Below are 221,222 nucleotides of genomic sequence, written 5' to 3'. Positions count from 1 at the left end.
CAGCGGGTCACGAAATCGACCGCAGCCACTATGACCGTTATCGCGGCATGCAGAAGATCGTGAACCGTCTGGCCGCAATGGATCTCGTCATATTGGCCGAAACCGTTGCAGCTGACAAAATCATCTTAACGCCGACGACGCGCGCTTATGACGTCATGCAAAACGACGCATCCAAAGCGGCCATTTACAAAGCCGCTTAAGATTCGCTTTGCACAATTGTCCGCGTTGGGAACGGGATATCGACATCAGCTGCATCAAGCGCTTCTTTCACCTTACGTTTCATGTCGGCCTGATACTGAAAATAATCCGCTGAAGAACACCAGACGCGCACCAGAAAATCCACAGAACTGGAATTCAGCGTATTCACCTGAATGAACGGTTCGGGATCGTGATGCGACCGTGGATCGGACATGATCGTATCGCGGATCACATCTTCGGCTGTTTTCAGATTGGCACCATACCCAACACCAAATTCCCATTCCGCGCGGCGGGTATCGTAGATGGAATAGTTGTCAATCGTATTTCCCCACACGTCAGAATTGGGAATGATGATCTGCACATTCCCAAGTGACGCAATTTCCGTGAAGTTTAGGGTAATGTCTTTCACGGTCCCCATCTTACCGTCGACTTCAACGAAATCGCCGATCTTGATGGGACGGAAAAAGATAATCATCACGCCAGCAGCGATGTTGGACAGCGTGCCTTGCAATGCCAGACCAATGGCCAAAGATGCGGCACCGATGATGGCGACGACGGACGTGGTTTCAACGCCAAAGGTGTTGAGAACAAACAGGAACGCAAAGCCGATGACGACGTAGCGGACGATATTGCCAAGGAAATTGAACAGCGTTTCATCAAGATGCTGATGGCGTTCGCCCAAATGAACAAGCCGCCGACGTGCCCAGCCACCGATGACGAAACCGATAAACAGAATTGCGATAGCTGCCAGAACGGACCCCACGATAGAGGCCAGAAAATCAATGGTTAAGACATCGGCGACCGTCTTGTCGTTCATGATTTCGGTGTTCAGTAGCTCTTCCATCGTTATTCCTTTGCGAGCGCGTCCATCTTAGCGCCCAATTTTGCGTCTAGCGCACTGATCCCGTCGCAATCATGGGTCGTCAGCGTCACGTCGACGGTCTTGTATACATTTGACCACTCTGGGTGGTGGTTCAGCTTTTCCGCCCAGATAGCGGCTTTTGTCATAAACCCGAAAGCGTCAATAAAGTTCCGGAAAACAAACGACTTTTGGATTGCATCGCGTCCATCGGTCATCGCCCAGCCGTTTGCAAGAAGCGGCGCAAGTTGCGTTTCGCGTTCCGCGTCGGTCAATTTCTCGGTCATTGCTGTTCCTCTCGGTTTTCCTTTTTGAACGGGCCATAGCTCGTCAGGATTTCGATCTCGTTGTCCACCGCGTCACGTTCCGCATCAAGGTAATTGGCAACGGCTTCGCGAAACCCCGGATCGGTGAAATAATGCAGCGAATGGGTCGCCACGGGCAGATAACCACGGGCGAGTTTGTGTTCGCCTTGCGCGCCCGCTTCGACGCGGCGCATGCCGTGTTCGATCGCGTATTCAATCGCGCGGTAATAGCACAATTCAAAGTGCAGGCAGGCGTGGTGTTCGACACATCCCCAATACCGCCCGTATAGCGTTTCGCGCCCGATGAAATTCAGCGCTCCGGCAATGTACTGCCCGTCGCGGACAGCCAGCGACAGCAGCATATCGTCGCGCAGGGTGTCCTGCGCATGATCAAAAAACGCCCGCGTCAGATAGGGCGTACCCCATTTGCGATTGCCGGTGTCTTGATAGAAGCGCCAGAACGCGTCCCAATGTTCAGGCTGAATATCGTCGCCCGTCAACATCAGGATATCGCCACCAAAATCATTGGCCTGCGCGCGTTCCTTGCGGATATTTTTGCGTTTGCGGCTGGCAAGGCTGTTCAGGAAACCATCAAAATCGGCATAGCCGTCGTTTTCCCAATGAAACTGCTGACCGATGCGGGGCAACAGGCCCATTTCTTCGCCCGCGATTGCTTCTGCCTCTGTGCAAAACGTCACATGGACGGACGATAGCTGGTTGTCGGCAGCAATCTGGATCGCGCCTTGAACGATTGCGGACATACCAATGACCTCAAACCCCGGACGGGTCAGAAAACGGCGTCCCGTGGCTGGGGTAAACGGCACCGCCATTTGTAGTTTCGGGTAATAGCGTCCGCCTGCGTTCTCGAACGCATGAGCCCAGTTGTGGTCGAAGATATATTCGCCCTGCGAATGTCCCTTGGCGTACAGCGGCGCAACGGCAATCACCTGATCGCCTTGCTTTGCTGTCAAATAGCGGGGCTGCCATCCGGTGCCCGGCCCGACTGATCCACTGTCTTCCATGGCCTTCAAAAACCGATATGTCGTAAAGGGATCATAGGGTCTGCCGTCCCGCGTTTCCGGACAGGCGCAAGCGTCCCAATCGGCCTGCGCAATGGTGCTCAGGTCGGGGTGGGCGGCGATCTCTATGGCGTCATCAGTCATGAAGGTTGATGTGTGCGCAAAATGCGGTGGGTCAAGCGAGGTAGCCTTCAAAAGTCACGTTATCGACTATTTTGCGCGCTTGCGTTTCCTCTTCAGCAGATTTGATCGTCCAGCATAATATATTGGCACCCGCGGCTTTCAATTCGGCGACGCGAGGGCGGTCCAGATCATGTGCTTCGTGACTGATGAATGATGCGCCCGTGCGGTCATAATCAGGGATTTCACGCAGCCGTTCACACAGATCGACAGCTAACGGTTCCCAATCGGCGGGGTCATAACTGCTGGTCACCAAACCACGTGGGATCTGCGGGGCAGCTTCGCCAAACGCAGTCACAGCGTGCGGGTTAAACGACATCACAGCGACGTCGCCGGCGTAGCCCGCCAAGACATCGGCTGTCGCTTGCTGCAATGATCCAACATTCGGTCCCATGTTCAGGTCTTGATCTTTGATCTCGATCAGCAGCGGAACACGGCCATCAACAAGGGCCAAAACCTCTGCCAACGTAGGGATGCCAGCCTTGCCACCACTCAACGGGATTTGCCCAAGCTCTGCCGCCGTCCGCATCGTGATCGGGCCCTGTCCGGCAGTCAAACGCGCAAGGTGATAGTCGTGAAACACCATCGGCACACCGTCCTTGGACAGTTGTAGATCGATCTCGATTGCGTAACCTGCATCAATCGCAGCGGTGATCGCCTCGATAGAATTTTCGGGGCGACCGACCGTTTTGTCATGCAACGCCCGATGTGTGATAGGGCGCGTTAGGAATGCTGCGGGAAGTTTCATTTGATCTGAAACACACCATCAATTTCGACAGCAACACCCAGCGGCAGGCTTGGTGCGCTGACTGCAGCACGTGCATGACGGCCGATGTCGCCCAATGCTTCGACCAGAAAATCAGATGCGCCGTTGATAACCTTTGGCTGATCCGTGAAATCAGGGGTCGAATTCACAAAACCACCCAGCTTCACAACGCGAACAAGCCGATCCAGATCGCCGTCACATGCGGCTTTCAACTGGGTTAGCAGGTTGATCGCGCAGGTTTTGGCCGCAGCCATGCCTTGATCAACCGTGTAGTCATCCCCCAACTTGCCCGTCAGTGGACCAGTCACATCCATCGAAATCTGGCCGGATACAAACACCATGTCGCCCGCAATCACGTAGGGCACATAATTGCCCGCCGCAGCAGGGGCTTCGGGCAACGTCACACCGAGTTCGGCAAGTTTGGTTTCAATCGCAGATGTCATTGCGTGCTCCTTTAATGAACTTAAAGGAACGCTATCCTTGGCCGTGATCAGGCGCAATGCACTCCGCGATCACGTCTCGCGGAATGCCTTGGCAAAGTAGTCAGCCAGCGGTTTGATCAGGTAATCCATCGGGCTGCGATCTGCGGTCCGAACGAAGGATTCCACCGGCATACCGGGGATCAACGTCATGTCCTCGGGCAAGCGATTGATTTCACCGTCGTTCAGCCGCAATTCAACACGGTAGAAAGAAGCCGATGTGTTTTCGTCCTGAAACGCATCCGCCGAAATCAGCGTCACAGTGCCAAATAATTCCGGCGTGCGGCGTTGATCAAACGCGGAAAAGCGCATCGTCGCTTCTTGGCCCACATAAATCTGGTCCACATCGGTCAGTTGCACTTGGGCGGCGATCACCAGCGGGCGGTCTTGCGGGACAAGAAACATCACCGGATCAGCAGCGCGAATAACGGATCGTTCGGCAAACACGGTCAGGCCGTACACGATGCCGGACAAAGGCGCACGAATATCCAACCGGTCAAGCTGTTCGGTCAACGTGCGCTGACGTTCGGACAGTTCCAGTTCGTTGAACTGCAGATCGCGCAGACGCGTGATGGCTTCCTCGCGACGGGTGGTATCAAGGCTTAGCACCTCGATTTCGATCTCGGTGATCTGCTCTGCGGCTTGGGCTTCAAGCGCTGCCAATTCGCCAACGCGTCCCAGCATATCAGCCTGTTCACGCTGCAACGCCGACACGCGGCTGGCTTGGGCAAGACCACGGTCCAGCAGGCTTTGCTGGTCGGCCAGTTCCTGAACGATCAGCGACTTCTGACTTTCCAACGCTTCTTGTTGGGCCTTGATGCCTGCGATCTGGCTGACGATTTGGGCACGCCGTTGGCCTAACTGTTCCTTGGTCTTGGCCGCCGATTCCAGCCGCGCCTGAAACAAGCGTTCCTGACCTGCGATCAGGCTATCAATTTCGGGGCGATCAAAGGCGAGCAGTTTTTCGGGGAACGTAATCGTGTCACTTCCATCGCGTTCGGCTTCCAATCGGCCACGGCGCGCAAGGATTTCGAACAACTGACCTTCGACGATCACCAATTCGGATTTCAACGCATTCGAATCCAGCTGGATCAACAGATCGCCCGCTTCAACAACGTCGCCTTCATCCACGAGGATCGCCTCAACGACACCGCCGTCAGGATGCTGGATCACTTGGCGATTGCGGTCGACTTCGATCTGACCGGATGCAATCACAGCCCCTGTGATCTGCGCCATGACAGCCCAGGTACCAAAACCGCCGACAAGCACCAGCATCGCCAGCAGTCCAATGATCATCGGCTTGGCGACAGACCACCGTTTATTCGGGTTTTGCTCGCTCATGATACGCCCCCGCCTTGACCGGTCGTCTTTTTGATTTGATCGGCATTCTTGACCATCTCCTGCAGCACCTGATCCTTCGGGCCAAACGCACGCCGCGCCCCGTTTTCAATCACCAACAACAGATCGCATTCCTGAATAGCAGCAGGACGATGCGCCATGATAAACACGATCTTGCCTTCCTCTTTGGTCAGTTTGATCGCGTTGTTCAGCGCATTTGACCCTTCGTTATCAAGGTTTGAATTTGGTTCATCCAGCACCAGCACAACAGGGTTGCCATACATCGCACGCGCCAGCCCGATCCGCTGGATTTGACCGCCTGAAAGACGACCGCCATTGGACGCCACGCGGGTATCGTAGCCATCGGGTAGCTTGAGGATCATCTCATGCGCCGCCGCCTTCTTCGCGGCCTCGACTACGGCGGCATCATTCGGCTGCATCGACATGCGGGCGATGTTTTCTTTGATGGTGCCGTCAAACAACTGCACGCGCTGTGGCAGATACCCAATATGTTGACCCAGAACGTCAGGGTTATACTGGTCCAACGCAGCGCCATCGAGCCGGATTTTCCCGCCTGCAGGACGCCAGATACCGGTCAATGCACGTGCCAATGTCGTCTTGCCCGCACCCGATGTGCCGATCACCCCAACCGCTTGTCCGGGCTGGACGGCAAAGCTGATCATACGCAGTGACGCGGTCTGTTCCCCCGGCGGGATCACAGTGACCTGATCCGCGACAATGCGGGCAGCGGGTTGCGGCAGGGTTGTCCTAGCATCATCGGCAGGCACATTACCCAAAAGCGTTGACAGATTGCGCCAGCCTTCACGGCCCTTTTGGAACGTCGCAAACTGTCCGACGATCAATTCAATCGGTGCCAAAGCGCGGCCCAGCAGGATGGAACCGGCAATCATAGCACCCGGCGTCAGTTCGCCTTGTAGCACCAGATATGCACCAAGCCCCAGCATCGCGGATTGCAAAAACAGCCGGAATGTCTTGGTCATCGCGCTAAAGGTGCCCGCGCCATCAGCGGCCGCAATCGTCGCATCAAGACTTTCGCCACGGGCGATCTGCCATCTGCTAAACGCGGCATCGCGCATGCCAAGTGCATGCACCATTTCGGATTCCTGCCGGATCTGTGCGCCCATCGTTTCGGACTGGAAGGTCGCGGCATTCGCCTTTTGCAGCGGTTTGCGGGTGGTCAGTTGGTTTGTGATCGCAACGCCAATCAAGATCACGCCTCCAACAAGGCCAAGCAGGCCCATCAACGGGTGAAAGATAAAGATGCCAAGAAAGAATAGCGGCGTCCAAGGCAGATCAAACACAGCCATCAAGGCAGGCGATGTAATCAAACGCTGGACGCTTTCGAGATCACGTAAACCTGTGGCCGCCTGTTTCGTGGCTTTGTTTATCGTCGACGCTTTCAACACAGCCGCAAAAACGCGGCGGTCCATTGTTGCCTGAAAACGGGCCCCGACGCGGCCCATGATCCGACCACGCACGTAATCCATGATCCCCATCATCCCGTAAAGGAAGGCGACCAAAACAGACAAGGCGATCAACGTCTCTAAGCTACGCGACCCCAAAACCCGATCATATACATTCAACATGTAAAGCGGGCCGGTCAGCATCAGCATGTTCACGAAGAAACTGAACACGGCGACCATCCAATACAGGCTCCGGCTTTGTTTGCGCGCATTGATTAATTCAGCGCGACCTTGTGCTGTCAATTCGTCTGCCATTGGCGGTTCATCGCTCTATTTATTTTTTGTTACTACTTGGGGTATCAATTACCCGATAAAGACAACAACGCCACTGCAAACTAAGGTTGTTGCAATTTTTACGGACAAGCGTCACATCACAATCACCTCTTTTAAAGATCGAAACTGTTGAATTCATGAAGTCACTTTTTGCCATTTGCTTGACCCTATCCTTGCTTGGCGCATGTAGCGTCGCCCCCGAAGGGGTATCGGTCCACGATCCATACGAGGCCCGCAATCGGTCTGTCCACGAATTCAACAAAAACCTCACAGGTGGCTTGGGCAGTGGCGAAAGCAGCGGCCCGCGCATTCCCGCGCCAATCTCTGAACGGGTGATTGATTTCGCCGATAACGTCGCTTTGCCGGGTGTGATCCTGAATAACACATTGCAGGGCGATCTGGGCGCTGCGGGCTCCAATTCCCTGCGGTTCCTGATCAATTCGGTTTTCGGTCTTTTTGGTGTGTTTGATCCGTCCGATATTATTGGGCTTGAAGAAATTGATGCCGATTTTGGTCAAACCCTATCGGTTTGGGGCGCACCTGAAGGCGCGTATCTCGAATTACCGCTCATTGGCCCGTCAACCGAACGCGACACTGCGGGGATGATTGTGGATGTCCTCATTGATCCGCTGGGCACTTTCCTGAACGAAGACCAATTGCTTGTCGCTTCAGTAGGGTCGCTGGCTGGCCGCGTCGCAAAAATTGACCAAGTGGGCGATACCATTGGTGACGTTCTGAACGAAAGCGCGGACAGCTACACGCAGGCACAGCTGATCTACCTACAGAACCGCCGTTTTGAAATCGGGGCCGAAGCGGCTGAAGTCGCTGACCCCTACGCCGACCTATACGGAGACCCGTAATGATCCTGAACCGTCGTCAAATGATCGCAGCCACGAGCGCCGCAGTTCTCATCCCGCAATCTGCAGCCGCCTTGTCCGTGCAGCAGTCGCAGGCCATCGTCACGGCCCTTGTGACCGAAGTGAACGCGGTCATCGCATCCGGCAAATCCGAAGCCGCCATGATCCGCGATTTCGAGGTTCTGTTTGATCGCTATTCCGATGTGCCGACAATTGCACGGTACTGCCTTGGCGCAGACGCCCGCAGCGCAAGCGCGGCCCAGATGCAGGCCTACACTGTAGCCTTCCGCAGCTACATCGCCAGCAAATATGGCCGTCGTTTCCGTGAATTCGTGGGCGGTGAAATCGTCGTCGAAGGCGCGGCACCCGTCAAAAGCTGGATCGAGGTTGAGACAACCGTGAAATTGCGGGGACGTTCCCCGCTCCGCATGGATTTCCACGTGTCTGATCGGTCCGGATCGCACAAATTCTTCAACTTCATCATCGAAGGCGTGAATATGCTGTTGACCGAACGGGCGGAAATCGGGGCGCTTCTTGATCGGCAAGGTCGTAACCTTGATGCACTTACCGCCGAAATCGGGGCAGCCTGATGCGTAGGCTCGCCGCGATATTGGCTCTGATGCCGACGCTTGCTGCGGCGGGGCCTTACGATGGGACGTACAAACAGGTCGCCAACGCGGATTGCGCGAACGTCGGCGTTGATGGTGGTGCGCTGAAAATCGAAGATGGCATTTTCTTTGGCGTAGACGTGCAATGCCGCATGACGCGTCCGGTGGACGTGCTGCAAATGGATGCGACGCTCTACACGATGCAATGCTCCAACGACGACGAAGTCTGGACAGAACGCGCGATGCTCATGGACGCAGCGGACGACGACGGGATCATCATGATTTGGAACGGTTACGCGTTTGCCTATTCGGCCTGCGAACCTGAATAAACCCGACTGCTAGTTTGCGTTGTTCAGGATGTTATTCAACACATCCAGAATGGCACCGTCATTTGGCGATTCCGGTGCAGCGGGTGCGGGCGCCTGTGGTGCGGCGACACCCGGCTGGAAATTCGGATCACTGCGACGTAACTGATTGCCCGGACCTTGCATCGGCAGCGGCACAGGCTGCTGACCGTCAAGCACACGCGTCATCGTCTCGCGCCAGATATCAGCGGGCAGACCCCCACCAGTCACACCGGACAGTGGACTGTTGTCGTCATAGCCCATCCAAACGCCAGTCACGTAATCGCCGGTAAAGCCGATAAACCACGCATCCCGCGCGGATTGCGTCGTGCCTGTCTTGCCCGCAATTTGCCAGCCATCAATCTTCGCACGCGCACCAGTGCCGCGTTCGACCACTTGGCTCATCATCCATGTCAGTTCGCGAGCGGACCGTTCACGGATCACACGTTCCTTGATCCCGCCAGCAAGGGCCGGAAAAATCTCGTTCGTGGCGGCGACTTCAAGTTCAACAAAACCGTAAGGATCAACAGCGGAGCCACCGTTCAGGATACCCGCATAAGCACCGGTCATTTCGATCAATGTGCTTTCGGATACACCCAGCGCCAGCGCCGGACCATCGGCCAGATCGCTTTCGATCCCGAACCCTTCTGCGACAAGCCGCACAATATCGCGGCCCACGTTTTCTGACAGGATCACCGCTGGAATGTTCCGGCTTTCGACAAGCGATTCCGTCAGCGTCACCGGCCCTTTGAACTGGCGGTCATAGTTTTGCGGACACCAATCGCCAGATCCGGGCGTGGACCAGCACATGTCAGTATCGTTGACGTAATCGTTGGGCGAGAAATCCATTTCCAAAGCAGCCGCAAAGATGAACGGCTTAAACGCCGATCCGGGTTGGCGGCGGGCCTGAATAGCGCGGTTGAAATCACCTGGGTTCGGGGCAGACCGCCCACCAACCATCGCCCGTACAGCGCCGTCTGCAGACATCACAACAATCGCGGCTTCGGCTTCCGATCCGGCTTTCACCTTGTTTTCAAAGACCCATGTCAGGGCGTCTTCGGCGCTGGCCTGAATGTCTTGATCGAAGGTCGTGTGAATGTTCACGTCTTCTGTTGTGTTGCGCGTGAAGAATTCGGGGCCGGACGCCATCACCCAATCGGCGAAATATCCGCCGGTGTCTTGTTTCGCAGCAGACGACAACGTCGCTGGGTTCGCGCGGGCATCAGCGGCCAGTTCGGGCGACAGACGTTCTTGCACCTCCATCAAGCCAATGACGACGTTCGCGCGTTGTTGGGCAGCTTCCAGATTGCGGGTCGGCGCGCGCGAAGATGGGGCGGGTAGCAAGCTCGACAGCATCGCGGCTTCGGCAGGGCGCAGGTCGCTGGCTGATTTCCCAAAGTAGCGTTCAGATGCAGCTGCAAACCCACGCGACCCCGCACCCAAATAGGCACGGTTCAGGTAGATCGTCAGAATTTCATCCTTTGTGTACGCGACTTCCATGCCCATCGCGTAAACGGCTTCTTTCACCTTCCGCCACAAAGTGGTGCGGCGACAATCGGCCTCATAGGCGGCTTCTGACTCCCATTGGTTCGGATCAAACGGGGTGCCAAGGCACAGCAGCTTCGCCACCTGTTGCGTGATCGTAGACCCGCCGTTGCCGGACAACGGCCCGCGACCAGCCCGCAGGTTGATCCGCACAGCAGACGCGACACCGCGCGGCGAAAGGCCAATGTGACGGTAGAACCGTTTGTCTTCGGATGCGACGACGGCGTTGACCAAATGGGGGCTTACCGTTTCGGTCGTTATCATCCCGCCAAACTGATCGCCACGCCAAGCAAACGTATCGCCAAAACGGTCCTGCAATGTAACCGAACCACGCGCGCGGCCATCAATGACGCTATTTGCAGGCGGCATTTGCGAAGCGAAGTAGAACACGCCGAGACCAACCATAATGCAGACAATTGCGGTGCCGCCCCAGATCAGCCGCCAGACGGCGCGGAAAATGCCGCCAATGAACGCGGTTAACAGCCCGATAGGGCCGCGACGTTTGGCTGGCGCACGTTTTGCGGCCTTGCGCGCACGCGCGGATTTCTTGGGTGCGGGCTTTTTCGGTGCGTCCGCAGCATACCGTTTTTCAGCAACCAATGGGCTGCGTTTCTTACCATTTCCGCTCATGTCTCGCCTGCACCGTTCCGGTATCTTTGGGGCATCATACGCGCTGCAAGTACGAATGTAGAGAACCCAGATGGCCCAGCGGCGCTTTTATGTTTCGTCTAATTTTTGGGCGAAACGATTAATTTGTGCAAAAAATGTGCAAATTGCGTCGGATGTGCCCCAAAAGGGCCTCCAGAATCGTTGTTCCCCTCGGCGAGATACCGCCACTTAGGCCCACAGCCGCACGGTCGCGGCATTTGGGCAGAACGACAAGGGGACCCCTCGTGAAACTGATCATTGCAACAATCAAACCATTCAAGCTGGAAGAGGTCCGCGAAGCGCTGACCGGCATCGGTGTGCGTGGGATGATGGTATCTGAAATTAAAGGCTTCGGCGCACAATCCGGGCACACAGAAATCTACCGTGGCGCAGAATACGCCGTGAATTTCGTGCCGAAAGTGAAGCTTGAGATCGTCGTGCAGGACAGCATGGCAGAACAAGTGGTTTCCACAATCGCCACTACAGCCAAGACCGATAAAATCGGCGACGGCAAAATCTTTACGCTTGATGTGGAAGGCGCGATGCGCGTCCGCACCGGCGAACTAAACGACGACGCTATCTAAGGGACCGGGACAGATGAAACTCACCAATACACTTTTTGCGGGGGCAGCACTGGTAGCATTGCCAAGCTTCGCCTTTGCCCAAGAGGCAGCCGCACCGGGGTTCGATGAAATCGGCCCTTACATCATGACAACCTTCTTGTTCTTGGTTGCAGGCTTCCTCGTGTTTTTCATGGCCGCAGGCTTTGCAATGCTCGAAGCTGGCCTTGTGCGCGGCAAAAACGTTGCCATGCAGCTGACCAAAAACATCGCGTTGTTCTCTATTGCGTCCATCATGTACTGGCTGGTTGGCTTCAACCTGATGTACCCGGGCGAATTCAACGGCTACCTCGGCCCAATCTTCGGCACAACAACATGGCTCGAACCAGTTGGTCTGGACGCATCTGAGGCTGCACTGGATTACGCATCCGTTGCATCCGATTTCTTCTTCCAGCTGATGTTTGTTGCGGCAACTGCGTCCATCGTTTCTGGTGCACTTGCTGAGCGCATCAAACTGTGGCCGTTCCTGATCTTCGTCGCAATCCTGACAGGCCTGATGTACCCAATCTCGGGTTCTTGGCAGTGGGGCGGCGGTTGGTTGTCCGAAATGGGCTTCTCTGACTTCGCCGGTTCTACAATCGTACACTCTGTCGGTGGCTGGGCTGCTTTGGCTGGTGCGATCATCCTTGGGCCACGTCTGGGCAAATACAAAGATGGCCGTACTGTTCCAATGCCGGGTTCAAACCTCGCACTTGCAACACTGGGTACATTCATCCTGTGGCTCGGTTGGTTTGGCTTTAACGGTGGTTCACAGCTTGCTGCGGGTACTGTTGGCGACATCACTGACATCGGCCGCATCTTTGCGAACACAAACATGGCAGCAGCATCCGGCGCAGTAGCCGCGCTGATCCTGACGCAAATCATGTACAAAAAGGTCGACCTGACGATGGTTCTGAACGGCGCGCTCGCTGGTCTGGTTTCCATCACAGCTGAACCGCTTGCTCCAACACTGCTCGGCGCATTGCTGACAGGTGCTGTAGGTGGTGTGATCGTGGTCTTCGCAGTTCCGCTTCTCGACAAGCTGAAAATCGACGACGTTGTTGGTGCGATCCCTGTTCACCTGCTGGCAGGTATCTGGGGTACACTCGCAGTGGCCTTCTACACAGGCAACTGGGGCGCACAGATCACTGGTATCGTAGCTTACGGTGTCTTTACATTTGTCATCGCTGGTGTGATCTGGTTCATCCTGAAAGCAACAGTAGGTATCCGCGTCAGCGAAGAAGCCGAGATCAACGGTCTCGACATGGCTGAGCTGGGCATGGAAGCTTACCCAGAGTTTAACAAAGGCTAAGCCCCTCCTCCTTCCTTCCTAGGGGACTAGCAAACTTAAACCCGGCCGCATCATGTGGCCGGGTTTTTTCGTTCCAGCAGGAGGAATTTCAACAGTCCTTGCTGCGGAGCGGGATAATATTGCTTGTATTACGAAAAATGCGGGTAATTCTTCTAATCACGGTTCGATTGGAGCCAATAAACGTAAAACCTTGCGCAATTTCTGGGCCATTCTCCCATCAACCACGAATCCTTCTATCTGCGGAGTGCCACCGATGATCCAGACACCATACCTTCTGTTCTTAGGCGACGCGCCTGACCAACTTGCCGCCAAAGTTGCCATCGGCATCAAAGACTGGCGTCCAGAGAATGCCGTCGGTCAATTCCGCATGGCGGGTTGCGGGGCAGACCTTGGGATCACTGAGATGACGCTGGAAGAAGGCCTTGCCGCTGGTGCCAAGACATTGGTCATCGGCGTGGCCAACCGGGGCGGCGTGATTTCCGATGCGTGGAAAGAGGTGCTCGTTCAGGCGCTGAACATGGGCTACGACATTGCGTCCGGTTTGCATAACCTGCTGCGCGACGAAAACGAACTGATGGCAGCGGCCCGTGTGAATGGCCGGACATTGTTCGACGTGCGTATCCCGTCTGTAGCGTATCCAATCGCGAACGGTGTGAAGCGGACAGGTAAACGGTGCTTGGCCGTCGGGACCGATTGTTCCGTAGGCAAGATGTACACCGGCCTGTGCATGGACGCCGAAATGCAGAAACGCGGGATGAAGACGACATTCCGGCCAACCGGGCAGACCGGCATCCTGATCACCGGTGGCGGTGTGCCTTTGGATGCGGTCATCGCCGATTTCATGGCAGGTGCGGTCGAATATCTGACACCTGACAACGATGCGGATCATTGGGACCACATCGAAGGGCAGGGCAGCCTGTTCCACGTGTCTTATTCTGGCGTGACAATGGCCTTGATCCACGGCGGCCAGCCCGATGCGATCGTTCTGGCGCACGAACCAACACGGACCCATATGCGCGGTTTGCCGACCTACGACCTGCCATCGCTCGAGGCGTTGCGCGACATGGTCCTGCCAATCGCGCGGGTCGCGAACCCTGATTGCCAGATCGTCGGTATTTCCGTGAACACACAGCATCTTTCGGATGAAGAGGCGAAAGCCTGTGTTGCGGAAATCGAAGACCGCATGGGCCTGCCAACCACCGATCCGTTCCGTTATGGCGCGGCAAAGCTGGTGGATGCTCTCGAAGCGATCTAAACATCTGCAAACGGGGGCGAATTTTCTGGAAAATTCGGCGGGGGCCAGCCCCCGTACCCCCGGAATATAGAGAAACCCAAAGAAGGTGGGCCGTATGGGCATCCAAGTAACGCGCGACGTCTTTCAGCTGGCACAGGTGTTTACCATCAGCCGTGGGTCGCGGACGCAGGCCGAGGTATTGACGGTGCAGGTTGCGGACGGCGATCACGTCGGTATGGGTGAATGTGTGCCCTATGCCCGCTATGGCGAGAGCCTTGATAGCGTCACGGCCGAGATTATGGGTCTGCCTGCGGATTTGACACGTCAAGCGCTGCAGGATTTGTTGCCGGCGGGTGCCGCGCGCAATGCCGTTGATTGCGCGTTGTGGGATTTGGAAGCCAAGCAAGCGGGCGAACGCGTTTGGGATATGGTGGGTGTTCCTGCGCCAAAGCCGGAAATCACCGCATATACCCTGTCGCTTGATACCCCAGAAAAGATGCAAGAGCAGGCGGCGTTGAATGCCCATCGTCCGCTGTTGAAGATCAAACTCGGCACGCCTGACGATATGGCCCGGTTAGAAGCTGTGCGGCGCGGTGCGCCTGCGTCTCGGATCATTGTCGACGCTAACGAAGGCTGGACTGCTGAGGTTTACGCCGAACTCGCCCCGCATTTGCTGCGCCTTGGCGTGCAGATGGTAGAACAGCCGTTGCCTGCGGGTGACGACGATATGCTTTCCGAAATTGAACGCCCGCTGCCTGTTTGCGCCGATGAGGCCTGCCATGATCGCACGTCGTTGCCCAAACTGAAGGGCAAATACGATATGGTGAACATCAAGCTGGATAAAACCGGCGGCCTGACCGAGGCGCTGTTGCTTAAGCAAGACGCAATCGCCCAAGGCTACGATGTCATGGTCGGCTGCATGGTCGGATCATCGCTTGCCATGGCCCCAGCGGTACTTTTAGCTCAAGATGTGGCGTTCACGGACCTTGACGGCCCGCTTCTGTTGGCCGAAGACCGCGATGAACCTTTGATATTTGACGAGGCGGGCGTGCATGCACCTACCGCCGGACTATGGGGATAACGCGATGCGCACAGTCTATTTGAACGGCAACTATGTACCTGAAAACGAAGCGCAGGTGTCGATCTTTGATCGCGGCTTCCTGATGGCGGATGGCGTGTATGAAGTGACGTCAGTCTTGGACGGCAAGTTGATCGACTTTGACGGCCACGCGAAACGTCTGGAACGGTCCTTGAACGAACTGGGCATGCAAAAGCCTGATTGCTTTGACGATCTTCTGGAAATCCACCGCGAGCTGGTGAAGGTGAACAACATCAACGAAGGCATGATCTATCTGCAAATCACGCGTGGCGCACCCGATGACCGTGATTTTGTCTACCCTGATCCCGAAACGGTAAAGCCAACCGTCGTTCTATTCACGCAGAACAAGCCAGGTCTGGCCGATAGCCCCGCTGCCAAAAAGGGGATGAAAGTGATCTCCATCGAAGATCAGCGCTGGGCCCGACGCGACATCAAGACCGTTCAGCTGCTGTACCCGTCCATGGCGAAGATGGCTGCGAAAGCTGCTGGCGCTGATGATGCATGGATGGTCGAAGATGGCATGGTGACCGAAGGGTCATCCAACAACGCCTATATCGTCAAAGGCAACACGATCATCACGCGTCACCTTGGCAACGAAATCCTGCACGGGATCACCCGCGCGGCCGTTCTGCGATTTGCCCGCGAAGCCCAGATGCAAGTCGAAGAGCGCAGCTTTACCATCGCAGAAGCCCAAGAGGCGGACGAGGCGTTTATCACCTCTGCGTCGACTTTCGTGATGCCCGTGGTCGAGATTGATGAAAAGCCAATCGGTGACGGCACACCGGGGTCCATCGCGCCGCGTCTGCGTGAAATCTACCTCGAAGAAAGCCGTAAAATGGCGATCTAAGCCAGATCACCACGCACAAGAAAGGGGCGTCCTTTGTGAAAAGGACGCCCCTTTTGTTTGATATATTAGGATGTGGCTTCGGGGATCAATGCCACGACGTTGACGTTCACCGCTGTGGTCAGGCTGATCCGTGCGAGGATCGCAACCTCTTGCCCGTCAACCGTCACCAAAGTGTCCGCGCCATTGTTCACAGGGCCAAGCGTGATCGTGCCAGTCCCATCACCGATCGCAATATTCAGGATATCCTCGGCAGGGTCGAAATCTTTGATTGTCACGGGATCATCGATCACGTCTTCGACGCTGACGACGGCCAGATCATTACCTGCACCCAATTTCACAAGATCACCGTCGTCGGCCAAAACAGCGTCATCGCCAGAGCCGAGCGTCACCTCGTCTGCGCCATCGCTGGCCAGATCGCGGACATCGACGATATCGTTCTCGGACCCACCGCGCACAGTGTCATTGCCGTCGCGATCAACGACAATATCGTTGCCCGCGCCTGCCTTGATCAGATCATCGCCGGTGCCGCCACGGATTAGGTCGTCACCGCTATTGCCCGCAATCACGTCATCGCCGGACCCGCCATACAGCACATCCGTCTCGCGCCCGCCGTCGATCGTGTCGTCGCCCGCGCCGCCATAAGCGATGTCCTGACCCCGACCCGTATCAATCGTTTCATCGCCATCGGTACCCGCAATAAGATCAGAGTCTTCGTCGGCGGTTTGCACGATTTCCCGACCGAACAGGCTGATGTTCACGGTTTCGGGGTCGGTTACGCCTTCAAGGATAATCGCGGTTTGGTCGCCTACGTTGATCAACGTATTTTCACCCGCTTCATCAGGCGTGATCGTCAGTTCGCTGCCGTCAAAGATTGCAGGAATTTCCAGTTCGATCCGTTCGCGGGCTTCATAATCGGTGATGGTTGTGGGTTCGCCTTCGTTATCCCACCGCACGGCAAAGGCGTCGTTGCCACCCCCGCCCGAAATTTCGTCGCCTTCATCACCAATCAGGATGTCATTGCCAAAGCCGCCGAACAGCGTGTCGGCTTCATCGTCACCGGTGCCCGCATCAAGCGCCATGATCAGGTCTGCGCCAAGATCGCCATAGATCGTGTCCGCACCGGCGTCGTCCATGATTGCATCGTCGCCATCACCACCACGTGTCAGGTCATCGCCTTCGTTATTTCCGGCAGAGAAATCATTCCCCTCCCCCAGAAACACGCGATCATCGCCCGCGCCGCCTGTGACTGTATCATCGCCGTCGAATGCACGGATCAGGTCGTCGCCTTCGGTGCCTTCTTCCGTGTCATCGCCTGCGGTCAGATCCAGAAAGTTTGTGACTGGGGCCGTGGCCGCGGTTGGTGTGTCCGGCTGATCTGCGTCATCACTAGAGCCGCTATCGCCTGCAACGTCACCGGCAGATGAACTGCCGCTGTCGCTAAACAAAAGGCCCGATAAGCCAAGCAAAATCAGTACTGGTAAAACAAATTCCATATTCGACCCCCATCGAAATGACTTTTACGCTGCACCCGTTGATCGGCGTGCAGCGCTATAATGACCCCAATAGGACCCGTTCAGGCTGTATGGTCAAGCAGTTAGGTTGAGGGTGTTTCTTGTTGCGGATCAATGTGATGTCATGGCTCGCATTGTTTCCGTTTCGGATTACTTCTCTGGATGACTTTCCGCGAATGCGGCTTTGGCCGCATCGGACGCGTCTGTCTGGTGTTTGTCGCGCCATTTGACAAACGGCATCCCATAGAACGCCTCACGCCCTGCGTCTTTGTCCATCTCAATACCGCGTTCATTGGCGGCTTCTTGGTACCAGCGGCTCAGGCAATTCCGGCAAAACCCTGCAAGGTTCATCATATCGATGTTTTGGGCGTCGGGCCGATCTTCCATCAAATGCTTTTGCAGGCGGCGGAAAGCGGCGGCTTCGATCTCGATGCGGGTTTGGTCGTCCATGGTTTTATCCTTTCACAGGCCGGTATCGGCCAGAACTTTGTCTAATATCGGGGCGAGCCTGCTAGCCCACAAGGCCTGTCCGGCGGCATCTGCGATCAAATCATTGCGCAATTCGATCAGCACGTTCGGGCGGTTGTGGGCTGTTGCATGACGATCAATCGCATCGTCGGGGAAATAGCCAACATAGGGGGCGTTGTCGCCGACGCACCACCCCATGGCTTCACAGGCGGCAATCAGCGGACGCGCCAGACGGTCATCATCCGCATAAAGCACACCGATCTCCCATGGGCGCGGCGGGCGTCCTCGCATTTGTGGCGTAAACGAATGAACAGAACAAATCACAGTGTCGTCGCGCCGAGCAGCCAGATCAGCAAGTGCGGCGTGATAGGGGCGGTGCAACCGGTCAAGCCGACGTTCCTTTTCAGCCGCATCCGCATGATGGTTGGCGGGAATGATTGTGCCATCGGAAAGACGCATCAGCAGGGTCGGGTCACGCTCACCACGGTTCGGATCAATCACCAACCGCGAGAAGTTGGATAGAATCGCAGTTGCCCCTAGGGCAGTTGCAAGCGCGTGGGTCACGCCCGCGGCGCCAATATCATAGGCAATGTGGCGTTCCATGTCCGCCGCAGGCAGGCCAAGATCGCCCCCATTCACCCATTTTGGAACGTGATTTGACGCGTGATCGCTCGTAATTAACCAGCGTGACGGGTTTTTGGGCTCAAGAGTGGTGAAATATTCAACAGTCATACGTGTTTCATCAAAATAGAGTTGAGTGCAGTTGTGACGTCCGGGGTTATAAGCAATAAGGGCGCCAAAAGGTGTTATCGCTAACGAAGGCACCTCACGCAGTTGAAGTATAAGGATCACCCGTATGAGACGTCACCGCAATGTCAAAATCGTCGCAACACTAGGACCAGCATCTAACGACTACGACATGATCCGTAAGTTGGTTGAAGCCGGTGCTGACGTGTTCCGTCTGAATATGTCCCACGGTGATCACTCCGAAATCAAAGTGCGTCACGAAATCATTCGCCAAGTTGAAAAAGACCTCAACAGCCCGATCGGTATTCTGGCCGACCTTCAGGGACCAAAACTGCGTGTTGGTGTGTTTGCAAACGACGATGGTGAAGAACTGGTGCCGGGCGCAGATTTCCGTCTCGACCTTGATGACGCGCCGGGTGATCTGACCCGCGTACAGTTGCCGCACACTGAAATTTTTGACGCACTTGAACCTGGCGCGCACCTGCTGGTGAACGACGGTAAGATTAAGCTGCGTGTCAAAGACTGCGGCGCGACTTTCGCGAACTGCGAAGTCATCGTTGGCGGCGTGATTTCCAACCGTAAAGGCGTGAACGTGCCTGACGTGACACTGCCGTTGGCCGCGCTGTCCCCGAAAGATCTGAAAGACCTCGAATTCGTGTGCGAATTGGGCGTGGACTGGCTGGCGCTGTCCTTCGTGCAGCGTGCCGCTGACGTCGAACAAGCCCGCAAACTGTGCAACGGTCGTGCGGCGATCTTGTCCAAAATTGAAAAGCCAAACGCTGTGAAGGCGTTCGAAGAAATCCTCGCGGTGTCCGACGGTATCATGGTTGCGCGTGGCGATCTGGGTGTTGAACTGCCTGTGCAGAACGTCCCACCAATCCAGAAAAGCCTGATCCGTAAATGTCGTGCAGCAGCCAAGCCGGTGATCGTGGCGACGCAGATGCTCGAATCCATGATCGACAGCCCGATGCCGACACGTGCCGAAGTCTCTGACGTCGCAACCGCGATCTACGAAGGCACAGACGCGATCATGCTGTCTGCAGAATCTGCGGCGGGGTCTTATCCGGTTGAAGCCGTGACAACGATGTCCAACGTGGCCGCCGAAGTCGAAGCTGACCCAACCTACACCGACATCATCGAAGCATCCCGCAATTCCACGGGTAAAACCGTGGCCGATGGGATCGTTTCTGCGGCGCGTGAAATTGCGGAAACCACAGACGTCAAAGCAATCTGCTGTTTCTCCCAATCTGGGACAACAGCATCCTTGGTTGCACGCGAACGCCCGCGGGTGCCAATCGTTGCGATGACCAGCTCACCTGAAATCGCGCGGCGCTTGTGCCTGACGTGGGGCACCAACTGCGTGGTCACGGGCGATGTTCACCGGTTTAAGGATGCGGTGATCGCGGCTGTGCGTGCAGCAAAGGCAGAAGACTTGGTCGACGAATCCGACATGATCGTTGTGACAGCTGGTGTGCCCTTCAACACACCGGGTACGACGAACATCCTGCGGGTTGCCCCATGTGCAGAAAAGTTGATTTTCACAGCAGATGCTGATTAAGGTTTCCTAACGCGAAACAATCGCAGGAAACGGGCATGGATTCAGACGTCTTATTTGTTGTGGGCTTCATCATTGCGGTGCTGTCCATTCCGGCAATCGTGTCTGCGTTCTCCGACAATCGGTCGCCTCGGGTGCCTGCAATTGTTGTCCTGATCGGGGCCTTGATGATCGGTTATGCGATCAACGAACGGCCCGGCGCCTATAACTTTGATACTTTGCCGGACGTCTTCGTTCGGGTGATCGGCAAAGTCCTGAACTAAAAGGCCTCAGGTGGGCATGTTTTGCCCACTTATCGCTTGCTTTCCAAAGGACTCAGACCTAAAGAAGCGCTTCCACCCGCGCGACCGGCCTATCTGGCATGCCGAGTCGTGCGTTCAACCGAACTCAAGAGGAGACGGAAATGCCTAAGATGAAGACAAAATCGAGCTGCAAAAAGCGGTTCAAGACGACGGCGTCAGGCCGTGTCGTCGCAGCCCAAGCGGGCAAGCAGCACGGCATGATCAAGCGCACAAACAAATTCCTTCGTAACGCTCGTGGCACAACCACTTTGAGCAAAGCAGACGAAGGTATCGTTAAATCAATGATGCCTTACGCACGTTAATTAGAGGGATTTAGGATATGCGCGTTAAAGGTGGTACAGTCACTCATCGTCGTCACAAAAAAGTTCTCGACGCTGCCAAAGGTTATTACGACCGTCGTTCCAAGACTTTCAAAGTCGCGAAACAGGCCGTCGACAAAGCGAACCAATACGCTACTCGCGACCGTCACAACCGCAAGCGGAACTTCCGCGCGTTGTGGATCCAGCGGATCAACGCTGGTGTACGTTCGGTAGACGAAACATTGAACTACTCCAAGTTCATCAACGGTCTCGTTCTGGCTGGCATCGAAGTCGACCGTAAGGTTCTGGCTGACCTGGCCGTAAACGAACCAGACGCATTTGCGACAATCGTCGGCAAAGCAAAAGACGCACTGGCTGCCTAAGCCAAACGTCGATCAGAATACGAAAGGGCCGTCCACCATTGGGCGGCCCTTTTGCGTTAGTGACCAGCGGCGAAAACGCCAGTTTGCTGCCCCGTTGTTGTAATGCTAGCGTTGTTCTGCGCGCGAGTCGTAACAAATGATCGGGTGACGGTCCCTACAAGTTCGGCGCCTTCCGCCGTCGAACCGCCTAGCACACCAGAGTAATCAGTTGTCTCGATAGTCTCTCTACCGTCTTCTTCATTAACGGTGGTCTGCTCATCAATTGTACCAAAGGTCCCGTCTGCGAGAATGGTGCTTTCAGGAAAGCTAATTCGAGCGTCTTCATCTAGCACGAATGGCAAACCAAGCTCGAACAAATCCGTTGTCGCCTCTGTCACCTCACCACTGATCGTCATCGCGTCCAGGTCCACGTCAAACACGGCAGTGCCTGTGATATAGCTTCTGAACGTGTCATTTTCGGAATTCTCAAAAACCCCGACGTAGCTGCCTTCTAATGTTGCGCGCCCCGTTGGCAGAGCACCCAACTGAGCGGTGCGACCAAAGAACGTTTCTGCCACGACGCCTTCATTGCGGGTCAATAAGATTGCAGCAAATGTCTCATCGCCTTCGCTCAGCGCGAGGATTTGACCTTCGCCGTCCTCCAATTCCGCAGCGCCTAGGAACGACCCGGCGTCAAATCTTTCGCTAAGTGGGAGCACAAGGTCATTATTTTTTGTTTGAAACGCAATGGTTTGACTATCTACCGTGAAAGACGGGACGTCTGTTGTCGAACCACAAGCGGCCAAAGTAAGACATCCCAGTGGGGTAAGTGAACGAATTAAAGAATGCACGTCGGGTCCAATCAAAGCTTTATGTAGGCCAACTGTGATCACCTATGCATCGAACTTCAAACAAAAATTGACGTTTCTGGCCTGAACGGCTTTCTTTGGGGCGACTCGGAACGCAAGGATTTCACACCATGGCACAAAACGACTACGACGCCGGTCGTTTGAACCTTCCCTTCGTTGGCATCTCGACCTTCGGCAAGCGGCCTTACGTTTCAAATTGGTCTACCATCGACGCGGATGTGGCTATCCTCGGCGCCCCTTTCGATTTCGGCACACAGTTCCGCCCGGGCGCTCGCTTTGGTCCGCGTGCGGTGCGCGAGGCATCGACCCTGTTCAGCTTTGGTCACGGCGGGGCGTTTGACCACGAAGACGACGCCACCTATCTCGGGTCCGACGTCCGTATCGTCGATATCGGCGACGCGGATATCGTCCACACAGACACCGACAAAAGCCATGCAAATATCAAACAGGGGGTCGCGGCGATCCTAAAAGCGGGGGCGTTGCCGGTCACCATCGGCGGCGATCATTCGATTAACATTCCCTGCATTGATGCCTTCGCGGATCAAGGCGACATCCACATTCTGCAAATTGACGCACACCTCGATTTTGTCGACGTGCGGCATGGCGTACGCAACGGGCATGGCAATCCAATGCGCCGCGCGGCGGAAAAGTCATATGTCACTGGCTTGACCCAAGTCGGCATCCGCAATGTGTCGTCCACCGCGAAAGAAGGCTACGACGACGCGCGCAAAATGGGGTCCGACATCATCTCGGTCCGGCAAATGCGCAAACTCGGGGCTGATGAGGTGATAAACCGTATCCCCAAGGACGTCCGCGTCTACGTCACCATCGACATCGACGGGTTTTGCCCGTCCATCGCCCCCGGCACAGGCACGCCCAGTCACGGCGGGTTCCTCTACTACGAAGTCCTCGAAATGCTACAAGCCCTCGCCAACCGGTACGATGTTGTCGGTATTGATCTGGTCGAAGTCGCCCCGGCCTACGATCAAACCGACAGCACCGCGATCCTCGCAGCACAGGTCCTGTTGAATTTCCTCGGCTTCATCTTCCACGCACGGGGCTAGTGACCGACGATAATCTCAGGGGCGTCGATCGATGCCCCGCTGACCAGGCCAGCGTAGTTAACCGTGTCTTCGAACACGGCATCGCGTGTATTTTCACCCGAGATTGACGCGCCCCCCACGCTTGCAACCCATCCCCCCATTCACTAACACCACATCAACCCATTCAAGAGGCGCGCCATGGACGATCTCAAATCCAAATACCTGACCCTGATTGCCGATGCTGGCGATGAAAACACCCTCGAAGACCTTCGCGTGCAGGCGCTTGGCAAAAAGGGCGAGATTTCCTTGCAGATGCGCGAGCTGGGCAAAATGACGCCAGAGGAACGCCAAACAGCGGGCCCCGCGTTGAATGCGCTGAAGAACGAAATCAACTCCGCGCTCGCCGCCAAGAAATCCGGCCTGCAAGACGCGGCCTTGGACGAACGCCTGCGCTCCGAATGGCTCGACGTCACGCTGCCATCGCGTCAGCGCCCCGCGGGCACCATTCACCCGATTTCGCAGGTCACCGACGAGGTCACCGCGATCTTCGCCGACATGGGCTTTTCCGTCGCCGAAGGGCCGCAGATCGAATCCGATTGGTATAACTTCGACGCGCTGAACATTCCGGGTCACCACCCTGCACGCGCCGAGATGGACACGTTCTACACGCACCGCAAGGAAGGCGATAACCGCCCGCCGCACGTCCTGCGCACGCACACATCGCCCGTGCAAATCCGGTCGCTCGAAGCCAACGGCGCACCCATCCGCATCATCTGCCCGGGCCGCGTTTACCGCGCCGACTACGACCAAACCCACACGCCAATGTTCAACCAAGTCGAAGGTCTCGCCATCGACAAAGACATCTCCATGGCCAACCTGAAATGGGTGCTCGAAGAATTCGTCAAAGCGTTCTTCGAAGTCGACGACGTTGAACTCCGCTTCCGCGCCTCCCACTTCCCGTTCACCGAACCATCCGCAGAGGTCGACATCCGCTGCTCATGGGAAGGCGGGACACTGAAAGTCGGCGAAGGCGACGACTGGCTCGAAATCCTAGGCTCCGGCATGGTGCACCCGAAAGTGCTGACAGCAGCAGGCGTCGATCCAAACGAATACCAAGGCTTCGCCTTCGGCGTCGGCATCGACCGCATCGCCATGCTGAAATACGGAGTCCCCGACCTACGCGCCTTCTTCGATAGCGACCTGCGCTGGCTGCGGCACTACGGTTTCCGGTCATTGGACGTGCCAACGTTGGATGGTGGTTTGTCGCGGTGACGCTGAGAGAAATATGGTCATCTGTAGCGTTCGCTGTGGATGACTATATGTTTCATTTTAGCAGCGTCGGACTATTAGATTGGCCCCTGTACTATCTAGTTCCAACAGGTATTTTCGCTTGTTTCTTCGTACTTTTGGCAATGGCTATATGCGAATCTTTGCTAAGGTCGGTTTGCAAATATGTCATGGATGGCTTTGCGGGAAAATTGCTGTCGTTTCTCCAGCGGCAATTTGGCACCGCTGCTGGGTGGATTATCTTTGTGTTCGTTGCTGCCGTCAGCTTTATGGTGTTGCTTAAGCTGTTTTCAGTATACTTAGTTTGGCTTGAAGCCATATGAAGTTTTTAGTGTCCTGAATTGGAGGGCAACTGACATAACATCACGGCTCTTGCCTCACGATAACCTCCCCTAGGTCCCCGCGCTCCCCTCTGACGGAAAGCTCCACAAATGCTCTTCGACAACACCCACCACAAACACCCCGACCAACGCCGCCGCTACGCGCTCTACGAACTCGCTTACACCTTCGTCGATTTCTCGGCGGCCATCCTGTTTATCATCGGCTCCGTCATGTTCTTTTCCGACGAATGGACCTACACAGGCACATGGCTGTTCGTCATCGGCTCGATCTGTTTCGCGCTGAAACCGACCATTCGGATCACGCGCGAAATCCACATGATCGCAAAAGGGCGGGCCGACGCGGTCGCTGACAACCTGAACAAGGACGAAAACAATGGCTGACACCGAAGACCTGAACGACACATATCCGGGTGCGGGCACGTTCCAGTTCGGCGATAGCAAGGAAATGTGCCAGCGTTTGATCGACCTCGTCCGCAAGGGCAAGAAAACGGCAACCTGCGGTGCGGCCCGCGATTTCGAAGACGAACCCGAAGCCATGCCTGTCGTCGGCCGCTGCGACATCGCAGCGAACTGGGACACCACGCCCGCGCTGGTGATCCGCACAACAGCCGTCCACAAAATCCGCTTCTGCGATGTCCCCGAAGAACTGGCGCTCAAAGAAGGCGAAAACGAAGCCCTCGTCGGCTGGCGCAAAGACCACAAAGCCTTCTTCAAACGCAACGGTGGCTACGACCCCGAAATGATGCTGATCTTTGAAGAATTCGAACTCGTCGAAGACCTAGACGGACGCGCACTCTAACCCCATCGTCCCGCGCAACGGCAATCATCGCGCGGGACCTCGGCTTCTTTGGGTCCTTCCAAATCCCCGCCGGAGGCTCCCGCACGTCCAACATGCGCCGCGCACAAAATCGTCATGTGACATCAGCCACGACACAGCTACAAAAGTGACATGATACGCATCCTGATTTTCCTCGCCCTGTTCTCCACCCAAGCGAACGCCCAAACCAACCCCGACTCAATCCTGCCGGACAACCCGTGCCATGGCCAAACGGCCTGCGAACTCGACGGGCGGGAATACCACGTCAAAGAACCGGACGGATGGGACGGCGTGTCACCGCTGCCCGTCTTGCTCCATTTCCACGGTTGGGCGCGGACAGGGGCGGGACCAGTCTACAACGGGCGTATTTCCGGCGCGACACGCAGGCGCGGCGTCCTGCTGATCGCCCCAACAGGCGTCAACAAAACATGGAACTTTCGCCAATCCGGCAGTCCCGATATCGCCTTCGCCAATGCAGCCCTTGAAGACGCCGCAAAACGTTACCCCATCGACACGTCACAAATCTACGTATCGGGTTATTCCTACGGCGGCCTGATGGCATGGCGCTACGCCTGCGAAAGCGGTGACCGGGCGTTAGCGGTGATGAGCATCAGCGCAACACTCGCGTCCTCCGGTCACTGCGACCAGCAACCAACCGAATTTCGCGAGGTCTACGGCCTGCGCGACACCGTCCTCGATTTCCCCTACGGCCCAGACGGGGACACCACATTCCCTGTCATCTTTTGGCGCGACCAATACGGCTGCGGGGACGCGACCGACGAAACGGACTACGCGATCACCCAGCGGCGCGCCTACACGCGCACAACATGGGATTGCGGCCCGAACAAAGTCACGCTCGACATCCACCCCGGCGGCCACCTTATCCCGCGCGGCTGGATCGGGCGCCAGCTTGACGAACTGCTGGACCGGACGCCCACCTATCCGTGACCCGCACTTTCCCCCAGCACAGCTTTGGGTTAGGACAGCATCAACACATCTGATGCACGGACGACGTTCATGAAATTCACGCTATCTTGGCTAAAATCCCACCTCGACACCGACGCTTCTGTGGCGGACATTGCAGAGGCGCTGACCGACCTCGGGCTCGAAGTCGAAGGCATCGAAAACCCGATTGAAAAGCTGTCAGCCTTTACCATCGGCTACGTTGAAAGCGCGGAAAAACACCCCGACGCGGACAAGCTGAAAATCTGTCAGGTCGCAACCAAAGACGGGCCAACACAGATCATCTGCGGCGCGCCAAACGCGCGCGAAGGGATTACCGTCGTGATCGCATCGCCGGGGACTTACGTTCCGGGTCTTGATATCACCATCGGCGTCGGCAAAATCCGTGGCGTCGAAAGCTTCGGCATGATGTGTTCCGAAAAAGAGATGGAGCTGTCCGACGAACACGATGGCATCATTGAACTGCCATCAGGCGACGTCGGCCAGTCTTACACCGACTGGCTCGCGGCAAACGATCCATCTAAAGTCGATCCCGTGATCGAAATCGCCATCACGCCAAACCGTCCCGACGCACTTGGCGTACGCGGAATCGCACGTGACTTGGCGGCGCGTGGTCTTGGTGTGATGAAACCGCGCGAAGTTGATGTTGTGCCCGCGACAATCACATCCGATCTGTCCGTCACCATCGCGGACGACACGCTGGACGGTTGCCCCGTCTTCACGGGCCGCCTGATCAAAGGCGTGAAAAACGGACCGTCGCCTGCGTGGCTGCAAGACCTGTTGCGGGCGATTGGCCTGCGTCCGATTTCCTTCCTCGTAGATGTGACCAACTTCTTCACCTACGACCTGAACCGCCCTTTGCATGTCTTCGACGCGGACAAGGTCGCGGGCAACCTGCGTGTGCACCGTGCGGCTGGCGGTGAAACGATCACTGCGCTGGATGAAAAAGAATACACGTTGCAAGCGGGTCAGATGATCATTTCCGATGACAATGGCGCGGAAAGCATCGCGGGCATCATGGGTGGCTTTGACACGGGCTGCACCGAAGAAACAACCAACGTCTTTGTCGAATCCGCGTACTGGGATCCAGTGCAGATCGCCTACGCAGGCCGCGCGCTGAAGATCAATTCAGACGCGCGCTACCGCTTTGAACGCGGCGTTGATCCGGCCTTCACGCCCGAAGGTCTGGAACACGCCGTACGCATGATCGTTGATCACGCAGGCGGCGAAGCGTCCGAGATGATCGTCGCAGGTGCCGTGCCGGACGTGTCGCGTGCGTATAAACTGGACGCGAAACGGGTGATCTCACTCGTTGGCATGGACATCCCTGAAAGCACACAGCGCCAGACGCTGACTGCCCTTGGGTTCCGTCTTGAAGGTGACATGGCGCATGTGCCGTCATGGCGGCCTGACGTGCAGGGCGAAGCTGATCTGGTCGAAGAAGTCGCACGGATTGCGTCGCTGACCAAACTAGAAGGCAAGCCATTGCCGCGTATGGCTGGTGTGCCCAAACCTGTGCTGACACCGATGCAGCTGCGGTCTTCTGCAGCACGCCGGACAGCTGCGGCTTTGGGCTACAACGAATGCATCAGCTATTCTTTCATCGATAAAAAAGCAGCGAGCCTTTTTGGCGGCGGTGACGACGCAACGATGCTGGAAAACCCGATTTCCAGCGACATGTCGCACATGCGTCCGGGCCTTCTTCCGGGCCTTTTGCGGGCAGCATCGCGCAACCAAGCGCGCGGTTTTGCAGACATGGCGCTGTTCGAAGTCGGGACAGCCTTCCAAGGCGGCGAACCGGGCGAACAACACACTCAAGTGGCTGGCATCCTGATTGGACGGACTGGTCCGAAGGACGTGCTGGGCGAAGCGCGTGACGTTGACGTGTACGACGCGAAAGCAGATGCAGAGGCGATCCTATCGGCCATTGGTGCGCCCGCAAAGGTGCAAATCCTGCGCGGCGGTGAAGCGTGGTGGCATCCAGGTCGTCACGGCCGGATTTGTCTGGGGCCAAAGAAAGTGCTCGGCGTCTTCGGTGAAATCCACCCGAAAATCCTGCGCGAAATGGACATCAAAGGTCCAGCCGTTGGCTTCGTGATTTACCCTGAACAAGTGCCTGTGCCGAAAAAGAAATCACCGGCGCGAGCTGCTTTGAAGGCAACCGATCTGCAAGCGGTTGAACGGGACTTTGCCTTTGTGGTGGACGCGGACGTTGAGGCACTGACGCTGGTCAATGCAGCAACTGGTGCAGACAAGGCGCTGATCACTGACGTGCGTATCTTTGACGAATTCATCGGTGGGTCCTTGGGCGAAGGTAAGAAATCGCTTGCGATGACCGTACGTTTGCAGCCCGTTGATACGACGCTGAAAGACAAAGAGATCGAAGCAGTTGCTGCCAAGATCGTCGAAAAAGTGACGAAAGCCACGGGCGGTACGTTGCGCGGCTAATGCCGCGCCAGATTGGGGGCCAGCCCCCAAACCCCCGGGATATTTGAGGCCAAAAGAAAGGGAACGTCCCGATGAAAGTCTATCTGTCCGGTGAAATTCACACTGATTGGCGTGATGAAATTATTGCGGGTGCAGGCGCGCTTGACGTGACCTTCGCAGCCCCCGTGACCGATCACGCCGCATCTGATGATTGTGGTGTGGCGATCATGGGCGAAGAGCCTGATAAATTCTGGCATGACCACAAGGGTGCAAAGCTCAACGCGATCCGCACGCGGCACGGGATTGAAACCGCTGATATTGTGGTTGTCCGGTTTGGTGAGAAATACAAACAGTGGAATGCCGCGTTTGATGCGGGCATGGCGGCAGCGCTTGGTAAATCATTGATCGTGGTGCATGGCGCGGATCATCAACATGCGCTGAAGGAAGTGGATGCTGCGGCATTGGCCGTTGTGGAAACGCCGCAGCAAGTGGTTCAGATTCTGGAATACGTCCTGTCAGGATCGCTTCCGGGTTAAACGGGCCGCGCCGGAATGTTCATAGCTTTGCCCACGGCAGGGCGCGTCATGAAACGTTCCAGATAGGCGGGCACGTTTTTCAGGTCGTCAAAACCGACAGCGTCCCGCGTTCCGTAGAAATTCAACGCGTTTAGCCAAGGCGCGATCGCCATGTCTGCGATGGAATAGTCACCGGCGATCCAGTCTTTGCCTTCCAGCGCGCCATCCAACACGGCCAATAACCGTTTGGCTTCGTCACGGTAGCGTTCGCGCGGGCGGGGATCTTCGATTTCTTTACCTGCGAATTTGTAGAAAAATCCCATTTGACCAAACATCGGCCCAAGGCCACCCATCTGGAACATCACCCATTTCGTGATCTCTGCTTTTTCGGCAGCGTTGGTCCCAATGAACTTGCCGGATTTTTCACCCAAATACAGCAGGATCGCGCCGCTTTCCCACAACCCGATCGGGCCTGTCGGGCCATTCGGATCAATGATCGCAGGGATTTTGTTGTTTGGGTTCAGCGACAGGAATTCGGGGCTTTTGACGTCGCTGTCAGATAGCGTCACCAAATGTGGTTCATAGGCAAGACCCATTTCTTCAAGCGCAATGGATACTTTGACGCCGTTTGGTGTTGGAAAGGAATACAGTTGGATGACGCTTGAATCTTTGGGGGCCCAACGTGTCGTGATTGGGAAGTTAGCGAGAGATGTCATGTGACATAGCCTTAAATAAGAAAACGTTATTCCCAACTTAGGGGGAATGGCCCTGAATAAAACCCATGGAAATCTATCACGACTGCAGTAAAGATGTGCGTATTCGCGCAGCTGGCATCAGATCAGACGCGTTTGGAACTGAAATGTGGGGACTACAATGATCAACGAATTCAAAGATTTTATCGCCAAAGGCAATGTCATGGACATGGCTGTTGGTATCATCATCGGTGCGGCGTTCACGGCAATCGTGGGCAGCCTTGTGGCCGACCTTATCAATCCAATCATCAGCCTCTTCATGGGCGGTCTGGACTTTAGCGGCATGTTCGCAATTCTGGGCGACGGCGAGTTTGCAAACATCACAGCCGCTGAAGAAGCAGGCGCTGCGGTCTTCGCATACGGTCGTTTCATCATGGCCATCATCAACTTCCTGATCATCGCGTTTGTGGTGTTCATGCTGGTGAAAGCAGTGAACAAAGCCAAAGGTCCTGAAGAAGAAGCAGCACCAGAAGAGCCAAAAGGCCCAACACAAGAAGAACTGTTGGCCGACATTCTGGTACAGTTGAAGAAGTAACTCGCGTTCTTTGCGAAGTGAGAAAGGCCCGCACATATTGTGCGGGCCTTTTGCGTTTTAGGCTTTCAAAGCAAGCTGCGGCGACAACACGTCAATCCCCAACGCCTTGCCGACTGCGAAATACGTCAACTTGCCTGCGTGAACGTTCAGCCCGTTCAACAAATGCGGATCATCCTCGCAGGCCTGACGCCACCCCTTGTCGGCCAAAGCCAGCATAAATGGCATCGTCGCGTTCCCAAGCGCGATGGTAGACGTGCGGGCCACGGCCCCCGGCATGTTGGCGACGCAATAATGCATGATCCCGTCGACGTCGTAGATTGGATCTTGGTGGGTCGTGGCTTTTGAGGTCTCAAAACACCCACCCTGATCAATCGCCACGTCGACAAGCGCCGCACCCGGTTTCATCTCGGACAGCTGCGCGCGTGAAATCAATTTGGGCGCAGCCGCACCGGGGATCAGGACAGCCCCCACAACCAGATCAGCCTCGCGGACCAATTCAATCGTATTGCCAGCACTGGCATAAGACGTCTTGAACTGGCCGCCAAACACATCGTCGAGATACCGCAAACGGGGCAGGGACCGATCCAGCACAGTCACATCCGACCCCATGCCTGCCGCGATTTTCGCGGCATGTGTCCCAACAACGCCGCCACCGATCACAACCACTTTCGCAGGACCAACGCCCGGCACACCACCCATCAAAACACCGCGTCCACCGTTTGCCTTTTGTAGTGTCCACGCACCAACTTGCGGCGCAAGACGGCCAGCAACTTCAGACATCGGGGCCAGCAAAGGCAGGCCGCCGCGATCGTCAGTGACGGTCTCATAAGCAATGCACGTCGCACCAGAGGCGATCAGGTCATGGGTCTGTTCGGGATCAGGGGCGAGGTGTAGATACGTGAACAGGATTTGCCCTTCGCGCAGCATTTTACGCTCAATCGCTTGGGGTTCTTTGACCTTTACGATCATGTCGGCGGCGGCAAATACTTCGGCGGCTGTGCCTACCATCTGGGCACCTGCGTCCGCGTAGTCGGCGTCAGTAAATCCAGCGCCGACACCTGCGCCAGCTTCCATCGTAACGGTATGGCCGTGGGCGACGGCTTCGCGGGCGGCGTTTGGTGTCAGGCCAACGCGGAATTCCTGTGGCTTAATCTCTTTGGGGCAACCGATGTGCATGGTGATTCTCCTTCTCCCTATCGCCCGATAGTCTGCCGCTCTGGTTGCAAATGCTTGTGGAATACCGTTGCTTGTTAGCGAAACCATTCGTAGGTTCGTGCAAGTCTGCAGTGAATATTCGAAGGATCGTGCGCCAAATGGAAATAGACCACATCGACCGCCGCATTCTAGAGGTGCTGCAAAAATCGGGCCGGATGTCGAATGCGGACCTGTCGGAAATGGTGAACCTGTCGGCCTCTGCCTGTCATCGTCGGGTACAGCGTTTGGAAAAAGACGGCTTCATTCGGGACTACGTGGCGCTGCTAAACCCGCGCAAGGTCGGGCGACCGACAACCGTGTTTGTCGAAATCACGTTGTCAGGGCAGGCCGATGAAGTGCTAGACGCTTTTGAGAAAGCCATCGCGCGCATCCCCGATGTTTTGGAATGTCACCTGATGGCGGGGACGGCGGACTATCTGCTCAAGGTCGTGGCTGGCGACACCGAAGATTTCGCCCGCATACACCGCCGCTACCTCGCAACGCTCCCCGGGGTGGCACAAATGCAATCGTCATTCGCGCTGCGAACAGTGCGAAACACAACAGCGATGCCGGTTTGATTGTGAATAGCTGGATTGCGGGACGAAGAGGCCATATCGTCGCGTTGCTCGAATGGCCGCTTCCTCAATTTATACTGGGATAAAACTCTCAGAGGTTACGCATCTGCGGCTTGATCACGTGTCATTATGATTTCGCGCGTGATCTGCCACCGGCCATCTTCAAACACGAAGTCGATACTAAGCGAGATAAGCTGATAGCGCCCTGTCGCCTTGTTCTTTCGGCTGACGACGATGTGGCCGTGCGTGTCGTCAGCTTCGACGAGGTGATATTTCACCCATGGATTATCGTCTTTCAAAGCACCCATATTCTCTTTGATGAACGCCATGAACCCGCTCTTGTCGTTGCGCATCAACGTGCCGTCGTTCAACAGAACATAGGTCTGCATGTCACGGTGATAGAGGTTGTTTAGAACCTCGAACGAGTGCCCGGAGACGCCATGGATCAATCCATCCAACGTTTCTTGGACGGAGGCTGCATTCGCGTGATTTTCGGTCATGGCCATTGGTGGCTTCCTTTCGGATGTTTGCTTTTCAGGAGGCAGGATTTGCTGGGTCATTCCGTGGCGTAGTTGCTGAACATATCCAGTACGATCCGCCAAGGGGCATCTTCGTTTTCACGTTCAAGGACGTAGATGTACGACCCTTCGAGCTGAAAATCGTGGGCTTCGACTGAAGCTCGTGTCACGCCTTTCATGACGGCTTGTGTGCCGTCGTCAGAGATGAAGAGGTCTTCGACCGTATGCGACAAGTCGCCTTGGTTCTCGCTCATGAAGACGATGGTTTGCAAAGGAACGCCATCACGACCCTGTGCTGGAGGTGTCGCAGGTGCGATCCAAAACGTATTTTCATCGTAGAGAGCGACCAACCCGTCGGCGTCATGTGATGCGGCCAGTTCATTGAACCGGTTGTTGAATGCGATCAGGCTTTCGCGCGTGTCGGCTTGGGCCTGAGTTTCAGCAAAGGCGGGCAGTGCCAGAGAGGCAAAGATGGCAATAGTAGTGAGGGCGGATGTCAAGCGCATGTGCTTGTCCTTTCAAGTTCGTATAGAGATTTTTGGGAGTTAAAAGAGAACTTGCCTTATGCGGCGCGTGTCCCTCGGATTGGGTAGTTGTTCTCAGGGTTGCGAATGAACCGAAGACCCCCAAGTAGGGTTTTCAAATCGGGACGGGCAAATGGTGCATTCGAAATATCTGTGACCTGCACCTGACCATCAGCATTTACAACGAATATACCGGGTTCTGCGAAGGGGCGATCTGTTTCATTCGCAGACCGAGGGTCAGAAACGTAAAGGCCAAGGGCGTGCATTTGATCCAGGCTCAACCCGAAGCCGACAGGGTAGCTTGGCCGCACCAGAGCAATCTGATCAGTCGCTTTGGCTTCAGGATCAGCGGAAACCGCCACAACATCTACGCCAAGAGCATGCAACTCGGGCAGCAGTGTTTCCAGTTCCTTTAGGTAGCTGGTGCACACAGGGCAATGCTTGCCGCGATAGACAACCACCATCTGCCAATCATATCCCTCTTGAGGAACGCCAATCGTCAATTCGCCCCCACCCAACTTGGCGACTTCGATTGCTGGAAACTGTGATCCAGCAGGTATTTTATGTGATGACATTTTGTAGTCCTTGCGTTTTGTTATGATCGTTATAAAAAAAACTCAAAGCGAAACGTCAAGGAATTTTGTGGTGATCGTTACAAAAAGAGTGGGGCGACCTAAAGCATTCGACCGCGACGAGGCCCTTACCAAGGCAATCGGCGTGTTCTGGAAGCAGGGATATGAAGGGGCATCAATGAAGCTGCTGACAGACGAGATGGGGATCAATAGCCCCAGTCTCTATGCAGAGTTTGGCGACAAGCTTGGCCTCTACCTTGAAGCCATTAACAGCTATGCGACGAATGATGCCTGTACGCCGTTGGTTGCTCTGGAAACAGTGCCCGACATTCGTGAAGCGGTCCGAGCATTCTTCGACGCAGTAGTCGACTACTCGACGCACCATGCTAGCGGAGCGAAGGGGTGCTTTCTTGTCTCGTGCGTTGCGACAAGCGCTGGACATGTTGACGGTACCGCAGAAATGCTGCGTGACGCGATCACCGCCACAGACGAACGCATCAAAACGCGCTTCGATCAAGAAATAGAGAAGGGATCACTTCCAAAGGATTTCCCAAGCGCCGAACGCGCCAAACTGATGTTTGATTTGCGTCAAGGCATGGTGTTTCGAGCGCGAGCTGGTTTCTCTGATGATAGACTAGAGAGTGACGTAGATAAGTACGTTCGCGCAGTTTTGTCAGCACCCGAAAGCTGACTTTCACAAGCGCTGCAACATCGGTCGAATTGGGCTCAAAGCAGACGCAAGGGTCCTGTCCTAACGTTCAAGCCTTTGAGCCCCCGAAATCACCCATCCTCCAATATCAAATCAGACGCCTTTTCTCCGATCATAATCGCGGGCGCGTTGGTATTGCCTGACACGATCTCTGGCATGATCGAACAATCCGCGACGCGCAGCCCGCTGATCCCGTGTACCCGCAACCGCGAATCGACGACCGCGTTATCGCCTTCACCCATCCGGCAGGTGCCCGTCGGGTGGTAGATCGAAGCCGTGTTGTTGCGTGCCCAATCCAACGTTTGATCGTAGTCATCCATCGGCATGTCTTTGTTCGGACGGTATTCTTCCGAAATTTTTTCAGTCAGGGGCGCATTGCGGGCAATTTTGCGGGCGATATTCACACCTGCAACAACCGTATCGCAGTCGGTTTTCGTCGACAGGTAGTTCGGAATGATCGCCGGATAAGCGCGGGGATCGGATGATTTCAGGCGAATCTCTCCCTTTGATTCGGGACGCAATTGGCAGACTGACATCGTGAACGCCGAAAATTTGTCAGCCCCTTTACCTGGATTTTCAGCCGATAAAGGCTGGACGTGGAATTGCACGTCAGGCGTTTCGACCTCTGGCCGTGTCTTCATAAAACCGGTGGCAAGGGACGCGGCCATGGCCATCGGACCGGTGCGGGTGGTGATGTATTTCAACCCGATTTTGGCCTGACCGAACAGCGATGACACCTCGTCGTTCAGTGTCGGTTCGTGGGTCTTGTAAACCAGCCGCGCTTGCAGGTGATCTTGCATGTTTTTGCCAACGGCCCGCAGGTCCTGCTTCACCTCAATCCCGTTTTCGATCAACTGCTCTGCGTCGCCGACGCCTGACAGCATCAATATCTGTGGAGAGTTGATCGCCCCCCCCGACAACACGATTTCTTTGCCCGCTTTGACGATCTGCTTTTTGCCAGCACGGTCTGTATATTCGACACCCACAGCACGCCTGCCTTCGATGATCACGCGGTCCACTTGGGCATGTGTCCGAATCTCGAGGTTCGGACGTCCCTTGATAGGATTCAGATATGCGACAGCCGCAGAACACCGACGACCATTTCGGGCGGTTAGTTGAAAAAAGCCAACGCCTTCTTGGGTTTCGCCATTGTAATCGGGATTGAACGGATAACCGGCGGCTCCGGCGGCGGCGACCCATGCATCGGTGATCGGGCGCTGAATACGCATGTTGGAAACGGACAGCGGCCCTTGGTCGCCATGGAAATCATCCGCACCGCGTTCGTTGTTTTCCGCGCGTTTGAACAGCGGCAAAACATCGTCCCACGACCAGCCGGTATTCCCCATCTGGGCCCAGCGGTCATAGTCCTGCGCTTGACCGCGCACATATAGCAAACCGTTCAGGGACGACGATCCACCTAGAACCTTGCCGCGCGGCCATTCAATCGACCGGCCATTCAGGCCGGGATCGGGTTCCGTCTTATAACACCAATCGACTTTGGGGTTATGGATCGTTTTGAAATAGCCAACGGGGATATGAATCCACGGGTTGATATCACGCCCACCTGCTTCAAGCAGGATGACCTTGTTCGTTGGATCGGCGCTCAACCTATTGGCAAGCACGCAGCCAGCTGACCCGGCTCCGACGACGATGTAATCTGCGTGCATTTCGACCCCTTCCTGCGATTGTTGAAAAAAAGTCTATGCAGAACGCTCATCCCATACTAGTCTTTTTTTGAAACTAAAAGTCTCAATAATACGAGACGCCAAAGGGAGGAACTACAATGAGTGTTGGAAACAAGCTAAGTCAGATCTCGCGTCGTGATCTGTTTAAGCTCGCGGGCCAGTACGGGATGAGCAGCACGCTCATGGCGGCTGGTACGTTTGGTGGCGCGATGTCACTGGGCAATCTGGCGTCCGCTGCTGAATCGACATACGAACGCCGCTTCGCGAAAGAAGCAAAGCACACGCTAAAATTTGGCGCTGCGGGCTTTAACGCACGCAACTTGCTGATCGAGCGCGCTGGCGCACTTGAATTTGCACGTGATCTGGAGGCCCGTACTGACGGTGAGATCCGTGTCGAATTTATCGGCGACAACCAAATCTGCGGTCAGACATCCTGCGTTGAGAAAACACAGCAGGGTATCGTAGACATCTACGCTGCATCCACACAGAACTCTGCGGGTGGTGCGCCATACCTCAACGTTCTGGATTACGCGTATATGTTCCGTAACCGTGCGGATCAATACCATTTCTTGTACTCTCCGAAATCTCAGGCATTGCTGCGTGATCCATATGAAAAGCGCCACGGCCTGAAATTCTTGTTCTCACACGCTGAATTGCGCGGCATCCAGCTGGGTCTGGCATGGGAAGACAAGGACACAGTCACAAGCATCGACCAGCTTGCAGGCACAAAGAACCGCGTTACAGGGACACAGCTTGGCCGTATCGCCATGGAAGCGTTGAACCTGAACCCAGTTCCAGTGGCTTGGGAAGAAACACTTGATGGTCTGAAGCAGGGCCTGATCGATGGTGCTGAAACTTGGGCGTCTGCGGTTGCATATGCGAACATGTCACCTGTTGTATCCCAGTCCGTTCACCTGAACTTCTTCTGCGGGACAGAGCACACAGCAATGTCAGCATCCATCTTTGATGGCATGACAGGCGAATTGCAGGATGCGATCATGGAATCGTCTTACTGGGCACAGACACACGTGCAGGCCGCAAACGAAGCCGCACTTGTGAAAACTGTTGGTCAGTCTGATCCACAGCTTCCAAACACAATCTTCGCGCAAAACAACGTCCGCAACGCGTTCTTGTCAGCCGAAGAAATTCGCAAAGCCGAAGAAATGTGTTCACCAGAATTCCAACCGCAGCTGTGGGAAGAATGGCGTGAGCGGCTTAACGGCTGGTCCGGTGGTCTGGATACGTATCAGGAAATCTATGACGAAGTACGCACAATCGATGCGGACACGCTTCCTGAAAATGTTGAACCACGCCGCTGGTGGAAGGGCTAATTTAGCGCCTTACGCATTGCGAGGGCCGGCCGAGGGAGGAACTGTTCGGCCGGCCCTTTCACATAGAACGCATTCCGCGCAGGCGCGGTTTATCAAGTTGGGGGAGACCTTCGGATGTCACTTATCACCGAAGCATTGGCAGTCGTGCCAGCCATCTTTTCAGGTTCTGCCTGGGAGATGCGGGACGCTTTTTATACAGATGGAATGTGGCTCTTCTGTTTCTTTTTAACGATTGCCGCAGGATTTCTGGGGCATTATTTTTTCCGGTTCCTGCCGTTTATGGATCGCCACCTTGAACGCGGTATCGCAGTTGCGACTTATATCATGATCGCAGCGATCATCTGCTGGGGCGTTATCGACCGGTTCGTATTTTCCAGCCAATGGTCTGGGTCAACGACAGTGCCGCCGTTCCTGTTCATGATCATGGCATGGTTCGGGTGTTCGTATAACGTCCGCCTGCGGACCCACCTCTCCTTCAACGAATTTCGTAACAAGATGTCGCGCAACGGCCAGATGGCTGCGCTGACAATGGACACTGTGCTTTGGTTCGGCTTCTGCTGGATCGCGATCACAACGTCACTGAAATTCACCGCGTATTCCGCCGACAACTTCCAGTTGGTTGATGGCGTCGACAACACAATGAAGTGGTGGTTCTACATCACCGTCCCTGTGGCCTTTGGACTGATGTCCGGCCGCGTATTTGGAAACTGGATCGAGGATTGGAAGAACTACAAATCCGGTGATCCAATCTTGAAACAAGCTGTTATTGGGGGGGACGTCTGATGACTGATGGTACTTTGATTACGCTCATATCTGTTGGTGTGACGATCCTTTTCATGCTCGGCGCGCCCGTGCTTCTGGTCATTTTCTATTGGGTAATCGGCTGTAGCTTTGTCATCGACCTGCCCATCGACAACACAGGCAATGAACTGCTGAACGTGTTTAACAAAGGCTTCGCGCTTCTGGCGATGCCGCTGTTCATCTTGACAGGGGACTTGATTAACCAATCAGGGATCGCCCGACGATTATCGGATTTCGCCTATTCCTGTCTTGGCTGGTTGCGCGGCGGTCTGGCAATGGCGTCATTGGCAGCATGTGGTCTGTTCGCAGCGATCTCTGGGTCGAACTCAGCGACGACAGCAACCATCGGGTCCATGTTGCACCCTGAAATGGTCAAAGGCGGCTACGACGAACGGTTCTCGGCGGCGACAGCTGCTGCGGGCGGTACGGTCGGGATCATCATTCCGCCGTCCATCATCTTCATCGTTTACGGCTTCTTGCTGAACCTGCCGATCTCTGACCTGTTTGTCGCCGGGATCATTCCGGGTGCGTTGATGGTCTTGGCCATGATGACCGCGTGTTTCATCATCTGCACGCTGAACGGTTGGGGCTACCTGATCCGTTTGTCCGTAAGCCGCATCTTCAAAACGGCCATCGGGGCTTGGCTTGGCTTCTTTGCCATCGGTCTGGTGCTTTGGGGTATCTACACCGGCAAGTTCTCTCCGACTGAAGCCGCAGGCGTAACCGTTGGGTTCTGTATGCTTGTGGGTCTTCTGTGCTTCCCGTTGAACAAAATCATGGGCAGCAGCGCGGATTTGCCAGCCGAAGAAAAAAGCGTTCTGTCCATGTTCGTGGTCGAAGGGTTCACCTTGCTACAACTGCCATCCATCGTGTCGCGCTCTGCGCAGATCACAGGCATCCTTGTGCCACTGATCGCGGTTTCTGTGGCGATGCAGCAGGTGATGTCATCACTTGGGGCGAAAGAATACATCGGTGACTTTGTGACGGGGATGGGCGGCTACTATGCAGTTCTGTTCACTTCCATGGCCATCGTGTTCGTGACTGGGATGATCCTTGAATCCCTGCCAGTGACGATCATTCTTGCACCAATTTTGGCGCCGATCGCAGCCTCTGTGGGCGTCGATCCAATCCACTTCTCGGTGATTTTCCTTGTTGGGGCATCTATCGGGTTCATTACACCGCCGTACGGGTTGAATTTGTACGTCGCGTCAGGTGTGACAGGCGTTCCATACTTTAGATTGTTACGTTACACGGTCCCATACCTCGTCGCGCTGATCTCAGTCTGGTTCCTTGTAGCACTGACACCGGAGTTGGCGTTGATGTTGCTCCCTGAGTAAGTGGAAATAAAAATGGCACGCGACGATCTAAACGAGAAACAGAACATCCCAACCAATATGCGGTTGCTCTTGTTGCTCGAAGAGGTCGCAGCGACCGGTGTGCCTGTCACACCCACCGAAGTGAACAGTCGGCTTGGCCTGCCCAAGCCGACGATCCACCGCCTATTTGCTACCCTCGAAGAGGCAGGTTTCCTGCAACGTGATATCGACGGACGATCCTACAGTCCGGGCCGCAGGCTGCGGCAAATGTCGGTCGATATTCTATCAAGCTTACGAATCAGAACCGCGCGGCTTGCCGTGCTGAACGCACTTGCGTCAGAGGTCGGCGAAACCTGTAACGTCGCCACTCCTGACCGCGATGCGATGATCTATTTGGATCGCGTCGAAACCAAATGGCCACTGCGTATTCAGTTGCCTGTCGGGACGTCGGTCCCGCTGCATTGCACAGCGTCCGGTAAGATGTACCTGTCGTCGCTACAGCCCAGCCATCTGGAACAATACCTTGGGGCGGCGCATCTGGAAGAAATGACGCATCAGACGATCACCGATCCAGTTAAGCTGGCAGAACGGCTGTCGCAAATCAAAGAACAGGGTTATTCGACCGACAACGCCGAATTCATGGAAGACATGGTGGCATGCGCCGTCCCGATCTTGGATGGGCGCGGGCGTCTGGTGTCCACACTGTCGATCCACGCACCGACACAACGCATGAGCCTTGACGACGTCAAAGCACATGTTCCGTTGATGCATGAAACAGCAGCGAAGCTAACGCATCTGGTTCTGGACGACTAAAGCTCTGGGCGTTTAAAGACCGGCCAACTGAACGACGGCTTCTGCATTGCTCAGCGCGGCAAAACATGCGGCCAATACAACCATGACAGCAGCGACCAGCTTCAGGTTCAGACCGCGAGACCGCTTTGTCTGCTCAGGGCCTTCCTCATGACATTCCGGCATCGGTTGCGGAACAATCGTTGGATCCAGCGACATCGGCTTGAACGGCGGGATCGTCTTTTGACGACCAAAGCGGCCAGCAAATTTCGGCCTTTCGTCCAGTTCAATTGCACCATCATCAACGCCGTTGCGGGTTTCTTCGTTGAATTCTTTCACCCAGTCAGCAACGTCAGTTGACGTGTTTTCCTGCAGCAATTCCAACGGGGTTTTCTTTAGTGGGGTCGGTGGAATTGTCAGCAATTCCTTGTTTGTCTCGGACACCAGACTGGTCAGCGTCATTCCAAGACTTTCGTTCACAACAGGGCGGACATAATCGTCGACATGCGTGTTGTGCGGATCAACCATTTCAAACCACGCACGGGCGGACTGGAGACGGTCTTTCGGGGCGATCTGCATCGCTTTGTCGATCGCGGCCAAGAACAATTCGTCATATTCAGGGAATGAACCGACCAGCGGACGGCAAGGATCAGGGTTCTTTACCGCAATTTCGGCAACGCGGGTCTGACTGTTCACGGGGGCTTCACCCGAAATCAGATGATAGAACGTGGCGGCCAACGCATAAAGGTCGCTGCTTTCGTTCTGATTGCTGCCAGCGAAATAGAATTCCTGCGGAGAATATCCGTCTTTCACAACCATCAGCGTCGATACGGTGCGGGTCTTCTTGCTTGCCTCTTCACGAGCAGCACCAAAGTCGATCAGGAACGGATTGCCCCATTTATCCAGCAGGATATTGTCAGGCGAAATGTCACGGTGCAGCAAATCGTGTGCATGCACCAGTTCAATGGCGTCTAGGACCTTGAACAACATGTCGCGGATTTGGGTAGGTGTTAGATCGCGATTGTCATCTTCAATGATCTCTTTCAGATCACGCCCTTCGATCAGATCAAGCGCCATATAGGCGGTGTGATTGTCTTCGAACACACGGTGCACGCCAACGATATTGGGGTGGCGCATCTTCGCGATACTGCGGGCTTCGCGCATGAACATGTGCACGATGGATTTGTACTGGTCTTGATGTGTGGAAGACCGAACGATGACGCTACAATTGTCGCGGCGGTTACAGAATGCCTCTGGGAAGCATTCCTTGATCACAACGGTCCGGTTCAGGCTGTTGTCGCGGGCGAGATAGGTAATCCCGAAACCACCACGGCTAATCTGGCCTGTGATGGTAAATTCGCCGTCCATCAGCAACGTACCGTCAGGAAGACCTACGTCGTCAGAAGAGACATCATCAATCAACTTTGGTATCGCGGTCATACGGTCACCGGTCATCGCGCGGGAAATAGCGCGTCCTTCACATTATAAAACTGTTGGCACATCTGACGACGCGAATGTGTTGGATTTGAGACGAATTTGAGGAATCCTGCTACACAGCAGCTGCGCGCGCGACCTCGGCACTGGTCAAACCGTATTTCGGGGCGAAGCGTTGGCGGGCCGAAACAAGGCGCGGATCATCAGGCCGCAATCCCAAAGTGCGAATAAATTCAATGCGCTGTTGTGATCGCAGCGTGTCGCGATCAATGGCCGTGCCCATCGCCCGATCAATGACCTCACCTCCGGGCGACACGTGAAACCATTTCGAAAAGTCGCGGAAATGATGCTGGTTGTGCAGCGTCGTGACATACCGCTCAACCCGCGTTTTCGGAATATTCAGGTGCGACGTCATGTGGAACCACTCGTACCCCAAGAACGTCAAAACCTCACCCACGACAACAATCGCAACCGCAATTTCAAAGGCAAACGGCAGTCCGATTATCGCAGCAACGCCCCAAACCAGACCAAAGTTGAACGCTAAAACGGGTAAGGCGACCCAGACCGGTACAAAGAACAACCCGTGGTTCGTCGGGAAATCGTGATGTCCGTAATGCGCCTGATACAGCAGATCAAAGACCCACTGTCGCTTCGGCGGCGGCAAGTGAAACACATAGCGATGCAGGTTGTATTCGTTCAGCATTTGGGCACCGATCCCAAGCGGGACAAGCAGCCAAACCCACCACGGGGCACTGACGAGCACGACAATGCCAACAGCGGCGGCAAGTGCCATAAGAACGACGCTCAAATGCGAAAACATGATCTTTAGTCGCGCCATACTAGCCTCCCGCGTGGGGGAAGCATTGGCGCGACCACCAGACCTGTCAAACGCGACGCTACGACAGCGTTAAATCGCGACAGGCTGACCCGTTTCGCAGCTTTGCGTCGCGGCATCGGCTAGCATCTGTGCCTGCAACCCATCGTGGATCGTCGGGGTGACGGGGGAACCTTCGTTCAGGCACGCCACAAAATGCTCCATCTCGCGACGGTACGCGCTCTCGTACCGCTCAAGGAAGAAATTCAGCGTGGGCGCACGGCGATAACCAGCCTCTGTCGCGACCTCGACTGTATTTTCAAGATGGTTCTCGGCGCGCAGCATCCCCTTCGCACCATGCACTTCGATCCGCTGGTCATAGCCATAGGTGGCACGACGCGAATTGCTGATCTGACAAATCTTGCCGGACGCCGTTTTCAGCATCACACCAGCAGTATCCACATCACCGGCTTTCCCGATCTCGGGATCAACCAAGGCAGACCCGTAGGCAACAACCTCAATCGGGTCTTCACCTAACAGGAAACGCGCCATATCCAGATCGTGGATCATCATGTCGCGGAAAATGCCGCCTGACGATTTTACATAAGACAGTGGGGGCGGAGACGGGTCGCGGGAGAGGATCGTCACCATCTCGACGTCCCCCACTTCACCAGCTTTGATCCGCGCCTGCACATTGGCAAAGCTCGGATCAAAGCGGCGATTGAAAGCGGTCATAAACTGAACGCCGGTTTCCTCGACGATCTTAATCAGGTCGCGAATGCGATCCGCAGACATATCGACGGGCTTTTCGCAGAAGATATCTTTGCCCGCTTTTGCGGCGGCGGCGATCAGGTCAAAATGCGTGTCGGTTGGGGTGCCAATCACGACGGCATCGACGTCTTCGGACAGCATAATCGTGTCGTTATCCCGCACTTCGGCGCCAAGCGTATCAGCCAGCGCTTTCGCAGTTTCGGGAAAGAAATCTGAAACGGCCGTCACCGTTGCATTGTCCATGCCACGGATCGTACGGGCATGCACTTGGCCAATGCGGCCAGCGCCTAACAAAGCGAGTTTGATCATCGTTTTAGCCTTTCATCATAGGGGCCGCAAAAGCGCGCAGAACAGTCTCTGCAGCGGCTTGAACGGGGGCATGGGTGTCTTTGAGGATCGTGTTGCGATCAAAACGATCAGGGTCTGCATTCACGGCGTCGCGCAAGGCGGAACCAAATGCCATGCGTAATTCAGTACCAATGTTAAATTTGCACACGTTTGATGTCTTAGCCAGCAACGTGCGTTGATCCATCGGAACACCGGACCCACCGTGAATAACCAGCGGCACGGTTGTCACAGCCTCAATCGCTTTGATCCGGTCCATGTCCAAACCGCCGGATTTATCTTGCTGCAAATGGACGTTGCCGACGGACACAGCCATCGCATCGACGCCGGTCTCTGCTGCAAAAATCGCAGCCTCTTCCGGATCAGTGCCGGCAGATGCCTCGCCATTATCATACCCCACGAAACCAATCTCGCCTTCGCAGGAAATACCAGCGGCATGGGCCATGTCCGCGATCTTTTTCGTCTCGGCGATATTGTCGCGCAACGCCTTTCTCGACGCATCAAACATCAAAGACGTGAAACCGCTGTCCAGCGCCTCAGAACAATCATCATAGGTGTAACCGTGGTCCAGATGAGCGACGACAGGGACCGACGCATGCTCTGCCAAATGGCGGAACATCTTCCCCAAAATCGGCAGCGGGGTATGTTCGCGACAACCGGGTCCGGCCTGTAAGATCACAGGACACCCCACGGCTTCGGCAGCGGCGACATAGGCGCGCATATCTTCCCAGCCAAGGGTCACAAGACCCCCAACGGCATAACCGTCTTTCAGGGCTGGTTGCAGAACGTCTTTCAGTGTGACAAGAGGCATGCGTATTCCTTCAGCATAGCGCTTGTGGAGAGTGCGGACCCTCCGGGGGGGGTATTTAAGACCAAAAGAAGCGGGGCGCGGTGCCCTACTTGAACTTCGCGATCATATCTTTGATGCCTGGAATCGTTTCCAACTGATCCGCGTGGGATGGCTGGAAAAACTGCACGAGGCTGCGTTGCGACAGACCACCAAGGATCGTGAAATAATACATCTCGTAGCCCGGAAGAACGGCACAAGGATGATAGCCGCTGTCGAGACAGATCGTTGATCCATCGACGAGATGATAGGCATCACCCGCTTTGCCGTCTTCGCGTTGCAGCATCTGCACGCCAGATCCGTGGTTCGGTTTGAAACGGAAATTGTAGGTCTCATCATGGCGCGTCTCAAGCGGCAGGCGGTCGGTGTCATGTTTATGCGACGGGAAACCGGACCATCCACCAGCGCCCACCGTAAATAGTTCCGACACCAGCAAACGGCCGACTTTATCGTGGTATTTCGTGCCCAAGATATGTTTGATCTTGCGGTGCGTTTTCGTGTCGTCGGACCCGTACTGCACCTTGTCCAGCTCATCAGAGCGGACAGCGAAGGCGTCCAGCACCTTGTCGTAACGCGCACCCGCGACGAACACTTCGGCCTCGTCGGACATGCAGGCCATCGTAGCCTTAGCCGCTGTCGGGACATAAACACCTTCAGGTTCACCGTCCCAAACGTCAACAACACGGTGGCCCAATCCGGCGACCTTGAACCCTTCGATATCGACGTCAATTGTACCGGTCGCAGGCACGATGCAGGTCTCGTAACCGGGCACGCTGTATTCAAATGCCTGACCCTTTTTCAGCTTTACGATGTTGAAATAGTTCAGCGGCACAGTGGCGTCATCGACATCGACGATTGGATTGTTCTGGTTATCAAACGGGGCAATATGCATGGTTTATCCTTCGTCGCGCGGCACAGATGCGCCGGAGTGAGTGTTCAAAAATTCTGTAAGATCAGCAGGGTAGGGCATCGCAGGCGCGCAGCCCGGTTTGCCGACGACGATGGCCGCACAAGCAGAACCGCGCAAAACGGCCTCTTCCAGATCGTAACCATCGGCGATGGACGACAGCATGCCCGCCATAAAACTATCGCCGGCCCCTGTCGGTTTCAGGGCCGTGACGTTGTAGATGCCGGTGCGCAGTTCACCGTCTTTGGTAATCGTCACGGCGCCATGTTCGCCCATCTTGTAGACAACAATGCTGGCCGTGGTGGCCGCTAGTTCGCGAGCCTTATCGAGCCCTTTTTCAATGCCGCCAGCCATAAACCCGAATTCTTCGTCATTGCCGACGATCACGTCCGATAGGGCACCAGCACGAGACAGCACATCGGCCGCGACCTGTGGCGATGGCCAGCTATAGGGGCGGTAATCCACGTCAAAGATAATCGGCAATCCGGCCTTTCGGGCCAGATCAAACGCGGTAAAGGCCGCCGTGCGCGACGGTTCCGCGGCAAACACAGTGCCCGCCGTCACCAAAGCGCCAAAGCGTTGGTAATCAACCGCGCGAACATCATCCTCTGTCATTTCAAAGTCAGCCGCGCCATTGCGGTAGATCACCGACTGATGCCCCGCGATCCGACTTTCGTATAGGGCCAGCGAATTGCGTGCTTCCCCGCCGACGGTTTTCACGTAGGTATCATCAACGCCGTATTTGTCGCGCAGCATCTTTTGGCAGGTGCGCCCGACTGCGTCATCAGACACAGATGTGACCAACGCAGCTTTGCCGCCCAGCTTCACGATCCCAGCGGCGATATTGGCGGACGATCCACCCATGTCTTTGGTAAACGACGTGGCCTCTTCGATCCCGATCCCAACCTCGGTCGGAAACAGATCAAGCCCCACGCGGCCTACAACGACAAAGTCGTTTTTCCGAATGCCTTCAATCACATCGTTCACTTGCGACCTTCCGCATTCCCGCCTGCATCGGCGTCCAAAATCTTAGGGTATGGGTAATTCATGCCAAGCAGTTGGCGCATATCCGGGCTGGCTGCATCGAGGAACTCTTGCGGCAAAGCAGCGGGCATATCCTCCAGCGGTTTGACCCATTTCGGCAGATAGTTGATCAGCACAGCATTGCGATCATGGTCGGCGTTATTGGGCATCGCACAATGCCACATCACACCGTAAAACAGCACCACATCACCGACATCGCCGGTCATCTGTTCGCATTTATCGTAGAAATTGTCGGCCTCTGTCGGATATCGCAGTTCCTTTTGCGATCCGGGCACATAGCCGGTCGCGCCGCTTTCCACTGTAAATGGATCAAGAATAATCGACACCTGCGCGTTCATCGGGAAAGACCCGTTTAGCCCAATCGGATGGCTGTCCGCGTTGTAAAAATCCCAGTAGGGGTAATCGACATGCGGTTCCTGTCCCGGTCCACCGGGTAGGATGCGGTTCGCAGCGATAGAGCCCATGATGAACTCTGTCCCCAGAAACTTGCGCAGGATATCCATCAACACAGGATGGGCGGCCATCCGTGAAAACACCTCACCTTTCGCCAGCAAATTCCAAACCCTACGTTGCAGGTTCAGTTTGCCATCATCGGCCGCAGCCGCTTGAAAATGCGTGGTCTTGTCGGCGTCATTTTCGGAATGCGCCATAATGATCCGGCGGGCTTCCGCAATATCCGCATCGTCAAACAGATCAGAGATCGCAACGACCCCATCGCCATTCAGCAGGGCGTCGACAATCGTATCAGGATCGGCAGTTTCGGCTGTAAAGCGCAGCATCAGACACCCTTCCGCTGTTTCGGACGCGAGGATTCCCAATCGACATGGGCTTCACGCACTTTGTCAGACGTGGTGATATGTGGCGTGCCAACTTCCCACCACGCGTGGCCCTCAGTCGTCCAACCTTCGTACGGATCGACGTTCATCACGATGACGCTGGTGTTTGTCGCCTCTTTCGCGCGTCTGAATGCTTCGCCCAATTCGGCTGCGTTAGACACGGTTTCCGCATTGGCGCCCATCGCGCGGGCGTGCGCTTCAAAATCCACCCCAACTTGGTTCACAGCCGTTGGCGTATCCGCGATCAGGTTGTTGAAGCTCTCGTTGCCAGTGTTGTTTTGCAGCTTGTTGATGACCGCAAAACCACCGTTATCCAGCACGCAGATGATCAACTTCTTGCCCGTCAGTACGGCGGAATAGATGTCTGAATTCATCAACATATATGATCCGTCACCTGTGAAGACGACCGTATCCGCATCTGGTTCATTCTCTGCCTGCGCGATCCGCGCACCCCAGCCGCCTGCGATCTCGTAGCCCATACAGGAAAAGCCAAATTCAACATCGACAGTCCCGATATCCAGCGTTTTCCAGTTCGCCGTGACTTCCGCAGGAAGCCCACCAGCCGCCGCAACAACGCGGTCACGCGGGTCCATCAGATCGTTCACGACGCCAATGGCTTGGGCGTAAGAATTCGGGCGGTTCCCCGGTTTGCAGTTCTCCGCGACATAAGCGTCCCACTTTTTGAGCTCGTCTTGGGCAAAAGCGGTCCAATCCGCAGGGGCCTTATAATCGGTGTCCATCGACGCGAGGCAAATCGCGGCATCGCCAACCACAGTCAGCGACATATGTTTCGCGGCGTCATGGCGACCAACGTTGATCCCCACAATCTTTGCGTTATGGGCAAACGCCGTCCACGATCCGGTGGTGAAATCTTGTAAACGAGTCCCAACGGCGAGGATCACATCAGCCTTTTCAGCAATACTATTCGCCGAATCCGACCCCGTGACCCCAATCGGGCCGCAGTTCAGCGGATGATCGTTGGTCATATTCGCACGACCCGCGATGGTCTCAACCACAGGAATGCCTGTGGCCTCTGCGAAAGCGGTCAGCTCTGCCACAGCTCCAGAATACTGGACACCACCGCCTGCAATAATCATCGGACGTTTAGCCGATTTCAGCAGGGCCATCGCGTCGACAACCTCTTCCATATCAGGGGCTTGGCGGCGAATGCGGTGCACGCGTTTGTCAAAGAACGACAGCGGATAATCATACGTCCAGCCCTGCACGTCTTGCGGCAGGCCGATGAACGCAGGACCGCAATCGGCAGGGTCCAGCATCGTGTTCAACGCGGCAGGCAGGGAATTGATCACCTGCGCAGGATGTGTGATGCGGTCCCAGAACCGCGATACGGCCTTGAAAGCATCATTCACACCCAACGTCGGGTTCCCGAAATGCTCTAACTGCTGGAGAACCGGATCGGGCAGGCGGGTCAAAAACGCATCGCCGCACAACATCAACATCGGCAGACGGTTCGCATGGGCCAACGCAGCAGAGGTCAACAGGTTCGCGGTACCTGGCCCAGCCGAAGCTGACGCAAACATAAACCGACGCCGCAAATGATACTTCGCATAGGCGGCCGCCGCGAACCCCATCCCCTGTTCGTTCTGACCACGATAAACGGGCAGTTCATCGCGATGATTATACAACGCCTCGCCCAAACAGGTGACGTTGCCGTGGCCAAAAATGCCAAAGCCCCCGCCGCAGACACGGGTCTCGACCCCGTCGATTTCGATATATTGGTTGGCAAGCCAGCGGATGATGGCTTGGGCCGTGGTCAGGGTCACGGTGTGGTTTTCAGTGGTCATTGCGTTTCGCCCATTGACGGTCATTCGATTCCTAGGTTACTCATTTTGCAACCGGTTGCAAACCGTAAATTGATTGGACAAGCAATGAAGCAGATTGGCATTGGGATCGTGGGCGGCGGCTACATGGGCAAAGCGCATGCTGTGGCGCATTCTGCCGTTGGCGCTTTATTCGATACGGCACTGCGACCGCGGCTCGAAATGGTCTGCGCGACCAATGATGCATCCGCAGATAAATACAGAAATGCCTATGGATTTCAGCGGGCTACGTCCGATTGGAAAACGCTAGTGCTGGACGAAAAGGTAGAGGCAATCGTGATCGCCTCCCCCCAGTCCACGCACCGCGACATCGCTGAACTGGCCTTTAGTGTCGGCAAGCCCGTGTTCTGCGAAAAGCCGCTGGGCCGCGACGTCGCAGATAGCCGCGCGATGGTGGCCGCTGCCGAAAAGGCAGGGGCGATTAACATGAGCGGTTTCAACTACATCCGCACCCCCGCCAGCCAATTCGCAAAGCAATTGCTGGACGAAGGTGTCATCGGCGACATCACCAGTTTTCGGGGTGAGCATACCGAAGATTTCATGGCCGACCCGCAGGAACCCGCGACATGGCGGACGGACGGCATCGCAAACGGTTGTATGGGGGATCTATCCCCGCATCCGATCAATTGCGCACTGCGCCTGATGGGCCCGATCGAAAAACTGATAGCAGAGGTCGAAACCGTGATCCCAACCCGTCCCGGGGGCACGGTGACCAACGACGACCACGCGCAAATCATGTGCCGATTCGCATCCGGTGTGCTTGGCAATATCTACGTCAGCCGCACGGCGACGGGCCGCAAGATGGGGTACAAGTACGAAATCACAGGGACCAAAGGCGCGATTTATTTCGACGGCGAAGACCAGAATGCGATCCATCTCTACAAAATGGACGGACCTGACGCACAACGCGGCTTTACCAAAATCCTGACAGGTCCCGCGCACCCCGATTACAAACCCTTCTGCCTCGGCCCCGGTCACGGGACGGGCTATCAAGATCAAATCATTATCGAAGCCAAGGATTTCCTGACAGCAATCCACACCGGCGACAACATCTGGCCCACATTCCGCGACGGGATGGAGGTCAATCAAATCGTAGCTGCGTCGCTTGCATCCTCGCAGGCCAAGACATGGCTCAACGTCAACGACTTCTGAAGAAAGCACCTGTCATGACAATCACCATCGGCAACGCGCCCTGTTCTTGGGGCATCGAATTTCCGTCTGATCCAGCATACCCCACATGGGAATCGGTTTTGGACCAATGCGCTGCAGCGGGCTACACAGGCATCGAACTCGGGCCAATCGGCTACATGCCGGAAGACCCGGCAGTCTTGGCACCAGCCCTCGCAAAACGGGGCCTCAGCATTATCGGTGGCGTGGTTTTCCAGCCGTTCCATGACGCGGACAAATGGGACGTGGTCATGGATGCAGCGCGCCGGACCTGCGAAGCGTTGAAAGCACACGGCGCAAAACACCTCGTTCTGATCGACAGCATCTCACCACGTCGCGCACCAACAGCAGGCCGTGCTGACGAAGCTGAACAAATGGACGATGCCGAATGGGCAGCTTTCCGTGACCGGATCGTGGCCGTGGCGAAAATGGGGGCCGAGGAATACGGCCTGACCGTCGGCATCCACGCACACGCGGGCGGCTTCATCGACTTTGAACCAGAACTGGAACGTCTGCTGTCCGAAGTGGACGAAAGCATCCTCAAAATCTGCTTCGACACGGGCCACCATTCCTATGCTGGTTTTGATCCGGTTGCGTTCATGAAGAAACACATCAACCGCATCAGCTACATGCACTTCAAAGACATTGATCCCGTGGTGAAAGCCGACGTGGTCAAAAACCGCACCGATTTTTACAAAGCCTGCGGTCAGGGCATTTTCTGCAACTTGGGCGAAGGCGACGTCGATTTCCCAGCCGTGCGTCAGGTGCTTCTCGACAACGGCTTCACCGGCTGGTGCACGGTCGAACAAGACTGCGATCCCTCCATGCCCGGCACCCCGCTAGAGGACGCCGAATCCAACCGCAAATATCTCGAATCCATCGGCTTCTAGGGCTGCAACGGCAGTGCACGTGTTGTGCACGCAAGTCACAAGCTGATTTTTGGTAAGGAATACACAGATGACAAAACTCAAATGGGGCATGATCGGCGGCGGCGAAGGGTCGCAAATCGGACCAGCACACCGGCTCGGCGCGGGGCTCGACGGGCTGTTCGACTTTACGGCTGGCGCACTTGATCACCGGCCTGACGAAGGCATCGATTACGGGAAACGCCTAGGTCTGGGTGATCGCGCCTACGGGTCGTGGCAGGACATGTTAGAAGGCGAGAAAAAGCGCGGCGATGATCGCGTTGATCTTGTGACAGTGGCAACGCCAAATGCGACTCATTACGAGATTACAAAGGCTTACCTCGAAGGCGGGTTTCACGTTCTTTGCGAAAAGCCAATGACAATGACGGTCGAAGAAGGCGAAGCTATTGTCGAAATCGCCAGCAAAACTGGTAACATCTGCGCGGTGAATTACGGCTACTCCGGCTATTCACTCGTGCGGCACATGAAAGCCATGATCGCACGCGGCGACATCGGCGCGGTGCGGGTCGTTAACGCAGAATTCGCACATGGGCACCATGCTGATGCGACGGACGCCGATAACCCCCGCGTGCGCTGGCGGTATGATCCGGCACAAGCAGGCGTTTCGGCGCAATTCGCAGACTGCGGCATCCACGCTATGCACATGGCGTCGTTTGTCACAGGGCAGGAGGTCACGAAACTCTCGGCAGATATCGTATCCGCAATTCCTGTGCGGACTCTCGAAGACGACGCGATGGTCAATTTCCGCATGGATGGGGGTGCAGTAGGCCGTCTTTGGACCAGCTCCATCGCGATTGGTCGGCAGCACGGTCTCGGCATCCAAGTCTTTGGCGAAACAGGCGGGCTTCGCTGGTCACAAGAACAGCCGAACCAACTGTACTACATGCCGCTGGGCGAACGCTTGCAAGTCATCGAACGGGGTGAAGCAAACCTGTCGCCCGAGGCAGATCGCACAACCCGCGTCACCATCGGCCACGCCGAAGGTATGCCTCTTGCTTTCGCCAATATTTACAAAGACTTGGCCGAAGCAATCAGCGCCCGCAAAGAAGGGCGTGTCATGGATGCAGCGGCAAATCTGTACCCCCGCGCTGAAGACGGCCTGCGGTCGATGGCAGCCGTTGTCGCAGTCGCGGAATCAGGCAAAGCAGACGGCCAATGGCGCGACGCACGCCCGCCAATGTTCCGCTAAACAAAAGGGCCCGTGCAAATGACGGGCCCTCTTTCTTTTGGTCTCAAATACCTCGGGGGTTTGGGGGCTGGCCCCCAATCGACAGCGGCAAAGCGCGTTAACCCGCAGCTTCCGCCGTCAGCCGATCCATCATTTCGCATACGGCGGCTTCATCCCCAGCCGCTGCTGCGGCTTCCAGTTCTGTTTGCATTTGCGCGACAAGCGCTTGGGCCTTGCCCCGATCCACCGCCATCAACGTTTGCACAGCAGCAATCAGATCGCCCTGCTTGGCCTGAACGTCCTCAGGTGTGCATGCCAACGCTTGGTTTGCAGAGATTACGACAACGGCGACAGTCGCAAGGATACGTGTTTTCAACATCTTAAAGCCTATCAAATTGTTCGGACCTGTTAGACCCAACTGATAGGGCCAAATCAACCACGGATCGGGGCGATCGGCGCGGTTTCGCCTTATGGCAAAGGACGCAGGGTCCCACGTTCGATCACAGAGCAGTCAAACAAATGGGCCTTTGGCGTCATCGTCGTGTCGTCCACTATGGCGGCGACAAGTTCGATTGACTTGGCGATGATGTCTTTCAACGGGTTGTGGATCGTCGTCAGGTTAATGTTTTCCCAACTGGCCATTTCCATGTCATTCAGGCCGATGATGCCGATATCTTCTGGCACCCGTAATCCAGCGTCTTCGATTGCGGATAGGGCGCCAATCGACAGCACGTCATCGCCGCAGAAATACGCCTCGGCCGGGGCGCCTTCTGCCAGCAAACGCTGCATTTCGGCCCGACCTGCGTCAAAAGAATAAGCTGTTGCCGCACTTGTTGTGACAGCCACATCGGACGCGGTGGCCAGTTCGGTGACAAAGCCTTTTTCGCGGTCTTGCGTCGATGTGGCGGACCGTGGGCCGCCTAAGAAACCAACACGTTTGTAGCCGCGTGCGACCAACGTCTTTGCCGCCAATCGGCCCGCAGAGATGTTGTTGATTCCAATGACATTAACCTTCGGGCTGACCGCGTGGCGACCAAAGGAATGAACGACAGGCACCCCCGCCGCACGGAACGCTTCAGCAAAGGACGCGGGCAGAGTGGAAGACGCGACGATTACACCGTCCACCGAATACTGGCGCAGCATCCGCACGGAATTTTCCGGGTCCGTTTCATCGGTCAGGTTCACCAGCAAAGGCCGCAATCCGCGATCTTGCAGGCCGCGGGTGAACAGGTCGAAAACTTCTAGAAAGATGGGGTTGTGAAAGTTGTTGGACACCAGACCGATCATCTTGGTCCGTCCGGTGGTCAACGAAGAGGCCAGCGCATTGGGGCTATATCCCAAATCGGCGGCGGCCTTTTCGATCTTTTTGCGGGTCTTGGGGGAAACCGACGCGCCTTCGGTATAGGCCCGCGACACGGCAGAGCGTGAAACACCGGCGCGTTCTGCGACGTCTTTCAGCGTGACTGCCATCTTGAAATCCCCTTAACCACTTAATCGTTCTGACGAGGTTCTTTAGCGGGGTCTGCGATGGCCGCATAGTCGATTGTTGCAAATCGCTGGCCGCAGATCACCGAAAGTCCGATAAAGAATATCGCCCAAAAGGTATTCCCGCCCGCGATTTCGACCAGTCCCCAGACAAAACAAACGATGACCACGGCCACCCGTATCCAAACAGGTTTGAAAAACGGGTGGGCGAGATCAAAAAGTTTCATCAGGCGACGCCTTCGTATTCGGCGCCGGTCTTAGCACCCGTGATATAGGACACCACATCATTGCCGTCCGTCTCTTTGACGTTCAGGTTGGCGCAGATGCGGCCACGGCGGAATACGATGATCCGGTCCACAAGGTCAAACACCTGCCGCATGTTGTGCGATACAAGGATCAGGCTTTCACCCTGTTCCTTCAGCGTGCGAACTATGTTTTCCACTTGCGCGGTCTCTTGCACACCCAAGGCAGCCGTTGGTTCGTCCATGATCGTCAGCTTGGATGCGAACGTCGCTGTGCGGGCAATCGCCACACATTGACGCTGACCACCAGACATGTTGGCGATGGTGTTTTTGATGTTGGGGATTTTTACGCCAGTTTTCACCAGCCCCTTCATCGTGTCTTCTTTCATCGCTTTGTAGTCCAGCAGACGGAACGGGCCGAGCCAGTCGAACTTCGTCTTTTCACGGCCAAGGAACAGGTTGTCCGGCACGTTTAGGTCATCGGCCAAAGCCAATGTTTGGAACACGGTTTCGATCCCTGCTTCACGGGCATCAAGAGGTCCCGCAAAACTGACGGGTTGGCCGTCAAAGATGACTTCCCCGCGGGTGCGTTGTTCAACCCCAGTGATCTGACGCACGAAGGTGGATTTACCCGCCCCGTTATCGCCCATGATCGCTACGTGTTCACCGCGCTTGAGCTGAAAATCGGCGTCTTCCAGAGCGTGCACACCACCGTAGTGTTTGGTCAGCCCTTTGGTTTCCAGAATGTAATCTGACATTGTTCAGGTCCTCCCGTCTTATGCCCGCGACGCGGCGCGTTGTTGTTGCCATTGGTCCAGTGCTACGGCACTGACGATGATCATGCCCAGTACCATTTCTTGGTAGAAGGCCCCGAGTTTCAGGAACGTAAAGCCGGATGTAATCACACCGATAATCAGCGCACCAATCACTGTACCGATGATCGACCCACGCCCCCCGAATAGAGACACGCCGCCGATCACGGCCATCGCAATGGCTTCGAGTTCATAAGTCAGACCCATGCCGGATTGCGCTGTCAGGTTCTTGGACGTCAGGATGACAGCCGCCAATCCAGCCAGCATACCAGCGATGATATAGACCAGCACCAGATGGCGTGGGACGTTGATACCGGACATGCGTGCGGCTTGTTCGTTTGATCCAATCGCGTAGGTGTGTTTGCCGTAGACGGTGTAGTTCATGATGAAGTGGAACAGCACAGCCAGCGATAGGAAGATGATCACGGGCATCATGCCTGCGCCGATCTTCGCATAGCTTTCTGTCGGGAAAGACACAGGGTTGCCGCGTGACCACCACTGCGCCACGCCGCGTGCGAACAGCATCATGCCAAGCGTTGCGATGAATGGGGGGATGCGGGCAAAGGCCACGAGAAGGCCGTTGATGCACCCCGCAATCAGCCCGACACCAAGCCCCACGATGACGGGGATCAGCCATGGCAGATCAAGCGCCCATTCGCCAAAAATCGCCTTTGGGTTTGGCGCACCGTTGACTTCGGCGACCTGTGCGAAGCTCATCGCGATCATGGCCGTTGCACCAACGACAGATCCGGAAGACAGGTCGATCCCAGCCGTGATGATCACTTGGGTCACGCCAAGGGCGATAATACCGATGATGGCCACTTGAACGATGATGATCCGCAAGCGTTGTTCGTTGAAAATGGTGTCAAAACGGTCACGTGTATCAAACAACAGGCTCTGACCGTTCATATAAGGGAGCACCTGGCCCAGCACTTCGAAGATAATGATAATGAGGATCAACGCGCCAAAGACGTTCAGTTCGTTAGGCCATTGCCGTTTGGATTTGTCGAAGGTCAGGCCGCCTGTCCCGTCGCTATTGTCTGACATCTGTCAGCTCCCCTTAAAAATGTAGGTGGGTGGTCGTTTGATGTGGGGCAGCGCTGGGCCGCCCCGCATGGTCATTTTGGCCGTTGTAAGTCGATTAGACTTACTGGAAGTCAGCCAGGTTTTCAGGTGTCACCAGTTTGAATGGGATGAAGACTGTTTTGTCGACGTCTTCGCCATTGGCCAGCGCCATAGCTGTTTCGATGGACCCAGCGCCTTGACCTGCAAGGTCTTGGAAAACTGTCACGTCCATGTCGCCAGCGGACATTGCGAGCAGCGCGTCGGAAGTCGCGTCAACGCCACCAACAACAACGTCGTCCATGGAAATGCCAGCGGCTTTCATCGCTTGGATCGCACCAAGTGCCATTTCATCGTTGTTGCCGAAGACAGCGTCAAACTCATCACCGGATGAGATCCAGTTTGTCATCAGGTCGTTCGCTTCGTCGCGGGACCAGTTTGCTGTCTGCTCATCCACGATTGTGATGAAGTTACACATGTCCATGCCGATCACGTCATGGAAATCTTTGGTCCGCTGAACAGCAGCTTGGTTGGACAGCTGACCAACCAGAACATATGCAGCTGCACCGCCTGCTTTGCCTTCAGCGCGCAGTTGGCGACACATCTGGAACGCAGCCAGTGTACCGGATTCGATTTCGTTAGATGCAACGAACGCCTGACCGTCTGGCAGTGTGTCCATGTTAATTGGTTGGCGGTTCACATAAACCAGTGGAACGCCCGCAGACGCCGCTGCGTTGGACATCGCTTCAGTTGCGTTTGTGTCAACTGCGTTCACGATGATCGCATCAACGCCGGACGCGATGAAGTTGTTGATCTGGTCAAGCTGCTTGGCCACATCATCAGTCGCGTCTTCAACCTGCAATGCAACGTCGTCGCTTGCTTCGTCAAATGCTGTCATGCCGTTCCGCATCACGGTCAGACCGTTGTCGTCGAAACGTGCAACGGACACACCGATTTGCATTTCAGCAAATGCTGTCGTGCCCATCAGGGTTGTCAGGCCAGCGGCCAAAAGTACTTTTTTCATTGTTTTCCTCCCAAGGAATGTGCCCGGCGCACATGATTCAAAAACCGGGGCCCTGTAGTTCAGGGCGTTGAGTTCATCCCCCCTCATGCGGCTTGCGCCGGAAGGTTTGAGGTGATGAATGCGATAGACTTTGCCAGCGCTGTGGCGGGGTCTGTCATGGCGTGAATGTCCGGGGCGAAGCATTCGAATGATGCGGGCCCTGCGTAGCCTTGTGACTGTAAGGCTTTCAATTGAATGACGTTGCCAAGCCGATCTTCGGCATCAACCAAAACGCGGTGGGCATCCGTCATGTCTTGCGTTTTCGGCGCAGGATCAGTGATGCCCGAAATATGAACCAATCCGGTGAGGTTAGCGTGAAACGCGGTATCACCTGACAAATGATGGTGGAACGTATCATGGACGATCTTGAAACAGGTCGGATTCCCCATTTCAGCCAGAACAAGCGCCACATCATCCTTGTGCCGTAACGTGCTGGTCTCAAAGCCAAGCGGTTCGATGAACCCGATCAGGTTCATATCGGTCAGCATCGGCTGAAAGATGTGTAGCGCGTTCCGCAACGCGTCCCGCTGCTGAGTGCGATCAACGATGCCGCTAGCTACGGCTGGGATGAATGCCACACCATGTGCGCCACACGCCTGCGCCGTTTTCGTAAGGTTTTTTGCGGCGGCTACCTTGGTTTCGGGCGCGTCGTTGAACGCTTTTACTTCAGCCAAAGCAAGAATGTCGATCTGTAGATCAGTCGCCAAATCCTTGATGTAGTGCGCTGATGTGCCTTCAAAGAGTGGACGGTTCAAATCATTGCGAAATTCGACGCCCACGCAGCCCAATGCGGCCGCCAGTCCAAGCACGTCCTGCGCCGACAATGTCGGAACCGTCATGTGATTGAGCGCCATTGGCAACATCTGAAAAGGACTCCCCCGGATTTCGTATCACCACTGTAGGCATGGGGTTTTCATTTTGCAACCGGTTGCATTAATGGGTGCAATAATTCGATCAAAGCTTTGAAAATGCTAAGTTAAAATTGATATTTTTGTTTCAAATAAGCGGAGAAACGTCTCTTGAGGGATTCGCAAATCATTCTGTGCGGGGTGTGTGTGCGACTCGGTTCCCATTTTAGGGCGTTGTCATCATTTTTCGTCGTCGGACTGCGTCAGGCCATATTTCGTGGCAAGCTTCCATACGTGGTCGGGGACCATGTTCTTCATTTTGGCTGGCTCTTCGCGACGCAAATGCAGGATCGTTTCAACAGCTTTCATGTCCAAACGTGCTTTGGCAAATTCGAGCCCCTTTGGCCCCAGCAAAGGCATCAAGACCCCCATAATGGGGCGCAACCAATTGGGCATGCGTCGCAACGGCAATCCACCTGCCGCTAATTTGGTGTTCTCTAAAAAACCTTTGACGGATGATGTGCGATTGCCTTTGGAACTGGGCGTCGTCAGCGATACCTCGTCGCCCAATCCGGCAAGCATTTCCGCGCCACGATCGTTGCGGACGATCACCCATTGGTCGGCCATTCCGGCCATATATCCCACCGTGATATCAGACAGCCGGTTTGTATAATCGACACAGGTCTTGCAGGTCAGCGGGAAAAAGTCGCGCGGCAGATCGGACAGGGGCAGCTGTAGGAAAGGAATGTTGCGGATGGTGCCATCGGTAAAACGCAATTCAACATGGTAGTCTGCTTTGAATTCCAGATATGTGACGGTGTCGGGTTGATCCGTTAGCCTGCCAAGAAAGTCATGGAAATTCGCGGTTGTTGTGTTGTCCGAACAGGGGGTGCCAATGACATAAATGCGGTCGAACCCCAGCTTCGCCTCAAGCGCACGCAACGCATAGATCTGACAGGGTATTCCGATCACGGCGATCCGTGTGTGCCCTGCTGCAATTGCCGGTTCGAGCAGCGCAAGAAGCGGCGCGTAGCCCATACGCATCCCGCGCGCTTGTGCGATGTCCGCGGCTTGCGTGATCAACGCGGGTTGCGGTTTCCAGCGATCGTCAGGATCGGGCACCATGCAAAGCACCGCATCAACTGTTCCGGTTTCAAGCAACCGTTCGGCGAGCCGCGTTGTCAGGCCGGTCCATTGTGCGCCTTGGCGCGGGTTCTTCAGGGCGGCGCGATACATTTTCTGAGTTACCCCAAAGAAAACCTCGTCCCCTGACGACATCGCAGATCGTCCGTGTGTCTGTGTTTCAGCCAACGGATATGTGGGTTTGATGAATTGGCAGGCGGTGCCACACGCGCTTGGGTCCTTCATGCGGGACACGCCACAGTCGGTGCATAAGTTGCGTGGGGCAGGGTCAGCGAAGGGCGGAGTTTCGATCATGCTGTCAACTTACCCTGATAGAAACACGTGTCCAGCGTTTCCGCCTCTTGTTGCCCATCGCGCTGCATGTCAGACATCACCTGCCTGAGGGAGGGTCACCAAAATGCGTATTGCTTGTCTTCACACCGCGCAGGTTCATGTCGCTACATTTACAGATTTTTTTGATGACAAAGCGCCTGATGCTCAGGTCATTCATGTGGTCCGCGACGATCTTTTGGCGCTGGCCCAAGTCGGCGGCATTGCGATGGTCGAAGAACCGTTCATGAACGCGGTCGCGGCACTGGATGAAGCGGACGCGATCCTGTGCACCTGCTCGACGCTGGGTCCGCTGGTGGATCAGCTCGGCAATCCGAAAGTGGTGCGGATTGATCGGCCTGTTATGAACGTGGCTACGGGCGTTGGTCCAAAGCCGCTATTGGCGCTTTGTCTGGAAAGCACACGTGCCGCATCGCTTGACCTGTTGATGCAGGCGGGCGCAAATCTAACCCCGACCGTCCACCTTTGCGATGGCGCGTGGGCCTTTTTCGAAGCGGGCGATATGGCGGGGTTCGCCGATGCGATTGCAAGCTCTATTCGCACCGTTGCTGATGGTCACGATTGCGTTGTCTTGGGGCAAGCGTCGATGCGTGTTGCGGAACCTGCATTGCGCGATCTTGGCATACCGGTTCTTTCATCACCTGCGCTGGCCGTGGATCACACTATCGGAGTTGCGTTGTCATGAAATTAGGCATTGCCGTGTTGGTGCTGGCTTACGGCCTGTCCCAGTTTTACCGCGCGTTTTTGGCGGTTCTGGCACCTGATCTGCAGGTCGATATTGGCGCGATGCCAGATGATCTTGCCGCCGCATCCGGTGTTTGGTTCCTGGTCTTTGCGGCGATGCAGATTCCGATCGGGATTGCGCTGGATCGTGTTGGGCCAAAATTGACGGCAGTTGTGATGTTCGCGCTGGGCGCGGGCGGGGGTGCGTTTGTTTTTGCGATGGCCCAAAGCCCGATCCATGTGATCATTGCGATGGGTCTGATCGGCCTTGGCTGTGCGCCTGTTTTGATGGCCAGCTATTTCATTTTTGCACGCACCTATTCGCCAGCTGTCTTCGCGACATTGGCGGGTGCGACAATCGGGATCGGGTCGCTTGGCAATCTGGCGGGCGCGTCGCCGATGGCGTGGGCCGTCACGACATACGGCTGGCGTGAAACGATGCAGGGGCTTGGCATCGTGTCGCTATTGGTCGCTGCGCTGATCTGGGTCACGGTCAAGAACCCGCCGAAGGTCGAGACAGAGCATCGTGGATCGGTGTTTGATCTTCTGAAGATGCCGCAGCTTTGGCCGCTTTTCGCGCTGATGTTCGTGAACTATGCGCCTGCGGCTGGTCTGCGCGGTCTATGGGCGGGGCCGTATTTGCGTGATGTGTATGGGGCAGATGTCAGTCTGATCGGGCAGGTGACCTTTGTGATGGGCCTTGCCATGATCGCGGCGAGTTTCGCCTACGGTCCGTTAGAACGGCTATTTCGGACCCGCAAATGGGTCATCATTGCGGGCAATACGCTGAGCGTTGTGTCGCTTTTGATCCTGTCAATCGTCCCCGATCCCGGTGTTTGGGTATCCGCGGCGCTGTTGGCAGCTATCGGGTTTGGCGGCAGCACGTTCCCGCTGTTGGTTGCCCATTCCAAGGCGTTCTTTCCAGCCCACCTGACTGGACGCGGTGTGACACTGGTCAACCTGTTTAGCATCGGCGGTGTTGGCGTTGCGCAATTCGCGACTGCACCGCTGCATACTTATGGTGTCGGCATGGCAGGCGGGTTTACCACTGCATACGGCCTGATCTTTGCGTTCTTCCTTGTGACAGTCTTGTGTGGCTTGATCGCTTATTTCTTTGTGACCGATCGCACGGATTAGTGATCCCCCTTTCTTTTGCTGGACCTGCGCGGTAAAGGGGCGTCGGTTTAACCAAGGATAGGATCAATGGGTTACAAAATCGTCATCGTTGGCGCCACAGGCAATGTGGGTCACGAAATGCTCAATATCCTCGCGGAACGTCAGTTCCCTGTGGATGCAATTGAAGTACTGGCCAGCCGTAAATCGCTGGGCACGGAAGTGTCATTTGGCGACAAAACCCTGAAGACGAAAGACCTTGATACGTTTGACTTCACGGGCTGGGATATGGCGTTGTTCGCTGTCGGTTCTGAAGCGACAAAGAAATACGCACCAGTGGCTGCGAAAGCGGGCTGCGTGGTCATCGATAACTCATCTCTGTACCGCTACGATCCGGACATTCCGCTGATCGTGCCAGAGGTGAACCCAGAGGCCGTGCACGACTACAAAAACAAGAACATCATCGCGAACCCGAACTGTTCGACTGCACAGATGGTTGTGGCGCTGAAGCCTTTGCATGACCGTGCAAAGATCAAACGCGTTGTTGTGTCGACGTACCAGTCCGTATCTGGCGGCGGTAAAGCTGCGATTGATGCGCTGTGGGACGAGACAAAGTCGATCTACAACCCGACTGACAACAAGACACAAGACGTGTTCACCAAGCAGATCGCGTTCAACGTGATCCCGCACATCGACGTGTTCATGGAAGACGGCACCACGAAAGAAGAGTGGAAGATGGTCGTTGAGACGAAGAAAATCGTCGACAAGAACATCAAGGTGACGGCTACCTGCGTGCGCGTTCCTGTGTTCGTTGGCCATTCAGAATCGATCAACATCGAATTCGAAGAATTCCTCGACGAAGACGAAGCCCGCGACATCCTGCGCGAAGCACCGGGCATTATGGTGATCGATAAACGTGAAGACGGCGGCTACGTGACGCCAATCGAATGCGTCGGCGATTTCGCGACGTTCATTTCGCGCATCCGTCAGGACAGCACAATCGACAACGGCCTGAACCTGTGGTGCGTATCTGACAACCTGCGCAAGGGTGCCGCGTTGAACGCAGTACAGATCGCAGAGTTGCTGGGACGTGAGTGCCTGAAGAAGGGCTGAATTGCCTGAGAGATTGTAGAAAAGGCCTCGCAGTAATGCGGGGCCTTTTTTGTTTGATTAGCTGCTGTGTGTACCGCGGACGGGGTAGTCTTTTTCGCGGATAAATTTCAGTCCGCTCAAAATACCTTCCAGTGCGGGTCGCGAGAATGGCGCATTTGAAACGTCGACAATGTGCAGATTGCCATCGCCGCGAATGACGAATGTTGCGGGCTCCGCGAACGGTCGGTCCGTTTCTTCAGGGCTGCGCGGGTCTGAGATATAGACGCCCAATTCTTGCATTTGCGCAATGCTGAGGTCGTAAGCCAGTTTGCCCTTGTACCCGATGTCGGCTGCTGATGCCTCGGCTTTTTCTTTTGGGTCGGCGGAAACGGCGATGACGTCCACGTTGATAGCTGCGAAATCATCCAGCATTCCGTTGAGCTCTGTCAGGTAATTCTTGCAAATTGGACAGTGCTTGCCGCGATAGACAACCACAAGTTTCCAGTCTCCGTTATCGGGGTTTGGCTTGCCCAATGTTACATCGTCGCCGTCAAGCGTTGCGACTGTCATATCGGGGAATGTCGTATTGGGTGTCAGTGTCTTTACCATGCTTCGTCACCTTTTTATCTGCGGTTCGGACGAAGAACCGTGGCATGGCACATAGGTTCCGCACCTGCCGCTCACATAAATGTGCGGCTGCTGTTCAGCGCGAAACGCCGCTTGGAACCCGATGGCGAACCGCCTAGGGTCCGGCTGAATTTTGTTGGAAAGCCCCTGCACCATGTTCGCCTTTGACCAGTTCGCTTTTCTGATCGCTATCGTCTTTATCTTTGCGGGGTCTGTTAAGGGGCTGGTCGGGATCGGGATGCCGACGGTGTCGATTGGCATCATGAGCCAATTCAGCCCGCCCCATTTCGCCATTGCCGTCGTCGTGTTCCCCATGCTGGTCGCGAACATCTGGCAGGTGTACCGCACCGGCGTCGGGCTAGATACGTTGCGCCGGTACAAGGTGCTGGTCGCATTTATGGTCGTATCCCTAATGATCACGACCTCTTTCACGGCCAAGGTGCCCCCTGATTTTCTGATCGGTGTGATTGGCATCGCGATTGTGATTTTTGCAGTCACCAGCCTTGCCCGTACCCCGCCCGCGTTGCCGGATCATCGTGATGGTGTCGGTCAGGTGATCACGGGGATCGCTGCTGGTGTGCTGGGTGGCTTCACGAGCATTTGGTCGCCACCATTGGTGACGTATCTGATTGCCCGCCGCGTGGAGGCCGAGGAATTTGTGCGTGCCGCTGGCGTTTTGATCCTGATCGGGACAGTTCCGTTGATCGTGGGCTTTTGGCAAACCGGATTGCTGAACGGGGAAACTGCCCCGATGTCGATTATGATGATTGTGCCCACGCTGATTGGTTTCACAATAGGCGAGGCGATCCGCAGACGCATGGACCCCGCAAAGTTCCGGCAGGTCATTTTGTGGGTGTTCCTGCTGATGGGGATCAACCTGCTACGGCGCGCCTTTTTCTAACGCTTGTCAGGCAAAAATTTTGTGACTACCCATTTTTGAAACGTTTGGGAGAACAAGATGCAAAAGACAGTCGTCAATAGCTGGAACGAATGGGACCCACTGAAGCACGTGATCGTTGGCCGCGCTGATGATTGCCATATTCCTCCCGAAGAACCAGCCCTTGATGCGAAGGTGCCCGAGGACAGCGATATGCGCGGTCAGTGGGGGCGACGTCCGCAGGAAACGATTGATCGGGCGAATGAATTGCTCGACAATTTTGCGGCTCAATTGCAGGCCCGTGGTATTCGTGTGGATCGCCCGACGAGCATTGATCATTCGCTTCCCGCGACGACGCCTGACTTCCACACCGAAAGCCAGTTTGGCTGTATGCCGCCGCGTGACGTGCTGCTGACGGTCGGATCTGAAATGCTGGAGGCGACGATGTCGTATCGCTGCCGCTGGTTCGAATACCTGAACTATCGCCCGCTGATGCAGCAGTATTTCAATGAAGACCCGAATTTCCGTCATGAAAGCGCGCCAAAGCCGCGTTTGACGGATGCGGATTACCATCCCGATTATCTGAGCGATAAGATTGGTGACGCAAAGCGCCTGCAATGGGCAGCTGAGAAGTTCTTTGTCACCACCGAGGAAGAACCGTTGTTCGACGCTGCTGACGTGCTGCGATTTGGACGCGATCTGGTTGTGCAGCATGGGTTCACAACGAACCTGAAAGGCATCGAATGGCTGCGGCGTCATTTCCCTGATCATCGCGTGCATACAGTTAATTTCCCCGGTGATCCCTATCCGATCCATATCGACGCGACTTTTACGCCGCTGCGCCCAGGATTGATCCTGAACAACCCGCAGCGTCGTTTGCCAGACGATCAGCGGGCCATGTTTGAAAAGAATGGTTGGGAAATCCACGATGCGGCACAGCCCGCGCATAATACGCCGCCGCCGCTATGCTATTCATCGACGTGGCTTTCTATGAACGTGTTGGTGCTCGATCCGAAAACGGTCTGTGTTGAGAAATCAGAGGTCTACCAAGCTGAACAAATGGACAAGCTGGGTATGGAAGTTGTCGAAGTCGAATTGCGCGATGCCTACGCTTTTGGGGGCGGTCTGCACTGCTGTACGGCGGATGTGTATCGCGAAGGGAATTGCGAAGACTATTTTCCGAATATGTGAAGCCTGTTATGAATTTAAAAGCGAAGAGGCGGTGTGCAATTAAGCAGCCGCCTTTTCGTAGGCTGTATCAATTGATTTAGTTAATTTCATGTTAATAAAATATTAACGAATTAGTGGAAATGTATCATACATCGAAATGTGTTAACTATTGTGGCGAAATATTGTCATTGTTTCCAATTCGGCAACAGCCCAGCTTTGTTAACTTTTTGCATTAAGCAAGAAAGATAAACAGTATCGGGAATCTAATCGATTCTGTTTCGATTCGATGCAATTTTGAGGCCGATGTGCGCTCATTTTGCGGGCAAAAGTTAACGAAAATTGGGCGATTCTGACAAAAAATGTCTATTTTTGCATTTTTTTCAAAATTGCCTTCTTATTGATTTTACGGTTTTTTTCTCATTTTTACGTTACGTCCGGGGAAATAGAAAAGTCACTTCCCATGAAATTCACTTTCGTTTTGCGAGATTAATTAATCAATCCGCAACTGGGGGCGATGAAATGAAACTGACGATAAGCAAAGGAGCTGCCACTCCTTTTCCTGAGATTGAAGGCGACTTTTTAGATCGTTTGACACGTAGCACTGATGACATCTTGAAAGGTCGTTCTAACGACGACGACGAGAATTCAGAGAAGAAAGCGCACAATGTTAACGGGCCTGTGTCCCGTACAATCCGCGCCTTGAAACGTGTTGTGTCTCATACAGAGTACCAAATCACACCGACGTTGCGGTTGATTGTTTCCCACCGTGTCCCGATGGGCGCACGGTCTGCCTAAACCTATCTATCAAACTTTTACTCAAACCAGACGTTTACCGAGAAGGAAGAACCATGTTTAAAATTACTTTTGCCGCAATCGCTCTTTTGTCCACAACAGCCTGCATGGGCACAAGCAGTCAGACTGTTTCGACCAAAATGACAAGCCTCGTGGACGGCTGTCCACATTACACCGGCGTTAGTCGTGAATATTCCCGTACCGCACCGGGCTTGCCTGTACGCTGTGGTCCGCAAACCGAACTTCCGGTTACGTACCTCGATTAATTCTGATCGTGTTGCTGGCCTTGTTTTGGGCCAGTGACGGTTTGCTGCACACCATGCCCTTGGCGGGGGCCTGCTTCGCTAGACGCTTATGTGATCTGCGTCGATGTGAGGGGCGGTGTGAAGTAGAAAAGGGTAGTTCCCGATGGGAGCTACCCTTTTTCTTTTGGTTTCGAAATGCGCACAATGATATTAAAATTGCGCCATTGTTTCGACAAATTGATTTGGTCTTCTGATCTTGTAAACGCCGTTTTTTTCCACGGCGCGTTAAGTTCTAGAGGTTCCAAATGAATAATTTTATAAAAGGCGCAGTTGTCTGCGCAATTACTTTGCCACCTTCGATTTCGACCGCCACCCAAAGCAACGCAATCGATATCGCATGTGGCCAGACCTATACAGTTGTCAGTGGTGATACCCTAAGCGGTATTAGTCTGCGGGCCTACGGGTCGCTGTTGTATCAACCAATCTACACCGCAAACGTCGATACCATCGGTGCAAACCCTGATATGATCTATATTGGTCAGAATTTCATGGTGCCGTGTCTGTCTGATGATGGAACCGTTGTGGCGGCTGTCGAAGATCAGTTGATCTTTACCTTTAACAAAGCATCCGCCCCGCCATTCATCATTAACAGCGGGATCGTTGATGCCTATCTCGCCGAAATTGCAGAAGTGACCGAAGGGCGCGTGACCTTCGTTGATCCAGAAGTCATGAACCGCGATCACGCTGCCCAGCTTGATCTGGTTACAAGCGGTGCGGTGGATGCGACATACGCCCTGAATTCACATTTGGCAGGCAGCCACCCGTTGCTGCAATTGTCGATGGAGCCGATGTTCGGTGGCTCTGCCGAACAGACCGCCGTTTCCATGTGGCGGTTGCACGAGGACTATTTGGCGAAAGCTGACTATTTCCCTGAAGCAGAGCTGCTTGGTTTCATCGCTTCGCCGGCCGCTCATATCTGGCGTGACGAAAGCATGCCGGTTGTCGCAGGTGAAGGCATAGCTGCGAAAAACGATTATGCGATCCCGTATTTCGACGGGCTTGATACACGTGGTCCTGCCGCGATGCGGGCCGAAGTCGCGGATTGGACCGCGACCTATGAAGCGACCCACGACAACGATCCGACGTTTTTCTTGGCTCATGGCGCTGCGATTGCGCTTGGCATCTGGAACGAAGAATCGACCGTTTCTGTGATGGAAGTTGATAACGGCCTGTATACGCCAACGTTTTCGGTTGTGATGTCAAACGACGCATGGGCGCAAATTTCGGATGAAGATCAGGCTGCGATCCGCGAAGTATCTGGCGAAGCGCTGGCCCATCGGTCTGCCGCATGGGACGATTTCGACAACTCTTTCCGGTCGCGGATGTTGGACCTTGGTCTGAACTTTGCAAAAGCCGATAAAGCTTTACTTGATGACCTTTGGTTGAGTTCTTTGACGGATTTGAATGCTTGGACCCAAGCCGCGACAGATTTGGGTATCCCAGCGAACGAAGCGGTTAATGCCTACCTTGCCGATCTACGGTCGTTGGAAAACCGTCTGATGTACCGGTCTGACGAAACCTACGTGGACCAGCACCCGTTTGTGACTGGCGGTCTATAGTCGCCTAAGAATGTAACCTAACGATTTAGAAAATAGCGAACGGGCCGTGCATATTGCGCGGCCCGATTGCGTATCAGAACCGTTCTGCGCGTAGCACTTGCGCGTCGGTCACGGACACCACGCCGATATGGGGTTCAACCACTGCGAATGCGGCTTCTAGTAGGCCGTCGAGCCGTTCTGGTTTTATCAGGCACACCACGTTCACCATGCCCGATCTGCCGACTTGGCCGTCGCGGGTCCATTGTCCGGATCGGCCTGATCCACCGATCACTGGCATGATCGTGTAGCCCGTCACCCCTGCGGTGTTCAAAGCGTCGGTTAGGCGGCTTTCCAGTGGGGCTTCGATGACGATAGACACCCGTTTTGCGTCGTGCATTTCCATATCAGGCTCCAGTCATGGCTTGGGCAATCGCGAGGTAGATCGGAATGCCGAGTGTCAGGTTGAACGGGAACGTTACCCCGAGCGACAATGTCAGGTACACTGCCGGATTCGCTTGTGGCAACGCCACCCGCATCGCGGCAGGCACGGCGATGTAGCTGGCAGAGGCGGCAAGCACCATCATCAGAACGATCCCACCCAGCGACAGGCCAATCAACATTCCCAGTGCCAGTCCGATGATGCTACCGACAAGCGGCATAGCGATGCCGAAGGCGACCATTGGCAGCGTCACGACCCCTTTGGCTTGGCGCAGTCCGCGTCCCGCGATCAGGCCCATGTCGAGCAAGAACAGGCACAACACGCCTTTGAATGGGTTCACGATAAAGGATTCAATTTCAGCCAAGCCTTTTTCGCCCGTCACCGCGCCGATTGCGAACGCACCGACAAGCAAGACGATGGACCCGTTCAGCATGATTTCTCGCATCAATCCGGGCGCCATTTTGCCGCCTGATCCGGAACGGGCGACCAACCATAAGGCGGACAGGATCGCCGGGGCTTCCATCGCGGCGGCGACGGCGACCATGTAACCTTCGGCGTCGATCATTTTGCCTTCAAGGACAGATGTAGCGGCCACAAAGGTCACGATCGAAATCGACCCGTAGTGCGCGGCGACGGCGGCCGCGTCAGTCGCATCCAGTTTGGTCAGAATTTTCAGCAGGGCGAAGGCGATGAATGGCAAGCCGAACGACAGAACGATACCTGCCGCGACTGCCGACAACAGCGTGCCATCCACACCGTGGGCCGCAACCGATGCGCCACCTTTGAAGCCGATGGCGAACAAAAGGTAGATCGACATGCCCTTGGCCACGGCTTCGGGGATCGTCAGGTCGGATCGGGCAAGTGCTGCAGCAAGACCAAGCGCAAAGCTAAGAATAATTGGCGAAATCAGGTTCGCGGCGGCAAGATCGAAAATGTCGGTCATGTCGGTCCTTATGCAGTTTTAGCTTACTTAGCGTTACGTCGAGATGCTGCAAGTGCAGAATTCCGAGAAAAGCGAAGCCAGTCTGCGGGATTCCGCAGTCCGGCAGGCAATTGGTGCGCGGATTTCTTCATGAATACGATGGTGGCGCTGCTGTAGCCTCTTTTTTGAGCAGAAAATAGATAATGCCGGGAGGAGATACAATATGACCAGAAGCCTAATCGCGACAGCCGCCACGATCCTTTGCGTGAGTACACAAATCGCAGGAGCCGCCGAATGGGACGTTTCGCTGTGGGGGGAACGTCGTGCCTTTACTGAACACGTCGAAAAGTTGGCTGAACTGGTTGCCGAGAAGACGAACAACGAATTTAGGCTGAATATTTCCTACGGTGGCTTGGCGCCTAGTCGCGAAAATTTGGACGGAATTTCAAAGGGTAGCTTTGAGATGGCGCAGTTCTGCGCAGGATATCATCCGGAAAAGAACCCAACGATCACAGTTCTTGAACTGCCGTTTTTGGGGGTGACATCGCTTGAACAGGAGATCGCGCTTTCGTTGGCCGTTTATCGTGACCCGATCACCCAAATCGACATGTCACGCTGGAACGCGACCCTTTTGATGCCGTCGCCGTTGCCACAATACAATATCATGGGCGCTGGAAACCTGCCGTCTTCCCTGTCCGATTTCACTGGATTAACCGTCCGCGCAACAGGCGGTGTCGGCAAAGCGATCGAGGCGCTGGGGGGTGAATTGGTGTCCATTCCGGCGCCGGAAGTTCAAGCGGCTATGGCATCCGGTGAAGTCCGCGCCGTCAGTTTTGCACCGCATGCTCATATGGCATTTGGCACCGTAGATCAGGGATCGTGGTGGACCAGCAATTTGAACCCCGGAACTGTGAATTGCCCGGTTGTGGTGAACACGAAGGCGTTGAGCGCCCTGAACGAAGCGCACCGTGATGCGCTGATGTCATCTGTCGACGAGGCGCTTGATCATTATGTTGCGTATTACGAAGGGGCCACAATGGACGCGTGGGGTCCGGCATTGGCGGAAAACGAAATTGCGGTGCTGACATTGCGCGACGATATCATCGCGTCAATCAAAGACGAGGTTGCCACACCTGCGGCGCAGGCGTGGATCGAAGAATACTCAGCCCGCGGTTTGCCTGCTCAACAGCTTTACGAAAAGGTCATTGCGATCATTGAGGGCACTGAAAACTAAAGCACCGTTTGCCACCCGCCCCAAACTTCCGCAAAGCGTTTGGAGCGGGTGCATATCGTGTAAAGTCGGCTGACTATTGGTCAGATCGCGTGATAGCCGTTTTCGAGATCGAATTCTTCTAGCGTGCCTTCGCCGATGTCGTTCCACAGCCCATGAAGTGAAAGGCGTTCGCCTTCTACCGCGTCTTTGACGAACGGGAAGGTCATCAGGTTTTCAAGCGACACTAACACGGATTCTTTTTCCAGTGCTGTGAGCCGTTCTTCGTCAGTCCCATTCGGCAAACGGTCATAGCCGGGGCGCAAAATGTCCATCCAGCGGCCAACAAAGCTGGTCTTTTCTTCCAGCTCCGGCGCGTTGCCTGAACACATGTGGTAGCAGCCAGCGACCCCGCCACAGGTCGAATGTCCCATGACGATCAGGTGCGACACCTTGAGAGAATTCACTGCATATTCGATTGCCGCAGACGTCCCGTGATAGTCACCGTCTGGGTTGTAGGGCGGCACAAGGTTGGCCACGTTCCGGTGAATAAAGAATTCGCCTGAATCCGCCCCGAAGATTGACGTCACATGGACCCGACTATCGCAGCAGGAAATGACCATCGCACGTGGATGCTGCCCATCTTCCGCCAGATGCTTGTACCAGCTTTTGTTCTCTGCGTAGGTCGTGGCTTTCCAGCCTTGGTAGCGTTTGGCCAGATAGGCGGGTAGGGGGCGGCGGTATGGCATTGTGGTACTCCCGAAAAGTTCCTTGGCTGATATGTCGAATTTGCTCGGATTTCGAGAGGTTTTTGAACCTTTTCAATTGTCCGGATCAACACTTCGGATACCAACGTACGCTATAACAAGGGTATGACTTATCACAGCCCCCTTCTGGCACCGCCGCCAGCCCGCCCCGCTGCCCGCATCGCTGTCTTGCGATGTGAGGAACAATTTACAATGGATACTGCCCCTTTACGCACGTTGTTCGCCGCTTTGCCTGATCACGAGGCCGAAGATATCGTTTGCCGCGCTTTGGAAGATATCGCCGCCAAACTGGACTATCTGCAGAATGGCCGCACAACGGGTGCGTTTTCGGAAATTTCCGCCCCTGCCAAGCGTCTCGCTGCCGTTGCCGAACAGATTGGCCTGACCGAAGTCGCCTTGGTTGCACGACACACATCTAACGCGGCTGAAATGCAGTGCGGTGTGGCGCTTGGGGCAACTTTGGCCCGTCTTGAACGCGCGTTTGATGCGGCAGTCAGCCATGTTTGGGATTTCCGCCACTATTCCCACTGATCCGGTCCAGAGGTTCCCTGCGGTTCCGTCACGATCATCCTTGCAGCCCTGACCTGTGTTGCTAGTCTGGCGCAAAATGCCCGAAATAGGATGAGATATGTCGCTGACGTTTGCCCCGGACGATGCAGAAAGCATCCCTCTTTACGTAATTTCTTCTGAAAATTTGGACGCTATTCCCGCCGAAGCACGCGCTTGGGCGGATACCAACGCTTTTGTCGGCAGCTTGGGGCAGACCTTAGTCGTGCCTAGTGCGGATGGTGCGATTGCCTGTGCGCTGGTTGGATTTGGGACAGCGAAAGCGCGCGCGCGTGGTCGGTTCCAAATTGCGGAAGCCGCGACAAAGCTGCCAACCTCAACCTACCACATTGCGGCTGGTCTGGATGGATTGGCGTTGGAAGAAGCCGCACTTGGTTGGCTTTTGGCGGGCTATTCGTTTGACCGGTACGTCAAGCCGTCGAAATCAATTGCTCAGTTGAAAGCACCCGAGGGCGTTGATGCGGCGCGGCTGGAAATTATTGCAGCGGGCGAGGCATTGACCCGCGATCTGATCAACACGCCAACTGCCGACATGGGGCCCGGTGATCTAGAGGCCGCGACCCGTGCTTTGGCTGACGAGCATGGTGCGTTGCTGCATGTGACCTCGGGTGATGATCTGCTCGAACAGAACTTTCCCATGATCCACACCGTTGGCCGTGCCGTTGGTCCCGACCCACATCGCGCCCCGCGCTTGATGGACATGACATGGGGTGATGATGGTCCGACCCTGACATTGGTCGGGAAGGGCGTGTGTTTTGACACTGGCGGTCTGAACATCAAACCGGGCGCGTCTATGGGACTGATGAAAAAGGACATGGGCGGGTCCGCGACTGTGCTTGGTCTCGCGCATATGATCATGGCGCTTAAACTGCCACTGCGGTTGCGGGTACTGATCCCTGCCGTTGAAAACAGCATTGATGGCACAGCGTTCCGGCCGCAGGACATTCTGACTTCCCGCAAAGGTTTGACTGTCGAGATCAACAACACCGACGCCGAAGGGCGGCTTGTACTGGCCGACGCGCTTGCGCTCGCGGATGAAGCGACACCTGATCTGGTGATTTCCATGGCGACGTTGACCGGTGCCGCGCGTGTGGCGGTTGGCCCTGACATTTCGCCGTACTTCACCAACGAGATGAAATGCGTCCAAGCGCTTGAAACTGCTGCGATTGATGTGGCTGATCCGGTTTGGCGGTTACCGTTCCATGAGCCTTACGAAGCCATGATTGAACCGGGGATTGCTGATCTGGACAACGCGCCTAAAGGCGGATTTGCGGGAACGATCACGGCGGCGCTTTTCTTGCGCCGTTTCGTTGAAGCGCCTTACATGCATTTTGATGTCTACGGCTGGCAGCCTGTTGCGCAACCGGCCCGTCCAAAAGGCGGCGTCGGTATGGGCGCGCGCGCGATCCTTGCGGCGTTGCCTGCGATGCTTGACCTGTGACGGACCGCCGGATCACACCTGCAAACGGACGCGTCGCGGCGCGCCATTTGCAGGGCATCGTCACCGCTGAAAAATACGTGGACGGCACGCCAATGCGGGTCACGCGCCCTATCGTTGATCTTTGCGCAAAGCCTGCGGGAAAACGGGATCGCCAGCTGTTGCTGGGGACGGGCGTGACTGTGTTTGAAACCCACGACGGTTGGTCATTCATTCAATCAGATGCGGATGGCTATGTAGGCTACGTGCCCAGCGATACGCTTGCCGAGACCAAAGCGCCCACATTCCGGGTCGCGACGGCGGCGACCCATGCTTACGAGACCGAAAGCTTCAAATCAGCAGACCTGATGCGCCTGACTTTCGGGGCGCAGGTCACGGTCATTGATGAGCGGCCCAAGATGTACGAAACACCGCAGGGTTTCATCCCGAAGATGCATTTGCGCCCGCTTGATCGGCCATTCGCCGATCCTGTCACAGTCGCACAGCTATATTTTGGAACGCCCTACCTGTGGGGTGGCAATAGCACCGCGGGTGTCGATTGTTCGGGGTTGGTGCAAGCCGGTCTACAGGCATGTGGTCAATTCTGCCCGGGCGATAGTGATATGCAGCAAGCGGAACTTGGGCAAGATATCGCGCCCGACGCGCCGCTACAGCGCGGTGATCTGATCTTCTGGAAAGGTCATGTTGGTATCATGGTTGATGCGGATGTGTTGTTGCATGCCAATGCGCACCACATGGCGACGGCCTATGAACCCATCACAGCCGCAACCATCCGGATCAAGGCGCAAGGCGATGGAGAGACCACCGCGCGGAAACGGATCGTTTAGGCGCCATCGTTGCTACGCTGACCGCTCAATCGACGATGCGGATCAATTTCCGTTCAAGCACCCGCAGCACGGATTTTAGGTCGTTGCCGCGCTTCAGCACCTGACCGTCGATGCCGATCAGCACATATTGACCCTGCTTCATCCGCAATTTGGGGCGCTTTTCAATCCGGTAGATCGGGTTTTCGGCGGTCCGTTTGAAAACAGAGAAAACGGCAAAATCCCGAAGGGATGATATCCCGTAATCCCGCCATTCACCTGCGGCCACCATCCGACCGTAAAGCGACATGATCACGGATAATTCGGTGCGGTGAAAAGCGACCTGTTCGGGCAGCGGGCGGTGGAGTGATGTCAAAGTCATAGGGATCATTTTGGGGCAATAGGGCAAGGAATCAAGGCTTTTACCCACAACGCCCCAATCTTGCCCCAAAATGAACGGTACAATGCCTTGGACCGAACCACATGCTGCCACTTGCAAACGTCAAACCAGTACTCAGCAAAGTGCTACTCCGGTGCTGCATTCGATAGCCCCCACCCAGTGTGCGGCACCGGAGACTTTGTGAACCTTCCCACACATCAAACCACATGCTGCCGCACTAGGCTGCTGGCTTTTAGCCGCAGATGATCCGACGGATCGTGTTGTTGGCACCGATCTCGAATCCAAGCCGGTCGGGGTGGTATTCTTGGCTTGCCACAGTGCCGGGGCGGATGATCCGGATTTCACCAGGCCGGAAACCGCGTTCCAAAACAAAAGCATCTTGCCCGATGATCCCGCTATACCGCGCGGCCCCGCAAGTGTCGTCAATACCGGTTGGGATCGGATTGGCAACCGGTGGTTCGATGATCGGGGTCGCTGGGATGCAAGCTGTGCAAAGGGTGCCAAACAAGGCCAAAATAGTTAACCGCATGTGATTGTCCGGATGCTTTCATCCGCTCCAATATAAAAGTTGATACGTTCAGGTCGCAGATCTTCGGTCAGGGCGTCACCCGGTCTGATGACGCGGACTTGGCGCAGGATCAGGACGCGTTCAAGCGCCGTTGCGTCTTGGCCGACCAAATAGCCGTAAGGTGTGGCCCTGCAGGTATCCGCTGCCCCGATGGGGACCGGATCAACCGCAGGTGCGACAATGGCTGGGGGGCGGGTGCTACATGCGGCGAGGGCGCAAAGTGCTGCAATGCCAACCGTTACCCGCATGACAGACCGATAATCATGCCATCCGCGTTGGTTTCGATATTCAACCGATCGGGCACGTAATCTGTGGTGACAACAGTGTCAGGCCCTACGACCCTGTCATTCAGATCGGCAGGCAGTGTCACAGCTGCGATGTTCGATCCAAGCAGTGCGGTATGGCCTTGCGCCCCACACGGGTCGGTTTCGTCGACAGGCGCGTTGCCTGATGTACCTGCGCAACCGCCGAGAACAACAGCGGTAAAAGCGGAAAGAAGAACATAATTTTTCATGAATGCACTTTGCCGCGTCGTGGTTTGTCTTGGCAAGCCCTGAACGCTGTCTGATTGCACCCTTGAAAGAGGATGTTTTTGACCGCAAGACTGACATGAGACACATTATAGAAAGGTCACGCCCATGCGTACTCGTGCAGCTGTCGCCGTAGCGGCCGGAAAACCTCTTGAGATTATGGAGGTTAATCTTGAAGGCCCGCGTGCGGGTGAAGTTTTGGTCGAGATCAAAGCAACGGGTCTATGTCACACGGATGAATTCACCCGTTCTGGCGACGACCCCGAAGGTATTTTCCCTGCGATCCTAGGCCATGAAGGCGCAGGCGTTGTGATCGAAGTTGGTGAAGGTGTGACATCGCTGGAAGTCGGCGATCACGTGATCCCGCTGTACACGCCTGAATGTCGCGAATGTGAATATTGCCTGAATCCGAAAACGAACCTGTGCCAGAAAATCCGGTCTACGCAGGGCGCTGGGCTTCTACCCGACGGATCAACACGCTTTTCCATGCTCGATGGCACGCCGATCCATCACTACATGGGTTGTTCCACTTTCGCGAACCACACCGTTGTGCCTGAAATTGCGCTCGCGAAGGTTCGTAAAGACGCACCGTTTGATAAGATTTGTTACATCGGTTGCGGCGTGACGACGGGGATCGGCGCTGTGATCAACACAGCGAAGGTCGAGATCGGATCGACCGGTATCGTCTTTGGTTTGGGTGGCATTGGTCTGAACGTGATCCAAGGTCTACGCCTTGCGGGCGCGGATCAGATTGTTGGTGTTGATCTGAATGATGGCAAGGTCGAGATGGCGACGCATTTCGGCATGACCGACTTTGTGAACCCTTCGAAAGTCGAAGGTGATCTGGTTGCCCATTTGGTCGAACTAACTGGCGGTGGTGCGGATTATACCTTTGATGCCACGGGCAATGTCGGTGTGATGCGCACAGCATTGGAAGCGGCCCACAAAGGCTGGGGCGAAAGCATCATCATCGGCGTGGCCCCTGCAGGTGCGGAAATTTCCACACGGCCATTCCAGTTGGTCACAGGTCGCAGCTGGCGCGGGACCGCGTTTGGTGGCGCATCTGGCCGGACGGACGTGCCGAAGATCGTGGATTGGTACATGGACGGCAAGATCGAGATTGACCCGATGATCACCCACAAGCTGTCATTGGATGAAATCAATCACGGCTTTGATTTGATGCACGAAGGCAAATCTATTCGGGCCGTTGTTGAGTTCTAAGCAACCCAAATGAACACAAAAGGGGTCGCGCTTTGCGGCCCCTTTTACGTTTTTGCGGGGTTTGTCCCGTAGCAGGCCATGAACATGGCCACAGCGCCATCGACGACACGGTCAATCTCGGCCTGTGAAAACGTCCGGTCCATGTTGAAGACAATGCGCGGGAACAGGTCTGCTTTGCAAAGCTCCGCGAATTGGTCTGCCGCCAAAGGCACATCTGCGATGTGTAGATCGCCCCGCAGGGTCGCATCGGTCAAATAATCGACGATCCGCGAGCGCACCATCATGGGGCCGCTTTCGTAGAATTCTTGCCCAAGCTCAGGAAAACGGTCACTTTCACCAACACAAATCCGAAAGATGCGCAGTCCGAAATCCGACGTGAGAAAATGGACCATTTGCAGCGCTATGTCGTGCAGAACGTCCCGAACAGGGCCGTCCATGTCGATGGTCGCGATCGCGCCTTCGGCTTGGCGTTGGCATTCGGCTCGCGCGACTTCCATGAACAAAAGACGTTTGTCTGGAAAGTAGCTGTACAGCGTCGCCTTAGACACCTGAGCCGTTTTGGCGATGTCATCGACGCTGGCCCCTTCAAAGCCGTCAGCCATAAAGACTTTGCGTGCGCCTTCTAGAACTTGCGCAAATTTGCGACCTTTTTTGACTGTGGGTAGGGTGCCGTCGGGCATGGTGTATTGCTTTCATAGGGGGGTAGGAGGAATATAAACTATTCAGTTCACTTTGGGCAAGTGTGCGCGCCTTGCCCCCGCGGAACTTTGCCTATATTAGAATTATTCTAAATTGAGGTCTGCCATGATTCCCGGATTTGCCCATCGTCGTCAGTTCAAAGATTTGTCTGAGCAGGAAATACTGGCGCTTGCCATATCATCTGAAGAAGATGATGCCCGCATTTACCGCCAATATGCGCAGGCATTGCGCGAGGACTATCCGGCGTCTGCTGCGGTATTTGATGGCATGGCTGTCGAGGAAGACGGTCACCGTCAGCGTTTGATTGATCTGCACCAAACGCGGTTTGTCGATATGATCCCGTTGATCCGCCGCGAACATGTGGCGGGTTACTATGCCCGTCGCCCCGTTTGGTTGATCGAGAACCTGTCGCTGGACCGTGTCCGCAGTGAAGCGTCACAAATGGAAAGCGATGCCCAACGGTTTTATGAAACGGCTGCCGCCCGTGTGACTGATGCCGCCACCCGCAAATTGTTAGGCGATCTGGCAGCCGCCGAAGCGGGACATGCCGATTTGGCCGGTGATCTGGCCGAAACCCATCTGGGTGCTGATGCCAAAAGCCAAGAAGATGATGCCGCCCACCGCCAGTTTGTGCTGACATGGGTTCAACCTGGTCTTGCAGGTCTGATGGATGGATCCGTTTCGACCCTGGCCCCGATTTTTGCCGTGGCATTTGCGACGCAGGATACATGGACGACTTTTCTCGTCGGGCTGGCCGCATCTGTTGGTGCGGGTATTTCGATGGGTTTCACCGAAGCCGCATCTGATGATGGTCAAATTTCTGGCCGAGGATCGCCGTACAAGCGCGGCGTCGCAGCTGGAGTCATGACCACCATTGGCGGGTTAGGCCATGCATTGCCGTATCTGATCGCAGATTTCTGGACCGCGACGATCATCGCCTTGATTGTGGTGTTCGTAGAGCTTTGGGCGATTGCATGGATTCAGAACAAATACATGCAGACGCCGTTTGTGAAAGCCGTCTTTCAGGTCGTTCTGGGCGGTGCGTTGGTCTTTGCAGCAGGTGCTTTGATCGGGTCGGGCTAGGTATTTTTCTGCGAAAAATGTGAGGGCGCTGCCCTCACACTCCCGAGATATTTAGGACCAAAAGAAGATCAGAGCGCTTTGATCATCGTCGTGGCGCTGCGGAATTTGAAGATGTGACGTAATGGGCCGAGGTGGCTGGTTTTCAGTTTTGTAAAACCGTGGCGTTCGTAAAGCGATTTGGCGCGGGGGTTGGTGTCGATGACATCAAGGCGCAATTCCGGATATCCGCGATCGCGTCCTTCTTGCATAATGGTGTGCAGCAGGGCGCTACCGATCCCTTGGCCGCGGGCAGCGGCGTCCACGAAAATACCGTCCATAAGGAAGCGTTTGTTTTCGACATCGCGGTCAAGCAGTGCAAGCAAGCCTGCCCGCCAGATCGCCCCGATGTGGCCATAGATCGCGACCAGATCGCTGTAATCGCCGCCGACGAAGGCACCATCATAGGTTTTGAATCCAACGACCCCTAACAATTGTCCATCATCATTGGTTGCACAGATCGCGTGGTTCGGATCCATGACGCGCTGAATGAACCGGAGCGCCTTGTCGCGTGGCCCCATCGTCATCCCGAGCTTGTGTCCGAAGGCGTCCCAATAGAGCGCCGCTGCGTGTGCTTCGGTCCCATTGGGGATGCCTGACTGAATGCGCATTTTGATGCCCTACAAACCCATTTCAGTAAAAGGCATGTAGGTAACAGGCGTGCCTGGTTCAATGGACATGGCATGATCGGGCAGGGCCACAAGGCCGGTCGCCCAGCTTAGCCCAGAGACACGGCCCGATCCTTCGGACCCGAAGATTTCAACCTCGCCTTGGCGGGTCAGGCGCGCGCGGAGATATTCCTGACGCCCTGCTTTTTTAGTTTTGGTGAATGCAGCTGGCAATTTGTAGCAGATCGGTTCTGCCCAGCCCGCGCCCGCCAAGACTGACAATGCAGGTCGTGCAAAGATCATTGCGCATACGGCGGCTGCAACGGGATTACCCGGTAGGCCAAAAACAGGGGTTTTGTCCCAAATGCCAAGCGCCAAGGGGCGACCTGGTTTGATAGCCATCCGCCACAGTGCCAATGATCCGGTATTGGCCAGAAGTGCGGAAATGTGGTCTTCGTCACCGGCTGATGCGCCGCCGGATGTCAGAATGACGTCGCAATCTTGTGCGGCTTGATCCAGCGTATTCTTGATCGTGTCGCGGTCATCACCGGCGATGCCAAGGTCGACCAGATCGTACCCCCACGCCTTGATAGCAGCGCATAGCATCGGGCGATTGGCATCATAAATCTTACCCGGCCGCGCCATTGTGCCGGGTTCGATCAATTCGTCACCCGTCGATAAAACGCCCACACGCAGCCGTTTGCGCACATTCAGTCGACCAACACCCGCAGAAGCGAGGGTCGCCAAATCGCATGGCGACAGCTTGCGGCGCCCTTGAAAAATGGTGGCGCCCTTTGCCATGTCTTCGCCCGCCTGCCGCGCATTCGCGCCGGTTTTCAAAGGCCCGTGAAAGGCTATGGCGTCTGCGCTGCTGGTAACGTCTTCTTGCAAGATGATGGTGTCGGTTCCTGCAGGTACATCCGCGCCCGTCAGAATGCGAACGGCGTGGCCGGACGGGACCGTGCCTGCGAATGGAGCGCCAGCGGCGGCGCGTCCTGCGACGAGCGGAAGTTCATGCGCCCCGTAGGAAATTGGCCCCTTGAACGCATACCCATCAACAGCGGCGTTTGTGACTGGCGGATGGGCACGTAGCGCAATCGCAGGTCCGGCCAAAATACGATCTGTACCTTCGGCCAGCGGAATACCCTCTGCCCCGCACACAGGGTGCAATTTTGCGCGCAAATGGGCCAGCGCATCAGACACAGGTGTCCAATGTGCGCCTTGCGGCATTGCGAAACAATCGTTCCGCAGAGGAGGAGGTATCAGGCCCATGGTCATAAGTGTGGGTCTCTCACGCCAAGAATCCAACCCTCGACAGGGGCGCTGATGTGCAAGTCTGCGTGAAGTTGTGTAACAGTTCTTTGTGCAAGATGGTGCGCGGTTGCCATGACCTGATGGGCGTCTTTGATGATATGATCGGGGCCTTGGCCTGCAAAAAGCGTTGGCCAGATTTCGACAAAACTGACTGGAGCGGTGAGATTTTCAAACGGCCAGACGTTGATTTGATCAGGAAATGCCAGCCTTAGCTTTTGCAAGACAGGCAGGCCCATAATGATTTGAGACCCGACAGCACCTGCCCCTGACAGCTGCCAACAGGTGAACGCGCCCTTCGCAAGGTGTTCGACTGCACGCCGTTCGGGGAACGGATTTTGCGTGCGCGCCAGACCTTTGCGGGGGAGATGATCAATGTCGCGTCCCAGACCGTTCCCCCAGAACGGACCAATACCGGGCAGGGTCGCGTTGACCTGTCCTGCCAAATCGAAGCGATTGTTGGCTTTTGGGGTGTCTTCCACGCGGTCGGCGAACCAGTCCCAGATCGCAAGCGGATCATTGGTGCCTGTCAGGTGTTGGCCAAATCCCGCGGGATACCCGAACGGAAAATCAAACCCGATCATGGCAGTGCGGCCAGCAGTCAGTTCTGTTTCGATAAAGTCCTGCGCCCAGATCGCAAAAACCTGTCGATTGCGAAAATACATCGGATTTTCGGACGTATCGCCCCGACTGACGCCTACCCAAATTGCATCACTGGTCGGTTTTGCCCCCCGATCATTGCCGCCGGACCAATCGACCATGACAAAGCTATCGTAGGTCATAGGCCTGTCTCTGACAGGATAAAGTCTGCGATGGTTGTCGTGTCGTTCAGATCAAAAACCGGACGATCAAGGTCAAGCTGGGTGTCCGAAGCAACAGCCTTGATCGTCGGATCATTCGTGGCGATGAGCGGGTTGTTTGTGGCAGAGCGGAAGGCTTCGATCTTAGGGTGGTTGTCGCGCTTCCACCCTTCAACCAAAATCAAATCGACAGGCGCCATTTGTGCGAGCAGATCGGCAAGCGGTGGTTCAGGCGTGTCGCGCAGTTCGGTCATCATCGCCCAACGATTGCCAGACGACAGCACAACCTGATGCGCCCCCGCCGCGCGATGTCGGTAGCTGTCTTTGCCGGGGTGGTCGATGTCAAAACTGTGGTGTGCATGTTTAAGGGTCGAAACGGTGAATCCGCGCCCCGTGATTTCCGTGACCAGACGTTCCATCAAACCGGTTTTGCCTGCGTTCTTGTAACCTGTGACGCCAAATATTTTCATAGCATCGCCTCTGCTGTCTTTAGGTCTTCGGGCGTGTTCACGTTGAAGAACGCTTGATCATCAGGGAATTCAGCGGTGCCAGCGTTGTGCTTTTGCGTCCACATCACGACTTTGCGCAGGCCATCGTTTAATGCAGCGCGCAGATCGTCGCGCAACGCAACCGGCCACAGACCAAATGTGGGTTGCCTGCCGGACGGGGACGCGGCGAGCGCGAGACCAGTTGTTTCGCCTGCAAGCAAAAGCTGGGGCGTCAGGTCACACGGGAAAAACGGGGTATCGGCGGCCGCTGTGATGATATGGCTGTGCCCCAAGTCGGCCGCGTGATCTAGCCCCGCAAGGACGCCAGACAGGGGGCCAGCGAAACCGGTGATGCTGTCCGCGACAACCTTGATATCGTAGTCGATAAATCGGGTGGCGTCGCCATTGGCGTTCAGGATGACGCCGTCCGTCTGCGGGTCTAGTCTGTCAATCACGCGCTTGAGCAGGGTTTGCCCGCCAAGGGGCAGCAGACATTTGTCACCGCCGCCCATACGCGTGGCCTGTCCGCCCGCAAGGATCACACCGAGTGGTTGTTTCATTGGGTCGGCCTTGTGCTGGGTGTTGTTCCGGACAGGTAAAATGGCAGGCAGTAATTCGTCATCCTGCTTTCCGCCCTGATTTGCGTGGTTCATCGGCGATTTGCGATGGGTCGGCGTCGCGGATGAGCCGGTGTTCGCCGGACAGGCAGACGAAGCGCTGCCCTTTCATGCGCCCGATCAGGGTCAGCCCGCATTGCTGCGCAATTTCAGCGCCCCAAGCAGTGAAGCCCGACCGTGATGCGAGAACCGGAATGCCCATGAGCGCGGTTTTGATGACCATCTCGGACGTCAGTCGTCCAGTTGTGTAAAGGATTTTGTCAGCGGCGGGCACTTTTTCAGACAGCATCCAGCCTGCGATTTTATCGACGGCGTTATGGCGGCCGACGTCCTCCATATACACCAGTGGCTGGTTGCCTTGGCACAGCACGGTCCCGTGGATCGCCCCCGCGCTCAGGTAAAGCGATGGTGTTCGGTTGATGTGGGCCGCCAGCGCATAAAGGTCGGATGTCTTTACCGTCGTTTCGGGCAGCGTGACGTTTTCCAGCCCTTCCATCATATCGCCAAAGACGGTCCCAACCGCACAGCCGCTGGTGCGTGTTTTCTTTTGCAGCTTTTCCTCAAAGGTGGTCGCAGATGCGGTGCGCACAACTACGGTTTCCAGTTCTTCATCGTAGTCGACGCCCGTCACGTCTTCGCCATCGGCCAGCATGCCTTGGTTCTTCAAGAACCCTAGGGCGAGGAATTCCGGATAGTCCCCGATTGTCATCGCTGTGACAATTTCGCGGCTGTTGAGAAAAATGGTCAGCGGGCGTTCTTCGACGACATTCAGGTGCGTCGGTTGCCCGTGCTGATCTGTTCCTTGAACGGCTCGCGTCAGCCGTCCTGCGGAAGGATCGGGCGCAATGATATAGCCGGAAATATCGTCAAGCTGAGCCAATTGTCATTCCTTTGGGTCGGCGCTAAGCGTTAGGGGCCGCACAACAACTTAGGCCGAACCCATGTTATCTGCTACTGAGAAATCCGCCTATCTTGCAGGCATTCGCGACGGTTGGCCGTTTGTGTTTGTCGCAGCCCCGTTTTCGATGCTGTTTGGTGTTGTCGCAATTGAAGCTGGGCTTAGTCTATCGCAGGCGATGGGGTTTTCTGTCGTCGTGATTGCAGGTGCGGCCCAATTCGCCGCGATGCAAATGATGGTGGACGGCGCATCTATTGCGCTGGTCCTGTTGGCCGCGTTGGCTGTGAACCTGCGCATGGCGATGTATTCCGCGTCATTGGTGCCGTGGTTGGGAACGGCCCCGCTTTGGCGGCGCGCTGCGGTGGCGTATTTCCTTTTTGATCAATGCTACATGGCGTCAATGTCTGAATATGAATCTACACCGATGTCAGTTTCGGACAGGTTCTGGTTCTTTATGGGGACAGCGACGCCATTGGTCCCAGTGTGGATCATGTTTACGGCCATTGGCGCGATTGTCGGAACGTCGATCCCGCCGGAATACGCGTTGGATTTCGCTTTGCCGATTACGTTTTTGGCGATGATCGGGCCGATGATGCGAACTTTGGCGCATGTAGTTGCTGCATTTGTGTCGATGTGTGTCGGGCTTGCGTTGATCTGGTTGCCATCCGGATCAGGCCTGCTGATTGCGGCTGGTTGCGCGATGGTGACAGGCGTGATCGTTGAAAGCTGGATGGAGAAGCGGACATGACCTTTTCAGATGCAGAAATTTGGCTGATCATCGTGGCGCTTGGGATCGGGACGTACCTAATCCGGTTCTCGTTCTTGGGTCTAATCGGTGATCGCCCAATGCCGCCGATTGTGCTGCGTCTGTTGCGCTATACGCCAGTCGCCGTGCTGCCTGCGATGGTGGCACCTTTGGTCGTTTGGCCGGATGCAACTGGCGGTGATCTAGACCCCGCGAGGATGGCAGCCGCTATTGCAACGCTTGCTGTCGGTATTTGGAAGAAGAACCTTTTGTGGGCTATCGGGGCAGGGGCGGTCACGCTTTATGCGGGGCTATACCTGACAGGGCAGTTTTAGTCCTGTTCGCGCACTTCACGGGTGGTCACGCCAGCTACGGCTGCAAAATCGTCCGACAGATTATTCGGAAACCACGAACTACCAACCGCATCAAAGCCGGGGAGCTGCGTCAGCAATCCAGAAATGGAGCGGCTGCAATGTGCTTTGGGTTCTGCGCCATTGGCGAGCGCAAGCCGCAATGACTGATTAGCAACGGCTGGTGATACTGTCACTTTTTGGATGACGACGAAAAATTCGCTACGGGCATGGAAAGAGATATAGGCCCGTTCCGCCGCAGGGCTAAAGCCGAACAAAACGTCGTTGCGTTCCGGTGTGCTGGTCGCTTTGAAGCTTCCGGCTGGATCAAACAGAACACGCTGTTCTGCATCGATCAGCAGCCCCGAATGGGCCCCATTGCCAGAGCTAGTATTCTTGACAGTAAACAGGGTCAGCGCGCTTGGGCCATTGCTGCGATATACTGCGGCGTTGATCGCGCTATCGGGTGCCCAAACCGGTTCAGCCGAACAGGCCGCAAGCGCCAAAGGTGCGCCCACCACAAACGCGCGTCGGGTGAGCGTCGCAGTCATTAGCCGCCGACGAGCGCCAAGAAAATCAGAAAGACGATGATTGCGATCGTGCCGCGTGTCACCATCTTGATAAAGCCGTCAAACGTCTTTTCTTGAACTGTGATGTCCATTTCGCCGTGCTTGTGGTCTGCCATGATCGTGGCCCTTCTTGATAGATTTTGCGCTGTCCTAGCTGATTCAGTGTGCACTGTCACGTGTGTAGCGCGGGTTAAGTTGCCGCATCTTCCGCATCACGTTCCAATGCTGATGCAAGCTGGAACCCGATCCGGTTCGGTTCGGCCTGATCAACACGCTTTGGACTGGACACCAACATGACATTCAACTGGCTGACGTGTTGCACCAGTTGCGTTTTCGCACCAGCGCCGTTGGTCCCGTAATAGGTGACGATGTCGGGGTCAAAATATCCCAGACCTTCGATTTTCATCACACCTGCGTCGCCGCCGACGAAGCCAAGCCCAACTTCGTGATCGCTGTCGAGCTGTTTCTCGAAATTCTGGATATAGAGGATGATCCGCTCGTAGGCCCATTGCGCCGGGCTTTTCTTGGCGGCGGGTTCCTTCATCGCTTTGGGTAGATCACCTGTCGACGGGCAGTCCTGATCTGTGGTGTGCACTTCTTTGATTTTCGGCAAGATGTCATTTTCAAGCGCTTCGGCTGAAGTTACGATTTCGTCGTTCATGAGAGGGGCACCGCCGTTGTTTCTTTGATCTCCTCCATAACAAAGCTGGCCGAGATGTCCGATACAGAAATTCGTGATGTTAGTCGTTTGTAGAAGGCGTCATATGCAGGCACATCCGCGACCCGCACGCGCAAAACGTAATCCAGATCCCCTGTCATCCGGTAAGCCCCGACAATTTCGGGCATCCCTGCTAATGCTTTGCGGAAGGTATCGATCCAACCGGCTTCGTGTTGGTTCGTCTTGATCAGAACCATCGCGGTCAATGGGCAGCCGGCGCGTTTGGGATCAACCAATGCGACGCGGCCCGTGATCACGCCGTGCTGTTCCAATTGTTTCACGCGCCGCCATGTGGCGTTGCGGGATAGATTCACGCGTTCGGACAGGTCGTCGACGGACAAAGTGGCATCCTGTTGCAGGTGCGCCAAGATCGACTTGTCGATTGTGTCTAATTTTTCCATCATGTTGGGATTATGTCCCATTGCTTGACGAAGTGGAAGGGATGTTTGGGACGTTTTTTGCTGGATGCGGTGTTAATGTTGCAGCAACGCACGCACAGGAGCCACCCCAATGTCTGATTTGTCTTCCCCGACCCAATCTGGTGTCATCGCACGCCTTTTCACTGACCATCCGGCAACTGTGAACGAAACCTACTTTGGGCACATGAAATTCGCGTTCAGCTTTGCGTTTTGGTTAGGTGTTGCGGCGTTTGCCGCTTTGCTTCACGCAATTATCCCTGCCTTATGCGAAACGACAGCCAGCCGTATCTTAATGCGCTTGCACGGTCGGATCACGGCCCGTCACTGATGTGTCGGATCGCGTCCTATATCGGGCCGGAAATCCCGCTTGAGAATATCATCGTCCGTCCGAACCATTCGTTGCTGGCTCAAAGCCAGAAAGCGAACGAAGCCAAGCTGGCCGTGAATGGTGACGGGTTTGGGGTCAGTTGGTATAATGACACGTCGGATTTGCCCGGTTTGTATCGCGACGTCCTACCCGCGTGGGCGGACGACAATCTGACGAACCTGTGCCGCATGGTGCGGTCGCCGTTATTTATCGCGCACGTGCGTGCGTCGACGATGGGCGAAACCAGCCGTGTGAATTGCCATCCGTTTAGCCACGGGCGTTGGTCCTTTTGCCATAACGGTCAGATCCCGCACTTCCCTGCGATCCGGCGTCAGATGGAGGCGGCTTTGCCCGACAATCTGTATGCCGCGCGTCGTGGCACGACAGATAGCGAGATGATCTTTCTAACGCTGCTTGCCAACGGGTTGGATCATGACCCGGCAGAGGCGATGCGCAAAACGGTTGCCGCCGTCACAGCACAAGACGTCATGAGCCCTGTGAAAATGACATGCGTGCTGAGCGACGGTGAAAGCCTGTACGGGTTTCGCTACGGGTCCGACGGGATTGCGCCGACGCTTTATGTGTCAGGTACGCTCGATAATGGTGGCCGTGCGATTGCGTCAGAACCGTTGACTGGCATGGCGACCGGGTGGGACGCGATCGACCAACATACGTTGTGTCGTTTAGGTCCAGAACAAAACGAGATGCGATCGCTTGTCGCTTAAGTCTGCCATCGCCATGCGCCATCGTCCCCCATGGTGCGCGTGGCGATGCCTGTCTGGTGCAGGTGGTTGAGGTGTGCCAGCGCCTCGACCAGCGCCAGACCATATGCACTGCGCCCGATCTTGCGTTTGAACAGTGGCACAAAGCATTCGCCACCCGTGCGCGGTTCTTTCAGGTGTTCGATCAACCGTTCCAGCGCCCCGTGATGGTTTTCGATCATCTGACGCAGGCGTAGCGGCAGACCTGTGAACGGCAGTTTGTGACCCGGCAAGACCAACTGGTCATCCGTCGCAAAGGGCTGAAAGCTTTCGCAGGCCGTTAGCCATTCTTGGACCGGATCAGCGTCTGGTTCGGTTGGATACACACCAAGGTTCGCGCTGATAGAGGGCAGTAATTGATCGCCACCGACGACCAGATTGTCATCACGAGACCAGAAGGTCGCATGTTCAGGGGCGTGGCCGTCGCCCATGCGGATGTCCCATGTGCGGCCACCGAACTGGACAGTGTCACCATCGACCAGTCGCGTGTACCCCATCGGCAGGGGTTCAACGCAATCGGCGAAGTTAAACGGACGTTCGGTTTTGCGATGCGCGAATTCTTCGGCAGACATGCCCGCGCGGCGATAGAAATCAAGCGCTTCGTCTGTGTAGCTGGGTTGTTCATCCAGCGTCAGCATCCGTGTCATCAGCCAGCCGGTGCGCGGCATCAGCAATTCGGCACCTTTGGCGATGAACCAGCCAGCAAGACCGACATGATCAGGGTGGTGATGGGTGACAATCAGGCGGGACACGGGTTTACCTTGCAGTGGGCCCGCCAGCAGGGTTTCCCAGATTGCCTTACCTTTTCGCGACGAAAAGCCGGTATCGATGATTGTCCAGCTGTCACCTTCATCGAATGCAAAGATGTTCACGTGGTCCAGCGCCATAGGCAGCGGTAGGCGCATCCAAAGGACGCCGTCGGCGACCGTGATCGCCTCACCCTCGGGTGGTGGTGTGTCCCAAGGGTAGGTAATCAACGGCGTTGTCATTGCATGTCCTGTCGGCGTTGGCCGCTTAGGCTGCGAAATCGTCTGGTGTGATGGCCATCAGATCAGCGCTGCCGGTGCGGGTATGCGCCAAAAGGCTGGCGTGCTCAGGCAGTAACCGATTGATATAGAACCGTGCAAGGCGTTCGCGCGAAGCGTCACCCGCGACAGCAGCTTGCAGATGTGCGTGACCACCCAAGACGCGCGCGAATGCACGCAGGTAAGGAACAGCGCCTGCGAAACGGTCGGTCAGGTCATCCTGCGCGACCAACCATTCTGTCGTTTCACGCAGGTTTTCGATGGCCTGCCAAACAGCTTCGGCGAGGTTCGGGAATTTCTTCTTCGTGGCGTCTGTGATGTCTTGAATTTCTTCAAGCAAAGCGAATGCAGCATCACCGCCGTCCATCAGTTTACGCGCAACGAGGTCCATAGCTTGGATGCCGTTGGTGCCTTCGTAGATCGCGGTCACGCGGACATCGCGGGAATATTGCGCGGCCCCTGTTTCTTCGATGAAGCCCATGCCGCCGTGCACTTGCACGCCCATTGAGGCCACATCGATACCTGTGTCTGTTCCGAATGCTTTGCAGATCGGCGTCAGGAACGCAGCGCGTGCTTTCCATTTCGGATCGTCAGTCGCTGTTGTCATGTCGATGGCGACAGCGTTCATCAAAGCGATAGCGCGGGCGGCAAAAACCTCTGCCTTCATCGTCGCCAGCATGCGGCGCACATCAGCGTGTTCGATAATGGCACCCGTGCCCGGTGCTTTGCCTTGTTTGCGTTCGTTTGCATAAGCAATCGCGTGCTGCAATGCGCCTTCGGCAACACCAAGACCCTGCACACCCACACCTAAACGGGCATTGTTCATCATCGTGAACATAGCAGCCATACCGCCGTTTTCAGGGCCGACGAGCCAGCCTTTCGCACCGGAATATTCCATCACAGCGGTCGGGGACCCGTGTAGACCCATTTTGTGTTCCAGTGACACAACGCGCAGATCATTGCGTTCACCGAGGTCGCCGTCGGCGTCTGGAATGAACTTTGGCACCATGAACAAGCTGATGCCTTTTGTGCCAGGAACGCTATCCGGCAGGCGGGCCAGCACAAGGTGGCAGACGTTTTCGGTAAAGTCATTGTCGCCCCAGGAGATATAGATCTTCTGGCCGGAAATTGCATAGCTGCCGTCGCCGTTCGGTTCGGCCTTTGACCGCAGCGCACCCACGTCAGAACCGGCCTGCGGTTCGGTCAGGTTCATTGTGCCGCACCATTCGCCGGAAATGAGTTTCGGCAGATACAGATATTTGATTTCGTCTGACGCGTGATGCTCCAGCGCTTCGATCTGGCCCTGCGACATCAGCGGGTTCAACTGCAACGACAGGCAAGCAGACGACATCATATCGTTCACAGCCGTTGTCAGCGTCATCGGCAGGCCCATGCCGCCAAAGTCAGGCGCGGCTGAAATCCCGATCCAGCCGCCTTCTGCGATTGCTTTGTAGCCGTCAGCGAAACCCGGGGATGTGCGCACAACGCCGTTTTCCAGAACAGCCGGATGTAGGTCACCGGGTCGTTGCAATGGCGCGAGTACGTTTTCGCACATCTTGGCGGCTTCTGTCAGGATGGCCTCTACCGTGTCAGACGTCGCATCCGCGAAGCGATCGGTGTCCGCAACGGCGCCAAAGCCTGCGATGGTGTCCATGAGAAAACGAATGTCTTGGACCGGTGCACGATATGGCATGAGGACCTCCTGAGGGCGGCTGCGGCTTGGCAAGAACGCAAGCCGCGCTTATGGGTAAAAGTTACCCGCAAAATGTGCCATGTCCGGCACCCCATCAACTGAAACGCCACGTCATGACTTTTGCCCCCTTACGTCGACTGACCGCAGATCCGCGCGGAATCGCACAAGCGGCGCAGATTTGGGCGGACGGTGGGCTGGTCGCGGTCCCGACTGAAACTGTGTACGGTCTTGGCGCCGATGCGCGCGATGATATCGCCGTTGCGCGTATCTACGAAGCGAAGGGGCGTCCGTCATTCAATCCGCTGATTGTGCATGTCCCTGACTTGGCTGCGGCAGAGTTATATTGTGTTTTCAATGATGATGCGCAGCGTTTGGCGCAGGCATTTTGGCCGGGTGCATTGACGCTGGTGTTGCCGATCAAGCCTGACGCGGGCATCAGCAAGCTGGTCACGGCAGGATTGGATACATTGGCTGTGCGTGTGCCTGATCACCGGCTCGCACGTGATGTCCTAACTGCGTTCGGTGGGCCGATCGCGGCCCCGTCAGCCAATCCGTCAGGGCGGATTAGTCCGACGACGGCCGATCATGTTTTAGCGGGATTGGATGGCCGGATTGATGCCGTGCTGGATGGCGGTGCTTGCCCCGTCGGCGTCGAATCGACGATTATAGCCTGTGTGGGTGCGCCTGCATTGTTGCGGACAGGGGGCGTTCCAGTCGAAGCATTGTCGGCCTGTCTTGGTCAGCCGCTTTTGCAGCCCGATGATCCGGAGACGCCGCAAGCACCGGGACAATTGGCATCGCATTATGCGCCGAAAGGAACGATCCGCTTGAACGCGAAGGAACTGCACGACGGTGAGGTGCTGTTGGGGTTTGGTCCGGTAGACGCGGACGTCAATCTGTCGCTAAGTGGTGATCTGATAGAGGCCGCATCGCAGTTGTTTGCCTGCCTGCATCAGTTGGACGAGATGGGTGCTGCGCATATTGCGGTATCGCCAATTCCGCAAACTGGATTGGGTGCCGCAATCAATGACCGCTTGAAAAGGGCCGCTGCCCCGCGCGATTAAGGTCGAATTTTCTGGAAGAATCGAAGCCTTATCCGGCGTTTTGCCGTTCGATATAGCTGCGCAGTTCTTCCGCCTCGCGCCGTGCTTCGCGCAGGCCATCCATGGCGGCCCGCAATTCGGCTTCGGTTTGGGCGTGTTGGTTGGTCATTTCAGCTTCACGCTGCTGCAGATAAGTAATCGCCTGATCGCGCGTTTCTTCGGCGTCGTGCAGGGATTGGGCCATCTTATCCAATTCACCGATTTCGGCTTTGGTCACACGGGTAAACCGGTTGATCAGCCAGCTCGCAAACCATCCAAGGGCAAAGGCCACAAAAAGGATAATTGCGGTGGCAATGATAAATTCGGTTCTATTCACGTCAGGTCCGTTCTTATTCTTGTGCTGGTGCTTCGGCTTCTTCTAGCGCCGTTGGTACTTCGGGTGTTGTTTCGGGCACAATAAGCCGGAATTCAATACGCCTGTTCGCTTCACGACCTTCGGCTGTGTCATTATCCGCAATTGGATCAGCCTCACCATAGCCTTTTGCTTCAAAACTGGAAACCGGAACACGGCGGGCGCGCAGCGCATCGAGCACGGCGCTGGCCCTTTCTTGCGACAGTTGCGCATTCATTTCTTCGCGGCCTTGGCTGTCTGTATAGCCCGCAATTTCGATCCGCAGATCAGGGCAGCGTTTCAGAATATCCGCGATTTCATCGACAACAGCTGTTGTGTCGGACGTGATCGACGATGCACCGGGATCGAATGTAATTTTCCGGACAGCCGTAACTTCGGTGATCTTGGCGACGCATTCTTCCGGCGTTGGCAGACCTGCAATCGGATCAAGTTCTTTGACATATTCAACTTCGATATCGAATTCCGCCGATTGTCCCAGTTTATCAATCAGCAGGCGAGAGATATCAGCCTGCGCTGTCTCTGATCCGGTTTTGCCGCGCACAGTGACGGAAGCTGGTTCGACGACGACGGACCCGTTAGACAATTCAGACATCGCTTCGATGCCGGCCAGCACGCGAATGACCCATCCGGAGGGAAGATCGTCAACAACGCGCGTGCCAATCGTTACGTTGCTTTGCCCAAACTTGGCGGAAGCATAGTTGCCCGCTGTTGTATTGGTCAGTTCGTCCGGCACGCGTCCGCGCAGCTGCACAGCACCTTCAGGGCTACGTGTAATCGTGAATTGCGGTGGGCCTGCGGATGGATCGGTCGGTGCGCGTGGTAGATCGGACGCAAGCGCGTAGACGTCTGGCAACGCATTTTCCAACTGACCGACAACGCGGTCGAATGTCGTTTGCGCGGTGCCTTGCTGCGCGACAAGCGCGATATCGGTGTCAGAGATCGTGACAGTGCCGCCGCCAAGATCTTTGACCGCTGTGACCGACAAAGCGACCGCTTCGCCCCACGTCCGTGATGGCACGCCAAGCGCCTCGATACAGCCGGGGTCGCCTGTAAATCCTGCATCTTCTGCGGCAGCAACGATGGCGGACAATGCTTCGGTGCTATCAACGGCACAGGCATCGAAACGCGCGCCTTCTTCATCGATTGCAAAGCGTGTGGTGAATGGAGAAATGACAGGTCGCGGTGCCGTTAGATCGACCGTAACCCAGACATTTGTCGGTTTATTGCGGGACAGGTTGCTTTCCAGTTCCGCTTTTTCCAGTTCGGAATCGGTGATTGCATTCACAAGCACACGTTTCGACGAAACAGAGATTTTCGAGCGCGGCAAATCAGACAAAGCGCGCAGCGCATAGTTCAGGGCGGGTTGCCACGTTTCGGGAACAGGATAATCCGCAACTTCGAGCAGATCAGTAACGTCTTGGCCGTCGGCAATGTCTGCGATCCGTTCAGCCAGCGCTTCGCGGTCGGTATCGGCGGGGATTAGCCCAATCAAGGATACGCCGCTGTCGTTGCGCAGAATTTCAATCGCAAATTCGGGCGGCGCGATGGACTGCGAATCAATCACGTCCATGTTGTCGATGACGCGGCTGGCGTCCACGATGCTCCCTGCGGCGGAAATGGCGCGGAACCGAACAGCTTCGGATGGGGCTTGGCCTTCCAGCACAACTTGCAGTCCATCACTGACCACAGAAGCCCAGTCATGCCCTTGATCTATTAGGACTTCACGCACGCCCACGACGGACCGTTCTTCGATGAATGTAACCGCTGCCCGCGCAGAGACGACGCAGACGCCAGCGGCGGCTGCAAAAACGACGAGACGGGTGAATAAGGCAGATAGACGCATTACTTTTGAAATTTTCTCATATTTGCATCAACTGCATAGGCCCCAAATGCCTAAGGTTCAATCAAAGGAAAAACGCGACGGCGAAAAAGACCAGCGGGATTAAGCCTGCGTTCCGGTTTGACCGGAATAGCATCAGCAACCTGTCGTTGTCGTCAGGGTCAAACCGGCCCAATTGCCACATCAGGTGCCAACCCATCGCCCAAGGCCCGCCAAGAGCTACGACAAGCGACAAGAACGACCGATCAATGGTCGCCATGACAACAGCAAGTCCCAGCAAAAGGACTGTCCCGATCAGGAAATACCGTAGCCAAGTGCTGGTGTTGTCGCCAAACAGACGGGCCGTTGATTTAACTCCGATCAGCGCGTCGTCTTCAGTGTCTTGATGGGCATAGATTGTGTCGTAGAACAGCGTCCACGATATCCCTGCAACATATAAGACGACCGCGGTCCAGCCTAAGCTGCCTGTTGACGCGGCCCATGCCAGCAATGCGCCCCAGTTGAACGCAAGACCCAGAAACACCTGCGGCCACCATGTGAACCGTTTTGCGAATGGATAAATGGCGACAGGTATGATCGACAGGAATCCCAGTCCGATTGCGGTCATCGGGAAGCTCAGCAAGATCGCTAGCGAAACCAGCGCCTGCGCGGCCATCCAGATATAGGCGCCTTTCACAGACACCTGTCCCGATGGAATTGGTCGTGACCGCGTTCTTGCGACCTTTGCGTCAAATTCGCGATCAGTGATGTCGTTCCACGTGCATCCCGCGCCACGCATCAGGAATGCCCCAATGCCGCATCCTGCGATGATCCAAACGCTAAACGTCGTGAAACTGCCTGTCATGAGGCTCGCCAATGCGACCGCCCACAGACAGGGAACATACAACAGCCATGTCCCAATAGGCCGATCAGCACGCGATAAACGTAGATACCCACGTGTTGGGGAAGGCGCGAAATGGTCGACCCAATTGTCAGCGCTGTCCGCAACGGTCCCGAATTGGGCTTCGCCCTCTGGCGTCTTGTCGATCTCGGTCATAAAGTCCGCCTATGGCATCGAAAGTTCGTCTTTATGTAGATCATCCCCTTGGTGAAGGGCAATTGGTTCCGTTGTCGCGGGATCAAGCCCATTATCTATTTGGGGTGATGCGTATGTCCGCAGGCACAGTCCTGTCGTTGATCAACGGGCGTGATGGTGAATGGGACGCAGAAGTCGCCGAAGCAGGCAAACGCGGCGGCGTGCTGGCCTGTAAGGCGCAGACCAAGCCGATGCAGTATCCCCCTGACCTTTGGCTCTTGTTTGCGCCAATACGAAAAGAACGCATGTCGTTCATCGTGGAAAAAGCAACCGAACTCGGGGCGGCAAAGATTATGCCGGTGCAGACTGCCTATACGAATAACGGGGACCGCGTGCGGCTTGAGAAACTGCAAGCGCAGGTGGTCGAGGCGACCGAACAATGCGGCGGAACTTTCGTGCCCGAAATGACCGCGCCTGCGAAGTTGAAACAAGTGCTGGCCGGATGGGATGCGTCACGCACACTTTATTTCTGCGACGAGGCTATGATTGGCGAGGCGGCTGGTTTTGCCGGACCGCCACCGGAAAATGGTGCCGCAATCCTGATTGGGCCAGAGGGTGGTTATTCCCCCGAAGAACGCGAAATGCTGCGAAATCTGCCATATTCACAGATAATTAGTCTTGGCCCGCGTATATTGCGGGCAGAAACAGCCGCTGTGGCTGCTTTGACGCTTTGGCAGAACGCGATGGGCGATTGGCAATGATCCGTGTAGAAGACGGGGATCGGGAAGCCTTGGTCGATTTCATGCTCGCCCACGCGCCAATCCTGATGTTCCCACTGACAAACCTGACCCGCTACGGCATGGGCAGCAGCCATCCGCGCGCGATCAGCGCTTGGGTGGCCAAAGATGGCGATAAGATCACCGATGTGTTGACGATCAGCGCAGATGGGATCGTATTTCCATGTTGCCCGAACGGCGATTGGGCCAGCGTCGCGTCTGTGATCAAAGGACGCCAGATCAAAGGGTTCATTGGCGAAGGCCAACAGGTCGCGGCGGTGCGCCATGCGACGGGCCTGACCCGCAAGGCAAACCTTGACGCCACTGAACCGTCGTTTGTTCTGAACATTGCGGATATGGGAATGCCGGATGTTGATGGTTTTTCGCTCCACCCGCTGTCTGCAGCATCACGCGCTTTATTGATCGACTGGCGGGCCCATTATCAAATGGACACGCTAGAGGCTCCAAAAGACGTGGCGCATGACCGGGCGATCAGGGAAATCGACGCGTACCTCGCGGCAGATTCGCACCGCGTTTTGTTCAAAGATGGGGTGCCTGTTTCAATGACAGGCTTCAACGCGCCACTGCCAGAGATCGTGCAAATCGGCGGTGTTTATACGCCACCAGAATTCCGGTCACGCGGTTTTGCGCGGGTGGCTCTTGCGATGCACCTCATGGAAGCGTCTATTGATGGGGTCACAACAGCTGTGTTGTCGGCGGCGAATGATGCCGCGGCGCGCGCTTATGTGGCGATTGGATTTGAACGCACCGGCAGTTTTGCCATCGCGATATACGAGGATGCACAGGTCGCCCATGGCTGATTTCTTTCGACCCGAAGCGAAAGCCACGATCTGGCGGTTTCGCGATGTTTGGGGTGCCTTGCTGGTGTTGGCGCTTGGCGTTTGGTGGTCCATCACCGGCCTCGGGTTTGTGACGTGGCTGGGATATATCATTGCGGCGATTGGTGTGATGCTGCTGGTGGCGGGCATCCAGCGCGGGCGGTTTCGCCAAGGCAGTGATGGCCCGGGGATTGTGCAGATCACCGAACGTAGGTTGGCCTATTTCGGTCCGCTTGATGGCGGTGTCATGGACATCAACGATATGTCGCGGCTAAGCTTCGACCCCACAGGACATCCCGCCCCTTATTGGGTGCTAACCGGACCAGAAGCCCGCGACATCGCGATTCCGACAACCGCCACAGGGGCCGAAGCCTTGTTTGATGTGTTCTCGGCCTTACCTGATTTGAAGACTGAAAAGCTGTTGGGCGTCCTATCTGATCCACCAGCACAACGTGTTGTGATCTGGCAGAGACCAGTTCATCTCTTGCATTAACCCGAGACTGGGTTCACCAGATAAATCCAGAATATTCCAAGTTGAGAAAGACCAGCAGATGTCCATTCCCCAAACCGGCGGCGGCCTGATCGAAGATCATTCTCAACTGGCAGAAATGCTGTCGAAGGGCTGCAAGCCAAAAGAAGACTGGCGTATCGGCACCGAGCACGAAAAGTTCGGGTATTGCCAAGACAGCCTGATGCCGTTGCCATACGAAGGCGATCGGTCGATCAAGGCGGTGCTGAACGGCTTGAAAAACCGTTACAACTGGGCACCTGTCGAAGAAGGCGGCAACATCATCGGCTTGACCAAAGACGGGGCAAATGTGTCGCTCGAACCGGGTGGCCAGTTGGAACTGTCTGGTGCTCCGCTCGAGACGATTCACCAGACCTGTGACGAAGTGAATACCCACCTTGAAGAAGTGAAATCTGTCGCGGACGAAATTGGCGTGAAGTTCATCGGTCTGGGCGCTGCCCCCGAATGGACGCACGACCAAATGCCGCTGATGCCCAAGGGCCGCTATAAGCTGATGAACGCTTATATGGAAAAGGTCGGCACGCACGGGACACAGATGATGCGTCGGACCTGTACGGTTCAGGTCAACCTCGATTTCGGGTCTGAAGCCGACATGGTGCAAAAGCTGCGCACGTCGCTGGCGTTGCAGCCTGTGGCGACTGCGCTTTTTGCGAATTCACCCTTCTTTGAAGGCAAGCCAAACGGTCACAAGTCGTGGCGTTCGCGCATCTGGCGTAGCTTGGATGACAGCCGTACTGGCATGCTGCCTTGGGTGTTTGAAGACGGCATGGGGTTTGAACGCTGGGTCGATTGGGTTCTCGATGTGCCGATGTATTTTGTTTACCGCGACGGAAAATACATCGACGCGCTGGGCATGTCGTTCCGCGATTTCCTGAAGGGTGAATTGCCTGCGTTGCCCGGTGAAAAACCGTTGTTGTCGGATTGGGCAGATCACCTGACAACCGTTTTCCCTGAAGCGCGGATCAAACAGTTCATCGAGATGCGTGGCGCGGATGGCGGCCCTTGGCGGCGGTTGTGTGCCTTGCCCGCGTTTTGGGTTGGCATGATGTATGACCAGACGGCTTTGGATGCCGCGTGGGATTTGTGTAAAGACTGGACCGCTGAACAGCGCGAAGCGCTGCGCGTGGCGGCATCCATTGATGGGTTGCAGGCCAAGGTCGACGGCATCAACATGCACGATCTGGCACGTGAAGTGGTGGCGATTTCACACGCCGGCCTGAAAGCACGGGCGAAACCCGGTGCGGGCGGCATGGTCGCGGACGAAACCCATTTCCTCAACGCGCTGCATGAAACCATCGAGACAGGCAAAACACCTGCGGATGAATTGTTGGATCACTACAATGGCGACTGGAACGGTGATCTGAAAAAGATCTACGGTGATTTTTCCTACTAAGCGCTGATTTAAAGACAAACGTTGATCATTTGCGATCCTGTCCGGCTTTGCCAGACATATTCATCCGCCACTTCAGGCGGCCAATGGATGCTAAGCCACGCGTTCGGCGCGGCGCATGGTCAACGTTTGTCTTACGTCACATTTGAACGATTCGCCCTAACACGTGGTTAACGCGAACCGTCGTTCACTTACGCAAGCGGGTCAGCGCCGAACCGGTTTGGTCCTTCGGTGCCCTTGAGGCAGAAAATGATGATCAAGGCGATGGCGCCGACCGCAGGAATAAAGGCGATCAGGTACCACCAGCCGACCATGTCGCGGTCATGCAGGCGACGCACGCCAACCGCGATGCTTGGTAAAAGGATCGCAAGCGAACCGATTGCATTCAAAATCCCAAACGTGCCCAACATCGCATCCAGGGCGGTTGTGACCAGCCCAAGGATGAAGGCGAACAGCGCGAACCACCACAGTTCTGAACGCCGGGCGCGACCCGTAAAGTCGGCGTATTTATTGAAGCACGTTTTGACGGAAGTTTGGAAATCCATGAGAAATGGCCTTTGTCGGTGGGAAATGAAATGTTTAATGATGTGTGAAGATTAACGAGACCTGCATGCTTGACGCAAGGTCCGGTTTTCCGCACCGTGTGCTGCCGCCGCCACCGGTTTCAGTCCTAAGAAAGGGGCACTTTGTCGTTTCTACTGAACCCCCGCTGGATCATGATCATTCTGCTGGCTTTGCCGGTGACTGGGATCACGGCCTTACACCCCCAGGCGGGAAGTGCCTTTGTTATGGGAGCGTGGGCTGGTGTGCTTTTCGCCGGACCGCCGATCTTTTTTATCGCTTGGGTGCTGCGCATTCAAAGCCTTGCAGACACGCTGCGCCCGTTAACGCACCTGCCAATCCTGATCGCTTTGACGATCGCGCTCTTATATTACGCGGGCGTCGATTTTGGGCCGCTTGGTGTTTTTGGCGGTGTCGGGGCGGCTGCGTGGTGGATCAGACGCAAGGTGTCATTCGGCCTTCTTTGATCCGATCTTGGTTTCTGTCCCCGCCCGAAGACGGCCAATGTTGGCGCTGTGGCGGAGGTAGACCAGCACGGCGAGGACCAGCAGCAATACAATCAATGGACCATATCCAAAGAAAATTGCGAAGGCGGGTGCGAACCCGGCGGCCAGCAACGCAGCCAGCGACGAAAACCGGAACACGGCTGCGACGACTAGCCAAGTCAGACAGCATGCCAGCCCAATCGGCCATGCCAGTGCCCACATCATACCCAGATGGGTTGCGACACCTTTGCCGCCTTTAAAGCCTAACCAGACAGGAAAACAATGGCCTAGAAATGCCGCCAATGCTGCGATTTGTACTGCGTCTTCGCCTGCGAATGCGCGCGCTAGCAAAACGGCGACGGCCCCTTTGCCTGCATCAAAGATCAGCGTCAGCGCGGCTGCTTTTTTGTTGCCAGTCCGCAGAACATTGGTCGCCCCAATGTTGCCGGACCCGATTTCGCGCAGATTGCCAAGGTTCAAGGCTTTCGCGATGATCATGCCGTAAGGCACCGACCCCAGCAGATATCCGATCGCAGCCCAAAGCAGCAAACCGCCCATTCCTGTCGTCAATTCTGGCATGATTATTCCCCCGCCACGCGATTGCCTGCGACCCACGTTCCCAAAACGCGGCCTTGCATACGTGCGCCATCAAACGGCGTATTTTTGGATTTTGACTGTAGCGTTTCGCGGTTCAGCACGAACGGCGCATCTGCATCGAACAAGACCAGATCGGCAGGCGCACCTTCCATCATGCGTCCGCTTTCCAGACCCAGCAGACGTGACGGGTTCAGAGAAAGTGCTCTGAACAAGCGCGGCAGGTCGATCTGGTCTTCATGATAGAGACGCAATGCGGCTGGGAGTAGCGTTTCTAGCCCAACCGCCCCGCTTGCCGCTTCTTCATAGGGCAAGCGTTTGCTTTCTTCGTCTTGTGGTGTGTGCATCGAACTGATGATGTCGATCAGGCCATCCGCGACCGCTTGGACCACCGCGACCCGATCTTCTTCGGACCGCAACGGCGGTTTGACCTTAAAGAACGTCCGGTAGTCCGCGACATCCAATTCGTTCAGGGTCAAATGGTGGATGCCAATGCCTGCGGTCACTTGCAAACCGTTCCGCTTGGCCCGTTCTAGCGCAGGCAGCGCACGTGCCGTGGTGATTTGGTCAGCGTGGTAGCGCGCGCCAGTCATCTCGATCAGGCTGATGTCACGATCCAGCCCCATGCGTTCGGCCATTGGTGACACGCCGGGCAGGCCACGCAGGGATGCGAATTTGCCCGATGTGACGGCGGCGCCGTGCGACAGACCCGGATCTTGGACATGGGCAATCACAAGCGCATCAAGCGATTTGGCGTAAGTCAGAGCCCGCGAAAAAACCTTTGTATTCGTCACGACACGGTCGCAATCGGTGAACGCGACGGCACCGGCATCGGTCAGCAGCCCGATTTCGGTCATTTCACGCCCGTCGCGCCCTTTGGTCAGGGCCGCCATCGGCAATACACGCACGGGCGCATCCAACGCGGCGCGGCGTGCGACGAATTCGAGCGTTTCAGGTGTATCAATCGCGGGCGTCGTGTCTGGACGCGTCACAATCGTGGTGACACCACCAGCAGCGGCGGCACGTCCGGCAGACCGAAAACTCTCCTTATGCCGTTCACCCGGTTCAGAGACCTTAACGCCAATATCAACGATACCAGGCGCCAGACATTTACCGCCGCAATCCACGACCGTGGGGCCTGTCATATCGGGGTGGGTTTCATCGAAAACGCGGGTGATCGCGCCATCTTCGACCAGTATCGCGCCAGCCTTGTCGGTCAACGCCACTGGGTCGATCAAACGTGCGTTTATGAACAAGAGCTTAGTCATTGCATGTCTTTCTAAAGGGCTGAACCGTTGATGTGAGACGTGTCATAAATCGGTGTCTCCGGCAAGTTTGCGCATCTGGATGAACACTTCGCGGGCATCCGCGATACGTTCGAAACCGATGTCTGTTGAGGTCCGCCCGTTGACCTGCGTTGCGAAGTAGATCGAAGGCGGCGTGCCATTGCGATAGATCAGGTCATCGAGCGGCGGGATTGGATAGCTGGCGTATCGCACACCAATCGGTTTGCTGATCAGCATACGTTGATTGGTCAGGCGATAGCGTGTGTTGTAGCGGGCCAGACTGTCGATTACCGGACCAGCGAAAACGATCACCACACCTACGACGATGCCGGGTGCCAGGATCGCCCAGTAGCTGCCGGTGTTTGCCCGATCAATCACCGTCGCAAGGCCAAGACAGGCTAGTACCAAAGCAACCGCAAAAATGCCTGTGGCCATTGTCGCCATGCCAAACCGCAGTTTGGTGTCAGGGCGACCTTCCCACAGGATTTCTTCGTCGGGCTGAAGGGCTGGAAAGTCGGACATTAACCGCCGACCCAAATCATCAGCCAAACCAATAGCCCCATGACGATCAAAGCGGCGGTTGCCACCATCCCACCAATACGGGCGTCGGACTTTGGTTTCTTCGCGGGGGCATCCGGTGGGATGATTGTGCCTTGCGAACTATCGGATGTGAGCGGTGTCATCGGTGGTGGCGCTGCACCTTCTTCCGTAAATGTCGCGACCAACTTTGCTGCACCATCTGTGCGCAGCACTGCGCCTGCTTCCCCGAACGCGCCAGAGCGGACGATGGCAAAGTCCCTGTTGAGACTATTCAGCCGGTCCATTTCTGGCGTCATGTCCGCCTGCGATATCCCGTAACCAAGCATCAGAAATTGCGCCAAACCGATGTCATTAAGGGTTTCCGCAGATACGATCTGAACGTCATCAGGTGCCGTGATCGATGCATTCAGTGCATCAGCAAGGGCGTCATAAGTGTCGCCCAGCTGCCCGGACAAGATCGGATCAAGTTGAAACACGCGAACACGACCGTGTTCATGGGGTAGGATCACATTTGTCACGCCATGACACCTTCGATTGCAGCACCACGTCGCGCCCGTAGGTTTCGCGCGAGCAAATCCATTGCGGCCATGCGTACAGCTACACCCATTTCGACCTGCGTCTGGATCACTGACCGGTTGATGTCGTCGGCGATCGTGCCGTCGATTTCGACACCGCGGTTCATCGGGCCGGGGTGCATGACAATGGCGTCAGGTTTGGCGTGCGCCAGTTTGGCCGCATCCAGCCCATAGCGGTGGTAATATTCACGTTCGGACGGGATGAAACCGCCATCCATCCGTTCCTTTTGAAGTCGTAGCATCATGACGACATCGACGTCTTTCAGGCCTTCTTCCATGTTGTGGAAAACTTCGCAGCCGAATTCCGCAACGCCTGATGGCATCAATGTCGGCGGGGCGATCAGGCGGATACGGTTTTCCATTTTACCAAGCAGCATGATGTTCGACCGCGCAACGCGCGAATGGGCGATGTCACCACAAATAGCGACGGAAAGTCTGTGCAAACGACCTTTTGCGCGTCGAATTGTCAGCGCATCCAGCAGGGCCTGCGTCGGGTGTTCATGTTTGCCGTCGCCAGCGTTCAGAACGGCGCCGTTGACCTTCTGGGCCAGCAAATCGACCGCACCGGAATGTGGATGACGCACGACCAACAGATCGGGGTGCATCGCATTCAGGGTCAACGCCGTATCAATCAACGTTTCCCCTTTTTTCAGCGATGACGCCTGCATCGCCATGTTCATCACATCAGCGCCTAGCCGTTTGCCCGCCAGTTCGAAACTCGCCTGTGTGCGGGTCGAATTTTCAAAGAACATGTTGATTTGCGTCATGCCTGCCAATGTGCTGCGATGCCGCGCAGAATTGGGATTGTCGGCATATTGATCAGCCAAATCGAGCAGGGCTGTGATTTCTGTGGGGTGGAGCGGCTCTATCCCCAAAAGATGCTGGGCGCGAAACGACATGGGACGGCTCCTTATGCGTGGTTTGCGCCGTTATATGAAGCAGGCTGCGATCACGCAACGGGGTGCGCGCAATCAGCGCTACCGTAGGTCCGATTTGAAGGATATGAATGGGGTCATGGATTCTGTGGACACATATTGGGACGACCGCGCGCTGCTGGAATGGCAGGTCGAACTGGGCGCTGATGAAGCGATCAGTGAAGCGCCCGTGAACCGTTATGATCTGGAGCCAGCCAAACCTAAAACGCCGCCGAATCCAAATGCGGGTGGCAAACCGCCGATTCCCGTGGCGGTGAAGGAACTGGATACAGTAGCTCTCGCGCAATCTGCGGCAGCCGGTGCTGGTGATATCGAAGGGCTTCAAGCGGCGCTTGATGGATTCGAACATTGCCATCTGAAAAAAGGTGCCCGCAAAATGGTGTTCGCGGCTGGCCAGCCCGCGGCGCGCGTGATGATCGTAGGCGACGCACCGTCCCGCGAAGAAGACGTTGCGGGCATGCCATTTGCGGGTGTCCAAGGTGATTTGCTGGCCAAGATGATGGATGCAATTTCGTTGCGTGCGGATGCAGAAGACGCGGCCCGGTCCGTTTATCTGACGACCGCGATGCCGTGGCGGGTGCCGGGCGATGCACTGCCCAATGCCAAAGACCTCGCAATGATGCGTCCGTTTCTGGAACGCCACATCGCGCTGGCAAACCCTGATGTGGTGATTTTGATGGGCAATACGCCTTGCCAGATGTTGTTGGGGCGCGGCGGGATCAGGGGGCTGCGCGGTAAATGGACCGATGTCGTTGGACGTCCTGCGATGCCGATGGCGCATCCTGTGTCGCTGCTGAAGAACCCGCTTGCGAAACGCGATGCTTGGGCTGATTTGTTGTCGGTGCAAGCCAAACTCAGGGATCTCGCCACATGACCGACCGCGCCTTCTTGACAACACGTATCGCTGTGCTGACGGTTAGCGACACGCGGACGCTGGACGATGATAAATCGGGAAACACGCTTGTGGCACGATTGGAAGATGCGGGGCATCTGCTTGCGGATCGGATGATCCTGCCGGACGAACGTGATCAGATCGCGGATCAACTGCGTAAATGGTGTGCGGATGACGCGGTGGACGTTGTCATCTCGACCGGCGGGACAGGCCTGACAGGCCGTGACGTGACCGTCGAAGCGCACCGCGATGTCTACGAAAAAGAGATCGACGCATTCGGGACCGTTTTCACCATCGTATCCATGCAAAAGATCGGAACGTCCGCAATCCAAAGCCGTGCGACGGGCGGTGTTGCGAACGGGACGTACCTGTTTGCACTGCCCGGCAGTCCTGGGGCGTGCAAAGACGCGTGGGATGAAATTCTTGTGAAGCAGCTCGACTATCGGCACATGCCCTGCAATTTTGTAGAAATAATGCCACGTTTAGACGAACATCAGCGACGGAAATGATTTCTCGCGTCGTTTGATACAGTGAATGATCCGTCTGCGGGGCGCGGGCGTATTGATTTCAGGAGTATACAAACATGCGATTTTTACGTCGAAGCCTTGTTGGCATCTTCCTGTTGTCTGTCACCTTGGCGTTGATGGCGTGGGCCGGGAACATGGTGCGTGGGGCTGTCACGGAACGGATGGCACAGGAACCGCGTAGTTTTCCGCAACGCGAACGGGTCTTTGCAGTCAATGTGGTGACGTTAGAACCGCAGACAATCGCGCCCATTATGACTGTCTTCGGTGAACTGCAAAGCCAGCGTAGTCTTGATCTGCGCAGCCCTGTTGGGGGGACCGTGCTGGAAGCAGACGTAAACTTAACCGAAGGCGCACTGGTGAAGGCAGGGCAGGTCATTGCCCAGATCGATCCGTTTGAAGCCCAGTCCGCCTTGGACCGTGTGCGCGCGGATTTGCAGGACGCGCAGGCCGAATTGCGCGATGCAGAACGCGGGCTTGCACTGAACGAAGACGAACTTGTCGCGGCGCAATCACAGGCGACATTGCGTGCGGCAGCCCTGACGCGTGCGCGTGATTTGCAGACACGTGGTGTCGGTACGGCAGCCGCAGTCGAAACGGCGGAACTTGCGGCATCAGCATCAGACGCGGCGGTACTGTCGCGCAGGCAATCTGTTGCGCAGGCCGAGGCACGATTGGACCAAGCGACGACCAGACTTGCACGTGCTGAAATTACCCTTAGCGAAGCAGAACGTACGCTCGCCAATACACGCGTCACGGCTGATTTCGACGGTGCTCTGTCCGACGTTGGCGTTATTCCCGGCGGTCGGATTACCGCAAATGAACGAATTGCCCAACTGATCGACCCTAATGCGCTTGAGGTGTCGTTCAGGGTATCGACGTCACAATATGCCCGTTTGTTAGATGGGGCAGGTGATCTGCTAAACGCGCCGATTTCCGTCGGTCTTGATGTGTCAGGTGTTGATCTGATCGCGACAGGTCAGATCACCCGCGAAAGTGCCGCTGTTGGCGAAGGTCAAACAGGGCGACTTTTGTTTGCGCGTCTTGAAGGATCTGGTGGTTTCCGACCCGGTGATTTCGTGACGGTCCGGATCGAAGAACCTGTGTTGAACCGCGTCGCACAGGTGCCCGCGACTGCCGTGGCCGCCGACGGCACGGTTCTGGTTGTCGGCGAAGAAGATCGTTTGTCGTTAGAGCAGGTCGAACTATTGCGCAGGCAGGGTGACGACGTGATCATCACGGTGCGCGGCCTTGCAGGTGAAACAATTGTTGCGGAACGGTCGCCTTTGTTGGGGGCGGGGATCAAGGTCGACCCGATCCGGCCCGGTCAAGCGGATGAAGCTCCGGCAGAACCTGAAATGGTCACGCTTGATCCTGAACGCAAAGCAAAGATTGTCGCTTTTGTCGAAGCATCTCGTATGCCCGACGACGCGAAGGCCCGCATTCTGTCCCAGTTAGACGCCGACGAAATTCCGGTCGCGACAGTCAACCGGATCGAAGGCCGGATGGGGGGCTAGATCATGGCAACGGGTGGCGCGATCTTGACGAAGGGGGCAGGCGGCATCCTGTCATATTTTACGCGGCACCGCACGGCGGCGAATTTGCTGCTGGTGTTGATGTTGTCTGCGGGTTTGTTCGCATTCCCCAATATGCGGGCGCAGTTCTTTCCTGACGTTGTCGTCGACGATCTGTCGGTCAATGTCGCGTGGTCGGGCGCAGGCGCAGAAGACGTCGACGCGGCCATCGTGCAGGTTTTGGAACCTGTGTTGTTGGCGGTTGAAGGCGTGTCATCATCGGCGGCCACATCGCAAGAAGGCCGCGCAAGCATCCGGTTAGAGTTTGAACCCGGCTATGACATTGATCGCGCGGCCGAAGATGTGCAGCTCGCTGTCGATAGTACAAATAACCTGCCCACAGATGCGGAAGACCCAGAGATCAGGCGCGGCGGGTGGCGTGATCGTGTGACCAACGTCATGCTCACGGGTCCGGTTGGCGTCGAACAATTGGGCCGTTTTGCCGATGAAATGGTTGTGCGCCTGTTTGCGGAAGGGGTCACAAAGGTCAATATTCGCGGCGTTGCGGCGCCTTCGACGATCGTCGAAGTGCCGTCACTGTCGCTAATCGAATATGACATCGGGTTGTCTGACATCGCAGACCGGATCGGCGAAGAAGCCGCCGCTGATCCTGCGGGTGATGTGTCCAATGCGGCCCGTGTGCGCACAGGTGTTGCAAAACGATCTGCCGATGAAATTGAAGCCATTGTTCTGCGGGCTAATCCTGACGGGTCTAGTCTGACGATCGGCGACGTGGCCAATGTGCGCGTTGAAGGTGTGGACCGTGAACGCGCCTATTACGTGGGTGGCAATCCAGCGATCCAGATCGAAGTCCAGCGTACCGCGCAAGGCGATGCGATTGGCATCCAAGACACTGTTCAAGAAGTCGCGGACGAACTGAAGGCGTCACTGCCACAAGGTGTCGAGATTGATCTCGTGTCCGCGCGGGCAGAGGTGATTCAGGCGCGTCTGGATATCCTGCTGGAGAACGGCCTGATGGGTTTGGCATTAGTCGTCGGATTGTTGTTCTTGTTCCTGAATGCGCGCACCGCGTTTTGGGTCGCGGCGGGTTTTCCGGTCGCGATGCTCGCGGCGATTGCGCTGATGTATGTCTCGGGCCTGACCATCAATATGATCTCGCTTTTTGCGCTGATCATCACGCTCGGGATTGTGGTCGATGATGCCATCGTTGTCGGTGAACACGCAGATTTCAGGGCGCGTAATCTGCGCGAACACCCTGTCGAAGCAGCCGAAAATGCAGCGCGGCGCATGTTCAGTCCTGTCTTTTCTTCGACGATCACGACCATCATCGCGTTTTTTGGTCTGGTTGTGATCGGTGGACGGTTCGGTGATTTGATCGCAGACATTCCGTTTACCGTAATCGTTGTTTTGGCGGCATCTTTGGTCGAATGTTTTCTCATTCTACCGAACCACTTGTCGCACGCGATTGCCACGACATCGAAAGAACATTGGTATGATATGCCGTCGCGGATCGTGAACCGCGGGTTTGATGCGGTGAAAGAAAACCTGTTCCGGCCCTTCATGGCGGGTGTCATCTGGGCGCGGTATCCGGTTTTTGCGGGCGCGTTGGTATTGCTAGCGTCGCAGGTAGCTTTGGTCATCACGGGTGACGTGCAATGGCGCTTCTTCTCCGCGCCTGAACAGGGGCAGGTGACAGGTAACTTTGCCATGCTACCCGGTGCGACGCGCGATGATACCTTCGAGATGATGCAGGAGATGCAACGCGCGACCGAAGCGCTGGGCGCGAAATATGAAGATGAACATGGGATCAATCCGCTTGTTTATGTCTTCGCGCAAATCGGTGGTAATTCTGGGCGAGGGTTATCTGGCGCAGATAGTAAAAGCGCGGATCAACTGGGCGCAATTACGATTGAATTGGTTGACGCGGATAGCCGTCCATACACGAGCGGGACGTTTGTATCAGAACTGCAAGACAGCGTGCGCCAACATCCTATGGCCGAAACAGTAAGCTTCCGGTCTTGGGGTAGTGGTCCGGGGGGGGATAGCCTTGATATCCAGATGTTCGGGGCAGATGCCGAAACGCTGAAAGCAGCGGCCGAAGCGTTGAAAACCGAACTGCTCCAATTCCCAGAGATTTCGGGTCTCGAAGACACGCTGGCCTACGACAAAGAAGAACTGATCCTTGATCTAACACCACAGGGACAAGCCTTGGGGCTTAACATTGACGGGCTTGGCCGTGTTCTGCGTGAAAAACTGGGTGGCATCGAAGCGGCGTCTTATCCTGATGGCACCCGCTCTGCGACGATCCGTGTGGAGCTTCCGGCAGGTGAATTGTCCGCTGATTTTCTGGATAGGACGCAAATTCGGACGCCGAGCGGCGTTTATGTGCCATTGGCTGACGTAGTGACTGTCGAAAGCCGGACGGGGTTTTCCACGGTGCGGCGTGAAAACGGGATATTGCTGATTTCTGTATTGGGCGACTTGGATGACGAAGACGCCGACCGTGCCGTCCAAGTTCAGCTTTCGATTAACGAAGATATCTTGCCGGGAATAGAGACGCGGTTTGGTGTCGATACCGCGTTGTCGGGGCAAAGCGAACAGGAACGCGCTTTTGTCGAAGATGCGCGTAATGGGCTGATTTTGGTTCTGGTGGGCATCTATCTTGTGCTTGCTTGGATATTCTCAAGCTGGTCGCGTCCAATTGTCGTGATGTCGGTGATCCCATTCGCATTGATCGGGACGATCTACGGACACAACGCATGGGGCATCCCGATGAGCTTGTTCACGGTCGTCGGCATGCTGGGCATGGTTGGGATCATCATCAACGACAGTATCGTGCTGGTCACGACGATTGATGAATACGCTGCCGATCGCGGTATCTTTCCTGCGATTATCGACGGGACAGCGGACAGGCTACGTCCTGTGCTGCTGACAACATTGACGACAGTTCTTGGGCTGGCACCACTGCTTTACGAAGGATCGAACCAAGCTGAATTTCTGAAGCCAACCGTCGTGACCTTGGTCTTTGGGCTTGGGTTCGGGATGGTGCTGGTGATGTTCATCATTCCTGCGCTGATGGCTATTCAGGCTGATGTCGGCAAACAAATACGGGCCGCGAAACGTGCGCTGCGTGTCCGGAAATTCGGGGCAACATGGCCTGCGATGTTGGGTGCAGGCGTGGCGGTTGGTTTGTTTGCAGTCACGTTAGGGCCTGTGATCGTCACAGGTGCCGCGTTGCCACAAGCCGTCGCGATCTTGCCAGCACTGTCGGGCGGGTTCGGGGCTGCGTTCGGGATATTCGCAGGCGGCTTGGCTGTCGCGTTGATGGGGATTTACATGATCGCAGGCATCGGGTTGGCGTTGCGGTGGCGCAAGGCCTAACCTTTTGGGCAGCCACGCACATCAACGGCGTAATCACTGCCGAGCACTGTGATCCGGATTGCTGAACGATCAAGGGCAAAGCTGCTGGATGACGCGTGGATCATATCCACGGTCGCCTGCAATGTATCGCCGTTGCGCGTTATGTCTGCCTGCGAAACCCAAACTTCCGGATTGCCTGCTTCGACAATGACGGCCTCTGTTTGACCTGCCGGCGGCATCGTCAACGTGGCAGTCACCATCAAGCCGCGTTCCCCCGGGGACACATCACAGGTTGCGGTCTGCACACCAGCATCGCGCGCAGAAACCGGCTGGTTCAGCAACGACGCTGTGATAGCGCCGTCGCGGCGTCCATCAGCAGGAAGCAGGGCATCGAATGGCAGTGAAACGGGCACGCAAATGTCTTCGCACACGCCAATGGTGATTTCGCCAGACATGTGAATGGGTGCATTCGGGTCGACTTGTGTCAATTCGATCGGCAGCACGAGCGTATCGTGATATCCGATTGACTGCATGGCACCTTGTTCAAAGACCTGTGGGACGGGCCAATGAAATTGGGCTGCAGTGATGTTCTGCGATCCTGTCCATGAAAACTGCGGCGGGATGCCTGCATCACCGGGTGCACGCCAATAGGTTTTCCAGCCGGGCCGCAATGTCACGCGGACCCCAGCCATGTGTGTACCTGAGGGCGTTTGCCATCCGGGGATGACGTCGATTCGGGCAAGATCATCAAAAGGACCGGCCATCGCAGGTGAGGCCAGCGTCGCAGCCATCAAACAAGTCGTCTTAAGAATCGCGGTTAGTGTTTTCATAACCTCTACATAGTCAGGAACGGCTGTAATTGAACTCACGTCTTGGCGAGCAAAATTTTGTGTGACTTGTACTACCGGCATAAGCTTGCAAGAATTGGAATATGACTATGCAGCCAACAAATCTCACCGGTAAGCTTTTGATCGCCATGCCCATCATGGGCGATGATCGTTTTGCGAAAAGCGTCGTCTACATTTGTGCTCATTCCGAAGACGGCGCGATGGGCATCATCGTGAATAAACCATCCACTGAAGTCCGGTTTGCGAACCTTCTGGAGCAGCTTGAAATCGAAATGGCTCCGAGGGCACGAAAGATACGGATCCATCTTGGTGGGCCTGTCGAACAGTCGCGCGGGTTTGTTTTGCATTCCACCGATTACGCGTCTGAAGGCGGCACTATCGAAGTTGACGGCAATATCTCGATGACCGCTACCATGGACGTTATCGAAGAAATCGCGCGCGGCGCGGGCCCGACAAGCGCGATGATGGCGCTTGGTTACGCGGGATGGGGACCCGGCCAGCTGGAAGGTGAAATCGGACAGAATGGGTGGCTGACCTGCGACGCGGATGATGACATCGTGTTCGGTCGCGCCAATGATCACAAATGGACCGCCGCCCTAAAAGGTATGGGCGTCGATCCCTTGATGTTGTCTGAAACGGCTGGGCGGGCCTAGTTTTTCTTCTTTGCCAACGCTTTGAGAAGTACGAACGCGCCAAGCACCAGTGTAAACGCATCAATCGCACCCGGTCCGGACATGCCCGGCGCACCACCTTGCGGCAGGAACGGTTTGGCTTGTTGAATGGTTGCTTGTGTGTTGGTCGGGGCTGCGGTGCCGATGATACCTGTTTCGGAATGCTTTGCCGTCTTTGACCAGTTCTTCAGGGCGGATGAAATGCCTTTCAACGCGCGTGTTTCGGCGTTGTCGCCGCCGTAGAACTGCTTGGACAATTCGTCCAGTTCCGCGATGACTTTATCCAGAGCATTGGAAATCTGTTTGACGTTGTTCTGCCCGCTTTGCAGACGCTGGTTGGCCTGATGGTCTTTGGGACCACCCGGATTGTGCCGATGAACCATATGGTTAAAGTGGCTTTGCGATTTCATGTCGCGCTGCACAAGCTTGATGGCCTGTTCCCAACCTTCGATCTTGCTGGCCAGCTGGGTATGCGCCAGTTTTCTTGGGTCAGGCGCACCGGGCAGAATTTTGATCGTTTCAGCCCGAATCGTCATGGCTAATTGTTCGAGGCGGATCACTTTTGCTTGGTGCGACATGTAACAAGTCCTTGGTTTAACCGGATTCGGTGGACCGTATCATGCTGATAATGACAGTAAAGCGACAATCAGGGATTGTTACTCTTGCGCCATGATCGCCTCGAGGATGGCAATTGCGCTGTCGCTATTCCAGTGCGCGTCGCCTTGAAGTCGCGCGATTTCGCGGCCTTCGGGATCAAGGATAAGGGTCACTGGCAGGCCTAAAACCCCCATGTCGCGGGCCAATGTCGATCTGGGATCTGCGTGCAGTGGCAAGTTGTCGACTTCAATTTCGTCAAAGAACCGTTCCATCGCGGGGCGTGGGTTGCGGCCGGTCGCAATAGTGACAACAGAAAATTCGTCGCTGCCAAGCTGGTCTTGCAGGTCTGCAAGTTGCGGCATTTCGGCCCGACAAGGGGCACACCATGTGGCCCAAAAGTTGACCACCGCGAATTGGCCTTCGTATGCGTCAAAGGTCATTTCGCTTCCGTCTTCACCGACAAATGTTTCATCAGATGCTGGTTTCGGCTCGGAATGAAAGTTCAGCTTGCGCATATCGCCCTCGCGCAGCGCTTCAAATGTGCTGACATCCGCCATGGCGGTATTTGCAAGCAGACCAAGGGCCGTATAAAGCAAGGCAGATTTCAAATTCAGCACGGGGCTTCCTTTCTCATGACCAAATCCGCGAACACAATGTGGGGTGGCCGTTTCGCCGCTGGACCGGACGCCATTATGGAAGCGATCAACGCATCCATCGGGTTCGATCAACGTCTAGCTGCCCAAGACATTGCTGGTTCACGTGCCCATGCCGCCATGTTGGCCGCCACAGGCATCATTACGGATAACGACGCCGATGCGATCCGTGAAGGCCTGCTCACGGTGTTGTCAGAGATTGAAACCGGAGAATTTCCGTTTTCCACCGCGCTCGAAGATATTCACATGAATGTCGAAGCGCGGCTGAAAGATTTGATCGGCGAACCGGCTGGTCGTTTGCACACGGGTCGGTCGCGGAACGATCAGGTTGCCGTCGATTTCCGTCTATGGGTCCGTGACCAATGTGACGCGGCTGATGCAGCACTTGAAACGTTGATGAAGTCGTTGTTGGGCCAAGCCGAAGCTGGTGCCGACTGGGTCATGCCTGGTTTCACGCACCTGCAGGTCGCGCAGCCTGTCACGTGGGGCCACCACATGCTGGCCTATGTCGAAATGTTCGCCCGTGACCGGTCCCGTTTTGCGGATGCACGCAAGCGGATGAATACATCGCCATTGGGGGCTGCTGCTTTGGCCGGAACGTCGTTCCCGATTGATCGTGACATGACGGCGCAGGCGCTTGGGTTTGATCGGCCTATGTCCAATTCGCTGGATGCAACGTCTGATCGTGATTTCGCATTGGAATTCCTTGCTGCGTCTTCGATCACTGCGATGCACTTGTCCCGCTTGGCCGAAGAACTGGTGATCTGGTCCTCTGCCCAGTTCCGGTTCGTGAAAATGTCCGACAAATGGTCCACCGGATCGTCGATCATGCCGCAAAAGCGTAACCCTGACGCCGCTGAACTGATCCGTGCCAAGATCGGCCGGATTTTCGGGGCGAATGTTGCGCTGATGACCGTGATGAAGGGACTGCCGCTGACCTATTCTAAGGACATGCAGGAAGACAAAGAGCAAGTGTTCGACGCCGCTGACAATTTGTTCCTCGCGCTGGCCGCAATGGCAGGTATGGTTGCCGATATGGAAGCCAACGTTCCGTCATTGGAAGCCGCCGCCGCGACGGGGTTCTCCACCGCGACGGATTTGGCCGATTGGCTGGTCCGCGAATTGGGCCTGCCGTTCCGCGATGCACATCACGTCACCGGATCACTGGTTGCGATGGCAGAGGCGAAATCTTGCGACCTGCCGGAATTGTCCCTAGCCGACATGCAGTCGGTCCACCAAGATATCACACAATCGGTGTTTGACGTGCTGGGTGTGAAGAACTCTGTCGCGTCGCGCACCAGCTTTGGCGGCACAGCCCCTGCAAACGTGCGGGCGCAGGCCGCACGGTGGAAGGACGAATTGGGATGAAAATTGTTGTGCTGATGGTTGTTGCTGTGGGTCTTGCGGGATGCGGGGCCAACGGCGCACCGTTGCGCCCGTCAGGTAGCACAAGCCTTTCGGTCGGGTCTGGCGGCGTGTCTGTCGGCAATAGCCTAGGCCTGTCGAACGGGACATTTTCGCTTGGGGTGAGCCAAAACTCGTCTTTGAACTAGGTCATGATCCGCGTCGTCGCCATGTGCTTGTTGTTAGCAGGATGTGACGATGCAGCCCTTGTTTTTGACGTCGATAGCGACAGTTTACGACCTGAACAGCTGCGCGAACCATTTGGCGGCGATGACCTAAGGCTGGAGTTGTGACGATGCGAATGATTTGGCTGGCACTGGCGATCTGGGGTGCAATCCACCCGATGTATTATTTCGTCCAATGGTTTCAGACGAACGGCTGGGACATCATGGCGATGGTTGATGCATGGCACGCGAACGCGGCCAGTTCGGGGCTTGTTTGGGATCTGACCATTGCGGCGGTGACGCTGACAATCTGGATTGTCGTTGAGGTCATGCAAACCCGTGAGTGGATCAGACTTCTGGCGATCCCTGCAACATTCTGTATCGGTGTCAGCTGCGGTTTGCCGCTTTACCTTTATTTCCGGTCCGCACACAAAACTTAACTGTAGCCTAGCGCCTTGATGGCATTGCCGTGGTCGCGGGCCACTGTCTTGATTTGATCGGCCGTCAGGATATCGCGCCAAGCCCCTGCAATTCCTTTGCGGAAAAAGCGTGGCTGGTGTTCCGTGTTTTCGGTGAATCCGTCCGCTTTTTCCTGACGTTTCAGTTCCTCGAAACGCGAGTTATTGATCGCACGTGCTAACTTCGCCTTATCCACGGCCACACCGATATGGCGCAGGACGCGGCCGAAAGTTTCGACTGGTGTATCATGCATGTCTTCATAACGAATGACGCGCACGTTGTGGGTCTTGGCACCCGCCCAGCTTTGCACGTGAGACGACCAATCGGATGTGAACTGCAGTGCCGTGCCTTGGGACCCGCCGACGACGGCGTTATGTTCGCGCATCCGCTCAATTGCTTCGTCGATGCTTAATCCGTAGTGGCTGGCGAATGAAATCGCCACATCGCCGGGGTGGCGCGCAACGTAGATGGCACCGCGCGTGTACGGGGCGGGGATCAAAGGCGTACCGTTAATTGTACTGTTGTAATTGTGGGTTTTGACAAGCGCCACCTTCGGTCCGGTGATCGCAGTTCTCAGCAGGAACCTATTGCGCAAAGCGACCGTCTTGGCCGCATCAGCCAGATCGTAATCTCCGCCGTTGGCGCGTTCATAGTGGCGGGCGTCCGCGTCTGCATAGCCAAGCTTGCCGACCGAATTGATCGGCAAGGGATCTTCGCCGCCAAGCAAATAGTTGGCGAGAAAAACGCGAAGCCATGTGTTGCCAGATTTCGGATATGACGCAATCCAAAATAGGGACTGACGGGGCGGCTGTTCCATCGTGGAAACCTTCGGGGCGAAAAATGGGACTCACGAAACATTACGTCGAATATAGCCTCCACTTAATCCTCTCATTTCTGAATGCACCCCCAAGTCGTAAAAATGTGATCAGAACGGCGAATTTTCTCTGACGCGATGAAAGAATAGGCGCTTGGGCTTCACACGGAATCTGGTAATAGACGCGGAATCTGTTTGAAAGGTCGGGCCCATGGATCATTTTCTGTATCGCGATGGACAATTGTTCGCTGAAGACGTTCCTGTCGCTGAAATCGCGGCAAGCGTCGGCACGCCGTTTTATGTTTATTCGACCGCGACCCTGACCCGTCACTTCAAATTATTCGATGATGCGCTGGATGGTTTGGATCATCTGGTATGCTTTGCCATGAAATCCCTGTCCAATCAGGCGATCATCAAAGTTTTAGCCGATGCTGGCGCTGGCATGGACGTGGTGTCTGGCGGTGAATATTTCCGCGCAAAGGCGGCCGGCGTTCCGGGCGACAAGATCGTTTTTTCCGGTGTTGGCAAAACCGTTGATGAAATGCGCATGGCTTTGGAAGGTGGTATTCGCCAGTTCAACGTCGAAAGCGAACCGGAAATGATCGTGCTCGACCGTGTGGCACAGGATTTGGGTGTTGTGGCCCCGATTACCGTCCGCGTGAACCCTGATGTTGATGCAAAGACCCACGCCAAGATCGCGACCGGCAAGTCCGAGAACAAATTCGGTATTCCGATCAGCCGCGCCCGCGAAGTTTACGCGATGGCCGCGAAACTGAAGGGCCTGAAGGTCATCGGGATCGACGTGCATATCGGGTCGCAGTTGACTGACTTGGCTCCGTTCGAAGCCGCCTATCTGAAGGTTGCTGAACTGACCGAAACGCTGCGCGCGGATGGTCACGAAATCACGCGTCTTGATCTGGGCGGCGGTCTTGGTATCCCTTACGCGCGGTCCAACGAGGCCCCGCCGTTGCCGTCCGAATATGGTGAGCTGATCAAACGGACCGTTGGGCACCTTGGTTGCGAGATCGAGATTGAACCGGGTCGTCTGATTTCAGGCAACGCTGGACTGCTCGTGTCCAAAGTCATCTACATCAAAGAAGGCGAAGACCGTCAGTTTATGATCATCGACGGCGCGATGAACGATCTGATCCGTCCTGCAATGTACGAAGCCTACCACGACATCGACCCAATCATCGAATCGGTGCCGGGCGCGGAGCCTGCGAAATACGATATCGTCGGCCCTGTTTGTGAAAGCGGTGACACCTTTGCCAAAGGTCGCGTCATGACCGAAGTCAAAGCCGACGATCTGATCGCGTTTCGGTCAGCTGGTGCTTACGGCGCTGTGATGGCGTCCGAATATAACTCGCGTCCGTTGATCCCCGAAGTTCTGGTGAATGGCGATCAATTTGCGGTTATTCGCGCACGCCCTACCTATGAAGAGATGATTGCACGCGATACGCTTCCAACATGGCTCTGATCCGTTAAGGTAAGGGTCAGATAAAAGGACCCGATACCCTGACACAGCGCCCGACAGCCCCTGACCAAATGCGCCACTTGGCGTTTCCAATCGCCGTGACCCGTTTGGGTATGGTTGCCGAAGGCGTGACGCGGGCGTTCTGGCCGTTCTGGTCGGTGCTGTTTGTGTTGATCGCACCGCTGATGTTTGGCTGGCACGATCTTCTGACGCGTCCTTGGCTTTGGGGTTTGGGCACCGTCGGTGTCGCATTCCTGATTGTGGCGTTTATCTGGGGCCTGCGTCGGTTCAAAATGCCAGCGCGGGAAGCCGCCGTTGCGCGCGTTGATGCAGCGTTGCCCGGACGGCCCATCGCCGCGATTGCCGATACCCAAGCCATTGGCGCTGGCGATCCCGAATCCGAAGCCGTGTGGAAAGCCCACGTCGCCCGCATGGAAGACCGCACCAAACAGGCGACCTTTGTCGAACCTGATCTGCGCATTTCCGACCGCGACCCATACGGGCTGCGCTTTATCGCGCTGCTGTTCTTTGTTGTTGCATTGCTTTTCGGGTCGGTGCTCCGGGTTGGCACATTGGTTGAACCAACGGGCCAAACGCTTGCCACTGGCCCTGTCTGGGAAGGGTGGGTCGAGCCACCTGCATATACGGGCAAGCCTTCAATCTACCTGAACGACATTCCCGAAGGCGTGCTGCGCGTGCCGGAAGGGTCGCAAATCACGATCCGGCTTTACGGGGAAGTAGGCGCTTTGACCGTTGCGGAAACCGTTTCTGGCACGGTGGCTAACCCAGATGAAGAACCCGAAACACAGCAGCAATTCGTTGCCGTGCAAGATGGTACGCTTGCAGTTGAGGGTGACAATGGCATCGTTTGGAACCTGCTTGTGGTTGCCGATCAGCCGCCGTTGGTTGAACTAACCGGACCGATTGAATCAGACGCGATGGGCGAAATGTCCCAACCGTTCTTGGGGATGGATGATTACGGTGTCGTATCCGGCACAGCTACCATCGCGCTTGATCTTGATGCTGTTGATCGGCGTCATGGTTTGGCCGTCGATCCTGATGGATTCGAAACGCTGGTGTTGGACCTGCCGATGCCGTTCACGGGCGACCGAACTGATTTCGAAGAATTCCTCGTTGATGATTTGTCCGAACACCCGCTCGCGAATTTGCCTGTGACCATGACCTTGGAAGTCACAGACGCCGCTGGTCAAACGGCGCAAAGCCCGTCCGAGCCGTTGATCCTGCCCGGTCGCCGGTTTTTCCAGCCGTTCGCGAAATCTATCATCGAACAGCGCCGCGACCTGATGTGGTCACGTGATAACGTGTCGCGGATTACGGATGTGATGAAAGCGATTTCGCACCGCCCCGAAGGGTTGTTTTCGAACGAGACAACATATTTGCGGATGCGCGCGATCATTCGCCAGCTTGATGGATTCGTGGACGACGGGATCACCGAGGAAGGTCAGACAGAAGTCGTGACCGCACTTTGGGATCTCGCCATTCAGCTGGAGGATGGCACACTTGCCGATGCCCGCGAACGGCTCGCCCGCGCCCAAGAACGGCTGGCCGAGGCGATGCGCGATGGTGCGTCGGACGAAGAAATTGCAGAGCTGATGCAGGAATTGCGCGAAGCGACTGATCAATACATGCAACTGCTTGCCGAAGAAATGGACCCGAATGAAGACGGGACAGATCAGGCGGATAATTCGGAAAACACTCAAGAACTGTCTGGCGACGAACTGCAGGCAATGATGGACCGCATCCAAGAACTAATGGAAGAAGGCCGCATGGCCGAAGCTGCCGAACTGATGGAACAGCTGAACCAGATGCTTGAAAATATGCGCATCACCCAAGGTGACGGCAGCGGCAATGGCCCACGCACGCCGGGTCAGCAGGCGATGGAAGACCTCGAAGATACGCTGCGCGAGCAGGAAGAACTGTCCGATGATGCGTTCCGCGAATTGCAGGAACGGTCTAATCCAGAACGCCAGCAAGCCGAAAACGGCCAGCAGCAAGGTCAGCAACCTGGTCAACAGCAACCGCAAGGTGGTGAGCAGGGACAGCAACAGGGCCAACAAGGTCAGTCGCAGAACCAGCCGGGTCAAGATGGTCAGCAAGGATCAGGTCAAGGTGTTGGCGAGGACAGCCAAGGTGGCGGTCAAGATGATCAGGGGTCTGGTGGCGAAGGTTCAGGTGCCGAAGACGGGCGGTCGCTGGCCGAACGGCAGCAGGCCCTGCGCGATGAACTGGAACGTCAGCGTGGTGCGCTGCCGTCGCTTGATGGTGAGGCCGGCGAAATCGCAGAGAATTCGTTGAACCGCGCTGAACGGGCAATGGAAGGTGCGGAAGAAGCATTGGGTCAAGGCAACCTTGCCGAAGCGATTGACCGCCAAGCTGAAGCGCTGGACGCATTGCGCAACGGGATGCGGTCACTCAGCCGTGCATTGGCCGAAAACCAATCCGAAGAACCCGGTCAAGGCGAACAAGACGGTGGGGCGACCCAACGTGCCGAACAATCCCAGCGCGACCCGTTAGGCCGCGAAATGGGATCAGAGGGCGGTCAGTTCGGAACAGACGAAGGCATGTTGCAAGGCGGTGATGTTTATCGCCGCGCCGAAGAACTGCTTGATGAATTGCGTCGTCGCAGTGCCGATCAGGAACGACCGGAAATCGAACGCGATTACCTGCGCCGCCTTCTCGACCGTTTCTGATAGAGGCCGCTATTCGGTGGCGATTGCTGTCAACATGGCCTGCACGTTGTCGTCCAACCAAATGCGGGCAACATCGACAGCATCCACGTAGCTTTGCAATGCGCCAGCAAGTGCTGGAACTGCCGCGGCGATCCGGTTCGCCTGCACGTAGATCAGCACAAGCACCATGATAATCAGCAAAACCGAGATGAAACCGCGCCGGAAACTTTTGCGGTTGGCTTCTGCGGCTACGGCTGGAACGGCTGTTCCGTCTTCTGCGCGTTCTGCATCCGAACGCAGGCTCGAATTGATTTCTTCGATGTCTGGCAGCAAATCACGACGGGATGCATGGGCAGCAGCAGCGGCACTTGCAGCTGTGCTTGCCGTTTTTGCGGTGGCTGTCGCATCATGATCTTCGGCCGTTGGTGCGACGTCCGGCGTCGGTTCTGGGGCTTTGATCGGCGCAGGTACAGGATCGCTGAGGCCAAGATCAGACTGGCTTTCCATGCTCACCGTGGATTCGGATTTACGTTGTGCGGCTTCAAGTGCAGCTTCTTCACGCAAGATATCCGCAACCGACGGATCCACAGGTTTGCGGTTCTTTGGTGGTTGCGGTGCAGGTGCGAGATTGTCGTCGTCAGACACATTTTTGAAAGCATCATCAATGGATCCACTGAACTTGTCAGCATCTGCCGCAGGGCGTTCTGCCGCTGGGCGTTCTGGCGCGGGTGGTGGCGTGATCTTCCGTGGTTCCGGTGGCGTGTCATTCGCCGACGCACCTGGTGTTTCAAACCACGTGTGCTGACAATTCGAACATTGCACGTCCCGGCCACCGCTGGGAATTGCGTCATCGGCAACCGCGTATTGGGCGCCACAATTTGGGCAAATTAGCCGCATGGATGTTTTCCTTCTGCCAACAAACGGCAGTTAGACTTGTGAGTGTTAACCAACAATTATCAATCACAGCGCGAAAGGCCAATGATTTGCAACGAAGTTGGACGCGAATTGATTGAAACCTGTTGCAGTTTTGGGCAATACACATCCCAACCGGGAAAAGGAAAGTTCGTGTGATTGCACTTGATAACGTCGCCTACCACTATGGCGGGGCAAAACTTTTCTCTCAATTGACCCTGACGTTGGAACCCGGTTCTTTTCATTTTCTGACCGGACCGTCTGGGGCTGGGAAGACCACTTTGCTCAAACTGTGCTACGGCGCACTGCAAGCCACAGAAGGCGAAGTTCGGGTTTTTGACACGCCAGCTACTGCGTTGGATCGCGATCAGGTTGCAATGATCCGTCGGCGTATCGGGGTGGTTCATCAGAACTGCGAATTCTTGGATCACCTGTCGATTGCAGAAAACATCGCCTTGCCGCTGACCGTATCCGACAGGTTTGATCTGATGGAAAACCTGACGGATCTGCTTGGCTGGGTTGGTTTGACAAAGCAAATGGATCAGTTGCCGCCGGAACTGTCCGGGGGCGAACGTCAGCGGGCTGCTTTGGCGCGCGCCGTCATTATGTCACCGGATGTGATTATCGCAGATGAACCCACAGGCAACGTGGATTGGGAAATGTCGCAGCGGTTGCTGACGTTGTTGGTTGAACTGAACCGGATGGGCAAAACAGTTCTGATTGCGACCCACGACCTGAACCTGATCCGGACGGCTAAGTCGCAGGTTGCCGCACGCGTGTTACGTTTAAAGGATGGCCAGTTGCTGCAGGCGGGGGCGGAACTATGAACAAGTTGCGCAAGATTTTCGATCTGCTCGTTGGTGACGCCCAAGCGGACCGGACGGTGCCCCCCACAGGGTTCACCGCGCGTCTAACTGTCTTCACGGCAGGCGCGATGGCGTTTCTGGCCGTATTCGCGTTGGCGTTGTCCTTGGCCACAGGTCGTCTGGCGGATCGGTGGGGGGCGGAACTGGCCCGTACATCGACATTGCGTATTTCCGCACCAGAAGATCAGGCTGCCGCCCAGCTGCAAGCCGCGATTACCGTGCTTGAAACCACCCCCGGCGTGGGGTCCGCGCGCGCATTGACGCCCGAAGAACAAGAAGCGTTGCTAGAGCCATGGTTCGGCCCCGGCTTGCCGCTGGACACATTGCCGATCCCGCAACTGGTCGAGATCGTCGAAGACGGCGACGGATATGACGCGGCCGGGCTACGGGCACGTTTGCAGGCCGAAGTACCGGGTGCCGTATTGGATGACCACACGCGCTGGCGCGAGCCACTGATCGAAGCCGCATCGCGTCTACGCAGTCTCGGTTGGGTCGCGATCCTGCTGATCGGGGCATCTATGGTCGCTTTGATCACCTTGGCTGCGCAAGCGGCCTTGGCCGCCAACGCGCAAGTGATCCGCGTGATGCGGCTGGTAGGCGCAAAAGATACCTATATCGCCCGTGCGTTTGTGCGGCGTTTCACCCTACGCGGGCTTGGTGGGGCTGCGATTGGCACGCTATTGGGTCTTGGTGCAGTCTTGTTGTTGCCAAGCGCGGATGCCGCTGGCGGTTTTCTGACCGGTCTTGGCTTTCAGGGCATCCAGTGGGTATTTCCGCTGGTGATCCCACTCATCGGCGGCATATCCGCCTTTATTGCGACGCGCATGGCCGCCTTGCGCATGTTGAAGGAACAATCATGAGTTACGCTATCCAATGGGTCCGTTCCCTTGTGTTTAACCTCAGCATGTATGTGGTGATGGCTGTCATCGGTATCTTGTGGGCACCGTTTGTTTTGTTTTCGTCGCGGGCAGCGGTTTATGCCTGCCACCTGTACTGCCACACAATTATCTGGATGGCGCGCTGGATGATCGGCCTAAAGATCGAATACCGCGGCACGCCGCCAACGCATGAAACGATGATCGCAGCGAAGCATCAGTCGTTTCTGGATGTTCTGGCGATCTACGGGGCGGTGCCGCGCGGCAAATTCATCATGAAACGCATCCTGATGTATGCGCCGATCTTGGGTTGGTTCGGCCTGCGTGTCGGCTGTATTCCGGTTGATCGCGGCAAACGGGGCGCTGCAATCATCAAAATGCTCGCTGATGTAAAAGCAGGTGCCGCACAGCCCGGTCAGTTGATCATTTACCCGCAAGGCACGCGCGTCGCACCCGGTGTGGATGCGAAATACAAGACAGGGACGGGCGCGTTGTACCGCCAGCTTGGTCAGTCTTGCGTGCCAGTTGCGCTGAATATCGGTGTGTTCTGGCCAAAGCGTGGCGTTTACCGCAAACCGGGGACAGCAGTGGTCGAATTTCTTGAGGAAATCAAACCGGGTCTGCCACAAAAGGAATTCATGGAGCTGATTGAGACGCGGATCGAAGCGGCATCTAATCGCCTGAACGCTGAAGCGGGATTTGTTCCAATTGAAAAAGCCTGATCAAATCACCGATATTGCATCGCTCGAAGCGTTGTATGGCGCGCCGGGCAAGGCGTCAGTGATCAAGGTCACGGACCATCTGATCTCGACCTATGCAGCTTGGATCGAACGATCTCGGTTCTGTATTCTCAGCACTGTGGGGGATGCGGGTACCGATGCATCGCCGCGTGGGGATGATGGCCCTGTCGCTCGGATTGCAGATGCGAAGACGCTGTTGATGCCGGATTGGCGCGGCAACAACCGGATGGATAGCCTGCGCAACATTGTTAGTGACGGACGTGTCAGCCTGATGTTCATGGTGCCGGGATCAAACAATGTGATCCGCGTGAACGGAACGGCGATTGTGACGGCTGATCCTGATGTTTTGGACGGTTTTTCAGACAAGGGGCGCAAACCGCGGTCCGTAATCGTGATCACCATTGCCGAAGTGTATAGCCAATGCGCCCGCGCCCTGATGCGGGCCAAGACATGGACATCGGGCGATGAAAGCGCGGGTTTACCAACGGTAGGCGACATGTTGGCAGAGGTTGAAGCGGGCTTTGATGGCGCTGCCTATGATGCGGAATGGGCACCGCGTGCCGCAAAGACGATGTGGTAATCTAGCTGGTCTTGCCGAATGTGATGTTCGACGCAGGACCAAGGCCGCGCCACAGGCTAACCCCGATCACGACAAGACTGATCACCAACCAAATACCGCCCCACACCACCGTTGCTCCGCCAAATTCCTCGGCGAGCATCCGTGCGTCTGACCGCAGATTGGACCGTTGGATCGTGTCGCTGAAAATGTCGTAGGGCACGTAGATCATACTCGTCAGGCCGATCACCCGCAGGATCAGATCATTGACGTCATGGGGTAGGAACCGCGCAGTGGCGAGCATGGCCGCCCCAGTACCGACGCAAAACAGGATCGCGAAACCGTCGCGGATATAAAGCGCGGTCACCAGCAACATCAATGCACCAAACAGGCCCATGATGATCCGGTCTGCGTGTGAACGCGTGGCCGCGATCAGCAGGGCCAGCCCGATCAGTAACGACCCCAGATAGCCCGCTGTCAGCGTGAGGAAACGGTTGCCGCCGCGTGACCAAACAGCCCCGCCTTGATCAGCGGAAATGGTAAGGCTCAGCACATCACCGCCAGTGAAAACAGTCATCGCCGCATGGGAAAGTTCATGCAGGAACACGATCAGAATCTTCAACGGTATGATGACAGGCGTGGGCCACAACGCGAACACAAGGCCGATCAGGACGATCAGCTGCCAATGTCCGCGCAGGGCATGCATGATTTAGGCAGCCAACCCTTTAGAGCCGAGATTAAGGTATTTCTGACGGCGCGCTTTACGTACTTCATCGGCTGGAAGCTTCGCCAGATCATCGACCATTGCGATCAACGCGGATTGAACGGATGCGATCGCATCTTTGCTGGCACGATGCGCGCCACCTTTGGGTTCGGCGATGATCATATCGCAGACGCCCATTTCGTGCAGGTTTTGTGCGGTTAGGCGTAATGCTTCTGCCGCTTCATTCGCTTTGCCCGCGTCTTTCCATAGAATGGATGCACAGCCTTCGGGGCTGATCACGGAATAGATCGAATGCTCCAACATCGCGACTTTGTTCGCTGTGGCAAAAGCAACAGCGCCACCTGACCCGCCTTCACCAATCACAACGGAAATCAGCGGAACGGACAGGTCGAGGCATTTCTCGGTAGACCGCGCAATTGCTTCGGATTGACCACGTTCTTCGGCGCCTTTGCCCGGATATGCACCGGGTGTGTCGACAAGGGTGATGACAGGAAGACCAAAACGGTCGGCCATATCCATCAAACGGATCGCTTTGCGATACCCTTCGGGGCGGGCCATACCGAAGTTACGTTCAATGCGGGATTTGGTGTCGTTGCCTTTTTCATGGCCAATTACCATTACGGGACGCCCATCCAGACGAGCAATGCCGCCCATGACGGCGTGATCGTCGGCAAAGTTCCGGTCACCAGCCAGCGGCGTGTATTCGGTGAAAATGGCGTCGATGTAGTCTTGGCAATGCGGGCGTTGAGGATGACGCGCCACTTGGCATTTCCGCCAAGGTGTCAGGTTTGCATAAAGCTGGTCCAGCAGATCAACGGCTTTTTGATCAAGCTGTGCCGCTTCTTTTTCAACATCGGCTTCCGGATTCTCGCGTGCCATGGCGCGCAGCTCGTTAGCTTTGCCTTCGATCTCGGCCAGTGGTTTTTCAAACTCAAGATATTGGGTCATGACGCGCCTTATGTTTCGTTGCGTCAGATATAGGGTGTGATGTGGGGGAGTTGCAATGGTTTGAGCACGGGTTGGCAGGGAGACGTGCGGCTGCGCCGACACCCCTCCCGCCATCCCGTAGGTATTAGCCTGCAATCAGTTCGGATTGCGCGACGATCACTTCGGCCTGTTTGATGGATGCGATGTCGACAAGACGACCTTTGTAGACGGTTGCACCTTCGCCCCTTGCTGTTGCGTCCTTCATTGCCGCGAGGATTTCGCGGGCTTCGGCGACGGCTTCATCTGATGGTGTGAAGATTTCGTTCGCCAACGCGATTTGCTTCGGATGGATGGCCCATTTGCCGACCATGCCGAGCGTGGCTGACCGTTTTGCCTGCGCGCGGAACCCTTCGTCGTCCGAGAAATCCCCGAATGGTCCATCCACAGGCAGGATGCCATGGGTCCGGCAGGCTGCTACAATAGCGGCTTGTGCCCAGTGCCAAGGGTCCGAGAAGTGGCGGTTTTCACCGTGCTGCATGTAGTAGTTTTCTTGCGTTCCGCCGATTCCGGTTGTTTGCATGCCCATAGACGCCGCAAAATCTGCGGCACCGAGGCTCATCGCTTGCAAGCGCGGGGAAGACGCCGCGATTTCTTCGACGTGTGCAATGCCGGCGGCAGATTCGATGATGACCTCAAGGGACACTTGTTTCGTCCGGCCTTTCGCGCGTTCAATTGCAGTGATCAGGGCGTCGACGGCATAGACATCGGCCGCGCACCCGACCTTTGGGATCATGATCTGGTCGATGCGGTCGCCAGCCTGTTCGAGCAGGTCTACCACGTCGCGATACCAATACGGTGTGTCGAGTGAATTGATCCGCACGGACAGGTATTTCGTGTTCCATTCGATCGTGTTGATCGCTTCGATGATATTGGCGCGCGCGGCGTCTTTGTCAGATGGGGACACGGAATCTTCGAGGTCGAGGTTGATGACGTCTGCGTCGGACGCCGCCATTTTCGGGAATAGTTTCGTATTCGATCCCGGCCCGAAGAGCTGGCAGCGGTTCGGGCGTGCAGGGGCCGTTGGTTGCAGGCGGAATGACATGCATGATCCTTTGAGCAGCAAAGTTTCGTTTTGAGGTGCTCAATGGGTAGAATGTTGCGCGATGGTTGGCAAGACGCATTTTGCGAGCGCAGCATTTTGACGCTGCGATGCAGTGTCATTTCATCCTTAGATGCCTCCGGCGGGGATATTTGCGGCCAAAAGAAAAGGGGCGGTACCGTTATGGCCCGCCCCGCTTGTTTTAGATGCCCGCGTCGACAATCGCTTTGGCGAGTATCGGGACCGTTTTTTCGTTCAGACCCGCGATGTTCATGCGGCTATCGCCAACCATGTAGATGCCGTGGTCGGCCCGCAGTTTTTCAACCAGCTCTGGTGTGGTGCCAAGACGCGAGAACATGCCACGGTGATCGGCAAGAAAACTGAAACGGTCTGAATTTGTCAGGCGTTTCAGTTCATCGGCCAGCTGTTGACGCAGAGCCAGCATGCCATTGCGTGTTTCTTCCAGTTCCGCTTCCCAATCGGCCCGCAGTTCTGGGTCGTTCAGGATAGTTGTCACAACGCGTGCGCCGTGATCTGGCGGGAAGGAATAGTTCTGGCGGTTCAAGAACTGCAATGTTTGCTGGGTCAGCGGCTGCGCGTCGGCAGTCGCAGAAATCGCCATCAGGATGCCGGTCCGTTCGCGGTAGATGCCAAAGTTCTTGGAACAAGACGCCGCGATCAGAACCTCATCAAAGGAAGACGCAATTTTGCGTGTCGCTGCCGCGTCGTCGTCCAGACCGTCGCCGAAACCTTGGTAGGCGATATCCACCATTGGGATCGCACCGCGAGATTTCAGCAGGGTGATGACCTCTGCCAATTGATCCGCTGTCAGGTTTGCGCCTGTTGGGTTGTGGCAGCAGCCGTGGATCAGAACCACGTCGCCTGCTGGCACAGTGCCGAGGTCTTCCATGAGGCCCGCGAAATCGACGCCGCGTGTATCGTTGTCGAAATACCGGTACTCAGCCATTTTCATGCCGAGGTATTTGATGATCGACGGGTGGTTTGGCCATGTCGGGTTCGACAACCACACGGTTGCATCAGGGGCTGCCATTTTGATCAGCTCTAGCGCCTGACGAATGGCACCTGTGCCACCCGGTGTGGCGACGGCAGCGATCCGGTCACGCGCAACGGCGTCGCCCAGCACGAGGTCGATCATCGCGTTGCCAAAGGCAGGATCACCAGCAAGACCTGTGTAGGCTTTGGATGACTGGTCTTCCAAAATTCGCTTTTCGGCAGCTTTCACGGCCCGCATGACAGGCGTGTTGCCTGATGCGTCTTTGTAAACGCCGACGCCAAGATCAACTTTGGTGTCGCGCGGGTCGGCCTTGTAGGCGGCCATCAAGGCAAGGATTTTATCGGCAGGTTGGGCTTTAAGTGCTTCAAGCATTGTATTTATCCGGTTTGTATCGGGAGATCGGCGTACATGCCCCATTCGGACCATGAGCCGTCGTAAAGTGCGTGATCGGTTTTGCCGATCCGTTCGAGAGCCAGCGCCAGTACGGCGGCTGTCACACCTGAGCCACAAGTGGTGATCACAGGCTTCGTCAGGTCAGCCTCTGCCGTATGAAAGACGGCACGGATGCCGTCAGGGTCTTTCATCGTGCCGTCGGTGTTCAACAGCGTTGTAAAGGGAACGTTCACCGATCCCGGAATATGGCCTTTGCGCATCCCTTCGCGGGGCTCGTCTGCCTCACCACGGAAACGGTCTGCGCTGCGTGCGTCGATGATCGTGTAGTCGCCCAGCTTTGCGGCGCGGGCCACTTGGGTCACGTCCTTCACCATCTCGTTGCGCGGGGTCACGGTCATGTGGCGGTCGCGGATCGTTGGTTTGTCTTTGGTGATCGGGTGTCCTGCTGCCATCCATTGCGGCAGGCCGCCATCAAGCACGGCAATGTTCTTTTGGCCCATCAAGCGGAACAACCACCACACGCGGGCCGCCGAAAATAGACCAAGCGCGTCGTAGACCACAACCTGATGACCGTCACCCACACCCATTGCCCGCATCCGCGACATGAACTTTTCAACCGGCGGGGCCATATGTGGCAATTCAGACCGCAGATCTGCGATTTCGTCGATGTCAAAGAACCGCGCACCGGGAATGTGACCTGCGGCGTATTCGGCTTTTGCGTCGCGTTCCATGCCAGGCAGGAACCACGTGGCGTCGAAAATACGCAGATCGGAATCTTTGAGATGTGCCGCAAGCCAGTCGGCGCTGACAAGAGTTTGTGGGTCGTCGGTCATGATAGGGCCTCCGCAAAGATCGAGGCCGTGATTATAGGGACAGGCGTGTACTGACAAGCAAACATTGGCCCAAAACGAAAAAGGGCGCCCCAATGGGACGCCCGAAATCGAAAGCGGTTAAAGATTAACCAGCCATTTTGTTTTTGATCATACCAACAACGGCAGTCAGGATTGCGCCACCGGCACCACCACCAACGGCAGACCCGATGATGTCGCCAAGACCGCCACCTGGTGCAGCTGCTTCGCCAGCAACCGCAGCGCCACCTGTCAGCATGCCAAGGATCTGACCGCCGCCAAGGCCACCGATCAGGCCGACGATAGAGTTCATTGTTGTGCCCATAGAGGCAGATTTAACGCCTGCGCCTGCAGCGTTACCGCCAACAGCACCCGCGATAAGCTGTGTAATAAGTGTTTCCATAGTCCCCGGTCCTTTATCTATTGCGCGTATTGCACAATTTATGGACGGAACGTTAACACGGATTTGGAATAACGCCAGATGGGAGAATGTATGCGTTATTCCCCGTGCCGCAAAAGACGTTGCTTCTGACGGCCCCAGTCGCGTTTTGCTTCGGTGGCCCGCTTGTCGTGGTTCTTTTTACCCTTGGCGGTGGCGATCTTGAGCTTCACCATGCCTTTGTCGTTGAAATACATCACCAGCGGGACAAGCGTCATGCCCTCGCGGTTGGTCGCATTCGACATCTTGATCAGCTCGCGCCGTTTGCAAAGCAGCTTGCGCTTGCGCCGGACTTCATGCGGGAACATCGCGGCCTCGTAGGGGGCGATATAGGCGTTGGTCAGCCACAATTCGTCATCTTCAACTGACGCATAGCTTTCGGCAATATTCGACTGGCCGATCCGAAGCGATTTCACCTCGGATCCGGTAAGAATGATGCCAACTTCAAGGTCTTCCTCGATTGCATAATCGTATCGGGCACGCCGATTTTCGGCGATGACTTTGTAATTGGTCTTTTCTTTGGGTTTCTTGTTCTTTGCCATGGTCGCATTGAGATAGGCGATAGGGTGTTGTTCTACAAGGCCAGTCTGGGCAGAGTGTCGACTGACGTTGACCTTAAGGCGGACCACCAATGTTCCTACAAATCTTCATCGGCAGCCTGCTTTTGCTGGTGTCCATCGGTGTCGCCAGTCTTGGGTACTGGATCATGGAAATGTTGCTGGGAAGCGCAAAAGAATGGTTGGGCCGCCCACCACACCGACTAAAGATGTTTATGGTGTTGGCTGCCGTATCGACTTGGATTCTCGGTCAGATCACCATCGGCGTTTGGCTCTGGGCCCTGACATTTTTGGGTCTTGGCATCTTCGAGACATTGGAACCGTCCGTCTATTTCGCGCTGGTTGCGTTCACGACCTTGGGCTTTGGTGACATCCTCTTGCCGACGGAATGGCGTATTCTTGGGGGCATGGCCGCGGCTAACGGGCTGTTGAATTTCGGGCTGCTGACGGCTGTCTTGATCGAAGGAATGCGTTTCGCCCGTGTGCAGCAGCGCAACGAACGGGAAAAGAAGCCGTGACCGTAGCCGTTATTCCAAATGCCAAGGCCCGCCATATCTTTTTGGCGAAGCACGGGCTGGTCACAGCCCCCGTTGGCGTCGGCAAAGGGGCGGATTTGCAAGAGGTCGTGAACGATCTAGGGTTTGTTCAGCTCGATTCCGTGAACACATTCGCACGGGCACATGACCTGATCATGTGGTCGCGCAGGCAACAATATCGACCGACGCATCTGTCAAACCTGCTCACCAAAGATCGTGGTGTGTTCGAACATTGGACCCACGATGCGTCCGCGATTTCAATGGATCATTTCATGCACTGGCGGCTCAAATTTGCCCGCGACGCGGCTTGGCTGGAAAGTCGCTGGAAAGAATGGCGGCGCGACGATTTCACCAAGAAGATCGACGAAGTTTTGCGCCACATCGACGGAAATGGCTGCTGTACATCGGGCGACGTTGGGACGGACGAAGAACGGGGCAAAGGTGGCTGGTGGGATTGGCATCCATCAAAGACCGCTTTGGAATACCTGTGGCGATCAGGGCAGGTATCGGTGGTACGCCGCGAAAACTTCACCAAGATTTACGACCTGACGGAGCGGGTTATCCCGCCCGAGCATTTGAATGCCCGCTTGGCAGAACAAGATACGGTCGATTGGGCCTGTGGATTTGCCTTGGATAAGCTTGGATTTGCCACATCCGGTGAAATTGCAGCGTTCTTTGCACTGGTGACACCCGCTGAGGCGCGGGCGTGGTGTAAGGCTGCGTTGGCAGATGGCCGTGTGATCGAGGTGGATGTCGCTGGTGTCGACGGCAAGCTGCGTCGCAGTTTCGCGCGGCCCGATGTACATGACCTAAACCTTCCCGACCTGTCCCAACGCGTGCGGATCATGTCGCCGTTTGATCCTGCTTTGCGTGACCGGAAACGGGCAGAGCGATTGTTCGGCTTTCACTACCGCATCGAAATCTTCGTGCCCGCGCCAAAGCGCCAATACGGGTATTACGTCTTTCCAGTCATGGAAGGTGACCAGCTGATCGGTCGGATCGACATGAAACGCCAAGGGGTGACGCTTGTCGTGACCGCGCTCTGGCCGGAACCATCCGTGCGCCTGGGGGCTGGTCGGATCAAGCGGCTTCAGTCTGAAATCGGACGTGCGGCGCGATTTGGTGGCTGTGACGACGTGGCATACGCCGATGATTGGTTGCGGGGATAAATACAAAAACACCGCCCGCTGGGGAAGCGGACGGTGTTTTGTGGGTAGAAGGTCTGGATCGGCCCGGGGACGAAGGCCGATCCAGAATGTCGCTTCAGCGACGGTCGTAGTCTTTTGTCAGCACTTCTGAACCGTTGACGTTCAGTACTGCGAGGATGTCGCTGTTTGCGCCGAGACCCAGGTCAACTTTGACGTTTGTGTTCACGCCGCCACGGATTTCTTCGGAACCGAGCAGTGCGCCACGTACACCGTTTGAGTAGTCGTAGATTTCAACTGTGCCTGCGCCGTCAGCTTGTACGAAGTCCAGCTGCAATTGGTCAGTCTGTTCAAATGTCTCACCGAATGGGAAGGCGTTGTAAGCAGATGCTGTTGTTGCAGTAGCAGCGATAGTTGCAGCGGCGAGTACGATTGTTTTCAGGTTAGTCATTTTCATATTCCTTTGATGTGTGTGTGACCGAATGGTCGTTATCTGTTGTGAGTGGTGGAAAAGGCGTGATTAGCGACGGTCGTAGTCTTTTGTCAGCACTTCTGAACCGTTGACGTTCAGTACTGCGAGGATGTCGCTGTTTGCGCCGAGACCCAGGTCAACTTTGACGTTTGTGTTCACGCCGCCACGAATTTCTTCAGAACCGAGAAGTGCGCCACGTACACCGTTTGAGTAGTCGTAGATTTCAACTGTGCCAGCGCCGTCAGCTTGTACGAAGTCCAGCTGCAATTGGTCAGTCTGTTCAAATGTCTCACCGAATGGGAAGGCGTTGTATGCTGATGCTGTAGTTGCTGTTGCTGCGATTGTAGCTGCTGCCAGTACGATTGTTTTCAGGTTAGTCATGATCGTGTTCCTTTAATGTGTGTGACCGGGAGGTGGTCGGTTATTTGTTTGAAGCGACAGTAGCTTGCCGCGTTTCGATGAGATGAAGATGGGATCAAAAACGGGGTTCGGGAAGGGGACACCCTGTCACGAAAAAGAGAACGCATTTGATGCTCTGATTCCCTTGATTTTGTTTTTGGCGACCATTTGGCGAGTTCCGTGCAACCCTGCACAACGGCCGTTTCCAAGCCGCACAGAACAGGCCATTTTCGCGCTTTTTGCGGGTAGAATTATTTCAATTCCAAACAGCAATGATCACGAAAAAAAAACCCGCTCCAGAATGTGAAGCGGGGTTGTTTCAATGTCGTCGCTGGCGCGTGATTGTTTGTTGCGCGATTGCTTCAACGGCTCGCGTGGCCGTGAGCAATTGAAGGCGAATCTAGTCGATCAGACCGGCGAATTGCATCGCGGATTTAACCTTTGCTTTGGTTTCGTTCGTCAAACCAACCAAAGGCAGGCGCACTTCGTCGCTGCATAGGCCCAAAAGGGACATGCCATACTTTGCGCCGACCAAACCGGGCTCTGTGAAGATGGCTTCGTGCAGGGGCATCAACCGATCCAGCAATTCTAGCGCCTTTGGATAGTCGCCAGCCAGCGTCGCGGCCTGAAATTCCGCGCAAAGCGCAGGTGCGACGTTCGCCGTGACCGAAATACAGCCCACGCCGCCATGCGCGTTGAAGCCGAGCGCAGTTGCGTCTTCGCCGGACAATTGGACGAAGTCTGTTCCGCATGTCATCCGCGTGCGTGGCACACGTGCCAAATCGCCGGTCGCGTCTTTGACGCCGACGATCATGTCGTGCTTGGCAAGCTCGCCCATCGTCGCTGGTGTGATGTCTACAACGGACCGACCAGGGATGTTGTACAAGATAATCGGCAGACCGCAGTCAGCGGCAGCCGTGAAATGTGCAATCAGACCCGCTTGGGTCGGCTTGTTATAGTACGGGCTGACAACCAGCGCGGCCGCAGCCCCTGCTTCTTTCGCAGCTTTCACAAGGCGCACGGTTTCAATCGTGTTGTTTGACCCTGCGCCGGCGATAACCGGAATGCGGCCGTCTGCCGCTTCGACCACGATCCGCACAACATCGTCGTGTTCTGCATGGGTCAGTGTCGGGCTTTCGCCGGTTGTACCAACAGGGACCAAACCGTTACTGCCCTGATCAATATGCCAATCGACCAGCTTTTTGAGCGCATCACGATCCACCTGGCCGTTCGTAAACGGCGTGACGAGCGCGGGAAGAGACCCTGTGATCATGACGCATTTCCTTATGTGCGAGGGGCAGATTCGCCCCATTTGAAGTCGCGCGGAACCTAGACAGCTTTCCGCCGATGAACAAGTTCAGCATTGTGTATTAGCCTAAGACACTTACTTTGATGATACACCTGTCCAAAGGCCTTTATTCATGCGTTTGATCCTATCTGCTCTTGCTATCGCCATCGGCGCAACGGCGACTGTCGCACAAGACAGCGACGCGGCCTTGGTGGCTGCGATCCAATTGGCAGATGATGGTGACTATCAAGCCGCCTTTGAAAGCGTCGATGACGCCGTGTCGCGGGATGTCCTGACGTGGATGCAATTGCGTGACGGTAACGGATCGTTCGCTGATTACCGCACATTCCTAGACAATCATCCGGATTGGCCCGGACAAACGCGACTATATACAAGAGCAGAACGCGCGATTGAAAAAGGTGGCGATGCCGCCGACATCATCGCGTGGTTCGGTGACCGGACGCCGGAAACGGGAATAGGGGCGGTGCGCCTTGCCGAAGCGCTGATTGTGCAGGGTGATCCTGACGCAGCAGAAGGCGTGATTATCGCGGCGTGGCTGAACCTGCGATTATTGGCTGAGGATCAAACCGCCATTCTTGATGGTTTCGCTGACATGGTTGCACCCCATCACGTGGAACGTGCCGACAATCTGTTGTGGCGCTGGCTGACCGATGAAGCGGCGCGCATGATGCCTTTGTTGGATGATGATCAGGCCGCACTTGTCGCGGCGCGGATCGCCTACATTCGTGAACGCGGGATCAATGACGCCATCGCTGCTGTGCCTGCTGCACTGCGGACCAACGCCGGATTGGCCTATGACCGTTACAACTGGCTTGCCAGCGATGGCGAACGGACAGAGTCGATCGCGATCCTGAAAGGTCGATCGACGTCTGCAGATGCATTGGGCGAACCATTTCGGTGGTCCAGCTGGCGGCGCGTTCTAGCGCGTTGGGAAATGCGCGAAGGTCGTATTCAAAGCGCCTATGATCTCGCGTCCAACCATTTTCTGACCGAAGGCAGTTCTTACGCCGATCTTGAATGGTTGTCGGGCTACATCGCACTGCGCTATTTCGATGATGCGACCTTGGCGTTGTCTCATTTTGACGCAATGGCGGCTGTTGTCGATACGCCGATCTCGCTCGGACGTGCGGGATACTGGCGCGGGCGTGCCTATCAGGCGCTGGGTGATGCAAATGCGGCGGCGCTGGCTTATGCCGAAGCGTCGGATCATCAAACCAGCTTCTACGGATTGCTTGCGGGCGAACAGTTGGGCATGGCACTTGATCCTGCTTTGACGGGGCGGGCGGATGCGCGGGATTGGCAAGGCGCAGATGTCTTAGAGAATGAACTCGTGATTGCCGCCCTTGCATTGCTTGAGGCGGGCGAACGGGGGCTGGCCACGCAGTTCTTCGCGCAACTCGGCCGACAGTTGGACGCGAATGACACGGGGCGTTTGGCGGCCTTGATGGAAGAGATGGAACAGTCATATTACGCAGTCCTGCTTGGCAAAGCGGCAGCGGCGCGGGGGATCATCGTGCCATCCGCCTATTTCCCGATGCACGGTGTCGCTGACATGGACCTACCGGTTGAACCCGCATTGTCCTTGGCGATTGCGCGGCGTGAAAGCGAATTCAACGCAGGTGCAGGCAGCCCTGTTGGGGCGCTGGGCCTGATGCAATTGATGCCGGCGACGGCCCAAGAAGTCGCAGGGTTCTTGGACCTCCCTTATTCCAAGGCGCGATTAACATCCGATTGGTCCTACAACGCCCAGCTTGGATCAAAGTATCTTTCTGTGCTGCAGGACCAGTTCGGCTTTTCACCTGTCCAGATCGCAGCCGGTTACAACGCAGGCCCCAGCAGGCCGTGGTCATGGATGGACCTGCGCGGCGATCCGCGGATCGGTGAAGCGGACGTGGTGGACTGGATCGAACACATCCCGTTCCGCGAAACGCGCAACTACGTCATGCGGGTGACTGAATCGATCCCCGTCTATCGTGCGCGTTTGACCGGACAAACCGGCCCTATCGCATTTACGGCGTTGTTGGTCGGGGACAAGCCATTGGTGCGTCCGCAAACCCGACCGGTGCCGCAGCCCGTCGAAGAGCCGCTTAGCGTTTCAACGTCTGACGCGCCAGCGGTCGCGGCACCCGCCACCATTCCAACACCAAATGGCGTACCGGGGATCAGACCAATATCGCGTCCGGGTAACTAGGTCTTGGCAGCTTGCCTTGCCCGCCAAACGGTAAACAGCCCCGACGCGATGACAAGACCCGCACCCACTGCCACGTGAAGCTCTAACACTTCGCTAAAAACGATGATCCCAATCGTGCTGGCAAAGACCAATTGCAGGTAGGCGAAAGGCTGCACGGCACTGGCCTCGGCCACTTCATAGCATTTGATCAGCAGGAAATGCCCAAGCGCGCCAGTGATACACAGCGCCAACATCCACGCCCAATCAGGGGTGGTCATCGGTTCCCACGATGAAATACCAATGGCGGTCAGTAAAACTGCCCCGACGGTCCCTGTCCAAAAGAAACTGGTGGCGGCGGTGTCTTTCCGCGCCGCATAACGGGTCAGCAGCGAATACAGGGCAAACATCAAAGCGGCGATCAACGGTACAATCGCGGCGGGCGCAAAGACGGTGATACCCGGTTGCAGAATGATCAACACACCGATGAAGCCCACACCAATCGCAGCCCACCTGCGCCACCCGACAGCTTCACCCAAGATCGGACCGGACAGGGCGGCAACGATCAGCGGATAGCTTGCGAAAATCGCGTGGCTTTCGACAAGTCCCAACAGAACAAACCCCGTGACCATGACGCAAATCTCGGCACCCAGCAAAAGGCCACGAAATATCTGCAAAGCGGGCTGTTTGGTCGCCGCCGCTGCCTTGATCGACCCGGCTTGGCGGCGCGCAATGGCGATGACGAAGGCAGCAAAAAACCAATAGCGGATCATCACGATCATCAGGACGTTGTATTCGCCCGCCAAATGGCGCGAAATGCCGTCTTGCAGGGCAAAGACGAATGTCGTCGCAATCATGTACAGAATGCCAAGGCGCGTATTATTGGACTGCATCAGATGTCTTTTACAGCACGGGTCATATGACGTTTGCGGCCGAAGCCCGGTGTACGCGTGACGGTCAAACCAGCCTCTTCCAGCGCCCGCCTGACATGGCCTGCCGCCGTATATGTAGCGATTGTACCATGTGGAGCGGTGTGATTGGCGACGGATTGCATGACGTCTGCCCCCCACATCTCGGGGTTTTTGGCCGGCGAAAATCCGTCCAGAAACCACGCGTCGGCCTGCGCGTCCCACGCGGGCAAGGTTTCACGGACATCGCCAGTGATGACTTCCAGCGTGACGCCCGGCGCGTAAATCGCAGGGCCTTCCATCGCGTCATCCCAAATCGAAAGCAGCTGCGGCGCGAGATCACCCAATTCGGTAAATGCTGCATGGGCGGTGCGGGCTACGTCGGCTGTCAGCGGAAACCCTTCAAAACTTGTGAAATGGAACGTGCCTTTGCGACCCGCGTCGATCCACGCCTGCACTGTCGTCAGGAAATTCAGTCCTGTCCCAAATCCCAACTCTGCAATGTGAATATGCCCACCAAACCGCGCGGGCAGATCGTTGCCATCCAAGAACACATGCCGCGTTTCCGCCAAACCGTTATCCAGCGAATAATACGGGTCATCAAACTGGGTCGAAACAGGCACGTCTCCCAGATCGGTTTTGCGCCAAGTTAGGTCAGTTGTCTGGTCGCGCATGGGGTTTTGCCTTACGTGTCGCATGTGTCTTGGGGTTAAGGCATCTTTGCGGGGATAAGACGACGATGGCAATCGCAGATGTGACGATCATGGGGGCAGGGGTGTTTGGCCTATCGGTCGGTTATGCCTGCGCGGTGCGCGGCGCCGCGGTGCAGATCATTGATCCCAACGGTGTCGCAGCTGGGGCCAGCGGTGGTCTGGTTGGCGCATTGGCCCCACATGTGCCGGAAAACTGGAACAGTAAGAAAGCGTTTCAATTCGAAAGCCTGATGATGGCGGACGCGTTCTGGACCGAAGTAGAGGTGTTGACCGGGCACGATGTCGGCTATGCACGCTCAGGGCGGTTGCAGCCATTGGCGGATGATGCTGCCGTCGATTTGGCGCGTAAGCGGGCCGTCACGGCGGCAGAACTGTGGGAAGGTCGGGCGATCTGGGACGTGGTTTCTGCGGATACACTCGGGGCATGGATTCCGCCGTCGCCGTCCGGTTTTGTCGTGCGGGATACGTTGTCCGGTTTGATCCATCCGCGACGGGCGACCAAAGCGTTGGCCGCAGCAATCACAAAACTTGGCGGGCGGATCGAAACCAGCGGAAAGGCTGAGGGTAAGGTCGTATGGGCCACAGGCTGGCAAGGGTTGGTCGACATGACAAATCGTCATACACGCCAGATCGGTAACGGCGTGAAGGGCCAAGCGCTGTTGTTGAAACACGCAGCAATCGGCGCACCGCAATTGTTCGCCGATGCCTTACATATCGTGCCGCATGCCGACGGCACAGTCGCGGTCGGGTCCACGTCCGAGCGTGAGTTTGATGATCCGACTGCCGTGGATGCACAACTGGATGACATCCACGCCCGCGCCATTGCCGCGTTTCCCGTGCTATCGGGCGCACCGGTGATTGAACGCTGGGCGGGGGTCCGCCCGCGTAGTCGCAGTCGTGCGCCGATGTTGGGGCATCATCCGTTCGAGGACGGTGCTTTTGTTGCTAATGGTGGGTTCAAGATCGGTTTTGGAATGGCGCCATTGGTCGGACAGGTCATGGCCGATCTGATCCTAGACGGCGTCGACCGCATTCCTGATGCGTTTCAGGCGGATCAGAACCTTTAGGCGGTGATTTGACCGCTTGTGCACAACCGACCATCGCCGCCACGCACCCAAAAATGACCGTCATTGGCGCAAAGCGTTGCAGCCTCACCCAAAATCAATGGGGACGATCCGCGATAGCTGAAATCGGTGAAATCGCCGTGCAATTTTACGGCAAGCTGCATCATCAGATGCGCCAACAACGGGCCGTGCACAACAACACCGGCGTAACCTTCTACATCGCGGGCATAGTCAGCATCATAATGAATGCGGTGGCCGTTAAATGTCAGGGCGGAATACCGAAACAACTGGGTCGACGTGAATACCAGCGGTTCGGAATGCGCCGCAACTTTTGGCGCAGGCGTCGGGTCGGCCGGCTTCGCATCTTGCGGGCGATACACCAGTTCCTGCCATTCCGTCACGGCCAAGGCATGACGCTGTTTGATGTCGTGGCGGACGCGGACAAATGCCAACGGGCCTGAACGCCCGTCTTTGCGCGTCACGGCTTCCACTGTGCTTACTTTTTCGGCCTTGATGCCTGCCTTCAAGGGTTGATGTTGCACAATCCGACCCGCGGCCCACATGCGACGCGGCAATCCTAGATCGGGGATAAACCCGCCCGTCGCAGGGTGGCCATCGGGGCCAAGTTCGTCAGGCGTCTGCGCATCCCAAAAGTAGATATGATGGGCAAACGGCGGCAAGGCATCACCGCTTTGGATCGACGGTGTTTGTCCAAGCGTAGCTTCCAAGGCGGCCGCCCGCGCCGGATCAAGTGTGTCGGTGATGGATTGCGTTTGATGGGTTTTCGACTGCATGATGTGGCCTAACCCGAATGGAAGGAGGGTGCAAATGCCCGCAGTCACGTCGCTTGATCATCTGGTTTTGACCGTCGCGGACGTTGATCGCAGCATCGCATTCTACACGCAGATTTTGGGTATGACGGCAGAAGCATTCCAACCCGCAGATGGATCAACGCGCTGGGCGCTGAAGTTCGGGGATCAGAAGATCAACCTGCATCCTGCGGCTTCGCCATTCGCGCCCCATGCCATGACTCCGACGACGGGCAGTGCGGACCTGTGTTTTCTCAGCGAAACCCAGCTTTCGATGTGGCACGCCCATTTCGACAAACATGAGATCAAGGTTCTCGAAGGCTCCATCGCACGCACAGGCGCCACGGGGCCAATCGTTTCTTTGTATATTAATGACCCCGACGGAAACTTGATCGAGGTATCAAACCGCGCTTAAATTGCAGCTTTCAGGCGATCCATCAAATCGTTGAGCGCTTTGAGGTTCACTTCGTTTGTCAGCAAACCGCTTTCGTCGAATTGCTCGTAGTTCGCGCCAACAAGAACCTCTGGCCCAAGGATTAGTTTTGGCCGGAATGGCGCAAGGACCGAAACAAGGTGTGTTTGTGTCCGTTCACCGCCAGACCGACCGGCCGTTGCTGACATAATGGCGACGGGTTTGTCTGCCCATGGCGCGCCTTCTGTCCGGCTGACCCAGTCAAACGCATTCTTCAACACGCCGGGGATATTTTTATTATACTCGGGTGTCGAAATGATAACCGCGTCTGCCTGTGCAATCTGATCAGACAGTTTCTGGACGGCGGCGGGAATGCCTTCATTTTCTTCGAGATCGCCATCGTAAAGCGGAACCCGCAGGTCAGCTTCGATAAACGTATCTGCGCCGAATACTTGTGCTGCGTGGCGCACGAGCATGGTGTTGGTGGATTTTGCGCGTAAAGCGCCTGAAATGCCAAGAAGCGTTGTCATGTGTTCATCCTTCGTAATCTGTTGCCAAAGGACTTAATCCGCCTGTTGGGTTTTCCAACTGAAAAGGCTGTGCAGTGACGCGACCTGATTGAGCGCAGATGCGCACATGATTGTTTGCAGGGCCATCCGGCCCTGCGATTGTGCTTCGCAAAGGATATTGAGGGCCAAAAGATGCGGTTAGGCGTCGCTCTGCTGCCAGTTGTCTTTTTGACTGGGCAAAAACGCCTCGATTGCTGCTGTTGCGATCACGGCCGTGTCGCCGGTTTCCGCGTTCGCCACGTTCTGCCCGCCTTTGGTTGCCGTGACCGTGGCCCGTCCACGCGGCAGCATCTGCGCGAGTGCGGCGGTGTCTAGTTTGTCCGGCTCCTGCACGCCAACCGTGACCTGCACCCGCATCGTGTCGGTTGGCAGGTCTATGCTTTGAAATAAGGGTAGGGTCGAATGGCGAAACGCGTCTTCAATCGCGCGTTTGGCCGCCTTTTGGTAATCCATGCCGTGCAGGTCGTTGCCCATACCCATTTCGATGATCACACGCTGGTCCATTATGTCCGCTCCATCATAAACGACACGTTGATCGCGGCGTTGGCGATGACTGTTGGGTTGCCGTCAGGGCGCGGCACATCAAGCCCGCCATGTTGTACCGTCACACTGGGTTGTCCGTAAGGAAAGATATCGAGCAACGCATCGGTATCGACTTGATCCGGATTTTGCACAGCAATTTCCACGTCAATGATCATGGCTTCTTTCGGGAACCCAAAGAGTTCGGCCATGTTGATGGAATTATGCCATAGCGCGTCTTGCAGCGCCCGTTTGGCCGCTTGGGTGTAATCCTGTCGGCGGAGCGACGTGCCCATGCCAAATTCGGTGAGGACGCGGTGTTTTGGCATCGGGGGCTCCTATCTAGTTCAGACTAAATTGACGTTGTTTGGCGTCCCACCGCAAGCCGGTTTTCGCAGCAAGACGTTTGCAGCTATCGTCAAGACCCAGCGCGTTGCACCAATCATTGATGGATCTGACGGGGATCGCGTGAATATCGCCGAACCCATCCACAAGAACACATTCTCGCGGCCCCTGTTGGCCTGCGTAGTCGCGATGGCCAAACACGAAATTGCGCGCGGTCATATCGCCGGCCCGAATGCCAAACCGGTACAGTCGTGCGATGGTGTCATTGAACAATGCAAGGTCGGTGGCACTCAGATTGTCTTTGGTCGCGTGTAGCGTTTGGCCAAGCCCACCGTCAGTGACGTTTTCCGAAATGCATCCTAACCCCACATCGGTCTGCACAAAGCCGTACATATGCGTAATGGGTGGAATATCGGTGGGGCGGATGTGGAGCATCATCCGCAGGTATTCGCCGTATTCCTTGCGGGTCCAGCGGGTGCGGAGGCTTGGAAAATGGCGTTCCGTAAACGTGGCAAGCTTCGCGCGGCGCTTGGTGTCTGCGATGGGTTTGAGCACCTTGATCAGTCTGGTCGGATCGGTCGGGTGCACGTAGATGATCCGCTGCGATCCTTCGGCAACAGGGGTAAGGTGACTGAGCATCAAAAGCGGTTGAAAGGTCTGCTGCATGGGCCCATCAACAACGGGGGCGGCAGGTTGCTTGGACATGACGTTCCCCTTGCACAAGTTGTACGGCCTCAAGGCATCGGTAAACCCTGTCGCTTTTTTGGGCAAGTGACTGTTGAGTGATCAACTTGACCAAAGGTAAAGGCAAAGCCTGCGAATGGTACATTGCAAACGTCAAAAGCATTTACCATTATCAGGGATCACGCCTCATATTATGAAGGACCGCTCCGTTGTTAGCTGAAAAACATCCCCAACAGGATCAACGTCTTGCAACTTTGGCGTCGTACGACGTTCTCGATTCCGCGAATGAGGCCGATTTCAACGATATCGTTGCCTTGGCATCGGCTATTTGTGACGTACCCGTGTCGCTGATCAGTTTGGTTGATGATGACCGCCAGTGGTTCAAGGCTCGCGTTGGTTTTGATCCGACGGAAACGACATTGGATCAATCGGTTTGCTCGCATGCGATCTTGGAAGATGACTTCTTGGAAGTTTCCGACATGTCCAAGGACCAGCGCACAGCGGATAACCCGCTTCATACCGGTGAGGTCGGTGTGCAGTTCTACGCAGGGGCGAACTTGGTGGCCCCTAACGGCATGCCCATCGGGACGCTTTGTGTGCTGGATCACAAACCGCGGCAACTGACAGAGTTTCAGAAGCAATCACTGAAGACGCTATCGCGCCAAGTGATGGTGCAGCTTGAACTGCGCAAACGGCTCGCTTTGGAAGAAGCGCTGAAGGCCGAGATGGACCACCGCGTGAAGAATTCCTTGCAGACGATTGCGTCCGTTCTGCGCGTCGCGGCCCGAAGTATCGACGACGTCGATGCGCAAGGTGTACTGGATACGGTTGAACGCCGGATTTCCGCCGTAGGGACGCTGCACAGTGAACTGATGGGCAGCAAAGGACACAATTCGGTTGATACCAAGCCGTATCTTGATCGGGTGGTGCGACTGCTTGCCGATGTTGCCCCCGATAACATCGCGTTGACAGTCGATGCGGTCGATGTGGCGCTTGATGCGCGCAAGGCGTCTGCGTTGGGGATGATCGTCAGTGAATTTGTCGCCAATTCAATTAAGCATGCTTTTCCTAACGGCCGCTCAGGGCTTGTGGAAATCGCACTTACGACAGATCAGGCCGAAGGGCGGCTGACCTGTCGTGATAACGGTGTGGGCAAATACGGCGGTCACGATGCAGAGGCAGACGGGCGTAGCGGAATGGGCGCGCGCCTGATGTCTGCCGCTGCGGTGCAAATGAACGGGCACCTTGACTATGAAACGCAAAACGACGGCACAATGCTAAGCGTTGTGTTCGCAATCTAAGGGCTTTCGCGCAGGAAGGGGTTAGTATTCCACCCCGATTTGCGCTTTGATCCCTGACCGGAACGGGTGCTTGACCAGCTCCATTTCGGTCACCAAGTCCGCGATTTCGATCAGGTCGGCGTGGGCGTTGCGGCCTGTTAGCACGACGTGGGTCATGTCTGGCTTTTGGGTGGCGAGAAATTCGACGACTTCGTTAATGTCCACATAATCGTAGCGGATCGCGATGTTGATCTCGTCCAGCAGGACCATTTTGTTGGTCTCGTCCAAGATCAGCTCTTTCGCCTTGGCCCATGCCGCTTGTGCCATTTCGGTGTCACGGCTCTTATCCTGCGTTTCCCACGTGAACCCTTCGCCCATTGTGTGGAACGCACATTCGTCGCTGAATTTCGACAGGATCAGATCGCGTTCGCCCGTTGACATACCGCCTTTGATGAACTGAACCACGCCACACTTCATATCATGCGCAATGCACCGGAAAATCATCCCGAATGCGGCAGACGATTTACCCTTACCTTTACCTGTATGGATGATCACAAGACCCTTTTTGTCAGTCTTCGTCGCCATGATTTTATCGCGTGCGGCCTTCTTCTTGGCCATTTTCATTGCGTGGCGGTCGTCGGGCTGGGGGGTGTCGGTCATCGGGGCATCCTTTGTGGGTGGTCTACCCAGTGTGTTACGTGTTGACCACAATCACAAGACTTGGCGTACGATTGCGTTTTTTCCCCTCACGGTTCTGTGACTATGGCGATATCAAGGCAAAAAACGAGACAAGACATACCGAGGCAGTTCAGATGCGTTTATTTTCTATGGTTCTTTTTGCGAGTTATCTGGGCGTAGCGGTATTGGCTGCTGGCGTTTAAGCCGTCTCACCTTTCCAATCCCAAACAAAAAAACAGGGACCGAAGTCCCTGCAGGTTCACTGTGCGGAGTTGCGCATTCAGTGGGTTACGTACTCTGTGAGCGGTCACTGTGGTTATGGGGCACGTTCATTGGGGGTCGTAATAAAACGGCTGGTTGGTAGCCTGTGGACGTCGTTTGGGTCTAGCGAACCACGGTCAGCGTATTCGTCGTCAGGCATCAAGGCGCGCTTCAAAACGATGGGAAGCGCAAGGCCAAACAAGTAGGCGGCGATGCAGGCGATTGCATTCAGTTCTAATGGCTCGCAAGCCATCTGCACGAGATGTGCACACACAAGCGAAGCGATAAGTGTCGGTATAGACAGGTAGCGCGGGTTGCGTTGCGTTGGCGTTTTGTAAGTCATTTTGTATCCTACCCTTTCGTATCGTTACCTTACGTAACAACTTTCCTCATGGCGACGTGAACATTTGCAGCAGCACGTCTGCAATTCTGCAGCCGGATATCTGTGGGGAATGCGCATATGCGCACTATACTTACGGGCAGGTTAAATGCGCTGTTGGGGCGCTTCTTAGTCTCTTGCACCTGTTCTCTGATCGTTAGGCATGCCCCATACGTCAAATGGTTAGTTTTGGAATTACCATGATGGGGATCAACCGAAATGATGGATTGGAACGACCTGCAATATGTGCTGGCTTTGAAAGAAGGCGGAACAATGAAGCAGGCCGCTATACTATTGAGAACAGACCCTACGACGGTTTCGCGACATATTAAGCGGATCGCGATCCATTTCGAGACAGACCTGTTTAAGATGCAAAAGGGTGGGAAATGGGTTCTCACGACGCAGGGCGAAGAACTGACGACTTTAGCAAAGAATTTCAAAAAGGGTTTGGATCAATTTCAACTTGGTGAAGGCGGTTCTACAGAGTGCGAGACAATTGTCATTACGTCACTTGAATTCTTGTTGACCCATTATCTGTCCCCAAAAATTGAAAGCGGAATGAATTGCTTTCCTGATACGAAATTGTCGCTTGTTGCTGCGGATCGGCGGTTGTCTTTGGCGTATGGCGAAGCAGACATCGCATTGCGTTTTGGTCGGCCGACAGAGGGCCATCTCATTACCAGCAAAATTGCGGACATCTCTTTTGATTTGGTCCAGTTACGCGGAACAAAGCCAAAAGAATGGATCGGTCTTCAAGAAGACCTGGATTGGACGCCGGACATGCGACGCGGGGTTGGGCACTTCGGAAAGCCTCCGATCTTGCGCGTGTCGTCATATGCCGCAGCCCGTGAAGCCGCGATAGCAACGGGCCACGCCACGGTGGGCCCATCGGTGATCATGCGCGAAGGCGGCCAACTGGAAACCATGCCGGATACATCACCGGTTCACCGCGAAGTCTGGAGCGTCATCCACGAAACCCGCCGGTTGAGCCAGCGGTTGGCTGCCGTCCGCACATGGATCAAGAACGCGGTGCTCGAGATGCAGCTACAGCAACACAACATGGCGTAACGGTTACGGAACCGCGGCGATGATTTCTTGAATGCGTGCCGCCGCCGAATTGGATCGCGGCTGCCAAAAATCGCGATCAATCGCTTCTTGCAGCCTTTGTGCAATTTCGATCAATGCGGGCGCGTTGTGTTCGTTGATGAAGTCTCGGACGGTGTCGTCTTCCAAAAATGCGTTCTCGACAAGATCGAAATGGTGATTGCGAACGGCACCGGTCGTTGCCGCGAAGGCGAATAGGTAATCCACGGTCGCGGCCATCTCAAACGCGCCTTTGTAGCCGTGCCGCATGACCCCGTTGATCCATTTGGGGTTCACTACGCGGGACCGCACAACGCGACCGATTTCATCTTCGAGCGTACGAATAACCGGGCGTTCGGGGCGGGAATGGTCGTTGTGGTAGATGGGTCGATCCTGGCCTTGCAACGTGCTGATGGCAGCAGCAGCCCCGCCTTCGAACTGATAATAATCGTCACTGTCGAGGATATCGTGTTCGCGGTTGTCTTGGTTTTGCACGACGGCTTCGGTCTGGGTCAGGCGCTGTTCAAATGCAGCCCGCTTTTCTGCGCCATCATTGCCTGCGCCATAAGCGTACGATCCCCATGTCAGGTAGGCCTCGCCAAGGTCGGATTTGTCGGCCCAAAGGCGTTCGTCGATCATGGCTTGCAGGCCGGCGCCATATGCGCCCGGTTTTGATCCGAAAACACGGGCGGTGTCTTCGCCCTTTTGGGCACGTGCGGCGGCAGGGTTGAGATCAGCCGGCTCATCAAGCTCTTGGACGGCTTTGGCGGCAGAATCGACAAGGGCGATCAGTTGGGGAAACGCATCGCGGAAGAAACCGGAAATGCGCAGGGTCACGTCGACGCGCGGGCGGCCAAGCACGCCTTGTGGAAGGATTTCGAAACCGGTGACACGACGGTTGGCACTGTCCCATTTTGGTTTGACACCCATGAGTGCAAGCGCCTGTGCGATGTCATCGCCGCCCGTGCGCATGTTGGCGGTGCCCCATGCGGTCAGAAGCATGGTGCGGGGCCAGTCGCCGTGGTCTTGCAGATGCTTTTCGATGAGCAGGTTTGCCGATTTCCACCCGAGCGCCCAAGCCGTCGGTGTGGGCACGGCCCGGCTATCGACGCTGTAGAAATTGCGCCCCGTTGGCAGCGTATCAAGCCGTCCGCGGGTGGGCGCGCCGGACGGGCCCGGTGTGACGAAGTGCCCTGCAAGGGCGGTGAGGAGCGCCGCCGACTCTGCCGGGCCACATTGCGTGACTTTGGGCGTAATATTCGCGGCAATTTCGTCGAGGACGGGTTGTGACGCTCGTGGGACTACGCCCACATCGCCCCACCCCCCGTCCCGCAGGAGGTGCTGAGACAGAATTTCAAGGCGTTCGACCGTATCGCCGTTTGTCCGCCATGTGTCAGATGTAAGCCGTTCAAGTAGTTCAGTTTTTTCAAGTGCGGGTGCCGCCAGATCGCAATCAAGCGGGTCGATTGTAAGTTCGAGGTCTGACGCGATCGCACGCAACAGTGAGGCATTCCCATCTTTCCCATCACCGCGCGGTACGCGTGCCAAGGCGATTGTCAGATCACGTGCAAGATCATCGGTGGGTGATTGTCCGAAGATATGCAGCCCGTCCCGAATTTGCGCTTCTTTCAATTCACAGAGGTAGGCGTCAAGCTTTGCCAGATCGCCGTCTTGGTCACCGGTGAAGGCTGCATCTTTGGACAATCCGCTGACTTCTGAAAGCGATAGGATCTCGCGGCGCAGGTGATCGATGCGACGTGGGTCTACGCCTGCAGCCTCATAATATTCGTCTACCAGCGCTTCGAGATCACGCAGCGGGCCGTAGCTTTCCGCCCGCGTCAGCGGTGGCGTCAGGTGATCGATGATCACCGCTGATGTCCGTCGTTTGGCTTGCGTCCCTTCGCCCGGATCGTTGACGATGAACGGGTAGATGTGGGGCGTTGGGCCAAAGACGGCTTCGGGCCAGCAGGTTTCCGACAGCGCCACCGCTTTGCCCGGCAACCATTCGAGGTTGCCGTGTTTACCCATGTGAATAAGGGCGTCAGCGCCCCAGTGGTGCCGCAGGTAGAAGTAGAAAGCGAGGTAGTTGTGCGGCGGTACGAGGTCCGGGGAATGGTAGGTTTCCGTCGGGTCGATGTTGTATCCACGTGCCGGTTGCAGGGCCACGACGGCATTTCCAAAGTGATGGATGCTGAGTTTGAAACCCGCGGATTGCGCATCCGTCTTTTCGCTGATGAAGGGATCGGCATCGGGCGACCCCCATCTGTCTGTGATCTGTTGTTTGACGTCCCAAGGGAGCGCGTTGAAGTGCTGTTCATAGACATCAAGCGGCAGGTACGATCCGCCGTCGGTATCTGCCCGATCTGTGAGCCAGTTTGTCGGCCCTGCCATGATCTGATCCATCAGAGATTTGGCGTCACTTGGTGCGTCGATTTTTTGTCCTGCGTCTTTTAAAAGCCTGAGCGAGTGGATTGTCGCGGCGGGTGTATCTAGGCCTACGCCGTTTGCTAACCGTCCGTCTTTGTTCGGATAATTGGCAAGAATGAGGGCGGTCTTTTTGTCCTGCGCGGGCGTTTCCCGGAGCTTCGCCCAGTTCGCGGTAAGCTGGGTGACGAAATCAATTCTGTCGCCGCGTGCTTGATAGGTGGCAATCGGGCATTCGGTGGCTTCGTCGAAGAAGGCTTCGCCTTTGAAGCTGACCGCGCGGGACAGCACGCGGCCGTCGACTTCGGGCAGGGCCACGTTCATTGCGATGTCGCGTGCGGACAGGCCTTGAGGGCTGTCCGCCCATGCATCTTCGGAAGCGCTGGACAGGATGACTTGGAACACCGGTGCGTTGTTCGCAGAGCCCATGGTTAAAGGGTTTTGCGGGCTATCGTCGCCATCATGCGGCGACCCGACGGCGAAGGCTGTGCAGTTCAATATCACCGATGGTGGTGCGTCTTGAAAAATCTGGTCGAGCGTTGCCACGGACAGTGGATCTTTCAGTGACGCCACGAAAACCGGCATTGGTTGAAGCCCCGCTCGTAGCAGGGATTTCACCAATCTGTTGATCGGATTGAGCCCACCGCCCTGCACCAGAGCACGGTAAAAAATGATTGGCACAACGCGTGCACAAGGCGTGCACAATGCGTGCACCGCCGCGACCGACGAAATGCCGGTTCCAGGCCAGTAAACGCCAGCGCGTAACAGCGGGGACGCGGCCTGCGGTTTGGTCCCGCCATCAATGATGGCCTGCGCATAGCTGAGGAAGTTCGTGCTGTTCTGTGGTCCGCCTTCGACCAAATAGGACCAGAGCGCGTCATAGTCGTCATTTGCGCATGTGCTGAGATCACGCAGTTCTTGGTCCGGCTTGTCGTCACCGGGTAGGGCCACGAAAGTGACGCCTGCTTCGCGCAGGCGTGCGGCATACTGCACAAGACCGTATTTCCAATAACCCGCACCGCCCAGAACACGCGCGATCACGAGCCGCGATTTGGTTGCGCAATTGTCGAGGTGCAGGTCGACAGACATCGGATGCTGAAGGTGCATCATATTGGCGAGCCGCAGGGACGGTGGGGTGTCCATTTCGGCACGCGCCTCAGACAAGGCTGCCAGTTCTGTGTCCGCCGCAGATATCACGATGACGTCCGCAGGGGTTTGCCCGAGGTCGACAGGTTCTTGTCCGTCGTCGATTGCACCGGGGGTGGCGGCTAGCAGGTGCATCTGGTTGGACCTCGTGTTAGGTGCGCCTCAAATGAGAGGTTTGGATTATGGATTATAAAGCTGCGGGTGCCCCCAAGAAGGGTAAAAACCAACCGCGTCATAGTGAACACAACGCGCACGGGTCCGGCAAAAAGCCGTTTGGCGCGTGTGAAACAAAAGCGGAATTGCTGGCGCGGATGAAAGCTGCGGCAGAGGCGAAGAAAGCCAAGTGATATTGGGCGGCGACCCTTGAACGTGATGATCATTGGGGGCCAGCCCCCAAACCCCCGGGATATTTGAGGCCAAAAGAGGGGAAACGGCGGCGCGTCATGTCAGGGGTTTTTCCATGAAGATGGAAGAACCTGCCGCATTGTAGGGCGGGAACGCATCGCAGCGTTTGAAACCGTGGGATTCGTAGAGTTTGTGGGCTGCGTGTAAGACGTCGCCGGTTTCCAATTTCATCATTGTAGCACCCGCGTCCCGCGCTGTGTCTTCGAGTTGGCGCAGGATTGCCCCTGCCACGCCTTTGCCGCGTGCGTCTTCGGACACGAACATTGATTTTACCTCTGCATAGTCGGGTTTCAGCGCGATTGCGCCTGTGCCCAGAACCGTGCCGTTTTCGCGTGCCGTGTAGAATTTGATGTCTGGTGACACGAGGTCATCGACGTCGAGGTAGAAGTTATCTTCTGGCGGAAACAGGGATGCCATTAGCGCGTGGCTTGCTTTGAGCAGCGCTGTGGTTGCGGGTTCACGCGGGTCTGTTTCCGCCACGATGATCATGCTGTCAGCGCTTTTGTGATGGCTGCTTGGTCAAGTCCAGCTTCGCCGATGACAACGAGACGTGTTTCGCGTGGTGCGTCGCCGAAGGGTTGGTCGAAGTAGGTATCGACCCGCGGACCAACTGCCTGCAGCGTTTGCCGCATGGGTTTGCCTGTGACAGCGACGAAGCCTTTGAGGCGCAGGATGTTGTGCGCACGGATTGTGTCGGTGACTTGCGCAGCGAAGGCTGCCGCATCAGCGATTTCGCCGCGTGTGACGATGAAGCTCTCGAAGTCGTCGTGATCGTGGTCATGGTGGTGGTGATCATGATCGTCGTCGTGGTGGTCATCATCATGGTGGTGATGATGGTGATGGACTTCGTGGCGGGCTTCGAGGTCGGCCTCTGATCCGACGCCTTGGCCGAGCAGCACGTCGACGGGCAGGGCGCCCATCGCGGCCTTGACCACCTGCACGCCAGCGCGGCTATCGGTTTTGAGTTTGGTGGTGAGCGTTGTGACCTCGTCGTCGGACAGCAGGTCTGCCTTGTTCACGACGATCATGTCCGCGCAGGCGATCTGGTCTTCGAACAATTCGGACAGCGGTGTTTCGTGGTCGAGGTTTTCATCTTGCGCCCGTTGCGCGTCGACTGCCGCGATGTTGTGTGCGAATTGGCCGTCGGTGACAGCGCGCCCGTCCACGACGGTGACTACGCCATCGACGGTGACTTTGGTGGAAATGCCGGGCCAGTTGAAGGCGCGGACAAGTGGTTGCGGCAGGGCAAGGCCCGAGGTTTCGATCACGATGTGGTCCGGCTTTGGATCGCGGGCCAGAAGCTGTTCCATCGTCGGGATGAAATCATCCGCCACGGTACAGCAGATGCAGCCGTTGGACAATTCCACGATATCGTCTTCTGTGCAGACCTCATCGCCGCACCCTTTGAGGATGTCGCCATCAACGCCGAGATCGCCGAATTCGTTGATGATCAGCGCGATCCGTTTGCCTTCTGCGTTTTGCAGCATGTGCCGGATGAGCGTGGTTTTACCGGCCCCGAGGAAGCCGGTGACGACGGTGGCGGGAATTTTAGCTGCCATGATGTATGTCCAATGTCTGGGTGGCTTGGTATGGGATCATTATGACCAAGCGACTTGTGATTTGTAAAACCTGTGACGGACCAGGTGTGGCGCTTGCAGATGCGTTGCGCGGGCGGGCGACAGGTTGGGAAGTTGTGATGCACGAATGCCTGTCGGCTTGTGCAGAGCCCGTGTCGATGGCCGTCCAAGCGGATGGGAAGGCCACGTATGTGTTTGCTGGATTGACCGACGCGGATGTGGACGATGCGGTGGCGTTTGCGCGGTTGTATGATGACACAGATGATGGATGGGTGGTTGACGCCCGGCCTGCCGGACGGCTCCGGTTTTGTTTGAAGACGCGGGTGCCAGCACTGTAGGTCATGGGGCTGTGATCTCGACGGCCAGCGGTTGCCCGTCTTTGCCCCATTCGGCGTGATTATCGGCGTTGAGGGTGACGCGGATCACTTGGCCTGTCTCGATATGATCGATGTGGAACCAGTTGCTGTAGGTCCGCGCCAGTTTCACCCCGTCGATGTAGATGTGGGCGTGGCCCGTGCCTTGGGTCGGGTCCGTGTTGACCGTTTCTGGCGTGAAGGTGAAACCGTCCGCCATGATATGCAGGTTTGCCGCGTCGCCCATGTCCGGCATCAGCATGATGGACAGGTCGGGTGCTGTGCCTTCCCATTCCAGAAGGTCGGACATGTCGTGGTCCATGTCGCCGTGACCTGCGTGGTCATGTGATGACGGGCCCATGCCGCCACCCACAAGAAACCCGCCGCCAAAGCCGAAGGTGAGGCCGATGATGAAGAGGAGGAGCAGACGCATCACGCCTCCCCTAGGTTTTTGGACCAGACAGCACCGAGTAGCAGACCGAGCAATGCCCAGACAGCAAGCCCTGTGCCGATGGCGCGTGCTGCGAATTCGGCGCCCAGTTCAGGTGGGGCCGGTCCGGTCAGCGTGTCGGGCATGGGTGCGCCGATGATATGCGGTGCAGCTAGCAGGATGATGGCAACGCCCCACATCGCCCAATTGCGCCCAAACGCGATAAACCACAGGCCAAGGCCCGTCGCGGCAACCGTGGCGAACCACCAGATTTGGCGGGCGTCGACATCAGCGGCGTTCATGCCGGGCAGTTCTGGTGCTAGGCCGAAGGCGGGGGCCATTTGTACGGCGATCCAGCCCGCGATGCCCCAGATCAGGCCCGTGCGTGCAGTGATGGGTTGACCGCGTTCTTCGGCGAAGACCATCAGCGCGAGGAGCATAAGCGCGTAGCCCACGTAGATCAGTGCAGAGAACATGATGCTGAGACCATCACGCATGATGTCGATGCCGCCCTCGTGTGCGACATGGGCCGCGGACGGATCAGCACCAAAATGGGTCAAAACCCCAGTTTCAAATAGTTCAGCGTGCAGCAGAATAGGCTGCACGAATGCGAATTGGAGCACGGCTGCGAACAAGCCTGCCCCAAAGCCAGCGATCAATGCGCTGACGACAACTTTGCTAAACATGATGTGTGGTGTGTTTAGTGGCAGGGAAAGCCAGTTGCGTGACGCACGTCGTGTGCTGCGTCATGCAATGTGGATGCCTGTACGTGGCCAGCGACAGCGATGATGCCAAGGCCGATAAATGCGGCGGCAAACAACGACAATGTCGAGGATACGGATTTAGTCTGTGGAGCGGCGATTGCGCGTGCTTCGGTCTTCATGTCTTTTCTCCTTGTCCCGTCACACCCGACGGGGATTGGGTTTTCGTCATGCAAGGCCGGTCTCCTGGCTTGCGGGTCGATGCACTTTGTTGCCTTCCCGGTTTCCCAGTGGCGTCTTAACAAAGCACTCTCCGCATACAGTCGCGGGGGCGGCTGTGGTTTTGGGCCTCCGAATTGGGATCGGCCCTGTCCACATTCCCGTTTGATCCCCTGATGCTTTGCACCGTGCGGGGAACCATGCCTGTGTTTTGTGCGCTGTGCGGGGCTGCGGGTCAAGGATGAAACCGACGCGATTTGTCTGTGATGCGGCGTCAGCAGTGGCTGGGTCACGATTTATCCAGAAAAATTGGATGTCTCTGGCGGGCGGTGTGTTCAGCAGGCGAAAGGCCGATTTGCGCAATATCTTGTGGATAAGTGGCTGGATTTGGCCATATGCGGGGTGGATTTGTTGACTTTGTCCGCTGTCACGGGCGATGGTTTCGGACCGTTAGAATCACTGTAGGCCCTGTATCTGTGCGTTTTAGTAAGCTTCGCTTGAATGGCTTTAAAAGCTTTGTCGATCCGACTGATTTGATTATCGCGGATGGGCTGACTGGCGTTGTGGGCCCGAATGGATGTGGAAAATCCAACCTTCTTGAGGCTTTGCGCTGGGTCATGGGCGAGAATCGCGCCAAGGCGATGCGCGGCGGCGGGATGGAAGACGTGATTTTTGCAGGGACCGCGACGCGGCCTGCAAGGAACTTTGCCGAAGTGTCGTTGCAGATTGATAACTTTGATCGCCTTGCGCCCGCTGCGTTCAACGATTCGGACAATCTGGAAGTTGTGCGCCGGATCACGCGCGATGCGGGGTCTGCGTATAAGGTCAGCACAAAGGATGTCCGCGCGCGTGATGTGCAGATGTTGTTTGCGGATGCATCAACGGGTGCGCATTCCCCTGCCTTGGTCCGTCAGGGTCAGATTTCGGAACTGATCAATGCGAAACCGAAAGCCCGTCGTCGGATTTTGGAAGAAGCGGCCGGGATTTCGGGGCTGTATCAGCGCCGCCATGAGGCGGAACTGAAGCTGAAGGGCGCAGAGACAAACCTCGTGCGCGTTGATGATGTGGTTGAGCAGTTGGCGTCGCAACTGTCGCAGCTTGCGCGGCAGGCGCGCCAAGCGGCCCGTTATCGCGAAATTGGCGATGCGTTGCGTCAGGCTGAAGGCATGTTGCTGTATCGGCGTTGGCGCGAGGCGGATGAGGGTTTGATCGCGGCGGCTGGTCAGTTGCGTGAACGCACGGTTGCTGCGGCCGCTGCGGAAAAAGAGGCGTTACAGGCCACGACTGCACGCCAATTGGCCGAAGAAGCATTGCCTGCGTTGCGTGAAGAAGAAGCGATTGCGGCGGCTGTTCTCCAGCGGTTGATGGTGCAGCGCGATACCTTGTCTGAGCAGGAAAGCCGCGCGGTTGAAACGATTGCGAAGCTCGAATCCCGTATTGAACAGCTGACCAAGGATATGGAACGCGAAGGCGGCTTGAACCGCGATGCGGGCGAGACGATTGAGCGGCTGGAATGGGAAGCCGCCGAGATCGCGAAGGCCGGTGTCGGTCATGAGGATGCGCTTGAGGAAGCGAATGACGGTGCCCGTGAAGGGGCCGCAAAGTTGCAAGAGCGTGAAGATGATCTGCAGACATTGACGGAAGATGTGGCGCGTTTGGCGGCCCGTCACCAGTCCGCGAAACGTCTGTTGGACGATAGCCGCACGACGTTGGAAAAGAACGAAACGGAAGCGGCCCGCGCGAAAGAGGCGATGGAGGCGGCGACGCAGGCCTTGGAAAAGGCCGAAGCGGATTTCGAGATGGCCGAAGCTGCGGAAGAGCAGGCGGTGATGACGGCTGCGAATGCAGATGAGACATTGGTAGAGACCGAAGCCGCCCGTGCTGAATGCCAGACGATGGAAAGCGATGCGCGGTCCCAGCGGTCAGAGGCTGAAGGCGAGGCGAATGCGCTGCGTGCTGAGGTTAATGCGCTGGCGAAATTGGTAGAACGCGATACGGCTGAGGGGGGGCAGGTGCTTGATCTGCTAACCGTCCAATCGGGGTATGAAAAAGCGCTGGGTGCGGCTTTGGCCGATGATTTGCGGGCCCCTGCGATTTCGCCTGATGCGGCGTCGGGTTGGGCGAATTTGCCTGCGTATTTGTCGGTGCAGGCGTTGCCGGATTCGGTGAAACCGTTGACCGAATTTGTTGACGTGCCTGAGGTTCTGGAGCGCCGGATGTCCCAAGTGGGGCTGGTGAAGCAGGAAGAAGGCGCGCAGTTGCAGGCGGTTTTGAAACCGGGGCAGCGGCTTGTGTCTGTTGAGGGCGATGTTTGGCGTTGGGACGGGTTTAGGGCTGCGTCCGAGGATGCCCCGTCTGCGGCTGCATTGCGGTTGCAGCAGTTGAACCGGTTGGTTGAGCTGAAGCGCGATCTGGAAGAGGTCGCGGCGAAGGCCACGGGTGCCGCACAGGCGCATGAAATTTTGACGCGTCGTTTGGCGGATTTGACGGCGGCGGATCAGACCGCGCGGACGGCACGGCGTGATGCGGACCGTTTGGTGGCTGAGGCAAATAGGGCGGCATCCCGTGCTGAGGCGGATCGCGATCTTGCGAGCGGGAAATTGGAAGCGTCCAACCTTGCGATGAAGCGCTATGTCGAAGAGGCGATGATCGCGCGCAAAGCTCTGGCCGAGGCGGAAGCGGCGGCAAAGGGGCTTGAGGATCTGGATGAAGCCCGTGGGCGCGTTGAAGATATCAAGATGACCGTGGAAGCCGCACGGATCATGATGATGACCCGCCGGTCAGCCTATGACGAATTACGCCGTGAGGGTGATGCGCGGTTGAAGCGGTCGCAGGAAATCACGAAGGAAATCTCTGGCTGGAAATACCGGCTAGAGACGGCGAACAAGCGGACGTCGGAATTGGCGGATCGCCGTGCCGCGTCCGAAGCGGAACTGGCAGAGGCAGCAGCGGCACCCGAAGAGATTGCAGAAAAACGCGCCGAATTGGCGGATGCGGTGGACGAGGCCGAAGGGCGGCGTGCGGCGGCGTCTGATGTATTGGTCACGGCAGAAACTGCGCTGCGCAATGCGGCGGTGGCAGAGCGGGATGCGGAACGCACGGCATCCGAGGCACGCGAAGCACGCGCGCGGTCCGAGGCGCGGTCAGATGCGGCGAAAGAAACCGTGGCTTATGCCGAAGAACGGATTTTGGAAGCGCAAGACATGTCACCCGCCGAATTGCTGGAACGGTTGGCCGTTGATGTGGGCAGTATGCCTGCGGTTGATGTGATCGAAGGTCAGGTGAACCAGTATAAACGCCAACGTGATGCGTTGGGCGCTGTGAACCTGCGGGCCGAAGAAGACGCGAAGGAAGTGCAGGAAGAGCATGACCTGTTGGTCAACGAAAAGTCCGATCTTGAAGGTGCAATTGCGACGCTGCGCACGGGGATTGCATCGCTGAACAAGGAAGGTCGTGAACGGCTGCTGACGGCGTTTGAACAGGTGAATGAAAACTTCGGTTTGTTGTTTACGCATCTGTTTGGGGGTGGTGAGGCGCGGCTCGAACTGGTGGAATCGGATGATCCGTTGGATGCGGGGCTTGAGATTTTGTGCCAGCCGCCGGGCAAGAAGCTGTCGACACTGTCGCTGTTGTCGGGTGGGGAACAGACCCTGACCGCGATGGCGCTGATCTTTGCGGTGTTCCTCGCGAATCCTGCGCCGATCTGTGTGCTCGACGAGGTGGATGCGCCGTTGGATGATGCGAACGTGAACCGGTTCTGTGACATGTTGGATGAGATGACACGCCGCACAGATACGCGGTTCTTGATCATCACACACCACGCGGTGACGATGTCGCGCATGGATCGGCTGTTCGGTGTGACGATGGGCGAGCAGGGTGTGTCGCAGCTTGTGTCCGTAGACCTGAAGAAGGCCGAGGCGATGGTTGCTTAAACGGCTGGGAGACGCGCGTGCAAGCACGACGCCCCACCCGCCGTCCCGTTATGTTGGTGCGTGGCCTGGCATACGTTGTTTCCACAAAGCGCGGGCTTCTTCTGGTGCGAGGCGTTCGACCTTCATCTTTTCCGCACGTTCGGCTTTGTGTTTGTCAAAACGGTCGATGTAGACAAGCGTGGCGCCCGCGCTAAGCAAACTGATCGTCCAGAGCCAAAATACCAAACTGAGGCCCAGTACAATTCCGATATCGCGCGACCATTGGAACGGAATTTTTTCATCTGCCATCAAATCGATAATTGTCAAAGTTCCGGATAAGCGATCACCTTGCCCGATCAGAGCTGCGAAGCTTTCAAGAGCAGGCAGGCTAAGTTCGGACATCAGATAAACGATAATCACAAGCTCCAGAAGTGGCACGAACCCTGCACCGAAGCCTGCGAGCGGTGTGTGGGGGTTACCGCTGGGGTCACGACCAATCGCGACAGAGGCCAGCGGCACAAGCAAAGCCGTGTAGAATGCCGTAAAGCCCAACCATGACACTGTACTGAGCTTCACCATCATCGGGATGTCAGTCACAACTTTAGTCAGGACGTAGTCGAGTGTCGCATTTTCCAGCAGAACAACGATGTCGTTAACGCTGAGCGAAACCGATCTCAGGTAAAAGAAAGCAGCAATCATTGCGATTAGCGTAGTCGCAAACCCAACCAGCAATCCGTAGCCTGCTGCTGGAAGGATCAGTTTCCAAAAATTAACCGCAGGCTTATGGCCTCTTGTGGTTAATCCAAGTCGTAGTCCGATCAGCATAGGAAAAGAGTAGATCGCAGACAGCAAGATCGCGAATAGCGCGGACGTAGCAATCAATGCAAAGGTGCCGCGAAAGTCGCCCATCCCGTTACGGGCGTACAAAATGTAGATGTCAAAAGTGACAATGAATGCGAGTAAAGTCAGCCCGATAAGTCCGCACACCATGATCGGAAAGACGATGATGTATTGCCACAGGATGTTGAACGAAAACGGAATTGCGCGGAGTGCTATCATTGGATTTGCTCGAATACTCGTTAGGAATAATTGTCCTAAAGGGTGAACGAGGCCTGTGTCAGGATTTTGACCACAGCGTGGAGTTGTTGTGTGGAGTTTTGACTATCGCGTTAGTTTGGCAGCCTTGCCCGTAGCACCCGCAGCATGTTTTCACCCATGACTTTGCGAATTTGCGTTTCGGGAGTCCCGATGTCGACAAGCGCCTGTGTGATGGCCGCCAGTTCAGATGTGTCGAGCGATGTTGTGACCGACCCGTCGAAATCTGACCCGAGGCTGACGTGGTTTTCGCCGACTAGATCAATCGCTGCCTGAATGCTGCGTGCGATGCCCGCTGGACTGTCGTCACAGACCGCCGTGCGCCAATAGCCAATGGCGATGACGCCGCCTTTGGCTGCGATATCTTGCATCAGTGCGTCGTCGTAGTTGCGTTCGCTTGGGCAGGCCCCAAAAATGCCGGTGTGGCTGACCACGATGGGCATGTCCGTGATCGCAAGCACATCGCGTGCGACTTGGGGCGACGAATGGGCCAGATCGAGGATCAGGTTGCGTTGTTCGACTTGCGTCACAACTTTGCGGCCAAAATCGGTGAGCCCAGCGTTGTTTTCGCCGTGCAGCGATCCGCCGAGTGCGTTGTCGAAGAAATGTTGCAGCGCGATCATGCGGTGGCCCGCGTCGGTGAGTTTTGCGAGGTTTGCGATATCACCTTCGAGCGGATGCGCACCTTCGATGCCAAGAAGACCGCCGATGACGTTTTGACCCGCAGCCCGATCCGCGAGGAGTTGTTCGAGGTCGGATTGCGTTTCGATGACACGCAAATGTTCGCTTTTTTCCGCGAAGTGGTGCAGTTTTTCGGCTTGGTAAAGCGCTCGTTCCAACAGGCTGTTCCATGTGCGGGGCGGCCAAAGCTGTCCGATTGCCAACAGTGTGATGTTGTCCGTGGCGTCGGCCGAATTTTCATGGATGTTTTGGCCTGCCGGACTTTTCGTGACGGCAGTGAACATCTGGATGGCGACATTGCCTTCTAGCAGACGCGGGATGTCGACGTGTCCGATGTCGCTGCGCTTGAGCAGATTGCGGTCCCAAAGCAGCGCGTCTGCGTGCCAATCGCCGATGATCAGACTGTCGTGAAGCGCCTGTGCTTGATCGCTGATCGGGTAGGGCGCGTGTGGTCGCACGGCGTTGCGTTCGGCGGCGACATAAGACGGCGCGAAATAGAAGAACGCAGCAATTGCGATAAGAATGAGAACAGCGAATGCTTTGAAAAACCGTTTCATAGTGCGTTCAAAAGCCCAGTGGTTGGCCATGCGTCCGCGGGTAGGCCCAGCCGTCGTTGTTCCACTTGGATCGCATCGCGAGTTTTCGCGCCGAGGATGCCGTCGATGCCGCCTACGTCGTGCCCGCGTGCCGCAAGTTTGCTTTGTAGCGCTTGCATTTGATCGCCCGACAGGCCCGGTGTCGGGTTGCCTGCATCGTAGACCGGACCACCTGCGAGCCGTGTCGCGAAATAGGCGGCGGTGGTGACGTAAACGAAGCTTTGGTTCCATTCGAAATAGACGTCGAAGTTGTCATAGGCGAAGAACGCTGGCCCGTTGCGCCCCATTGGCAGAACAACGCGGGCCGTCAGGTTCGTGGGTGCAGTCCCGTCGCGGGACGTCACACCAAGTGCGTTCCATTCGGCAACGGTTTTGGGGTGTTTCAGACCGGTTTGTGCCCAATCCAAGGTGTCCGGCACGCGGATTTCTTGCAACCATGGTTGGTTCGGTTTCCATCCCAAACCGGACAATACATTTGCGCCGGACATCAAGGCATCTGCGGCTGATCCTTTCAGATCAATCTTGCCGTCCCCGTCGCCGTCCAATCCGCTTTCGATAATATCGCCGGGCAGCATTTGGACTTGGCCGATTTCACCTGCCCATGCGCCTGTTGTTGTGTCGGGGTTAAAGTTGCCGCGTTCGTTCAATTCAATCGCTGCGATTAACTGCGGGCGGAACAGTTCGGGGCGACGGCAATCATGCGCCAACGTGACCAGCGCGTTGCGTGTGTTAAAATCACCTTGGAAACTGCCGTAGTCGGTTTCAAAGGCCCAAAAGGCCAGAATGACTTCGCGGGGGATGCCGAATTGCGCTTCGATCCGGTCAAAGGTGACGGCGTTCCGTCGCGCTGCTTCAACACCATTGTCGATCCGGTTTTGGCTGATCAGAGCGCGGGAAAACGCGATGAAGTCTTTTTGAAACACGCCTTGGGACCGATCCGCGTTCAGCACACGTTGATCAATTTGCGCCCCGTTTAACACGCGATCAGCGGCGGTGGGGGACAACCCGTTCGCGACGGCTTCGGCTTTGACGCCTGCGAGAAACGCGGGAAGCGGGCCGCCGCAAGTTTGCGCCACAGCGGGACTGGCGAGCATGGATAGAGCGAAAGCGAGACGGCGCATGGCGGTTCCTGTCAGTTAGGTTTTGCGAAAGGTAACAGCCGTGCCACTGCGCGCAACGGTTGTGATTAGATGATGGCGACAAACAGCGCGATGGCGAGCGTCATCCACCACGCCGCCCACAGCGTTTGCGTGGTTTGGGCGATGTCGTCGGGGCCGAGGGTGTGTTTGCCCGCCTCGTTGACATAGGGGAATAGCGTTAGTTTGCCGTCGTAGCTGCGTGGGCCAGCCAGTACGACGTTTTGCTTGTAGGCCATCGCGGCCTCTGGCCAACCTGCGTTGGGGGACCTGTGCAGTTTTGCGTCGGCGGCGATTTTGGCAAATGGTGTTTGGCGATCCGTCGCCCAGATCAGCAGTGCCGTCAGTCGGGCGGGCACCCAGTTCAGCAGATCGTCAAATCGCGCCGCTGCCCAGCCGAATTGAAGGTGGCGAGGTGTTTTGTACCCGATCATGCTGTCGGCGGTATTGGTGATCTTGTATACTAAAAGGGCCGGAAGGCCGCCAATTGCGAACCAGAATATCGGAGCGATGACGCCGTCGCTGAAATTCTCGGACCCGCTTTCGATCGCGCTGCGGGTGACGTCTGATGTGGTCATGTCGCGGGTATCGCGGCTGACGATAATGGCCACAGCACGACGGCCTTGTTGCAAAGACATGCGCAGGCCAGTGCCGACGGCAGCCACATGTTCGACAAGGGATCGCTGTGCGATCAGCATCGCCCCAAGAATAACGTCCGTCCAAATGCCCGGAATGGCGGCGATGATCATGCCCAGGATCAGCGCGGCAATCACCAAGGCCGCGAAACTGATCGTGCCTTTGATTTTGCGGTTTTCGCCTGTGTTGTATGTCGTGTCGATATGGCCGACGGCCTTTCCCATGATAACAGCAGGATGCGGGATGCGCGACCACAGCCATTTGGGTTCGCCAAAGATCCCATCAAGGATCATCGCGAAAAGAACGGTCAAAAGGCACCTTCAAGCTGGTCCCACCGATCCGGTGCGGGCAAGCCAAGGCGCAGCCATGTGTTGTCGTATGGGAATGTCCGGGACCAGATTTTGGATTGCGCAAGTTGGGCTTGGGCGGCTTTTGCGTCATCGACTTCGTACAGGCGGAACAGGCTTGTGCCACCAAGAGTGATCGCGCCTTTGCTTTCCAATAAGTCGTCCAAGCGGTTTGCATCTGCGGACAGGCGGGTGCGGGTTTCATCCGCCCATTGGGGATCGGCCAAAGCCTCTGCGCCGATTTGCAAGGCTGGGCCGGACACCTGCCATGGGCCTAAGGCTTCTTTTAGGGCGGTGATGATCGCCGGATCGCCAATGGCGAAACCAAGACGCAGCCCCGCGAGCCCCCAGAATTTGCCAAAACTTTTCAGGACGACGGTGCCGGGTTTGGCGGCCTCTGCGATGAGGGATTGATCGGGGATCACGTCAGCAAAGCTTTCGTCGATGATCCGTAGGTCACCTATGATGTCCGATGCCTGCCAAATCCGCCCGTCAGGGTTATTGGGATGCACGGCGACGGTTGCATTTGCCCCGTTCGGATCGGCAAACCAGTTCGCGGATTGAAAGGCGGCTGCATGTTCATTGTACGTCGGGCCAGGGATATTCACGCGGCCAGCAGTTGTCAGGCGCGGCAATTGCGCAATGACCGATGATGCGCCTGCCGTTGCGAGACAGGCTGCCCCTTTTGGTACCGACCAATAGGCGCGTGCGCGCGCTGTGATCAGGTCAAATGCGCCGCTGTCAGGCAGGGCTGTCCATGCGTCGGGCGACAACGTCGGGATCGGGTAGGGCACAGGATTTATACCCGTGGATAGGTCCAGCCACCGCGCGCGCGTGCCGCCGTACTGGGCAATTGCCGCATCCAGCCCGCCGCCGTGGTCGCGTTTTGCAGGGGCATCAATCATTCTGCGGTGTCGTCGGTTGGGATCGGCTGGTGGCGCGTGACGAAGTGCCCTTTGATCGCTTGCGGCCATGTGCGGTAGGGCACTTGGCCTGTTTCGGATGCCGCGTGTGATGTCGCGTAGGTCACAATACCTTCGGCAGCGTCCTGTTCTGGTGTGAAGTCGCCCAAGGTGTAGGCCAGTTTCCCGTGGGCTTGGATCGACACATTACAGCCTTGTTTGCAGCCCATCAGGCAGGACACACGCCGCGTTTTGATGTCTGGTACGCCTGCAGCGGCAGCTTCAACGAGGCTGGCGAGCTGTTCTCCGTCGGTGATTGTGTCTTCGCCTTCGGTCCATTCCGGACGCTTACAGGTGTCGCAAACCGTGATCCAAGTTGTCATTCTTGACGTGCCTCATACAATTTTGATGCGTTTCAAGCTGATTTTGGTCGGTTCGGCAAGCGAATTGGCGGGATCGTGCCTGTTTTGAACGCAGGCTGATTGGCAGTTAACCATTCCTTAGGATTTTAGGCACAGAAAGCTTGAGCAGCCGTTAATGATTGTAGTGGTAACCGTTCGATTCCTCGAACCAAAGTTTAGTGAGAAGGTGCCATGCGTGTATTGATCGTACAAAGTAAGACCGAATTGGGGGCCTTGTGGGCCCGCCACTTGGAACGATTGCAGGCAACTGTGACGGTCGTCGAAACGGGTGACGACGCGCTTGTTCTTCTCCAAAAGCAGACCTTCGACGTGATCGTGCTTGATCTGGTCCTGCGCGAAGGCAGTGCGCTGACCGTCGCGGACTTTGCTAATTTTAATCAACCACGCGCAAATGTCGTTTTTGTGACAGATACGACCTTCTTTTCGGATGGATCGATTTTTTCGCACAGCGCCAACGCCCGCGCCTTTGTTGAAACAGGAACGCCGCCAAGTGACTTGGCGGCGATCGTTCATCATTATGGCAATTCCGCTAGCCGGGACGCCCGCGCAGCAAGCGCCTTTTGATCACCCGCGCCCGTGCGGCGCATCAAAATCAATCACAGGATTGGTCGGGATAATCCGGTTCGGGTTAATCGTTTCGTGACTGTAGTGATAGTGACGCACGATGTGGTCCATGTTCACCGTCTCTTTCACGCCCGGCCATTGATATAGTTCGCGCGTGAACCCCCAGATATTCGGATAATCGATGATCCGCTTGCGGTTACATTTGAAGTGCTGGTGATAAACCATGTCGAACCGGATCAGGGTTGTCCAAAGCCGCCAGTCTGCTTCGGTAATTGTGTCGCCGGTCAGGTAGCGGTTTTCGGCCAAAATGCCTTCGATCCAGTCAAGGCTATCGAACAATGGACCAACGGCCGCATCATAAGCGTCTTGCGTGGTCGCGAAGCCGGATTTGTAAACACCGTTGTTTACAGTGTCATAGATTCGCGTGTTGATTTCTTCGATCGCGTCGCGCTGGGCCTCGGGCCAGAAATCAGCGGTGTTACCGGTGATGTCGTTAAACGCGCTGTTGAACATCCGAATGATTTCGGACGATTCGTTAGACACGATTGTGTTCTGCTTTTTGTCCCACAGGATCGGCACCGTCACACGGCCTGAAATTTGCGGGTCAGCTTTCAGGTAAATGTCGCGGGCAAACGGTAGACCGAACAGTTTGTCGCCTGTCGCGCCATTCCCGTCTTTTTCGAACGTCCAGCCATCAGACAACATGTCGGGGTGGACAACGGAAACATCGATGTGGTCGGTCAAGTCTTTCAGGGCGCGAAACACCATTGTCCGGTGCGCCCATGGGCAAGCGTTTGAAATATAGAGATGAAACCGACCGCTTTCGGCTTTGAAACCTGCGTCGCCTGTTGGTCCCGCAGACCCGTCTGCGGTGATCCAATTGCGAAACTTTGCGGTGGACCGCACAAATGCCCCGCCGGATTTCTTTGTGTCGTACCAAACGTCATGCCATTCGCCGTCAACAAGTTGTCCCATTGGGGATGTCCTTTCAAAACTGTGTTGTGATTGATTTAGGCGAGGTCGGACTGCCGACAAACCCCTGTTCAAGCGCAGGTTCTGCGCATTGATGCACACATCTACGCGTCGCATTCGGCGCACGACTGCCGTTTTGTCCCATTGCGGGTCATGCCGTTGGTCCATATACCACCCAAATAGACGAAGCCCGAAAGGGCCAGAGAGGTTGGTGATCCGTCCGGTTGACCCTAGAGGGGACCATGGATCACGTCGTCGGACCTCCCTCATGCGGTTGCGTGGGGTTTCTGGCGTATAGGGCAGAACTTGGAGGATCAGATGCGGATCATTTTGACACTTCTCTTGGCGATTGCCGGATCATCGGTGCAGGCCCATCCGGGGCATTTGGCCGATTTGGCAGGTCACGACCATTGGATTGCGGGGGCTGCAATTGGTCTAGCGATCCTGACCGGCATTTACGGGGCCCTAAAGGGCAAGAAAGAGACCGACGCAGAGGTCGAACCCGAATTGGAAGAAGAAGGGGAACCCGCGTGAAAACAGGTGTCATGATTTGCGGCCACGGGTCGCGCAGCCAATCTGCGGTCGATGAATTTGCGACCTTGGCGGATAAACTGCCTGCGTTGTTGCCCGACGATTGGATGACCGACTACGGCTATCTGGAATTCGCAAACCCTGTGATCCGCGATGGCTTGGACAAGTTGCGTGAAGCAGGTTGCGACCGCGTGCTGGCCGTGCCGGGCATGTTGTTCGCGGCGATGCATGCAAAGAATGACATTCCGACTGTTTTGAATACCTACGCGGCGAAGCACGGCATGACTGTGTCTTACGGGCGTGAATTGGGCGTTGACCCCAAGATGATCGCGGCTGCCGCTGGTCGTATTCGCGAAGCTGTTGATCAAGCGAATGCCGATCTGGGTGATCTGCCGTTGGAAGAGACCTGTTTGGTCGTGATTGGCCGTGGTGCGTCTGATCCGGATGCGAACGGCAACGTCGCGAAGATTGCCCGCATGGTCGCCGAAGGCATGGGTTTTGGCTGGCACGAGGTCGGGTTTTCCGGTGTGACCTTCCCGCTGGTGGAGCCGTGTTTGCAGCATGTGACGCGGCTTGGATACAAGCGCGTGATTGTGTTTCCGTATTTCCTATTCTCCGGCATTTTGATCGACAGGATTTACGGATTTACGGATCAGGTTGCCGCCGAATATCCCGACATTGATTTTGTGAAAGCCGGTTATCTGGGCGATCATCCGCAGGTGCTGGCGACGTTTGCAGAGCGGATCATCGAGCAGGTTGGTGACAACCCGCCGCCCAATTGCGGGACATGCCAGTATCGGACGCAGGTGCTTGAGGTCGGCGGCGGTGACGTGCGCAAGATTACGCCTGAACAACGCGAACAATTGTCGGGTGGTGATCATCCTGCTTTTGCTGCGGTGCCGCCGCCCACCTGCGTGCTGTGCAAGTACCGGACGGGCGTCGTCGGGTTTGAAGGTGAAGTGGGCGCGGTTCAAGAAAGCCACCACCACCATGTTGAGGGCCAAGGGGCAAATGCGCCGGGGTCGAATGTCGCGGATTGTGCGCTGTGTGATACGTTCTGTACGGGGATGTGCCGTCTGGTTCAGGCGGATCACCACCACCATCATCATCACGACCATGGGCATGGCCACGATCATCATCACCATGATCACGACCATCACCACCACGCAGAATACCCCCATGCGAAACATCCGCATGGGCCGGAAAGCGCGCGGAAATCGAAATCCTGATCAGAAGGCCAGCCAGTGCGACCGTATGAAAAAGATCCTAGCGCTATTTATGCGGCCAGCTTTGCGACCGTGCGGCGCGAGGCAAAGCTGGATCGCTTTGCCCCTGCGATGCAGCCTGTTGTCACGCGGTTGATCCATAGCTGCGGCATGGTCGAGATTGCGGATCGGTTGGCGTTTTCGCCTGATGCCGCCGTTCGGGGCCATAAGGCATTGCGGGCAGGTAAACCTGTGTTGTGTGACTGCGAAATGGTTGGTGCGGGGATTATTCGTCGTTATTTGCCTGCGGATAACGACGTGATTGTGACGTTGAATGATCCGTCTGTACCTGATCGTGCGAAGGATATCGGGAATACGCGTTCTGCTGCCGCGGTTGAACTGTGGGCTGATCATCTGGACGGGGCTGTTGTGGCGATTGGCAATGCGCCGACTGCGCTGTTCCATCTGCTTGAGTTGATTGATGCGGGTGCGCCGAAACCTGCTGTGATCCTCGGGTTTCCTGTAGGGTTTATTGGCGCTGCTGAAAGCAAGGCAGAGCTTGCCGCTGATCCGCGTGGTTGTGATTTCATTGCGCTGCGTGGACGAAAGGGTGGATCGGCGATGGCCTCCGCCGCTGTCAATGCGCTGGCTGCTGGTCTTCCGGAGGACAAAGTATGACGACAACGCCTTGGTTGCATGTTGTGGGGATTGGCGAAGACGGACTTGATGGTCTTGTGCCTGCGACCCGTGCGGTTGTGGAAGCGGCTGAGGTGATCCTTGGCGGCGAGCGGCATCACGCGCTGGCCGAGGCAGTGCAGGCCGAACGGATCGCGTGGCCGACGCCCTTTGATGCGATGATCGAAACGATTGAGGGGCTGCGCGGGAAGCGTGCTGTGATCCTCGTCACGGGTGATCCGCTGTGGTTTTCTGTGGGGGCCCGTATCGGTCGCGCGATTGATCCGTCGGAGATCGTGTATCACCCGCAACTTTCCGCATTCCAGCTGGCGTCTGCCCGTATGGGATGGTCGTTGCCGGATGTTGAGACGTTGACCGTACATGGGCGTCCTGTGGAACAGATGATTGCCTTCATCCAGCCGGACGCACGGTTGTTGGTGTTGACGACAGGGGCGCAAACGCCCGCGCAGATCGCGGCATTTTTGACGGAACGTGGCTTTGGACAGTCAAAGCTGACGGTGTTGGCTGCGATGGGCGGTAAAGACGAGTTGCGTTTTGATGGCGTGGCCGAAAGCTGGGATCACGAGGTGCCTGCGTTTAACACGCTCGCTGTTGAATGTATCGCCGCCCCTGATGCGGCGTTGCTGCCGCGTGTGCCGGGATTGGCGGATAGTTTGTTTCAGTCCGATGGGACGATGACCAAACAGGAAATTCGCGCAGCGACTGTTGCAAAGCTGATGCCAATGCGTGGGGCTTTGCTGTGGGATATCGGCTGCGGCTGCGGGTCCGTTGCGATCGAATGGATGCGTGCGGCGCGGTATGCGCGTGCTGTCGGGATTGAACCGCGCGCTGATCGGCGCGCGATGGCGGGGGCGAATGCGCTGGCGCTGGGCACCCCGAAGTTGGAGCTGGTGGACGGGTCCGTGCCTGCCGCGTTGGACGGGCTAGCAGCACCTGATGCGATTTTCATTGGTGGCGGGTTGAGCCGTGCAACGTTTGATGCTGCTTGGGCGGCTTTGCGTCCGTTGGGGCGTCTGGTGGCGAATGCTGTGACCTTGGAGAGCGAGGCGGAATTGATCGCGCTGCATCGTGATTTTGGTGGTGATTTGGTGAAGCTGATGGTGCACCGTGCCGAACCTGTGGGTCGGTTGACGGGGTGGCGTCCCGGGATGCCTGTGACCCAGCTAAGTTTGGTGAAACGATGACTGGAGACGCGCGTGCAAGCACGACGCCCCTCCCGCCATCCCGTGGTACTTTGTACGGTGTTGGCTTGGGGCCAGGTGCGCCGGATTTGATGACTTTGCGGGCTGCGCGCTTGATTGAAGCGGCTGATGTTGTCGCTTATCCGACGTTGGCAGGGGGCGAGAGTTTTGCACGGTCGATTGCGGCGAATTTGATTAAGCCCGATGCGGTTGAGATCGTGATTGATGTTCCGATGTCTGTGGAACGCCAGCCAGCACAGGATGCATATGACGCGGGTGCCGCCGCGATTGCGGAGGCTTTGGAGGCTGGCCGTGATGTGGTGTGCCTGTGCGAAGGTGATCCGTTCTTCTATGGATCGTTCATGTATATTTTCGCGCGTCTCGCCGACCGGTTTGACGTGCAGGTTGTGCCGGGTGTGACGTCTGTGACGGCCTGTGCCGCGTCTGCGCGGATGCCGTTGGCGGCGCGTAACGAGCGGTTGACTGTGTTGCCCGGGCCGCTGCCCGAGGATGAGTTGCGTGACCGGATTGCGGGCGCTGAGAGCGTTGTGATTATGAAGGTCGGCCGTCATTTGGCGAAGATCCGTGGTGTGATTGACGCGCTGGGCCTGATGGATGGTGCTGTTTACGTGGAATGTGCCACCTTGCCTGCGCAGGTCGTTCTGCCGCTGGCGGATGCCCCTGAAAAGGCACCGTACTTTTCGATGATATTACTGACTAAAGGGGCCGATCCATGGCTGTGAAACCTGTTGTTTTGGCGCTTTCCCGCTCGGGAGAGGCTGTGGCCCATCGCGTGGCGAAAGTTTTGGACGCGCAGGTGCATGGCCGCGAAGGTCGCGTGGACCAGGCGGATGCGTTTTTTGCGAATGCGCTGGACCATACGCGAGAATTATTTGCTGCTGGGGTTCCGATTGTGGGCGTCTGTGCGTCGGGGATCTTGATCCGCGGTGTTGCGCCGCTGGTGGCCGATAAGACGACAGAGCCGCCGGTGATTTCGGTGTCTGATGATGGTGCTGTTGTGGTGCCGTTGTTGGGCGGACATCGCGGTGCGAACCGCTTGGCGGCTGAGATTTCTGACGCGCTGGGCGCAGTGGCCGCTGTGACGACGGCGGGTGATGTGGCGATGGGCGTGGCGTTGGATAGTCCGCCTGCTGGGTGGCGTTTGGTGAACCCTGACGATGCGAAGGATGCGATGGCGGGGATGTTGTCGGCTGGCGGTGCTTTGCTGGCTGAGGATGCGTCGGTGCGTGCTGAATGGTTGGATGCGGTTCCGTTTGCGGAAGACGGCACGCGGTTGTCCTGCACGTCGGCTGCTCTGCCGGATTTGGGCGGCGATCATTTGCAGTTTGCGCCGCAGGTTTTGACATTGGGCGTGGGCTGCGCACGGAATTGTCCGCCGGAAGAGCTGTCTGCATTGGTGCAGTCGGTTTTGGATGAAGCAGGGTTAGCGCCTGAGGCGATCCATTCGGTGAATACGATTACGCTGAAGGGCGATGAGCCTGCGATTATTGATCTTGCCGCATCGCTTGGTGCGCCGATGCGGTTGTTTGAGGCGGATGTATTGGATGCTGAGACCCCGCGTCTGGCCAATCCGTCGGATGTGGTTTTTGCCGAAGTCGGCACGCATGGTGTGTCCGAGGCGGCAGCGCTGGCCCAAGGTGGTGCGGATGCCGTGCTGACCCATCCGAAGCGCAAGACGGCGAATGCGACCTGTGCGATTGCGACGGCGGCTGTACCTTTGGTTGATTTGAAGGGCCGATCTCGTGGCCGGTTGTCGATTGTGGGAATTGGGCCGGGACAGGCGGCTTGGCGTACACCTGAGGTTTCAAGGCTCGTGTCTGAGGCTGAGGAATTGGTCGGATACGGGCTGTATATCGATTTGCTGGGGCCGTTGGCTGTGGGCAAGGAACGGTCTGATTTTCCATTGGGCGGCGAAGAGGATCGGTGCCGGTTTGCGTTGGAACAGGCGGCGAAGGGCAAGAACGTGGCCTTGGTCTGTTCGGGGGATGCGGGCATTTATGCGATGGGCGCGTTGGTGTTTGAATTGTTGGACCGGTCGGTGGATCAGATGGGTGTTTCGGATGCCGCGCACCGTGTTGAGGTTGTCTGTTCGCCGGGCGTATCGGCTCTGCAGGGCGCTGCTGCACGGGCTGGTGCCCCGCTGGGACATGATTTCTGTGCGATTTCATTGAGTGATTTGCTGACCCCGCGTGAGGATATTGTGAAGCGGTTGAAAGCCGCGGCTGAGGGCGATTTTGTGATCGCGTTTTATAATCCGGTGTCGATGCGCAGACGCACGTTGTTGGCTGAGGCGCGTGATATCCTGTTGCAGCATCGCCCGCCTGAGACGCCTGTCATGTTGGCGTCGTCGCTTGGGCGGCCAGAGGAGCACGTCCGGTATCGCCGCTTAGATGAGTTGGAAGTTGATGAGGTGGATATGTTGACCGTTGTGCTGGTTGGGTCGTCGCATTCGCGATTGGCGCAATTGGGGACGGGACCACGGATGTTCACGCCGCGTGGCTATGCCCGTAAGATTGATGGGGATTTGGCGTAGAGACGCGCGTCCTTTGGACGACGCCCCTCCCGCCATCCCGTATGGAGTTTTGAGATGACTGTTTATTTTATTGGCGCAGGTCCGGGTGATCCGGAATTGCTGACGCTGAAAGCTGCGCGCGTGATTGGGGCCTGTCCTGTGTGTCTTTATGCGGGGTCTTTGGTGCCTGCTGAGGTGGTTGACTGTGCGCCGGAAGGTGCCCGTGTCTTGGACACCGCTCCGATGACGTTGGATGATACCCATGCGGAGATTTTGGCGGCGCATGCGCGTGGTGAAGATGTTGCGCGTGTCCATTCTGGTGATCCGTCATTGTATGGCGCGATTGCGGAACAGATCCGTCGTTTGAAAGAAGACGGGATTTCTTACGAGATTATTCCAGGCGTGCCTGCTTATGCTGCTGCGGCGGCGGCTTTGGGGACAGAGTTGACGGTGCCTGAGATCGCGCAGTCGATTGTGTTGACCCGTATGTCGATGAAATCGACGGGGATGCCGGAGGGTGAGACGCTCGAGAATTTCGCCCGTACGGGAGCAACATTGGCGATCCATTTGGGCATCAGGGCGCTGCGTGAAATCGAACGCCAGCTGATTCCTTACTATGGTGAGGACTGTCCTGTGGTCGTGATTTACCGCGCCTCATGGCCGGATCAGTTGATCATTCGTGGCACCTTTGCCGATATTCGCGAAAAAGTTCGGGCCGCAAAAATCACGCGTACTGCGTTGATTATGGTCGGTCCTGCGCTGTCGGATAATCACGGGTTCCCTGATTCTGCGTTGTATGATGCAGCGAAACCGCATGTCTTGCGCCCGAAGGTCAAAGAAAAATCTTGAACAATTTGGCGGGTTTACGCTGCAGCGCGGCGGACGTCGTCACTTGATATTTACAATTAGAAGTACATCCTAAGGTTCCAGACAAGGAATCGGCACGATGTTTCAAATGTTTCCGCAAGAGGTCCGCGAGGGCCTAGAACAAGCCCGTAAACAATCGCTGAAGCGCAACGATCGGCTTTGCGTTCACGACGGTGACGACGTCTATCGTATCCTGCGTTTGTGGGACAATGGCTTTGCTTTGGATGCGAAAACGTCGCCGCGTTTGCGGGGACGTGTCGAAATTTATGACGGCGCGCGTCACCTGTACCAATGTCTGGTGATTGATTCCGAATTGGACGGTCAAGAACGTGTGTTCGATTTCAAATGGGTCAACACAATCCCAGACCGTCCGCCCGCGGATTTTGTCCGCGAGCAGGATGCGCCGATTGCGTTGCTACCGCGCTAGTTACTGAAGATCGCTGAACGCGGACTGAAGGCGGGCGACTGCCTCTTCGATTTGCGCGCGTGGTGCGCCGAGGTTGAACCGCAAGAAATCGTCGCCCCCTGATCCAAAGGTGGGGCCGTGGTTGGCTGCGATTTTGGCTTCGTTTTGCACCCGTGCTGTGAATTCTTCGCGCGACATGCCCGTGCCGGAAAAGTCGACCCACGCCAGATAAGTCGCATCAAGCGGCATTGATTTGAGCCCCGGAATGGCGTTGATGCCCGCGTCGAACATCTGCCGGTTACCGTCGAGATATGCTTTCAATGCGTCCACCCATTCGGCCCCTTCGGGTGAATAGGCTGCCGTTGCCATGAACAAGCCAAAGCTGTTCGGTGACAGGCCGAGGGCCGCCATGCGTTTCCCGAATTGCGCCCGCAGATCCGGGTCTTCGATGATAACGTTGCCTGAATGGCTGCCTGCGATGTTGAAGGTCTTGGTCGTGGCCGTCATTGTCACAAGCCGGTCTGCGATCCCGTCGATATGCGCAGTCGGGATATGGGTGTGGCCGGGCATGGTCAGATCGTGGTGGATTTCGTCGGAAACGAGGATCAACTGGTGCCGTTTCGCGAATGCCGCAACGCCTGCCAGTTCGGCGCGCGTCCAGACACGCCCGCCCGGATTGTGCGGTGAACAGAGGATCAGCATCCGTTCGTTGCCGGTCATCTGTGCGTCGTAGGCGTCAAAATCCATCTCGTAGCGGCCATCGTTATTGACCAGTTCACATTCCACGACTTCCCGCCCTGCCGCTGCGATGACGCGGGCAAAGGCGTGGTAGACTGGTGTGAACAGAACCACACCATCGCCGGGGTTCGTGTAGGCGTCGACGCACATCCCCGTTCCGTTGACTAAGCCGTGGGTTGTGAAAATCCATGACGGATCGATCTGCCAGTTGTGGCGTGTTTTCATCCACCAGCAGATCGCGTCTTTGTAGGGGCCTTCGTCGCCGTAGTAGCCGTAAACGCCGTGGTCGTGCATTTTCTTGATGGCATCCTGCACGCATTGCGGCGGCTGGAATTCCATATCTGCCACCCACATAGAGATGCCATCGTCAGGGGAGACGCCGTAAATCGCTTCCATGTTATCCCATTTTACCGAATGGGTGCCGCGCCGGTCGATTTTCTGGTCAAAATTCATTGGTCTCTCCGCAACTGACTTTTTTGTAACGTGCTTTGACGCGCGAGGGGGTGCAAGTCGAAAACGGTCACACTTGCGGGATGGTAGGCGAGACGCTAGATGGACGCGCATGACATTGCGCAAAATCCTGATCCACCCCGACCCGCGGCTGAAAGCCAAATGCACCCCTGTTGTGGACTTTTCCACGGACCGGGCGAAGCTGGCCGATGATATGCTGGAAACGATGTATCACGCACCGGGTATTGGTCTGGCTGCCCCGCAGATCGGGATTACCGAGCGAATGATCGTGATGGATTGCGTCAAGGAAGAAGGCGGCACGCCCGAACCGATGGTCCTGATCAACCCAGAAGTGGTCTGGCAAAGCGACGAACGCAGCGTCTACGACGAAGGATGTCTGTCGATCCCTCATCAATACGCCGAAGTGGAACGCCCCGCTGCGGTCGAAGTGAAATGGCAGGACGTTGACGGCAAAGAACGCAACGAGAAGTTCGATGAACTGTGGGCCACATGCGTGCAGCACGAGATCGACCATCTCGATGGCAAGTTGTTCATCGATTATTTGAAGCCGCTCAAGCGCCAGATGATCACCCGCAAGATGCAAAAACTGAAACGCGAAATGGCGCGCGGCTGATGGCGGTGATGCCGATTGTGCAGGCGCCCGATCCGGTGCTGTCGCAGGTGGCCGCCGACGTTGTGGTGTTTGACGACGCGCTGATCGGCTTGGCTGAGGATATGTTGGCGACAATGTATGCCGCCAATGGCCGTGGGATTGCAGCACCTCAGGTGGGTGTGCTGCAACGTCTGCTTGTGATGGACGCCACGTGGAAAGACGCCGATCCGCAGCCGGTGATTTTCGTGAACCCTGAAATTGTGTCGGCGTCCGAAGAGATGTCGACATTGGCCGAAGGGTGTTTGTCGATTACAGGCGATCTGATCAATGTGACGCGCCCCGCGTCGGTTGTTGTGCGTTGGCGTGATGTGGATGGCGGGTTTCTTGAGGCCAGCTTTGACGGTTTTTCGGCAGCCTGTGTGCAGCACGAGATCGATCATCTGAACGGAATTCTGATTACGGATAAACGCCAATGACACGACCTTTTGTAATGTGGCCGCACAAGGCGCTCCGCACGGTTGCTGATGATGTGACAGAAATCACGGACGAAACCCGTGCGATCTGGGACGAAATGATCGACGCGATGGAGGCAATGCCCGGTGTTGGTCTGGCTGCTGTGCAGTTGGGGATTATGCAGCGGCTCGCGGTCGTGGATGCTTCCGAAAAACGCGGCCAAGCCGTGTGCATGGCGAACCCAGAGGTGCTGCATGCATCGGTGGAATTGCGCCCGCATGCTGAGGCGTCGCCGAACTTGCCTGGGCAATCTGCGTTGATCAATCGCCCGCGTGCCGTGACCGTTCGGTTCATGAACCGTGACGGCGAGATGGAAGATCGCGACTTTGTTGGCCTGTGGGCCACGTCGGTGCAGCACCAGATCGACCACTTGGCCGGCAAGATGTATTTTGACCGTCTGAGCAAGACAAAGCGCGATATGTTGCTGCGGAAGGCACGTAAAGCGGGCCGGTGATGCGTTTTCCGAATAGATGAAAGGGATACCAATGCGAGTGATCTTTATGGGGACGCCCGATTTTTCGGTGCCTGTTCTGGATGCTTTGGTTGATGCTGGCCACGATGTGGTTGCTGTCTATTCACAACCGCCGCGGCCAGCTGGGCGCGGAAAGAAGGATCGGCCGTCGCCCGTGCAAGCGCGGGCCGAGGCGCTGGGTCTGCCTGTCCACCATCCGGTGTCTGTGCGCAATGAAGATGCCCAAGCAGTTTTCGCCAGTCACAACGCCGATATCGCTGTTGTCGTGGCCTATGGTTTGATCCTGCCGCAGGTAATTTTGGATACACCAACCCATGGCTGCTTGAATATCCACGCGTCTTTGTTGCCGCGTTGGCGGGGTGCGGCCCCGATCCACCGTGCGATTATGGCTGGGGATGCCGCGACTGGCGTGTGCATTATGCAGATGGAAGCAGGGCTGGATACCGGCCCTGTTCTGCTGCGCCAAGCCACGCCGATTGCGCCAGCTGAAACAACGGGTCAGCTACATGACAGATTGTCAGCAATGGGGGCCGCTTTGGTGGTCGAGGCATTGGATCGGTTGCCCGAACTGACGCCCGAGACGCAGCCGGAAGACGGCGTGACCTATGCCGCTAAGATCGACAAGGCGGAGGCGCGCGTCGATTGGGATCGTCCTGCTGCCGAGGTCGCGAACCACATTTGCGGGCTGTCCCCGTTTCCGGGGGCGTGGTGCGATGTGGACGGTGAACGTGTGAAGCTGCATGTCGCAGAGGTCATCGACGGCGATGCTGCACCGGGCACAGTGTTGCAGGGTTTTGACGTTGCCTGCGCGACAGGTGCGGTGCGCATCACCCGCGCCCAACGTCCCGGTAAAAAGCCAATGGATGCGGCGGATGTGCTGCGTGGTTTGGATCTTGGGGATCGCATAAGTTAGGCGATCTTTGCGCTAGCGTAATCGTTTTAGTTGGGTTAGCGTTTCTCCAAACGAGGAGGAGAGCCGGATGCTCAAAACGATACCGCGCATTGGATACGGGACATGGAATCGCTTGGGCGATGCGGCCTATGACGGGACCCTGACAGCGCTTGATGTCGGGTATCGTCATCTGGATTGTGCTGAAGGGTACGAGAACGAAGAACATGTTGGCCGTGCGATTGCTGATCACGGCGTTGCCCGTGATGATCTGTGGGTGACAACGAAGGTCGCCCCGGAAAGCTTTGGTCCCGGTCAGATCAGGCCGCATGTTGATGCGTCGCTCGAAAAGTTGGGCGTTGGTCCTGTTGATCTTTTGTTGCTGCACTATCCGTCGATCAAAGATGAATACGATATCGCAGATTACATGGCGCAGCTGGCTGCCGTTTATGACGCCGGTTTGTGTCGCAATATCGGGGTGTCGAACTTCACAAAGCCCTACATTGCGAAAGCAATGGATTTGCTGGGGGATCGCCCGATTTTCACCAATCAGGTGGAGCTGCATGTTTACCTGCACAACACGCCAATCGTGTCGGATTGTCGGTCAAAGGGCATCCCGATGACCGCCTATTCGCCGTTGGCGCGCGGTGCCGTGCTGGATGATCCTGTGTTGCAACGCATTGGTGCGCTGCACGGTGCCACGGCTTCGCAGATTGCGCTGGCGTGGTTGCTATCAGAGGGTCATATCATCATTCCGTCGGCGGGCAATCGCGACCGAATTGCGGAAAACCTTGCCGCTGGTGATATCGTCTTAACCGATGCGGAACGTGCCGAGATTGCAGGTCTGAATAAGGATATGCGGTTGGTCGACGGGCCGTGGTGCCCGACATGGGATGTCGCATGACACCCCCGCCGTTCAGCCTTATCGGGATCGATCATGTGGTGTTCATCGTGGATGACATGCCCAAGGCGCTTGCGTTTTATCAGGACGTTTTGGGCTGTGTTCCGGGGTATTCCTATCCGACGTTGGGGATGGAACAGGTTTGGGCAGGGTCCGCGTTGATCGTGCTGTGGGACACCACGCATCCAGGTGCGGCGAGCGCTGTTCCGCCAGTAAAGGGCGGTCGTAATGTGGATCACCTGTGCATCGCGACATCGCCGTTTCAGCCCGACGCCATGCGGGCGCATTTAGCGGCGCATGGTGTGGAAATCGACCGTGAAGCGACCCACGGCGGTGCCAGAGGTGTCGGCCTTTCGTTCTATATTTTCGACCCCTTTGGGAACAAGCTAGAGATTAAAGGGCCAGCGGAATATCCGGATGGGCGGGATTGGTGACACGCCTATAAGGCGCCAGCGTCGCGGGAAATTGATCCAGTCAAACTGGTGTCACGGACCAAGCCAGAAAAACGTCTCTGCCTGACCCTTGGTGATCTTGGTTTGGGCGCGATGGCTGCTTAGGTGTTCGGACAAGGAGCACACTCATGCAGACATTTTCGTTACTTGATCTTTCGCCAGTCCCCGAAGGCAAAACGGCCGCAGATGCGCTTGCCAATACGGTCGCGCTGGCCCAAGCGGCAGAAGCTGCGGGATATCATCGCTATTGGCTGGCGGAACATCACAACATGCAAGGTATCGCGAGCGCTGCAACGTCGGTCGTGATTGGTCACGTGGCGGGCGCGACTAAGACGATACGTGTCGGCGCAGGCGGTATCATGCTGCCAAATCATGCGCCTTTGGTGATTGCCGAACAATTCGGCACGCTGGCCACGTTGTATCCCGACAGGATTGATTTGGGTGTCGGTCGTGCGCCGGGAACGGACATGGCGACGGCCCGCGCATTACGCCGTCACATGGCGCCTGATGATACCTTTCCGCAGGATGTGCAGGAATTGATCGGCTACTTTGGTGACGTGCCTGATCATGCATCGGTTCGCGCTGTTCCAGGCGCAGGGACAGATGTGCCTGTCTGGGTGTTGGGGTCTAGTCTGTATGGTGCGCAATTGGCCGCCCATCTGGGATTGCCCTACGCCTTTGCGTCGCACTTTGCCCCGGATCTGTTGGGGCAGGCGTTGCAAGTTTACCGGTCGTCATTTAAGCCATCGGCGTATTTGGAAAAGCCTTATGCGATGATGGTGGCGGGTGTTTGTGCCGCGCAAACGGATGCAGAGGCGGAATATCTGCGGTCGTCGCAGTATTTGGCTTTTGCGAACCTGCATATGGGGAAACCCGGAAAACTGCCGTATCCGGTGCGTGATGTGACAGCGCAGGTGCCCGGTCAAATTCTGGCGGGTGTGAAACATGCGTTGTCCTGTTCTGCTACAGGATCGGCTGCATCCGTGAAGACGCAGTTGGCTGGCCTGATTGATACCTACCAACCCGATGAAATCATGGTGACAGGGATGATCCATGATAACGCAGAACGGGTGAAGTCATTCCAAATTGCAGCAGAGGTTCTGACAGAGCTGTGTGACTGAAAGCACCGTTGATGAACGTGGGCGGGAATTACCGCATTGGTTCGAATTGCGCGCTTTGCATGGTACAGTCGCGGATCACGTCGGCCCCACAGTCGCGGAATTCTAGGTCTCGGGTGAGGCAGATGCGTGCTTCTTGGATGTACCCTTGGCGGCAGGTGATTGTGATTTGGTCGGGTTCGAGCGTCGGGTTCGACTGGATGAATGCCTCTTCGATCAGGGATGCGGGCAAAGTCACGGGATCGGTGAGTTTGCGTAGGACTTCGGGCCGTGTGACTTTGTCGTAGGCGACGCGGGACAGGGCGTAGTAATCTTCGGAATCGAGACCCGTGCAGACCCCATGTTTGTTCCACTGGTGCCAAGCTAGCCCCGATGTTCCCATGATGTCGGCCATGTCGCCGGTTTGTCCACGCGACGGTGGGCGGAATGATGTCCGGCAATCGGCGGGATAGCCGCGTTCATATTGCGGCCACAGACCGTGCAGGACCCAGCCGTGATCGCGCGCCGGATCACATTGCGGGGAATCGCGGTCGTCGCCTTCATAGGCGCACCAGTTTGCGGACCAAGACAGGGACAAAACGTAGTAATCAAATTCGCCAGCAGTATCCTGTGCCGATGCCATACCAGCCCACGTCAAAAGCCCTAAAACCATCCGCCACATTTTGATCTTCCCTAAATTGCTTGGCATCCTTATATAGGCTTCAAGTTCCCCGACAATGCGAACCCGGCCCAAGCGGTCAGCCCCTTCAAGGGCGCGGGAAAGGCTTGTCATTTTGATGAGGAGACATTTGATGTCCGATAAACCGATTATGGCAAAAGCCACAGCAGTTTGGCTGTGTGACAACACCACAATGACGTTCAAGCAGATCGCTGATTTCTGTGGCTTTCACGAGCTGGAAGTACAGGGAATCGCGGACGGCGATGTGGCAACTGGCGTGAAGGGTTTTGACCCGATTGCCAACAACCAACTGACCCAAGAAGAAATCGACAAGGCCGAGGCGAACCCGCTGCATAAGCTGAAGTTGAAATTCTACAAAGCCGCCCAAGGCGAAGAAAAGCGCCGCGGTCCACGTTACACGCCGCTGTCCAAGCGTCAGGATCGTCCTGCGTCGATCTTGTGGTTGGTGAAGTTCCACCCAGAGCTTTCCGATGGTCAGATTTCCAAACTGGTCGGCACAACAAAGCCAACCATTCAGGCGATCCGCGAACGCACCCACTGGAACATTTCCAACATTGATCCGATTGATCCGGTTGCGTTGGGCATGTGTAAGCAGGGCGAGTTGGACATGGCTGTTCAGAAAGCCAACGCCAAAGCCGCCAAAGAAGGCAGCGCGATGTCTGATGACGAGCGCCGCAAGTTGGTCAGCACCGAACAATCCCTTGGGATGCCTGCCGAGCCGAAGATGCCGAGCGCGATTGCCGGTCTTGAGACATTTTCACTGGCTGAAGACGATGCAGACGATCTGGAGACGAAGTCTGCAGATATGGACGTGTCCGATGCTGATAGCTTCTTTAACCTGCCAGATGATGCGGATGAGAAAGACGAAGACTAAGGCTAAGGCTAAGGTCTGCGTCACCTTCGTAAAAAAAGTATGGAAATCCCGGCCTTTGCGCCGGGATTTTTTGTTTGAGCCTGCATCCGTTCATCGCCTAATCTGGATGGGATAATTTAGGAGATTTTGATGCGTTTTTTGACGGCCATATTTTTGACTTTGACCCCGGTGACAGCGGTCGCTGACGCGCTTTGCGACGAACTTTGGCTGACCCGCAACACGGTCTTTGATCGTGCTGGGTATTGTTTCGGGTCTGAATTGGGCAAGTCTGTTTTTGATAACAGCGATTGCACCACGTCTTCGCCGAAACTGAGCGCGGAAGACGAATTGGTCGTCGCGCAAGTGCGGGAAGTCGAAGAGGAATTCAGTTGCGCGGTGGATACGTCCCGCCAGTCGCTTGATGTTGATTATGTGGATCAACGCCGTGCATTGGCTGATCTGCCGGTGCGGACTGGTTATGAAAGCGCGTGTTTGGGATATGACGGGCCTGCGCTGTTGATGACAGCGGGGCGGCATCCGGATACGGCGTTTTTTGGTGAAATCCTGCCCGGTGATAATGTTGATTTTGGTTACATCACCGTGGATGGGATGGAGTTCATTGATATGGGCGATGGCCGCATGGGATGGGTTGGCGGTCTGTTGTTCTCGCCAAAAGTCTGCGCGGGTGGCATGGCGGGCTAAATGCTGCGTCGCGCATTCAAGGCGGCGGTGATCGTACCGTCGTCGAGGTAGTCGAGTTCACCACCTACGGGCACGCCTTGCGCCAGCGAGGTGACGGTGATGCCGGGCAGTTGGTCCGCGATGTAATGCGCGGTGGTTTGCCCGTCGATCGTGGCACCAAGCGCAAGGATCACTTCGGTCACGTTTTCGGATTTGATCCGGTCGATCAGTTTGGGGATGCGCAGTTCTTCCGGCCCCACGGCATCAAGCGCGGATAGTGTCCCGCCGAGCACGTGATAGCGGCCTTTGAAGGTTTGGCTGCGTTCCATAGCCCACAGATCAGCGACGTCTTCGACGACGCAAATCTGACCAATCGCCCGTTTTTCGCTTTCGCAGATATCGCAGACGTCGGTCGTGCCAATGTTCCCGCAGTTCAGGCATTCGCGGGCGGTAGCACCCACGCGGTGCATGGCTTCGGCCAGCGGGATCAATTGCAGGCTACGCTTTTTGACCAGATGCAACACGGCCCGCCGCGCAGACCGCGGTCCAAGACCGGGCAGCTTGGCGAGCAGCGTGATCAAGTTTTCAAGATCATCGGTGCCACTGGTCACGTGCGGCCCCCGAATTTTGCGCGAAAAATTGGCACTTAGAACGGCAGGTTCATGCCCGGCGGCAAGCCAAGGCTTTCGGTCATTTTCTGCATTTCGGACTGCGCCCGTTCGCCGGCCTTTTGTTGCGCGTCTTTGATCGCCGCAAGGATCAGATCTTCGACGACTTCTTTTTCGTTCGGATCGAAAATCGACGGGTCAATGTCGAGCGCCTTCAGCTCGCCTTTGGCTGTTGCCGTTGCTTTCACAAGACCTGCACCGCTTTCGCCCGTGACCCTCATGTTTTCGAGGTCTTCTTGCATCTGGGCCATTTTGCCCTGCATTTCCTGCGCGGATTTCATCATCTTGGCCATATCACCAAGGCCACCAAGCCCTTTGAGCATTTTATCATCCCTTTGTGCGTGTTCGTTTTTAAATAGGTCTTTTGCGGGGTGGTAACAAGTCGGGGCTTGTATCCGACTAAAAGAGTCGGCTAATCCTTATTCCGACGGAATCACTCAGGAAAAGGAAATCCCATGTCACTTACTCTTTTTAGCCATCTGCCGCGCGCCGCATCAGTCGTGGCGCTGTTATGTGTATCGTCGGGGGCAACCGCCCAAGATGCATCACCTCAAGACCTCGTCGCGGCACTTCAGGAAGGCGGATTGGTGATCTACGTTCGGCACGCCACGACGGAAAGCGATTATGCGGATCAGGTTCATGCTGTGATGGGTGATTGTGCGACCCAACGTGTGCTGAGCGCAGACGGCTGGGCAGAAGCCAAAGGCATTGGCGCCGCGGTGCACGCGTTAGAGGTTCCGGTCGGTGGCGTTGTCAGCAGTGGGTATTGCCGTGCTTGGCAGACTGCTGATTTGGCATTTGGCCATTATCACACGGATGAAGCGCTGCATTTCGCAAAGGCAGAGGATTATTCTGACGCGGACATCGCGCAGATGCGTGAGAATGTCTTGCCGTTTCTGACCGAAGTCGTGGCAGAGGGAAATCGCGTTGTGGTTGGCCACGACGACCCGTTTGAAGCTGCGACTGGTATCTATCCCGAACCGCAGGGTGTCGCATATGTTGTGCGTCCAGAGGGCGACAGTTTCACTGTGCTTGGTCACATTGATCCGGATGCTTGGCCAACAAACTAGGCTGACCTGACGGGGCTCATTCGTCGTCGAATGGGTCCCATTCATCATCGACTTCGGGCAACGCATCTGTAAATGCGTCTTGCGTTTTTTCTGCTTCGGTCCGGATGTCGGTGATTTTGGCCTTCGGGAATGCCGCGATGACCGCCTGCACAAGCGGGTGTGCCGCTGCTTCGGCCTTGATCGCGTTTTCGGCCGCGTCGCGGATTTCCGCGATGGTTTCTGCCCCGCCTTCGTCGCGGACAGTGATCACCCAGCGATTGCCTGTCCATGCCTGCAGTCGTGACCCCAACCTGCCGACCAAATCGGTGGATGCATCTGCTGTTGGTTGCACTTCAATCCGGCCGGGTTGGTAGGCCACCAAACGGATGCCTGTTTCGACTTCCACCAGTAGTTTCACGTCGCGATGCCGCCGGATCAGGTCCACGACATCTTCGAACCGTGCGTAGTGCTGCAGCGCGTCTTCGGCCAAGGCCACCGCGGTTTGCGCACCAGATGCCGATGGACCGGACGGTCCGCTGTGCGTTGGTACCGGCGTGCTGCCCATCGCGTTTGTGGTTCCGCCGCCTTGCGGGGCAGGGCGTCCGCCGCCTGTAGGCCCCCCCGTTGGCGGTGTCGCGTCTTTGAGTTTGCGCACCAGTTCGTCCGGCGTCGGTAGATCGGCTACATGCGTTAATCGGATTACCGCCATTTCGGACGCCATCATCGCGTTGGGGGCGGCTGCGACCTCTTCCAAGGCTTTGAGCAACATCTGCCACATCCGCGTCATCACGCGCATGGGCAACTGATCCGCCATCGCTTGCCCGCGTGTGCGTTCATCGGGGCTGATCGTGGGGTCGTCTGCAGCGTCCGGCGTGATCTTGATGACGCTGATCCAATGGGTGATCTCGGCCAGATCGCGCAGGATTGCGAGCGGGTCGGCACCGTCGGCGTATTGCGCTGATAGTTCGGTCAGGGCAGCCGCCGCTTCGCCGCGCAGGATCATGTCGAACAGGTCAAGCACACGCCCACGGTCGGCAAGGCCCAGCATCGCGCGGACTTGATCGGCGGTTGTTTCACCTGCGCCGTGGGAAATCGCTTGGTCGAGCAAAGAGGTCGCATCGCGGGCTGATCCTTCGGCGGCACGGGTGATCAACGCAAGCGCATCGTCGTGGATTTCAGCGCCTTCCGCCTTTGCGATCTTTTGCATCAGCGCGATCATGACTTCGGGTTCGATCCGCCGCAGGTCAAAGCGCTGGCAACGTGACAGGACCGTCACGGGGACCTGCCGGATTTCGGTGGTCGCAAAGATGAATTTGACGTGCGCGGGCGGTTCTTCGAGCGTCTTCAGAAGCGCGTTGAACGCGTTCTTGGACAGCATGTGAACCTCATCGATGATGTAGATTTTATAGCGGGCAGAGGCCGCGCGATAATGCACAGAATCGATAATCTCACGGATGTCACCGACGCCTGTCCGTGATGCAGCGTCCATTTCCATCACATCGACGTGGCGGCCTTCCATGATCGCGGTGCAATGTTCGCATTCGCCGCATGGTTCCGTCGTTGGCCCGCCATTGCCGTCCGGCCCGATGCAGTTCATGCCTTTGGCGATGATCCGCGCGGTGGTGGTTTTACCTGTCCCCCTGATCCCCGTCATGATGAAGGCCTGCGCGATCCGGTCTGCTGCAAACGCGTTTTTTAGCGTGCGGACCATGGCGTCTTGGCCGACAAGATCGACAAAGGTCTCTGGCCGGTATTTGCGGGCGAGGACCTGATAAGCGGGGGCGTCAGACATTTGCGGGCTTTCGGGGTTCGGGTGTTTGCGTCAAACTATGCGTTAGGGCGGGCGACGTCTACCGCTAGCGGGGCGAAGATGGGATTTGAGATTTACGAGATTGCTGTCGGTGGCGGAATTGTAGCGCTTTGCTCGATGCCAATGTCCGAGCAGGACGTCGCGTTGGTGAAGGCGTGGCAGCCAGATCTATTCGTATCACTGACAGACCTGCACGAAGGGGCGACCGCAACTTTTGCTGTGCAGTTTGCGCGTTGGGCCCATGTGCCAGTCGTGGATTTTGGTGTGCCTGATGACGGTGCTTTGGACGACGTTATCGCCCAGAGTGTCGCGGTTATTCGCGGTGGCGGGCGCGTTTTGTTTCATTGCATGGGCGGATGTGGGCGGTCTGGTATGGCAGTTTTGCGGGTAATGCATGTGATGGGGGCGCCGGATGCGTTGTCCGTTTTGCGTGATGTCCGCCCTTGCGCTGTCGAGACGGATGAACAGGCCGCGTGGGCGATGCGGCCTGTGTGATCGCGTTTAGCGCTTTTTCTTCTTTACGGCCTTTTTGACGCCTTTGGTGAACTTCTTGCTCCGCAGGCGGGCTTGGGCTGTTGTTTCGGTTGCGATTGCATCTTCACGGCGTAGTTTCTGGAACCGCTTGAGCCGGTCTGGCGTCACATCACCTGCTTCAATCGCTGCCGTTACTGCACAGCCCGGTTCGCCTTCGTGTTTGCAATCCCTGAAACGACATTGGTTTTCGAGAACGGAAATCTCGGAAAACACTTCGTTAATGCCCGCGACCACGTCAGCAACACCAAGCCCGCGCATACCGGGCGTGTCGATCAGCCAACCACCCGAAGGCAATTTGTGCAGACTGCGGCCCGTGGTTGTGTGTCGCCCGCGTGCGTCGTCTTCACGGATGCCTTGGGTGGCCCCGTCTTCGCCCGCCAGCGCATTGGTCAGCGTGGTTTTGCCAACGCCGGATGAACCGGCAAGCGCCACGGTTTGTCCTTTGCCGCACCATGGTGCCAGTTTCGTCGTCTCTGTCACGTCGCGGGCATCTAGGGCCACAACGGCAAGGTCGGGGCCAAGCGCCTGCGCTTCGTCGACGTAGTGCTGCACGTCGTCGGTTTGGTCCGATTTGGTGAGCAGGATCACAGGCGTCACATCGGCGTCGTAAGCCAGCGCCAGATACCGTTCCAATCGCGCGACGTTGAAATCGGCGTTGCAGGACGTAGTGATAAACAGTGTGTCGATGTTTGCCGCAATCAGTTGGCGTTCGCCGTGCTGATAGTCCGACCCGCGTTGCAGCGTTGATATCCGGTCGAGACGCCGGATCATCAGGGCCGCTTTCGGGTCGCAGAGTACCCAATCGCCAATGGCGATTTCCGACGTCGACATGCCGGGTTCTAACGTGAGGTCGGTTTTGCCTTCGGTGGTGATGACCGAAATCTGGGTGCGGTGAACGCCGCGCACGCGTGCGGGCGTCGTTGTTGTGACTTCGTCAATGTCGAGCTGTGATTGATAGAAGTTGGTCCAACCAAGGTCGGCCAGTGTTGTGGTGGTGGTGGTCAAAGCGATATCCCTCGCAATAGATCATAACACGTCATTGGTAGACATGGATCGACAAGGGAAGCGGGATCGCTCAGCGCTGCCCTGTCTGGGCGGAGGATGAAACAGTCATAAAAGTCCTCCTTTGCTGAAAGGTTTCGTCGCTGGCGCGCATAATAAGGCGCGTAGGTGAGAGGCTGGACATCGACCCAAGTGGGGCTCGTTGTGGCTGCTTCCTTCCGGACCTGACCAGGTTGGCGAGGCACCTGCCCGCGCCAACCTCTCACGGCCTATATAGGGCGGTAATTTATATCGTGCAAGAGCGGGTCAGCCGTCGAATGACAGTGTGAAGGATCGAAACCCGTCGGGATCGACACCGTTATCGACCAATGACCTGTCGGTGCTTGATACATCGGCCTCTTTGCAGGTTCGAAACACAGCTGTTGTATCTGGTAAGCGTGCGAAATCCCAAACGAACGGGCAGGGGACAGTCACCGGCGACTGCCGTTTTAAGGACGCGATGAGCACGTCTTGCGAGTTCTCATTTGCGACGTGGATGATGTCGTCAGGTGGAATATTGTGCCCCTGTTCAAGGCGGTTGGTCGCTGACACCAGAACAAATTGATCCGTGTCGCGCACCAATTCACCGTGTCTGCGAATCTGGCTGATCCGGTCACCCGGGGGGGCGCTGACGTCGATCCGATAAGTCAGACCAAACACCGTATCGAAGAAATATGGCGGGACATGTGGATCGATCAAAACCTGATTCTGTCGGCCCTTTTGGATGGGGCGGTACAGAAGTGCCGACGCTTCGAGCCAATCCTTGATTTGCGCCCCATTTCGCAGAATGGCGACTGCCGTGTTGTTGAACGGATAGATGGCCGTCACGTCGCTGCGCTTGATCGGACCGGGGGGGATGCAAATGAAGTCATTCGGGTTGGACCTGCTGCCCGTCGAAAAGGGCGCAGCCGTTGTGAGAAACGGAAAGTCGGCAAAGCGCGTATCTTTCAGGATGTCCTGCATATGCAGTTGGCGCGCGCATGACAGCAAATACTGGGTCAGGTCAGGCTGGATCAGGCTAAAGGCGGTCGACAGTGGCAGCGTCGTCTGTGCGATTTCTTGCTGTAGGGACGTAATCGTCGCGTCATGCAAAGGGCGAACCGTAGCAAATGCTTTTGGTTCAGCCTGTTCTGTCGGCCTGTAAAGCCGTGTGTTTTGATCAACGATTGCGACGTGATCTGCACGGTGTTCAAGCGCCAGATCAATGACGCCAAGGTAACGCCCGAACGCACCCGACATAACCGTGGGTTTGCCACAAATGGTTCCGTTGCGCGCATCAATCGTCGGGCCGCCGCGCGTTGTGCCCAAGGGAAATGTTTCGTGCGTGTGCCCCGCCATGACGACATCGACACCTTCAATACCGGCGATGTCAGCCGCAACATTTTCGATATGGTCATCTGGGTCGATCCCGAAGTGGCAAAGTGCGACAATGATATCGGCGTTCTGTTCCTTGAGCTGGGTTACAACGGTTTTAGCGGTGCTGACGGGGTCTGCGGTGCTGACCGCCGGCGCGCCGTCGTTTGTGGTAAGCGAAATGACTGGCGTTGTCAGGCCGATGACGCCGACACGAATGGGTGGGCGATGAGGCCCAGTTCCAACGCTGATGATCGTTGAATGGGGATAGGTCGTCATTTCGTCGTTTGTGCTGACGTTTGCGGATAAAACGGGGCAATCAATCTGCTTGATTGTCTCGGACAGCGGTTCAACGCCATAGTCGAAATCGTGGTTACCAAGGACAACGACGTCATATTTCAACGTGTTGAATGCGTCGGCAATGGGATGAATGCCTGTTGATGGTCCTTGCATCGCGGCATCGGCAAGCGGGCTGCCCTGCAAAAAGTCACCAGTGTCAAACAGCAGCGTTGGAATGCCGTCTTGGCGCAAAGCGCCGATTTCGGCCACAAGGTTTGCAAGACCGCGTTGGGGTGTCGGGCGCAACGTTTTGTAATCATACGGTAAAATATGCATGTGCAGATCCGTGGTCTGCAGCAACCGTAGCTTTACGATCGGGCTGAATTGATCAATAGCCGACTTATCTATCTCGATCCGCTGGGGTGCGAGGGTCATTTCATGCGCCTTTGGGTTGTATTTGATGCCCTACGAATTGGCGGGCAGAATTGTTCCCGTAGAGAATTGAAATTTTTGGCATTACGTGACACTGCGACATCTATGAAACATGCAGAGACAGTAACGTTCGGCGGGTCCGGTTTGGATCGGGCCGCTCATGAACGCAAAGATGTGCAATCGCTGTGGCTTGATCCAACAGTACGTTTAATTGTGCTGTGGCGGGGTAAACCGATGGTCACAATAGACCATTCAAAACTCGTTACGGTTGAAGTTGACCATGACATTGTCGCTGGCGCAAGCGCAGAGCATGTCTATCTGGGGCGCGACAACGGCACGCCTGTGTTTGCGATCGACATCAGCGCTTGGGAACCAGAAGCGTTTGATGACACAACCCTTGATACATTTTTGGACCCGTCGGAACAGGCGCATCCAACGATGAAAGACACGGCTGTCTTTGCGGAATTACGCGCGATCATGACGCATTTGTCGCCCCGTGATGCGGAATTGGCAGCAACGGCCCGTGCGATTTTCGGGTGGCATGCATCCCACCGGTTCTGCAGCACATGCGGGCACCTCAGCGATTTTGCGATGGGTGGGTGGCAACGCAATTGCCCAGCGTGCGCGCGATCCCATTTTCCACGCACCGATCCGGTTGTCATCATGCTGATCACGCGCGGCGATAGCGTCTTGGTCGGGCGATCCCCGGGGTGGCCTGAAGGGATGTATTCGCTGCTTGCTGGTTTTGTCGAACCTGGTGAAACGTTGGAAGCCGCCGTCAGACGCGAGGTGATGGAGGAAAGCGGCATCACCGTCGGCGCTGTGTCCTATTTGGCGTCGCAACCGTGGCCTTTCCCTGCGTCTTTGATGTTTGGGTGCATGGGCGAAGCTTTGGACGATGATATCACGGTCGATGTGGAAGAACTGGAAGATGCGATGTGGATCAGCCGTGCGGACATGCATATTGTTTTTGCAGGGCAACACCCCGTTATGAAACCCGCGCGTAAAGGCGCGATTGCGCATTTCCTTTTGGACAATTGGCTATCGAATACGCTGGATTAGGAACGGGCGATTCGGGACTGTCGTGTGCGGAATCGATCTGACTAACAATGGGATGAATAATGAACTTTTCGACGCATAAAGACATCGAAGCGCCAATTGATTTTGTATTCAGCAAAGTGACGAACTTTGATGGCTATGAACGGCAGGCGTTGCGTCGTGGGGCACAGGTTACACGCGTGGATGGCGCGGGGCCCGTGCGTGTCGGATCGGCATGGGATGTGGCATTTACGTTTAGAAGTAAGGATCGCAATTTGCGTGCGACCGTCACAAATATCGATGCGCCCAATGAGCTAGAGATTGATACCGTTGCGACTGGTCTTAACAGTGCGACAGTGGTGAACCTGATTGCCTTGTCACCTAAAACGACACGTGTGGCGGTGACGGTCGACATGAGCGCTAAGTCGTTGTCAGCCCGTCTGCTTTTGCAGTCTTTGAAACTGGCCAAGTCCAACCTGAATCGACGTTTTTCACGTCGGGTGAACGAACAGGTCGCAGGTATCGCCGAAGACTACAAACGTAGCAAATAGCCCTTAATTCATGGGGTCTTGACGCTTTCTCTTACGCTGACTGACGTTGTGATGCGCGGGGGTAGACCCCCATCAGTCGCACCATATCCGTGAAGTAATCCAGTTCTTCCAACGCCAGTTTGACGTTTTCGTCGTCTGGATGCCCTTCGATTTCCGCGTAGAACTGCGTCGCTTGGAACGTGCCGCCGACCATGTAGCTTTCCAGCTTGGTCATGTTCACGCCATTGGTCGCGAATCCACCCATTGCCTTGAACAAAGACGCCGGAATGTTGCGCACACGGAAGACGAGGCTGGTCATCATGCCGTGATCGCCACGGCGCGCGCGATTGATGTCGCGGGCCATCACGATGAAACGGGTCGTGTTGTTGTCCTGATCTTCGATATTGCGTGCAAGCACGTCGAGACCGTAAATCTGGGCCGCCATTTCAGAGGCAAGCGCGCCCTGCGAAGAATCATCGCCTTCAGCCACGTCGCGCGCGGCCTTGGCGTTGTCTGAACTGACGACACCGCGAATCGAGTGTTCCGTCAAAAATCCGGCGCATTGCGGCAAAATCACAACGTGGCCGTGGGCGTGGGTAATTTCAGATAGCTGCGCACCCTTTTGTCCCAAAAGGTTGATGTGAACGCGTACGAATGCCTCATCCACGATGTGCAAACCGCTTTCGGGAAGCAGCGAATGAACGTCGGCAACGCGGCCATACGTCGAATTTTCTACAGCAATCATGCCCAGTTCAGCGTCGCCGTTGCGCACAGCTTCAATCGCAGAGGTGAATGTTGGGCAGGGCAGCGGGTCATAGTCCGGACACGTGTCGGCACAGGCCTGATGCCCATATGCGCCAAGTTCGCCCTGAAATGCGATTTTGCCACTCATTCTTAACACCTCCCGACACATGATACCCAAAAAGGGCAATTGGTCGCGGCACTATACCTTGCAACCGAGGTAAGGAAGCGGATACATACCCGCAAAACTGCGAACGAATTGGAACGCGACATGTTCGACACAATGACTATGACAAAAGCCATCGGCGGCATCTGTGGCACATTTCTTGCCTTTTTGCTTGGCGGTTGGGTTGCTGAGACGATCTATCACAGCGGTGGGGGCGGTCACGGCGACGGCCACGACCAAGCATATGTGATTCCCGTTGAAGGCGGCGACGCTGCAGAAGACGTACCTGCTGGTCCCCCATTTGAAGAAGTTTTCGCAGCTGCGGATGCAGCCGCTGGTGAAGGCGCGTTTCGCCCGTGTTCTGCCTGTCACAAGGTTGACGGCACGGACGGCGTTGGTCCGCACCTGAACGGTGTTGTTGATCGTGCTGTTGGCGGTGTTGACGGGTTTGGTTATTCCGGTGCGCTGGTTGCTGTGGCCGAAACATGGACACCTGAAAACCTGAACGCATTCTTGGAAAGCCCGAAAGGCTACGCACCAGGTACAGCGATGAACTACAACGGGATGCGCAAGATCGAAGATCGCGCCAACCTGATCGCATATCTCGCGACACTGAGCGAATAATCATCGCCAGTTATGACCTAATCAAAGCCGTCCCATGTCACATGGGGCGGCTTTTTTGTGTCTAAGTGATTGGAAACGGTCCGTTCACGCCGAGTTCACGCATTCTCAACTTGATTGTTTGGACCGTCCGGTTAGCTTTGATAACAAAGTTACGTTTCGACACCCCTTGGGAGAACAAGATGCAAAATCGCCACCAAAATCGTGCTGTAGCCCGTACCAAACAAGACACACGCGCCAAAACTGCGATGTGGATGTCGGGAACTGCGATATTGGTGGGCATGTCGTTGCTTGCGGGGAAGGCGTTTGCCGACGGGCATGTGACCGTAAGCCATGCGTATAACGAATACGGCGACATCAAATATCCTGCCGATTTTGCCCATCTTGATTACGTTAACCCCGACGCGCCATTGGGTGGTGAAATTTCGGTATCGTCCAGCGGCACGTTCGACAGCATGAACCCGTTCGCCACGCTGGAAGGAACGCCGGGTGCGCTTGCGTCGGCTGTGTGGGAACGTTTGATGACAACGACGTCAGACGAAGTTGGCACATACTATTGTTTGGTGTGCGAGACGCTCGAATATCCGGATGACAATTCTTACGTGATCTTCAATCTGCGCAAGGATGTTACATTTTCGGACGGCAAGCCGATGACGGCAGCCGACGTGATCTTCACACATGAACTGATGCGCACCCAATCGACCCCGTCGTTCCAGCAGGGGATTACGGCTTTGGTCGAATCCTACGAAGCCTTGGACGACTACACCGTGAAATTCACGTTTGCAGAAGATGCCCCAGCACGTGGCCGAATTGGCCAGATGGCGAACGCATTGGTGATGCAAAAAGCGTGGTTCGAAGAAACGGGCGCACGTTTAGACCAATCGAGCCTAGAGGTGTCACCGGGCACATCAGAATACATGACCGGGTCTATCGATCCGGGTCGTCAGATCATTTATGAACGCAACCCCGATTATTGGGGCAAGGACCTGCCGATCAACGTTGGTCGGGGCAACTTTGATAGTATCCGCATCGAGTATTTCGCTGATACATCTGCCGCGTTTGAGGCGTTTAAAGCGGGTGAATTCACATTCCGTCGTGAAAACAGTTCGATCAACTGGGCCACATCCTATGATTTCCCAGCGATTGAAAATGAATGGGTGACGCGTAAAGAACTGGAAGATGGCACTTTGCCTGCCGCGACTGGTTTTGTGTTTAATTTGCGTGATCCAAAGTTCGCTGATCGCCGCGTGCGGCAAGCGATTGGGTTGGTCTATAACTTCACATGGACCAACGACAATCTGCAGTACGGGCTGTTCCAACAACGTGAAAGCTTCTGGGAAAATGACCGGCTTAAGGCTGCGGGTCTGCCCGAAGGTCGTGAACTGGAAATTCTGGAAGCCCTTGGCGACAAGATTGATCCTGAAATCCTGACAACCGAAGCCGTTGTGCCGCATACGTCAGGCGACCGTCCGCTGGATCGTGGCAATCTGCGTGCCGCTTTGGCACTGATGGAAGAAGCCGGATACACCACTGGCGATGATGGCCTGCTGGTCGATGCAGACGGCAATACGTTGGATGTGGAATTTCTTGAGACCCGCCAAAGTTTTGACCGGATCATCAACCCGTACATCGAAAACCTGAAACGCCTTGGCGTGAACGTGACCTACAACCGTGTCGATCCCGCGCAATATCAGGCCCGCACTCAAGACAACGATTTCGAGATGATCTTTGGTTATTGGGTCAATGGCCTGCAAGAAGGCACCGGCTTTAGTCAGAAATACGGATGTGAAGACAAAGAAGACGTGTTCAACCCTGCCGGTTACTGTTCCGAAGCGATTGATGAGCTGGGCGAACAGATCGCTGCTGCCGAAGATTATGATGAAATGGCTGCTCTCGTGCGTGCCGCCGACCGGATCATGCGCCACGAATATTTCATCGTGCCTGTTTGGTATCTGGGCAAAAACTGGGTCGCATATTTCGATATGTTTGAGCACCCTGAAAACCTGCCCGAATTTGGTCTTGGCCATCTCGACTATTGGTGGTTCAACGACGAAAAATATCAGGCCCTGAAAACGGCCGGCGCGCTGCGTTAAGCAGCCCAAGAGGAAGATCCCATGGGCGCGTATATCCTTCGCAGGCTGTTACTTGTGATTCCCACTTTGCTGGGGATCATGATCCTGAATTTCGGTTTGACCCAGTTCGTGCCCGGTGGCCCGATCGAGACGATTATCGCCCGCATGGAAGGCGGCGGTGACGTGTTCGAATCCATCGCCGGTGGCAATGCGGATGCCGATGTGGGCGCGCAAGAAGACAGCGCCTATCCGGGGTCGAGCGGTCTTTCCAAGGATTTCATTGAAGATCTCGAACGCCAGTTCGGGTTTGATAAACCCCCGTTGGAACGGTTCCTGAACATGATGTGGAACTATATCCGTTTCGATTTCGGCGAGAGTTATTTCAGGTCGATTTCCGTTGTTGATCTGATTTTGGAGAAAATGCCGGTGTCGATCACACTTGGTCTTTGGTCGACCTTGATTGCCTATGCGGTGTCGATCCCCTTAGGGATTAAAAAGGCGGTGCGCGACGGGTCGCGCTTCGACACGATCACGTCGGCGACCATCGTTGTGGCCTATGCGATCCCGGGCTTTTTGTTCGCGATCCTGTTGATCGTCTTGTTCGCGGGTGGGTCCTATTATCGGTTGTTCCCGTTACGCGGTTTGACGTCGGCTAACTTTGAGGAACTGTCGATGATCGGGAAGGTGCTGGATTATTTCTGGCACATCACGTTGCCGGTGCTTGCCTCGACGATTTCTGCTTTCGCGACGCTGACGTTGCTGACGAAGAACAGCTTTTTGGACGAGATCAAAAAGCAGTATGTGACGACGGCGAAGGCCAAAGGCCTGTCCGAGAAGAAAGTCCTGTACGGCCACGTGTTCCGCAACGCGATGCTGATCGTGATTTCCGGTTTTCCGGCGCTGTTCATTTCGGTGTTTTTTGGCGGATCGTTGATTATTGAAACGCTATTTTCGCTCGACGGCCTTGGAAGGCTCGGGTTCGAGGCCGCCGTGGCACGCGATTATCCTGTGGTCTTTGGCACGCTGTTTGCGTTTTCGTTGATGGGTCTTGTCGTGGGGATTTTGACGGACATCACCTATGTCTTCATTGATCCACGCATTGATTTCGAGGGGCGCGGCTGATGGAAATGCAAGTGACCCCAAAACCGAAACGCATGTGGCTGTCGCCGCTGAACCAACGCCGCTGGCGCAATTTCCAGCGCAACAGGCGTGCGGTCTGGTCGCTGTGGATTTTCACGGTGCTGTTCGTGCTGTCGTTGTTTGCCGAACTGATCGCGAACGACAAACCGATCCTTGTGTCGTATCGCGGTGAACTGCGTATGCCGATTGTGTCGTTCTATTCGGAACGTGACTACGGCGGGGATTTCCCGACGGAGGCAGTTTACGGCGACGTCGAGGTGAAATGCCTGATCGCCACGGGCGGGCTAGAGGATTGTTTCGACGATCCCGAAGGGTTGCTTGAAACGGTGGAAAGCGGCGGCGACGTTGATATCGAAGGGTTCCAGAAAGGTTGGACCATCTGGCCGATTATTCCGTATTCCTACAACACCATCGTTGATGTGCGTGGTGTGGCCCCTGCGCCGCCGTCTGACACCAATATCCTTGGCACTGACGATACCAAACGCGATGTGGCAGCTAGGATCATCTATGGGTTCCGTTTGTCGATCCTGTTCGCGGGTATCGTGACCATCGGGTCGTCTTTGATCGGCATTCTTGCGGGCGCTGTGCAGGGTTATTTCGGTGGTTGGACCGATCTGATCTTCCAGCGGTTCATCGAGATTTGGACAGGGATGCCGTCGCTCTATGTGATCATCATCGTCTTCGCGATCGTAGGGCGAAGTTTCTGGCTGCTTGTGTTCTTAACCATACTCTTTGGCTGGCCTGCCTTGGTGGGGCTTGTCCGCGCCGAATTCCTGCGTGCGCGTAATTTCGAATATGTGCGTGCGGCCAAGGCGCTTGGCGTATCTGACCGCACAATCATGTTCCGCCACATGTTGCCAAACGCGATGGTCGCGACAGTCACGATGCTGCCGTTCCTTGTGACGGGGGCGATTGGCGGTCTCGCATCGCTCGACTTCCTTGGTTTCGGCTTGCCGTCATCGGCACCGTCGTTGGGCGAGCTGACTTTGCAAGCAAAACAGAACCTACAGGCCCCATGGCTTGGCATCACCGCCTTCATCACATTCGCTGTGATGTTGTCCCTGCTGGTGTTCATTTTTGAAGGCGTCCGCGACGCGTTTGATCCGCGAAAGACGTTCTCATGAGCCTGCTGCTTGATGTCAAAAAGCTAAATGTCCGGTTCCGGCAGGATGGGGAAACGACCCATGCTGTGCGCGATGTGTCGTTTCAGGTGCATAAGGGCGAGACGGTTGCGTTGGTTGGTGAATCCGGGTCCGGTAAATCCGTAACAGCACTGTCGACGGTACAATTGCTGGGCGATAGCGCGCATGTCGACGGGTCGATTGCCTATGATGGCACCCAGATGGTCGACGCCGCCGAGGCTGATCTGCGCCGTGTGCGCGGCAATGACATCAGTTTCATTTTCCAAGAACCGATGACGTCGCTGAACCCGCTGCACACGCTGGAAAAGCAGCTGGCGGAATCGATAGAACTGCACCAGGGGCTGCGCGGCGCGGCGGTTACGAACAAGATTGTGCAGTTGCTGAACCAAGTGGGCATCCGCGATGCGGAAAGCAGGCTTGGCGCGTATCCGCACCAGTTGTCTGGTGGGCAACGACAACGTGTGATGATCGCGATGGCGCTGGCGAATGATCCCGAACTGCTGATCGCGGATGAACCGACAACTGCGCTTGATGTCACGATCCAAGCCCAGATTTTGGACCTGCTGGCAGAGCTGAAAGAACGCAAGCAGATGTCGCTGCTGTTCATCACCCACGACCTGACGATTGTGCGCAAAATCGCGGATCGTGTTTGCGTGATGAAGGACGGTGAAATTGTCGAAACGGGTCCGACGGCTGATATCTTTGCCAACCCGCAGCACCCTTACACGCAAATGCTGCTCGCCGCGGAATCGACCGGTACGCCGTTGCCGGTTCCCGCGGATGCGCCTGTGGTGCTGGAAACGGACTCCGCGAAAATCTGGTTCCCGATCCATCGCGGTCTGCTGAAGCGCACTGTGGGACATATCAAAGCGGTGAACGACGCGACCTTGACCGTTAGGGCAGGGGAGACAGTGGGCGTCGTCGGCGAATCTGGTTCTGGCAAAACCACGCTGGCGCTTGCGATCATGCGCCTGATCCGCTCCGAAGGGGCGATTACGTTCCAAGGCGAACGTATCGACGGGTTGAACCAGAAACAGATGCGACCGCTGCGCACCGACATGCAGATCGTGTTCCAGGACCCTTATGGATCGCTGTCGCCGCGTATGACTGTCGCCCAGATCATCGCCGAAGGGCTGACGATTCACGAGATAGACCCGACACGGGATCGTCGCGAAATGGTGGCCGAGATCATGACAGAGGTCGGGCTTGATCCGACGCTAATGGATCGCTACCCGCACGAATTTTCCGGCGGCCAACGCCAGCGTATCGCAATTGCGCGGGCGATGATTCTGCGTCCGAAGCTGCTGGTGTTGGACGAACCGACATCTGCGCTTGATATGACTGTGCAGGTTCAGATTGTGGAACTACTGCGTAATCTCCAACAGAAATACCAACTGGCTTACCTGTTTATTTCGCATGACCTGAAAGTCGTCCGCGCGCTATCCCACAAAGTGATGGTGATGAAGCAGGGCGATGTGGTTGAAGCAGGTGATGCGGACGCGATTTTTGATGCGCCGCAGACGGATTACACGCGTGCCTTGATGGCAGCAGCGTTTGAGGGGCGTGCGATTTAGCGTCGGATCATCCACACGAAACGCGACTTTCACATAGAAAAAGGGCGCCGCGATACTTCGCGACACCCTTTTTAATTCGTGTTCAATATTAGCTGTCGGACCCGATCATGAAGCATGACGTGCCGCGTGCCTGTAGACGGCGACAGGCCAGATCAGCACCTTCGCGGGTCAAACCCATGAAGTTCGCGTCGAACCCGCCGGAGCGTTGCACGACGCGGCGCAATGATCCGTCCAGCGTTGTCATCTCGTTCAGTGCGACCTTCAGCAACACGCGTTCTGCTGCATAACGTGATGGATACCGCCCGACGTTCACGCCCCAGTGGCGGCCGCCGGATGTGGAGATACGTGTGACGACTTCGGGAGCTGCTTGGACTTCTTGTGCTGGGCCTTGAACCGATGCGGTGATCAATTCTGCAGGGCGGGCCTGCGGCGCAGGGGCGGAGATTACTTCGCCCGCTTCGGCGTTTGGTGTTGCCTCGAACGCGCTTTCGGTCAGGACCGCGTCACCCAATGCTTCGGACAATGCGGTGTCGATGGAATCGGTGTCGACTGTTTCGGCCAGAAGGCTGGCGATCAGGTCGGTATTCACATCAAGCTGCGGCGCATCTGCGGCGGGGCGTGATTGCGGGCGCAGGCTGGCTTGTACCAAGCCGGACACGCGGATCGTTTTGCCGGAACCGCCGTTGGTCGCTGCCGTCCCATTGCTGGACACAAGCGTGTTGGCGGCTGGTGGCGTCGGTTCGTTCACGCGGACGTTGGATGGTGCGCGCTGGAAACCCATGTCCATCAGTTCTGTGATGCGTGCGTTCCGTGCCGCTGTGGAAGACCCGCCAAACACAGTTGCGATGATGCGTTCTTGGCCACGCTGCGCAGACGCGACAAGGTTGAAACCAGCCGCACGTGTGTAGCCTGTTTTGATCCCGTCGGCACCTTCGTAAGCGTTCAGGAAACGACGGTTGGTGTGTGCCACGCGGGCGACACCAGCATCGGCGCTGATACGGGAAAACAGGTTATAATACTGTGGGAAGTCATAAATCACGTGACGACCAAGGACGGACATGTCGCGTGCAGTAGACATGTGCCCGCTTTGCGTCAGGCCGTGCGCGTTCTTGAACGTGGTGTTGGTCATGCCCATCGCGGCAGCTGTCCGGTTCATCCGCGTGGCAAACGCAGATTCGGAACCAGAGATCGCTTCACCAATCGCTGTGGCCGCATCGTTAGCGGATTTCACAGCAGCAGCGCGAAGCAAATACCGCAGTTTGATCGTTTGACCGCTGCGCAGGCCCAGCTTTGACGGCGGTTCTGATGCAGCGTTGGATGTGATCCGGACCTCTGTATCCAGCGTGATTTCACCGCGCTGGATTGCTTGGAACGCAATATAGAGCGTCATCATTTTGGTCAGGGATGCAGGGTGCAGGCGCGTGTCGGCGTTGCGCGAATGCAAAACCTCGCCTGTGCGGGCATCCATGACCATCGCCGCATAAGGGGCCGCTGCCGATTGCACAGGTGCAATCACGGTGACCAAAACGGAGAATAAGAAGAGTGTTACGCCATAGGCGCACTGCTTTAGACGACTTGCCACGTCGTTTGCCTCACTATTAAAACTGCCTCGTGGCCCCACTTTTTGACGCGGTGACCTTATTGATTACAGCGAAGCTAACACAGCGAATCTGAAACGGTAAACATTCTGTTTTCAAAGACTTCCGTGGTGTGAATCCTGCCACACCGCCATATTTAGTGGGGTTTGGCTGCAAAACATCTAGATCGTCCTCAACAAGCTAGATCATGCTTCGGCTACGCCACGTCAGGCTTGTCGGATTTTTGCCGATGTGTGGGGTTTTCTTGCTAGCCACCTGTCTTATATAGAAGGTCAATCGCAACGCCCGTAGGAATTACCCCCAGCATGCTGAGCAACATCACAATGATGGCCGATCGCAAAGACAACGACGACAGTGATGTCGGCGTCGCTTTGGACGTGAAACCAAAGACAAAGCGCCCGCCGCTTTATAAGGTGATGATCCTGAACGACGATTTCACACCGATGGAATTTGTTGTGATGGTGCTGGAACGGTTCTTTGGGATGTCGCACGCCCAATCATTTGAATTGATGTTGACGGTCCATAAAAAGGGCCTCGCCGTTGTGGGTGTTTATAGTCACGAGATTGCAGAAACGAAGGTCGCACAGGTGATGGATTTCGCCCAACGCCACCAACATCCGCTGCAATGCACAATGGAGAAGGAATAACGGTTCGCCGTTAGTCCACCCGCACATGTCCGCATATTCCCGCCTGTCCACCGCCCTGACCGAAGGGGCGCTGTCGCTGCCTGACGGTCCCGTTTGTCTGATGCGTCCGCCGCTGGACTATGACGTCAATGATCTGCCGCAGGACCGCGTGACGATCCAACACACGTTTAAACCGGATGCGGCGGGGTGGTCTAACGCGGGCTATCCGGTGACTGCCGTGTTTTCCGAAGCTGAAACCGCGATTGTTGTTGTGCCACGGTCCAAAGCCTTGGCGAAATCCATGATCGCAGAGGCCGCAAGCCGTGCGAAGTTGATCGTTGTTGATGGTAACAAGACAGACGGAATCGACAGCCTGTTTAAGGCATGTCGCAAAATTCTGGGCGATTTACCGTCGATCACCAAGAACCATGGTCGCATCTTTTGGTTCGAAGCCACGGACGCTTTTGCCGATTGGGCCGCACCTGCACCTGCAAAAGGTGAGCATGGTTATGTGACCACCGCTGGTGTGTTTTCGGACGGCGCTGTGGATGCGGGGTCGGAACTATTGGTCGCGAACCTACCGCCTAAACTGCCTGCACATATGGCCGATTTGGGCGCTGGTTGGGGTTACCTTGCTGGGCCTGTGTTGCAGCGCGATGGTGTGCAAACGCTTGATCTAATTGAAGCAGAGGCGCTGTCGCTTGATTGCGCCCGCCAAAATGTCAGCGATGACCGTGTGAATTTCCTGTGGGAAGATGCGACCACCTATCGTCCTGAAAAATCCTATGCTGGTATCATCATGAACCCACCGTTTCACGTCGGTCGCAATGCTGATCCATCGCTGGGCCGTGCCTTTATCGCGTCGGCCGCCAAGATGTTGGCGGGCCACGGTAAACTTTGGATGGTCGCGAACAGGCATTTGCCCTATGAACAGGCGTTGAGTGATGCGTTTCGTAATGTTGAGAAGATCGCGCAGAATAACGCGTTCAAAGTTTTCCATGCCACGCGCCCTTTGCGCTGAATGACGGCCTGTCGGGCCTGACGGAGTTAAACCCATGTCCTTTTCGATTGAAGGCAAAACCGCGATTGTGACGGGGGCCGCAAATGGTGTTGGTCTCGCAATTGGGAAACATTTCCTGATGAAGGGCGCAAACGTCGTCTTTGCTGATATGGACGAAGAACGTCTGAAAGCTGAAATCAGCGATTATGCCGATGATGATAGCAATGCGCGCATCTTTGCGGGCGACCTGCGCCAGAAACTGACGATTGCGAACCTGTTGTCAGCGACAATCGATTCTTTCGAACGGGTCGATATTCTTGTGAACGCGTCGCGGCAGGTGTTGTTGTCTGATCCGCTCAGCGTTGATGACACGTCGGTTGAAGACTTGATCGATCAGAACCTGATGACGGCCCTGCGTTTGACCCAAGCTGTCGCCCGCCGGATGATCAAACAGGCGAAAGACGGCGACGATGATGCTTATGTCGGGTCTATCGTGAACCTCAGCTCGATTGCCGCACGGCGAACACATCCTGATCTGTTGGCGTATTCGGTTAGTTCAGCTGCACTTGATCAAATGACGCGGTCAATGGCCGTGGCGCTTGCGTCGAAACGCATTCGTGTGAACGCGGTCGCCTTCGGGTCGGTGATGAGCGCGAGCCTGAAAGGCACGTTGCGCGAACATGACGAAATGCGCGATGCTATTGTGGACAACACACCATTGCACCGGATCGCAAGCCCGAACGAGGTTGCGGATGCGGTGCAGTATCTGGCGTCAGATGCTGCCGGATTTGTGACCGGTCAGGTCATCACAGTTGACGGTGGCCGGACCCTGATTGATCCGGCAGCGGTGTCCGCACACTAAGCGATTTATTCAGGGAAACGCGCGATACACTGTGCGATCCCTGCTTGTGCGTTCGAGATGTTCTGCATCTGACGCTGTTCAAGCGATGTCAGCTTGGCCCGTTCCGCATTCAGATCAATCGCGATCGGGACAGTCCGCGTCCGCGTTTCTGTCTTGTCACAGCGGAAACTGAACTTTGTGCCATCTTCATTCTTTCCGACGCAATTGGCACGGCGGGTGCGCACGTCTTGCCGTTCCTCAACTGCAAACCCACGCGACAGATTGGCGCGTGTTTCGGCGATCAGCGCATCAAGAACGCGGACTTCGCGGTTCACTTCGTCCAGACAGGCTTCGCGCGGGGTCGCGCAAGCGGTTAGCAACAGCGGAACAATAAAAAGGGCGGCACGCATTAGTATTTCCTTCGTTTTCCGTCCACAGGGGTTGATCTGTATCAAGGGTCTGTGGTCCGCTTCATGACATGGTATAGCACAGAATGTTATGCAATATCAGACCAAAGGAAGATGCATGTCAGACGAGATGATTACCGAAAAAGAAACCGCTGCGGCATGGTTTCGGACATTGCGCGACGATATCGTCGCATCCTTTGAGAATTTGGAAGACACACTGGCGTCCGGGCCAACGGCGGATATGCCTGCGGGCCGATTCGAGGTGAAGGAAACAAAGCGGACTGCCGATGATGGTGGCGACGCAGGCGGTGGCCTGATGTCCGTGATGCGCGGTGGACGCGTGTTTGAAAAAGTCGGCGTCAACGTTTCAACGGTTTACGGGACATTGGGAGAAGCTGCGCAAAAAGCGATGGCCGCCCGTGGTGTGCCCGGCATGGACACTGATCCGCGGTTTTGGGCGTCAGGCATTTCACTGGTCGCGCATATGCAAAACCCGCATGCCCCTGCGGTGCACATGAACACGCGGATGTTCTGGACCCCACATGCGTGGTGGTTTGGTGGCGGTTCCGATTTGAACCCTTGCTTGGAATACGACGAAGACACAGCGCATTTTCATGCCACCCAAAAGGACCACCTTGATCCGCACGGCACTGATTTGTACCCGTCGTTGAAAGAATGGGCGGACGAATATTTCTACATTCCGCACCGGAAACGTGCGCGTGGTGTAGGCGGCATCTTTATGGATGATCGTAACACGGGCGACTGGGCTAAGGATTTTGCGCTGACCCAAGATATTGGTCGGGCTTTCCTGCCTGCTTATGTGCCGTTGGTTGAAAAGCGGCGCGACACGGTGTGGTCAGAGGCCGATAAGGATGCACAATTGGTGCATCGGGGGCTCTACGCCGAATACAACCTCGTCTATGATCGCGGGACAAAGTTCGGCCTGGCGACAGGGCATGACGCGGATGCCGTTTTGATGAGCCTGCCGCCATTGGCTAAGTGGGTTTGATCCAAAGGCGCTTTTTTGCGGATGATCGGATTGGGGGCCAGCCCCCAAACCCCCGAGATATTTAGGACCAAAAGAAGCTAGTTCACGCGTGCGCTGATCCGTTTGGCGCCCGTGTGTTCGGGCTGCGACGTGTTTTGGATTGGCGCGCCATTGACTGCAATTTGCACGGCGAGTTGGAATTCGCTGCCCGAAACGCCAGAGCCTGACCGTGCCGCGATCCGTTCAAAGGTTTTTTCGGACGCGACCAATAGCAAAAGCTTTGCCAACCGGTAGTGCCGCAGGCCTTCTGCCTCGACCGTTGCATTTGCAGGCAGATCGAGGCGCGCAATTTCGGATTGGGACGGCGGTAACACGATGATCCATGTGACCGCGATAACGACGAGACCGTATAATGCGGATCTGATGCCGCCGATGATCAGGCGAATGCGCAAAAAGATACGGCGGAGTGCGGCAAACATATCGGGACCTCATTTCTGTGGTCCCGATTTTGCGTTTCAATACGGCGGTTCTATGACGCCCGTAGGGTATCAATCATCAACTGCACGTTCTCGGGATCCGCATCTGGTGTGATCCCGTGACCGAGGTTGAAGATGTGCGGCCCATTCGCGAAAGCCTTTTTGATCCGTTTGACTTCGTCGATTAGGTCCTGACCTCCCGTCACCATATGCGACGATTTCAGGTTACCTTGGGTACAACCGCCTGTTTGCAGGTTTGCCGCTGCCCATTCTGCCGTCACGCCGTAATCCACCGCAATGCAATCTGCGCCGGTCGCTGCGTGCAGACCAACGTAACGTTCGCCTGCGCCGCGTGGGAACGCGATAATCGGAACATCTGGGTGGCGTGCCTTGAGCGCTGCGATGATCTTTTGCGTCGGTTTGATCGCGTAATTGACGAAATCATCTCCCCGCAGCGATCCGGCCCAGCTATCAAATAGCTTCACAACTTCGGCACCTGCGTCGATTTGCATCGAAAGGTATTCGATTGTGGACGCGGTCAGCAGGTCGATGATGCCTTCGAACGTCGCTTTGTCGCTGTCTTTCAGTGCGTGTGCTGGTCCTTGATCCGGTGTGCCTTTGCCCGCGATCATGTAGGTCGCAACGGTCCACGGTGCGCCTGCAAAACCAATCAGGGTCGTCTCGGACGGCAATTCGCGCGACAGGATGCGTACAGTTTCGTAGATCGGCGCCAGATGTTCGTGGATCGCATCTGCTGGTTTCAGCTTTGCCAAACCGGATGGATCGGTGATTGTGGACAGGCGTGGCCCTTCGCCCGTGACAAACCACAGATCAGCGCCAAGTGCTTGAGGTAAAAGCAGAATGTCAGCAAACAGGATGGACGCATCAAAGCCGTAGCGCCGGATCGGCTGCAATGTGACCTCTGCCGCCAATTCCGAATTATAACATAGCGATAGGAAATCACCGGCCTGCGCCCGTGTCGCCCGATATTCCGGCAAATACCGTCCTGCTTGGCGCATCATCCAGATCGGCGGCGTCTCAAGTGTTTCGCCTGCCAATGCACGCAGGATGGTTTTTTGTTTGGTCATAAAAGGCGTCCTTTTGATCTTCTTTTTGGTCCCAACTCGGGCCGCTGATGTCAAGGGAGTTGTCAGGCTAAGTTGACAGGTCTACACAACGTTTATGACATTGAATTTGCCGACCCCCGCCCAGCCTTTCAACATCGGAACCCGTGGTTCACCGCTTGCTTTGGCGCAAGCGTACGAGACGCGCAAGCGCTTGATGACGGCATTTGATTTGCCGGAAGCTGCATTTGAAATTTGCGTGATCAAAGTGACGGGTGACATCATCCAGGATCGGGCTTTGAAGGAAATTGGCGGCAAGGGTCTGTTCACCAAAGAGATCGAAGAGGCCCTGCTTGACGGGTCGATCGATATCGCCGTGCATTCGATGAAAGACATGCCTGTTTTGCAGCCTGACGGGTTGCTATTGGACACATATCTGCCGCGCGAAGATGTCCGCGATGCGTTTATTTCGAACAGCTGCACTGGTTTGGCGGATTTGGCGCAGGGTGCCACTGTCGGCACGTCGTCATTGCGCCGTCGTGCACAGTTGCTGGCCCGCCGTCCTGACCTGAATGTCGTTGAGTTCCGCGGCAACGTTCAAACGCGCCTGAAAAAGCTGGGTGATGGTGTGGCAGAAGCGACGTTTCTTGCGATGGCTGGATTGAACCGTTTGCACATGGATGACGTGCCGAAGACAGCCATTCCGCCTGAAGATATGCTGCCCGCTGTGGCCCAAGGTGCCATTGGGATTGAACGGCGCGGCGACGACAATCGCGCGGCTGAAATGCTGGCCGCGTTGCATGACACGCCTACCGGCCAGCGCTTGGCGGCTGAACGCGCGTTCCTTGAGGCGCTTGATGGGTCCTGTGAAACGCCGATTGGTGCTTTGGCCGATCTGGACGGGGGCACATTGCGGTTGCGCGGTGAAATCCTGCGTCCCGATGGATCAGAGGTTCTGAACGACGACGCAACTGCACCTATCGAAGATGGCGCGGCGCTTGGTCGTGAAATGGCTGCTAAGTTGCTTGCGAAGGCTGGTCCTGGATTTATGGATCACTAGGACCGCGTTGATCGATCCAAATACAACAGCATCGCGGCACCGGTCAGGATTGTGAAAGCGCCCGCAAATGCGGCAAGGTGATAGCCGCCGATGGCTGCCCCGACCGCAAAGATGAGCGTTGCAAGAGCGTGCGAAACTGTCCGTTGTAACGTCATTAACGATGCGCCGGCGCCCGCGCGATCATCAAGCAAATCCTGTAGGTAACTAATCGACAGTCCGTAAAGCAGGCCGCCCCCGATGGCGACGGGCAGGATCAACAGCCAAACTGTTCTGTATGGGGCAAGGATGGGCAGGAGCGCCATAAAAAGGGCATAAAAGACCGCTCCGATAGCGATGATATGCAAGCGTCGGAAATATTTGGCCAATGTGCCGACCGATAACATCACAAGGATTTCGAGCGCAACAAAGAGCCCGAAGAACACGCCAACGTCGCCCGTCGTCCGTCCTTCGGCCTGCACAAACACAAGCGCGAGGATGACCCCCATCAGGGTCGATCCCGAATGCACCGCACCCATCCAGAAAATGCGCCAGACAATGCGACCCGCAAGCAATTCCTTCACGGACGCAAAAAAACCGAGACCTGATTTCTGTTCCACCCAAGGTGCTGTTGCATCGGTGGGCCAGCGCGCCCAGATCAGAGTCGCAAAAATGAGACACACGGCGCACATGGCCGGATAGAGCGCGGTCAACGGTATGCCCGCGTCAAAAACGAAGCCCCATGTCGGCAAAACAACAACAAACGGGACGGCAAAGAGCGCGCGAATGACGGATGTCACGCCATCCCGGTCAGCGGCGGCCCAACCGGCAGTGTAGAGACGGGTAATCGCAAAGAGCTGCCCGAGGATCGTTGCGGATATCGGTAATAACATCGCATGGGCAATGACAAAGGCCGTTGCGTTGTTACCCAGCCACCCGACAGCGGTGCCACCAATCGCACCCATGACAGCGAGCAATGCCATGGGTTTGCGGCTCGGTTTTTGGTCAGTAACGATCCCGACCCACACGGATGCTGTCACGGTCACCGTAAATGTCGTAGCAAGCACAACCGCAAAAGCGGTGTCGGATAAGCCAAAGATCGTTATGCCCAATAGTGATTTGTACGGCTCAAACGACGCTGCCAAAACGCCGAACAGCATTGTTGCCGCCCCGATCATCCGCAATACCGGATCGCGCCAGATGATAAGGATTTGCGACATATCAGGTCGGGATCACCTTGCCGGGGTTCATGATGCCTTTTGGGTCAAGGGCGGTCTTGATGGACCGCATAACGTCAAGCGCGACAGGGTCTTTGCGCCTGCGCATCGTGTCCAGTTTTGATTTGCCGACGCCATGTTCGGCACTGAACGACCCACCAAATTCCTGCACGGCATCTTCAACGGCTTCGACCATCGCCAGCATGACATCAGGATCGTTGCGGCGCGGATAGGCCGTGTGGTGGATGTTGCCGTCGCCCAAATGGGACACGATGATTTCATGGACGTCTGGATCAAGCGCATGCAACCGTTTGGTGATGGACCGCAACGCTGGGCCAACAGCGCTAAGCGGGACCGCGATATCGGTGTTCACGCAAAGGCCCGGATCGAACAGGATTTCGCCAGCGGCTTCGCGGCGCTCCCACATCTCGCGGCGTTGGGCTTCGTTCTGCGCGACAACGGCGTCCAGGACGCGACCGTCTTCGAACATCGCACCCAATGTGTTTTCTAAAAGGGCGACGACAGGAACCGTGCCGTCTTCTGCTGGTGTCGCATCTTTGGGAGACGTGGCTCCAACTTCGATCATGACATTGACGTCGTATTGATCGTCGAAAGGTTCGCGCGGGTTCTTGCCCCTTTCGAGATGCCGTTCGATGTAAGGGCGCGGCATATATTCGAACGCCTCGACAGCGCCACCGGTCGCGTCTTGGACGTGGTTAAGCAGGGCAAGACCGTCTTCAATCGTCGGAACCGCAACCATGGCGGTTGCGTAGGCTTTGGGTTTTGGAAACAGCTTCATGACCGCGGCTGTGATGACACCCAATGTTCCTTCCGCGCCGATGACAAGATTGCGCAGGTTCAGACCGGAGTTGTCTTTATGCAGTTCGCTCATCAGGTTCATAATGCGTCCGTCGGCCAACACAACTTCGACGCCCAAGCATAAATCGCGGGTGTTCCCGTAGCGCAAAACATTCGAACCACCTGCGTTGGTGGACAAGGCCCCGCCAATCATCGCACTGCCGCGGGCGCCAAACGTCAGCGGAAAGATCAGATCGTGGGCGTCTGCGGCGTCATGCATCGCTGACAGGATCACACCAGCCTCGACCGTCATGGATCGCGCATCAGGGTCAACCTTGCGGACGGCGTTCAACCGATCAACCGACAACATGATCGCGCCGTTGTTCGACGTGGCCCCTGTCAGGCCAGTGTTGCCGGACACCGGAACAACCGAAAAATCCGCGGCATTGGCGATCCGTAGAACCGCCGCAACCTCTGCTGTTGATCCAGGTCGGACGACGACAGCGGGTTTCAGTTCGTAATCACCCGTCCAATCACTTTGCCATTTTTCGGTGTCATCGCCAGTTAGGACATAATCTGCACCGATTGCATCCCTCAGATCGTTCAAAATTGCCATGACGTTCCCCCCAGCAGTGTCTTGGCACGACGCTAGCGACGGAGCCGAACCGAGGAAAGCCCTGCGCAATTCTTTTGGTCATAAATATCTCGGGGGTTTGGGGGCTGGCCCCCAATCGACACATCGTAATCGGACGAACTCAAATCTGTCTCGCCCAAAGGGGTAATGCTGTGGGGTGGTGTTGTGGTGGCGTGGGGGAGACTTGAACTCCCGACCTATCGATTATGAGTCGATCGCTCTAACCAACTGAGCTACCGCGCCAACGAGGGACCGATTACGCAATGCGCCCGAGGGTGTCAAACCGATTCTGACATTGTTCTGCGCTTTCCTTACGACGCACTGCCCCCTACAACAATTTCAAAGCAAAAGGGGGCCAGTATGACAGCCAAACAATGGGAATTTTGGATTGATCGTGGTGGCACCTTTACGGATGTCGTGGCGCAAGCCCCTGATGGCCAGATCAAGACCCATAAATTGCTGTCAGAAAACCCCGAACGCTATGTCGATGCGGCTGTGCAAGGCATCAAAGACCTGATGGGCATCGATACGCCCGCAGCAGGATCGATTCGCGCGGTGAAGATGGGGACGACGGTTGCGACGAATGCGCTGTTGGAGCGCAAAGGCGAAGATGTTCTGCTGCTGATCACCAAAGGATTCGGTGATCTTTTGCAGATTGGTTATCAAAACCGACCCAAGCTGTTCGATCTTGAAATCAAACGCCCTGAACTGCTGTACCAGACTGTCGCTGAAATCCCTGAGCGGCTGGATGCTGAGGGCGGTATTGTCACGCCGATTGATCTAGATGCTGTGCGTAATGCGTTGCAAGTGGCGTTCGACGATGGGCTGCGGGCTGTCGCGATTGCGTTTCTGCATGGATACCTGAACCCTGCGCATGAAGATGCGGCGGCGGATATTGCCCGTGAAATCGGGTTCACTCAAGTCTCGACCAGTTATGCCACATCGCGGCTCGCCAAACTTGTGTCCCGCGGGGATACGACAGTTGTGGATGCTTACCTATCCCCGATCTTACGTCGTTATGTGGATCAGGTTGCTGGTGCGCTTGATGTTGACCGTGTCTGTGGGCGGTTGTTGTTCATGCAATCCTCGGGCGGTCTGACCGATGCGTCGCTGTTCCAAGGCAAGGATGCGATTCTGTCGGGGCCTGCTGGCGGGATCGTCGGTATGGTGAAAACAGCTGAACTTGCTGGCCACGAAAAGCTGATCGGCTTCGACATGGGCGGCACGTCCACCGACGTCAGTCACTATGCTGGTAACTACGAACGTAGTTTCGAGACCGAAGTCGCAGGTGTGCGCATGCGCGCCCCGATGATGGATATTCATACGGTGGCAGCGGGCGGTGGGTCGATCTGTACATTCCGCGATGGGCGTTTTCAGGTTGGGCCGGAAAGTGCTGGCGCCGATCCGGGGCCTGCCTGTTACCGCCGTGGTGGTCCGCTGACCGTGACCGATTGCAACGTGATGCTGGGCAAGCTGTCGCCGGATCATTTCCCTGCCGTGTTTGGCCCCAAGGGTGATCAACCGCTGGATCGCGATGCTGTGGTGGCAAAGTTCGTTGACCTCATCGAAACGGTGACGCAAGAGACCGGAGAGAACCCTGGCACAGCCGAAGAAATCGCGCGTGGTTTTCTGCGGATCGCGGTCGACAACATGGCCAACGCGATCAAGAAGATCTCGGTGCAGCGCGGGCATGACGTGACGGGCTATACGCTGCAATGTTTTGGCGGTGCTGGTGGTCAACATGCGTGTCTGGTCGCCGATGCGCTGGGCATGAGCCGCGTGTTTGTGCATCCGCATGCAGGTGTATTGTCTGCCTTCGGGATGGGATTGGCTGAAATCAGGGCGTTGCGTGAGGTGCAATTGGATGCGCCGCTTGAAGATACTGACGCCGCGAAGGCTGCTTTGACCGCGTTGCGTGACGAAGCAGAGGCTGAAGTTTGCAATCAAGGTGTGTCCGACATCACGACCGAAGCCCGCGCGCATCTGCGGTATGACGGATCACACCAACCGCTTGAGGTGCCGTTTGATACGCCCGCCGCCATGCAAGCCGCGTTCGAGGCAGCACACCAACAACGGTTCGGTTTCACATCGCCAGAACGTGCCATTGTCTTTGATATGATCAGTGCAGAGGCGATTGGTGGCGCGGTCACGCCGCCTGCGCCGGTTGTGTCTGGCGGCACGACGGCGGCCCCGATTGACCATACGCCTGTGGCGTTTGATACGCAGATTGATGTGCCGCTTTATGATCGGACGACGCTTGGTGTCGGCGCAAAAATCCAAGGCCCCGCGATTGTGTTGGAACCCACGGGGACCAACATGATCGAACCCGGTTGGGCCGGTGCAATTGATGATGCTGGCAACCTGATCTTGACCCGTGAAGGGGCCGCACATCGTCCGCCTGCCGCTGGCACAAAGGCCGACCCGATCGTGCTAGAGGTCATGTCGAACCTGTTCATGTCTGTCGCGGATCAGATGGGGGCCACGCTTGCGAATACGTCTTGGTCGGTGAATATCAAGGAACGGCTCGACTTTTCTTGTGCTATTTTCGATGCGAACGGTGATCTGGTCGCGAACGCGCCGCATGTGCCTGTCCATCTTGGGTCAATGTCCGACAGTATTAAAACCGTGATGCGTCTGAACCCTGACGCGGCAGAGGGCGACGCATATATGCTGAATTCGCCCTACAACGGCGGGACGCATTTGCCGGATGTGACGGTTGTGACGCCTGTATTTGTTGATGGGAAAGCCGCGTTCTGGCTCGGGTCGCGCGGGCATCACGCGGATATCGGTGGGCGCACGCCGGGGTCGGGACCGCCTGACAGCACGCATATCGATGATGAAGGTGTGCTGATTGATAACGTGCAGCTTGTGCGCGGCGGGCGGTTGCTGGCGGATGAGGCTGAGGCCGTGCTTGCGTCGGGTAAATACCCGTGCCGTAACATCCCGCAAAACATGGCTGATCTGAAAGCCCAAGTTGCGGCGAACGAGACAGGCCGCCAGGCGCTGCTGAAAGTCTGCGAAACCTATGGACCGGACGTTGTGACCGCCTACATGGGACACGTGCAGGATAACGCTGCCGAATCCGTGCGGCGCGTGATTGATACGCTCGAAGGCGGCTCGTTTGATTACGCGATGGACGAGGGCCAGCACATCAAGGTCAGCGTGACCGTGGATCGCGAAAACCGCCAAGCCACTGTCGATTTCACAGGCACCAGCGCCCAGCATAGCGGCAATTACAACGCGCCGTTTGCGGTTTGTCGGGCCGTGGTGCTGTACGTGTTCCGCACGTTAGTCGGCAGCAATATCCCGCTGAACGAAGGGTGTTTAGAGCCGATCACGATCATTACGCCCGAGGGTACGATGCTGAACCCGAGTTACCCAGCGGCGGTGATCGCGGGCAATACGGAAGTGTCGCAAGCCGCATGCAACGCGCTGTACGGGGCGCTTGGCGTGATGGCCTGTTCGCAGGCGACCATGAACAACTTCATCTGGGGCAACGACGATTTCCAGAACTATGAAACTATCGCGGGCGGGACAGGCGCAGGGCCGGGGTTCGAAGGGTGTGATGCAGTGCAAACCCACATGACGAACACGCTGATGACTGATCCCGAGATTTTAGAGAAACGGTTCCCCGTGCGGCTGGATACCTTTGGGATCAGGGCGGGGTCCGGTGGCGTCGGCGAATATCGGGGTGGCCATGGCGCATTGCGCGAATTGACGTTCCTGGCGGATGTGACCGTGACGACGCTATGTTCGCATCGGGTCGTGCCGCCGTTCGGGGCGAATGGAGGCGGTGATGCTTTACCGGGCGAAAACAGCGCGCGGATGCCGGATGGGAAAGTTGTGCGGCTGAAGGGGAACGACGAGATTGATCTGCCTGCGGGGGCAACGTTCATCTTGAAGTCACCGGGTGGTGGTGGATGGGGCGCAGTGTAAGTTTTTGCAAATTTGCACAAGTTCATGAGTTGAATTCATTTGATCGGAACGAAAGTTTCCGATACGAAACACGCATGACGTCCGCACCGGGAGAGCCGGTTGGGTCCGTCGCCGAAGGAGCAACCGCCCCGGTCACTCTCAGGCAAATGGACCGGTGCAGGGCATAACACGCCGAAGAGAGACCTTAGATGGTCCGCCGAAGGAGCAAGCCCAGATTGGGTGAATCTCTCAGGTCCAAAGACGGCGGGGGCACGACGCGACAGCGTCCAATGGCGGAGATTTTGCCATGCCTCATATTGCGATCCTTGGTGCCGGCATCACTGGTGTCACCACTGCTTATTCCCTTCATAAACGCGGCTTTGACGTCACCGTCTATGACCGACAGCGTTATGCTGCGATGGAAACCAGCTTTGCCAATGGCGGTCAGTTATCTGCGTCGAACGCCGAAGTTTGGAACCAATGGTCCACGGTCCTGAAAGGGATCAAATGGATGTTGCAGGCCGACGCGCCGCTGTCTGTGAACCCGCGTCCGCAGTGGCACAAAATCTCGTGGATGGCGGAATTTCTGGGCAATATCCCGCGCTACAAGGCGAACACCATCGAGACCACCAAGTTGGCCGTTGCCGCTCGCGCCGGGCTGACCGAGATGGCGGATCACACTGGTGTTGATTTCGATTTCAGGCCTGCGGGTATCCTGCATTTTTATAAGACTCAGAAAGACCTAGATCACGCGCGGCGCGTGAATGGATTGCTGGCGCAGGGTGGGCTGACACGCACAGAACTGACACCGGACGAGGTGCTGGCGAAAGAACCTACGCTGCGCGGCGATATCCTTGGCGGGTTCTGGACCGAAAGCGATAGCACGGGCGACATTCATAAATTCACGGTTGGTTTGGCGGATTGGCTGAAGCGGCAAGGGGTGACGTTCAAGCTGGGCCATGCGGTTACGGATGTGCGGTCTGACGCTGATGCGGTGACGATCCGTGCGCAGAGCGAGGATCGTTTTGACGGGGTTGTCGTGACGGCTGGTGTCGGATCACGTGCGATCGCGAAGAAACTGGGCGACCGTGTAAATGTCTATCCTGTGAAGGGCTATTCGATCACGGTGAACCTGCCGGATGCGGTATCGCAGGCCGGTGCGCCGAATGTGTCGCTATTGGATGATAAAGCGAAGATCGTGACATCGCGGCTTGGTGTTGATCGGTTCCGCGTTGCGGGGACGGCCGAATTCAACGGTGAAAACCGCGATATTCGGGCGGATCGGGTAAAACCGTTGACCGAATGGGTCGAAACGCATTTTCCCGATGTCAGCACGGAAAGTGTTGTGCCGTGGGCGGGCCTGCGTCCGATGATGCCAAACATGATGCCGCGTGTGGGTCGTGGGCGGTCTGAACGCGTGTTTTATAACACCGGTCACGGCCACCTTGGTTGGACGTTAAGTGCTGCTACTGCGGACCTGATTGGTGGGACTGTTGCGGATGCGTTTCAGAAGCCACAGATCGGCACAACCCTTAGTGGTGAATTGAAAATGGGCTGACAAATGCCTATGTGGATACCAATTACAAAAGGGTATCCACATGTCATTTGAAGACGTTGTTCTTGGTTTATTGGGCGAAAATATTGTTTTTGTCTTGCTGGCGATCTTTATCGTCGTCTGCATTCTTGCTGGCGTGCGGATCGTGCCGCAGTCTGAAAAGTTTGTCGTAGAACGGCTGGGACGTTTGCGGTCCGTGCTTGGGCCAGGGATCAACTTTATCGTGCCTTTTCTGGACCGTGTGCGTCACAAAGTCAGCGTTCTGGAACGCCAGTTGCCCGCCATGACACAAGACGCGATCACGTCTGATAACGTGTTGGTGCAGGTCGAAACATCCGTGTTTTACCGGATTATCGAGCCAGAAAAGACAGTTTACCGTATCCGCGATGTGGATGCCGCGATTTCCACAACAGTCGCAGGGATCGTGCGGTCAGAAATTGGGCGGATGGAGCTGGATCAGGTGCAAGCAAACCGTGCCACATTGATTGACGCGGTGCGTGCGCAGGTTGCGCAGCAGGTTGATGATTGGGGTATCGAAGTGACGCGTGCCGAAATTTTGGACGTGAACCTTGATGCGGCGACCCGTGCGGCGATGTTGCAGCAGTTGAACGCTGAACGTGCACGTCGTGCGCAGGTGACCGAAGCAGAAGGTCTGAAACGTGCGGTCGAATTGCAGGCGGATGCGGATCTTTATGCCGCTGATCAGGCCGCAAAAGCACGCCGCCTAAGCGCGGATGCCGAAGCATATGCAACCCAAGTGGTTGCTGTGGCGATTGCCGAAAACGGGTTGGAAGCGGCGCAGTATCAGGTCGCACTGAAGCAGGTCGAAGCGTTGAACGCGCTGGGTGCCGGTGAGGGTAAGCAGACAATCGTACTGCCAGCCAACGCACTAGAAGCATTCGGTAACGCGTTTAGTATGTTGAAAGGGAAGTAACATGTTGCATGAACAATGGTGGGTTTGGATGTCGGCAGCGCTGTTGTTGGCAACTGCCGAAGTGATCATTCCCGGTTACATCTTCTTAGGCTTCGCGATGGGCGCATTTGTTGTCGGTGGGCTGCTGTTGGTCGGGTTGGCTGGGCTCAGCTTGCCTATCACGTTGGTCGTTTTCGCCGTCTTGTCGCTGGCCGCCTATCTTGGTTTGCGCTGGATGTTTGGTTTGAAAACTGGACAGGCCACGTTTTTCGACACGGATATCAACGACAACTAATCCCGACGCCGTTTCCCCATAAAAAAGCCCGACGCGTAAAGCGCCGGGCAGGGGATGGTCGTACCGTGGGAGGCAGCTTTGCGAGGGGGACAGGGCAAAAGCTATCGGTCGACCGGCAGGGTAAACTTTTAGATGTGGGACATCAGGTCTGGGCTTGTGTCGGACATCCGCATCGCACGGCGTTTCAGGCCGTCGCGCACTTGGTCCATGTCCATCGTCACCGGACCAGCAACAGAACACGGGTAGCGGAATGTCGATGTGCCACGCGCGATATCTACGCGGGCCTCAAAGGCACCTGCTGTTGCGTTGTAACGTACGTCTCCGAGGCTGATGTTCATGGTCTTTTTCCTTCGTGGGGGCCGCAAGGTGCGGCGATCGTGAGTGGTGGGAAGAACTGTGGATCAGTGTGTCGCGGCTTTGTGGGCTGCTTGACGATACAGATTCGCATTGATGATCTTGGGGCTTAGGGAGGTTGGCCCGAAGACGGTCAGCGGAAACCGAAGGCGGCGATCGTTCTGAACAACATCAACTGATGCTTCAAAGGCACGAAGCCGCTCATTATACCGTAGGTCTCTGATCTGCATTTGACTCTTCCTTGTCATTGCTTGTTCTAACAACCTAAGAGTCGCAAAAAGGTTCCGAAAGAGGCGTCACGCCGACGTGAATCGGCGTGATTTTTCGAAATCGCATTGAAATATATGGATTTTATTGTGCGCCGAGTTCGCGTGAGGCGCGTGCTATTCTAGCGATTTGGCGATTCAGCCTGCGGTGACGCCATCTCTGATAGAATCGATTGTGTCGCTTCCAACGGGTTTTCGGCGCGCCATACCGGGCGACCAACAACCACGTGGTCTGCGCCGTTTGCGATAGCCTGTGCTGGGGTAGTGACCCGTTTTTGATCGCCAAGGTCCGCGCCAACAGGGCGTACACCGGGTGTCACGATCAGTTTGCCAGCAGCTTGCGGAAGGGCGCGGATCAGCCCTGCTTCTTGTGGCGATGAAATAACGCCGTCAGCGCCAGCCTCCATCGCGCGGCCGGCACGTTCTTGCACCAAATCGGGAATTAACCCGTCTTTAACCATCGCCCCATTCAGATCATCACGGTCCAAAGATGTCAGAATTGTTACAGCGAGGATCTTAAGATCGGTGCCTGCCGCGCCTTCTTTGGCTGCTTTGACCACGTAAGGATCGCCATGCACGGTCAGAAAATCGAGATCATATTGCGCGATTCCCCGCACAGCCGCTTCGACCGTTGCGCCGATGTCGAAGAATTTCATATCCAGAAAAATGCGTTTGCCGCGTTCCTGCTTCAGCTCGTTTGCAAGGGCCAGACCGCCACCGGTCAACATGCCCAGACCGATTTTGTAAAAACTGACGCTGTCGCCCAGTTGATCCGCCAACTGCAGGCCCGCAACCACGTTTGGCACATCCATTGCAACAATCAGGCGGTCATCAGCGGGCAGGGTCATCGGGCTATCCTTCATCTGGTTTTCCAGCGATTGAAGCAAAAGGCCCGAATGGTCAACGTTTTGGCCTGAATTAGTGGGTTCCAAACGAAAAAGGCGCGATCCCTTGGGAAGGACCGCACCTTTCGTACATTAACCGCCGTAATCGTTACTAATGGCCACCCAACATGGGAACAGGCCAAACTATTAATCTACGCCGCTCTGCTTTGACCGTTTTGATCGGCCTTTCGCAGCTCAGAGGCTTGATCTGCAAACAGCTGCCGCACCATTTCTGGCGTGAGAGGGAAAATGCGTCGCGGGGTCGACGCGTCTTTGTGTTGGCAGGTGTTGGACATGATCTCGTTCTCCTGCAGCCAATATGGGGAAAATGACTGGCGGATGTCATGGGAAAGGTCACGACGCATTCCCCCTTGAATCGAAAGTGCCCCATTTTTCGCCGTGAAATCTTGTAAGCGGCGGGCGTCCTCCCCATCTTAATAGTGAGGCCCAAACAGGGGTGTGCCGCAATGTCGGGCACTTCAAATGTCAGGGCGCTTATTAGAGGAGTTTACCCCATGAACCTTGACAAGTTCACAGAGCGGTCGCGCGGCTTTGTTCAGGCTGCACAGACTATTGCAATGCGTGAAAGCCATCAGCGGCTGACACCTGAACACCTACTTAAAGCCTTGATGGACGACGGCGAAGGTCTTGCTGCGAACCTGATTAACAAATCGGGTGCGGATGCGGCTGTGGTGCGTCAGTCTGTTGATACGGCTGTGTCCAAGATTGCCGCCGTCAGTGGCGACACCGGACAAGTATATATAGACACCACCACCGGCAAAATTCTGGCCGAGGCTGAAAAGCTGGCCGAAAAGGCGGGAGATAGTTTTGTGACTGTCGAACGGCTGTTGATGGCGCTGGTGATGATCAAATCGAAGGCAAAGGATGCGCTTGATGCGGGCGGCGTTGATGCGAAAGCGTTGAACGCGACGATCAATGACATCCGCAAAGGCCGCACCGCGGATAGTGCGTCTGCCGAAGATGGGTTTGATGCGCTGAACAAATATGCCCGCGATCTGACCGAGGCTGCCAGCGAAGGTAAGATTGACCCGATCATCGGTCGCGACGAAGAAATTCGTCGGTCGATGCAGGTTCTGTCGCGCCGGACCAAAAATAACCCTGTTCTGATCGGTGAACCCGGCGTTGGTAAAACAGCGATTGCCGAAGGCCTTGCCCTGCGCATCGTCAATGGCGACGTGCCCGAAAGTTTGCGTAACAAGCGCCTGATGTCTTTGGATATGGGCGCGCTGATTGCTGGTGCAAAGTATCGTGGTGAATTTGAAGAACGTCTTAAGGCGGTTTTGAAAGAGATCGAAACTGCCGCTGGCGAAATCATCCTGTTCATTGACGAAATGCACACGCTTGTCGGCGCTGGTAAGGCGGACGGTGCGATGGATGCTGCCAACCTGATCAAACCTGCGCTGGCCCGTGGCGAACTGCACTGTATCGGTGCGACGACCCTCGATGAATATCGCAAGTACGTTGAAAAAGACGCGGCGCTTGCCCGTCGTTTCCAGCCTTTGATCGTGGAAGAACCAACTGTTGAGGACACGGTGTCGATCCTGCGCGGTATTAAAGAGAAGTACGAACTGCACCACGGTGTGCGGATTTCGGACAGTTCTTTGGTTGCTGCCGCAACTCTGTCGCATCGGTATATCACGGATCGGTTCTTGCCGGACAAGGCCATTGATTTGGTCGATGAAGCCGCGTCGCGGTTGCGGATGGAAGTCGATTCCAAGCCGGAAGAGCTGGACGCGCTTGATCGTCAGATCATGCAGTTACAGATCGAAGCGATGGCCTTGGAAAAAGAAGATGACGCCGCATCCGTAGACCGTCTTGAAAAGCTGCAAAAGGAACTGGCTGATCTGCAGGATCGTGCGTCAGAAATGACGGCGAAATGGCAGGCTGAACGGGACAAGCTGGAAGGCACCCGTGAGGTCAAGGAACAGCTTGATCGTGCACGGGCCGAACTGGATATCGCGAAACGTGAAGGTAATTTGGCTAAGGCCGGAGAACTTTCTTATGGCGTGATCCCTGATCTGGAACGCAAGTTGTCGGAAACCGAAGCCGCTGAAGACATGATGGTCGAAGAGGCCGTGCGCCCTGAGCAAATCGCGCAGGTTGTCGAACGCTGGACCGGCATTCCAACGTCAAAGATGTTGGAAGGCGAGCGTGACAAGCTGTTGCGCATGGAAGACGAACTTGGTCGTCGTGTGATTGGTCAACGTCAGGCTGTGACGGCTGTTGCCAATGCTGTGCGTCGGTCGCGCGCCGGTCTGAATGACGAAGATCGCCCACTCGGGTCGTTCCTATTCCTCGGGCCAACCGGTGTCGGTAAAACCGAACTGACCAAAGCCGTTGCCGAATATCTGTTCGACGACGATAGCGCGATGGTGCGGATCGATATGTCCGAGTTCATGGAAAAGCATGCGGTTGCACGCCTGATTGGTGCGCCTCCGGGATATGTGGGCTATGACGAAGGCGGTGTTCTGACCGAAGCTGTGCGGCGTCGTCCGTATCAGGTTGTCCTGTTTGACGAGGTCGAAAAGGCGCATCCGGATGTGTTCAACGTGTTGTTGCAGGTTCTTGATGACGGGATGCTGACCGATGGTCAGGGTCGGACCGTGGACTTTAAGCAGACGCTGATCATTCTGACGTCGAACCTTGGGGCGCAGGCCTTGTCGCAGTTGCCTGATGGGGCAGACGCGGCAGATGCGAAACGGAACGTAATGGACGCGGTGCGTGCGCATTTCCGGCCTGAATTCTTGAACCGTCTGGACGAGACGATCATCTTTGATCGGCTGGCACGTGAAGACATGGCAGGCATCGTCGAAATCCAGATGCGGCGTTTGCACAAGCGTCTTGCGTCGCGGAACATCACGCTGTCGCTGGATGAAGGCGCGCTGAAATGGCTCGCCGACGAAGGTTACGATCCGGTGTTTGGTGCGCGTCCTTTGAAGCGTGTGATCCAACGCGCTTTGCAGGATCAGTTGGCCGAGATGATCTTGGCTGGTGATGTGCTGGATGGATCGGATGTATCGGTCAGTGCCGGTGCGGATGGGTTGATTGTGGGGGACCGTGTGTCGCCGACAGGACGACCCAAACCGGATGACGCCGTCGTTCACTAAGACAAAAAAACGGCCCCCACGTGGGGCCGTTTTCATTTTGCGGGTTAAAGAAATTTCGGTTTCCGGCTGAGGCCCGCAATTCCGCCGATAGTTAGGACCACGCACACCGCCATTGTCGTGGCGATGGATTTCAGCACCGTGGCGCTGCTTGTGGCAAAGACAAGTGTGGTCGATACGTCGGGCCATCCCCAAATCATCGCGACGATGCCAAGGTTTTCAGCATAATCGAACAGGGCGCATGCGACGGACAGAATGATGCCGAAGCGGATCAGCCCATCGTTGGCGATACGGCGTCCCAGCCAGATGATCGTGGCTATCAATGTCGCGGTGAGCACGGCTGGGTAAACAGTGTCGAGCGGGATTTGCCGCGTGAGATAATAGTGCCGCCCATCGGGACCAAGCCCGTCTAATAGATGCGCGGCGTCAGTGTGGTCGTAGCCAAAAGGGCGCATGTCGAACGGGATGTATCCCGAGACTGCTTCGATCTGGGCCAGTGTCACATTGATCATCACAAGATAAATGAACGCGCCGATCAGGCCAGAGGCAATTGCTGCGGTGCCGATATGTGTGGTGCGATTGCGTGTCGTCATTTGGTAAACTCCTTTATTTGTGCCAGATATGGCCGGGGACACGACAGGTCGCATTATCATTTGATAAGGTTTGCTAAGATGGATTTACGGACGTTTCTGCTGCAATCCGATGCGATGGGCGGTGTGGCCATCGCGGATCGCTTTGCGGCAAGTTGGACGACGACGCGTCTGAGCAACGGTGCGCACATCACCCGTCAGGAAGATCCGGCAACCGACGAATACATCTTGCTGGACGGCTGTCTTGTCAGCCGGATTTGCGATCCTGAGGGGAAAGAGGTCTGTGTCGGGTTTTACGTTGGGCCAACGGTCGTCACGCCGAACATCGCACGGGCAAGAAACGGTATGTCGTTGGTTTCGATCTCAGCAACGTCGGATGCCACGATTGCGCAGATCAACAGTGATCGGCTGACAGAGTTGATGATTGCATCAGAACCGATACGCAACTGGGCGAATGGTGTGTTGCGCGCGGCGCTTAGTCAGAAAGCAGATCGGGAATGGTGTCTTGCGGCACTTGGCGGTGCAGACAGGCTGAATTGGTTTCGCGAAACATATCCGGGGTTCGAGAACACTTTCACGCACACGCTGATCGCATCCTTTTTAGGGATGACGCCTGTTACGTTCAGCAGATTGCGGTCCGACGACAAGCGACCCTAATGCGGCAGGCGGCTATGTAAGGGGTGGACCCCGCGTTTCCGCGAGGTCCGAATGCACATAGTATTACTGCTGGATTTAGCTTGGTGGCAGGATCACCGCGTCCAACACGTGAATGACGCCGTTGGATGCTTCGACGTCTGCCGCCACAACGTTGGCATCGTTTACTGTCACGCCGCCTTCGGTGCCGATTGTGATCTCTGCGCCGTTCACGGTTGCGGCCGTCATGCCGTCGGACAGATCAGTCGACATCACTTTACCTGCAACGACGTGGTACGTCAGAATGCCTGCCAATGCTTCTGGATCGGCGAGCAGTGCTTCGACGGTGCCTTCTGGCAGTGCGGCGAAGGCTTCATCTGTTGGGGCGAACACGGTAAACGGACCTTCGCCTTTCAGCGTATCGACAAGACCTGCGGCCTCAACGGCTGCGACGAGTGTTGTGAAGGAACCGTTGGCGACGGCTGTATCGACGATATCCATGGAATGACCATCAGCGAAGGCTGCTGTGGACAGTGTGGCTGCAGTTGCTGTTGCAATAAATGTTCTACGAAGCATTTGAGTTCTCCCATTTAGGTTGCTGCCGTTGTTGGCAATACAAACTCTTACGGGGCAAAAACCGGTTGGATCATGTGGGGAAAACTGCCGATGGGTTTGACTTCAGTTGCGGCGCGGCTAAGCCAGCGCCGTCTGCGTTTTCCAGTCACACTTGTGTGAATTTCCGTGATCGAAGCGCGATAGATCCGGCTGAAATATCCATATGTTTCAGGAATTGGCGGCAATGTGAGACATGTTGCCTAACAATCGTCGTATATACCCCCAATTAAGATGCAACACGCATGATCATCGGAGACACGCATGGCTTATCGCTGGACCAACGACCTGACCCACACGGATGTGACGCCAAAGGCGGCATTCCTTAACCGCCGTCAAATTCTGGCAGGCACAGTCGGGCTGGGCGCGATTGGTTTGGTTGGCACATCCGCGCAAGCCGCTGGTGAAGATCTGACGCCAAACACGCTCGAAGAAATCACGAGCTACAACAATTACTATGAATTCGGCACTGGCAAAGAAGACCCAGCGCAGAACGCCCATCAACTTGATACAGCAGATTGGAAGATCACCATCGACGGTATGGTCGATAACCCGGGCGAATATGCATTGGCCGATCTGATGGATGGTCTCGATATCGAAGAACGCATCTACCGTTTCCGCTGTGTTGAAGCATGGTCCATGGTCGTGCCTTGGAATGGTGTCGAACTTGCGGACATCCTGAACAAGGCGGGCGTGCAGTCGTCAGCGAAATACGTGGCCTTTGAAACCGTCGTGCAGCCCGAGAACATGATCGGTGTGCAGCGCGGTGTGCTCGACTTCCCTTATGTCGAAGGTTTGCGTCTGGACGAGGCGATGCATCCGCTGACCTTAATGGCGACGGGCATCTACGGCGAACCAATTGCAAACCAGAACGGCGCGCCGATCCGTTTGGTCGTGCCGTGGAAGTACGGTTTCAAGTCAATCAAATCCATCGTACGCATGACCCTGACCGATCAGGAACCGCCAACCAGCTGGAACAAGGCCAACGCGCGTGAATACGGTTTCTATTCCAACGTGAACCCAGAGGTCAGCCATCCGCGCTGGTCGCAGGCATCCGAGCGTAAGATTGGCGGCGGCCTGTTCGCGGCACGTCAGGACACCTTAATGTTCAACGGCTACGAAGAAGAGGTCGCCAGCCTTTACGAAGGCATGGACCTGTCCGAGAAATTCTAAAGACCCGAAAGCGACCCAGATGATCGATACTTTGAACACCACACTCCGCCGCATTCCTGCATGGACTATATACATAGTCGGTGCTGCGTGGGCTGCGTGGTTGTTCTATCTGGGTTTGACAGGTGGGCTAGGGCCGGAACCGATCAACGCGTTGGAACGTGAATACGGTGAAGTTGGCCTGAAGTTGCTGATTGCCGGACTGGCCGTGACGCCGTTGCGCAAATTCGCAGGGCTTAATCTGCTGAAGTTCCGCCGTGCGCTTGGTGTGACCACCTTCTTCTATATCGTCGCACACTTCAGCGTTTGGGCTTTCTTGGACGTGCAGTCTTTCGCCCGTGTGTGGGAAGAGATCGTGAAGCGGCCTTATGTGACTGTTGGCATGTTGTCCTTCGTGATGATGATCCCATTGGCCGTGACATCAAACAACATGTCGCTACGCAAAATGGGTGGGGCAGCATGGCGTAAGTTGCACAAGCTGACCTATCCAATCGCTGTATTGGGGGCGGTCCACTATCTATGGCTAGTGAAAGGCTTTCAAATCGAACCGATCATCTACCTTATGGTGATCCTCGGACTGCTCGCGACGCGAATCCAATGGGCCAAACGCACTGTTCCAGCCTGAATTCAGATTTCATGCGTACAAAAGAGGCCGTGGATCATTGCGATTCACGGCCTTTTTGTTTGTTGGGGCATGGGCATAAGGCCAGCCGATCAACATATCAGGGTTAATGGTCTGCTTTAGGCTAATGAAATTGCATTGCGACCCAAGGTCCGCGAACGGAAATTGCGCTAAAGGTCTAAAAACACGGTAAAATTCAGAAATTCACAAAAACTTTGCAAAAGGTCAAAAAACTGCTTGCGGCTCTCGGGAGGTAACACTAAAAGCCCCCTTACCGGAGACGCAGACAAGCAGACACGGTGCAGCGGACGGAACGAAGCGAAGACGCGGAGTTGCTGAAGTTGGGAAAATTCCG

The 221,222-nt window shown here is 56.2% G+C and carries 239 protein-coding genes, 1 tRNA gene, 1 other RNA gene and 2 riboswitches (1 of these 243 running past the window's edge); of the genes, 119 read left to right on the top strand and 122 right to left on the bottom strand.

Annotated features, from left to right (window positions below):
• Positions 1–200 carry the 3' portion of a hypothetical protein gene (locus MWU61_RS12230; RefSeq protein WP_247128657.1) on the top strand. It extends 58 nt beyond the left edge of the window, so 200 of the gene's 258 nt are visible here — the last part of the coding sequence; its start codon lies beyond the left edge, outside the window; its stop codon occupies positions 198–200.
• Here MWU61_RS12230 and MWU61_RS12225 read toward each other — a convergent pair.
• From MWU61_RS12225 to MWU61_RS12195, 7 genes are all read right to left on the bottom strand, one after another.
• Positions 197–1,042 (bottom strand): mechanosensitive ion channel domain-containing protein, encoded by an 846-nt coding sequence (locus tag MWU61_RS12225; protein ID WP_247128656.1) that lies wholly within the window; start codon positions 1,040–1,042, stop codon positions 197–199. The genes MWU61_RS12230 and MWU61_RS12225 overlap by 4 nt on opposite strands.
• Before the next feature lie 2 nt (positions 1,043–1,044).
• Positions 1,045–1,344: a 4a-hydroxytetrahydrobiopterin dehydratase gene (locus MWU61_RS12220; RefSeq protein ID WP_247128655.1), complete on the bottom strand. Its 300-nt coding sequence runs from the start codon at positions 1,342–1,344 to the stop codon at positions 1,045–1,047.
• Positions 1,341–2,525 carry a GNAT family N-acetyltransferase gene (locus tag MWU61_RS12215; protein WP_247128654.1) on the bottom strand — a complete coding sequence of 395 codons (1,185 nt, stop codon included), beginning with the start codon at positions 2,523–2,525 and terminating at the stop codon, positions 1,341–1,343. The genes MWU61_RS12220 and MWU61_RS12215 overlap by 4 nt, the downstream gene beginning before the upstream one ends.
• Positions 2,526–2,556: 31 nt before the next feature.
• Positions 2,557–3,309, bottom strand: a complete 753-nt coding sequence (locus MWU61_RS12210) for a glycerophosphodiester phosphodiesterase family protein (RefSeq protein WP_247128653.1) — start codon at positions 3,307–3,309, stop codon at positions 2,557–2,559.
• Entirely contained in the window at positions 3,306–3,770 is a 465-nt protein-coding gene (locus MWU61_RS12205) for a RidA family protein (RefSeq protein WP_247128652.1), read from the bottom strand. Before MWU61_RS12205 ends, MWU61_RS12210 begins: the two co-directional genes overlap by 4 nt.
• A 69-nt stretch (positions 3,771–3,839) precedes the next feature.
• Positions 3,840–5,147: an HlyD family type I secretion periplasmic adaptor subunit gene (locus MWU61_RS12200; RefSeq protein WP_247128651.1), complete on the bottom strand. Its 1,308-nt coding sequence runs from the start codon at positions 5,145–5,147 to the stop codon at positions 3,840–3,842.
• Complete coding sequence (locus MWU61_RS12195; protein ID WP_247128650.1) at positions 5,144–6,883, bottom strand: type I secretion system permease/ATPase; 1,740 nt, start codon at positions 6,881–6,883, stop codon at positions 5,144–5,146. Before MWU61_RS12195 ends, MWU61_RS12200 begins: the two co-directional genes overlap by 4 nt.
• A gap of 155 nt (positions 6,884–7,038) precedes the next feature.
• Here MWU61_RS12195 and MWU61_RS12190 point away from each other — a divergent pair, with 155 nt between their 5' ends.
• Genes MWU61_RS12190 through MWU61_RS12180 form a run of 3 tightly spaced genes read left to right on the top strand, consistent with a single transcriptional unit; the run spans position 7,039 to position 8,695 of the window.
• Positions 7,039–7,761 (top strand): VacJ family lipoprotein, encoded by a 723-nt coding sequence (locus tag MWU61_RS12190; protein WP_247128649.1) that lies wholly within the window; start codon positions 7,039–7,041, stop codon positions 7,759–7,761.
• On the top strand, positions 7,761–8,348 hold the full coding sequence (locus MWU61_RS12185; protein ID WP_247128648.1) for an ABC transporter substrate-binding protein: 588 nt from the start codon (positions 7,761–7,763) through the stop codon (positions 8,346–8,348). The genes MWU61_RS12190 and MWU61_RS12185 overlap by 1 nt, the downstream gene beginning before the upstream one ends.
• The gene (locus MWU61_RS12180; protein WP_247128647.1) at positions 8,348–8,695 is read left to right on the top strand and encodes a hypothetical protein; all 348 of its coding nucleotides are present in this window, start codon (positions 8,348–8,350) and stop codon (positions 8,693–8,695) included. Before MWU61_RS12185 ends, MWU61_RS12180 begins: the two co-directional genes overlap by 1 nt.
• 9 nt (positions 8,696–8,704) lie before the next feature.
• Here the strand turns inward: MWU61_RS12180 and MWU61_RS12175 are convergent, their stop codons facing one another.
• Positions 8,705–10,885, bottom strand: coding sequence for a transglycosylase domain-containing protein (locus MWU61_RS12175; RefSeq protein WP_247128646.1), 2,181 nt, complete (start codon positions 10,883–10,885; stop codon positions 8,705–8,707).
• A gap of 263 nt (positions 10,886–11,148) precedes the next feature.
• Between MWU61_RS12175 and MWU61_RS12170 the strand changes: the two genes are divergently transcribed.
• The 5 genes from MWU61_RS12170 (at position 11,149) to MWU61_RS12150 (ending at position 15,994) form a co-directional block, all read left to right on the top strand.
• Positions 11,149–11,487, top strand: coding sequence for a P-II family nitrogen regulator (locus MWU61_RS12170; protein WP_247128645.1), 339 nt, complete (start codon positions 11,149–11,151; stop codon positions 11,485–11,487).
• A 13-nt stretch (positions 11,488–11,500) separates the two neighbouring features.
• Positions 11,501–12,814 (top strand): ammonium transporter, encoded by a 1,314-nt coding sequence (locus MWU61_RS12165; protein ID WP_247128644.1) that lies wholly within the window; start codon positions 11,501–11,503, stop codon positions 12,812–12,814.
• A 253-nt stretch (positions 12,815–13,067) separates the two neighbouring features.
• Positions 13,068–14,069, top strand: coding sequence for an N-acetyltransferase DgcN (gene dgcN, locus MWU61_RS12160; protein ID WP_247128643.1), 1,002 nt, complete (start codon positions 13,068–13,070; stop codon positions 14,067–14,069).
• 94 nt (positions 14,070–14,163) lie between these two features.
• Positions 14,164–15,129, top strand: a complete 966-nt coding sequence (gene dgcA, locus MWU61_RS12155) for an N-acetyl-D-Glu racemase DgcA (RefSeq protein WP_247128642.1) — start codon at positions 14,164–14,166, stop codon at positions 15,127–15,129.
• Between the two features lie 4 nt (positions 15,130–15,133).
• Positions 15,134–15,994 (top strand): D-amino-acid transaminase, encoded by an 861-nt coding sequence (locus MWU61_RS12150; RefSeq protein ID WP_247128641.1) that lies wholly within the window; start codon positions 15,134–15,136, stop codon positions 15,992–15,994.
• 65 nt (positions 15,995–16,059) lie between these two features.
• Here MWU61_RS12150 and MWU61_RS12145 read toward each other — a convergent pair whose 3' ends face one another.
• From MWU61_RS12145 to MWU61_RS12135, 3 genes are all read right to left on the bottom strand, one after another.
• On the bottom strand, positions 16,060–17,487 hold the full coding sequence (locus MWU61_RS12145) for a calcium-binding protein (protein ID WP_247128640.1): 1,428 nt from the start codon (positions 17,485–17,487) through the stop codon (positions 16,060–16,062).
• 168 nt (positions 17,488–17,655) lie between these two features.
• On the bottom strand, positions 17,656–17,955 hold the full coding sequence (locus MWU61_RS12140) for a DUF1244 domain-containing protein (RefSeq protein ID WP_247128639.1): 300 nt from the start codon (positions 17,953–17,955) through the stop codon (positions 17,656–17,658).
• Positions 17,956–17,967: 12 nt separating this feature from the next.
• Positions 17,968–18,705: an N-formylglutamate amidohydrolase gene (locus MWU61_RS12135; RefSeq protein WP_247128638.1), complete on the bottom strand. Its 738-nt coding sequence runs from the start codon at positions 18,703–18,705 to the stop codon at positions 17,968–17,970.
• A 124-nt stretch (positions 18,706–18,829) separates the two neighbouring features.
• On the opposite strand from MWU61_RS12135, the gene pyk reads away from it, so the two are divergent.
• From pyk to rplT, 4 genes are all read left to right on the top strand, one after another.
• A complete protein-coding gene (gene pyk / locus MWU61_RS12130) occupies positions 18,830–20,278 on the top strand; it encodes a pyruvate kinase (RefSeq protein ID WP_247128637.1) in 1,449 nt (482 codons plus the stop codon).
• 35 nt (positions 20,279–20,313) lie between these two features.
• Complete coding sequence (locus tag MWU61_RS12125; RefSeq protein ID WP_247128636.1) at positions 20,314–20,538, top strand: hypothetical protein; 225 nt, start codon at positions 20,314–20,316, stop codon at positions 20,536–20,538.
• A gap of 140 nt (positions 20,539–20,678) precedes the next feature.
• Complete coding sequence (gene rpmI / locus MWU61_RS12120) at positions 20,679–20,879, top strand: 50S ribosomal protein L35 (protein ID WP_247128635.1); 201 nt, start codon at positions 20,679–20,681, stop codon at positions 20,877–20,879.
• Positions 20,880–20,896: 17 nt separating this feature from the next.
• Positions 20,897–21,259, top strand: coding sequence for a 50S ribosomal protein L20 (gene rplT, locus MWU61_RS12115; protein ID WP_247128634.1), 363 nt, complete (start codon positions 20,897–20,899; stop codon positions 21,257–21,259).
• A gap of 56 nt (positions 21,260–21,315) precedes the next feature.
• Here rplT and MWU61_RS12110 read toward each other — a convergent pair whose 3' ends face one another.
• Positions 21,316–21,957 (bottom strand): hypothetical protein, encoded by a 642-nt coding sequence (locus MWU61_RS12110; protein WP_247128633.1) that lies wholly within the window; start codon positions 21,955–21,957, stop codon positions 21,316–21,318.
• Between the two features lie 260 nt (positions 21,958–22,217).
• On the opposite strand from MWU61_RS12110, the gene speB reads away from it, so the two are divergent.
• The 7 genes from speB (at position 22,218) to MWU61_RS12075 (ending at position 29,521) form a co-directional block, all read left to right on the top strand.
• Entirely contained in the window at positions 22,218–23,171 is a 954-nt protein-coding gene (gene speB, locus MWU61_RS12105) for an agmatinase (protein ID WP_247128632.1), read from the top strand.
• Positions 23,172–23,348: 177 nt separating this feature from the next.
• Complete coding sequence (gene pheS, locus MWU61_RS12100) at positions 23,349–24,422, top strand: phenylalanine--tRNA ligase subunit alpha (RefSeq protein ID WP_247128631.1); 1,074 nt, start codon at positions 23,349–23,351, stop codon at positions 24,420–24,422.
• Positions 24,423–24,868: 446 nt separating this feature from the next.
• On the top strand, positions 24,869–25,159 hold the full coding sequence (locus MWU61_RS12095) for a YrhK family protein (protein WP_247128630.1): 291 nt from the start codon (positions 24,869–24,871) through the stop codon (positions 25,157–25,159).
• Positions 25,152–25,577 carry an ASCH domain-containing protein gene (locus tag MWU61_RS12090; RefSeq protein WP_247128629.1) on the top strand — a complete coding sequence of 142 codons (426 nt, stop codon included), beginning with the start codon at positions 25,152–25,154 and terminating at the stop codon, positions 25,575–25,577. The genes MWU61_RS12095 and MWU61_RS12090 overlap by 8 nt, the downstream gene beginning before the upstream one ends.
• A 150-nt stretch (positions 25,578–25,727) precedes the next feature.
• On the top strand, positions 25,728–26,543 hold the full coding sequence (locus tag MWU61_RS12085; protein ID WP_247128628.1) for a polyhydroxybutyrate depolymerase: 816 nt from the start codon (positions 25,728–25,730) through the stop codon (positions 26,541–26,543).
• A 69-nt stretch (positions 26,544–26,612) separates the two neighbouring features.
• Positions 26,613–29,006: a phenylalanine--tRNA ligase subunit beta gene (gene pheT / locus MWU61_RS12080; RefSeq protein WP_247128627.1), complete on the top strand. Its 2,394-nt coding sequence runs from the start codon at positions 26,613–26,615 to the stop codon at positions 29,004–29,006.
• A 71-nt stretch (positions 29,007–29,077) separates the two neighbouring features.
• Positions 29,078–29,521 (top strand): YtoQ family protein, encoded by a 444-nt coding sequence (locus MWU61_RS12075; protein ID WP_247128626.1) that lies wholly within the window; start codon positions 29,078–29,080, stop codon positions 29,519–29,521.
• On the opposite strand, the gene MWU61_RS12070 is transcribed toward MWU61_RS12075, so the two are convergent.
• Positions 29,518–30,216 carry a glutathione S-transferase N-terminal domain-containing protein gene (locus MWU61_RS12070; RefSeq protein ID WP_247128625.1) on the bottom strand — a complete coding sequence of 233 codons (699 nt, stop codon included), beginning with the start codon at positions 30,214–30,216 and terminating at the stop codon, positions 29,518–29,520. The genes MWU61_RS12075 and MWU61_RS12070 overlap by 4 nt on opposite strands.
• Positions 30,217–30,373: 157 nt before the next feature.
• Between MWU61_RS12070 and mscL the strand changes: the two genes are divergently transcribed.
• Entirely contained in the window at positions 30,374–30,787 is a 414-nt protein-coding gene (gene mscL, locus MWU61_RS12065; RefSeq protein ID WP_247128624.1) for a large conductance mechanosensitive channel protein MscL, read from the top strand.
• Between the two features lie 57 nt (positions 30,788–30,844).
• Here mscL and ald read toward each other — a convergent pair whose 3' ends face one another.
• Positions 30,845–31,963: an alanine dehydrogenase gene (ald, locus tag MWU61_RS12060; RefSeq protein ID WP_247128623.1), complete on the bottom strand. Its 1,119-nt coding sequence runs from the start codon at positions 31,961–31,963 to the stop codon at positions 30,845–30,847.
• A 137-nt stretch (positions 31,964–32,100) separates the two neighbouring features.
• On the opposite strand from ald, the gene MWU61_RS12055 reads away from it, so the two are divergent.
• On the top strand, positions 32,101–32,559 hold the full coding sequence (locus MWU61_RS12055) for an Lrp/AsnC family transcriptional regulator (protein WP_247128622.1): 459 nt from the start codon (positions 32,101–32,103) through the stop codon (positions 32,557–32,559).
• Between the two features lie 95 nt (positions 32,560–32,654).
• On the opposite strand, the gene MWU61_RS12050 is transcribed toward MWU61_RS12055, so the two are convergent.
• Genes MWU61_RS12050 through MWU61_RS12040 form a run of 3 tightly spaced genes read right to left on the bottom strand, consistent with a single transcriptional unit; the run spans position 32,655 to position 34,173 of the window.
• Positions 32,655–33,062, bottom strand: coding sequence for a hypothetical protein (locus MWU61_RS12050; protein WP_247128621.1), 408 nt, complete (start codon positions 33,060–33,062; stop codon positions 32,655–32,657).
• Positions 33,063–33,112: 50 nt separating this feature from the next.
• Positions 33,113–33,580, bottom strand: coding sequence for a nuclear transport factor 2 family protein (locus tag MWU61_RS12045; RefSeq protein ID WP_247128620.1), 468 nt, complete (start codon positions 33,578–33,580; stop codon positions 33,113–33,115).
• Positions 33,581–33,636: 56 nt separating this feature from the next.
• Positions 33,637–34,173 (bottom strand): redoxin family protein, encoded by a 537-nt coding sequence (locus MWU61_RS12040; RefSeq protein ID WP_247128619.1) that lies wholly within the window; start codon positions 34,171–34,173, stop codon positions 33,637–33,639.
• Between the two features lie 70 nt (positions 34,174–34,243).
• Between MWU61_RS12040 and MWU61_RS12035 the strand changes: the two genes are divergently transcribed.
• Positions 34,244–34,861 (top strand): TetR/AcrR family transcriptional regulator, encoded by a 618-nt coding sequence (locus tag MWU61_RS12035; RefSeq protein WP_247128618.1) that lies wholly within the window; start codon positions 34,244–34,246, stop codon positions 34,859–34,861.
• Between the two features lie 89 nt (positions 34,862–34,950).
• Here MWU61_RS12035 and MWU61_RS12030 read toward each other — a convergent pair whose 3' ends face one another.
• Positions 34,951–36,546 (bottom strand): choline dehydrogenase, encoded by a 1,596-nt coding sequence (locus MWU61_RS12030; RefSeq protein WP_247128617.1) that lies wholly within the window; start codon positions 36,544–36,546, stop codon positions 34,951–34,953.
• A 116-nt stretch (positions 36,547–36,662) separates the two neighbouring features.
• On the opposite strand from MWU61_RS12030, the gene MWU61_RS12025 reads away from it, so the two are divergent.
• From MWU61_RS12025 to MWU61_RS12010, 4 genes are all read left to right on the top strand, one after another.
• A complete protein-coding gene (locus tag MWU61_RS12025; RefSeq protein WP_247128616.1) occupies positions 36,663–37,895 on the top strand; it encodes a TRAP transporter substrate-binding protein in 1,233 nt (410 codons plus the stop codon).
• A gap of 114 nt (positions 37,896–38,009) precedes the next feature.
• Positions 38,010–38,678, top strand: a complete 669-nt coding sequence (locus tag MWU61_RS12020) for a TRAP transporter small permease subunit (protein ID WP_247128615.1) — start codon at positions 38,010–38,012, stop codon at positions 38,676–38,678.
• On the top strand, positions 38,678–40,033 hold the full coding sequence (locus MWU61_RS12015) for a TRAP transporter large permease (protein ID WP_247128614.1): 1,356 nt from the start codon (positions 38,678–38,680) through the stop codon (positions 40,031–40,033). The genes MWU61_RS12020 and MWU61_RS12015 overlap by 1 nt, the downstream gene beginning before the upstream one ends.
• A 12-nt stretch (positions 40,034–40,045) precedes the next feature.
• Positions 40,046–40,825: an IclR family transcriptional regulator gene (locus MWU61_RS12010; RefSeq protein ID WP_247128613.1), complete on the top strand. Its 780-nt coding sequence runs from the start codon at positions 40,046–40,048 to the stop codon at positions 40,823–40,825.
• A gap of 12 nt (positions 40,826–40,837) precedes the next feature.
• Here MWU61_RS12010 and MWU61_RS12005 read toward each other — a convergent pair whose 3' ends face one another.
• The 8 genes from MWU61_RS12005 to iolD all read right to left on the bottom strand — a co-directional run bounded on the left by MWU61_RS12005 (position 40,838) and on the right by iolD (position 49,604).
• Entirely contained in the window at positions 40,838–42,241 is a 1,404-nt protein-coding gene (locus MWU61_RS12005) for a serine/threonine-protein kinase (protein ID WP_247128612.1), read from the bottom strand.
• Positions 42,242–42,350: 109 nt separating this feature from the next.
• Entirely contained in the window at positions 42,351–43,073 is a 723-nt protein-coding gene (locus MWU61_RS12000) for a sterol desaturase family protein (RefSeq protein WP_247128611.1), read from the bottom strand.
• Between the two features lie 69 nt (positions 43,074–43,142).
• Positions 43,143–44,129, bottom strand: coding sequence for an inositol 2-dehydrogenase (gene iolG, locus MWU61_RS11995; protein WP_247128610.1), 987 nt, complete (start codon positions 44,127–44,129; stop codon positions 43,143–43,145).
• Between the two features lie 4 nt (positions 44,130–44,133).
• The gene (locus MWU61_RS11990) at positions 44,134–44,976 is read right to left on the bottom strand and encodes a class II fructose-bisphosphate aldolase (RefSeq protein WP_247128609.1); all 843 of its coding nucleotides are present in this window, start codon (positions 44,974–44,976) and stop codon (positions 44,134–44,136) included.
• Between the two features lie 85 nt (positions 44,977–45,061).
• The gene (locus MWU61_RS11985) at positions 45,062–45,904 is read right to left on the bottom strand and encodes a 5-deoxy-glucuronate isomerase (protein WP_247128608.1); all 843 of its coding nucleotides are present in this window, start codon (positions 45,902–45,904) and stop codon (positions 45,062–45,064) included.
• 3 nt (positions 45,905–45,907) lie between these two features.
• Positions 45,908–46,906, bottom strand: coding sequence for a 5-dehydro-2-deoxygluconokinase (iolC, locus tag MWU61_RS11980; RefSeq protein WP_247128607.1), 999 nt, complete (start codon positions 46,904–46,906; stop codon positions 45,908–45,910).
• Entirely contained in the window at positions 46,903–47,742 is an 840-nt protein-coding gene (locus MWU61_RS11975; protein WP_247128606.1) for a phytanoyl-CoA dioxygenase family protein, read from the bottom strand. Before MWU61_RS11975 ends, iolC begins: the two co-directional genes overlap by 4 nt.
• Positions 47,742–49,604: a 3D-(3,5/4)-trihydroxycyclohexane-1,2-dione acylhydrolase (decyclizing) gene (iolD, locus tag MWU61_RS11970; RefSeq protein ID WP_247128605.1), complete on the bottom strand. Its 1,863-nt coding sequence runs from the start codon at positions 49,602–49,604 to the stop codon at positions 47,742–47,744. Before iolD ends, MWU61_RS11975 begins: the two co-directional genes overlap by 1 nt.
• Positions 49,605–49,688: 84 nt before the next feature.
• Between iolD and MWU61_RS11965 the strand changes: the two genes are divergently transcribed.
• From MWU61_RS11965 to MWU61_RS11955, 3 genes are all read left to right on the top strand, one after another.
• Positions 49,689–50,792: a Gfo/Idh/MocA family oxidoreductase gene (locus tag MWU61_RS11965; protein WP_247128604.1), complete on the top strand. Its 1,104-nt coding sequence runs from the start codon at positions 49,689–49,691 to the stop codon at positions 50,790–50,792.
• 14 nt (positions 50,793–50,806) lie between these two features.
• Positions 50,807–51,697: a TIM barrel protein gene (locus tag MWU61_RS11960; protein WP_247128603.1), complete on the top strand. Its 891-nt coding sequence runs from the start codon at positions 50,807–50,809 to the stop codon at positions 51,695–51,697.
• A 67-nt stretch (positions 51,698–51,764) separates the two neighbouring features.
• The gene (locus tag MWU61_RS11955; protein ID WP_247128602.1) at positions 51,765–52,922 is read left to right on the top strand and encodes a Gfo/Idh/MocA family oxidoreductase; all 1,158 of its coding nucleotides are present in this window, start codon (positions 51,765–51,767) and stop codon (positions 52,920–52,922) included.
• Between the two features lie 97 nt (positions 52,923–53,019).
• On the opposite strand, the gene MWU61_RS11950 is transcribed toward MWU61_RS11955, so the two are convergent.
• The 8 genes from MWU61_RS11950 to MWU61_RS11915 all read right to left on the bottom strand — a co-directional run bounded on the left by MWU61_RS11950 (position 53,020) and on the right by MWU61_RS11915 (position 59,850).
• Positions 53,020–53,280: a hypothetical protein gene (locus tag MWU61_RS11950; protein WP_247128601.1), complete on the bottom strand. Its 261-nt coding sequence runs from the start codon at positions 53,278–53,280 to the stop codon at positions 53,020–53,022.
• 89 nt (positions 53,281–53,369) lie between these two features.
• Complete coding sequence (locus MWU61_RS11945) at positions 53,370–54,371, bottom strand: LacI family DNA-binding transcriptional regulator (protein WP_247128600.1); 1,002 nt, start codon at positions 54,369–54,371, stop codon at positions 53,370–53,372.
• Positions 54,372–54,391: 20 nt separating this feature from the next.
• Positions 54,392–54,613: a hypothetical protein gene (locus MWU61_RS11940; RefSeq protein ID WP_247128599.1), complete on the bottom strand. Its 222-nt coding sequence runs from the start codon at positions 54,611–54,613 to the stop codon at positions 54,392–54,394.
• Complete coding sequence (locus MWU61_RS11935) at positions 54,613–55,386, bottom strand: ATP-binding cassette domain-containing protein (protein WP_247128598.1); 774 nt, start codon at positions 55,384–55,386, stop codon at positions 54,613–54,615. The genes MWU61_RS11940 and MWU61_RS11935 overlap by 1 nt, the downstream gene beginning before the upstream one ends.
• Before the next feature lie 18 nt (positions 55,387–55,404).
• Complete coding sequence (locus MWU61_RS11930; RefSeq protein WP_247128597.1) at positions 55,405–56,487, bottom strand: ABC transporter permease; 1,083 nt, start codon at positions 56,485–56,487, stop codon at positions 55,405–55,407.
• Positions 56,488–56,587: 100 nt separating this feature from the next.
• Positions 56,588–57,526, bottom strand: coding sequence for a sugar ABC transporter substrate-binding protein (locus MWU61_RS11925; protein WP_247128596.1), 939 nt, complete (start codon positions 57,524–57,526; stop codon positions 56,588–56,590).
• A gap of 83 nt (positions 57,527–57,609) precedes the next feature.
• Complete coding sequence (locus tag MWU61_RS11920) at positions 57,610–58,419, bottom strand: TIM barrel protein (protein WP_247128595.1); 810 nt, start codon at positions 58,417–58,419, stop codon at positions 57,610–57,612.
• A gap of 234 nt (positions 58,420–58,653) precedes the next feature.
• Positions 58,654–59,850, bottom strand: coding sequence for a Coenzyme F420 hydrogenase/dehydrogenase, beta subunit C-terminal domain (locus MWU61_RS11915; protein WP_247128594.1), 1,197 nt, complete (start codon positions 59,848–59,850; stop codon positions 58,654–58,656).
• A 103-nt stretch (positions 59,851–59,953) separates the two neighbouring features.
• Here MWU61_RS11915 and MWU61_RS11910 point away from each other — a divergent pair, with 103 nt between their 5' ends.
• The 3 genes from MWU61_RS11910 to MWU61_RS11900 all read left to right on the top strand — a co-directional run bounded on the left by MWU61_RS11910 (position 59,954) and on the right by MWU61_RS11900 (position 62,835).
• Positions 59,954–60,571: an aspartate/glutamate racemase family protein gene (locus MWU61_RS11910; RefSeq protein WP_247128593.1), complete on the top strand. Its 618-nt coding sequence runs from the start codon at positions 59,954–59,956 to the stop codon at positions 60,569–60,571.
• Positions 60,568–61,746: an MFS transporter gene (locus tag MWU61_RS11905; protein WP_247128592.1), complete on the top strand. Its 1,179-nt coding sequence runs from the start codon at positions 60,568–60,570 to the stop codon at positions 61,744–61,746. The genes MWU61_RS11910 and MWU61_RS11905 overlap by 4 nt, the downstream gene beginning before the upstream one ends.
• A gap of 66 nt (positions 61,747–61,812) precedes the next feature.
• The gene (locus tag MWU61_RS11900) at positions 61,813–62,835 is read left to right on the top strand and encodes an aspartate-semialdehyde dehydrogenase (protein WP_247128591.1); all 1,023 of its coding nucleotides are present in this window, start codon (positions 61,813–61,815) and stop codon (positions 62,833–62,835) included.
• Positions 62,836–62,892: 57 nt separating this feature from the next.
• Here MWU61_RS11900 and MWU61_RS11895 read toward each other — a convergent pair whose 3' ends face one another.
• Complete coding sequence (locus MWU61_RS11895) at positions 62,893–63,423, bottom strand: peroxiredoxin-like family protein (RefSeq protein ID WP_247128590.1); 531 nt, start codon at positions 63,421–63,423, stop codon at positions 62,893–62,895.
• Between the two features lie 172 nt (positions 63,424–63,595).
• Here MWU61_RS11895 and MWU61_RS11890 point away from each other — a divergent pair, with 172 nt between their 5' ends.
• The 5 genes from MWU61_RS11890 (at position 63,596) to MWU61_RS11870 (ending at position 68,144) form a co-directional block, all read left to right on the top strand.
• Positions 63,596–64,342, top strand: coding sequence for a sulfite exporter TauE/SafE family protein (locus tag MWU61_RS11890; RefSeq protein ID WP_247128589.1), 747 nt, complete (start codon positions 63,596–63,598; stop codon positions 64,340–64,342).
• Between the two features lie 57 nt (positions 64,343–64,399).
• A complete protein-coding gene (locus MWU61_RS11885; protein ID WP_247128588.1) occupies positions 64,400–65,509 on the top strand; it encodes a serine/threonine protein kinase in 1,110 nt (369 codons plus the stop codon).
• A 318-nt stretch (positions 65,510–65,827) separates the two neighbouring features.
• Positions 65,828–66,283, top strand: a complete 456-nt coding sequence (locus tag MWU61_RS11880) for a hypothetical protein (RefSeq protein WP_247128587.1) — start codon at positions 65,828–65,830, stop codon at positions 66,281–66,283.
• Positions 66,284–66,336: 53 nt separating this feature from the next.
• Positions 66,337–66,546: a hypothetical protein gene (locus MWU61_RS11875; RefSeq protein ID WP_247128586.1), complete on the top strand. Its 210-nt coding sequence runs from the start codon at positions 66,337–66,339 to the stop codon at positions 66,544–66,546.
• Positions 66,547–66,830: 284 nt separating this feature from the next.
• On the top strand, positions 66,831–68,144 hold the full coding sequence (locus MWU61_RS11870) for a LysM peptidoglycan-binding domain-containing protein (RefSeq protein ID WP_247128585.1): 1,314 nt from the start codon (positions 66,831–66,833) through the stop codon (positions 68,142–68,144).
• 73 nt (positions 68,145–68,217) lie between these two features.
• On the opposite strand, the gene MWU61_RS11865 is transcribed toward MWU61_RS11870, so the two are convergent.
• Both MWU61_RS11865 and MWU61_RS11860 read right to left on the bottom strand, forming a co-directional pair.
• Positions 68,218–68,526, bottom strand: coding sequence for a transcriptional regulator (locus MWU61_RS11865; protein ID WP_247128584.1), 309 nt, complete (start codon positions 68,524–68,526; stop codon positions 68,218–68,220).
• Between the two features lies 1 nt (position 68,527).
• Positions 68,528–69,505 carry a sodium-dependent bicarbonate transport family permease gene (locus MWU61_RS11860; RefSeq protein ID WP_247128583.1) on the bottom strand — a complete coding sequence of 326 codons (978 nt, stop codon included), beginning with the start codon at positions 69,503–69,505 and terminating at the stop codon, positions 68,528–68,530.
• Between the two features lie 202 nt (positions 69,506–69,707).
• Here MWU61_RS11860 and MWU61_RS11855 point away from each other — a divergent pair, with 202 nt between their 5' ends.
• On the top strand, positions 69,708–70,718 hold the full coding sequence (locus MWU61_RS11855; protein ID WP_247128582.1) for a C4-dicarboxylate ABC transporter substrate-binding protein: 1,011 nt from the start codon (positions 69,708–69,710) through the stop codon (positions 70,716–70,718).
• Between the two features lie 80 nt (positions 70,719–70,798).
• Here the strand turns inward: MWU61_RS11855 and MWU61_RS11850 are convergent, their stop codons facing one another.
• On the bottom strand, positions 70,799–71,443 hold the full coding sequence (locus tag MWU61_RS11850; protein WP_247128581.1) for a carbonic anhydrase: 645 nt from the start codon (positions 71,441–71,443) through the stop codon (positions 70,799–70,801).
• Positions 71,444–71,653: 210 nt separating this feature from the next.
• Between MWU61_RS11850 and MWU61_RS11845 the strand changes: the two genes are divergently transcribed.
• The 3 genes from MWU61_RS11845 (at position 71,654) to MWU61_RS11835 (ending at position 74,293) form a co-directional block, all read left to right on the top strand.
• On the top strand, positions 71,654–71,992 hold the full coding sequence (locus tag MWU61_RS11845) for a hypothetical protein (RefSeq protein ID WP_247128580.1): 339 nt from the start codon (positions 71,654–71,656) through the stop codon (positions 71,990–71,992).
• A 97-nt stretch (positions 71,993–72,089) separates the two neighbouring features.
• On the top strand, positions 72,090–73,469 hold the full coding sequence (locus MWU61_RS11840) for a leucyl aminopeptidase family protein (RefSeq protein WP_247128579.1): 1,380 nt from the start codon (positions 72,090–72,092) through the stop codon (positions 73,467–73,469).
• Positions 73,466–74,293 carry an NlpC/P60 family protein gene (locus MWU61_RS11835; protein WP_247128578.1) on the top strand — a complete coding sequence of 276 codons (828 nt, stop codon included), beginning with the start codon at positions 73,466–73,468 and terminating at the stop codon, positions 74,291–74,293. The genes MWU61_RS11840 and MWU61_RS11835 overlap by 4 nt, the downstream gene beginning before the upstream one ends.
• Before the next feature lie 25 nt (positions 74,294–74,318).
• Here the strand turns inward: MWU61_RS11835 and MWU61_RS11830 are convergent, their stop codons facing one another.
• The 4 genes from MWU61_RS11830 to MWU61_RS11815 all read right to left on the bottom strand — a co-directional run bounded on the left by MWU61_RS11830 (position 74,319) and on the right by MWU61_RS11815 (position 75,751).
• A complete protein-coding gene (locus MWU61_RS11830; protein ID WP_247128577.1) occupies positions 74,319–74,651 on the bottom strand; it encodes a DUF2794 domain-containing protein in 333 nt (110 codons plus the stop codon).
• A 250-nt stretch (positions 74,652–74,901) separates the two neighbouring features.
• Positions 74,902–75,198 (bottom strand): I78 family peptidase inhibitor, encoded by a 297-nt coding sequence (locus tag MWU61_RS11825; RefSeq protein ID WP_247128576.1) that lies wholly within the window; start codon positions 75,196–75,198, stop codon positions 74,902–74,904.
• Entirely contained in the window at positions 75,189–75,485 is a 297-nt protein-coding gene (locus MWU61_RS11820) for an I78 family peptidase inhibitor (protein WP_247128575.1), read from the bottom strand. The genes MWU61_RS11825 and MWU61_RS11820 overlap by 10 nt, the downstream gene beginning before the upstream one ends.
• Positions 75,476–75,751: an I78 family peptidase inhibitor gene (locus MWU61_RS11815; protein ID WP_247128574.1), complete on the bottom strand. Its 276-nt coding sequence runs from the start codon at positions 75,749–75,751 to the stop codon at positions 75,476–75,478. The genes MWU61_RS11820 and MWU61_RS11815 overlap by 10 nt, the downstream gene beginning before the upstream one ends.
• A gap of 124 nt (positions 75,752–75,875) precedes the next feature.
• On the opposite strand from MWU61_RS11815, the gene MWU61_RS11810 reads away from it, so the two are divergent.
• Complete coding sequence (locus MWU61_RS11810; RefSeq protein ID WP_247128573.1) at positions 75,876–76,988, top strand: S-(hydroxymethyl)glutathione dehydrogenase/class III alcohol dehydrogenase; 1,113 nt, start codon at positions 75,876–75,878, stop codon at positions 76,986–76,988.
• Between the two features lie 44 nt (positions 76,989–77,032).
• Here the strand turns inward: MWU61_RS11810 and MWU61_RS11805 are convergent, their stop codons facing one another.
• The gene (locus MWU61_RS11805; RefSeq protein ID WP_247128572.1) at positions 77,033–77,668 is read right to left on the bottom strand and encodes a TetR/AcrR family transcriptional regulator; all 636 of its coding nucleotides are present in this window, start codon (positions 77,666–77,668) and stop codon (positions 77,033–77,035) included.
• Between the two features lie 124 nt (positions 77,669–77,792).
• On the opposite strand from MWU61_RS11805, the gene mbfA reads away from it, so the two are divergent.
• Complete coding sequence (mbfA, locus tag MWU61_RS11800; RefSeq protein ID WP_247128571.1) at positions 77,793–78,770, top strand: iron exporter MbfA; 978 nt, start codon at positions 77,793–77,795, stop codon at positions 78,768–78,770.
• 68 nt (positions 78,771–78,838) lie between these two features.
• Here mbfA and MWU61_RS11795 read toward each other — a convergent pair whose 3' ends face one another.
• The 6 genes from MWU61_RS11795 to MWU61_RS11770 are packed head-to-tail and all read right to left on the bottom strand — an operon-like array spanning position 78,839 to position 83,510.
• Positions 78,839–79,417: a GNAT family N-acetyltransferase gene (locus MWU61_RS11795; RefSeq protein ID WP_247128570.1), complete on the bottom strand. Its 579-nt coding sequence runs from the start codon at positions 79,415–79,417 to the stop codon at positions 78,839–78,841.
• A 9-nt stretch (positions 79,418–79,426) separates the two neighbouring features.
• The gene (glp, locus tag MWU61_RS11790) at positions 79,427–80,692 is read right to left on the bottom strand and encodes a gephyrin-like molybdotransferase Glp (protein WP_247128569.1); all 1,266 of its coding nucleotides are present in this window, start codon (positions 80,690–80,692) and stop codon (positions 79,427–79,429) included.
• A complete protein-coding gene (locus MWU61_RS11785; protein ID WP_247128568.1) occupies positions 80,689–81,507 on the bottom strand; it encodes a molybdopterin guanine dinucleotide synthesis in 819 nt (272 codons plus the stop codon). Before MWU61_RS11785 ends, glp begins: the two co-directional genes overlap by 4 nt.
• The gene (gene mobB, locus MWU61_RS11780) at positions 81,504–81,995 is read right to left on the bottom strand and encodes a molybdopterin-guanine dinucleotide biosynthesis protein B (protein ID WP_247128567.1); all 492 of its coding nucleotides are present in this window, start codon (positions 81,993–81,995) and stop codon (positions 81,504–81,506) included. Before mobB ends, MWU61_RS11785 begins: the two co-directional genes overlap by 4 nt.
• Entirely contained in the window at positions 81,992–82,573 is a 582-nt protein-coding gene (mobA, locus tag MWU61_RS11775; protein WP_247128566.1) for a molybdenum cofactor guanylyltransferase MobA, read from the bottom strand. Before mobA ends, mobB begins: the two co-directional genes overlap by 4 nt.
• 58 nt (positions 82,574–82,631) lie before the next feature.
• Positions 82,632–83,510 carry a formate dehydrogenase accessory sulfurtransferase FdhD gene (locus MWU61_RS11770; RefSeq protein WP_247128565.1) on the bottom strand — a complete coding sequence of 293 codons (879 nt, stop codon included), beginning with the start codon at positions 83,508–83,510 and terminating at the stop codon, positions 82,632–82,634.
• A gap of 61 nt (positions 83,511–83,571) precedes the next feature.
• Here MWU61_RS11770 and MWU61_RS11765 point away from each other — a divergent pair, with 61 nt between their 5' ends.
• Both MWU61_RS11765 and MWU61_RS11760 read left to right on the top strand, forming a co-directional pair.
• Positions 83,572–84,276 (top strand): AzlC family ABC transporter permease, encoded by a 705-nt coding sequence (locus tag MWU61_RS11765; protein WP_247128564.1) that lies wholly within the window; start codon positions 83,572–83,574, stop codon positions 84,274–84,276.
• Entirely contained in the window at positions 84,273–84,608 is a 336-nt protein-coding gene (locus MWU61_RS11760) for an AzlD domain-containing protein (RefSeq protein ID WP_247128563.1), read from the top strand. Before MWU61_RS11765 ends, MWU61_RS11760 begins: the two co-directional genes overlap by 4 nt.
• On the opposite strand, the gene MWU61_RS11755 is transcribed toward MWU61_RS11760, so the two are convergent.
• From MWU61_RS11755 to MWU61_RS11740, 4 genes are all read right to left on the bottom strand, one after another.
• Positions 84,605–85,174: a hypothetical protein gene (locus MWU61_RS11755; RefSeq protein WP_247128562.1), complete on the bottom strand. Its 570-nt coding sequence runs from the start codon at positions 85,172–85,174 to the stop codon at positions 84,605–84,607. The two genes, MWU61_RS11760 and MWU61_RS11755, sit on opposite strands and share 4 nt — an antisense overlap.
• On the bottom strand, positions 85,174–85,308 hold the full coding sequence (locus tag MWU61_RS11750) for an aa3-type cytochrome c oxidase subunit IV (protein WP_247128561.1): 135 nt from the start codon (positions 85,306–85,308) through the stop codon (positions 85,174–85,176). Before MWU61_RS11750 ends, MWU61_RS11755 begins: the two co-directional genes overlap by 1 nt.
• A 74-nt stretch (positions 85,309–85,382) precedes the next feature.
• Positions 85,383–85,853 carry a DUF6173 family protein gene (locus tag MWU61_RS11745; protein ID WP_247128560.1) on the bottom strand — a complete coding sequence of 157 codons (471 nt, stop codon included), beginning with the start codon at positions 85,851–85,853 and terminating at the stop codon, positions 85,383–85,385.
• Positions 85,850–86,314 (bottom strand): Lrp/AsnC family transcriptional regulator, encoded by a 465-nt coding sequence (locus MWU61_RS11740; RefSeq protein WP_247128559.1) that lies wholly within the window; start codon positions 86,312–86,314, stop codon positions 85,850–85,852. The genes MWU61_RS11745 and MWU61_RS11740 overlap by 4 nt, the downstream gene beginning before the upstream one ends.
• 106 nt (positions 86,315–86,420) lie before the next feature.
• Here MWU61_RS11740 and MWU61_RS11735 point away from each other — a divergent pair, with 106 nt between their 5' ends.
• Together MWU61_RS11735 and MWU61_RS11730 are read left to right on the top strand one after the other, a co-directional pair.
• Entirely contained in the window at positions 86,421–86,657 is a 237-nt protein-coding gene (locus MWU61_RS11735; protein WP_247128558.1) for a DUF6356 family protein, read from the top strand.
• Positions 86,657–87,421, top strand: coding sequence for a class II glutamine amidotransferase (locus tag MWU61_RS11730; protein WP_247128557.1), 765 nt, complete (start codon positions 86,657–86,659; stop codon positions 87,419–87,421). Before MWU61_RS11735 ends, MWU61_RS11730 begins: the two co-directional genes overlap by 1 nt.
• Here the strand turns inward: MWU61_RS11730 and MWU61_RS11725 are convergent.
• Entirely contained in the window at positions 87,418–88,446 is a 1,029-nt protein-coding gene (locus tag MWU61_RS11725) for an MBL fold metallo-hydrolase (protein ID WP_247128556.1), read from the bottom strand. The genes MWU61_RS11730 and MWU61_RS11725 overlap by 4 nt on opposite strands.
• A gap of 25 nt (positions 88,447–88,471) precedes the next feature.
• Positions 88,472–90,175, bottom strand: coding sequence for an acyl-CoA dehydrogenase (locus MWU61_RS11720; protein ID WP_247128555.1), 1,704 nt, complete (start codon positions 90,173–90,175; stop codon positions 88,472–88,474).
• Positions 90,176–90,288: 113 nt separating this feature from the next.
• On the opposite strand from MWU61_RS11720, the gene MWU61_RS11715 reads away from it, so the two are divergent.
• The gene (locus MWU61_RS11715; protein ID WP_247128554.1) at positions 90,289–91,239 is read left to right on the top strand and encodes an L-threonylcarbamoyladenylate synthase; all 951 of its coding nucleotides are present in this window, start codon (positions 90,289–90,291) and stop codon (positions 91,237–91,239) included.
• Positions 91,240–91,267: 28 nt separating this feature from the next.
• On the opposite strand, the gene MWU61_RS11710 is transcribed toward MWU61_RS11715, so the two are convergent.
• The 3 genes from MWU61_RS11710 to ubiA form a co-directional block, all read right to left on the bottom strand.
• Positions 91,268–91,594, bottom strand: a complete 327-nt coding sequence (locus MWU61_RS11710; protein WP_183529693.1) for a hypothetical protein — start codon at positions 91,592–91,594, stop codon at positions 91,268–91,270.
• A 13-nt stretch (positions 91,595–91,607) separates the two neighbouring features.
• Entirely contained in the window at positions 91,608–93,473 is a 1,866-nt protein-coding gene (locus MWU61_RS11705) for an OmpA family protein (RefSeq protein WP_247128553.1), read from the bottom strand.
• 61 nt (positions 93,474–93,534) lie between these two features.
• A complete protein-coding gene (ubiA, locus tag MWU61_RS11700) occupies positions 93,535–94,506 on the bottom strand; it encodes a 4-hydroxybenzoate octaprenyltransferase (protein WP_247128552.1) in 972 nt (323 codons plus the stop codon).
• Between the two features lie 11 nt (positions 94,507–94,517).
• On the opposite strand from ubiA, the gene MWU61_RS11695 reads away from it, so the two are divergent.
• Genes MWU61_RS11695 through MWU61_RS11680 form a run of 4 tightly spaced genes read left to right on the top strand, consistent with a single transcriptional unit; the run spans position 94,518 to position 98,022 of the window.
• Positions 94,518–95,246 (top strand): 16S rRNA (uracil(1498)-N(3))-methyltransferase, encoded by a 729-nt coding sequence (locus MWU61_RS11695; protein WP_247128551.1) that lies wholly within the window; start codon positions 94,518–94,520, stop codon positions 95,244–95,246.
• Positions 95,243–96,082 carry a GNAT family N-acetyltransferase gene (locus MWU61_RS11690; RefSeq protein ID WP_247128550.1) on the top strand — a complete coding sequence of 280 codons (840 nt, stop codon included), beginning with the start codon at positions 95,243–95,245 and terminating at the stop codon, positions 96,080–96,082. The genes MWU61_RS11695 and MWU61_RS11690 overlap by 4 nt, the downstream gene beginning before the upstream one ends.
• Positions 96,075–96,593, top strand: a complete 519-nt coding sequence (locus MWU61_RS11685) for a hypothetical protein (protein ID WP_247128549.1) — start codon at positions 96,075–96,077, stop codon at positions 96,591–96,593. Before MWU61_RS11690 ends, MWU61_RS11685 begins: the two co-directional genes overlap by 8 nt.
• A gap of 58 nt (positions 96,594–96,651) precedes the next feature.
• Complete coding sequence (locus MWU61_RS11680) at positions 96,652–98,022, top strand: glutamate--cysteine ligase (protein WP_247128548.1); 1,371 nt, start codon at positions 96,652–96,654, stop codon at positions 98,020–98,022.
• A gap of 188 nt (positions 98,023–98,210) precedes the next feature.
• Here the strand turns inward: MWU61_RS11680 and MWU61_RS11675 are convergent, their stop codons facing one another.
• Positions 98,211–98,564, bottom strand: a complete 354-nt coding sequence (locus MWU61_RS11675; protein ID WP_247128547.1) for a DUF805 domain-containing protein — start codon at positions 98,562–98,564, stop codon at positions 98,211–98,213.
• Between the two features lie 141 nt (positions 98,565–98,705).
• Here MWU61_RS11675 and MWU61_RS11670 point away from each other — a divergent pair, with 141 nt between their 5' ends.
• Positions 98,706–99,047: a hypothetical protein gene (locus tag MWU61_RS11670; protein ID WP_247128546.1), complete on the top strand. Its 342-nt coding sequence runs from the start codon at positions 98,706–98,708 to the stop codon at positions 99,045–99,047.
• Here the strand turns inward: MWU61_RS11670 and plsY are convergent.
• Genes plsY through MWU61_RS11645 form a run of 5 tightly spaced genes read right to left on the bottom strand, consistent with a single transcriptional unit; the run spans position 99,030 to position 102,959 of the window.
• A complete protein-coding gene (gene plsY / locus MWU61_RS11665; protein WP_247128545.1) occupies positions 99,030–99,644 on the bottom strand; it encodes a glycerol-3-phosphate 1-O-acyltransferase PlsY in 615 nt (204 codons plus the stop codon). The genes MWU61_RS11670 and plsY overlap by 18 nt on opposite strands.
• Positions 99,645–99,646: 2 nt before the next feature.
• Entirely contained in the window at positions 99,647–100,927 is a 1,281-nt protein-coding gene (pyrC, locus tag MWU61_RS11660; RefSeq protein WP_247128544.1) for a dihydroorotase, read from the bottom strand.
• Positions 100,928–100,969: 42 nt separating this feature from the next.
• Entirely contained in the window at positions 100,970–101,467 is a 498-nt protein-coding gene (locus tag MWU61_RS11655) for a hypothetical protein (RefSeq protein WP_247128543.1), read from the bottom strand.
• A complete protein-coding gene (locus MWU61_RS11650; protein ID WP_247128542.1) occupies positions 101,467–102,003 on the bottom strand; it encodes a hypothetical protein in 537 nt (178 codons plus the stop codon). The genes MWU61_RS11655 and MWU61_RS11650 overlap by 1 nt, the downstream gene beginning before the upstream one ends.
• On the bottom strand, positions 102,000–102,959 hold the full coding sequence (locus tag MWU61_RS11645) for an aspartate carbamoyltransferase catalytic subunit (RefSeq protein ID WP_247128541.1): 960 nt from the start codon (positions 102,957–102,959) through the stop codon (positions 102,000–102,002). Before MWU61_RS11645 ends, MWU61_RS11650 begins: the two co-directional genes overlap by 4 nt.
• Between MWU61_RS11645 and MWU61_RS11640 the strand changes: the two genes are divergently transcribed.
• The 4 genes from MWU61_RS11640 to MWU61_RS11625 all read left to right on the top strand — a co-directional run bounded on the left by MWU61_RS11640 (position 102,958) and on the right by MWU61_RS11625 (position 109,327).
• Entirely contained in the window at positions 102,958–103,869 is a 912-nt protein-coding gene (locus MWU61_RS11640) for a uracil-DNA glycosylase (protein WP_348645581.1), read from the top strand. The genes MWU61_RS11645 and MWU61_RS11640 overlap by 2 nt on opposite strands.
• The gene (gene moaB, locus MWU61_RS11635) at positions 103,866–104,396 is read left to right on the top strand and encodes a molybdenum cofactor biosynthesis protein B (protein ID WP_247128540.1); all 531 of its coding nucleotides are present in this window, start codon (positions 103,866–103,868) and stop codon (positions 104,394–104,396) included. Before MWU61_RS11640 ends, moaB begins: the two co-directional genes overlap by 4 nt.
• Before the next feature lie 74 nt (positions 104,397–104,470).
• Positions 104,471–105,928: a biotin/lipoyl-binding protein gene (locus tag MWU61_RS11630; protein WP_247128539.1), complete on the top strand. Its 1,458-nt coding sequence runs from the start codon at positions 104,471–104,473 to the stop codon at positions 105,926–105,928.
• Positions 105,929–105,931: 3 nt separating this feature from the next.
• Positions 105,932–109,327, top strand: a complete 3,396-nt coding sequence (locus tag MWU61_RS11625; RefSeq protein ID WP_247128538.1) for an efflux RND transporter permease subunit — start codon at positions 105,932–105,934, stop codon at positions 109,325–109,327.
• Here the strand turns inward: MWU61_RS11625 and MWU61_RS11620 are convergent.
• Positions 109,324–110,136 (bottom strand): protein-disulfide reductase DsbD domain-containing protein, encoded by an 813-nt coding sequence (locus MWU61_RS11620; RefSeq protein WP_247128537.1) that lies wholly within the window; start codon positions 110,134–110,136, stop codon positions 109,324–109,326. The two genes, MWU61_RS11625 and MWU61_RS11620, sit on opposite strands and share 4 nt — an antisense overlap.
• Positions 110,137–110,237: 101 nt before the next feature.
• Between MWU61_RS11620 and MWU61_RS11615 the strand changes: the two genes are divergently transcribed.
• Positions 110,238–110,807, top strand: coding sequence for a YqgE/AlgH family protein (locus MWU61_RS11615; protein WP_247128536.1), 570 nt, complete (start codon positions 110,238–110,240; stop codon positions 110,805–110,807).
• Here the strand turns inward: MWU61_RS11615 and MWU61_RS11610 are convergent.
• Both MWU61_RS11610 and MWU61_RS11605 read right to left on the bottom strand, forming a co-directional pair.
• The gene (locus MWU61_RS11610; protein ID WP_247128535.1) at positions 110,804–111,403 is read right to left on the bottom strand and encodes a hypothetical protein; all 600 of its coding nucleotides are present in this window, start codon (positions 111,401–111,403) and stop codon (positions 110,804–110,806) included. The genes MWU61_RS11615 and MWU61_RS11610 overlap by 4 nt on opposite strands.
• A gap of 78 nt (positions 111,404–111,481) precedes the next feature.
• A complete protein-coding gene (locus MWU61_RS11605) occupies positions 111,482–112,039 on the bottom strand; it encodes a TlpA disulfide reductase family protein (RefSeq protein WP_247128534.1) in 558 nt (185 codons plus the stop codon).
• 15 nt (positions 112,040–112,054) lie between these two features.
• Here MWU61_RS11605 and argH point away from each other — a divergent pair, with 15 nt between their 5' ends.
• The 4 genes from argH to MWU61_RS11585 are packed head-to-tail and all read left to right on the top strand — an operon-like array spanning position 112,055 to position 114,083.
• Complete coding sequence (gene argH / locus MWU61_RS11600; RefSeq protein WP_247128533.1) at positions 112,055–113,443, top strand: argininosuccinate lyase; 1,389 nt, start codon at positions 112,055–112,057, stop codon at positions 113,441–113,443.
• A complete protein-coding gene (locus MWU61_RS11595; RefSeq protein WP_247128532.1) occupies positions 113,440–113,628 on the top strand; it encodes a hypothetical protein in 189 nt (62 codons plus the stop codon). The genes argH and MWU61_RS11595 overlap by 4 nt, the downstream gene beginning before the upstream one ends.
• Before the next feature lie 3 nt (positions 113,629–113,631).
• Positions 113,632–113,772, top strand: a complete 141-nt coding sequence (locus tag MWU61_RS11590; RefSeq protein WP_247128531.1) for a hypothetical protein — start codon at positions 113,632–113,634, stop codon at positions 113,770–113,772.
• 2 nt (positions 113,773–113,774) lie between these two features.
• Complete coding sequence (locus tag MWU61_RS11585; protein ID WP_247128734.1) at positions 113,775–114,083, top strand: DUF2834 domain-containing protein; 309 nt, start codon at positions 113,775–113,777, stop codon at positions 114,081–114,083.
• Here MWU61_RS11585 and MWU61_RS11580 read toward each other — a convergent pair.
• Positions 114,080–114,919 (bottom strand): sulfotransferase domain-containing protein, encoded by an 840-nt coding sequence (locus tag MWU61_RS11580; protein WP_247128530.1) that lies wholly within the window; start codon positions 114,917–114,919, stop codon positions 114,080–114,082. The two genes, MWU61_RS11585 and MWU61_RS11580, sit on opposite strands and share 4 nt — an antisense overlap.
• A 208-nt stretch (positions 114,920–115,127) precedes the next feature.
• On the opposite strand from MWU61_RS11580, the gene lysA reads away from it, so the two are divergent.
• Positions 115,128–116,393, top strand: a complete 1,266-nt coding sequence (gene lysA, locus MWU61_RS11575) for a diaminopimelate decarboxylase (RefSeq protein ID WP_247128529.1) — start codon at positions 115,128–115,130, stop codon at positions 116,391–116,393.
• Positions 116,394–116,461: 68 nt separating this feature from the next.
• A complete protein-coding gene (locus tag MWU61_RS11570; RefSeq protein WP_247128528.1) occupies positions 116,462–119,101 on the top strand; it encodes a DUF4175 domain-containing protein in 2,640 nt (879 codons plus the stop codon).
• A 9-nt stretch (positions 119,102–119,110) separates the two neighbouring features.
• Here the strand turns inward: MWU61_RS11570 and MWU61_RS11565 are convergent, their stop codons facing one another.
• Positions 119,111–119,977 carry a zinc-ribbon domain-containing protein gene (locus MWU61_RS11565; protein ID WP_247128527.1) on the bottom strand — a complete coding sequence of 289 codons (867 nt, stop codon included), beginning with the start codon at positions 119,975–119,977 and terminating at the stop codon, positions 119,111–119,113.
• A 170-nt stretch (positions 119,978–120,147) separates the two neighbouring features.
• Between MWU61_RS11565 and MWU61_RS11560 the strand changes: the two genes are divergently transcribed.
• From MWU61_RS11560 to MWU61_RS11545, 4 genes are read left to right on the top strand one after another with little or no spacing between them, the layout of a single operon-like run.
• Positions 120,148–120,819: an ATP-binding cassette domain-containing protein gene (locus tag MWU61_RS11560; RefSeq protein ID WP_247128526.1), complete on the top strand. Its 672-nt coding sequence runs from the start codon at positions 120,148–120,150 to the stop codon at positions 120,817–120,819.
• Complete coding sequence (locus MWU61_RS11555; RefSeq protein WP_247128525.1) at positions 120,816–121,718, top strand: FtsX-like permease family protein; 903 nt, start codon at positions 120,816–120,818, stop codon at positions 121,716–121,718. The genes MWU61_RS11560 and MWU61_RS11555 overlap by 4 nt, the downstream gene beginning before the upstream one ends.
• On the top strand, positions 121,715–122,455 hold the full coding sequence (locus tag MWU61_RS11550; protein ID WP_247128524.1) for a lysophospholipid acyltransferase family protein: 741 nt from the start codon (positions 121,715–121,717) through the stop codon (positions 122,453–122,455). The genes MWU61_RS11555 and MWU61_RS11550 overlap by 4 nt, the downstream gene beginning before the upstream one ends.
• Complete coding sequence (locus MWU61_RS11545) at positions 122,442–123,053, top strand: pyridoxamine 5'-phosphate oxidase family protein (protein WP_247128523.1); 612 nt, start codon at positions 122,442–122,444, stop codon at positions 123,051–123,053. Before MWU61_RS11550 ends, MWU61_RS11545 begins: the two co-directional genes overlap by 14 nt.
• Position 123,054: 1 nt before the next feature.
• Here the strand turns inward: MWU61_RS11545 and MWU61_RS11540 are convergent, their stop codons facing one another.
• From MWU61_RS11540 to smpB, 7 genes are all read right to left on the bottom strand, one after another.
• On the bottom strand, positions 123,055–123,735 hold the full coding sequence (locus tag MWU61_RS11540; protein ID WP_247128522.1) for a M50 family metallopeptidase: 681 nt from the start codon (positions 123,733–123,735) through the stop codon (positions 123,055–123,057).
• Between the two features lie 3 nt (positions 123,736–123,738).
• Positions 123,739–124,701, bottom strand: coding sequence for an acetyl-CoA carboxylase carboxyltransferase subunit alpha (locus tag MWU61_RS11535; RefSeq protein WP_247128521.1), 963 nt, complete (start codon positions 124,699–124,701; stop codon positions 123,739–123,741).
• Positions 124,702–124,825: 124 nt separating this feature from the next.
• Positions 124,826–125,782 (bottom strand): L-malyl-CoA/beta-methylmalyl-CoA lyase, encoded by a 957-nt coding sequence (locus tag MWU61_RS11530; protein ID WP_247128520.1) that lies wholly within the window; start codon positions 125,780–125,782, stop codon positions 124,826–124,828.
• Between the two features lie 199 nt (positions 125,783–125,981).
• Entirely contained in the window at positions 125,982–127,166 is a 1,185-nt protein-coding gene (locus MWU61_RS11525; protein WP_247128519.1) for an amino acid aminotransferase, read from the bottom strand.
• A gap of 5 nt (positions 127,167–127,171) precedes the next feature.
• Positions 127,172–128,020, bottom strand: coding sequence for a 3-mercaptopyruvate sulfurtransferase (gene sseA / locus MWU61_RS11520; protein ID WP_247128518.1), 849 nt, complete (start codon positions 128,018–128,020; stop codon positions 127,172–127,174).
• Between the two features lie 124 nt (positions 128,021–128,144).
• Complete coding sequence (locus tag MWU61_RS11515) at positions 128,145–128,438, bottom strand: hypothetical protein (protein WP_247128517.1); 294 nt, start codon at positions 128,436–128,438, stop codon at positions 128,145–128,147.
• Between the two features lie 95 nt (positions 128,439–128,533).
• The gene (gene smpB, locus MWU61_RS11510; protein WP_247128733.1) at positions 128,534–129,016 is read right to left on the bottom strand and encodes an SsrA-binding protein SmpB; all 483 of its coding nucleotides are present in this window, start codon (positions 129,014–129,016) and stop codon (positions 128,534–128,536) included.
• Between the two features lie 89 nt (positions 129,017–129,105).
• Between smpB and MWU61_RS11505 the strand changes: the two genes are divergently transcribed.
• Both MWU61_RS11505 and MWU61_RS11500 read left to right on the top strand, forming a co-directional pair.
• Entirely contained in the window at positions 129,106–129,549 is a 444-nt protein-coding gene (locus MWU61_RS11505; protein WP_247128516.1) for an ion channel, read from the top strand.
• A complete protein-coding gene (locus MWU61_RS11500; RefSeq protein ID WP_247128515.1) occupies positions 129,546–130,736 on the top strand; it encodes a crosslink repair DNA glycosylase YcaQ family protein in 1,191 nt (396 codons plus the stop codon). Before MWU61_RS11505 ends, MWU61_RS11500 begins: the two co-directional genes overlap by 4 nt.
• 94 nt (positions 130,737–130,830) lie before the next feature.
• Here MWU61_RS11500 and MWU61_RS11495 read toward each other — a convergent pair whose 3' ends face one another.
• From MWU61_RS11495 to dapA, 3 genes are all read right to left on the bottom strand, one after another.
• Complete coding sequence (locus MWU61_RS11495) at positions 130,831–131,163, bottom strand: hypothetical protein (RefSeq protein ID WP_247128514.1); 333 nt, start codon at positions 131,161–131,163, stop codon at positions 130,831–130,833.
• 69 nt (positions 131,164–131,232) lie between these two features.
• Complete coding sequence (locus MWU61_RS11490; protein WP_247128514.1) at positions 131,233–131,565, bottom strand: hypothetical protein; 333 nt, start codon at positions 131,563–131,565, stop codon at positions 131,233–131,235.
• 418 nt (positions 131,566–131,983) lie between these two features.
• Positions 131,984–132,856, bottom strand: coding sequence for a 4-hydroxy-tetrahydrodipicolinate synthase (gene dapA, locus MWU61_RS11485; RefSeq protein WP_247128513.1), 873 nt, complete (start codon positions 132,854–132,856; stop codon positions 131,984–131,986).
• A 148-nt stretch (positions 132,857–133,004) separates the two neighbouring features.
• On the opposite strand from dapA, the gene MWU61_RS11480 reads away from it, so the two are divergent.
• Complete coding sequence (locus tag MWU61_RS11480; protein WP_247128512.1) at positions 133,005–135,083, top strand: lytic transglycosylase domain-containing protein; 2,079 nt, start codon at positions 133,005–133,007, stop codon at positions 135,081–135,083.
• Here MWU61_RS11480 and MWU61_RS11475 read toward each other — a convergent pair.
• Together MWU61_RS11475 and mnmD are read right to left on the bottom strand one after the other, a co-directional pair.
• On the bottom strand, positions 135,080–135,952 hold the full coding sequence (locus MWU61_RS11475) for a DMT family transporter (RefSeq protein ID WP_247128511.1): 873 nt from the start codon (positions 135,950–135,952) through the stop codon (positions 135,080–135,082). The two genes, MWU61_RS11480 and MWU61_RS11475, sit on opposite strands and share 4 nt — an antisense overlap.
• Complete coding sequence (mnmD, locus tag MWU61_RS11470; RefSeq protein ID WP_247128510.1) at positions 135,952–136,641, bottom strand: tRNA (5-methylaminomethyl-2-thiouridine)(34)-methyltransferase MnmD; 690 nt, start codon at positions 136,639–136,641, stop codon at positions 135,952–135,954. Before mnmD ends, MWU61_RS11475 begins: the two co-directional genes overlap by 1 nt.
• Before the next feature lie 65 nt (positions 136,642–136,706).
• Between mnmD and MWU61_RS11465 the strand changes: the two genes are divergently transcribed.
• The gene (locus MWU61_RS11465) at positions 136,707–137,747 is read left to right on the top strand and encodes an FAD-dependent oxidoreductase (RefSeq protein WP_247128509.1); all 1,041 of its coding nucleotides are present in this window, start codon (positions 136,707–136,709) and stop codon (positions 137,745–137,747) included.
• Here the strand turns inward: MWU61_RS11465 and MWU61_RS11460 are convergent.
• Positions 137,744–138,538, bottom strand: a complete 795-nt coding sequence (locus tag MWU61_RS11460) for an acyl dehydratase (protein ID WP_247128508.1) — start codon at positions 138,536–138,538, stop codon at positions 137,744–137,746. The two genes, MWU61_RS11465 and MWU61_RS11460, sit on opposite strands and share 4 nt — an antisense overlap.
• 34 nt (positions 138,539–138,572) lie before the next feature.
• Here MWU61_RS11460 and MWU61_RS11455 point away from each other — a divergent pair, with 34 nt between their 5' ends.
• Complete coding sequence (locus MWU61_RS11455; RefSeq protein WP_247128507.1) at positions 138,573–138,968, top strand: VOC family protein; 396 nt, start codon at positions 138,573–138,575, stop codon at positions 138,966–138,968.
• Here the strand turns inward: MWU61_RS11455 and MWU61_RS11450 are convergent.
• From MWU61_RS11450 to MWU61_RS11435, 4 genes are all read right to left on the bottom strand, one after another.
• Complete coding sequence (locus MWU61_RS11450) at positions 138,965–139,495, bottom strand: NAD(P)H-dependent oxidoreductase (RefSeq protein ID WP_247128506.1); 531 nt, start codon at positions 139,493–139,495, stop codon at positions 138,965–138,967. The two genes, MWU61_RS11455 and MWU61_RS11450, sit on opposite strands and share 4 nt — an antisense overlap.
• Before the next feature lie 177 nt (positions 139,496–139,672).
• The gene (locus MWU61_RS11445) at positions 139,673–140,038 is read right to left on the bottom strand and encodes a Lin0512 family protein (RefSeq protein WP_247128505.1); all 366 of its coding nucleotides are present in this window, start codon (positions 140,036–140,038) and stop codon (positions 139,673–139,675) included.
• Entirely contained in the window at positions 140,038–140,382 is a 345-nt protein-coding gene (locus tag MWU61_RS11440; RefSeq protein ID WP_247128504.1) for a Lin0512 family protein, read from the bottom strand. The genes MWU61_RS11445 and MWU61_RS11440 overlap by 1 nt, the downstream gene beginning before the upstream one ends.
• 13 nt (positions 140,383–140,395) lie before the next feature.
• Positions 140,396–141,103, bottom strand: a complete 708-nt coding sequence (locus MWU61_RS11435) for a YrbL family protein (RefSeq protein ID WP_247128503.1) — start codon at positions 141,101–141,103, stop codon at positions 140,396–140,398.
• 188 nt (positions 141,104–141,291) lie between these two features.
• Between MWU61_RS11435 and MWU61_RS11430 the strand changes: the two genes are divergently transcribed.
• Positions 141,292–142,383: a histidine kinase dimerization/phosphoacceptor domain -containing protein gene (locus tag MWU61_RS11430; RefSeq protein ID WP_247128502.1), complete on the top strand. Its 1,092-nt coding sequence runs from the start codon at positions 141,292–141,294 to the stop codon at positions 142,381–142,383.
• Positions 142,384–142,404: 21 nt separating this feature from the next.
• Here MWU61_RS11430 and cobO read toward each other — a convergent pair whose 3' ends face one another.
• Positions 142,405–143,022 (bottom strand): cob(I)yrinic acid a,c-diamide adenosyltransferase, encoded by a 618-nt coding sequence (cobO, locus tag MWU61_RS11425; protein ID WP_247128501.1) that lies wholly within the window; start codon positions 143,020–143,022, stop codon positions 142,405–142,407.
• Positions 143,023–143,356: 334 nt separating this feature from the next.
• Positions 143,357–143,644, bottom strand: coding sequence for a hypothetical protein (locus MWU61_RS11420; protein WP_247128500.1), 288 nt, complete (start codon positions 143,642–143,644; stop codon positions 143,357–143,359).
• A 255-nt stretch (positions 143,645–143,899) separates the two neighbouring features.
• On the opposite strand from MWU61_RS11420, the gene MWU61_RS11415 reads away from it, so the two are divergent.
• Positions 143,900–144,748, top strand: a complete 849-nt coding sequence (locus MWU61_RS11415) for a LysR family transcriptional regulator (RefSeq protein WP_247128499.1) — start codon at positions 143,900–143,902, stop codon at positions 144,746–144,748.
• A gap of 3 nt (positions 144,749–144,751) precedes the next feature.
• Here the strand turns inward: MWU61_RS11415 and cobN are convergent, their stop codons facing one another.
• Complete coding sequence (gene cobN / locus MWU61_RS11410; RefSeq protein ID WP_247128498.1) at positions 144,752–148,468, bottom strand: cobaltochelatase subunit CobN; 3,717 nt, start codon at positions 148,466–148,468, stop codon at positions 144,752–144,754.
• A 47-nt stretch (positions 148,469–148,515) separates the two neighbouring features.
• Here cobN and MWU61_RS11405 point away from each other — a divergent pair, with 47 nt between their 5' ends.
• A complete protein-coding gene (locus MWU61_RS11405; protein WP_247128497.1) occupies positions 148,516–148,680 on the top strand; it encodes a hypothetical protein in 165 nt (54 codons plus the stop codon).
• A gap of 94 nt (positions 148,681–148,774) precedes the next feature.
• On the opposite strand, the gene MWU61_RS11400 is transcribed toward MWU61_RS11405, so the two are convergent.
• Together MWU61_RS11400 and cobW are read right to left on the bottom strand one after the other, a co-directional pair.
• Positions 148,775–149,227, bottom strand: a complete 453-nt coding sequence (locus MWU61_RS11400) for a GNAT family N-acetyltransferase (protein WP_247128496.1) — start codon at positions 149,225–149,227, stop codon at positions 148,775–148,777.
• On the bottom strand, positions 149,224–150,297 hold the full coding sequence (cobW, locus tag MWU61_RS11395; protein ID WP_247128495.1) for a cobalamin biosynthesis protein CobW: 1,074 nt from the start codon (positions 150,295–150,297) through the stop codon (positions 149,224–149,226). Before cobW ends, MWU61_RS11400 begins: the two co-directional genes overlap by 4 nt.
• A 41-nt stretch (positions 150,298–150,338) precedes the next feature.
• On the opposite strand from cobW, the gene MWU61_RS11390 reads away from it, so the two are divergent.
• A complete protein-coding gene (locus MWU61_RS11390; protein ID WP_247128494.1) occupies positions 150,339–150,653 on the top strand; it encodes a DUF1636 family protein in 315 nt (104 codons plus the stop codon).
• Between the two features lies 1 nt (position 150,654).
• Here the strand turns inward: MWU61_RS11390 and MWU61_RS11385 are convergent, their stop codons facing one another.
• Genes MWU61_RS11385 through MWU61_RS11375 form a run of 3 tightly spaced genes read right to left on the bottom strand, consistent with a single transcriptional unit; the run spans position 150,655 to position 151,981 of the window.
• Positions 150,655–151,101: a hypothetical protein gene (locus MWU61_RS11385; protein ID WP_247128493.1), complete on the bottom strand. Its 447-nt coding sequence runs from the start codon at positions 151,099–151,101 to the stop codon at positions 150,655–150,657.
• Entirely contained in the window at positions 151,101–151,784 is a 684-nt protein-coding gene (locus MWU61_RS11380) for a CbtA family protein (protein ID WP_247128492.1), read from the bottom strand. The genes MWU61_RS11385 and MWU61_RS11380 overlap by 1 nt, the downstream gene beginning before the upstream one ends.
• A gap of 14 nt (positions 151,785–151,798) precedes the next feature.
• A complete protein-coding gene (locus tag MWU61_RS11375; RefSeq protein ID WP_247128491.1) occupies positions 151,799–151,981 on the bottom strand; it encodes a CbtB domain-containing protein in 183 nt (60 codons plus the stop codon).
• Between the two features lie 36 nt (positions 151,982–152,017).
• Positions 152,018–152,236, bottom strand: a riboswitch (cobalamin riboswitch).
• 258 nt (positions 152,237–152,494) lie between these two features.
• Between MWU61_RS11375 and smc the strand changes: the two genes are divergently transcribed.
• Entirely contained in the window at positions 152,495–155,950 is a 3,456-nt protein-coding gene (gene smc / locus MWU61_RS11370) for a chromosome segregation protein SMC (protein ID WP_247128490.1), read from the top strand.
• Positions 155,951–155,998: 48 nt separating this feature from the next.
• On the opposite strand, the gene MWU61_RS11365 is transcribed toward smc, so the two are convergent.
• From MWU61_RS11365 to MWU61_RS11340, 6 genes are all read right to left on the bottom strand, one after another.
• A complete protein-coding gene (locus MWU61_RS11365) occupies positions 155,999–156,988 on the bottom strand; it encodes a hypothetical protein (RefSeq protein ID WP_247128489.1) in 990 nt (329 codons plus the stop codon).
• A 110-nt stretch (positions 156,989–157,098) separates the two neighbouring features.
• A complete protein-coding gene (locus MWU61_RS11360) occupies positions 157,099–158,262 on the bottom strand; it encodes a membrane dipeptidase (protein ID WP_247128488.1) in 1,164 nt (387 codons plus the stop codon).
• Positions 158,259–159,422 (bottom strand): lytic murein transglycosylase, encoded by a 1,164-nt coding sequence (locus tag MWU61_RS11355; protein WP_247128487.1) that lies wholly within the window; start codon positions 159,420–159,422, stop codon positions 158,259–158,261. The genes MWU61_RS11360 and MWU61_RS11355 overlap by 4 nt, the downstream gene beginning before the upstream one ends.
• A 65-nt stretch (positions 159,423–159,487) precedes the next feature.
• On the bottom strand, positions 159,488–160,384 hold the full coding sequence (cbiB, locus tag MWU61_RS11350; RefSeq protein ID WP_247128486.1) for an adenosylcobinamide-phosphate synthase CbiB: 897 nt from the start codon (positions 160,382–160,384) through the stop codon (positions 159,488–159,490).
• Positions 160,381–161,325 (bottom strand): threonine-phosphate decarboxylase, encoded by a 945-nt coding sequence (locus MWU61_RS11345; RefSeq protein WP_247128485.1) that lies wholly within the window; start codon positions 161,323–161,325, stop codon positions 160,381–160,383. The genes cbiB and MWU61_RS11345 overlap by 4 nt, the downstream gene beginning before the upstream one ends.
• Positions 161,322–161,705, bottom strand: coding sequence for a DUF1636 domain-containing protein (locus MWU61_RS11340; protein WP_247128484.1), 384 nt, complete (start codon positions 161,703–161,705; stop codon positions 161,322–161,324). Before MWU61_RS11340 ends, MWU61_RS11345 begins: the two co-directional genes overlap by 4 nt.
• Before the next feature lie 210 nt (positions 161,706–161,915).
• Between MWU61_RS11340 and MWU61_RS11335 the strand changes: the two genes are divergently transcribed.
• Positions 161,916–162,308 carry a response regulator gene (locus MWU61_RS11335; protein ID WP_247128483.1) on the top strand — a complete coding sequence of 131 codons (393 nt, stop codon included), beginning with the start codon at positions 161,916–161,918 and terminating at the stop codon, positions 162,306–162,308.
• Here MWU61_RS11335 and MWU61_RS11330 read toward each other — a convergent pair whose 3' ends face one another.
• Positions 162,309–163,283 carry a glutathione S-transferase family protein gene (locus MWU61_RS11330; protein WP_247128482.1) on the bottom strand — a complete coding sequence of 325 codons (975 nt, stop codon included), beginning with the start codon at positions 163,281–163,283 and terminating at the stop codon, positions 162,309–162,311.
• Between the two features lie 315 nt (positions 163,284–163,598).
• Here MWU61_RS11330 and MWU61_RS11325 point away from each other — a divergent pair, with 315 nt between their 5' ends.
• The 8 genes from MWU61_RS11325 to MWU61_RS11290 all read left to right on the top strand — a co-directional run bounded on the left by MWU61_RS11325 (position 163,599) and on the right by MWU61_RS11290 (position 170,720).
• Positions 163,599–163,814, top strand: a complete 216-nt coding sequence (locus tag MWU61_RS11325; protein WP_247128481.1) for a DUF6732 family protein — start codon at positions 163,599–163,601, stop codon at positions 163,812–163,814.
• Entirely contained in the window at positions 163,811–165,040 is a 1,230-nt protein-coding gene (locus tag MWU61_RS11320) for a sirohydrochlorin chelatase (protein ID WP_247128480.1), read from the top strand. Before MWU61_RS11325 ends, MWU61_RS11320 begins: the two co-directional genes overlap by 4 nt.
• 15 nt (positions 165,041–165,055) lie before the next feature.
• Entirely contained in the window at positions 165,056–165,694 is a 639-nt protein-coding gene (locus MWU61_RS11315; RefSeq protein WP_247128479.1) for a precorrin-8X methylmutase, read from the top strand.
• On the top strand, positions 165,691–166,896 hold the full coding sequence (gene cbiE, locus MWU61_RS11310; protein ID WP_247128478.1) for a precorrin-6y C5,15-methyltransferase (decarboxylating) subunit CbiE: 1,206 nt from the start codon (positions 165,691–165,693) through the stop codon (positions 166,894–166,896). Before MWU61_RS11315 ends, cbiE begins: the two co-directional genes overlap by 4 nt.
• The gene (gene cobI / locus MWU61_RS11305; protein WP_247128477.1) at positions 166,893–167,636 is read left to right on the top strand and encodes a precorrin-2 C(20)-methyltransferase; all 744 of its coding nucleotides are present in this window, start codon (positions 166,893–166,895) and stop codon (positions 167,634–167,636) included. Before cbiE ends, cobI begins: the two co-directional genes overlap by 4 nt.
• Positions 167,627–169,447 carry a precorrin-3B C(17)-methyltransferase gene (gene cobJ / locus MWU61_RS11300; RefSeq protein ID WP_247128476.1) on the top strand — a complete coding sequence of 607 codons (1,821 nt, stop codon included), beginning with the start codon at positions 167,627–167,629 and terminating at the stop codon, positions 169,445–169,447. Before cobI ends, cobJ begins: the two co-directional genes overlap by 10 nt.
• A 54-nt stretch (positions 169,448–169,501) precedes the next feature.
• Positions 169,502–170,275 (top strand): precorrin-4 C(11)-methyltransferase, encoded by a 774-nt coding sequence (gene cobM, locus MWU61_RS11295; protein WP_247128475.1) that lies wholly within the window; start codon positions 169,502–169,504, stop codon positions 170,273–170,275.
• A 97-nt stretch (positions 170,276–170,372) separates the two neighbouring features.
• Positions 170,373–170,720, top strand: coding sequence for a hypothetical protein (locus MWU61_RS11290; protein ID WP_247128474.1), 348 nt, complete (start codon positions 170,373–170,375; stop codon positions 170,718–170,720).
• On the opposite strand, the gene MWU61_RS11285 is transcribed toward MWU61_RS11290, so the two are convergent.
• Positions 170,721–171,890, bottom strand: coding sequence for a MalY/PatB family protein (locus MWU61_RS11285; RefSeq protein ID WP_247128473.1), 1,170 nt, complete (start codon positions 171,888–171,890; stop codon positions 170,721–170,723).
• 109 nt (positions 171,891–171,999) lie between these two features.
• Here MWU61_RS11285 and def (MWU61_RS11280) point away from each other — a divergent pair, with 109 nt between their 5' ends.
• The 7 genes from def (MWU61_RS11280) (at position 172,000) to MWU61_RS11250 (ending at position 176,848) form a co-directional block, all read left to right on the top strand.
• The gene (gene def, locus MWU61_RS11280) at positions 172,000–172,521 is read left to right on the top strand and encodes a peptide deformylase (RefSeq protein ID WP_247128472.1); all 522 of its coding nucleotides are present in this window, start codon (positions 172,000–172,002) and stop codon (positions 172,519–172,521) included.
• Positions 172,521–172,976 (top strand): peptide deformylase, encoded by a 456-nt coding sequence (gene def, locus MWU61_RS11275; protein ID WP_247128471.1) that lies wholly within the window; start codon positions 172,521–172,523, stop codon positions 172,974–172,976. The genes def (MWU61_RS11280) and def (MWU61_RS11275) overlap by 1 nt, the downstream gene beginning before the upstream one ends.
• Positions 172,973–173,467 carry a peptide deformylase gene (gene def, locus MWU61_RS11270; RefSeq protein ID WP_247128470.1) on the top strand — a complete coding sequence of 165 codons (495 nt, stop codon included), beginning with the start codon at positions 172,973–172,975 and terminating at the stop codon, positions 173,465–173,467. The genes def (MWU61_RS11275) and def (MWU61_RS11270) overlap by 4 nt, the downstream gene beginning before the upstream one ends.
• Before the next feature lie 31 nt (positions 173,468–173,498).
• On the top strand, positions 173,499–174,398 hold the full coding sequence (gene fmt, locus MWU61_RS11265; RefSeq protein ID WP_247128469.1) for a methionyl-tRNA formyltransferase: 900 nt from the start codon (positions 173,499–173,501) through the stop codon (positions 174,396–174,398).
• Between the two features lie 67 nt (positions 174,399–174,465).
• Positions 174,466–175,278, top strand: coding sequence for an aldo/keto reductase (locus MWU61_RS11260; protein ID WP_247128468.1), 813 nt, complete (start codon positions 174,466–174,468; stop codon positions 175,276–175,278).
• A complete protein-coding gene (locus MWU61_RS11255) occupies positions 175,275–175,709 on the top strand; it encodes a VOC family protein (RefSeq protein ID WP_247128467.1) in 435 nt (144 codons plus the stop codon). The genes MWU61_RS11260 and MWU61_RS11255 overlap by 4 nt, the downstream gene beginning before the upstream one ends.
• 146 nt (positions 175,710–175,855) lie before the next feature.
• On the top strand, positions 175,856–176,848 hold the full coding sequence (locus tag MWU61_RS11250; protein ID WP_247128466.1) for an LLM class flavin-dependent oxidoreductase: 993 nt from the start codon (positions 175,856–175,858) through the stop codon (positions 176,846–176,848).
• Between the two features lie 28 nt (positions 176,849–176,876).
• Here MWU61_RS11250 and MWU61_RS11245 read toward each other — a convergent pair whose 3' ends face one another.
• Positions 176,877–177,506: a ribonuclease T2 gene (locus tag MWU61_RS11245; protein WP_247128465.1), complete on the bottom strand. Its 630-nt coding sequence runs from the start codon at positions 177,504–177,506 to the stop codon at positions 176,877–176,879.
• A 130-nt stretch (positions 177,507–177,636) separates the two neighbouring features.
• Between MWU61_RS11245 and MWU61_RS11240 the strand changes: the two genes are divergently transcribed.
• Together MWU61_RS11240 and MWU61_RS11235 are read left to right on the top strand one after the other, a co-directional pair.
• Positions 177,637–178,398 carry a DUF1013 domain-containing protein gene (locus MWU61_RS11240; protein ID WP_247128464.1) on the top strand — a complete coding sequence of 254 codons (762 nt, stop codon included), beginning with the start codon at positions 177,637–177,639 and terminating at the stop codon, positions 178,396–178,398.
• A gap of 129 nt (positions 178,399–178,527) precedes the next feature.
• Entirely contained in the window at positions 178,528–179,079 is a 552-nt protein-coding gene (locus MWU61_RS11235) for a DUF4453 domain-containing protein (protein WP_247128463.1), read from the top strand.
• On the opposite strand, the gene recR is transcribed toward MWU61_RS11235, so the two are convergent.
• Positions 179,076–179,669, bottom strand: a complete 594-nt coding sequence (recR, locus tag MWU61_RS11230; protein ID WP_247128462.1) for a recombination mediator RecR — start codon at positions 179,667–179,669, stop codon at positions 179,076–179,078. The genes MWU61_RS11235 and recR overlap by 4 nt on opposite strands.
• Positions 179,670–179,704: 35 nt before the next feature.
• Positions 179,705–180,049 (bottom strand): YbaB/EbfC family nucleoid-associated protein, encoded by a 345-nt coding sequence (locus MWU61_RS11225; protein WP_247128461.1) that lies wholly within the window; start codon positions 180,047–180,049, stop codon positions 179,705–179,707.
• Between the two features lie 132 nt (positions 180,050–180,181).
• Here MWU61_RS11225 and MWU61_RS11220 point away from each other — a divergent pair, with 132 nt between their 5' ends.
• The gene (locus MWU61_RS11220; RefSeq protein ID WP_247128460.1) at positions 180,182–180,796 is read left to right on the top strand and encodes a hypothetical protein; all 615 of its coding nucleotides are present in this window, start codon (positions 180,182–180,184) and stop codon (positions 180,794–180,796) included.
• A gap of 16 nt (positions 180,797–180,812) precedes the next feature.
• Here MWU61_RS11220 and MWU61_RS11215 read toward each other — a convergent pair whose 3' ends face one another.
• Entirely contained in the window at positions 180,813–182,567 is a 1,755-nt protein-coding gene (locus tag MWU61_RS11215; RefSeq protein ID WP_247128459.1) for a DNA polymerase III subunit gamma/tau, read from the bottom strand.
• Positions 182,568–182,645: 78 nt separating this feature from the next.
• Between MWU61_RS11215 and MWU61_RS11210 the strand changes: the two genes are divergently transcribed.
• Positions 182,646–183,080 carry a protein phosphatase gene (locus tag MWU61_RS11210; protein ID WP_247128458.1) on the top strand — a complete coding sequence of 145 codons (435 nt, stop codon included), beginning with the start codon at positions 182,646–182,648 and terminating at the stop codon, positions 183,078–183,080.
• A gap of 6 nt (positions 183,081–183,086) precedes the next feature.
• Here the strand turns inward: MWU61_RS11210 and rsgA are convergent, their stop codons facing one another.
• The 3 genes from rsgA to MWU61_RS11195 all read right to left on the bottom strand — a co-directional run bounded on the left by rsgA (position 183,087) and on the right by MWU61_RS11195 (position 186,227).
• The gene (gene rsgA, locus MWU61_RS11205; protein ID WP_247128457.1) at positions 183,087–184,124 is read right to left on the bottom strand and encodes a ribosome small subunit-dependent GTPase A; all 1,038 of its coding nucleotides are present in this window, start codon (positions 184,122–184,124) and stop codon (positions 183,087–183,089) included.
• A gap of 163 nt (positions 184,125–184,287) precedes the next feature.
• Positions 184,288–184,386, bottom strand: an RNA gene (ffs, locus tag MWU61_RS11200) — signal recognition particle sRNA small type.
• Positions 184,387–184,427: 41 nt separating this feature from the next.
• The gene (locus MWU61_RS11195; protein WP_247128456.1) at positions 184,428–186,227 is read right to left on the bottom strand and encodes a 5'-nucleotidase C-terminal domain-containing protein; all 1,800 of its coding nucleotides are present in this window, start codon (positions 186,225–186,227) and stop codon (positions 184,428–184,430) included.
• Positions 186,228–186,329: 102 nt separating this feature from the next.
• Between MWU61_RS11195 and nudC the strand changes: the two genes are divergently transcribed.
• Together nudC and MWU61_RS11185 are read left to right on the top strand one after the other, a co-directional pair.
• Positions 186,330–187,286, top strand: coding sequence for an NAD(+) diphosphatase (gene nudC, locus MWU61_RS11190; RefSeq protein ID WP_247128732.1), 957 nt, complete (start codon positions 186,330–186,332; stop codon positions 187,284–187,286).
• 59 nt (positions 187,287–187,345) lie between these two features.
• Positions 187,346–187,813: an SRPBCC family protein gene (locus tag MWU61_RS11185; RefSeq protein ID WP_247128455.1), complete on the top strand. Its 468-nt coding sequence runs from the start codon at positions 187,346–187,348 to the stop codon at positions 187,811–187,813.
• Between the two features lie 31 nt (positions 187,814–187,844).
• Here MWU61_RS11185 and MWU61_RS11180 read toward each other — a convergent pair whose 3' ends face one another.
• Positions 187,845–188,684, bottom strand: coding sequence for a prephenate dehydratase (locus MWU61_RS11180; protein WP_247128454.1), 840 nt, complete (start codon positions 188,682–188,684; stop codon positions 187,845–187,847).
• A gap of 120 nt (positions 188,685–188,804) precedes the next feature.
• Between MWU61_RS11180 and MWU61_RS11175 the strand changes: the two genes are divergently transcribed.
• The 5 genes from MWU61_RS11175 (at position 188,805) to MWU61_RS11155 (ending at position 195,248) form a co-directional block, all read left to right on the top strand.
• A complete protein-coding gene (locus tag MWU61_RS11175) occupies positions 188,805–189,323 on the top strand; it encodes a c-type cytochrome (RefSeq protein ID WP_247128453.1) in 519 nt (172 codons plus the stop codon).
• 179 nt (positions 189,324–189,502) lie between these two features.
• Positions 189,503–191,413 (top strand): extracellular solute-binding protein, encoded by a 1,911-nt coding sequence (locus MWU61_RS11170; RefSeq protein WP_247128452.1) that lies wholly within the window; start codon positions 189,503–189,505, stop codon positions 191,411–191,413.
• A gap of 21 nt (positions 191,414–191,434) precedes the next feature.
• Entirely contained in the window at positions 191,435–192,514 is a 1,080-nt protein-coding gene (locus MWU61_RS11165; RefSeq protein ID WP_247128451.1) for a microcin C ABC transporter permease YejB, read from the top strand.
• Complete coding sequence (locus MWU61_RS11160; RefSeq protein WP_247128450.1) at positions 192,514–193,656, top strand: ABC transporter permease; 1,143 nt, start codon at positions 192,514–192,516, stop codon at positions 193,654–193,656. The genes MWU61_RS11165 and MWU61_RS11160 overlap by 1 nt, the downstream gene beginning before the upstream one ends.
• A complete protein-coding gene (locus MWU61_RS11155) occupies positions 193,653–195,248 on the top strand; it encodes an ABC transporter ATP-binding protein (protein ID WP_247128449.1) in 1,596 nt (531 codons plus the stop codon). The genes MWU61_RS11160 and MWU61_RS11155 overlap by 4 nt, the downstream gene beginning before the upstream one ends.
• An 88-nt stretch (positions 195,249–195,336) precedes the next feature.
• Here the strand turns inward: MWU61_RS11155 and MWU61_RS11150 are convergent, their stop codons facing one another.
• Complete coding sequence (locus MWU61_RS11150) at positions 195,337–196,764, bottom strand: D-alanyl-D-alanine carboxypeptidase family protein (protein ID WP_348645583.1); 1,428 nt, start codon at positions 196,762–196,764, stop codon at positions 195,337–195,339.
• Between the two features lie 387 nt (positions 196,765–197,151).
• Between MWU61_RS11150 and clpS the strand changes: the two genes are divergently transcribed.
• From clpS to MWU61_RS11135, 3 genes are read left to right on the top strand one after another with little or no spacing between them, the layout of a single operon-like run.
• A complete protein-coding gene (gene clpS / locus MWU61_RS11145) occupies positions 197,152–197,493 on the top strand; it encodes an ATP-dependent Clp protease adapter ClpS (protein ID WP_247128448.1) in 342 nt (113 codons plus the stop codon).
• Positions 197,494–197,518: 25 nt separating this feature from the next.
• On the top strand, positions 197,519–198,493 hold the full coding sequence (locus MWU61_RS11140; RefSeq protein WP_247128447.1) for a class I SAM-dependent methyltransferase: 975 nt from the start codon (positions 197,519–197,521) through the stop codon (positions 198,491–198,493).
• 34 nt (positions 198,494–198,527) lie between these two features.
• Positions 198,528–199,334 carry an SDR family oxidoreductase gene (locus MWU61_RS11135; protein ID WP_247128446.1) on the top strand — a complete coding sequence of 269 codons (807 nt, stop codon included), beginning with the start codon at positions 198,528–198,530 and terminating at the stop codon, positions 199,332–199,334.
• A 5-nt stretch (positions 199,335–199,339) separates the two neighbouring features.
• Here the strand turns inward: MWU61_RS11135 and MWU61_RS11130 are convergent, their stop codons facing one another.
• A complete protein-coding gene (locus tag MWU61_RS11130; RefSeq protein ID WP_247128445.1) occupies positions 199,340–199,723 on the bottom strand; it encodes a hypothetical protein in 384 nt (127 codons plus the stop codon).
• A 115-nt stretch (positions 199,724–199,838) separates the two neighbouring features.
• On the opposite strand from MWU61_RS11130, the gene hemF reads away from it, so the two are divergent.
• Positions 199,839–200,729, top strand: coding sequence for an oxygen-dependent coproporphyrinogen oxidase (gene hemF, locus MWU61_RS11125; protein WP_247128444.1), 891 nt, complete (start codon positions 199,839–199,841; stop codon positions 200,727–200,729).
• A 77-nt stretch (positions 200,730–200,806) separates the two neighbouring features.
• Here hemF and MWU61_RS11120 read toward each other — a convergent pair whose 3' ends face one another.
• Both MWU61_RS11120 and hemE read right to left on the bottom strand, forming a co-directional pair.
• Entirely contained in the window at positions 200,807–201,187 is a 381-nt protein-coding gene (locus MWU61_RS11120; protein WP_247128443.1) for a hypothetical protein, read from the bottom strand.
• 50 nt (positions 201,188–201,237) lie between these two features.
• Positions 201,238–202,272: a uroporphyrinogen decarboxylase gene (hemE, locus tag MWU61_RS11115; protein ID WP_247128442.1), complete on the bottom strand. Its 1,035-nt coding sequence runs from the start codon at positions 202,270–202,272 to the stop codon at positions 201,238–201,240.
• Between the two features lie 94 nt (positions 202,273–202,366).
• Between hemE and hemC the strand changes: the two genes are divergently transcribed.
• Positions 202,367–203,308: a hydroxymethylbilane synthase gene (hemC, locus tag MWU61_RS11110; RefSeq protein ID WP_247128441.1), complete on the top strand. Its 942-nt coding sequence runs from the start codon at positions 202,367–202,369 to the stop codon at positions 203,306–203,308.
• Here the strand turns inward: hemC and MWU61_RS11105 are convergent.
• The 3 genes from MWU61_RS11105 to MWU61_RS11095 form a co-directional block, all read right to left on the bottom strand.
• The gene (locus MWU61_RS11105) at positions 203,305–204,504 is read right to left on the bottom strand and encodes a hypothetical protein (RefSeq protein WP_247128440.1); all 1,200 of its coding nucleotides are present in this window, start codon (positions 204,502–204,504) and stop codon (positions 203,305–203,307) included. The two genes, hemC and MWU61_RS11105, sit on opposite strands and share 4 nt — an antisense overlap.
• Before the next feature lies 1 nt (position 204,505).
• Positions 204,506–205,915 (bottom strand): FAD-binding oxidoreductase, encoded by a 1,410-nt coding sequence (locus MWU61_RS11100; protein WP_247128439.1) that lies wholly within the window; start codon positions 205,913–205,915, stop codon positions 204,506–204,508.
• Positions 205,916–206,099: 184 nt separating this feature from the next.
• A tRNA-Met gene (locus tag MWU61_RS11095) sits at positions 206,100–206,176 on the bottom strand.
• Positions 206,177–206,293: 117 nt separating this feature from the next.
• Between MWU61_RS11095 and MWU61_RS11090 the strand changes: the two genes are divergently transcribed.
• The 4 genes from MWU61_RS11090 (at position 206,294) to MWU61_RS11075 (ending at position 212,611) form a co-directional block, all read left to right on the top strand.
• Positions 206,294–209,869: a hydantoinase B/oxoprolinase family protein gene (locus tag MWU61_RS11090; protein WP_247128438.1), complete on the top strand. Its 3,576-nt coding sequence runs from the start codon at positions 206,294–206,296 to the stop codon at positions 209,867–209,869.
• Between the two features lie 161 nt (positions 209,870–210,030).
• Positions 210,031–210,123, top strand: a riboswitch (glycine riboswitch).
• A gap of 32 nt (positions 210,124–210,155) precedes the next feature.
• Complete coding sequence (locus tag MWU61_RS11085; protein WP_247128437.1) at positions 210,156–211,406, top strand: D-amino acid dehydrogenase; 1,251 nt, start codon at positions 210,156–210,158, stop codon at positions 211,404–211,406.
• Positions 211,407–211,446: 40 nt separating this feature from the next.
• Positions 211,447–212,337, top strand: coding sequence for an SPFH domain-containing protein (locus tag MWU61_RS11080; protein ID WP_247128436.1), 891 nt, complete (start codon positions 211,447–211,449; stop codon positions 212,335–212,337).
• Between the two features lies 1 nt (position 212,338).
• The gene (locus MWU61_RS11075; RefSeq protein ID WP_247128435.1) at positions 212,339–212,611 is read left to right on the top strand and encodes a hypothetical protein; all 273 of its coding nucleotides are present in this window, start codon (positions 212,339–212,341) and stop codon (positions 212,609–212,611) included.
• Between the two features lie 128 nt (positions 212,612–212,739).
• Here MWU61_RS11075 and MWU61_RS11070 read toward each other — a convergent pair whose 3' ends face one another.
• Both MWU61_RS11070 and pyrF read right to left on the bottom strand, forming a co-directional pair.
• Positions 212,740–212,949 (bottom strand): orotidine 5'-phosphate decarboxylase, encoded by a 210-nt coding sequence (locus tag MWU61_RS11070; protein WP_247128434.1) that lies wholly within the window; start codon positions 212,947–212,949, stop codon positions 212,740–212,742.
• 404 nt (positions 212,950–213,353) lie between these two features.
• Positions 213,354–214,079 (bottom strand): orotidine-5'-phosphate decarboxylase, encoded by a 726-nt coding sequence (gene pyrF / locus MWU61_RS11065; protein WP_247128433.1) that lies wholly within the window; start codon positions 214,077–214,079, stop codon positions 213,354–213,356.
• A 551-nt stretch (positions 214,080–214,630) separates the two neighbouring features.
• Here pyrF and clpB point away from each other — a divergent pair.
• The gene (gene clpB / locus MWU61_RS11060; protein ID WP_247128432.1) at positions 214,631–217,243 is read left to right on the top strand and encodes an ATP-dependent chaperone ClpB; all 2,613 of its coding nucleotides are present in this window, start codon (positions 214,631–214,633) and stop codon (positions 217,241–217,243) included.
• A 44-nt stretch (positions 217,244–217,287) separates the two neighbouring features.
• On the opposite strand, the gene MWU61_RS11055 is transcribed toward clpB, so the two are convergent.
• Positions 217,288–217,833, bottom strand: coding sequence for a hypothetical protein (locus MWU61_RS11055; RefSeq protein ID WP_247128431.1), 546 nt, complete (start codon positions 217,831–217,833; stop codon positions 217,288–217,290).
• Positions 217,834–217,911: 78 nt separating this feature from the next.
• Between MWU61_RS11055 and MWU61_RS11050 the strand changes: the two genes are divergently transcribed.
• The gene (locus MWU61_RS11050; RefSeq protein WP_247128430.1) at positions 217,912–218,487 is read left to right on the top strand and encodes a Crp/Fnr family transcriptional regulator; all 576 of its coding nucleotides are present in this window, start codon (positions 217,912–217,914) and stop codon (positions 218,485–218,487) included.
• Between the two features lie 75 nt (positions 218,488–218,562).
• Here the strand turns inward: MWU61_RS11050 and MWU61_RS11045 are convergent, their stop codons facing one another.
• Positions 218,563–219,039 carry a fasciclin domain-containing protein gene (locus MWU61_RS11045; protein ID WP_247128429.1) on the bottom strand — a complete coding sequence of 159 codons (477 nt, stop codon included), beginning with the start codon at positions 219,037–219,039 and terminating at the stop codon, positions 218,563–218,565.
• Positions 219,040–219,339: 300 nt separating this feature from the next.
• Between MWU61_RS11045 and msrP the strand changes: the two genes are divergently transcribed.
• Both msrP and msrQ read left to right on the top strand, forming a co-directional pair.
• Positions 219,340–220,248: a protein-methionine-sulfoxide reductase catalytic subunit MsrP gene (gene msrP, locus MWU61_RS11040; RefSeq protein ID WP_247128428.1), complete on the top strand. Its 909-nt coding sequence runs from the start codon at positions 219,340–219,342 to the stop codon at positions 220,246–220,248.
• Between the two features lie 19 nt (positions 220,249–220,267).
• Complete coding sequence (gene msrQ / locus MWU61_RS11035; protein ID WP_247128427.1) at positions 220,268–220,870, top strand: protein-methionine-sulfoxide reductase heme-binding subunit MsrQ; 603 nt, start codon at positions 220,268–220,270, stop codon at positions 220,868–220,870.
• 167 nt (positions 220,871–221,037) lie between these two features.
• Here msrQ and MWU61_RS11030 read toward each other — a convergent pair.
• On the bottom strand, positions 221,038–221,222 hold a 185-nt coding region (locus MWU61_RS11030; protein WP_247128426.1), incomplete at its 5' end, for a hypothetical protein.

Source organism: Loktanella sp. F6476L (assembly GCF_023015725.1).
Classification (GTDB): domain Bacteria; phylum Pseudomonadota; class Alphaproteobacteria; order Rhodobacterales; family Rhodobacteraceae; genus Yoonia.
Note: the sequence above shows the minus strand (reverse complement) of the source record. Positions and strands in the feature narration are given on the sequence as shown.

Excerpts from the sequence above, each read along its gene's own strand:
- MWU61_RS12225 (WP_247128656.1), bottom strand. The coding sequence starts at position 1,042 with ATGGAAGAGCTACTGAACACCGAAATCATGAACGACAAGACGGTCGCC.
- MWU61_RS12220 (WP_247128655.1), bottom strand. The coding sequence starts at position 1,344 with ATGACCGAGAAATTGACCGACGCGGAACGCGAAACGCAACTTGCGCCG.
- MWU61_RS12215 (WP_247128654.1), bottom strand. The coding sequence starts at position 2,525 with ATGACTGATGACGCCATAGAGATCGCCGCCCACCCCGACCTGAGCACC.
- MWU61_RS12210 (WP_247128653.1), bottom strand. The coding sequence starts at position 3,309 with ATGAAACTTCCCGCAGCATTCCTAACGCGCCCTATCACACATCGGGCG.
- MWU61_RS12205 (WP_247128652.1), bottom strand. The coding sequence starts at position 3,770 with ATGACATCTGCGATTGAAACCAAACTTGCCGAACTCGGTGTGACGTTG.
- MWU61_RS12200 (WP_247128651.1), bottom strand. The coding sequence starts at position 5,147 with ATGAGCGAGCAAAACCCGAATAAACGGTGGTCTGTCGCCAAGCCGATG.
- MWU61_RS12195 (WP_247128650.1), bottom strand. The coding sequence starts at position 6,883 with ATGGCAGACGAATTGACAGCACAAGGTCGCGCTGAATTAATCAATGCG.
- MWU61_RS12190 (WP_247128649.1), top strand. The coding sequence starts at position 7,039 with ATGAAGTCACTTTTTGCCATTTGCTTGACCCTATCCTTGCTTGGCGCA.
- MWU61_RS12185 (WP_247128648.1), top strand. The coding sequence starts at position 7,761 with ATGATCCTGAACCGTCGTCAAATGATCGCAGCCACGAGCGCCGCAGTT.
- MWU61_RS12180 (WP_247128647.1), top strand. The coding sequence starts at position 8,348 with ATGCGTAGGCTCGCCGCGATATTGGCTCTGATGCCGACGCTTGCTGCG.
- MWU61_RS12175 (WP_247128646.1), bottom strand. The coding sequence starts at position 10,885 with ATGAGCGGAAATGGTAAGAAACGCAGCCCATTGGTTGCTGAAAAACGG.
- MWU61_RS12165 (WP_247128644.1), top strand. The coding sequence starts at position 11,501 with ATGAAACTCACCAATACACTTTTTGCGGGGGCAGCACTGGTAGCATTG.
- dgcN (WP_247128643.1), top strand. The coding sequence starts at position 13,068 with ATGATCCAGACACCATACCTTCTGTTCTTAGGCGACGCGCCTGACCAA.
- dgcA (WP_247128642.1), top strand. The coding sequence starts at position 14,164 with ATGGGCATCCAAGTAACGCGCGACGTCTTTCAGCTGGCACAGGTGTTT.
- MWU61_RS12150 (WP_247128641.1), top strand. The coding sequence starts at position 15,134 with ATGCGCACAGTCTATTTGAACGGCAACTATGTACCTGAAAACGAAGCG.
- MWU61_RS12145 (WP_247128640.1), bottom strand. The coding sequence starts at position 17,487 with ATGGAATTTGTTTTACCAGTACTGATTTTGCTTGGCTTATCGGGCCTT.
- MWU61_RS12140 (WP_247128639.1), bottom strand. The coding sequence starts at position 17,955 with ATGGACGACCAAACCCGCATCGAGATCGAAGCCGCCGCTTTCCGCCGC.
- MWU61_RS12135 (WP_247128638.1), bottom strand. The coding sequence starts at position 18,705 with ATGACTGTTGAATATTTCACCACTCTTGAGCCCAAAAACCCGTCACGC.
- pyk (WP_247128637.1), top strand. The coding sequence starts at position 18,830 with ATGAGACGTCACCGCAATGTCAAAATCGTCGCAACACTAGGACCAGCA.
- MWU61_RS12125 (WP_247128636.1), top strand. The coding sequence starts at position 20,314 with ATGGATTCAGACGTCTTATTTGTTGTGGGCTTCATCATTGCGGTGCTG.
- rpmI (WP_247128635.1), top strand. The coding sequence starts at position 20,679 with ATGCCTAAGATGAAGACAAAATCGAGCTGCAAAAAGCGGTTCAAGACG.
- rplT (WP_247128634.1), top strand. The coding sequence starts at position 20,897 with ATGCGCGTTAAAGGTGGTACAGTCACTCATCGTCGTCACAAAAAAGTT.
- speB (WP_247128632.1), top strand. The coding sequence starts at position 22,218 with ATGGCACAAAACGACTACGACGCCGGTCGTTTGAACCTTCCCTTCGTT.
- pheS (WP_247128631.1), top strand. The coding sequence starts at position 23,349 with ATGGACGATCTCAAATCCAAATACCTGACCCTGATTGCCGATGCTGGC.
- MWU61_RS12095 (WP_247128630.1), top strand. The coding sequence starts at position 24,869 with ATGCTCTTCGACAACACCCACCACAAACACCCCGACCAACGCCGCCGC.
- MWU61_RS12090 (WP_247128629.1), top strand. The coding sequence starts at position 25,152 with ATGGCTGACACCGAAGACCTGAACGACACATATCCGGGTGCGGGCACG.
- MWU61_RS12085 (WP_247128628.1), top strand. The coding sequence starts at position 25,728 with ATGATACGCATCCTGATTTTCCTCGCCCTGTTCTCCACCCAAGCGAAC.
- pheT (WP_247128627.1), top strand. The coding sequence starts at position 26,613 with ATGAAATTCACGCTATCTTGGCTAAAATCCCACCTCGACACCGACGCT.
- MWU61_RS12075 (WP_247128626.1), top strand. The coding sequence starts at position 29,078 with ATGAAAGTCTATCTGTCCGGTGAAATTCACACTGATTGGCGTGATGAA.
- MWU61_RS12070 (WP_247128625.1), bottom strand. The coding sequence starts at position 30,216 with ATGACATCTCTCGCTAACTTCCCAATCACGACACGTTGGGCCCCCAAA.
- mscL (WP_247128624.1), top strand. The coding sequence starts at position 30,374 with ATGATCAACGAATTCAAAGATTTTATCGCCAAAGGCAATGTCATGGAC.
- ald (WP_247128623.1), bottom strand. The coding sequence starts at position 31,963 with ATGCACATCGGTTGCCCCAAAGAGATTAAGCCACAGGAATTCCGCGTT.
- MWU61_RS12055 (WP_247128622.1), top strand. The coding sequence starts at position 32,101 with ATGGAAATAGACCACATCGACCGCCGCATTCTAGAGGTGCTGCAAAAA.
- MWU61_RS12050 (WP_247128621.1), bottom strand. The coding sequence starts at position 33,062 with ATGGCCATGACCGAAAATCACGCGAATGCAGCCTCCGTCCAAGAAACG.
- MWU61_RS12045 (WP_247128620.1), bottom strand. The coding sequence starts at position 33,580 with ATGCGCTTGACATCCGCCCTCACTACTATTGCCATCTTTGCCTCTCTG.
- MWU61_RS12040 (WP_247128619.1), bottom strand. The coding sequence starts at position 34,173 with ATGTCATCACATAAAATACCTGCTGGATCACAGTTTCCAGCAATCGAA.
- MWU61_RS12030 (WP_247128617.1), bottom strand. The coding sequence starts at position 36,546 with ATGCACGCAGATTACATCGTCGTCGGAGCCGGGTCAGCTGGCTGCGTG.
- MWU61_RS12025 (WP_247128616.1), top strand. The coding sequence starts at position 36,663 with ATGAGTGTTGGAAACAAGCTAAGTCAGATCTCGCGTCGTGATCTGTTT.
- MWU61_RS12020 (WP_247128615.1), top strand. The coding sequence starts at position 38,010 with ATGTCACTTATCACCGAAGCATTGGCAGTCGTGCCAGCCATCTTTTCA.
- MWU61_RS12015 (WP_247128614.1), top strand. The coding sequence starts at position 38,678 with ATGACTGATGGTACTTTGATTACGCTCATATCTGTTGGTGTGACGATC.
- MWU61_RS12010 (WP_247128613.1), top strand. The coding sequence starts at position 40,046 with ATGGCACGCGACGATCTAAACGAGAAACAGAACATCCCAACCAATATG.
- MWU61_RS12005 (WP_247128612.1), bottom strand. The coding sequence starts at position 42,241 with ATGACCGCGATACCAAAGTTGATTGATGATGTCTCTTCTGACGACGTA.
- MWU61_RS12000 (WP_247128611.1), bottom strand. The coding sequence starts at position 43,073 with ATGGCGCGACTAAAGATCATGTTTTCGCATTTGAGCGTCGTTCTTATG.
- iolG (WP_247128610.1), bottom strand. The coding sequence starts at position 44,129 with ATGATCAAACTCGCTTTGTTAGGCGCTGGCCGCATTGGCCAAGTGCAT.
- MWU61_RS11990 (WP_247128609.1), bottom strand. The coding sequence starts at position 44,976 with ATGCCTCTTGTCACACTGAAAGACGTTCTGCAACCAGCCCTGAAAGAC.
- MWU61_RS11985 (WP_247128608.1), bottom strand. The coding sequence starts at position 45,904 with ATGCATATTGCCCCGTTTGATAACCAGAACAATCCAATCGTCGATGTC.
- MWU61_RS11975 (WP_247128606.1), bottom strand. The coding sequence starts at position 47,742 with ATGCTGCGCTTTACAGCCGAAACTGCCGATCCTGATACGATTGTCGAC.
- iolD (WP_247128605.1), bottom strand. The coding sequence starts at position 49,604 with ATGACCACTGAAAACCACACCGTGACCCTGACCACGGCCCAAGCCATC.
- MWU61_RS11965 (WP_247128604.1), top strand. The coding sequence starts at position 49,689 with ATGAAGCAGATTGGCATTGGGATCGTGGGCGGCGGCTACATGGGCAAA.
- MWU61_RS11960 (WP_247128603.1), top strand. The coding sequence starts at position 50,807 with ATGACAATCACCATCGGCAACGCGCCCTGTTCTTGGGGCATCGAATTT.
- MWU61_RS11955 (WP_247128602.1), top strand. The coding sequence starts at position 51,765 with ATGACAAAACTCAAATGGGGCATGATCGGCGGCGGCGAAGGGTCGCAA.
- MWU61_RS11950 (WP_247128601.1), bottom strand. The coding sequence starts at position 53,280 with ATGTTGAAAACACGTATCCTTGCGACTGTCGCCGTTGTCGTAATCTCT.
- MWU61_RS11945 (WP_247128600.1), bottom strand. The coding sequence starts at position 54,371 with ATGGCAGTCACGCTGAAAGACGTCGCAGAACGCGCCGGTGTTTCACGC.
- MWU61_RS11940 (WP_247128599.1), bottom strand. The coding sequence starts at position 54,613 with ATGAAACTTTTTGATCTCGCCCACCCGTTTTTCAAACCTGTTTGGATA.
- MWU61_RS11935 (WP_247128598.1), bottom strand. The coding sequence starts at position 55,386 with ATGTCAGATTACATTCTGGAAACCAAAGGGCTGACCAAACACTACGGT.
- MWU61_RS11930 (WP_247128597.1), bottom strand. The coding sequence starts at position 56,487 with ATGTCAGACAATAGCGACGGGACAGGCGGCCTGACCTTCGACAAATCC.
- MWU61_RS11925 (WP_247128596.1), bottom strand. The coding sequence starts at position 57,526 with ATGAAAAAAGTACTTTTGGCCGCTGGCCTGACAACCCTGATGGGCACG.
- MWU61_RS11920 (WP_247128595.1), bottom strand. The coding sequence starts at position 58,419 with ATGGCGCTCAATCACATGACGGTTCCGACATTGTCGGCGCAGGACGTG.
- MWU61_RS11915 (WP_247128594.1), bottom strand. The coding sequence starts at position 59,850 with ATGATCGAAACTCCGCCCTTCGCTGACCCTGCCCCACGCAACTTATGC.
- MWU61_RS11910 (WP_247128593.1), top strand. The coding sequence starts at position 59,954 with ATGCGTATTGCTTGTCTTCACACCGCGCAGGTTCATGTCGCTACATTT.
- MWU61_RS11905 (WP_247128592.1), top strand. The coding sequence starts at position 60,568 with ATGAAATTAGGCATTGCCGTGTTGGTGCTGGCTTACGGCCTGTCCCAG.
- MWU61_RS11900 (WP_247128591.1), top strand. The coding sequence starts at position 61,813 with ATGGGTTACAAAATCGTCATCGTTGGCGCCACAGGCAATGTGGGTCAC.
- MWU61_RS11895 (WP_247128590.1), bottom strand. The coding sequence starts at position 63,423 with ATGGTAAAGACACTGACACCCAATACGACATTCCCCGATATGACAGTC.
- MWU61_RS11890 (WP_247128589.1), top strand. The coding sequence starts at position 63,596 with ATGTTCGCCTTTGACCAGTTCGCTTTTCTGATCGCTATCGTCTTTATC.
- MWU61_RS11885 (WP_247128588.1), top strand. The coding sequence starts at position 64,400 with ATGCAAAAGACAGTCGTCAATAGCTGGAACGAATGGGACCCACTGAAG.
- MWU61_RS11875 (WP_247128586.1), top strand. The coding sequence starts at position 66,337 with ATGTTTAAAATTACTTTTGCCGCAATCGCTCTTTTGTCCACAACAGCC.
- MWU61_RS11870 (WP_247128585.1), top strand. The coding sequence starts at position 66,831 with ATGAATAATTTTATAAAAGGCGCAGTTGTCTGCGCAATTACTTTGCCA.
- MWU61_RS11865 (WP_247128584.1), bottom strand. The coding sequence starts at position 68,526 with ATGGAAATGCACGACGCAAAACGGGTGTCTATCGTCATCGAAGCCCCA.
- MWU61_RS11860 (WP_247128583.1), bottom strand. The coding sequence starts at position 69,505 with ATGACCGACATTTTCGATCTTGCCGCCGCGAACCTGATTTCGCCAATT.
- MWU61_RS11855 (WP_247128582.1), top strand. The coding sequence starts at position 69,708 with ATGACCAGAAGCCTAATCGCGACAGCCGCCACGATCCTTTGCGTGAGT.
- MWU61_RS11850 (WP_247128581.1), bottom strand. The coding sequence starts at position 71,443 with ATGCCATACCGCCGCCCCCTACCCGCCTATCTGGCCAAACGCTACCAA.
- MWU61_RS11845 (WP_247128580.1), top strand. The coding sequence starts at position 71,654 with ATGGATACTGCCCCTTTACGCACGTTGTTCGCCGCTTTGCCTGATCAC.
- MWU61_RS11840 (WP_247128579.1), top strand. The coding sequence starts at position 72,090 with ATGTCGCTGACGTTTGCCCCGGACGATGCAGAAAGCATCCCTCTTTAC.
- MWU61_RS11830 (WP_247128577.1), bottom strand. The coding sequence starts at position 74,651 with ATGACTTTGACATCACTCCACCGCCCGCTGCCCGAACAGGTCGCTTTT.
- MWU61_RS11825 (WP_247128576.1), bottom strand. The coding sequence starts at position 75,198 with ATGCGGTTAACTATTTTGGCCTTGTTTGGCACCCTTTGCACAGCTTGC.
- MWU61_RS11820 (WP_247128575.1), bottom strand. The coding sequence starts at position 75,485 with ATGCGGGTAACGGTTGGCATTGCAGCACTTTGCGCCCTCGCCGCATGT.
- MWU61_RS11815 (WP_247128574.1), bottom strand. The coding sequence starts at position 75,751 with ATGAAAAATTATGTTCTTCTTTCCGCTTTTACCGCTGTTGTTCTCGGC.
- MWU61_RS11810 (WP_247128573.1), top strand. The coding sequence starts at position 75,876 with ATGCGTACTCGTGCAGCTGTCGCCGTAGCGGCCGGAAAACCTCTTGAG.
- MWU61_RS11805 (WP_247128572.1), bottom strand. The coding sequence starts at position 77,668 with ATGCCCGACGGCACCCTACCCACAGTCAAAAAAGGTCGCAAATTTGCG.
- mbfA (WP_247128571.1), top strand. The coding sequence starts at position 77,793 with ATGATTCCCGGATTTGCCCATCGTCGTCAGTTCAAAGATTTGTCTGAG.
- MWU61_RS11795 (WP_247128570.1), bottom strand. The coding sequence starts at position 79,417 with ATGCGCATTCAGTCAGGCATCCCCAATGGGACCGAAGCACACGCAGCG.
- glp (WP_247128569.1), bottom strand. The coding sequence starts at position 80,692 with ATGACCATGGGCCTGATACCTCCTCCTCTGCGGAACGATTGTTTCGCA.
- MWU61_RS11785 (WP_247128568.1), bottom strand. The coding sequence starts at position 81,507 with ATGACCTACGATAGCTTTGTCATGGTCGATTGGTCCGGCGGCAATGAT.
- mobB (WP_247128567.1), bottom strand. The coding sequence starts at position 81,995 with ATGAAAATATTTGGCGTCACAGGTTACAAGAACGCAGGCAAAACCGGT.
- mobA (WP_247128566.1), bottom strand. The coding sequence starts at position 82,573 with ATGAAACAACCACTCGGTGTGATCCTTGCGGGCGGACAGGCCACGCGT.
- MWU61_RS11765 (WP_247128564.1), top strand. The coding sequence starts at position 83,572 with ATGTTATCTGCTACTGAGAAATCCGCCTATCTTGCAGGCATTCGCGAC.
- MWU61_RS11760 (WP_247128563.1), top strand. The coding sequence starts at position 84,273 with ATGACCTTTTCAGATGCAGAAATTTGGCTGATCATCGTGGCGCTTGGG.
- MWU61_RS11755 (WP_247128562.1), bottom strand. The coding sequence starts at position 85,174 with ATGACTGCGACGCTCACCCGACGCGCGTTTGTGGTGGGCGCACCTTTG.
- MWU61_RS11750 (WP_247128561.1), bottom strand. The coding sequence starts at position 85,308 with ATGGCAGACCACAAGCACGGCGAAATGGACATCACAGTTCAAGAAAAG.
- MWU61_RS11745 (WP_247128560.1), bottom strand. The coding sequence starts at position 85,853 with ATGAACGACGAAATCGTAACTTCAGCCGAAGCGCTTGAAAATGACATC.
- MWU61_RS11740 (WP_247128559.1), bottom strand. The coding sequence starts at position 86,314 with ATGATGGAAAAATTAGACACAATCGACAAGTCGATCTTGGCGCACCTG.
- MWU61_RS11735 (WP_247128558.1), top strand. The coding sequence starts at position 86,421 with ATGTCTGATTTGTCTTCCCCGACCCAATCTGGTGTCATCGCACGCCTT.
- MWU61_RS11730 (WP_247128557.1), top strand. The coding sequence starts at position 86,657 with ATGTGTCGGATCGCGTCCTATATCGGGCCGGAAATCCCGCTTGAGAAT.
- MWU61_RS11725 (WP_247128556.1), bottom strand. The coding sequence starts at position 88,446 with ATGACAACGCCGTTGATTACCTACCCTTGGGACACACCACCACCCGAG.
- MWU61_RS11720 (WP_247128555.1), bottom strand. The coding sequence starts at position 90,175 with ATGCCATATCGTGCACCGGTCCAAGACATTCGTTTTCTCATGGACACC.
- MWU61_RS11715 (WP_247128554.1), top strand. The coding sequence starts at position 90,289 with ATGACTTTTGCCCCCTTACGTCGACTGACCGCAGATCCGCGCGGAATC.
- MWU61_RS11705 (WP_247128553.1), bottom strand. The coding sequence starts at position 93,473 with ATGCGTCTATCTGCCTTATTCACCCGTCTCGTCGTTTTTGCAGCCGCC.
- ubiA (WP_247128552.1), bottom strand. The coding sequence starts at position 94,506 with ATGACCGAGATCGACAAGACGCCAGAGGGCGAAGCCCAATTCGGGACC.
- MWU61_RS11695 (WP_247128551.1), top strand. The coding sequence starts at position 94,518 with ATGGCATCGAAAGTTCGTCTTTATGTAGATCATCCCCTTGGTGAAGGG.
- MWU61_RS11690 (WP_247128550.1), top strand. The coding sequence starts at position 95,243 with ATGATCCGTGTAGAAGACGGGGATCGGGAAGCCTTGGTCGATTTCATG.
- MWU61_RS11685 (WP_247128549.1), top strand. The coding sequence starts at position 96,075 with ATGGCTGATTTCTTTCGACCCGAAGCGAAAGCCACGATCTGGCGGTTT.
- MWU61_RS11680 (WP_247128548.1), top strand. The coding sequence starts at position 96,652 with ATGTCCATTCCCCAAACCGGCGGCGGCCTGATCGAAGATCATTCTCAA.
- MWU61_RS11675 (WP_247128547.1), bottom strand. The coding sequence starts at position 98,564 with ATGGATTTCCAAACTTCCGTCAAAACGTGCTTCAATAAATACGCCGAC.
- plsY (WP_247128545.1), bottom strand. The coding sequence starts at position 99,644 with ATGCCAGAATTGACGACAGGAATGGGCGGTTTGCTGCTTTGGGCTGCG.
- pyrC (WP_247128544.1), bottom strand. The coding sequence starts at position 100,927 with ATGACTAAGCTCTTGTTCATAAACGCACGTTTGATCGACCCAGTGGCG.
- MWU61_RS11655 (WP_247128543.1), bottom strand. The coding sequence starts at position 101,467 with ATGTCCGACTTTCCAGCCCTTCAGCCCGACGAAGAAATCCTGTGGGAA.
- MWU61_RS11640 (WP_348645581.1), top strand. The coding sequence starts at position 102,958 with ATGGGACGGCTCCTTATGCGTGGTTTGCGCCGTTATATGAAGCAGGCT.
- MWU61_RS11645 (WP_247128541.1), bottom strand. The coding sequence starts at position 102,959 with ATGTCGTTTCGCGCCCAGCATCTTTTGGGGATAGAGCCGCTCCACCCC.
- moaB (WP_247128540.1), top strand. The coding sequence starts at position 103,866 with ATGACCGACCGCGCCTTCTTGACAACACGTATCGCTGTGCTGACGGTT.
- MWU61_RS11630 (WP_247128539.1), top strand. The coding sequence starts at position 104,471 with ATGCGATTTTTACGTCGAAGCCTTGTTGGCATCTTCCTGTTGTCTGTC.
- MWU61_RS11625 (WP_247128538.1), top strand. The coding sequence starts at position 105,932 with ATGGCAACGGGTGGCGCGATCTTGACGAAGGGGGCAGGCGGCATCCTG.
- MWU61_RS11620 (WP_247128537.1), bottom strand. The coding sequence starts at position 110,136 with ATGAAAACACTAACCGCGATTCTTAAGACGACTTGTTTGATGGCTGCG.
- MWU61_RS11615 (WP_247128536.1), top strand. The coding sequence starts at position 110,238 with ATGACTATGCAGCCAACAAATCTCACCGGTAAGCTTTTGATCGCCATG.
- MWU61_RS11610 (WP_247128535.1), bottom strand. The coding sequence starts at position 111,403 with ATGTCGCACCAAGCAAAAGTGATCCGCCTCGAACAATTAGCCATGACG.
- argH (WP_247128533.1), top strand. The coding sequence starts at position 112,055 with ATGACCAAATCCGCGAACACAATGTGGGGTGGCCGTTTCGCCGCTGGA.
- MWU61_RS11595 (WP_247128532.1), top strand. The coding sequence starts at position 113,440 with ATGAAAATTGTTGTGCTGATGGTTGTTGCTGTGGGTCTTGCGGGATGC.
- MWU61_RS11590 (WP_247128531.1), top strand. The coding sequence starts at position 113,632 with ATGATCCGCGTCGTCGCCATGTGCTTGTTGTTAGCAGGATGTGACGAT.
- MWU61_RS11585 (WP_247128734.1), top strand. The coding sequence starts at position 113,775 with ATGCGAATGATTTGGCTGGCACTGGCGATCTGGGGTGCAATCCACCCG.
- MWU61_RS11580 (WP_247128530.1), bottom strand. The coding sequence starts at position 114,919 with ATGGAACAGCCGCCCCGTCAGTCCCTATTTTGGATTGCGTCATATCCG.
- lysA (WP_247128529.1), top strand. The coding sequence starts at position 115,128 with ATGGATCATTTTCTGTATCGCGATGGACAATTGTTCGCTGAAGACGTT.
- MWU61_RS11570 (WP_247128528.1), top strand. The coding sequence starts at position 116,462 with ATGCGCCACTTGGCGTTTCCAATCGCCGTGACCCGTTTGGGTATGGTT.
- MWU61_RS11565 (WP_247128527.1), bottom strand. The coding sequence starts at position 119,977 with ATGCGGCTAATTTGCCCAAATTGTGGCGCCCAATACGCGGTTGCCGAT.
- MWU61_RS11555 (WP_247128525.1), top strand. The coding sequence starts at position 120,816 with ATGAACAAGTTGCGCAAGATTTTCGATCTGCTCGTTGGTGACGCCCAA.
- MWU61_RS11550 (WP_247128524.1), top strand. The coding sequence starts at position 121,715 with ATGAGTTACGCTATCCAATGGGTCCGTTCCCTTGTGTTTAACCTCAGC.
- MWU61_RS11540 (WP_247128522.1), bottom strand. The coding sequence starts at position 123,735 with ATGCATGCCCTGCGCGGACATTGGCAGCTGATCGTCCTGATCGGCCTT.
- MWU61_RS11535 (WP_247128521.1), bottom strand. The coding sequence starts at position 124,701 with ATGACCCAATATCTTGAGTTTGAAAAACCACTGGCCGAGATCGAAGGC.
- MWU61_RS11530 (WP_247128520.1), bottom strand. The coding sequence starts at position 125,782 with ATGTCATTCCGCCTGCAACCAACGGCCCCTGCACGCCCGAACCGCTGC.
- MWU61_RS11525 (WP_247128519.1), bottom strand. The coding sequence starts at position 127,166 with ATGCTTGAAGCACTTAAAGCCCAACCTGCCGATAAAATCCTTGCCTTG.
- sseA (WP_247128518.1), bottom strand. The coding sequence starts at position 128,020 with ATGACCGACGACCCACAAACTCTTGTCAGCGCCGACTGGCTTGCGGCA.
- MWU61_RS11515 (WP_247128517.1), bottom strand. The coding sequence starts at position 128,438 with ATGGAAACACTTATTACACAGCTTATCGCGGGTGCTGTTGGCGGTAAC.
- smpB (WP_247128733.1), bottom strand. The coding sequence starts at position 129,016 with ATGGCAAAGAACAAGAAACCCAAAGAAAAGACCAATTACAAAGTCATC.
- MWU61_RS11505 (WP_247128516.1), top strand. The coding sequence starts at position 129,106 with ATGTTCCTACAAATCTTCATCGGCAGCCTGCTTTTGCTGGTGTCCATC.
- MWU61_RS11495 (WP_247128514.1), bottom strand. The coding sequence starts at position 131,163 with ATGACTAACCTGAAAACAATCGTACTCGCCGCTGCAACTATCGCTGCT.
- MWU61_RS11490 (WP_247128514.1), bottom strand. The coding sequence starts at position 131,565 with ATGACTAACCTGAAAACAATCGTACTGGCAGCAGCTACAATCGCAGCA.
- dapA (WP_247128513.1), bottom strand. The coding sequence starts at position 132,856 with ATGATCACAGGGTCTCTTCCCGCGCTCGTCACGCCGTTTACGAACGGC.
- MWU61_RS11480 (WP_247128512.1), top strand. The coding sequence starts at position 133,005 with ATGCGTTTGATCCTATCTGCTCTTGCTATCGCCATCGGCGCAACGGCG.
- MWU61_RS11475 (WP_247128511.1), bottom strand. The coding sequence starts at position 135,952 with ATGCAGTCCAATAATACGCGCCTTGGCATTCTGTACATGATTGCGACG.
- mnmD (WP_247128510.1), bottom strand. The coding sequence starts at position 136,641 with ATGCGCGACCAGACAACTGACCTAACTTGGCGCAAAACCGATCTGGGA.
- MWU61_RS11465 (WP_247128509.1), top strand. The coding sequence starts at position 136,707 with ATGGCAATCGCAGATGTGACGATCATGGGGGCAGGGGTGTTTGGCCTA.
- MWU61_RS11460 (WP_247128508.1), bottom strand. The coding sequence starts at position 138,538 with ATGCAGTCGAAAACCCATCAAACGCAATCCATCACCGACACACTTGAT.
- MWU61_RS11455 (WP_247128507.1), top strand. The coding sequence starts at position 138,573 with ATGCCCGCAGTCACGTCGCTTGATCATCTGGTTTTGACCGTCGCGGAC.
- MWU61_RS11450 (WP_247128506.1), bottom strand. The coding sequence starts at position 139,495 with ATGACAACGCTTCTTGGCATTTCAGGCGCTTTACGCGCAAAATCCACC.
- MWU61_RS11445 (WP_247128505.1), bottom strand. The coding sequence starts at position 140,038 with ATGGACCAGCGTGTGATCATCGAAATGGGTATGGGCAACGACCTGCAC.
- MWU61_RS11440 (WP_247128504.1), bottom strand. The coding sequence starts at position 140,382 with ATGCCAAAACACCGCGTCCTCACCGAATTTGGCATGGGCACGTCGCTC.
- MWU61_RS11435 (WP_247128503.1), bottom strand. The coding sequence starts at position 141,103 with ATGTCCAAGCAACCTGCCGCCCCCGTTGTTGATGGGCCCATGCAGCAG.
- cobO (WP_247128501.1), bottom strand. The coding sequence starts at position 143,022 with ATGACCGACACCCCCCAGCCCGACGACCGCCACGCAATGAAAATGGCC.
- MWU61_RS11420 (WP_247128500.1), bottom strand. The coding sequence starts at position 143,644 with ATGACTTACAAAACGCCAACGCAACGCAACCCGCGCTACCTGTCTATA.
- MWU61_RS11415 (WP_247128499.1), top strand. The coding sequence starts at position 143,900 with ATGATGGATTGGAACGACCTGCAATATGTGCTGGCTTTGAAAGAAGGC.
- cobN (WP_247128498.1), bottom strand. The coding sequence starts at position 148,468 with ATGCACCTGCTAGCCGCCACCCCCGGTGCAATCGACGACGGACAAGAA.
- MWU61_RS11405 (WP_247128497.1), top strand. The coding sequence starts at position 148,516 with ATGGATTATAAAGCTGCGGGTGCCCCCAAGAAGGGTAAAAACCAACCG.
- MWU61_RS11400 (WP_247128496.1), bottom strand. The coding sequence starts at position 149,227 with ATGATCATCGTGGCGGAAACAGACCCGCGTGAACCCGCAACCACAGCG.
- cobW (WP_247128495.1), bottom strand. The coding sequence starts at position 150,297 with ATGGCAGCTAAAATTCCCGCCACCGTCGTCACCGGCTTCCTCGGGGCC.
- MWU61_RS11390 (WP_247128494.1), top strand. The coding sequence starts at position 150,339 with ATGACCAAGCGACTTGTGATTTGTAAAACCTGTGACGGACCAGGTGTG.
- MWU61_RS11385 (WP_247128493.1), bottom strand. The coding sequence starts at position 151,101 with ATGCGTCTGCTCCTCCTCTTCATCATCGGCCTCACCTTCGGCTTTGGC.
- MWU61_RS11380 (WP_247128492.1), bottom strand. The coding sequence starts at position 151,784 with ATGTTTAGCAAAGTTGTCGTCAGCGCATTGATCGCTGGCTTTGGGGCA.
- MWU61_RS11375 (WP_247128491.1), bottom strand. The coding sequence starts at position 151,981 with ATGAAGACCGAAGCACGCGCAATCGCCGCTCCACAGACTAAATCCGTA.
- MWU61_RS11365 (WP_247128489.1), bottom strand. The coding sequence starts at position 156,988 with ATGATAGCACTCCGCGCAATTCCGTTTTCGTTCAACATCCTGTGGCAA.
- MWU61_RS11360 (WP_247128488.1), bottom strand. The coding sequence starts at position 158,262 with ATGAAACGGTTTTTCAAAGCATTCGCTGTTCTCATTCTTATCGCAATT.
- MWU61_RS11355 (WP_247128487.1), bottom strand. The coding sequence starts at position 159,422 with ATGCGCCGTCTCGCTTTCGCTCTATCCATGCTCGCCAGTCCCGCTGTG.
- MWU61_RS11345 (WP_247128485.1), bottom strand. The coding sequence starts at position 161,325 with ATGATTGATGCCCCTGCAAAACGCGACCACGGCGGCGGGCTGGATGCG.
- MWU61_RS11340 (WP_247128484.1), bottom strand. The coding sequence starts at position 161,705 with ATGACAACTTGGATCACGGTTTGCGACACCTGTAAGCGTCCGGAATGG.
- MWU61_RS11335 (WP_247128483.1), top strand. The coding sequence starts at position 161,916 with ATGCGTGTATTGATCGTACAAAGTAAGACCGAATTGGGGGCCTTGTGG.
- MWU61_RS11330 (WP_247128482.1), bottom strand. The coding sequence starts at position 163,283 with ATGGGACAACTTGTTGACGGCGAATGGCATGACGTTTGGTACGACACA.
- MWU61_RS11325 (WP_247128481.1), top strand. The coding sequence starts at position 163,599 with ATGCGGATCATTTTGACACTTCTCTTGGCGATTGCCGGATCATCGGTG.
- cbiE (WP_247128478.1), top strand. The coding sequence starts at position 165,691 with ATGACGACAACGCCTTGGTTGCATGTTGTGGGGATTGGCGAAGACGGA.
- cobI (WP_247128477.1), top strand. The coding sequence starts at position 166,893 with ATGACTGGAGACGCGCGTGCAAGCACGACGCCCCTCCCGCCATCCCGT.
- cobJ (WP_247128476.1), top strand. The coding sequence starts at position 167,627 with ATGGCTGTGAAACCTGTTGTTTTGGCGCTTTCCCGCTCGGGAGAGGCT.
- cobM (WP_247128475.1), top strand. The coding sequence starts at position 169,502 with ATGACTGTTTATTTTATTGGCGCAGGTCCGGGTGATCCGGAATTGCTG.
- MWU61_RS11290 (WP_247128474.1), top strand. The coding sequence starts at position 170,373 with ATGTTTCAAATGTTTCCGCAAGAGGTCCGCGAGGGCCTAGAACAAGCC.
- MWU61_RS11285 (WP_247128473.1), bottom strand. The coding sequence starts at position 171,890 with ATGAATTTTGACCAGAAAATCGACCGGCGCGGCACCCATTCGGTAAAA.
- def (WP_247128472.1), top strand. The coding sequence starts at position 172,000 with ATGACATTGCGCAAAATCCTGATCCACCCCGACCCGCGGCTGAAAGCC.
- def (WP_247128471.1), top strand. The coding sequence starts at position 172,521 with ATGGCGGTGATGCCGATTGTGCAGGCGCCCGATCCGGTGCTGTCGCAG.
- def (WP_247128470.1), top strand. The coding sequence starts at position 172,973 with ATGACACGACCTTTTGTAATGTGGCCGCACAAGGCGCTCCGCACGGTT.
- fmt (WP_247128469.1), top strand. The coding sequence starts at position 173,499 with ATGCGAGTGATCTTTATGGGGACGCCCGATTTTTCGGTGCCTGTTCTG.
- MWU61_RS11260 (WP_247128468.1), top strand. The coding sequence starts at position 174,466 with ATGCTCAAAACGATACCGCGCATTGGATACGGGACATGGAATCGCTTG.
- MWU61_RS11255 (WP_247128467.1), top strand. The coding sequence starts at position 175,275 with ATGACACCCCCGCCGTTCAGCCTTATCGGGATCGATCATGTGGTGTTC.
- MWU61_RS11250 (WP_247128466.1), top strand. The coding sequence starts at position 175,856 with ATGCAGACATTTTCGTTACTTGATCTTTCGCCAGTCCCCGAAGGCAAA.
- MWU61_RS11245 (WP_247128465.1), bottom strand. The coding sequence starts at position 177,506 with ATGTGGCGGATGGTTTTAGGGCTTTTGACGTGGGCTGGTATGGCATCG.
- MWU61_RS11240 (WP_247128464.1), top strand. The coding sequence starts at position 177,637 with ATGTCCGATAAACCGATTATGGCAAAAGCCACAGCAGTTTGGCTGTGT.
- MWU61_RS11235 (WP_247128463.1), top strand. The coding sequence starts at position 178,528 with ATGCGTTTTTTGACGGCCATATTTTTGACTTTGACCCCGGTGACAGCG.
- MWU61_RS11225 (WP_247128461.1), bottom strand. The coding sequence starts at position 180,049 with ATGCTCAAAGGGCTTGGTGGCCTTGGTGATATGGCCAAGATGATGAAA.
- MWU61_RS11220 (WP_247128460.1), top strand. The coding sequence starts at position 180,182 with ATGTCACTTACTCTTTTTAGCCATCTGCCGCGCGCCGCATCAGTCGTG.
- MWU61_RS11215 (WP_247128459.1), bottom strand. The coding sequence starts at position 182,567 with ATGTCTGACGCCCCCGCTTATCAGGTCCTCGCCCGCAAATACCGGCCA.
- MWU61_RS11210 (WP_247128458.1), top strand. The coding sequence starts at position 182,646 with ATGGGATTTGAGATTTACGAGATTGCTGTCGGTGGCGGAATTGTAGCG.
- MWU61_RS11195 (WP_247128456.1), bottom strand. The coding sequence starts at position 186,227 with ATGACCCTCGCACCCCAGCGGATCGAGATAGATAAGTCGGCTATTGAT.
- nudC (WP_247128732.1), top strand. The coding sequence starts at position 186,330 with ATGAAACATGCAGAGACAGTAACGTTCGGCGGGTCCGGTTTGGATCGG.
- MWU61_RS11185 (WP_247128455.1), top strand. The coding sequence starts at position 187,346 with ATGAACTTTTCGACGCATAAAGACATCGAAGCGCCAATTGATTTTGTA.
- MWU61_RS11180 (WP_247128454.1), bottom strand. The coding sequence starts at position 188,684 with ATGAGTGGCAAAATCGCATTTCAGGGCGAACTTGGCGCATATGGGCAT.
- MWU61_RS11175 (WP_247128453.1), top strand. The coding sequence starts at position 188,805 with ATGTTCGACACAATGACTATGACAAAAGCCATCGGCGGCATCTGTGGC.
- MWU61_RS11170 (WP_247128452.1), top strand. The coding sequence starts at position 189,503 with ATGCAAAATCGCCACCAAAATCGTGCTGTAGCCCGTACCAAACAAGAC.
- MWU61_RS11165 (WP_247128451.1), top strand. The coding sequence starts at position 191,435 with ATGGGCGCGTATATCCTTCGCAGGCTGTTACTTGTGATTCCCACTTTG.
- MWU61_RS11160 (WP_247128450.1), top strand. The coding sequence starts at position 192,514 with ATGGAAATGCAAGTGACCCCAAAACCGAAACGCATGTGGCTGTCGCCG.
- MWU61_RS11155 (WP_247128449.1), top strand. The coding sequence starts at position 193,653 with ATGAGCCTGCTGCTTGATGTCAAAAAGCTAAATGTCCGGTTCCGGCAG.
- clpS (WP_247128448.1), top strand. The coding sequence starts at position 197,152 with ATGCTGAGCAACATCACAATGATGGCCGATCGCAAAGACAACGACGAC.
- MWU61_RS11140 (WP_247128447.1), top strand. The coding sequence starts at position 197,519 with ATGTCCGCATATTCCCGCCTGTCCACCGCCCTGACCGAAGGGGCGCTG.
- MWU61_RS11135 (WP_247128446.1), top strand. The coding sequence starts at position 198,528 with ATGTCCTTTTCGATTGAAGGCAAAACCGCGATTGTGACGGGGGCCGCA.
- MWU61_RS11130 (WP_247128445.1), bottom strand. The coding sequence starts at position 199,723 with ATGCGTGCCGCCCTTTTTATTGTTCCGCTGTTGCTAACCGCTTGCGCG.
- hemF (WP_247128444.1), top strand. The coding sequence starts at position 199,839 with ATGTCAGACGAGATGATTACCGAAAAAGAAACCGCTGCGGCATGGTTT.
- MWU61_RS11120 (WP_247128443.1), bottom strand. The coding sequence starts at position 201,187 with ATGTTTGCCGCACTCCGCCGTATCTTTTTGCGCATTCGCCTGATCATC.
- hemE (WP_247128442.1), bottom strand. The coding sequence starts at position 202,272 with ATGACCAAACAAAAAACCATCCTGCGTGCATTGGCAGGCGAAACACTT.
- hemC (WP_247128441.1), top strand. The coding sequence starts at position 202,367 with ATGACATTGAATTTGCCGACCCCCGCCCAGCCTTTCAACATCGGAACC.
- MWU61_RS11105 (WP_247128440.1), bottom strand. The coding sequence starts at position 204,504 with ATGTCGCAAATCCTTATCATCTGGCGCGATCCGGTATTGCGGATGATC.
- MWU61_RS11100 (WP_247128439.1), bottom strand. The coding sequence starts at position 205,915 with ATGGCAATTTTGAACGATCTGAGGGATGCAATCGGTGCAGATTATGTC.
- MWU61_RS11090 (WP_247128438.1), top strand. The coding sequence starts at position 206,294 with ATGACAGCCAAACAATGGGAATTTTGGATTGATCGTGGTGGCACCTTT.
- MWU61_RS11085 (WP_247128437.1), top strand. The coding sequence starts at position 210,156 with ATGCCTCATATTGCGATCCTTGGTGCCGGCATCACTGGTGTCACCACT.
- MWU61_RS11080 (WP_247128436.1), top strand. The coding sequence starts at position 211,447 with ATGTCATTTGAAGACGTTGTTCTTGGTTTATTGGGCGAAAATATTGTT.
- MWU61_RS11075 (WP_247128435.1), top strand. The coding sequence starts at position 212,339 with ATGTTGCATGAACAATGGTGGGTTTGGATGTCGGCAGCGCTGTTGTTG.
- MWU61_RS11070 (WP_247128434.1), bottom strand. The coding sequence starts at position 212,949 with ATGAACATCAGCCTCGGAGACGTACGTTACAACGCAACAGCAGGTGCC.
- pyrF (WP_247128433.1), bottom strand. The coding sequence starts at position 214,079 with ATGACCCTGCCCGCTGATGACCGCCTGATTGTTGCAATGGATGTGCCA.
- clpB (WP_247128432.1), top strand. The coding sequence starts at position 214,631 with ATGAACCTTGACAAGTTCACAGAGCGGTCGCGCGGCTTTGTTCAGGCT.
- MWU61_RS11055 (WP_247128431.1), bottom strand. The coding sequence starts at position 217,833 with ATGACGACACGCAATCGCACCACACATATCGGCACCGCAGCAATTGCC.
- MWU61_RS11050 (WP_247128430.1), top strand. The coding sequence starts at position 217,912 with ATGGATTTACGGACGTTTCTGCTGCAATCCGATGCGATGGGCGGTGTG.
- MWU61_RS11045 (WP_247128429.1), bottom strand. The coding sequence starts at position 219,039 with ATGCTTCGTAGAACATTTATTGCAACAGCAACTGCAGCCACACTGTCC.
- msrP (WP_247128428.1), top strand. The coding sequence starts at position 219,340 with ATGGCTTATCGCTGGACCAACGACCTGACCCACACGGATGTGACGCCA.
- msrQ (WP_247128427.1), top strand. The coding sequence starts at position 220,268 with ATGATCGATACTTTGAACACCACACTCCGCCGCATTCCTGCATGGACT.